Genomic DNA, 225,623 nt, shown 5'->3' on the forward strand with positions numbered 1-225,623 from the left:
TCGCCGGGCTGGTCGCGCGGGTCCGACCCGGCGTCGTCGTGCACACGTCGGCCGGCCCCCCCCCCCCCCCCCCCCCCCCCCCCCCCCCCCCCCACCTCCCCCCCCCCCCCCCCCCCCCCCCCCCCCTCTCCTCCCCCCCCCCCCCCCCCCCCCCCCCCCCCCCCCCCCCCCCCCACGCCGTAGAACCAGTAGCCCTCGGGCGGGGCCGGCAGGTCGCCGTTGACCAGGTCGCGCATCGCGTCGGCGAGGCCGGCGACCACGGCGCCGTCCACGTGCTCCTCGAAACGCAGGGCGAACGGCTCGCCGTCCCGGACGTAGCGGGCCTCGGCCTCGGCCCGGGTCATCGTGCCGCGTTCGCGCAGGCGGCGGCCGGCGTCGGCGATGATCCGGTGGACGAAGGCGCGCTGCTCCGCGGTCCAGTCCCGGTCGTCGAGCGGGAACTCCCAGGCCGCGCCGACCTGGGCGTGGGCGTGCAGGGCCGCCAGGACGTCGCGGTCGCTTCCCGGGGGCGCGCCCTCGATCGCCTCCAGCAGCAGGATGCCGAGGCTCACGTCGTACGCCCAGAACCAGTCGTCGCCGTAGCTCACCGAAACCGTCTTGCTCACGCCCGGGGATCTTAGTTTCGCGGGGCGGCCACGGGGCAGTCCCTCCGGCATGACGACGCATGCGGAGATCGGCGTACGGCGGCCGCGCGGGCGCCGGTGGTGGGCGCTCGCGCTGTTCGGGGTCGCCGTGGCGGTCGCGGCCGCCATCGGGGGACTGGGCGTGGCCGGTACGGCGGCCGAGTACAACAGCCTGCGGCAGCCGGCCTGGGCGCCGCCGTCCGGGGTGTTCGGGCCGGTGTGGACGGTGCTCTACGCGATGATCGCCGTGGCCGGCTGGCTGGTCTGGGAGCGGGTCGGCTTCCACCGGGTGCTCTGGCTCTACGCCGCCCAGCTGGTGCTGAACGCGATCTGGACACCGCTGTTCTTCGGGGCCGGCCAGTATGGACTGGCGTTCGCCGAGATCGTCGTGCTGTGGGTGCTGATCGGGGCGACCATTGCCGGATTCTGGCGGATTAAGCGGGGTGCGGCCTGGCTTATGGCGCCTTATTGGGTCTGGGTCACGTATGCGAGCGCCCTCAATCTCGCGGTCTGGATTATGAACCGGTAAGGCCTTGCCGGGCGGCGGTGATATTGACGACGATCCTTGAATGCGGATCGCTGCCTGCCGGACGTACGCCATCGTGGTCCTGCTCTTGATCGTCGGCTCCCTGCTCGGGGCGCCGGCCGGAGCCGCGGTCGGCTCGCCGCTCGTGCCGCCCGTGCCGCCTTCCCTCGGCGGGGTGGGCCGGATCGCCGCGGATCCGATCGCGCACGATCCGACGGTCATTCGCGAGGGGCGTTATTACTACGCGTTCATCACCGGGGACATCGGGACGCACACGTACCTGCCGATGAAACGGTCGGCGGATCTGCTCCATTGGGAGGAGCTCGGCCCGGTTTTCACCACGCCGCCGGCCTGGGTCGTCGCCGAGCTGGGCATCACGCCGGGCGATTTCTGGGCGCCGGACATCTCGTTCTTCGACGGCGAATATCACCTGTATTACGCGGCGTCCTCGTTCGGCACCAACAACTCGGTGATCGGGCTGGCCACGAACCGCACGCTGGACCCGGCGAGCCCGTCGTACCGGTGGGTGGATCGTGGGCTGGTGCAGCGTTCGTCCACGTCGGACAACTTCAACGCGATCGACCCCGACCTCGTGATGGACGCGCACGGTCAGCCGTGGCTGGCGTTCGGGTCGTTCTGGGACGGCATCAAGATGCGCCGGCTGAACGGGGACCCGACCCTCTATTCGCTCGCGTCCCGGGGCGGGGCCTCGATCGAGGGCGCTTCGATCGTACGGCGGAATGGCTTTTATTATTTGTTCGCGAGTCTCGATTATTGTTGTCGCGGCATCGACAGCGATTATCGCGTGGTCGTCGGTCGTTCCGCGTCTATCACCGGCCCCTATGTCGACCGTTCCGGGGTGCCGATGCTGTCCGGCGGCGGCACTTCCCTCCTGCGTGGCTACAACGAGTTCCGCGGGCCCGGCGGCGGTGACGTCTTCGGCTCCTACTACTTCCACCATTATTACGATTTGTACGACAATGGCGCGCCGAAGTTGTCGGTCCGGCCCCTTCGCTGGCGGGACGGGTGGCCCTCGTTCGGCGACCCGCTCTCCGGCTCGCGGGCCGTGGGGCACGGACCGGCCTTCATGTCGCTGGTCAGCCGGGCCGACGGCAGCGTGCTGTCCAACCCGTCCTGCGGTTACGAGGGCGCCGACATCGCCCTCGCCGCGTTCTCGGCCGGTGATCAGTGCCAGCAGTGGCGGCTCGACCCGCGCGACGACGGCTACGTCAGCCTCGGCAACCGCTTCAGCAACAAGGTCGCCGAGGTGGCCGCCTGCGTGAACGCGGACGGCGCCCGGGTGGCCCAGTGGGGCTGGCTGCACAACGACTGCCAGCAGTTCGCCCTCGACGCCGCCCCCGACGGCTTCACCTATCTGCGCAGCAAGCTCAACGGCCGGGTACTGCAACCGGCCGCGTGCGGCGGCGCCGGCAGCCCGATCCAGACCTGGACCGTCGCCGGCACCGCATGCCAGCAGTTCCGCCTCCAGCCCGTCGGCGAGGTCCTGCTCGCCGACGCCACCGGCACCCGCGTGCTCGACGCGTGCGGCCGCACCATCGCCTACCGCGAGCCGCACCCCGGCCCGTGCCAGCGATGGCGCTTCGCACACACCACCGACGGCGACTACCGAGTCGTCAGCGGCACGGGCCGCGCCCTGGCCGGCCACTTCGAGGGCGGCCGGTTCGTCAGCGGGTCGCTGGTTTCCGCAATAGACACGCCATAAAACACGGGAGGATCTCCATGCACCGCATCAGCCGCCGCACCGCCGTGATCGTCGCGGTAGTGCTGCTGGTCGTAGGCAGCGCCGCCGGCGCCTCGGCCGCCGCCGCGTTCCGCCATTTCGGTTACCACAAGGTCCGCAGCGGCCTGCCCACCGGCATCGGCCACTTCAAGCTGACCAGCTCGGACGTACGAGCCAACAAGCCGATCCCGGCCCAGTTCTGGGGTTGCGGCGACACCAGCATCTCCCCCCAGCTGAGCTGGCGGGGCGAACCCTCCGGCACGAAGAGCTTCGCGGTCACGCTGTTCGACCGCGACGCCCCCACCGGAAGCGGTTTCTGGCACTGGACCGCCTGGGACATCCCCGCCTCAACGCACTCCCTCCCGACGGGCGCCGTGCTCCCGTCCCCCGCCGTGAATGGCGTCAACGACGGCGGGACGAGTGGGTACACGGGCCCGTGCCCGCCCGAGGGAGACATCACGCACGACTACGTGTTCACGGTGGTGGCCCTGGACGTGCCGACGATCGAGCTGACGCCGGACACGCATGGTCCCATTGCCGGTTATGTGGTGGGCCAGCACGCTTTGGCCGCGGCGACGTTCACGGCTACGGCCCGTCAGTAGATTTGCCGCTCTGAGCCGGCGGCGCGCGGTGATCCTTGGATTGCCGTGCGCCGCTTTCGGTTTTGAGGCCGGCTTCTGGCGGGCCACTCTTGCGTGGTCTGCGGTCGTTTTCGCCCGCCGTCCATTTCGTCTGCCGTCGCCCTGGCCTGCCGTCGCCGTGGCCGCGTTCGCCTGGCCTGCGTTCGCCTGGCCTGCGTTCGCCTGGCCTGCGTTCGCCTGGCCTGCGTTCGCCTGGCCTGCGTTCGCCCGGCCCCTGTTTTGCCCGGTCCGCCGCGCCCTCACCTCGCGCCTTCACCGGCCCCACCCCGTTCACTGGGTGGGGCGAGATTAGACCGCGGGTGTGACAGTTTCACGGCGGCTGTCCACATCGGTGCTCGCGGTCGGGCGTTGCTCGCGGTCATGGCGTTGGTCGCGGTCATGACGTTGGTCGCGGTCGGGCGTTGCTCGCGGTCGGGCGTTGCTCGCGGTTGGCTGTTGCTCGCGGTCCGGCGCCGCTAGCGGTCGGGCGTCGGCCGGGGCCAGGTTGAGGGCTCGCAGGGCCGTGCGTCGGCCGCATGCCGTCTGTCCTCTGCGGTTACGTCACCCACCCCGTTCACTGGGTGGGGCGAGATTACGCCGCGGGTACGACATTCTCGCCGCGGCTGTCCACAACGCTGGAGCGCTCCGGTCGACCTCGCCTCTTGTGGGACGCGGATCCGATCGGCGGGCACATCGACGCCTGCACCCGACGACGCTCAGCCCGCGCTCACCGGCTCGCCGGCGGTCGGCGCTGAACGTCTCAAGCCCGGCACCAGCGCCGCCGTGATGCACGCCGACGCTACGGCCAGCGCGCCCATCGCGTGTGCGGCGCCGAGCACCGCGGCCAGCGAACCGCCTGTCGCGGCGCCGACGGCCTGGCCGACCATCAAGCCCGTCGAATACAGGCCGAACGCCTGGCCCCTCGTCGCGGGGCTCACCGCGCCGATCAGTCGTTCCTGCAGCGGGAGCGACGCCGCATAGCCGGCCGACGCCACGAAGCCGAGGATCAGGGCGATCGGCAGGGGCGGGGCGAACAGGAAACCCAGGTACGGCAGGGCCAGCAGCGCGCGCAACGGTTCGATCAGGGTGTCTCGGCGGTGGGGCGGGACGAAGCGGCCCATCACGACGTCGCCCAGGAGCATGCCGGCGGCGGAGGCGGCGAACAGGTAGCCCGCGCCGGTCTGGCCCGCGTAGGGGACGAACAAGGCCTCGCAACCGACGATCAGGCCGTTCGGGATCCACATCGCCAGGTACAGGGGGCGCGTTACGGGGGAACCGATCAGCTCTCGGTTCGCTTTCGCCGTACGGGAAATGAGGTTTTGGTCGGACGGTGCGCCCGGCCGTTCGCGGACGCCCAGCCTGAGGATCGACGCTGCCGTCGCCGCCGCCAGCGCGGCCAGCTGGAACAGGGTCGTGGGGGAGAACCAGACGAGCAGCAGGCCGCCGAGCCCGTAGCCGGCCACCTGCATCACGCCGACGGCGATGTTGAGGGTGGCGCGGCCGAGCACGAAGCCGTCCGCGGGCACGATGTCGTGCAGCAGGCGCATCGTCGAGCCGCTGGTGGCCGAGCCGGCCAGGAACGGGATCGCGAGGATCGCGAAGCGCCAGCCCCAAGGTAGGTGGGGGAGGGCCTGCAAGAGGAAGGCGATGGCGTACGCGATCGGCATGATCATGGAGGCGCGGCGCGGGGGCATCGAGTCCGAGGCGCCGAGGACGGTGGCCGAGCCGAGCAGCGTGATCAGCGGGCCGCCGAACATCGCCAACGCGGTGAGGACGGGGGAGCCGGTGCTCGCGTACGTGGTGGTGCCGAGCGCGAGGCTGCCGATCGAGATGGCCGCCATCGTGACGCACCGGACCAGGAACAGCGTCCGGAACTCGGGGAGGGCGAAGACCTCGCGGTAGGTACGCACGGCCCGAGTGTGGGACAGTCGCGGCGGCGGTCTCCAATGATTCGCGGAGAGGCGAAACGTCATGGGTTCCTGGCGCGTGTCGGCCGACCTGCTCGCGTCGAGCCGGTTCGTGGTGTCGCCGATGGCCGAGACGGTGGCCGCGCTCACCGTGCTCGAGCGGCCGTCGGGCCCCTGGCAGCAGGTCTTCCACGCGGCGAACCGGGACGCGTACGGCGAGATGCTGAATCAGAATCCAAGGCGGCGAGATCTCGTACGCCGGGCCTGGCGCCCCCGCCGAGGCGACCAGCCCGGATGGATGGCCGACTTCCTCGGCACCGTTCCCACCCGGCCCGGCATGTCGTTCGGGGACGAGCTCGACCAGCTCGCCGGCGAGTGGGACGACGACCGCATCCGCTCGGAGCTGTACACGATCCGGCCCGGCCGGCTCGCCGCGACGCTGCTGGGCCCGGGCCTGAGAACGGAACTGCTCGAGCTGCTGCACTGGGTGTGGACCGTGACCGTCGCCGCCGACTGGCCGCGCCGGCGGCGGGTGCTGGAGGCCGACATCGTGTCGCGCACCGGCACGCTGGCCACGCACGGCTGGTCCGGGGTGATCCCCACCCTCGGCGCGAAACGACAGTGGCTCGGCGACGGGCGGCTGCAGATCAACCGCTACGACCTGCCCGAGCGTGACCTGTCGGCCGCCGAGACGCTGCTGTTCGTCCCGGTGCACAGCAACGGCGGCTGGGTGGCCTGGCACGAGCCCACCCGCTACGCGATCATGTACCCGGTCACCGGCGCGCTCGCCCCGGCGACCGCCCCGAACGCCCGGGGCCTGGCCCGGCTGATCGGCGCGAACCGGGCCCGGTTGTTGCGCACGCTCGACGATCCCCGATCGACCACCCAGCTCGCGGCCGTCTGCGGTCTCCCGCTGGGCGCGGTCGGCAACCATCTCAAGGTGATGCTCGACGCCGGGTTGGTGCTGCGCCGCCGGGCGGGTCGTGAGGTGCTCTATTGGCGTACGGCGCTGGGCGATTCCCTGGTGGCGACCGCTTGAGGCGTTCGCGCCGTTCTCGCCCCGCGCCGTTGTGACCCGCGCTGTCCAGGCCCCACCCCGTTCACTGGGTGGGGTGAGACTAGGCGTTGCCTACGACATTTTCGGTGTGACCGTCCACAGGGTCAGGCCGTGCCGGTCCCGGCCCCACCCCGTTCACTGGGTGGGGTGAGATTAGGCGTCGCCTACGACATTTTTCGCGTGACCGTTCACAGGGTCAGGACGACAGGGCGTTGGCCTCGGCGTACGTGAGAACGTCGGAGGGGGCCGCGGCGCCGGCGGCGATCTCGCGGGCCGTTGTCACGGCGGCGTCCAGGGCCACCCGGAACAGAAGCGAACCGGTGCTGATCCGGGCCACGCCGAGGGCCGCCAAACCCGCGACGGTCATGCCGGGGAGCAGCAGGACGTTCAGCGGGGCGGTCAGCGCCGCGGTCAGGCCACGGATCTCCTCCGGAGCGGAGACAGCCGGGACGAAGACGCCGTCGGCCCCGGCAGCGACGTAGGTGCGCAGGCGCGGCAGGGTCTCGGCGCGGTCGGAAGCGGGCAGCCAGTACGTGTCGGTGCGGGCGTTGACGAACAACGCCGGCACCCGTGCCTTCACGGCGGCGATCAGGGCGGCCTGGTCGCCGGGGGCGGCCAGCGCACCGCCGGGGCGGCCGTCCTCCAGGTTGATCCCGGCGGCGCCGGCCGCGTGCAGGTCGGCGGCGTAGGCGGCCAGCTCGTGCGGGGAGCCGCCGAAGCCGCCCTCGACGTCGACCGTCAACGGGACGCCGAGGCGGTCGCGCAATGCGCGTACGAGAGCAAGCGTTTGGTCTTTTCCCTGTTCTTGACCGTCGGGGAGGCCGTGCGCGGCGGCCACGCCCAGGCTCGTGGTGCCGATCGCGGCGAAGCCGGCGGCGGCCAGCGCCCGGGCCGAGGCGACGTCCCAGGCGTTGGGCAGGACCAGCGGGTCACCGGGGCGATGCAGGTCGCGGAAGTCGGGCATGGGGTCACGCTAGACCGGGCGGCGTTCGGCGGCGGGCGAAGCGATTTTGTCGGACCCCCGGCGTAAGTTGAGCCCAGTCGCCGACCGGAAGGAGCACACGAGATGTGCCGCAACATCCACCAGCTGCACAACTTCGAGCCGCCCGCGACGGCCGACGAGATACAGGCCGCCGCCTTGCAATATGTGCGCAAGGTCGCCGGCGCGACGCGGCCGTCGCAGTCCAACCAGGCGGCCTTCGACCGGGCGGTGGCGGCCGTCGCGGCGGCGACCGCCGAACTGCTCGGCGAGCTGGTGACCACGGCGCCGCCGAAAAACCGGGAGATCGAGGCGGCCAAGGCGCGGGCGCGGGCCGAGAAACGCTACGCCTCCTGATCTTCGACCGATAACCGATGAAGGTCAGGCGATGACGCGCGCCCCGAAAATCTCCGGAACTTTCGGAGGAGTGCCCGATAAGTTTTGGAAGATGGCTCGACGTTTGATGTCTGAAGCTCGATAGATGACCCGTCCGACCTGCGGATTCATGACGATGCGCTACCGGCATCTTTCCGTAAGTTGTTGACAAGTTCGCGCGCACGGTCCAATACTTCTCGCAATCGACGGATCTCGATAACCCCCAGCGGAAGCACGCCGGCATCCACCAGCCGGTTCGTTTCCGGCTGCCCGTCCCCGGGCCGTCAACGAAAGAAGCGCGCACTATGTCCGAAATCCCCGCTCCCCCGCGCAGCCGCCGAGGCCCGCCGCCCCGGCTGCTGATCGGCAGCTTCCACCCGTCCGGCAACGCCCTACCGGTCGCTGCCCAGTTGGACCACGAACCCGCCGGCCGAGTACCGCGTGGCCGAGAACTACGGCACGTTCGGCAACTGCACCAGCACGCCCGGCTCGACCGCAGCGGGCGGGTCACGATGAACATCCCGACCAATGGCACGTGGACCTGGCCGACCGTTTCGTGCAGTGGGAGTTGACTACCATGCGAACCTTCAAGATCCTCGCAGCGCTCACGCTGGCCGCGGCCGGCACCGTCGTCGGCCTCGCCGTCGGCCCGGCGCAGGCCGCCACCTGCAACGGGTACGTCGGGCTCACCTTCGACGACGGGCCGTCCAACGACCACACGCCGGCCGTCCTCAACGCGCTCAAGCAGAACGGGCTGCGGGCCACCATGTTCAACGAGGGCCAGTACGCGGCCGCCTACCCGGCCCAGGTGCGGGCCGAGATCAGCGCGGGCATGTGGGTGGGCAACCACAGCTACACGCACCCGCACCTGATCCAGCAGAGCCAGGCTCAGATCGACAGCGAGGTCTCCCGTACGCAGCAGGCCATCGCCAACGCCGGCGGCGGGACGCCCAAGCTCTTCCGGCCACCGTACGGCGAGACGAACGGCACGCTGCAGTCGGTGGAGCAGAAGTACGGCCTCACGCAGATCATCTGGGACGTCGACTCCCAGGACTGGAACGGCGCGAGCGTCGACGCGATCGTCGCGGCCAACGCCCGGCTCGGCAACGGCCAGATCATCCTGATGCACGAGTGGCCGGCCAACACCCTGGCCGCGATCCCGCGCATCGCTCAAGGGCTGGCGAGCCGGGGCCTGTGCGCCGGCATGATCTCCCCGCAGACCGGGCGCGCCGTGGCTCCCGACGGGAGCGGCGGTGGCGGCGGGGGTGGCGGAGGTGGCGGTGGCAGCGGCAGTTGCACCGCCACCCTGTCCGCCGGCTCGGCCTGGAGCGACCGGTACAACCTGAACGTCGCGGTCACCGGCTCCTCCAGCTGGACGGTCACGATGAACGTCCCGTCGCCCGAGAAGGTGATCGCGACCTGGAACATCACCGCGTCGTACCCGTCGGCGCAGGTCCTGGTCGCGAAGCCGAACGGGAGCGGCAACAACTGGGGCGTGACGATCCAGCGGAACGGGTCGTCGACGTGGCCGACGGTGTCCTGTAGCGGCTAACTGGAAAGCGGCCCCGCCGGCACGCCAGCCGGCGGGGTCGACGCCGCCCGGGATCACCTCCGGCGGGTCGTACGGGCGGCGGGTGAAGACGAACGTGCCCAGGTCGAGGTGGGTGACGGCGCCCGACTCGTCGCGCCGCACGGTGAGGCGCTCGCCGTGGAAGTAGCCGTTCTCGCCCCGCCACCGTTCCGAGCGGGCGCCAGGGCCGGGGGATCCGTGGCCCCTGGTCGGCCACCAGCCGGATCAGGTCGGCGGCCAGCGTCGCGACCGGGAAGCCGGCCGTCGTGTTGGCCGGCGCCACCGCGCCGACGCCGTCGTCGTGGCTGATCCAGAGGGTGGCCACGAAGCCGGGCACGGACCCGGTGTGCCCGGACAGCAGCCGGCCCTCGTGCCGCAGGAGCTGGGTGCCGAGGCCGACGAGCGGGCCGCGGTGCTCAATGAGGTGCGCAGGCTGTACCCCATGTCCCAGCGGGCCGTCTCGGGCGGTGACGCCGGCCGCCGCATCTCCGCCAGCGACCCGGCCCCGAGAACCCGGTCGTCGCCGTTCAGCAGGAACAGCGCGAACGTCGCCAGGTCGCCGGCCGTCGACCAGAGCTGACCGGCGGGCGCCATCGAGCCGAGGTCGGTGGCGGGCCCGGCCATCAGCACGTCGGGCCAGGGGTGGACCGCCCAGCCGGTGGCGTGCGGCTCCTCGTGGCCGGCCGTCGTCCGCGTCATGCCCAGCGGCGCCAGCCCGCCGTGCCGGGCAGGTGGTCGTCGAGCCGATCGGCCAGCGCGAGCCGCCCCTCGTCGCGCAGCCGCAGCACCAGCACCGTGACGAAGGTCTTGGTCAGCGAGCCGATCCGGTACCGGACGTCCGCGCCGCCGCCGTCGCCCCAGGTCTCGGCCCACGCGACGGCGTCATCGCGGACGACGGCGGCGGTGGCCGAGGGCGCGCGGCCGGTCACCTGGCCGTGGCCGGCCGGTGGCGCAGGGCGCGGGCGGATTCCGGCAGCAGTGTCGACATGGGACACATCATGGGGGCTCGATCGGGTGACGGCCACCGAGCGGCCGGCGCGCATCCGGGAGAGGATGCGGTATGGCGGCGAACCGGCCCCCGGTCACCGAGCGGCAGATCCTCGACGCCGCCCTGGCGTTGCTCGACGCGGGCGGCGGCGCCTCGATCCGGCGGGTCGCGGCGGCCGTCGGGGTCGCGCCGACCACGGTCTACACCTATTTCCCGGAGTGGGGGGCGGTGGAGAGCGCCCTGGTCGAGCACGTGCTCGGCGCGGTCAAGAACCCGGACGGCCGGTGCTGGCGGGCGGCCGTCGAGGGGATGGCCGTCGACCTGCGGGGGCGGCTGGTCAAGCATCCGGGGGCGGTGCCGATCCTGCTCGGCGGCCCGATCGCGGGGCCGAGCGTCGAGCGGCTGCGGGACCGTCTCGTGGAGCTGCTCCTCGCGGCCGGCCTGGAAGCGGCGTCGGCGGTGCGGGGGGCGTACCTGCTGAAGGTCTTCGCCCTGGGCGCGATCGCGCTGGAGATCGCGGACGACGGGCACGCGGGCGGCGGTGAGCAGTATCTCTGGGGCCTGCGCCGGGTGCTGGACGGTCTCGAGCGTGAGGCGAAACTACACTGACAAAGCATGGTGCACTGGTACGAGTCGTCGATCGACCGGCAGCTGCGCGAGGCGACCGAGCGCGGCGAGTTCGACAACCTGGACGGGTCCGGCAAGCCGCTGCGGGACGCCGGCCGGGACTACCAGGAGGACTGGTGGGTCCGCGACTGGCTCGAGCGTGAGGGCGCGACCTCGGGCGTGATCCCGCCGACGCTGGCGCTGCGCCGCGAGGTCGAGGAGCTCGGGGCCAAGGTCGACCGGCTGCGCACCGAGCGCGAGGTCCGTGACTACGTCGCCGAGCTCAACGAGCGCCTCCGCAAGGCCCGGGTCGGGCTGATGGACGGCCCACCGGTGGTGCTCCCGCCGCGCGACGCCGACCAGGTCGCCGCCGCCTGGCGGGAGCGGCAAACTAGCCGTTGACCTGCAGCGGGTCGCCGGTCAGGGTGTCGCAGCGCACGTACGCGAGCTGGATCTGCACGTCGGTGAACCAGAGCACCGGCAGGGTCAGCGGCGGCGGCGAGTCGGGCGTGAAGGTCACCGGGATCAGGCCGAAGAGCTTGCCCTTGAACACCGGCGTGTAGAACTTCACGTTCCCGGTGGTGGTGAGCTCCTTGCTGTTGATGACCGTGGTGCCGCCGCTGGGCTCGTCGATGGTCAGCTTGAACGGCTTGTTCACGGCCTTGCTCATGCTGAACTTGAGCGCCTTGTACGACCCCTTCGCGGTCGGCATGTCGACCACGCCGTCGTACGTCGAGTCGTACATGGTCAGCGAGTCGACCTCCATGAGGCCGGGCTTGACGGCGACCGTCGGGATGTCGTCGGCGCTGGCCACCTTGCCGTACACGCGCGGGCCGAGGCAGGGGATGTCGTCGCTGCTGACGGTCGGCGACGGCTCGGTGGTGGCGTCCTTGGTCGGCTCGGTCGTCTTGGTCGGCTCGGTCGTCGGGTCGGTGGTGGGCTCGGTCGTCTTCGTCGGCTCGACAGTCGGCTCGGTGGTCGGGGCGGTGGTCGGCGCCGACGTCGCCTGCGACGTGCTCGGAGTGGACGACTCGTCGTCGCCGATGCCGAGAACGTTGCTGACGCCGTCGACGAAGTTCTCGATGCCCTCGACGACCACGTTCTTCTTCGCCGTGGGGGAGACCGTGGGGGATGCGGCCTTCGACGAGGTGGCCGGCTCGGCGGCGGCGCTGGTCTTCGTCGGCTCGGCGGCGGGCTCGGCCTTCTTCTTGGCGGGCGCGACCGCCTTCTTCTCGACTGAAATGACGGAAGCGCCGGCGGAGTCGGCCGAGGAAGCGATCGACCGCGACGGCATCCCCTTGGGGCAGTCGTCGGCGCTGGCCGGCAGGGTGCTGCCGATCACCAGGATGGAGGCGGTGACCGCCAGCGGCACGACCGCCAGCGTGATCGCCTTGCGGTTGCGGCCGAGCCGCGCGAGCCCGGAGCGCCGGTCCGCCTGCCGCGGGATCACGAAGCCGGCGGGACGAACCTGCTGCGACTCGTCCTCGTGCGGCCGGTCGTCGTGCCCGGCGATCTCGATCTGCTGGGTCTCGTCGATGTCCCGCCCGGAGGAGCCGGAGTTGAAGATGTCGTCGCCGACGTCGACCGGCTCGTCCTCGTCGTGGTCGGTCGGCTCGCCGGTGGGCGGCCCGTCGAGCGGTGTGCCCGGCCGCGAGCGCGGCGGGCCCCAGGCGATGATCAGCGCGCCGCCGAGGATGCCGAGCAGCATGCCGACGACGAAGCCGCCGAGGTTGAGGCCGATGAACGAGTAGAGCGCGGCCAGCAGCGAGACGATGCCGTAGAACAGGCGCTGCTGCGGGGTGAACCAGCAGAGGACGCCGCAGATCAGCAGGATCAGCGGCAGCACGTAGGACAGGAAGCCCTGCGGCCCGATGTGAATCTCGACCGCCCCGAGCGACATGTTGGCGCTCAGGAACAGCTCGATGCCCGACAAGATCAGGAACAAACCACCCCAGAACGGGCGGTGGCGCCGCCAGCGGCGGAACTTGCCCCAGAAGTTGTCGGTTGCCACGTGGTCCTCCGCGAGAAAGCAGAACGCGAGAAAGAAAAGGGTGAAGCATGAACGGGGCCCGCGGGTTCAAAGCCCGCGAGCCCCGGCATTAGATCAGAAACATTCCTTGCCGTCGCCCACGAACAGCTTCAGGCTCATGCCGGTCAGCTTGAACGTGCTCGCCGAGGTGGAGTACGCGATCTGGTGCAGACCGGTGATCGTGACGTCGTCGGCCTGCTGGCCGAAGCCGCCGACGTCGCCGCGCGGCACCGGGTCGGCCTTGTCCATGGTCGACGCGTCCTGGCCGATGTTGATGTTGGTGAACGTCGCGTCGCCGCTGAGCTCGGACATGCCGATCAGCAGGTTGTCGGCGTGCACCGGGTCGTTCTTGCCGGCCTCGATACGCAGGACGACCGGCCCGACCGCAACGGTCTGGCAGAGGTTGTAGATGTCCGCGCTCTTGATTCCGGACTTCGCGGCCACCAGGTACTTCTGGCCGGTCTGCTTCTGCACCGTCTCGGTGGGAAGCTGGCCGCTGTACTGGGTGAAGCCGTGGCCCACCAGCTTGTCGGCGGACAGCTTGAACTGGGTGCCGGAGACGGAGAAGTTGGCTGCCACGGCGCCCGAGGCGACCCCGGCCACCAGCACGCCCGCCGCGACGGTCGGAATGCCCATCGCGATGGCAAAACGGCGCCAGTTGGTGCGCCCCTCCGCCACGTCGCCTTGCGAATCCTTCACGGATCCTCCTATGAAGAGTCAGACGGCTCACGCAGGCCGCACCGCCATGGGCTCGCATCGACGAGAGACCCTGTCGATCAACCGCCAGCAGAGAGATCCGTCGATGCCGTCGTTTAACGTGCGGGAAATGTTGCCGCCCCTGCTCAGCGGTTACAAGTGGCAGAGCTACCAGTCAGTAACCCAGATCACTTGATCTTGGTGACGCAGAGTGACCTTGATCGCTGGCGGAGCCCGATTTTGCTTCCTAATCTGGACAGAACCGCGCTCCAGGGAAGATGTGACGGTCACCACCTGTATACCGAGTGGGAAAAGTTACGGATCGGTAACGAAACCCAGCGAGATCTCAGATTCGGGTGCTAACGACTAGAAGTCAGCCCATTGAAAGGATCTTGGGGATGGCATCAAGACGGCGCGGGGGCGCCCTGGCCCGGCTGAGCGGCGTGCTGATTCTGATCGGCGCGCTGGTCGGCGTCTCGGCGATTCCGGCCGGCGTGGTCCTGCTCTCCGCCGCCCACTGGTCCGACCAGCAGCGCGACGAGTTGCCGGCGCAGCTGGTCAACCCGCCGACCGCGCAGGTGACGCGGGTGTACGCGAGTGACGGCAAGACGCTGATCACGACGTTCTACGACGAGGACCGCCACGACGTCGCGATGAGCCAGATCGCGACCGTGATGCAGCAGGCGATCGTGGCCGCCGAGGACGTGCGCTACTACCAGCACGGCGGCGTCGACCTGAAGGGCGCCGTGCGGGCGCTGGTCACCGACGCCCGCAGCGGGGCGGCCGACCAGGGCGCCTCGACCATCACCATGCAGGTGGTGCGCAACGTGCTGAAGGAGGACCCGACGCTCACCGCGGCGGAGCGCGCCGACGCGACCGCCGACACCCCCTCCCGCAAGCTCAAGGAGGTCCAGTACGCGATCGAGCTCGAGCAGCGCCTGACCAAGCAGCAGATCCTGCAGAACTACCTGAACATCGTGTACTTCGGCGACGGCGCGTACGGCGTCGAGGCGGCCAGCCGGCGCATCTTCGGCGTCACCCCGGCCCGCCTCGACCTCGCCCAGGCCGCCATGATCGCCGGCATCGTGCAGTCGCCGGACGCGGACAACCCGGTCGGTGGGGACAAGAACAAGGCCAAGGCGCGGCAGCTGTACGTGCTGGGAGCCATGCAGAAGGCGGGCATGATCACGGCGGCGCAGCAGAAGTCCGCCGCCGCCGAGAAGCTGACGTTCTCCGGCAAGACCCAGCCCAATGGCTGCGTCGACTCGTCGGGCACGGGCGACGGCTGGGGCTTCTTCTGCGACTACGTGCAGCGCTGGTGGGACGGGCAGGCGCAGTTCGGCAGGACGACCGCCGAACGCGACTCGGCCCTGCGCCGCGGCGGCTACACCATCGTCACCACCCTCGACCCGGCCGTGCAGAAGGCGGCGGCCAAGCAGTCGCGGGCGGTCTACGGCCTGGACAGCAAGAAGGTGCTGCCGATCGCGGTCGTCCAGCCCGGCACCGGCAAGGTGCTGGCGCTCGCCGTCAACCGGCACTACAGCGCCGCGAAGGGCACCGCCAACACGGTGAACCCGCTGGTCAGCGGCGGTGGCGGGGTGTACGGCTACCCGTCCGGCTCGACCTTCAAGATGTTCACCATGCTGGCCGCGCTCGAGGCCGGCATGCCGCTGGACACCGGTTTCGACTCGCCGGCGAAGCTGCCCACCGAGTGGCCGGACAACGGGCCGGGCAACTGTGGCGGCAAGTACTGCCCCGGCAACGCGAACCCGGCCTGGATGGACGGCTACCGCACCATGTGGAACGCGTTCGGCCGGTCGGTGAACACGTACTTCGTGCACCTCGAGGAGCAGGTCGGGCCGGCCGCGGTGGTGGCCGAGGCCAAGAAGCTGGGCATCAGCTTCGCCTCCCCGGACGACGCGAACATGGCCGCGACCAGCGCCGCCGGCTGGGGCTCGTTCACGCTCGGCGTCATCGACACCACCCCGCTCGAGCTGGCCTCGGCCTACGCGACCGTGGCGTCCGAGGGCACCTACTGCGCGCCGACCCCGGTGCAGTCGATCACCGGATCGGACGGGAAGGCGGTCGCCGTGGCGACGAACTGCAAGCGGGTGCTCGACCCGGACGTCGCGCGGGCCGCCGCCGACGCCGCCCGCTGCCCGGTCGGCCAGCAGAGCGGCTACGGCAAGTGCGACGGCGGTACCGCCACCCAGGTCGACTCGATCATGGGCGGGCGGCCGGTGGCCGGGAAGACCGGCAGCACCGAGGACAACCGCACCGAGACCTTCGTCGGCTTCACCCGCACGATGGTCGCGGCCGGCATCGCGGCCGACCCCGCCAACCCCTCGGACCACGTGGGCAGCGCGGTCGAGTCGCAGGTGGTGACGGCGGTCGGGCGTACGCTGCGGGCCGCCGTCGGCGACGGCGACTACCCGGGCTTCACGATGCCGAGCGACGAGGTCGCCTTCGGGGGCTAAGCCTTAGGAGACGGTGGTCACCTGCCGATTTTTCCTAGGTGACCACCCACGAGCGGGAGCGCCTGGCCGCCCTGCACGAGTACCGCCTGCTCGACGCGCCCGCCGGCGACGAGCTCGAGGCGGTCGTCCGGGTGGCCGCGATGGTCGCCGGCGTGCCCACCGCCACCCTCAACCTGATCGACGAGAACCGGCAGTGCCAGCTCACCAGCACCGGGTTCGAGGGCGGCATCTCGGCCCGGAGCGACTCGATGTGCGCCGTGCACTTCGAGAAGGGCGACTTCGTCAACCGGCGGGACGCCCGCCTCGACCCGGTCTTCGCCGCCAACCCGTGGGTCACCGGCGTGCTCGCCGACGTCCGCTTCTACGCGTCGGCGCCGCTGATCACCCCGCAGGGGCACGCGCTCGGCTCGCTCTGCGTCTTCCACGACGAGCCGCACGACCTCAGCGACGAGCAGATCGCCCGGCTCAAGGACTGCGCCCAGGTGATCCTGGCGCTGTTCGAGCGGCGCCGCCAGGCCCGGGTCAACGGCGAGCTCGCCGACGAGCTCGCCGCCACCATCGCCGAGCTGCGGCGCTCCAACACCGAGCTGGAGCAGTTCGCGGGCGTGGTCAGCCATGACCTCGCGGCCCCGCTCACCGTCGTGCGCGGCTACCTCGAGCTGCTCGCCGAGCTGCGCATCGACGACCCCGACGCGGGCAACTGGATCGGCGCGGCGCACCGGGCCGTCGGCCGGATGTCCGGGCTGATCAGCTCGCTGCTCACCTACGCCCAGGCCGGCAACGCGCCGTGCCGGGTCGAGGTGACCCGCCTCGGCGACGTGGCCGAGCTCGCCCTCTCCGACCTGCGCCCGGCGCTGGGCGGCGCCACCGTACGCGTCTCTCCCGCCCTGCCCGAGCTGGACTGCGACCCCACGCTGATGCGCCAGCTGCTCCAGAACCTCATCGGCAACTCGCTGAAGTACCGCAGCCCCGAGCGCGCCTGCCGGATCGACATCGGCGCCGAGCGGATCGGCGCCGACTGGGCCGTCTCGGTCGCCGACAACGGCATCGGCATCCCGGCCGCGCAGCGCGAGCGGGTCTTCGACATGTTCGCCCAGGTCGACCCCGCGGCCCGCACCGGCCACGGCGTCGGCCTGTCCACCTGCCAGCGGATCGTCGACCGGCACGGCGGCCGGATCAGCGCCGAGCCCACCCCCGGCGGCGGCACCACGGTCACCTTCACCCTCCCGGCCGGGCGCCGATGAACCTCAAGCATCGCGTCGCCGGCGGGTTCGCCGTGCTCTGCGCGCTCTTCCTGGCGCTGGTCCTGCTCCAGCTCGTGGTCGGCGACCGGCTCCAGGCCCGGCACGACGCGCGGGCCGGCCGCATCGAGCGCCTCTTCGACGACAACCGCGACGTCCTGCAGGCCATGACCGACGCCGAGACGGGGGTGCGCGGGTTCCAGCTCACCGGCGAGCGGGGCTACCTCGGCACGTACGACAGCGGGAAGCAGGGTGCGTTCAAGGCTCTCGGCCGCCTCGCCGCCGGCCTCGACGACCCGAAGCTGAGCGGTCTGGTCACGGCCGAGCGGCGGGCGGCCGACCAGTGGCTGTACGCGTACGGCATCCCGATCGTCAACGCCGGCGCGGCCGACGCCGACGCCGAGCGCGCCGCCCGCGGCAAGGAGCTGTTCGACGCCGTACGGGCCGGCAACGCCGCCGTGGGGAAGGCGCTCGAGGCCGAGCGGGCCGCCGCCTACGCCGCCGACCGCCGCGACGCCCGGCGCATGCAGCTGCTCTTCGGCCTGCTCGCCCTGATCGTGCTGCTCACCGGCCTCGGCATCGCGCTGCTGCACCAGCGGCACCTGCTCGGCCCGATCGAGCACATCCGCCGCACCCTGCGCCGGCTCGCCGACGGCGACCGCTCGGCCCGGGCCGAGCCGACCGGGCCCCGGGAGATGCGCGCCGTCATCGGCACCCTCAACGACCTGGCCGCCGAGACCGAGCGGCTGATCGACGCCGAGCAGGCGCGGGCCGCCACCAGCGAGGCGCGCCACCGGGTCGCGGCCCGGCTGCGCAGCGGCGAGGACCCCGGGACGATCGGGCGGCAGGTCATCGAGATCGTTGCCGAGGCGTTCGGGGCCGGCGCCGCGTACGGGCTGATCACCGTCGGCCGCCGGGCCGGGATGTCGGTGTGCTGGCCGCCGGACGCCGCCGCACCCGACCCCGAGCTGGTCCGGCAGGTCAAGGCCGGCCGGCCCGGCACCACCCGGGTGATCGGCGACGACCTCGTGGTCGCGCTCTGCGGCGACGAGGACTGCCCGCCCGGCGCCCTGATCGTGCGCCGTCCCGGCGGAGGCGGCTGGACCGGAAACGAGCAGCGCCTGCTCGCCGGCCTGTCCCGGGAGATCGACCACGCCGCCGGCCAGGAGCGCCTGCACCTGCGGCAGGACCGGCTGATCAGCGAGCTGCGGGTGCTCGACGAGCAGAAGGACGTCTTCGTCGCGACCGTCACGCACGAGCTGCGCACGCCCCTGACCAGCATCCTCGGCTACACCGAGCTGCTCACCGCCGACGACCCGGGCGACCTGTCGCCGATCCAGCGGCGCGCCCTCGACGCGATCCTGCGCAACGCGCACCGGCTCGAGGCGACCGTCGGCGACCTGCTGCTGCTCGACGGCGCGACCGGCCGGGCCGGCCCCGAGCCGGCGCCGGTCGACCTCACCGCGACGCTGACCGGCGTGCACGACGAGCTGGCCGGCGCGGCCCGGGCCAAGCACGTGCACAGCGCCGTCGAGGCCGAGCCGGTCTGGGTGCTCGGCGACGGCGCCCAGCTCGAGCGGGCGCTGCGCAAGCTGGTCGACAACGCGATCAAGTTCACCCCGTCCGGCGGTCGCTTCGAGCTGCGGCTGGCCGCCGACGGCGGCGACGCGGTGGTCACCGTCACCGACACCGGCATGGGCATCCCGGCCGACGACCTGCCCGGCCTGTTCACCCCGTTCCACCGGGCCGCGAACGCCATGCACGAGGCCGTGCAGGGCCCCGGCCTGGGGCTGGCGATCGTGCGCAACATCGTCGCCGAGCACGGCGGAACCGTCTCCGCCCGCTCCGAGCTGGGCGAGGGTTCGACGTTCACGCTGATCTTGCCGGCGCTGAGTCTGGTCGCCGAGTCTGGTCGCTGAGTCTGGTCGCTGAGCCTGGTCGCTGAGAAAACCCACAGCCAGGCCGCAGCCGCCACTCAGCGGGCGCATAGAAGATGGCCGCATGATGCCACCCCGGCTGGAGCGACCCCCGCTCTCCCGGCGCACGATCGCCCGCCTCGTCCAGCTCGCGGGAGTGTTCGACGTCGTCACCGCCATCGCGCCGCCGCGACACGGCCGCATGCTCACGGCCATGGAGTTCGTCCCGGCCGCGGGCGCGCTGTCCGCCCGCGCCGGCACCGTCGTGATCGGCATGCTGCTGGTCTACCTGGGCGCCGGCCTGCGCCGCGGCAAGCGCCGCGCCTGGCAGGTCGCGACCGGCCTGGCCGCCGCCTCGGTGCTGCTGCACCTGGTCAAGGCCCTCGACTTCGAGGCCGCCGGGGTCAGCGGCGTACTGCTTATCATGCTGCTCGCCACCCACGACCGGTTCACCACGATCGCCGACCCGGCCAACCGCTGGCGGGCGATCACCGCGCTGACCGGCTTCGCCACGGCCGGCTTCGTGCTCGGCTTCATCGAGGTCGGCATCCGGGCCGACCATCTCGTCGGCACGCCGGGCGTCGCCGACTGGGCCCGGGAATCGGCGCTCGGCCTGATCGGCATCGACGGCCCGGTCGAGTTCGAGCGCCGGTTCGCGGCCGACCTGGTGGCCTACACGACGGGCGCGTGCGGCCTGCTCGCGGTCGGGGCGGCGTTGTTCCTGCTGCTGCGGCCCGGCTCGCGCCGGCCGGTCCGGGAGAGCGAGGGCGAGGAGCGTCTGCGCGAGCTTCTCCGGCGGTACGGGAGCGCCGACTCGCTCGGCTATTTCGCGCTGCGCGCCGACAAGTCGCTGATCTGGGCGCCCAACAACGCGTCGGTGGTGGCCTACCGGGTGGTCAACGGCGTGAGCCTGGCCGCCGGCGACCCGATCGGCCCCGAGTCGGCCTGGCCCGAGGCGATCGGCGCCTGGCTGCGCGACGCCGACCGGCACGGCTGGACGCCGGCGGTGCTGGGCTGTGGCAATGCCGCCGGAAAGGCGTACCGGAAAGCGGGTCTTGATGTTGTCGAGCTGGGCGACGAGGCGATCGTGGAGACCGGCGCGTTCTCGCTCGGCGGCCGGCCGATGCGCGGCGTGCGGCAGGCGGTCAACCGCATGCGGCGGGCCGGCTACACGTGCCGGGTGGTGCGGCAGCGCGACCTGAGCGCCACCGAGCTGGCCGGCGCGATCCGGGCCGCCGACCTGTTCCGCGACGGGCCGGTCGAGCGCGGCTTCTCGATGGCCCTGTCCCGATTCGGCGACCCGCGCGACGCCGACTGCCTGCTGGTGCTCTGCCACGACGTCGAGGGCCGGCTGCGCGGGCTGCTGCAGTTCGTGCCGTGGGGCGCCGACGGGCTCTCGCTCGACCTCATGCGCGGCGACCGCACGGCCGACAACGGCCTCACCGAGCTGATGGTCACGGCCGTCCTGGAGCAGGCTTCCTCCTTGGGCGTACGGCGGGTGTCGCTCAATTTCGCGGTCCTGCGCTCGGTCTTCGCCCGGGCCGAGGAGCTCGGCGCCGGTCCGGTCCTGCGCCTGTGGCACCGGCTGCTGCGGGCCGCGTCCCGGCTCTGGCAGATCGAGTCGCTCTACCGGTCCAACGCGAAGTACCTCCCGACCTGGACCCCGCGTTACCTGTGCTTCCCGGCCGCCCGCGACCTGCCGCGCATCGCGGTCGCGGCGATGACCGCCGAGGCGTTCCTGCCGACGCCGCAACTGCCGCGGTTGCGCCTGCCCCGCGCCGAGGTGCCGGCGTGAGCCTCACCGGCCGGCCGCTCCTCGCCCTCGCGGGCGCCGTCGTCGTCGCGGTCGCCGCCGCCACGGTCTGGCTGTGGCCGCGCGGCGCCCGGCTGCGCCCGGTCACCCGCACGCTGAGCGTGCTGCTGCTGGAGGCGCTGACCGTCCTCGCCGTCGGCCTGGTGGTCAACCGGCAGGAGGAGTTCTACCCGTCGTGGCAGGCGCTGCGCGGCGACACCGGCACGGTCGCGACCACCACGGCCGTGCATGCCGGCCTGCTCGACGACCACCTCCCGCCGGGCCCGTTCGCGTGGCGCCCGCACGATCTCGGCGCGTGGCGCCTGGCCGCGCCGCCGACCGTGACGCTCCCGGCCGGCTACGCGGCACGGCCCACCGTGACCTTCCCGGTCGTGCTCGCGCTCGGCGTGCCCCCGCCGCACGTCGCCGACGCGGTGCTCGTCCGCGTGACGCCGACGCCGGGCACGACCGCGGCCGCCCTGCTCGGCCTCCCGTCCGCGCTCCGCCACGACCTGCGGGTCGCCGCCACCGGGTGGGACGTGGTGGGCGGCGGCCCGCTCGGCGCCGCGTTCGTGGCCGCCGCGCCGCCCGGGCTCGCCACCCGCGACCGGTCACCGGCCGACCTGCCGCCCGCCCTGGCCGCGCCCCTGAGGCTGCCGTCGTGAGCCCCGACGGCGTCCTGCCGCTCGCGCTGGCCCTGACCGGCGTGCTCGCGACCGCCGTGCTGCTGGCCCTGGGGTGGAACAGGCTGCGCGCGCCCGGCCGCTCCGGGCTCGTCCTGCTGGCCGTGCTGAGCGTCGTCGCCACGGCCGCCCTCCAGGTCAACCGGCTGACGGAGACATACCCGTCGGCGGCCGAGGCCGCGCCGCCGGCCAGCACCACCGGCAGCCGCATGCTCACCGTCCACGTCGCCGGCAAGGCCAGCAAGCTCACCCTGACGATGTTCGTCTACCTGCCCGCCGCCTACCGCACCGGCGACGACCGCTTCCCGGTGATCGAGGCGCTGCACGGCTATCCCGGCTCGCCGATCACCTGGCTGCGCCGGCTGCACGTGCAGTCCACCCTGGACGACGAGATCGCCGCCGGCCGGATGGCGCCGACCGTGGTGCTCTTCCCGTACCAGACGACCTGGCACCTGCTCGACACCGAGTGCACCAACCTCAAGGGCAGCGTGCAGTCCGAGACGTTCCTGACCGTGGACGTGCCCGCTTACGCCCGCGCGCACTGGCGGGTCCGCACCGACCGGGCGGCCTGGGGCCTGACCGGCTACTCGGCCGGCGCGTTCTGCGCGACGAACCTGCTGCTCCGCCACTCGGCGCAATATGCGGCGGCGGCCAGCCTCGCCGGCTATGCGGCCCCCGGCATCAAGGTCGGCGACGGCTCGGAGAACACGACGAACAACCCGGCCTGGCGCCTGCGCCACCTGCCGCAGCCGGCCGCCGCGCTGTGGCTGGGCTGGGCCGCCGACGACCGCGAGTCCTCGCGCGACCAGCGCCACCTCGCCGCGCTCTGCCACCGGCCGCTGTCGCTGACCACGGCGACGGTCGCCCACGGCGGCCACAGCGACGCGGTCTGGCTGCGCATGGAGCCCCCGTCGTTCGACTGGCTCTCCGCCCACCTGGCCCGGCCGGTCACGTGAGGCGCGCGTTCCCGCTCGTGCCTTCCCGCCCACCTGGCCCGCGCCGGCTCCTGCGGCGCGCCTTCCCCTTGCTCGCGGTGCTGCTGCTGGCCGCCTGCGCCCTCGAGGCGCCCACGTCGGCGCCGGTCGTCCTGCGCACGGTGGTCACCCTCGGCGATTCGGTCCCGGCCGGCACGGCGTGCGGCTGCGATCCCTTCCCCGAGCTGTACGCGCGGGAGCAGCACGCCACCGACGTCAACCTCGCCGAGCCCGGCTCCACCGCCGCCGACGTGCGCGCGGCCCTGCCCGCCGAGCGCGACGTCCTCGCCGGCGCGGCCGAGGTCGTCATCATGACCGGCGCCAACGACATCGGCGCCGTCTTCTCGTCACCGTCGCGGTACCCCGCGGTCGCCGCCGGCGTCCGGTCCGACGTGGCCGCCACGGTGGCCGCCATCCAAAGGGTCCGCCCGATCCCGGTCGTCGTCCTCGGCTACTGGAACGTCGTCGAGGACGGCGACGTCGGCAAGGCCGCCTACGGCCCCGACGGCGTCCGCGACGCCGCCACCGCCACCGCCCTGGTCAACAAGGCCCTGCAGCAGGCGGCCACCACCCCCGGCGCCGCCTACATCTCCACCGCCGAGGCCTTCCACGGCGACGACGGCGCCCAGGACCCGACGGACCTGCTGGCTCCCGACGGCGACCACCCGAACGCCGCCGGCCACGCCGCGATCGCCGCCCTGCTGCCGCCGTTGACGGGTTGACCGTCATCACCAGTCCCCGGGCCCGCCGATCCACGGGCCGTCCGCGGGATCGACCGACGGCGATTCGGGCCGTTCGGCTGCCGGGGGCGGCACTCGCCGGTCAAGCGGTGTATCCATCGGTGGTGTGGGAAGGCGGAAGTCGAAGTCGTCGGGCCTCGGTAGCCGTGTTGCCACGAGCGACGGTGGCGGTGGCGGGCCCGCTTGCGCGGGCGGATAGGGAACCGAACCCCGCTCGGCCGCCGGCACCGGACCGGCTGTCGGCGTAGGCATGAAGTGGTGGGGCGGCCGCGGAGCGGGCTGCTCCGGGGCCGCCGGTGCGAGGTCGGCGTCCGGCGTCGCCACCCACGGAGTGGCCGGATGCGGTCTCGGCGGTTCGGCAGCCGCCGGCGACGGCACGGACGCGGAGCCGGGGTTGTCCGGCGGTGCCGGCCGGGAATGCGGGAGATCTTCCGGCGCATACGGGTGAGGGGCGGCCGGGCTCGAAGGCCCCGGATCGAACCGGTCCCACCACGATTCCTCGGGCTGGTCGTCGTCCGGCACGTCGACGACCCGAGCTCGGCGGACGGCGCTCCGGAGCGGCTCGGGCGCGCGATCCTCCGGAAAGGACTTGAATCGCTCCGCGAGCCGGCGCACCGAGGGAGCGCTGCGCCGGACTTCACGCCGCCGGCGGATCAAGGCCTGGACAAGCGGATGAACGATCACGATCTGCTCGTCGCCGTCGCCGATCAACTCGACCATCCCGAAGTCGGCCAGTCGTTCCAGGACTCTCCACAGCTGAAAGGCGCGCCCGAAGAGATTCGACTCCCGTAGCGCCTGATCCTCGATCATGACGCGGGGTATCGGCTCCGGACTGACGCACGCGATCACACCGAGAAGCAGACCGGCCTTCGGATGTTCGGCCTCGATCCGGTCCAGCGACCGCTCCCAGGCCGCGACGACCGGCCACAGATGACCTGACCTCGCGGTCAGCCGCTCCCACCAGGACGGCGACCCGATCGCCTCGCGATACCCGGCGAAGGTCGACGGTTCCACGCGATCCTTCGCCGCCACCGCGAGATATTGGCCCGCGAAGAACAGTGCCATCGCGTTTCCGCCGAGTCGTTCGCTCAATCGCCCGGCGTCAAGCAGGGAGCCTGCGTCTCGCGCATTGTCCACCAGCATCCGACCGCCCGCCGCGGGGGCCAGACCCCGCAGACGGCGGAACCGCACCTCCGCCGGCGAGAAATGCACCGATCGGCCGTCGATGGTCGTGATGATGACGGTGCATCCGGGCGGCGGGACCTGAAGCCGGCCGTGCAGCGACTTGAGCTCGGCCTGGGTACCGAGCAGTTGAACATCGTCGAGCCCATCGATGATCAGCAGCCACGACTGCCGTTCCGCCATCCGCCTCAGTCGATCCCACAGTGCGTCGACGTCAAGCGGACCGGACCCGTTCTCCTCGCCGGTCAGCCGGGCGACGCGGGCGCCGAGCTGCTCGAGACCGCCGTGCAGCGTCGTGGCCTGCGACCCGTCGACCCAGAAGACCGCGATGCCGTTGTTCTCGGCGCGCATGCCGACGCGGCTCGCCAGGGCGGTGGTACCGGTGCCGGTGAGGCCATGGATGACGTGGATGCGTTTGCCCTCGTTGCTGTGCAAGGCGTGCACGAGCTCGTCGAACGGGCGTCCGCGACCGAACAGGGATCCCTCGAATCGCCGCAACGCGGTGCTGAGCGTATTCGGGGACAGGCGCCGAACGGGAGGTTCCCCGGCCTCGATGAGGACCGCCTGGAGCGTGAGCACGACGATCAGGATCAGCATGGCGGTGAAGAGCCACCAGTCCCAGGTTCCCGTGAGCAGGTTGGTGACGACGCCGAGAAGCGCGCCGGCCACCGGCCCGGCGACGACGATGAGGGTTCGGTAGCGTACCGTCCACGGCCGCACCGCGAGGCGCCACCACTTCTTGACGGACCGCACCCGCATGTGTGCAGTGTGCTACAAGGATGCCCGGCAGCCCACCTCAGGTAGCGCGGTGGTGCTTCTTCACGTACGTGTAGCCGGGCTCGAGCGGGTCGGCGTCGATCTCGTCCTCCTCGACCGCCTGCTGGTGCAGGGTCAGCTGCCGCTCGGAGGCGTGCGCGCCCGGGGGCAGCCGGCGGACGAAGCCGTTGACCAGGTGATCGGCCCGGTCGGGGTCGTTCTCGTCCTCGCCGGGGTACATGCCCTCCTCGACCAGGGGGGCGTAGAACAGCATCTCGGCCGGCTTCTGGCCCTCGACCGCGGGGAAGGTCGCGTAGCCGGTGGCGTCGAGGCTGCCGGGGACCCGGGTCAGGAATCCCTCCCGGATGAGCTGGTCGACGGCGTTGTCGAGGAGGAACTTGCCCTTCGCGCCGCGGCCCAGGCCGGCCAGCGCGGGCACGGCGTCGGCCGGCAGCACGGCGCTGCCGTCCTCCAGGACGCGGCCGCGGCGGCGGACGGCGTGCAGGACCCGGCCGCGGTTGGACCGGCCGGCCTCGAACGAGCGGGTCACGACCTTCGGGTCGTACTCGTGGTAGTAGTCGAGGCCGTCGACGCGGATCGGCTCCTCGAGGGCGGCCGTGCGGATGACGATCTCGTCCTTGGCCGGCTGCCACGAGACCGTGACCAGCGTGCCGGGGCGCAGGTCGCCGGGCCACTCGACGCCGGTTAGCTGCCATTCGACGTCCTCGACGAGGGCCGAGCCGAAGACCGCGCGGGCCGCGGTGAGGCCGTAGGTGCGGTGCTCGAGCGTGACCGCGACCTCGGCCCGGGAGCGCAGCGAGGCCACGCACTCCTCGGGCACCGCGCACACGCCGCCGTCGAGGTCGGCCCGCCAGAGCGCGAACCGGCGGCTCACCGTTCTCATGTGCCGAAAATACCGGCCCGCTGCAGTTCTTCCCAGATGCGGTCCCGGGTGAACGGCAGCGCCGTGAAGCGCACCCCGGTCGCGTCGCGCAGCGCGTTGGCCAGCGCCGGCGCCACCGGGTTGAAGGGGCTCTCGCTCATCGACTTCGCGCCGAGCGGGCCGATCGCGTCGTCGGTGTCGGCGAACAGGACCTCCGTACGCGGCGTGTCCGCGAACGTCGGCAGGTGGTACTGCCGGAACCCGGTCGTCGTCACCTCGCCGTTCGGGCCGATGTCGACGTGCTCGGCCAGCGTCGCGCCGAGCGCCTGGGCCACGCCGCCCTCGACCTGGCCGCGGCACTGCAGCGGGTTCATCACCGTGCCGGCGTCGGCGCTGTGCACGCTCCGCAGGATGCGCAGCTCGCCGGTCGCGGGATCGACCGCCACCCGGAACCACTGCGCGTTGAACGCCACCGACCGCGGCGACCCGTCGAAATGCCCCGACGCCGTCAGCCGGTGCCGGGCCGCGAGCTCCACCAGCGACGACGGCCAGTCCCCGCCGGCCGCGGCCACGATCTTGTCCCGCAGCCCGGTGGCGGCGTCGAGCACGGCCCGCCCGGCCACGACCACCCCGGTCGAGGCGAACGCCCCGGTGTCGTGCCGCACCACGTCGGTGTCGGACTGCCGCACCCGGATGCGGTCGGGCGTGGTGCGCAGCGCGTCGGCGGCGATCTGGGCGTGCACGGTCGTGCTGCCGTTGCCGAACTCGGCCGTCCCGACCGCGATCTCGAAGCTTCCGTCCGCCAGCAGGGTGGCCGTCGCGTCGGCGTAGTGCCCGCCGGGCGGCCCCGCCGCGATCATCGCGATCGCCATGCCGTCCCCGACCAGCCACCCTTCGGGAATGACCGACAAATAGGAAATGTCGGGCGGGGAGGGGGTGGGGGCGGGCGAGGAGGCGACGGGCGGGGGAGTGGCGGCGGCCGCGCGGATGTGCCCCAGGCACTGGTCCAGGCCGTAAGAAGCGATCGACAGGTCGTCGACGTGGTCGCCGGGCGCGAGGAGCGGCTCGCCGGCCCGCACGACGTTGCGCAACCGCATGTCGACGGGGTCGATGGCCAGCTGCCGGGCCAGCTCGTCCAGCACCGACTCGACCGCGAACGTCACCTGCCCGAGCCCGTAACCCCGGAAGGCCCCGGCCGGCACCGTGTTCGTGTAGACCGAGAACGCGTCCGTCTTCTTGTTCGCGCACCGGTAGACGGCCAGCGACTCGTGGCAACCGTGATACATCACCGAAGGGCCATGGTTCCCGTACGCGCCGGTGTCCGCGACCACCTCGAGTTGCAGCGCCGTGAGTGTCCCGTCCCGCCGCGCCCCGGCCTTCATGGTCACCGTGAACGGATGCCGGGTCGTCGCCGAGGTGAACTGCTCGGCCCGGGTGTACTCCAGCTTGACCGGCCGTCCCAGCCGCAGCACCGCGAGCGCCACCAGGTCCTCGACCAGCATCTCCTGCTTGCCGCCGAAGCCACCGCCGACCCGCCCGGTGAAGACGCGCACCTTCTCCGGCGGCAGGTCGTAGAGGGCGGCGAGCGCGCGCCGGGTCAGGAACGGCGTCTGCGAGCTGGTGCGGATCACGAGCCGGCCGTCGTCGTCGAGCCAGCCGACCGCGCCGTGCGTCTCCAGGCTCGCGTGCTGCACCCGGGTCGTCGAGAACGTCTCCTGGTAGACCGCGTCGGCGGCCGCGAAGCCCGCCTCCACGTCCCCGAGCTCGCCGTGCAGCTCGCCGACGACGTTGCCCGGGCGGTGCACGCGCGGCGCGCCCGGCTCCATGGCCGCGGCCGGGTCGAGCACGGCGGGGAGCACCTCGTACTCGACCGTGAGCGCGCGGCATCCGGCCTCGGCCGCCGCCTCCGAGGTCGCGACCACGGCGGCCACCCGCTGCCCGGTGTAGCGGACGACGTCGTCGAGCACGCGGGTGTCGGCCGGGTCCTCGGCCGCCTTCTCGTGCATGGCGGTGGAGAAGAGGGCGGCCGGGGCGTCGGCGTGGGTGAGAACGGCCTCGACGCCGGGGAGCGACAGCGCCGCCTCGACGGAGATCGCCACGATCCGGGCGTGCGGGTGCGGCGAGCGCAGCACCTTCATGTGCAGGACGCCGGGCACGTCGACGTCGAACGTGTACCGGGCCCGGCCGGTGACGACGTCGGGGCCGGCCGGGGCGCCCAGGTTCGCGCCGACCGCCTCGCCGGGCGGCGGCGCGGCGGTGTTGACCACGCCGGCCAGCGCGTCGGCGACGGCGCGGTATCCCGTACATCGGCAGAGGTTGCCCTTGAACGTGCGGGGGAGATCGTCGCGCTGGTCCGCCCGGAGCGCGGCCGTCGTCATGATCAGACCGGCCGTGCAGAAGCCGCACTGGAACGCCTGGGCGTCGAGGAACGCCTGCTGGGCGGGGTGCAGCCGGTCCGGCCCGGCGAGACCCTCGATGGTGGTGACGCTGCGGTCGGCGGCGCGGAAGGCGGGATAGACGCAGGAATGCACGGGTACGCCGTCGACGTGCACCGTGCAGGCGCCGCAGTCCCCGGTGTCGCAGCCCTTCTTGACGCCGAAGCAGCCCTCCTCGCGCAGATAGGTGCGCAGGCACTGACCCGGGCGGGGCGCCCGGGCGTGGGGCGAGCCGTTGATCCTCATCCGGCCAACTCCCGCCGGACCTCCTCGGCGTAGAGCCTGGTCATGTGCCGGCGCCACGAGGGCAGCCCGTGCACGTCCTGCACGTAGGCGTCATCCGGGACGCGCTCGCTCAGGGCGATCTGGACGACCTCGGGCGACGGCATGTCCCGGAACTCCAGGACGTAGGGCCGCTTGGTGGCCGCGGTGATCGTGATGTGCAGGCCCTCGCCGTCGCGGCGGCCGATGACCAGGACGCCGGACCGGCCGTGCGCGTGCAGGGACGCCTGCCGGTAGGCCGTCGGCGACAAAAGCGACAAACCCGGCAGGTGTACGGATCGGAGCAGCTCCCCGTCGCGCAGGCAGGTCGTGCCCTCGCCGGTCACGAACTCGCTCACCGGCACCTCCCGGCGCCCGTTCTCCGGCCCCAGGATGAGGCAGCTCCCGCCCAGCGCCGCCCCCAGCGCGATCATCGGCCCGGCCGGCAGCGCCGCGCACAGGTTCCCGCCCACGGTGGCCACGTTCCAGATCTTGAACGAGGCCAGGAACGCGTGGCAGCACTTCTCGACGATGTCGTAACCGCTGGCCGCGAGCTCGGCGATGGTGCAGGTGGCGGCGACCTCCATGCCGTCCTCGCGCATGGTGAGCGCCGGCCATCCGGCCGCGGCGAGGTCGAGAAGCCGGGCCACGTGCGGCCGCGGCTCGGCGAACAGCACCGTCCCGCCGCCCAGCCACGCGTCGCCGGGCCGCCACTGCCCGGCCGCGGCGGGGCTGATCACTTCGGCGACGGTGTTCAGATCCACGTTCGTACGCTACGCGTGTTCTGTTTCAGATCTCCGCCGAGCTGCGGATCACCCCAGGATGAGCACGGTGAGCACGACCGACACCAGCCACGCCGCGTAGAGGGTCAACGGCCGGCGCGGCATCTCGATGGACGGGGGCGGGGGCAGCGGGCTGAGCTCGAACGACTGGCTGCGGGCATCGCGCAGGGCGGCCACCAGCTGGTCGGCGCTTCGCTGGCTGTCGGCGGACGGCCACGGCGGCGGGACCGGCACGGTCAGCACCGACTCGCCGGCGGTGAGCAGCACGGTTCCGGCGTCGTCGTGGACCACGGCGCTGTCGGTCGCCCACGGCTGGCGGTCGGGGCCGCGGAAGCCGATCGCCGCCACGCCGCCCGCGTGCCAGCGCAGGCGGGGACGCAGCTGGGTGCGCCAGCCGAACTCGAAGCCGGCCGCCGCCGCGACCGCGGCCACCGCGCCGAGCCCGGCCGGGGCGACGCCGGCCAGGCGGGCCAGCTCGCCGGCCGCCAGCGCGCCGCCGAAGCCGATCGCCGCCGTCGCCGCCCACGCCCGCTGCGGGGCGATGCGGTGCTCGCGGCACTCGAACGCGTCCGCCCGGCGGTCCGAGGGCAGCAGCGCGGCCGGGTCGACCAGCTGCTCCTCGTCGTCCTCGATCTCCCGGGGCAGGCCCTGCACCACGTCGTAGGCCACCTCGATCACGTCGCCGACGGGACCGACCGGCACGTGCAGCCGGCCCTCGACCTCGACCGTGCACCAGGCGCCGGGGCGCGGCTCGCCGTAGAGGGTGCCGGGCCGGGTCCGCGGCTCGTCCTCGTCGGGCAGGCCGGGCTCGGCCACGTCGAACGCGAACTCCTTGGCGATCAGCCCGCCCGGGTGCGGCATCAGGACGTGGACGTAGCCGGTCTGCTCGACGACCCGCACCGCGTGCATCGGCTGGGCGGTGCCGAACAGCTTGCGCAGCTCGGCGCGGTGCGCGACGGCGCGGGCCAGCAGGGCGCAGCCGAGGCCGAAGCCGCCGATCACCGCGGTCAGCCAGGCCGGGCCGGCGTAACGGGCGAGCACCGCGACCAGGCCGGCCATCGCCAGGACGAGCAGCGCGAACCCGCCCACCTCGGCGGGCAGGGCCACGTGCGGGAGACCGGGGTCGCCGCGGCGCCCGGACGATCGGGGTCGAGTGGTGGCCGTCGGGGCAGGCGGCTGGCGGCGGGGGACCGGGGCGGTGACGGGGGAGCGGTCGCGGCGGGTCAGCGCGACGGCGACCAGCGCGTACGCCCAGCCGACCAGGGCCGCGGCGGCGTTATGGGCGAGCGACGTCCAGACCACGGCGGCGAGCAGGCCCGCCCAGGCCGCGGCGCCGCGGTGCGCGTACGCCATCAGAGCCGGCGCGAGCAGCACCCCGGCGCCGACCCAGGGCGCGACCGGCGACGGGTCGCCGGGGCCGCCGAGCAGGCCGAAGAGCAGCAGGAACGCGACCACCCCGGCGACCGGAACCAGCCCCTCGACACGCACCAGCCGACCCATGCCTCCATCGTCGGCGACGATCTCGGCGCGGGGTGGCGGAATCGTCAGCCTGCGGTGATCCAGCGCGTCGTCACCCGTACGCGCGTCACGGTCTTGCCCTTGATCTTGACCCGATAGAGCCGCTTGGACTGCACCGGGAGCCGCCACGCCGTCGCGGTCACGCGGACCCAGGTGTGGCAGCCCTGGACCGCCGAGCCCAGGGTCGAGCGCTGGATGCAGCGCGTGCCGTACCGCGCGGCGTACGGGTTCTCCGACGCCGGCCAGACCCGGTCCTCACCCAGCACCGGGCGCAGCGCGCGGTACCAGTTCCAGGCCATCTTGCGGTAGCCGTAGTCGTTGGGGTGCTCGCGGTTCCACATGTCGATGCCGTGCACGCCGCTCTGGTCGACGAGGTGGAAGTTCGGGCCCTTCTCGTCGACGATCTCGCCGATCGACGCGTTGTAGGCCGCCGTGCGCTGCTGCTGGGTCGCCGTGTCGAGGTAGTCGGCGAGCCCGACGATCTTGGCGACGAAGACCTGGACGCCGGGCCGATCGGCGGCGATCCGGTCGAGCAGCGCGTCGAGCTGGAGCGGCGCGTCGCCGACCCCGCGCACCATGTCGTTGGTGCCGATGTGCAGCAGCACCACGTCCGGCTCGTAGGTGGCCATCCAGTCGTCCACGTGCTCGGCGATCTGCGCGATCGTCCAGCCCTTGTGGCCCTCGTTGTCGGGGTCGGGGGACTGGCCCGAGCGCATCGAGCCGACGAAGTCGACGGGGATGCCGGCGTCGGCCAGCCGCCAGTAGAGGTCGGTGCGGTACGAGTTGCCGGCCGCCGAGCCGACGCCCCAGGTGATCGAGTCGCCGAGTGGCATGATCCGGACGGGCCGGAACTCCTCGGCGACCGGTCGCGCCTCGGCCGGTCCCGCTGCGGCCGGTCCCGCTTCGGCCGGTCCCGCTTCGGCCGGCGTCCCGGCGCCCGCCAGGCTCAGCAGGACGGCGGGCGTCGCCACGGCCATCGCCAGGCGCCGGAGGAACGTGCGCGAAGTGTTGTTCATGACCTCTGCCTTGTGCGGTCGTAACGGGCGTCGGCCTGTCGGTTCGGTCACAGTGACCGGGGTTCTGACGGTTCACCCCGGTTCGCTACCAAAGACGCACTGTTGGTGCGCCTCCTCGCGCGGCCCCGAAAACCGGATGCGCCGGGATTCCGGTGGCTGCTACTCCTTCGGGGTGAACGGCATGGAGATCGCGCGGCGGCACTACCTCGACTCGGTCGCGCCCGGGCTGGCCGGGGTGCGGCACGCGGCGGCGCTGCTCGGGCCGGGGTCGGAGATCCTGGGCTACGACGACGAGGTGTCGCCCGACCACGACTTCGGGGCCCGGGTGCAGGTCTTCCACCCCTTTTCGCGGGACGGGGAGACCGTCGGCGAGTTCTTCGCGGGCCTGCTCGGCTTCGACCCGGCGGACGGGGTCGCGGTCGCGGACTGGCTGCTGACGCCGACCCAGATCTTCGCGAGCCTCACGCGCGGGGCGGTCTTTCACGACCCGGACGGGGAACTGGCGGTCCGGCGGGCGTCGATCTCCTGGTACCCGGACGACATTTGGCGGTACGCGCTGGCGGCCGGCTGGCTCAAGGTCGGTCAGGAGGAGGCGTTCGTGGCCCGCACCGCCTCGACCGGGGACGATCTCGGCTCCCGGGTGCTGGCGGCGCGGCTCGTGCGGGAGCTGATGCGGATCGCTCTCCTGGTGGAACGGCGCTGGGCACCGTACGGGAAATGGTTCGGCCGCGCCTTCGGTGAGCTGAAGATCGCCGCCTCGCTCTCGCCCCTGCTGGCCGGCGCGCTCAGCGCGACCTCGTGGCGCGCGCGGGAGGAGGCGCTGGTCATGGCCGCCTCCCGGCTCGCCGTCGCGACCAACGAGCTGGGGCTGGGCGAGGCGCTCGATCCGGCGCCGCGGCAGTTCTACACGCGCGACATCCGGGTGCTCGGCGCCGAGCGGTTCACCGTGGCGCTGACCGATCCGATCACGTCTCCGGCGCTGCGATCGCTGCTCGACCGGCTGGGCCGTCGCGAGGGTGTCCCCAAGATCCCCGGCACGGTCGACCAGGCTGTCGACAACACCGACATCCTCGGAAATGTCACGTTGTTTCGGGCCGCCGGTCCCGTGCTGGGGCTCTAGATCGCGCCGCTCGACCGCTCGTTGTACTCGTTCGCGACCGGCTGGCCGGAGAGGGCGGCGATCGCGGCCATGATCTCGTCGGTCGCCCGGCGGCGGGCCGGTCCCGGCTTGTCGCCGGCCGGCGGCGCAAAGGTCAGCGGTGTGCCGAATCGGACGGTGACCTTGCCCGGCCGGGGGAACGCGGCGCCCACCGGCTGGATCCGCTCGGTGCCGCTCAGCGCGACCGGCACGACGGGGGCGCCCGAGGCGATCGCGAGCCAGGCGACGCCGGTCCGCCCGCGGTAGAGCCGGCCGTCCCGCGACCGGCTGCCCTCGGGGTGGATGCCGAACGCGCCGCCGTTCTCGAGCACCTTCAGCGCCGCCTCGAGCGCCTCCTGCGCCGCCCGGTAGCCCCCGCGTGGCACCGGGATCGCATCGATGCCGGTCATGAACGACCGGATCGCCCACCGCTTGGCGCCGCCGCTCTCGAAGTACTCCTGCTTGGCCAGGAAGGACACCCGGCGCGGGGTCATCAGGGGAATCAGGAAGCTGTCCACGAACGAGAGATGGTTGGCCGCGAGGATGACCGGACCGGTGCGCGGCACGTTCTCCGCGCCGTGCACCTCGGGCCGGAAGGCCATCCGGGAGAGCGGCACCAGGGCCGCTCGCAGCGTCGCGGAGAGCAGCATCGTCAGGCTCCCAGGTGCGCGTCGACGGCCGCCTCGAGCAGCGGCTCCGGCGAATCAAAACCGGTCACCACCTGAAGCGTTCCCCAATGCCAGAGCTGCGCGATACCGTGCAGCGCACCCCAGAGCGCGGCGGCCTTCTCGGTCGGCCGCGCCAGGCGCGCCTGCTTCAGCAGATCCACGAGTACGCCGAAGAGCGGCGTGCTCTCCTGCCGGAGCCCGACGTTGTTCCCGCGAAGCAGATCGTGCCGAAACATCAGCGCGAACATCCCCGGTTCGTCACTGGCGAACGCCACGTACCGCCGGCCGAGCGACATGAGCGCCGACCGAGGCTCCGCCGGGTGATGCCCGATCGTCTCCTCGATGACCGTCGCCAGCCGCCGGTACCCCTGCCGAGCGATCGCCGCGAGCAGCGCTTGATGAGTCGGAAAGTACCGCCGCGGCGCCCCGTGCGAGACCCCGGCCCGGCGTGCGATCTCCCGCAGCGAGAGGGCATCGGTGCCGCCTTCGGCCAGCAGCGCAACGCCCGCCGCGACCAGCCGTTGCTCAACGTCCCCCGGTTGCATAGACAGTGTCTACCAGGTCGCGGTAGACACTGTCTACGCCAGTCGTGGTCGTTAGGCCCGCGCCCGCGTAACCGGCCGGCCCGCGTTCGCGCCCGCCGCCCTTAGCTCTGCTTACCTATGCGCGCGCCGCAGTTCGCCCGCGCGTTCGCGCCCGTCGTCCTTTGCTCTGCTTACCTATGCGCGCGCCGCAGTTCGCCCGCGCGTTCGCGCCCGTCGTCCTTTGCTCTGCTTACCTATGCGCGCGCCGCAGGTCGTCGGCGCGCTCGTGCCCGCCGCCCTTTGCTCTGCTTACCTATGCGCGCGCCGCAGGTCGCCGGCGTGTTCGCGCCCGTCGTCCTTTGCTCTGCTTACCTATGCGCGCGCCGCAGGTCGCCGGCGCGCTCGCGCCCGTCGTCCTTTGCTCTGCTTACCTATACGCGCGCCGCAGGTCGTCGTCGGAATTCGCTCTCGCGTGCCGGTCATGGTCGTATCGTCGGCGCACGCGTTCCCGCGGTGGTGGGCGGGTCAGCCCTCGCATGCCCGCCGTAATGGGCCGGCTTGCCCCTCGCGGCCCGGCCACGGTCGTGCGGCTCGCCCCGGCGAAGTCGCCTGGTCCGCGCCCGCCCCGAGCGTCCGCCGCCACCCCGCCGCGATCATCCGGCCCCCGCCCTTTCGGGTGGGGGTGAAGTCAAGCAGCGACCTACGACAGTTTCGCGGTTTCGTCCACAGGCGCCGGCGCCCGACCCCCACCCTCTTCGGGTGGGGGCAAAGCAAAGCACCCGCCTACGACAAAATCCGCGGCTCGTCCACAGGCGCCGCATCCTCATCCGACCGGCGGCGCCCAATGCGGGAGCGGGATCAAACAGAACGGATGCCCGGCCGGATCGGCGTAGACATGCTCGCCCCCCAGCTCCGTCGCCCCCAGCGCCAGCACCTGCGCATGTGCGGCCTCGAGGTCGTCGACCATCACATCGAGGTGGATCTGCTGCGGCACCGCCGGGTCGGGCCACGTCGGCGGGCGGTGATCGGGCGCGCGCTGAAACGCCAGGCCCGACGTGCGGTCGGTCACGGCGACCACGGCGAAGTCACCGTCGTCGTACGTGATGGGCGTGCCGAGCAGCGAGCTGTAGAAGGCGGCCAGGCGCGCCGGCTCGGGGCAGTCGATGATCGTGTGGTGGAGACGGCCGATGGGCATGGGCACATCCTTGTCCCTGGCCGCTACCTTGTCGCTGTGCGAACCGTGGACGTGACCTCACCCGACGGCGGCCGCTGGCAGGTCCGGGTCCAGTGGGCGCCGAGGTGGCGAGCGCTGGCGCGGCGGTTCGGGGGCTGGCGGTCCAAGCGGAGCGGCCGGTCGGGCGAGGTCGTCGACGGCGCGTTCCAGGTGGCCGACGCGGGAACGAGCGGCGGAGGAGGAGGCGGCGGCGGCGACTGGAGCCTCGGCGACGAGATAGCCGCGATCGTCCTCATCTTCATCGCGTTCATCGCCGCGGCCGCGCTCTTCTGGTGGGTGCTGCTGCCCCTGTTGCTGCTCGCGCTCGACCTGATGATCGTCCTGATCCTGCTGGTCGTGTCGATCGCGGCCCGGGTCCTGTTCCGCCGGCCGTGGACCGTCGAGGCCACCCGGGCCGACGGCGAAACGGTCGTGGCCCGGGTGGTCGGCTGGCGCGCGGCCCTACGTACCCGTGACGACATGGCGGACTCCCTGCGCTCGGTCGACATCGCCGGGATTCGCTGACCTTTTGTCCGGATGGAATCGGTTACGGGACCGATCCCGAGACGGAGAGCGCTCTCTTGTTCCGGAACCTTTAAGGGAAACTTAAGTCGGTCGATATCGGGTTGACCCGATGGTTGATGGGCGGGAACTGTTAACCCACTTTCCGGTTTTCCCCATCCCCAGTTCCGGGAGAATCCCCATGCGCAGACGCGCGCTGTTAGCGGCTTTCACGGCCCTGGTCGCGGGGTTGGGCGCCTTCGGCGTCCGGCTCGTGACCGCCGACGCCGCACCGATCAGTTTCAGTCATCCGGGTGTCTTGGTCAGCCAGGCCCAGCTCGACTTCGTGAAGGGCAGGGTCGCGGCCGGCGCCCAGCCCTGGCTCGCCGCCTACAACCAGATGAAGGCCAGCTCGTACGCCTCGCTCACGCGCACCCCCAAGCCGCGAGCGACCGTCGAGTGCGGCTCCTACTCCAACCCGAACAACGGCTGCACCGACGAGCGCGAGGACGCCATCGCGGCCTACACCGACGCGCTCGCCTGGTACGTCACGGGCAACGCGGCGTACGCGCAGAAGTCCATCGCTCTCATGGACGCCTGGTCGGCCACGATCAAGTCGCACACCAACAGCAATGCCCCGCTGCAGACCGCGTGGGCCGGATCGGTCTGGCCCCGGGCGGCGGAGATCATCAAGTACACCTACCCCAGCTGGCCGAACGCGACCCGGTTCGCGACCATGCTGCGTACGGTCTATCTGCCCGTCGTGATCGTCGGAAGTTCCAGCAACGGCAACTGGGAGCTGTCGATGATGGAGGCGGCGGTCGGGATCTCGGTGTTCCTCGACGACCGTGCCGGTTACGACCGGGCGATCACCCGGTTCAAGGCGCGCGCCGCCGCCTACATCTACATCGCGGCCGACGGCTCGCAGCCGAAGTACCCACCGGTCGGCAGCGTGGACACGACCAGCGAGCTGATCGGCTACTGGCAGGGGCAGAGCACGTTCGTAGACGGCCTGTCCCAGGAGTCGTGCCGCGACTTCACCCACACCGGGTACGGCATCTCGGCCATCAGCCACGTCGCCGAGACCACCCGCATCCAGGGCGAGGACCTCTGGCCGTCGCTGCGGGAGCGGGAACGGCAGGCGCTCGGCTTCCACACCAAGTTCGAGAACGGGACGGCCGTGCCCGCGAACATCTGCGGCGGCAAGGTCACCAAGGGCCTCGGGCCGGTGACCGAGGTGGCGTTCAACGCGCTGCACAACCGCCTCGGCATCGCCATGGCCAACACCCAGCAGTACACCGAGTCGCACCGGCCGCAGGGGACCGACAACCTCTTCGTCGCCTGGGAGACCCTCACCCACGCCAACAACCCGGCCTGAGGAGCAAATTCATGAAAAATCGAAGGATATTGGCCGGTACGTTGATGGCAGCCGTCGTGGGGGCGATCGGCGTCGTGGGAATCACGTCCGCCTTCGCCGCGTCCTCGGGCACGCTCGTGTCGTCACTGAACGGCAAGTGCCTCGACGTCACCAACGGCTCGACGGCGAACGGCAACCAGCCGCAGTTGTGGAGCTGCACCGGCGGGAACCAGAACCAGCAGTGGACCCTCGCCGACAACGGCTCGGTGCAGGGCCGGGGCAAGTGCCTGGACATCGCCAACAACTCGACCGCCAACGGCGCGGTGGTGCACCTGTGGGACTGCTTCGACACGGTGGCGACCCAGAAGTGGACGCTCTCCGCGGCCGGCGCTCTCGTCAACAACGCGGCCGGCAAGTGCCTGGACGTCAAGGACAACAACACCGCGGATGGCGCCAAGCTGCAGATCTGGGACTGCGCCGGCTCGGCCAACCAGAAGTGGACCTTCTCGGGAGGAACGACGACGCCGCCGACCACCCCGCCCACCACCGTGCCGTCCAACCCGAACAACCCGGACCTGGGCCCGAACGTCAGCGTCTTCGACCCGTCGATGTCGGCGTCGACCATCCAGAGCAAGCTGACCAGCGTCTTCAACTCGCAGGTCAGCAACCAGTTCGGCAACCAGCGCTACGCCCTGCTGTTCAAGCCGGGCTCGTACAACGTCGACGCCAACGTCGGCTTCTTCACCCAGGTCGCCGGCCTCGGCCTGACGCCCGACCAGGTGACGATCAACGGCCACGTGCACGTCGAGGCCGACTGGTGGCCGGACGGGTCGCAGAACGCCACCCAGAACTTCTGGCGCTCGGCCGAGGGCCTCAACGTGGTGCCGTCGGACGGGCTTGATCGCTGGGCCGTGTCGCAGGCCGCGCCGTACCGTCGCATGCACGTCCGCGGAAACCTGGCGCTCTCCGACGGTGGCTGGTCGTCGGGCGGTTTCATCGCCGACTCCAAGGTCGACGGGCAGATCCAGTCCGGGTCGCAGCAGCAGTTCATCACCCGCAACTCGCAGATGGGCAGCTGGAACGGCTCGAACTGGAACCAGGTCTTCGTCGGCAGCCCGGGCGCGCCGGCGCAGAGCTTCCCGTCGCCGCCGTTCACCACGGTCGGTTCCGCGCCGGCCATCGCCGAGAAGCCTTACCTGTACGTGGACGGCACCGGCGCGTACCAGGTCTTCGTCCCGTCGCTGAGGTCGAACGCCAGCGGCACCACCTGGTCCGCGGGCTCGCCGGCCGGCACCTCGCTACCGATCAGCACGTTCTACGTGGTCAAGTCCGGTGACACCGCGTCCACGATCAACGCGGCGCTCGCGGCCGGTAAGAACCTGCTCGTCACGCCCGGTGTCTACCACCTGAACCAGACACTGAACGTGAACCGGGCGAGCACCGTGATCCTCGGCCTCGGCCTGGCCACGTTCGTCCCGGACGGCGGCGTCGACGCCATCCACGTCGCCGACGTCGACGGCGTCCGGCTGGCCGGCGTGCTGCTCGACGCCGGCACCACCAACAGCAACATCCTGCTGCAGGTCGGCCCGGCCGGCTCGACGGCGTCGCACGCCGCCAACCCGACCGTGCTCTCCGACGTCTTCGTGCGCATCGGCGGCTCGATCGCGGGCAAGGCCACGGTGAGCGTCGAGATCAACAGCAGCAACGTGATCGGCGACCACGCCTGGATCTGGCGGGCCGACCACGGCAACGGCGGCACGGTGGGCTGGAACGTCAACACCGCCCGGAACGGCCTGATCGTCAACGGCCAGAACGTGACCTTCTACGGCCTGTTCGTCGAGCACTATCAGCAATACCAGACGATCTGGAACGGCAACGGCGGGCGGACCTACTTCTACCAGAACGAGATGCCGTACGACCCGCCGAACCAGGCCGCCTACATGAACGGTTCCACCCAGGGCTGGGCGGCGTACAAGGTCGGCGCCTCGGTCACCAGCCACGAGGCGTGGGGCCTGGGCAGCTACTGCTACTTCAACGTCAACCCGGCCGTCGTGAACGCCCACGCGTTCGAGGTGCCGGCCGTCTCCGGGGTCAAGTTCCACGACCTGGTGACGGTGTCGCTCGGTGGCACCGGCACGATCAGCCACGTCATCAACAACACCGGCGCGGCCGTGAACAGCGGCCACCAGGTGACGAGCATCGTCAGTGGGCCCTGACCCGCGTCAGGGAATGAGGACCGTGCGCTCGCCCGGCTCGTCCGGGCGGGCCCACGCCTGCTCCACCTCGGCAAGCGGCACCGGGCGGGGCGCGACCGCGATCCGCCCGGCGCCGATCTCGCCGATCAAAGCGGGAAGCTCGGCCAGGTACGCCCGGGGGCTGACCGCACCCTGACCGGTGCCCTGGAGGCGGAAGTTGGCCGAGCGCAGCGCCACCGACGGCAGCTCGATCGTCGGTCCGGCCACCGAGCCGATCTGCACCCAGTCGAGCAGCCGGTCCCGCTCTTCCCGGGCGGTCAGCATCGTGACGATCGCCCGCTGGGCCGGCTCGCCCCACAGGTAGTCGAGCACGATGTCGACGTTCGCGGCCTTGCCCACCTCGTCCAGGCCGAGCAGGCCCGGGCCGGGGTTGCGGGCGGCCCCGACCACCTCGCCGGCGCCCAGCAACGTGGCGATCCTCATGGCCATCGAGCCGGCGTTCCCGCCCGCGCCGAGCACAAGCACGCTCTGGCCGGGCCGGATCGGCACGCGCCGGCGCAGCGCGACCCAGGACGACATCGCCGGGTTCATGGCCGCGGCGATCTTCGTGACGTCGGCGCCCTCGGGCAGCTCGATCGTGCGGCGCGGGTCGACCACGGCCTGGTCGGCCATCGTGCCGATCACGTCGTCGTCGGCGACGAAATAGACCACCTTGCCGTCCGGGCGGCGGCCGACGCCGTCGACGCCCGGGATCATCGGCAGCGTGCCGGTGCTGGTGTAGTGCTTGCCGGCGGCGCCGCTGCGGGTGCGCGGGTGCAGGCCCACCGCGAGCACGTCGACGACGATCTCGCCGTCGCGCGGCCGCGGAACATCGAAGCTCCGGTAGTGCGGCGGCTCGTCGAACGAGGTCACGACCGCGGCGTTCATCTCCATGGTGTCCTCCGGTGGTTCGTGTTTAGTTCGTGGCACAAACCAATCTAGTTGGTGCCACGAACTAAAGCAAGTAGTCTGCTCACATGGACACTCTCGGCGCGGTCGACGGCCTGGCTCAGCTCTCGTTCCTCGTGCAGGGCACGCTCGAGCGCCGAGCGGCCGAGCACGACCTCTCGCTCGTGCAGACCCGGCTGCTCGGCGTGCTGCGCGACCGGCGGCCCACCATGAATGAGCTGGCCAAGCTGCTGGGGCTGGACAAGTCGAGCGTCAGCGGGCTGGTCGACCGGGCCGAGCGCCGGGGCCTGGTGGCGCGCATCCCGTCCGCGGCCGACCGCCGTTCGGTGCTGGTGAGCCTCACCGACGAGGGCCGCGAGCTGGCGGCCTCGGCCGGCGCCCGCTTCGAGGCCGACGTCCAGTCCCTGCTGGCGCTGCTGCCGCCCCGCGACCGCGTGGCGCTGGCCCAGCTGGTGAGCCGCTTACTGGTCGCCCACGCCAAGGCCCACGGCGTCGACCTCTTCGACACCCTCGCCCAGCGCTGAAACGGACACCCGGACGGGACCACGCGGGGCCGCCGGGTGGGCTAGTTTGTGGCGCGGGAGGACACAGTGGACACAACCTTTTACGAGCGGGTGGGTGGCGAACCGGCGGTGACCGAGGCGGTCGACCGCCTCTACCGCGTGATCCTCGCCGACGACCGCCTGGAGCCCTACTTCCTGACCGTCGACATAGATCATCTCAAGTCCCACATGGTGGCGCTGCTGAGCCAGGTGCTGGGCGGCCCCGACGACTATTCGGGCCGTGAGCTGCGCACCGCCCACGCGGGCCTGGGCATCGCCCGCGAGCATTACGACCTGGTCGGCGCCTACTTGGTCGGCGTCCTGGCCGGCCTCGGCGTCGACGACGAGGTGCTGGACGCGGTGCGCGGCGTCCTGGCCGCGACGGCCGACGACATCGCGGCCTGACCGCCGCCCTTTGCTCTGCTTACGCATACGCGCGGCGGCTCCGGCGGGCCTCGGGCTCATCGCTCTGCTTACGCATACGCGCGGCGGCTCCCGCGGGCCTTGGGTTCATCGCTCTGCTTACGCATACGCGCGGCGGCTCCGGCGGGCCTTGGGTTCATCGCTCTGCTTACGCATACGCGCGGCGGTTCCGGCAGGCCTCGGGCTCATCGCTCTGCTTACGCATACGCGCGGGGCGGCGGCGGTCAGCGGATCAGCAGCGCGGTGAGCAACTGGGTCAGCCACGCGCGGGCGGCCGCCAGGTCGCCGTCGAGCAGCAGCTGGACCGTCACCCCGTCATAAGCGGCGACCACCGCGCGGGCCGCCGCGGGGACGTCGGCCACTCCGGGCGGCAGGGCGAGACGGCCCTGCACGGCGAGTAACCGCGCCTCGATCGCGGTCCGTAACTCGGCTCGATGGGCGGCGAGCCGGCTCGCCACTTCCGGGTGCCGCGCGGCGTACAGGAGGAAATCGCTCTTGACCAGGAGCCAGTCGCGGTCGAGCAGGAGCGTTGCCGCGGTGCGGGCGATCACCGCGTGGATGGAGGGTTCGAGCGGCGCGCCCTCGTCGGCCGTGAGCGCGGCGGCCACCTGGCCCGAGATGATCGCGGCGCGCTCGTCGTAGAGGGCGAAGAAGAGCTCGTCGAGCGTGCCGAAGTTGGAGTAGAACGCGCCGCGCGTGAAGCCGGCCGCCTCGCAGACGTCGTCGATGCGCGCCGGGCCGAAACCCTTCGCCGCGAACACCTCGAACGCCGCGTCGAGCAGCCGGGCCCGCGTCGCCGCCCGCCTCTTCGTGACCCGCACGCGTCGAACCCTACCCAATACATTCCCGTATCCGATACATTCTTGAATCGTGAATGCGGACGTCATCGTCGTCGGCGCGGGCCTCGCCGGTCTGGTCGCCACCCATGAACTCGTCGCGGCCGGCAAGCGGGTCGCGCTCGTCGATCAGGAGAACGCGGCCAACCTCGGCGGGCAGGCGTTCTGGTCGTTCGGTGGCCTGTTCCTGGTCGACACGCCCGAGCAGCGGCGTCTCGGCGTACGGGATTCGTTCGATCTTGCTTGGCAGGATTGGCAGGGCAGCGCGCAGTTCGACCGCCTTGCTTCCTCGGGCGAGGACGAGTGGGCCGTCCGATGGGCCCGCGCGTACGTCGAGTTCGCGGCGGGCGAGAAGCGCTCCTGGCTCTCCTCCCTCGGGATGAGCTGGCTTCCGACCGTGGGCTGGGCCGAGCGCGGCGATCTGCGCGCGGACGGCCACGGCAACTCGGTGCCTCGCTTCCACGTCACCTGGGGGACAGGCACCGGGGTGGTCGCGCCTTTCGTCGCGTCGGTGAAGCGTGCCGCCGATGCCGGCCTGGTCACGTTCCATCACCGCCACCGGGTGGATGAGCTGGTCGTTTCGGCGGGAGCAGTTTCGGGCGTACGCGGAAAGCTCCTCGCTCCCGACGTTGCCGCGCGTGGTGTCGCGTCGAATCGGGACGAGACCGGCGATTTCGAACTCACCGCCCAAGCCGTCGTCGTCACCACCGGCGGTATCGGGGGCAATCATGATCTCGTACGGCGTTACTGGCCGTCCCGCCTCGGGACCCCACCGAGCAGCATGGTCACCGGCGTGCCGGAGTACGTCGACGGCCGCATGCTCGACATCGCCGACGCGGCGGGCGCGCGCCTGGTCAACCGCGACCGCATGTGGCACTACACCGAGGGCATCCGCAACTGGGACCCGATCTGGCCCGGCCACGGCATCCGCATCCTGCCCGCGCCGTCGTCGATGTGGTTCGACGCGCTCGGCCGGCGCCTGCCCGACCCGTGCCTGCCCGGCTACGACACCCTGAGCACGCTGCGCCATCTGCGCACCACGCCGGACATCGCCGCGTACGACCACTCCTGGTTCATTCTCACCCAGAAGATCATCCGCAAGGAGTTCGCGCTGTCGGGGTCCGAGCAGAACCCGGACATCACCGCCAAGGACCGCCGCGCGTTCATCCGTTCGCGGATCCTGGGCAAGGGCGCGCCGGAGCCGGTCGAGGCGTTCAAGCGCAACGGCGCCGACTTCGTGGTGGCGTCCGAGCTGGACGAGCTGATCGCCGGCATGAACAAGCTGACCGATGCGCCACCGCTCGACGCCGCACGCATCCGGGCCCAGATCGAGGCGCGGGATCGCCAGGTCGCCAACCCGTTCTCGAAGGACTCCCAGATCCAGGGCATCCACAACTCACGCCGCTACCGCGGTGACCGTCTGGGCCGCACCGTGTCTCCGCACCGCATCCTGGACCCGGCCGCCGGCCCCCTGATCGGCATCAAGCTGCACATTCTGACGCGGAAGTCGCTGGGCGGCATCCAGACGGATCTTTCGTCCCGTGCGTTGTCCGCGGATGGGGTCGTGATCCCGGGCCTGTACGCGGCCGGGGAGGTCGCGGGCTTCGGGGGCGGGGGAGTGCACGGGTACAACGCCCTGGAGGGAACGTTCCTCGGCGGGTGCATCTTCAGTGGGCGTGCTGCGGGTCGGTCGTTGGCTCAGTCCCTCTGATCGTCCCTCCCTTTGGCCCGTACCGCGCCGGCGCAGTTTCCGCCGGCCGGCCGCTGGGTCAGGGCAGGGACCACCGTTGGCCGGCGCTGCCGCCGCAGGTCGTGACCGTGACCCCCGTGCCGGAGGCGGTCCCCGACGAAGGATCGGTCAGGCACTTCGCGTTGGACGCGTTGACCACCACCTGGCCGGCGGCGCGCCATTGCTCGGTCGTCCGCCCGTCGCACCCCGTGATGTGCACGGTGCCATCGCCGGCGACGAGCGCACACTTGCCCATCACCCGCAGCGTGCCGTCGGTCGCGAGCGTCCACCGCTGGGCGTCCGACCCGTTACAGGTGAACACCTGAACGTGGTTGAAGTCGACGGCCACCGCCCCGTTGAGATCGAGGCACAGCCCGTTCTGCCCGCGGATCGTGCCGACGCTGTCGCCCGCCGGTTTCGGGGCGAGCGCCGCCGGCGTGGTCGTCTTTCCGCCGTTGCCGGCGGGCGCGGCCGCCGACGTGGTGGCGGACGCTGCCGGCGCGCTCGCGCCGGTTCCATTCGCGCTGCTACCGTTCGCGCCCGTTCCGTTGGCGCCTGTTCCGTCAGCGCCGGATCCGTTCGCGCTCGCCGTCGCGGACGCCCGGTGGCTCGCCGACCGATGCGCCGACGGCGAGGCCGATCCGGCCCCGCTGCTGGGCGGGGCGGCGGGCGGCGCCGGAACCAGCCCGCTCAGTGCCGGGATCGGCGCGTCCGGCAGCGCCGCCGGTCCGGCGGGCCGGGTGTTCGACCGCAGCGCCGCGAACCCGGCCGCGCCCGCGCCGATCAGCAGGAACGCACAGGCCGCGAGCACGACGAGCAGCCGGCGCCGGCCGTTCCGCTCCCGCTTGCGCCTGGCCACCTCCGGCAGGAACAGCACCGCGGTCGGGTCGTCGGCTCCTTCGAGCGCCCGGTGCGACCGCACCTCGCGCGTGGTGGCCGACGGCCAGGTCAGCGTGGATGGATCGTCACCGGGCACGTCGGAGTCGCGGATGTACGGCCGCACGAGCAGGGGATCCCGCTCCTCGCCGTGGTCCTCGTCCGTCACGATTCACCCGCCGCCATCGAGCCCTCATAAGACGATCGACCGCCCAACCTACCCGCGCCGCTCCACGACTCGCCGACCGCCGAAGATTCGACTTTCCGCTCGATGCGGCCTTCGGGGCGTTCCGGGCCGAGAACGGACGCAGTGACCTGCGCCGATGCGAGGGCCGTCCGGACGGCCGCGAGCGGGGTCGGGTAGCCGACAGAAGCCGGCACCGGCGGGCCGGCGATGCCGTGGGCGGCCGGAACCGGCGGGCCGGCGATGCCGTGGGCGGCCGGAACCGGCAACGGAGATACACCGCGACGGCAAACCGAGCGGATCCGCCGCGAACCTACCTTTCTGTACATCCGGGGCGAGATGGGCGCCGGGCGATCAGGAAGGTCACTCATGCCGCTCACCCGTCTGCTCCCGGCCGGCCGCGTATCCGCGGTCGGCCGTGAGTCCGCAACCGGCCGCCTGTCCACGATTAGGCGGGAGTCCGCAACCGGCCGTCCGCAGGCCGCTGACCGTGAGTCCGTAACCGCCCGCCCGCCCGCCCGCCGCCCGCCGCTTCGTCGCGGCCGGCCGTCTGCTCGCGGCCGGAGCCGCGAGTCTCGCGCTGGTCATCGCACCGCAACCGGCGACCGCCGCCTCCCCGCCGACCGGCGCCTCGCCGCCGACCGCCGCCTCCCCGCCGACCAGGGCGAAAGCGGTCACCGGAGAGCGCACGTCGGACGCCGAGCGGCGCCGGGTCGACGCGGTCGCCACGCCGAACCTCCGGTGGTACCCCTGCTACGAGTGGGGCCAGTGCGCGACCGCCCAGGTCCCGCTCGACTACGACAACCCGCACGGCAAGCAGGTCAGCCTCGCCCTGCTCCGGGTCAAGGCCCGCGACCAGAAACACCGCATCGGCAGCCTCTTCGTGAACCCCGGCGGTCCCGGCGGCTCGGGCGTCACCATGGCGCTGGCCGCCCCGTACTTCATGAGTAACGCTCTGCTCGACCGCTTCGACATCGTCGGCATGGACCCGCGTGGCATCGGCTTCAGCGACCAGGTCAACTGCTTCGGCGACGAGGGCCGGCAGTCGCCCACGATGCGGGAGCTCGGCATCGGCTTCCCGGTGGGCGCCGCCCAGGAGAAGGCCTTCATCCGGGCCGCCGGCAAGGAGGCGCGCGCCTGCTCGACCACCGGCCGCGAGCTGGCCGGCGCCATGTCGACCGCCGAGGTCGCCCGCGACATGGACGTCATGCGCCGCGCCGTCGGCGACAGCAAGCTGACCTACCTGGGGTTCAGCTACGGCACCGCGCTCGGCCAGTACTACGCCAACATGTTCCCCGACCGCTTCCGCGCGATCGCCGTCGACGGCGTCATCAACCCGCAGGCCTGGGTCGGCGGCACGAAGACCGGCAACCAGATCCAGGACGACCGCCTCCGCTCGGCCGACGGCGCGTGGAAGGCGCTCTCCGAGATCCTGCGCCGCTGCGGCCTGGCCGGAAAGACGAAGTGCGCGTTCAGCGCGAGCCCGATGCGCAACTTCCGGGTGCTCGCCGAGCGCCTCAAGAAGCGGCCGCTCACCGTCGACAGCGAGACGGTCACCTACGCGCAGTTCATCGGCATGGTGCTGGGCGCCCTCTACGAGCCCGACGCCGGGGCCCAGGTCACCGGGCTGGCGGCCGAGCTCTTCGAGCTGACCACGCCCGGCCACGTGCCGACCAAGGCCAAACTGACCGCGGCGGCCAACCGGGTCGGCCGCATGCGCCGCCAGGCCGAGGGCCGGGCTTTCCCCTACGACAACAGCTTCGACGCGTACGCCGCCGTGATGTGCACCGACGGCCGACACCCCGCCACCGGAGCGTCGTGGCCGAAGGCCGCCGCCCGAGCCGACAAGCGCGCCACCTACTTCGGCCGCGCGTGGGCGTGGGCGAGCGTGCAGTGCGCCCGTGACAACTGGACGGTGCGCGACGAGGACGCCTACACCGGACCGTTCACCAAACACACCAGGTACCCCGTTCTGTTCGTAGGGAGCTTCTGGGACCCGGCCACCAACTACGCCGACGCCGTGACGTCGTCCAAGCTGCTGCCCAACAGCCGCCTGCTGTCCAGCAACAACTGGGGCCACACCGCCTACGGCACGTCGTCCTGCGCCACGGGCATCACCGACCGCTACCTCCTCTACCGTGCCCTGCCCACCGCCGGCACCACCTGCGTGGGCGACCAGCAGCCGTTCCGAACCCCACTGACCGACGACGCCGGCAAGCCGTCCCCGACGACCGCCGACGCTTTCGACCTCGGCACCGCGTCGGCCGCCGAGATCGCCGCCCACGGCCAGCCCGCAACCGGCGCCGCCAAGGTGCTCCCGCCGGTGCGCTGACGCCCAGGGGCCCGCGCGTGATGGGGATGCCCCGCCCTCGCTTCGAGGGCGGGGCATCCGTCGTTCAGCGTTTCCAGAACGCCTTGCGCGACGGGCGTTCGCCGGTTGCGCCGCCGGGCCCGCCCGACGCTTCACCGCCGCCACCGCCGCCGCCGCCACCAGCGCGGCCACCGGCGCCGGTGCTCGGCCCCGACCCCGGTGCTTCGCCGCCGAAGCCGGCCATCGCCTCGAACGCCGCGCCCCACTTCTCATCAAGCGTCCGGTCGCCGTCGTTCAGCACGGTGAGCAGGTCGCGCAGCGGGGCATACTCGTCGCCCGGCAGCGACCCGAGCAGCACGGTGAGCCGGCTCGCCAGGTCGTCGAGCGCATCCCGCCGCTCGTAGGCCGGCCGATCGGCCGCCTCGCGCAGCCGCCCGGCCTCGATCCGGGCGATCTCGCGCACCTGGTCGAGCGACAGCGCGGCCCCGCCCGGAGCGAACGCCTTACTGGCCCGCATCGCTCCCGGAACGGCCGCGAACGTCTGCATCGCCCGGGACCGGGTGGCACGCCCGTCGGCGCGCGCCGGAGCGAACCGGGGCGGCCCGCCCGGAGCGGGCATGCCCGGAGGCATCGCCGGCGCTCCGGCGGCGGGCGGCGGCAGCGGCGCGACCGCGCTCATCCGCATGAGCATGGGAGCGGCGTCCACATCGGCCTCCCAGCCCGACGGCAGCTCGACCGGCTGGGTGACTCGCTTGGTCTCGCCGCCCTCGTTCACAACCCGGCTGTCGACCGCCACGAACGCCGTGAACCGGCACAGCACGCCGTATCGCAGCGAGGTCGCGACGATCCGCCCCTCGAGGCTGCGGTCGCCGGCCGCGTAGGCGTCCTCGAGGTCGCGCAGCCGCGCCCGCGCCCACTGGGCCGTGATCGCGGGCTCGGTGCGCTCCCGCACGTCGATCGTGGTGCGGAACTCGCGGTCGTCCCGGGTCCGACCGGTGACGGTGATGCTGCCGCCGGGCTTTCCGGCGAACCGGCCGGCGACCACGAGCGGAACGCCCGGGTAAAGGCCCGGCAGCCGGGCCGGGGCCCGCTCGTCGTCGAGGAGCCGCAGGCCGCCGCCGGTCACGGCCAGGTCGGTGACGACCGGCGCGCCGATCCGTCGGTGGATGTGCTCCATCGCCTCGTCCAGCCGATCCTCGCTCTCCACCAGCTCGGCCCGCCCGCCGCCGAGCGCCGCGAGCCGGCCCAGGAAGCCTGCGTTGACCGCCCGGTCGATCCCGATCGTGTGGATCCGGGTGGCGCCGATCAGCGGGGTCACGTCGTGGACGATCTGATCCTCGTTGCCCACCTGGCCGTCCGTGACCAGCACCAGCACCCGGTCACGACCCTCGCTGACCTGCAGCAGCTTCAGCCCCGACTCGAGCGGCGCGAGCAGCTCGGTGCCGCCGCGGGCGTCGGCCCGGGACAGGTGCTCGACGGCGCGGAAACGATTGCGGTCGCTCGCCTCGGACAGCCCGTCACCCAGGTCGGCGGGCCGGTCGATCTGATGGTCGAAGGTCAGCACGGCGAAACGGTCGGCGGACGTGAGCGTGTCGACCACGCGGGCCGCGGCCCGGCGGGCGGCCACCATCTTCCAGCCGCCCATGCTGCCGGAGCGGTCGAGCAGCAGCACCACGTCCTTCGGGCGCGGCCCGGCGGTGTCGTCGGGCGGCAGCACGACCAGCTGGTAGACGCCGCCGGGCTCGTCGCCGGACTCGTCGGGCACCGCGATCGCGGTCTCGCCGCCGCCCGCGTAGCCGATGCGCAGCACGAAGTCGCGGTCGGCGCGCTCGCCCGGCGCGATGCTCAGCACGCCCTCGCGCTCGCTGACCGTGTGCAGGCTGGACCGGACCTCGCCGAGCGTCAGGCCGGCCGGGTCGATCTCGACGCCGATGGACAGGCGCAGCGGGTTGGGAAAGCCAGGCAGCAACACAGGCGGCGAGATGCGCGACGCGTCCGGAACGGCATCGGTGTCGGGGGTCTGGCCGTCGCCGACGTAGGGGCCGGGCAGCGGTGTGCCGGGGACGTAGCGCGGGGCCACGACCAGCGGGAACCGGAACGTGGCCGCGCCGTCCTCGAACGGCAGCGGGCCGACCAGGCTCAGCTCGATCACCACGCGCTCGCCGGGCAGGATGTTGCCGACCCGCATGGTGAACACGTCGGGCCGCTCCTCCTCGGCGATCGAGGCGCGCTTGCCGGCGGCGATCGCCTGGTCGTACGCCTCCCGGGCCGCACCCCGCTCCTGAAGCTCGGCCTCGACCGTGCGGTCGTCGGCGGTCATCTTCATCCCGGTGACCGCGGCCCGATCGGGCAGCGGGAAAACGTAGGTCGCCTCGAGCGCGGTGTCGTGGGCGTTGACGAACTCGGTCACCACCACCGTGTGGGCGACCAGGCCGCTGAGCCGGGCCCGCACGTCGAGCCGGTCGAGCGGCAGGTTGCCGCGGTCGGTGGTCAGCCGTCCGAAGCCGGCGTCGGGCAAGATGCGGATGCGGCCCAGCTCGGCCGGGCTCATCGGAGTCACGGAAAGGGTCATGACGTTCTCCCATCGATCAGGCCACGGGACTCGAGCATGGTCAGCAGTGGTGCGGCGGCCGCGGCGATCTCGACGCGGTCGGTGTCGGAGACGGGGTAGGGGAGCAGCAGGACGACGCCGGGGGCGAGCGCCACGCCATGAACCGGAGCGGCGGCGTTGTCGGCGGCCGAGGGAACGGGTATTTCCGGCGCCGAGCTGCCGGCCCTCGCGAGGCGGTCCGCCTTCGCCGGACTGTCGGCCTTTGCCGGACTGTCTGCCCAGAATCGGGGCCGGAACACAATGTCGGGCTTGGCGGCGTCGCCGCCGGCAGCCTCGTCGCCCCCCTCGAGCAGACCCTCGGGGACCCGGGAGGCGTCGGACAGCCCCTCGGGCGTCAGCCAGGCGAAGTCGGCCTGGATCTGCGCGAGACTGCGGCCCTGCGCCTGCCAGCGCTTGATCGCCACCAGTTGCTGCAGGTGGCGCGGGCCGTAGAGCGCGGTGCGCCCACGCATGCCGAGCGGGCGGTCGACGAGGCCGATCGTCGTATACCACCGGATGGCGCGGCGGTCGGGGACGTCGCGGACACGGCCGTTCGGAGCGCCGGAGTATTCGGCCGCCAAGGCCTCCCGCACTCGTTCGACTAGCTCATCCATCGTCCACACGCTGATGAGTCTGACACTGTCATGATGACAGTGTCAATGTTTTGCGAATGGTGCCAGGCTCATTGACGTCACGACGTGCGACCCGATAGTCACAATGGCATGCGACGACGCGAGATCATGGGCGCGGCTGCGGCCGGGCTGGCGGGGGCGATGATGACCGGTGAGGCGGCCCAGGCGGGCGGCCGTGAGGTGCCGAGACTCGATCGTCTGCGCCTGGTCGGCCTCTCCCATGTCAACGACCCGGCCACTACCAACGTCTATCCCGGCGACCCGCCGTTCGAGCTCGAGACCATCGCCACCATCGAGAAGGAGGGCTATTACCTCCAGTTCGTCCGCGAGGGCGAGCACACCGGCACGCACTGGGGCGCGCCCGGCCACTTCAACGCGGGCGAGCCGCTCGCCGACGACCTCGACATCGGCGACCTCTACCTCCCGGCGGTCAAGATCGACGTGCGCCGCCAGAGCGCTCACGACGCCGACTACGAGGTCACGATCGCCGACATCAAGGCCTGGGAACGGCGCCACGGCCGCATTCCCGACGAGTCCATGGTGATCATCTGGACCGGCTGGGACGCCAAGTGGGGCACGGACGCCTACTTCAACTTCGACGCGGACGGCGCCATGCACCAGCCCGGATTCGCCCTCGACACCGTGCAATGGCTGGTCGACACCGGCCGTCTCGGCTATCGGGGCGGCACCGGCACCGACACGTTCAGCCCCGACGTCGGCACCGACACGACCTACGCGGTGTCGCTGCTGGTCTACCAGCGACACCGGATCAGCCTCGAGATCCTCGCCAACCTCGCGGAGCTGCCACCGACCGGCGCCTACGTGCTCTGCGGCGGCCATATCAACAAGGCCGGCGCCGGCTCCACGGCCCTCATCTACGGCATCTTGCCGCCCGGCTGACCACTTACCCGGGCGGCGGTCACGGCTTGCCGCCCGGTTGAGCGGGCGACCGCGATCCGGCTGCGTGGCTGGATCGGTTGCCGCTGCCCGGTCATCCGGCCTGGTTGGCTCGACGTTGCCTGTCTACGCGGCCGGTCGGCTCGACGCTGCCCCCGCGGCCGGGAGCGGCGTCATTCAGCTGAGTGGTTGGGCGGCGGGGTTGGCTTGGCGCCACCGGGCTGCGCGGGCGAGGCCGGCTTGGTGCCGACCGGCTGGACGGGCGGCTTCGTCGTGCTCGGTTGCCCGATCGGCTTGGCCGGGGGCTTAGGCTCGCTGCCGCCCGGCTGGAGGACGGCGTTGACCACGAGACGATAGGGGGCGTACTGCTTGACCTTCTCGGTCGGCTCGTCGTAGGCGACGATGGCGACGATCTTCGGGTATCCCTTGAGGTCGGCGAACTTGTCCACCGGCACGATCCGCGCGCGCTTGCCGTCGATGCCGACCAGCGTCACGTGCCACGCGTGCACCGGCGTCGGCGCGATCATCGTGGGGGAGCGCCAGCCGGTCAGGGTGCTGCCGTCGCTGAGGGTCAGGTCGCCGAGACTGATCTTGCCGATCCGCCAGCCACCGCGGGTGACGGCGCTGTCGGTCGTGTACCTCAAACCCAGCAAGACCTTCTTTCCCGCGTACGGCGTGAGGCTGTAGTTCGTCGTGACCACGCCCCCGCTCGCCCCGCTCAGCGCAGGTCCCGCCGGGCCCGCGATGGTTCGATCGCCCGCGATCGCGGTGTAGGTCTTGCCGCCGTCGGTCGAGACGGTGACGTAGCCGAAGTCGTAGGAGTCCTCGATGTCGTAGGAAGTTTCCAGCTTGAGGGTCGCCTTGGCCGCCGCCGGCACCGTGACCGGCAGGACCGCCTCGTTGTCGAGATCGTTCGTGTTGCCGGAGAACAGGGTCTTGCCGGTGACCGTCCAGCCCGTCGGCAGCGGCGGCAGCGTCGTCGCGCCCTCGAACGAGACGGACTTCAGCGGCGTCGGCAGCGGCACGTAGTCGGCACCGTTCGGCGCGGCTCCCGGCATGTCGTAATCGGACGGGTTGTCCAAGTTGATCGTGGAGCGCAGGCCCGCCGCGGTGACCCGGCCCAGCGGCAGGCCGATCATCTGGCCGCCGCCCTCGCCGACGATCTTGTCGACGAGCGTCATGGTCTGGAAATCGTGCATCACGTCGTAGAGGTTCGTGCCGGCGGGCAGCGCGGCCTGCACTCCCGCGAGGCCGTGCCGCAGCCCGTCCCGGTGCAGCATCGTGATCGCGTCCGGGCCGAATCGATCGCGCAGGTAGAGCATGAACTGGTACGCGTTGCCGTAGTCGGCGAGCACCTCGGTGGGCGCCCCCTCGTCCCAGAGGTTCAGCGAGTTCTGCGGGCCGCCGCATGCGCGCGGGTTGGCGTTGTACTTGGTCTTGACCGATCCCCAGCCCTGGAAGCAGATCAGGTGGTTGTCGTTGCCCCGGTCGTTCACCGTCGCGCGGCCATCGACGTACCCCACCAGTGTCTGGGCAAAATCGGACAGACCCTCGTTGACCCAGCTCTCCTCGTCGGGATCGGCGTAGTACTCGAGCAGGTGCTGCCACTCGTGCGCGAACGTGGCCTCGTACATCCGCGGATGCGCGGGCCGGCTCGTGCACAGATCATCGGTGGGCTCGTCGGCCGGCTCGGCGCCGAGACGGTGCTTCCAGTCGTACGCGTCGATGGTCATGACGTTGCGATCGAAGAGCTCGTTGAGCTGGGCCGAGAAGAACCCGGCGACGTAGGTGACCGCCTTGGGGTAGGTGAAGTAGTTGGCGTCGCGGACGTTGTCGACCAGGGTGACCGTCTTGTCGCCGTCCCCGGTGAAGTCGCCCTTCATCGACGCGTTGGTGCCGTCCCGGTTCGGCGGCGTGCTGAAGGCGGTGGTCTCCTTCGGGTAGATCGTGCCGTCGAACTCATGGATCAGACCGGCGATCTGTACATCGGAAACCTCGACGGCGTTCTTGCGACAGTCGGTCTTGGGGAACGCGATGTCGTCGGCCACCCACACCTCGATGTGCTTCCCGACGGCCCGCAGCTTGTACTTCTTCGCGTAGTACCGCCCGGTCGTGTCCTCGAGGCCGAGCCATTGCCGCTCGGTGCCGACCGTCGGCGTCCCGGCCGCCGCGGCCCGCGACTCCGGCCGGCGCTGGAAGCGGGGGTGATCGGGCAAGGGCTTGCCGTTGAGGCTGAAGTGCGTGCGGCCGAGCTCGCGGGCGTCGGAGCCCGTGTCCGCTTGGCTCGCGGTGGCCGTTACGCCTGCTGTCGCCCGGCCGTTCGCGGTGGCCGTTCCGCCTGCTGTCGCCCGGCCGTTCGCGGTGGCCGTTACGCCTGCTGTCGCCCGGCCGTTCGCCGTGGCCGTTACGCCTGCTGTCGCCCGGCCGTTCGCCGTGGCCGATTCGCCGGCTGCGGCCCGTAGGTTCGTTGTCGCCCGTTCGCGCGGAGCCGCGGAGGCCGGTGCTGACATAAGCGGCGCCACCATGGTGATCACCACAAAAGCTGCGAAGCGGACGCGATCCATGAAACTGGACGCTACCTGCCGCCCGACCAGCGGCAGGCCAACACGCGCTATTCGAACAGTGAGTGGTGCCCGTCCCCCTCGGCCCGGCGACGGGCGCGCCGCCGAAGCTGCACAACAACCATGTCGATCACGGCGACGGCGGCCCACGCGGCAAGCAACCAGCCCGGCACTGTCCACCCCTCGTGGAACAGCCAGATGGCCAGCAGAGTGCACACGACGAACCCGAACGCCGCCAGCACAAGCCGCAGATTCAGCGCGCTGTAGGGCTCGCCGACAGTCCCGCGCCGCCCCGGCGGCTGAGCTCCGATGGGCATGCCGGGCGCGTACCCCGGCACGCCCGCCGCCAAACAAGCCCCTACATGCCCGCACCCGGCACGAGGCTCATCGCCGGCCCAGCCTCGTCGCTGGGTCGAGGCTCATCACTGGCCGAGCCCTCATCGCCGGCCCAGCCTCGTCGCCGGCCGAGTCTCATCGCTGGCCGAGCCTCATTGCCGGCCGAGGCTCGTTACTCGCCGAGCCTCGGCGCTGGCCGAGCCTCGGCGCTGGCCGAGGCTCGTCGCTGGCCGAGGCTCGTCGCTGGCGAGCCTCGTCGCCGGCCGAGCCTCATCGCGTTCCCCTGGGCGGCGTGGCCGGCGGTCCATCGCGGCTCGGTCATGTCACCTCCCGGTGGAGGATCCGCCACGAGCCCAGCAGCAAGGGCAGGGCCACCCACACGGCGACCGAGACAGCCAGCCGGCCGTATTCGCCTGCGGACATGGCCGGTTCGGAAAGCGGGCCGGTCGTTGCGTCGAGATCGAGCCAACGGGAAACGCCGTGCAGTGCGCGGATCGCCTCGCCCAGGACCGACCAGAGAGTCGGCAGGGCGAAGTAGGCGACGATCGCCAGCGGTGAGTTGAGCAGGAGCGCCCCGAACGCCATGCCCATCAGGACGAACACGACCAGCAGGAGCGCGCCCTGCCATACGAGCGACGGCGTCACGCGCCAACGGCCGTCGCCGCCGAGGGTCATGCCCAGCAGGTTCGCCGCGGCGCTCAGCAGCATCGTCGCGGCGGTCGCGGCCAGGGCGACCAGGATGCCGGCCGCCAGCTTCGCGGTGATCACGCGCAACCGCGCGGGTGTCAGCGTGAAGGTGGTCAGGGCCGTGCGCTGCGACCATTCGCCGGTCATCGACAGGATGCCGAGCACCGGCAACAGCGCGGCCGACGGGACCAGGCCGAAGGCGAAGAAGCCGTCGAACGTGAGCTCCTCGTCGGCCGCCCAGCCGAGCTGGATCGCCGCCGTGCCGACCGTGCCGAGGCCGATCAGGATGAGCAGCCAGAGACCGGCTCGTGTGTCGGCCAGTTTGCGGAGCTCGACGACCGTGAGGCGAGCCGGCGAGATCGGCGTGGTCGCGACCGGCGCCGGACCCGCCGTGCGGAGCGCGGGGGATAGGGACGTGGTCATCGGACCGCCTCCCGTACCGACTCGCCGGCGGTCAGCTCGAGGAAGATCTGCTCCAACCCGTCGGCGCCGGCCGGGCGCAGTTCCAGAAGCACCAGTCCCGCCTCGGCCGCGGCTCGTCCGATGGTCTCGGCTTGGGCCCGGACCACCACGCCGCCGTCGGTCGACGGGGCGCCGGTCAGACCGGCCCGGGCGAGCATCGCGTCGAGCGCCACGGGATCGAGCGCCCGGACGAGTGTGCCGGCCGCGGACAGCAGCTCGTCTTGGGCCCCCTGGGCGACGACGCGGCCGCCTCCGATCACGATCAGGTGGTCGGCGACCGCTTCGACCTCGCGCAGCAGATGCGAGGACAGCAGCACCGTGCCGCCTCGGTCGGCGAAATCGCGCAACAGGCCGCGCATCCAGAAGATGCCCTCGGGGTCGAGGCCGTTCGCCGGTTCGTCGAGGATCAGCACCTGCGGATCGCCCAGCAGCGCGTGGGCCAGGCCGAGGCGCTGCCGCATGCCGAGCGAATAGCGTTTCACCCGGCGGCGGCCGGCTGTCGCGTTGAGCCCGACCCGGTCGAGTGACCGGCCGACCTGAGCGGTGTCGACGCCCATGGTGACGGCCGCCAGCGCGAGCACCTCGCGACCGGTGCGGCCACCGTGCTGAGCGGAGGCGTCGAGCAGCACACCGATCAGCCGGCCGGGGTTGCCGAGGCGGCGATAAGGGATGCCGCACACTGTCGCGGCGCCGGACGTGGGCGGGGTGAGCCCGCAGATCATCCGCATGGTGGTGGACTTGCCGGCGCCGTTCGGCCCGAGGAAGCCGGTCACCGTGCCCGGCTCGCAGATGAAGGACACGTCGTTGACTGCGGGGTGACTCCCGTACCTCTTCGTGAGGTGTTCAACCCTGATCATGTGGCTCAGCGTGCCGGGGCGGGCCGTCCGTTCGCGTCGGCCAGAGGTCGACGGCCGGCGGCAAAGGTCGATCCGATCGTCGACTTTGGTCGGTATCGCCGCGGTCGCCGAGCCTCGTAAAGTCGGCGGCACCCAAGGCGGAGAGGCCAGGGCAGAGAAGCAGGCCGGATAAACGTGGGCCGAAGAGAAGCAGGCCCCGGAGAAGCAGGCCCAAGAGAAGCAGGCCCAAGAGAAGCAGGCCCGAGAGAAGTAGGCCCAAGAGAAGCAGGCCCGAGAGAATTAGGCTCAAGAGAAGCGGCCCGCGAGAAGCGGGCCCAGCGCGCCGGCCCAGCGGAGTGGGCCCGGCAAGGCCCGCGGAGTTCAGCGGGCGGGAGACAGCGGCCAGAGTGGCTCCTGGGCCAGCCGTTCGGATTCGCGCAGCACGCGCAGGATGTTGCCGCCGGTGAGCTTGTCGAGATCGGTCTCGGACCAGCCGCGGGCGGAGAGCTCGGTCAGCAGCCGGGGGTAGCCGGATACGTCGCCCATGCCCTCGGGGAGATCGGTGGTGCCGTCGTAGTCGCCACCGAGGCCGATGTGGTCGACGCCGGCCACGTCGCGGGCGTGGTCGACGTGGTCGGCCACCTGGGCGGCCGTGACCGTGGGCCGGGGGTTGGCGGCGAGCCACTCCCGGTAGGCGGGCACGGTCATCGGGTCGGTGGCGACCGTCGGCGGGACGGTGGCCGGGTCCTCGGCCGGGCGCGGGGCGCGGGGCCAGTCACCCAGCGGAGAGGAGGTGAGACCGAGCCGTTGCTGCTCGGCGTCGGAGTCGCGCATCCAGGCGCGGTAGTCGGCGGAGAGGAAAGGAGCCACGAAGGTCAGTTGGAGCACGCCGCCGTTGTCGCGGAGGCGGGTGAGGACGTCGTCGGGGACGTTGCGGGGGTGATCGTGGACGGCCCGGGCGCCGGAATGGCTGAAGATCACGGGGGCGAAGGCGGTGTCCAGAGCGGCTCGCATGGTCACCGGGGCTACATGAGAGAGGTCGACCAGCATGCCGATGCGTTGCATCTCGCGGACCACGGCGCGGCCGTCGTCGTTGAGGCCGTCCACCGCCGGTTCCGCGGCCGCCGAATCGGCCCAGGAGGTGTTGTGGTTGTGGGTGAGGGTCATGTAACGGACGCCCAGGCGGGCGAAACTGCGCAGCACGCCGAGCGAGGTGGCGATGCTGTGGCCACCCTCGATGCCGATCAGGGAGGCGATCCGGCCGGCGGCGATGACGCGTTCGACGTCGTCCGCGCTGTAGGCGATGGCCAGGTCGTCGGGGTAGGCGGCGGCGAGCCGGTAGACGGCGTCGATCTGCTCCATGGTCGCGGCCACGGCCTCGGCCTCGGGCAGGTCGGACGGGACGTAGACCGACCAGAACTGGCCGCCCACCCGGCCGGCGCGCAACCGGGGGATGTCGGTCTGCAGCTCGGGGCGGGGCTCGTTGAGGCCTTCGACCCGGTATCCGAAGCGGCCGCGCAGCTGCATGGGCAGGTCGTTGTGCCCGTCGATGATCGGCATCATGAGGACCTGGCTACCCGCAGAGGGCCGCCCGGCGCAACTAGTTCGGCGATTCTGCGAGCGATAAGCGGCCGAGGGCCGGAGAGCGGAGTGCGAAGAAGCGGCGGAACGAGAGATGCGGCGGCCAGAGGGGCGGCGGTGCGCTGAGGAAAGGCGGTGGGTTGATAAGACGACGGTTGGGATGAAGGGCGCCGGGGCAAAGGGGACGCGGCGGCGGGCCGAGGGGGACGCGACGGCAGGGCGAGGACGACGGCGGCGAACCCGTTGGCACACCACGCTTTCGCCCGGCAAACGCTCGCTCGATGCGGCCGATCACCGGGCGGCCGAGCGACCCGGAGACGGCCCGCGCGGAATCAGAACCGCGGCGGGCGCCGGCTGATCACGCGAGGGCGTGTTCCGTACTGGATTGTTCATGTCTCTTTCACGCGGTTTGGCGCGAGTTTGACCCGTCTCCGGACTCTGTTTGTTCATGTTGAGATGCCCACACGAGGGGCCGCGTTTCCGTAAAGTTAACGGTCGGCCGCCGTACGCGAGGCGGCCCGCGCGAGGCGGAGAGCCGTTGTCGCGTGAGGGAGGCCGCCAGGCCGGCGTGTCGAAGGGAGGCCCCACCATGGCTAAGAAGTCGAAGAAGTCGAAGAAGGACAAGAAGAACAAGAAGAAGAAGTGAGCTTCGAATCTTCTGTGCGGGGCGGGCGCCGGGATCCGGAACCCGTCCCGTGCGCTGTTGTGCCCCGGACGAACGCCGCCAAACAAGCCCGCCTGATAACCCTTAGGTAGTCGCCGGAAAACCCGATTCTGGACTCGACGGGGTGTCAACCGGCGGGGAGGGAAAGGGATGACCGTCAGGCGTCCGCTTCCCGCGGCGATCCTGCTGGTGCTCGTGCTCGCCGGCGCGCTGGCCGCCCTGGCCGGGGCCGCCGTCACCGCCGCCGTCACCACTGCTCTCGCGTTCGGCGCGGCCACTGCCTGCCTGGTCCGGGCCGGGCGGCGCCGCGGACGGGTGCGCGTCGCCTGGACCACGCTCGGCGTCGGCGCCCTGGCCGGCGCGCTCGCGGGCGGAACTCCGGCCGAACCGGCGCCGGGGCACCTCGGGATGATCGCGCTTCTGGTCGCCGGTCTGCTCCTCGTGCCGGTCCCCGCCCGTACGGGAATCGAAAAAGTCCGCGCGGTGATCGACACGCTCCTGATCGCGTCGTGCCTGGTCTCGCTTTCCTTCCACCTCGTGCTGGACGCGTATCGCACGCCCGGCTCGGCCTCGATCGCCTATCCGATCGGCGACATCGTCCTCGGCACCGTCGCTCTGCTCACCCTCTCGCGCCTGCGCCGTGGTGTGCCCGACCTGCGGGCGATCACGGTCACGGCCGGCGCGCTGCTCACGATGGCGGTCTCGGGGAGCGTCGCCTCCGCCGGACTGGAGCGTCTCGCGGCGGCGGGCTGGCTGGGTGGGTTCGGGCTGCTCGTCACCGCCGCGGTGCTGGGGCACACGGGGGCGGACGCCGAGTCCGAGATCGATGAACGGCCGTCGATGACGGTGCTCCTCCCGTACGTCGTGATCGTTATCAGTCTTGTGGTTGGCATTGGCCGCATGCTGCTCGGCGGAACGCCCAGCACGGTCGGTAGCTGGACCCGGTCGATCAGCATCGCGCTCATCGTGGGCCGCCAGGTGCTGCTGATGGTCGAGAGCCGGCGGCTGGCGCGTCGCCTCGAGTCGCGGGTGGCCGAACGCGCGGCCGAACTGCACGAGCGTGAGCTGCGGTTTCGCGCCCTGGTCGAGCAGAGCACCGACTCGCTGGCGATCCTCGAGGCCGACTCGACCGTGCGCTGGCAGTCCGGTTCGGTCGAGCGGATCTTCGGCTACCCGGCGTCGGAACTGCTCGGCCGGTCCTTCTGCAAGCTCGCGGGGCGTAAGGTCGGCGGACGCGTGGCGCAGGCGATCGACGAGGTGCGGGACACGCCGGGCGCCACCACGGTGTTCGAAATCGTCCTCTGGCACGCGGATGGGAAGCCCCGTCTGGCCGAGATGACCATCACCAATCTGCTCGATGACCCGTACGTCAAAGGCCTGGTTTTCAATACGCGCGACATCAGCGAGGCGCAGGAGCTGCAGGATCGCCTGCGCCACGAGGCCTATCACGATCCGCTGACCGGGCTGGTGAACCGCGCGGGCTTCGCCGACCGGCTCGGCGAGGCGGTCGAGCGCAACCCCCGCGACCGCGTGGCGATCCTGCTGCTCGATCTGGACGGCTTCAAGGAGATCAACGACAGCCTCGGCCATGATGCCGGCGATCATCTGCTCGTGTGCGTCGCGGCGCGCCTGCGCTCGTGCCTGCCCGCCGAGTGGACGCTGGCGCGGGTCGGCGGGGACGAGTTCGCGGTGATCGCCGATGCGTCGCTGACTGCCGCGGAGGACGTCGCGGCCGAGATCTTGGGCGCGCTCGCCGAGCCGGTGCTGGTCGACGACCGGGAGCTGCACGTCAGCGCCGCGATCGGCATCGCCTCGGCCGCCGACGCCGGCGACATCGAGCAGCTGCAGCGCGACGCGGACCTGGCGATGTACCGCGCCAAGGACGCGGGCGGCGGCGGTTACGCCACCTACGACTCGAGCATGCACGACGCTCTGGTGCGCCGGCTCGAGCTCGCCACCGACCTGCGTCTCGCGCTCGAGCGGGACGAGCTCGTGCTGCACTACCAGCCCAAATTCGACCTGCGCAGCGGCGAGATCATGGGCTTCGAGGCGCTCGTGCGCTGGCAGCATCCCACCCGCGGAATGGTGCCGCCACTGGATTTCATCGGCGTCGCCGAGGCCACCGGATTGATCGTGCCACTCGGCCGCTGGGTGCTTACCGAGGCGTGCCGCCAGGCGGTAGCGTGGGGCCGCTCGCTCGTGATGGCTGTCAACGTGTCCGTCCGACAATTCGAGGCCGGCGACCTGGCCGATGTGGTCGCCGGGGTGCTCGCCGATACAGGCATGCCGCCCGGTCAGCTCTGCCTGGAGATGACCGAGTCCGTCCTGCTCAACGACACCGATGAGAACCTCGCCCGCATCGTCAGCCTCAAGGCGCTCGGCGTCATGCTGGCCATGGACGATTTCGGCACGGGGTACTCGTCGCTCGCCTACCTGCGCCGCTTCCCGATGGACGTGCTGAAGATCGACCGCTCGTTCGTGGACCGGCTCGGCGGCGAGTGCGAGGACGAGGCGCTGGTGCGGACGATCGTGCGGCTGGGGCAGCGCTTCGGCATGCGCACGGTCGCCGAGGGCATCGAGAACGACGTGCAGCTCGCGCTCCTGCAGGAGATGGGATGCGACTACGCGCAGGGTTACCTGCTGTCGCGCCCTCTGCCGGCGGGTGAGGCGACGGCGCTGCTGGACAGGGAGATGGCCTTCCCGGTGCCCGGAGCAATCCGCCTAGTCTCCTAGGATGCTCGGCGGGTGGTGAGCTGGGCGATTCGGTTGCGCTTCCTTTGCCGGTACGCGTTTCCGGGGCCAGCGGTGCGCAGGTGACCGGGCGATGGGCACCCGGGAGCGCGAGCCTCGGGGCGGGTCGCGGGGGATGGGGCGCCCAGCAGCGGACACGTCACGGCGTCGAGCGAGATGCCGACGAGCTCACGGCGCTTGTCAGGGCTGCCACCACGGTGTGTCACGCGCGCGCGAGCCGGTGTGTTGCGGTCAGTCGGATTGGCTGGCCGCGACTCCGGCGATCCGCACGTCGCGCCCTCTGTCGGTAGCGACCCACGATGGCGAGCCCCGCACCGAGATCGGCGCGGGGCTCGAGAAGGGGAGCAAACGGGGGCGGCTGCGGGAAGGGGGGCGGCAGGCCCGGATCAGAGGCCTCGCAGGCGATCGGCGCACACCGCGGAGATCCAGAGCATGGCGGTGATGGCGCCGACTGCCAGGGTCAGGGAGCCGGCCTTGCCGCCGGTCATGGCCCACAGGTCGCCGGCCAGCAGGGCCGAGCCGGCGGCGATCGAGGCGAGCCGGCGTGCGCCTCGGTAGCCGCGGGCCAGGACGTAGCAGGCGGCGATCAGGGTGCCGAAGGCGACCGTGCCGCTCGCGAAGTGGGCGTAGCTGTGCCAGGTCAGCACTCCCATGCCGGCGGGGGTGCCGGCCGGGAAACCGTCGGCGGCGTCCATCGTGAACACGCCGGCGGCGAACATGCCGGCGCCGTTGAGGGCCACCAGCCGGGGCGTCCACCGGCTGCGGCCGGTGCGGCGCAGGCCGATCGCGCCGGCCACCGTGAGGACGCCGGCCAGCAGGAAGTTGGTGATCTGGAGCCAGCCGAGCGCGCCGTTGCTCAGCATGCTCAGCGGGTGGCGGGTCAGGTCGAAGCCGTCGCGGGTGAAGGCCTGGGCGAGCGACACCGTGGCCCACAGCGGCGCGGCGACGACGCCGGCGGTCAGCAGGGTGCGGGTGGCGACGCGGGTGGGAGCGGCGGCGATCGTCAGTGCGGTCATTTCGGGTTCCTCCTGGGTTTGTGTTCTCGCCAGGACGTCGAAGTCGCGATGCGACAGGGAACACCGTGCGTTCCCTGTCGCATAAGCTCAGCCGACGCAGTGGTGTCCGCGACACACGAACCTCACCGGAGGAGCACGACATGCGTTTCCTGATGATGCAGAAGCCGACCGACACCGCGCCCGACGAGAAGCTGTTCGCCGAGATGGGCGCCTTCATCGAGGAGATGACCGCGGCCGGCGTCCTGCTCGCCACCGGCGGCCTCGAGCCCGGCGGCGTCCGGATGTCCTCGATCGGCGACGAGATCACCGTGACCGACGGCCCGTTCGCCGAGGCCAAGGAGGCGGCCGCCGGCTTCGCGCTGATCGAGGTCGGCTCCCGCGAGGAGGCGATCGAGCTCGGCCGCCGCTTCCGCAAGATCGTCGGTGACGGGGAGAGCACGATCCAGCAGGTCTTCTGATCGGTTTCGGAAAAATGGACGTCCATCGCACGATCGACGCGGTCTGGAAGCTGGAGTCCGCGCGGATCGTCGGCGGCCTGGCCCGGCTCGTGCGCGACGTCGGGCTGGCCGAGGAGCTCGCCCAGGACGCGCTGGTCGCGGCCCTCGAGCAGTGGCCGGTCGACGGCGTTCCCGACAATCCCGGCGCCTGGCTGACCACGGTCGCCCGGCGCCGGGCCGTCGACCACATCCGGCGGTCCCAGCGGGAGACCGTGGGCGACCACGAGCCGGCCGCCGAGGCCGAGCCGCCCGCGGAGAGCCACGACGACGTCCTGCGCCTGATGTTCGTGTGCTGCCACCCGGTGCTGCCCCGCGACGCTCGGGTCGCGCTCACTCTGCGCATGGTCGGCGGGCTCACCGCGTACGAAATCGGTCGGGCCTTTCTTCTTGATGAGCCGCAGGTGGTCCGCCGGATCGCCGCCGCCAAGCAGATCCTCGCCGACGAGGGGGTGGGTTTCGCCCGGCCGGCGGGCGACGCGATGCCGGGGCGGCTGGGCTCGGTGCTCGAGGTGCTGTATCTGATCTTCAACGAGGGGTACGCGGCGGCGGCCGGCCAGGATCTGATCCGCGCCGATCTCTGTCGCGAGGCGCTGCGCCTGGGCCGCATGCTCGCCGAGCTGGCGCCGGCCGAGGCCGAGGTGCACGGGCTGGTCGCGCTGATGGAGCTGCAGGCGTCGCGTTCGGCCGCGCGCACCGGCCCGTCCGGCGAGCTGGTGCTGCTCCACGAGCAGAATCGCGGGCGCTGGGACCGCCTGCTGATCAGGCGCGGCTTCGCGGCGATGCTCAAAGCAAGATCATTAAAAACGCCGCCCGGCCCGTACGTGTTACAGGCCGCGATCGCCGTCTGCCATGCTCAGGCGCCGACCGCCGAGGCCACCGACTGGCGGCGCATCGTCACTCTCTACGACGCCTTGATCCGGCTGCTGCCCACGCCGGTGGTCCGGCTCAACCGGGCGGTGGCCGTCGGCATGGCGTTCGGCGCGTCGGAAGGGCTGGCCGCGACCGAGCCGCTGCTGACCGACCCGTTCCTGCGCGACTACCACCTGCTGCCCGCCGTCCGTGGCGACCTGCTGGCCCGGCTGTCGCGGCACGCCGAGGCCCGCCGCGAGTTCGAGCGCGCGCTGACGCTGACCCGCAACCACCAGGAGCGGCAGTTCCTGCGCCGGCGCGTGGCCGAGATGACCGCCGTGACGCCGGCCGTACCCGGTCTGGCCGCGGCCGTCGCGGAGTTCCTGAACCGGGACGACCTCGATACGGCCAGTAAGCGGTCCTATCGGCAGACCTTCACCCGGCTGCGCCGCGCCTTCGGCGACAGCATGCCCCTCGACGAGCTGACCCCTGCGGCGGTGGCCGCCGCGTGCGCGACCGCGTGGGGCAGCGCCGCCCCGAAGACCTGGAACCGGCACCGGGCCGCGCTGCGCTCGCTCGCGGCGTGGTCCTCGGTGCCCTTCGCGGACGCGCTGGACCGCCGCCCCGAGACGCCCGCTCCCGCCGCACCTCTTCCGGCCGCGTCGTTGGCCGCCCTCGTCGGGGAGTCCGGGCATCCGTTGCGGGAGCGCACGTTCTGGCTGTTGCTGCACGAGTCCGGCGCCCCGGTCAGCGCCGTCCTGTCCCTGAACGTCGAAGACCTCGACCTGGACGATCGCCGCGCCCGCGTGGGCGCCCGCTGGATTGCGTGGCGCTCGGGTACGGCCCGTCTCCTCCCTTTGCTCATCGGCGGGCGCACGGCCGGGCCGCTGTTCCTGACCGATCGCCGTCCCGCTCCGGGCGCGGTGGCCGACCGTTGCCCGCTCACCGGGCGGGCGCGGCTCTCGTACGAGCGCGCCGAGCATCTCTTCAAGCGGGCGGCCGGCGGCTTCACCTTGCGCAGCCTGCGCGGTCGCTAGGGGTGGCCGGTCGGGTGTTGCGCCGCGGGCCCCTCCGTCGGCGCGCCGGCCCGGGCCCTGCTCGGTAGGGTGCCCTGCGTGAGTGAGTCGCCGTTGCGGTTGGTGCGGGAGTTCCATGAAGTGTTCGGGCTGGCGCGAGCCGACCGCCCGCGGCCGATTCCCCCGGAGCTGGCCGCCGTCCGGCAGCGGTTGCTCGACGAGGAGGTCGGCGAGGTCGCGGAGGCGTCGGCCGCCGTGCAGTCGGACCCGTCGCCGCAGCGGCTGGCGTCGCTGGCGCGGGAGCTGGCCGACGTCGTGTACGTCGCCTACGGCACCGCGATCTCGCACGGCATCGACCTGGACGCGGTGATCGCCGAGGTGCATCGGGCCAACATGAGCAAGCTCGGCGAGGACGGCCGCCCGGTGGTCCGCGACGGCAAGGTGCAGAAGGGCCCGAACTTCCGCCCACCCGACCTGGCGGCGTTGTTCGACCGCTGAGCCGGGGACCGCCTGTGGATGGGGCGCGGAAATTGTCGGGGGTGGGTGCTGTAATTGGCCCCACCCAGAACGGGTGGGGTGGGCCTAACCGCGGTGGCCTCGGCATCGCCCCTGTGAGCTGCCGACTTGAACGGCATCACCCTGCGCGAGGTCATGGGCGCGTTCCTGGTCTTGGCCGTCCTGATCACGCTGAGCGGCGTCAGGGGACTGCTTGAGCGCTGAGTTCGGCGACGCCTGTGGACGGCGCGCGGAAATTGTCGGGGGTGGGTGCTTTACTCGGCCCCACCCAGAACGGGTGGGGTGGGCCTAACCGCGGCGGCATCGGAATCGGTGTCGGCCTGGGCGGCTGGCCTGGGCGGGACGGCTGCGGCGTCGGCCACCGCGGGCGGGGTCGACCGGATGGCGGCGTCGTTCACAGCGGGCACGGCAGACGGGCCGGCGGCGGCGTCGGCCACGGCGGGCGCGGCGGGCTGAACAGCGGCGGCCGCACCGGCGCCGGCCCCCCGCCGGATAGCCCCCGTAGCGACCGCCGTCACCAGCCCGGCCACCAGCCCCCAGAACGCCGACCCCACCCCCAACAGCTTGATCCCCGAGGCGGTCGCCAGGAAGGTGACGACCGCGGCCTCCCGCCAGCGGTCCGTCGACAGCGCCGACGTCAACGACGAACCGATCGTGGCGAGCAGGCCGATCCCCGCGATCCCGAGGACCAGCGCGGCGGGGAGGGCCGTCAGCAGCGAGCCGACCGTCGCGCCGAGCGCGCCGATCGTCAGGTAGAAAACGCCGGCCCACACGCCGGCCACATAGCGGCGGCGGGGGTCCGGATGGGCCTGCGGGCCGGTGCAGATGGCGGCCGTAATCGCGGCCAGATTGAGGCCGAACGCGCCGAACGGGGCCAGCACCAAGTTTGCCAGGCCGGTCCAGGTGATCAGCGGGGAGACGGGCACCCGGTAGCCGTCGTTGCGGAGCACGGCCACGCCGGGGAGGTTCTGCGAGGCCATGGTGACCACGAACAGGGGAAGGGCGACGCCGACCACGGCCTGCCAGGAGAACTCGGGCGCGGTGAAGATGGGCTTGGCGAAGGCCAGCCGTACGCCGTGCAGGTGCAGCGCGCCGGTGAGGGCGGCCACCAGCACGCCGGCGGCCAGGGCGCAGAGCACGGCGTAGCGGGGGAGCACGCGGCGGCACAGCAGGTAGACGCCGAACATCGTGAAGACCAGGGCGAAGCTGTGCTGCATCGACGCGAACAGGCCTGTCCCGAACTGCACCAGGACGCCGCCGAGAAGGGCGGCGGCCAGGGGTACGGGAACGCGGTCCATGACGCGGGCGAACAATCCCGTGACGCCGCTCAGCGTGATCAGGGCGGCCGAGACCAGGAACGCGCCGGTGGCCTCGCGCAGGGTGAAGCCGTTCAGGCCGGTGGCCAGCAGGGCGGCGCCGGGGGTGGACCAGGCCGTGATCACGGGAGCGCGGAACCGCAGGGACAGGCCGATGCAGGTGAGGCCCATGCCGACGCCCAGCGCGAGCATCCAGGAGGCTAGTTCCGCGTCGTCGGCGCCGGCCGCCCGGGCGGCGCTGAAGACGATCGCGGCCGAGCTGGTCACGCCGATGACCATGGCGAGCAGGCCGGCGGTGACGGCGGAGAGGGGCGCTGCCCGAGTCAACCAGGTCATGCGCGGCGATGCTAACGGAAGGAGCCCCGCGCCTGGTCGGCGCGGGGCTCCGGTATCACTGGGCGGTCAGGTCGTGGTCAGGTCGTAGACCGTCGTGCTGCCGACCGTGGTGGCGGTGTAGTGGGCGGCGACCCACTCGGCGATCTGCGAGGAGTCGGAAGACGAGCCGCCGCCCCCGCCCATGCCGCCGCCCGAGATGAAGTAGTGGATCTGGCCGGCCGCGACGTAGGCCTGGAACTCGGCGAGCGTCGGGCTCGGGTCGCTGCCGTTCCAGCCGCCGAGCGCGATCACCGAGGTGCCGCTGGCGAGCTCGAGGTCGGCCGCCGAGGTGGCGCCGCTGATCGCCGCCGACCATTTGGTGGTGCTGGCCTTCAGCAGGGCGGTCAGCTCGCTGTTGCTGGTCGATCCGCCGCCCGGGCCACCCGTCGCACCCGTTGTCGGGGCCGAACCACCGAAACCGCCCATCTCACCCATGCGGCTCCCACCCGTACCGCCGCCCATGGAAGCGGAAGCCGACGGGCCGGAAGCGGGAATCGAACCGGTGTGGGCCACCGAGGCCGTCGATGCCGCGTAAGCGGCGCCGGAAGCACCGGCCGAGAGAATCGCGGCGACCAGCGCGACCACCGCGAACCGGCGAAGGCGAACGGCCGGCAAGATCAACACCAGCGCCAGGAGTACGCCGAGAGCGAGCGACCCCCATCGCAGACCGGGCAGCCACCCCGCCCGTCCCATCAGCACCGACCCCCAGACGGCGGTCGCCACCAGCATCGAGGCCAGCACCAGCCGGCCCCAGAGCCGAGCGCGGTAGAGCCAGAGGATCCGCCCGCCGATGGCCACGAGCGCGGCGATGGCGGGGGCCAGGGCGACCGTGTAGTACGGGTGGATCGTGCCGCTCATGTAGGAGAACGTGATGCCGGTGACGAGCAGCCAGCCGCCCCACATGACGATCGCGGCCCGGGCCCGGTCGGTGCGCGGCGCGGTGAACGTGCAGGCCAGCACCGCGACCAGGCCGATCAGGGCGGCCGGCAGCAGCCAGGAGATCTCGGTGCCCATCGAGCTGCCGAAGAGCCGGCCGATGCCGGTGGCGCCGCCGAAACCGGTGTTGCCGTTGCCGCCGCCCCCGCCGCCGTTGCCGGTGCCGCCGAAGATCCGGCCGAGGCCGTTGTAGCCGAGCGCGAGCTCCCACAGCGTGTTGTTGGTCGATCCGGCGATGTACGGGCGGGACGACGCGGGCCACAGCGAGACCAGCGCGACGTACCAGCCGGCGGAGACGACCAGGGCGAGGCCGGCGATCAGCAGGTCGCGGACGCGCTTGCCGAGGCCGGTCGGCGCGGCGATCAGGTAGACCAGGGCGAACCCGGGCAGGACCAGGAACGCCTGCATCATCTTGGTGAGGAACCCGAAGCCGAGCAGCACGCCGGTGAGGGCCAGCCACTTCCAGGACGCCTTCTCCACGGCCCGGGTCGTGGCGTACGCGCCGGCGGTCATCAGCAGCACGAGCAGCGCGTCGGGGTTGTCGTAGCGGAACATCAGCACCGCCACCGGGGTCAGCGCGAGCGCGGCCCCGGCCAGCAGACCGGCGTTCTGGCCGAACCAGCGCTTGACCGACGCGTACAGCAGATAGACGCTCGCCACGCCCATCAGCGCCTGCGGGGCCAGGATCGCCCAGCTGTTGACGCCGAAGAGGCGCGCGGAGAGGCCCATCACCCACATGGCGGCGGGCGGCTTGTCGACCGTGATGGCGTTGCCGGCGTCGAGCGAGCCGAACAGCCACGCCTTCCAGCTCTGCGCGCCGGCCTGGGCGGCGGCCGCGTAGAAGCTGTTGCCCCAGCCGGACGCGCTCAGGTCCCACAGGTAGAGGGCCGCGGTGGCGGCGAGCAGGACCAGGACCGGCCATCGGCGGGCGCGGCCCGGCGGGCGCGGTGCTTCGTGGCGCGGCGAAGCCACCGGTGGGCGTTCCATCAAGGTCGTCATGGCTCTTACGGTCGGCCGGGCGGCTACGGCCCGTCTGTGGCCGGCCTGTGCGGTGTCTATGAGCCGCGCGGCGGGTTGCCGGCCGATCCGGGCGGAGGGTTGAACTGATCGGTGACGGGCACCGTTTCATGCCAGGATGAGGATGAGAGTCCGGGTTCGAGCGAGAGACAAGGCCAATGAGCGAACACGTTTCCGACAGCGGCGAGTGGCAGGTCCTGCAGGGCCATGCGGAGAAGTTCTCGGCCGTTCACCTGCGCGACCTGTTCGGCAGCGACCCGGGGCGCGGCGAGCGCCTGACCGCGACCGTCGCCGACCTGACCGTGGACTACAGCAAGAACCTGGTGACCGAGGAGGTCATGACCGCGCTCGTGGCGCTGGCGGCGAAGGCGGGGCTGACCGGGCGCATCGCCGCCATGTTCGCGGGCGAGCACATCAACGTCACCGAGGACCGGGCCGTTCTGCACACGGCGCTGCGCTTACCCCGTACGGCCGAACTCGTGGTTGATGGTCAAGATGTTGTCGCCGAGGTGCACGAGGTCCTCGACCGGATGGGCGCGTTCAGCGACAAGGTGCGCTCGGGTGAGTGGACCGGGCACACGGGGCAGCGCATCAAGACGGTGGTGAACATCGGGATCGGCGGCTCCGACCTGGGGCCCGTCATGGCGTACGAGGCGCTCAAGGCCTTCAAGGCGCCCGAGATCGAGTGCCGGTTCATCTCGAACATCGACCCCACCGATCTGTACGAGAAGACGCACGACCTCGACCCGGCGACCACGCTCTTCATCATCGTGTCGAAGACGTTCGGCACCCAGGAGACGCTGACCAACGCGACCGAGGCCCGCAACTGGCTGCTCGCGTCGCTGAAGGACGACGCCGCGGTGGCCAAGCACTTCGTCGCCGTGAGCACGAACGCCCAGCGCGTGGCCGACTTCGGCATCGACACCGCCAACATGTTCGGCTTCTGGGACTGGGTGGGCGGCCGCTACTCGCTGCCGAGCGCGGTGGGCCTGTCGGTGATGGTGGCGATCGGCAAGGAGCAGTTCGCCGACATGCTCGCCGGCTACCACGCCGTCGACGAGCACTTCCGCACCCAGCCGATCGAGTCGAACGTGCCGGCCCTGCTCGGCCTGATCAACGTCTGGTACGACACGTTCCTGGGCGCGCAGTCGCACGCGATCCTGCCCTACTCGCAGTACCTGCACCGGTTCGCCGCCTACCTCCAGCAGCTGACCATGGAGAGCAACGGCAAGTCGGTGCGCCTGGACGGCAGCCCGGTCAACTTCCAGACCGGCGAGGTCTACTGGGGCGAGCCCGGCACCAACGGGCAGCACGCGTTCTACCAGCTCATCCACCAGGGCACGAAGATGATCCCGGCCGACTTCATCGGCTTCGCGCAGCCCAACCACAACATCGGCGGCATGCACGACCTCTTCATGTCCAACTTCTTCGCGCAGACCGGAGCGCTTGCTTTCGGCCGTACGCTCGAGCAGGTCGAGGCCGAGGGGACCAGCCCTTCGGTGGCGCCGCATCGGGTCATGCAGGGCAACCACCCGACGACCACGATCCTCGCCGACAAGCTGACGCCCTCGATCCTCGGCCAGCTGATCGCCCTCTACGAGCACATCACGTTCACCGAGGGCACCATCTGGCAGATCAACTCGTTCGACCAGTGGGGCGTGGAGCTCGGCAAGGTGATGGCCAACCAGCTGGCGCCCAAGCTGACCGGCTCGACGGCCGAGGCCGACGACGACTCGTCGACGAACAACCTGATCCGCCTCTACCGGGCCGCCCGCGGACGCTGAATCTGTCGTACCCAGGCTCTAGGGTCGTCGCATGGATGGACGGACGGCCCTGGGGCTGCGGCTTTCGAGCCTGCTGTTGCGCGGCAACGCGCCCGCGTCGGTGGGCGAGATCGTGTCGTGGTTCGGCGCGATGCAGTCGCAGGATGCCAACAGCATGCTGTGGTCCCTGGGCGCGCGGCTGCCCGGGTGGACGCTCGGCGACGTCAACGAGGCGCTGGAGAAACGCGAGGTCCTGCGCACCTGGCCGATGCGCGGGACCGTCCACCTCGTGCCCGCGGCCGATGCGCACTGGATGCTCGACCTCATGGGCGTGCGCGTGCTCGCCGGCGGGGAGAAACGCCGGGAGCAGCTGGGGCTCGACGTCGCGACGTCGGACCGGGCGGTCGATCTGCTCGGCGCCGCCCTCGCCGGCGGCGGGCGTCTCACGCGATCCGAGTGCCTGGCGACGCTGAGATCCGGCGGCATCGAGGTGAGCGGTCAGCGGGGCTACCACCTGCTCTGGTACGCGTCACAGCGCGGCGTGACGGCGATCGCTCCCCACGTCGGCAAGGAGCAGACGTTCGTGCTCCTCGACGAGTGGGCGCCGGCGCCGGCCCGGCCGTCCCGGGAGGAAGCGCTCGGAATCATCGCGCTGCGCTACTTCCGCGGTCACGGGCCTGCCACCCGGAAGGACTTCGCGGGCTGGACGGGGCTGACCATGACCGACTGCAAGACCGGGATCGCGGTCGCCGGGGAGGCGCTGTCGGTCGTGGACGTCGACGGGGTCGAGATGATCATGTCGGCGGCCGCGGAGGATCGGGGCGTGGACGGATGGCTCGCGCTGTCCGGGTTCGACGAATACATGCTCGGCTACAAAGACCGGTCGCTGATGGCCTCGCCGGGCGACCTGGCGGCGATCATCCCGGGTGGGAACGGGGTGTTCCAGTCGACTTTGGTGCGCGACGGCCGGGTGGTCGCGACCTGGAAGCGGGTGCTGAGCGCGCGGGGGGTGACGGTGACCGTTCTGCCGCTCGGCCGGCTCACCGCTCGTGATCATCGAGAGATACAGAAAGCCCTTTCCCCGTTCGCTTCGTTCCTGGGGGTGCCGCTGACTGTTAAGAACCCTTGATATTTACGAATGTGAACTCCATGATGTGAGTGTCGTGGGTCACGTTCGTTGATTGAGGGGTGCGCCATGGGCGTCCGTCGTCGGTTGTTAGCGCTGGTCGCAGGGGTGGCGGTGACGGCCGGAGGCGTGGCCGTGGCCATCGCCGGGGAGGGCACGTCGTTCGCGGCGGTGGCCTGTTCGGGCACGGTCTGGGCCGAGGGTGTGACGTATACGGCCGGGCAGCAGGTGACCTACAACGCGCACCTGTACCAGGCGCTCGTGACCCACACGGCCTATGTCGGCGCGGGTTGGAACCCGGCCGCGACGCCGTCGCTGTGGAAGGACCTCGGCGCGTGCACGGGCGGCACGACGACGCCGCCCACGACGGCCCCGACCACGCGCCCGACCACCACGCCGCCGACGACCACACCGACGACGCCGCCGACCACCCGGCCCACGACGCCGCCGACCACCCGGCCCACGACGCCGCCGACCACGCCGCCCACGACGCCGCCGACCGGCTCGACGTGCGCGGTCAAGTCGCGGCCCGGCGGCAAGGTGCTGCAGGGCTACTGGGAGAACTGGGACGGCGCCTCGAACGGCGTGCACCCGGGGCTCGGCTGGATCCCGATCAATGACAGCCGGATGCTTCAGCACGGCTACAACGTGATCGCGGCGGCGTTCCCGGTGATCCGCTCGGACGGCACCGTGCTGTGGGAGAACGGCATGGACGCCGGCGTGAAGGTGTCGACGCCGGCCGAGATGTGCGCGGCCAAGGCGTCCGGCGCCACGATCCTGATGTCGATCGGCGGGGCCGCGGCCGGCATCGACCTGTCGTCCTCGGCGGTGGCCGACCGGTTCGTCGCCACCATCGTGCCGATCCTCAAGCAGTACAACTTCGACGGCATCGACATCGACATCGAGACCGGCCTGACCGGCAGCGGCAGCATCGGCACGCTGTCGGCGTCGCAGTCCAACCTGATCCGGATCATCGACGGGGTGCTGGCCCAGATGCCGTCGAACTTCGGCCTGACCATGGCGCCGGAGACGGCCTATGTCACCGGCGGCAGCGTCACCTACGGCTCGATCTGGGGTTCGTACCTGCCGATCATCAAGAAGTACGTCGACAACGGGCGCCTGTGGTGGCTGAACATGCAGTACTACAACGGCTCGATGTACGGCTGCTCCGGTGACTCGTACTCGGCCGGCACCGTGCAGGGCTTCACGGTGCAGACCCAGTGCCTGAACAACGGTCTCACCATCCAGGGCACGACGATCCGCGTGCCGTACGACAAGCAGGTCCCCGGCCTGCCCGCCCAGTCCGGCGCCGGCGGCGGCTACATGGCGCCGTCCCTGGTCTCCCAGGCCTACAACAGCGTCAGCGCGATCAAGGGCGTGATGACCTGGTCGATCAACTGGGACGGCTCGAAGGGCTGGACCTTCGGCGACAACGTGAAATCCCTCGAGGGCCGCTGACTCTCCACGCCGGGCCGGCGGGTCCTCCGCCGGCCCGGCGAGCGGTTCCCTACCTCAGCTTGGCCAGCAGATCCGAGAGCGCCCCGCGGACGGCGCCGGGCCGCTCGACGTGCGCGAACTGGTGCGTGGCGCCCTCCAGGACGCGGTGCTCGCCGTCGGTGACGGACGCCGCCATCGACGCGTGCAGCTCGCGGATGCCGTCCAGCGCCTTGCGGATCAGCTCGGGCGATCCGAACGAGGACCACGCCGGGTTGCCGGCGCCGGCGGAGAGCACGATCGTGGGCACGTCCGGGAGCGGGCCGCCGCCGCGGACCTCGTCGTAGACCGCGGACTCCAGGTTGGCCGTCTCGTGCAGGGCCGTGCGCCAATCCCGCAGGTGGTAGGCGATCAGCTCCTCGCGCACGCCGGCCGGCCACGCGGCGAGCAGCGACTCATAGGCCTCCCGGGCGGCCGACAGCTGATCCGGCGTGAGGTCGGGCAGCTGCGCGGGGTCGGGCTTCATCCGGTCGTTGAGCGCGGCCGCCTCGGGTGGCAGGTGCGCGAAGAGGTCCTCGTGCCCGGGATCGAGCAGCAGCATGCCGGCCACCGACGCGGGGAACAGCTGCGCGAACCGGCGGGCGTAGACCGCGCCCATCGAGTGCGCGACCAGGACGTGCGGCCCCTCGCCGGCCACCGTCCGCAGCTCGTGAGCCACGTCGAACGCGCTGCGCGGCAACGGGACCGGTGCGCTCCAGCCGGTGCCACCGCGGTCGTAGAGCAGATGCCCGGCCGACGGCACCGACGTCAGATTGAGGAAGTCGAGCCCGACCAGCCCGGCGCCGGGCAGATAGACGACGCTCGGCCCGGGCCCGCCGCTGCGATAGGTGGCCACCCCGCCGACCATTGTTCTCATAGCTGCGAACATTATCAGGTGTGCGAACATAGCGGAATGGACCCGGTCGAGCTTCTCCTTCATCCGGTACGGCTGCGGATCGTGCACGCCCTCTCCGGCGGCCGGACCGTCACCACCGCCCGGCTGTGCGCCCGCATGCCGGATGTCTCGCAGGCCACCGTCTATCGGCACGTGGGGCTGCTCGCCGACGCCGGCATCATCGAGATCGCGGGGGAGCAGCGCGTCCGCGGCTTCGTCGAGCGCAGCTACCGCCTGCGCCCGGCCGCCGCGACCATCGACCCCGCCCGGGCCGCCGCCGCGACCACCGACGACCACCGCCGCATCTTCGCCACCGCAATGGCCGTGCTGATGGCCGAGTTCGGCGCCTACCTCGACAGCGAGGAGGCCGACCCCGCCACCGACCAGGTCGGCTACCGCCAGCACGCGATCTGGCTGACCACAAAGGAGCGCGACACGCTGATCGCGGCCCTGCGCAAGGCGATCGTCCCCGCCATCACCAACGAGCCGGGAAACGGTCGCTCGCCTTACCTGCTGAGCCCGATCCTGTTCCCGATGGCCGACGCGCGGTCGCCCGACGGCGACTGAGAGGGCGGCCGGGGCGAGGGCGGCGGCTCAGGCGCGGCCGAGCAGCCCGAGCACGATGGACACCACATCGTCGGCGCAACCCCAGGACAGCGACACCCCGGCCCCGCTGTGGCCGTAGTTGTGGACGATGTAGCCGTCGCCGAGAGGCTCGTGCTCCAGGCGGATCATCGGGCGGGAGGGGCGGATGCCGCCGCGGTGGCCGAGGATCTCGGCGTTGCGGATCTCGGGAAAGATGTCGCCGCAGCGTTTGACGATGGCCTCGGCCACCAGCGGGTCGGGGTCGGGGTCGGCGATGCCCTCCTCGGCACTGCCGCCCAGCAGCAGGATGTCGCCCTGGGGCAGCAGGTAGATCATCTCGCCGAGCTGCTCGGTGTGCTCGGCGAAGAACTCGCGGTGGCCGGGATTCGCGATCGCCACCAGCTGGCCGCGGATCGGCTTCACCGACGGGTCGGGGACCAGCTCGCGGGCGCCCGCCCCGCTGCAGTTGACCACGATCGGGGCGTCGGCGAAGCCGTCGGCAAGCGACGTCATCCGCGCGCCGAATCGCAGGTCGGCGCCGGGCGCGCGGACCATCGCCTCGAGCGCGGCCAGGTACGGCGGCATGTCGATGATCGGGGCCGTGTAGTGCCAGCCGTGCACGAACCCCTTCGGCAGCTCCGCCGGCGTGCACTCGCGGAACCCGGGCAGGAACCGCGCCCACTCCGGCGACGCCATCGCCTTCCGGGACGCCTCGACGCCGTCGACCAGGCGCACGCCGGGGAAGCCCTCGCGGGCCATCGTGGAGAAAACCTCGTAGCTGCGCGCGGCCCACGCGCCCACGCGGGGGTGCTCGGCGTAGATCGGATCCCAGATCGCGCCGGCGGCGGCCGAGCTGGTCGCGCCGGGGGCGGCCTCGGCGCGGATCCGGACGCGCACGCCCCGCTCGGCCAGTCGCACGCCCGTGGTCAGCCCGGAGACACCGGCGCCGACGACGAGCACATCGGGTCGGTCCATCGTTCGAAGCTAACGGTGATCGATGCTCCGACGCGGGGGCGATGCCACGTGAGGAACGTGAATGTGCGGACAATGCGCACTTCGGCATCGTGGGGTTGAATCACCCGGCCGCCGAGTGCTATGCGCACCGAACGCAAAGGATCGATCACCCACGGTTGCATTCCGAAAGTCTTTGGGGTGGAATCGACACGCTGGCGTCATGCGGGCGGGGACGCGCCGCTGGGGCGCGCGTAGACGGTCATCGACGACCCACCCACCCTCAGGTCCCCGCGCCGTCGACTGATGGGGGGCCCTCGTGCTCATCGTGGGTGAGGTGGACACCGGACTGTTGCGCGGCCGCGACCCGGCCGGCGATGACGGGCAGAGCCTCGTCCGGCTCGTGGCGGGTGAGCGGGTGCTGGTCTCCACCCGGCCACGGTCCTATGTGCGCTCCCCGGAGCGGCCGGTCGGCGTCGACTGTGCACTGGGGGGAAACCAGGTGCGGGGAATCGGCACGGCGCTGCAGCGCGCGGCGATCACCGACAACGAGGTGGTGCAGGGATCGGCGTACGCGCAGATCGTCTCCTCCGACCACACCGCCCGGCGTCCGTGGTCCCACTACCTCGCCCGCCCCGGCCGGATCGAGACCATCGGCCGCCCGAAATGGGACGACATCGCCGACGCGCTGGCCTCGACCGGACGGTCCCGCACGACGCTCGACCTGGGCGCCGTCGCCCAGCGCGCCACCAACGAGGTGCAGGGCGCCACGAACGGCGGCGCCGAGGAGTTCCGGGCGGCGCGGTCGCGGCTGAAGTGGGTGGCGGAGAGCGGCGGCGACGGGATCTCGAAGGTTCGCTTCGAGGTCCACGACCGCAAGGTGCGGCTGCTGCGCTTCCGGATCGGCGACGACGCCGGTGAGGCCGACCCCGGCCACGACCCCGGCCGGCTGGCCGCGGTCTGCGAGGACGTAGCGCTGCACGACTGGCTGCTCGGCACGCTGATCGAGAACGTCCGCAAGGCCGCGATCGGCCTGGTTCCGCGCGGCGACACGCTGAGACGGCTGGGGCCGGCCATCGACCGCCTGCTGCACCTGTGGATGCCCGCCGCCCGCGCCGACGAGCTCACCGAGACGATGTGGACGGTGCTGGAGCGCGGGGCCGGGTTCAGCCGGCAGTGGACGACGCTGGCCACGCGCGTCCGCGACCAGTTCTCGGTCGCGCTGGCCGAGTCCCTGTCCGCGGCGACCCGCCGGTGAGCGCCGAGGTGCGGGCGGCCAACGCCCGCGAGAGCGTGGTGAAGACGGCGCTGCTCACGGTCGCCTCCGGCGGCGTGACGTTCCTGGTCACCAACGGGCTCGACCAGCCGCAGGCGATCTGCATCATCCTGTCGATCCTGATCGGTGGCATCGCGCTGATGGTCCGCTTCCTGGTCGACTTCGAGAATCGGCTGGCCGCGGTCGAGCAGCTCGAGCGGGACGGGATGGCGGACATGAAGAAGCTGGTCGGCGACGCGTTCTCGGAGATCAGCGAGGCGACCGCCCTGTTCGGGCTGATCGAGGCGTCGGCGCTGCAGACCGACCTGGTCACCCAGCTGGTGCGCAACTCGACCAACATCTCGCCGGACTCGCCGCCGATCGTCTACAAGTTCGTCCAGAACAAGATCAAGGAGATGTCGGACTTCCTCAAGCAGCTCGCCGAGGGCGGCACGGTCACCTACTACGGCGAGGACCGGGACTGGCTGCTCGGCCTCACCCGCACCGCGACCGCGAGCGTCGACGCGATCAGCCTGGCCGCCGTCGACCACGACCTGTGGCACAGCGAGATCGGGCAGCGCTACCTGGACGCGCAGCGGCGGGCGGCCCGCGACGGCCGGCGGGTGCGGCGGATCTTCGTGCTGGAGACGCCGGACATGGAGCACGATCCGGAGCTGCGCCGCGCGTACCAGGAACAGCGGTCCATGATGATCGAGGTGCGGCTGCTGGACCGGATGGCGGTGCCGACCCCGCTGCAGGTCCAGGTGCGCGATCTCATCCTGTTCGACGACATCCTGGCGTACGAGACGACACCCACCACCACCGATCCGAGCAAGGCCCAGGTCGCCGAGACCCGGCTCGTGCTCACCGAGGGCCGGGTCAAGGAGTGCTCGCAGCTGTTCCGCGAGCTGTGGGACGTCTCGCGGGAGCTGAGCCCGGTTCAGACGAACAGGTAGTCGATCCGCTCGGTCGCCTCGGCGGGCAGCCGCAGTCCCTCGTCGGCGGCGCGGGCCAGCACCTGGCCCGACACCAGGGGGTCGATCCCGACCTGGTTCAGGATCGTGCGTACGGCATGCTCGATCGCCAGAAAACGCCGATCAAGAACGTTGAAGGTCCGGTACGCCCGGAGCGCCGCCGCCTTCGGGTTGAGCTGGACGATCGCCGGCATCTCGTCCCATTCCGGCGGCAGCTCCTGGGCCGGGACGAGCACCGGCGACGCGACCGGCTCGCCCAGGTTGCGCAGCAGCCCGAGCCGCTGGAGCTGCCAGACCGCGGCCAGGAACGGGCACGACCACTTCCGGCCGCCCGGCTCCTCGCTCCACAGCTCGACGTCCACGAAGATCGAGTGGTTGCGGACGGCGTTCTCCCGCGGCGGCGCCCACTGGCGCGGCGCCGACATCGCCGAGGCGGCCGTCGACGGCGACCGCTCGCCGTTGGTCAGCCAGCCCGACACGCTGGCCGGCGGCCGGCCCCCGTTGGCGCCCGGCGGCGGCTCGTCCACGATGTGCGCCTGCACCAGCGCGGCCAGGTCGAGATCGCCGATCCGGGCGCAGCCGGACTCGCGGGCCACGTAGTCGATCTCGACGTCGGCCGCGGCGGCGGCCTCGACCAGCGCCGGCACCACCTCGCGCGGCGACGAGAAGCGGGTGAAGTAGTCGTCGATCAAAAAGCACGTGCTGATCCGCGGGCGCGCCACCGTGACCTGCTCGGTCGCCACCCGGGCCCAGGGCGCCACCCGCCGGAAGTGGTCGTGCAGCCGGTCCGGGCCGAGCTTGTAGTCGTCCATGTAGAGGTGGCCGAGCTCGATCGACAGGTGGGAGAGGGCGACCGACCGGACCGCGGGAACCGCGCTCAGCTCGGTGAACGTCACAGACCCTCCCACGCGCTCTCGTCGACGATCTTCTTGGCCAGCTCCTCGAGGGCGTTGACGGTCCGCTCGTTGGCCGTCCGGTACATCCACACGTCGTCGTTGGACAGCAACTGCTCCTGCCACTGGAGAACCGGGTCCAGCGGCACCTCGCCGAGCAGCTTCGCCTGACCGACGCCACTGCGGCTGGCCAGCTCCTGCAGGCGGCGGTTGCACACGTCGAGCCACGCGAGCTGCTCGGGCCGGAGCCCGGCCTGCTCCGGCGCCGACGGGTCGAGCACCGCCGTACGGACGAACCTGATGTTCTCGGAGAGCTCGGCCTTGACGTGACCCTTCTGCTCGCCGGTCTCGAGGATGCCCTGCGGCCCCTGCACCAGGCTGCTCGCCGCGATGATGTGCTGCCGGGTCCACCGGTGGAAGACGATCCAGCGGGCCAGCACCCGGTCCTTCATGGCCGCCGACGCCGTCGCCTCGAGCACGATCTCGGTGGCGTAGGAACGCCCGGCGCTCAGGTCGACGAGCACCAGGTCGTACTCCTCGTCCAGGCGCAGCAGCAGCTCGGTGCAGCGGTCGACGATGCCCGGCCCCGAGCTGAACTCGCCCCGGCCGCGATCGCCCGGCAGCAGGGTCAGCTCGCCGGTGCCGCCCGGCCGCGACCGCAGCGCCTCCCGCTGCGACGACGCCCAGATGTTGATCTCGCGCGGCTCGGTCTCGCCGTCGATCAGGTAGCTGTGCAGGCCGCCGCCCGCGACCCCGGCCAGCGCGTCGGGCAGGTCGAAGATCGCGCCGGCGGTCGGCGAGCCGAAGTCGAAGTCGAGGTAGCAGGCGTCCTTGCCGCCGAGCGCGAACCGGTAGGCCAGGTTGCAGGACGTGACCGATCGGCCCGTGCCGCCTTTGTCGGACGTTGCGAAGATCAACATCACGTCACCCCGCTGTCGGCGCGGCGGGCGGCCGAGAGGCGGTCGAGCCGGCGCAGCACCTCTTCGGCGAGCGCCACCGCCACGCCGGGACGGCCCGGTCGCACCGTACGGGCCCGGCGCAGCTCGGTGCCGATCCGTTCCAGCTCGATCCGCAGCGCCTCGCCCCGGGTCGTGGTGCCGTTGAGCAGCTCCCGGTCGTAGAGGTACTCCGCCTCGTTCAGCAGGTCCTCGGCGACCCGGCCGAGCAGGTCGCTCGGCGGCGACGGCTCCTGGATCATCTGGGCGGCGGTGACCAGGCAGTCGACCACGCGCTTGGTGTAGTACCAGGACACCTCGCCGCGATCGTCGTCGGCCCCGGCCAGGTAGGTGAACGCGCCGGCCGGCCGGTCCCACAGCCCGCGGTCCTCGCCGTCGGTGATCAGCCGGGACCGCACGTGGTCCCAGATCGCGTTGGACAGCTCGATGAGCCGGCTGCGGGCCACGCCGTCGGTGAGCATCTGGGCCAGGTTGAGCGTGCGGCGGAACAGCACCGGCGAGATGTCGGCGACCGTCCACGCCAGCGTCGGCCCGCCCACGTCCTCGCTGCCCTCCAGCGGGAAGTGCAGGCCGGGGTAGTGGACCTGGATCGCGCTCTCGGGCTCGGTCGAGCGCCGGGTGATCCGGCTGCGGTTGGCCAGCTCCTCGAGCACGGCCGCGACCCGGCGGCGCTCGGCGTCCGACGTGCGGGCGACCTGCATGTTCTGCATGACCATGCCGCTGATCAGCATGGTGAAGTAATCGAACTCGATGCCGTCGGTGGTCCGCCAGGGCATGTCCTCCAGCGGCCAGCGCCCGGCGCCGAAGGTGGCGATCGTCGCCCAGTAGGACCGGGTCAGCTCGAAGCGCAGCTGCAGCGACTGGGAGAGACGGGCCTGCTCGGGGTCGAGCAGGCCGAGCAGCCGGGTGCGCTCGGAGGAGAGCGCCTGGATGGCGTCCAGGGCCACGGTGGTGAAGTACAGGTAGGGCGCGTTCTGCGCGACGCCGGGCTTCTGCACGCCCACGCCGGCGTCGGTCTGGATCTCCGGGGCGTCCCGCACGACGCCCCACGACCAGCCACACTCGAAGAGCCGGTTGGGGTTGTCGAGCTCGCTGCCCTCGGCGGCGCCGGAACCGATGGTGACATCGTCGCGGAGCCGGGCGTTGATCTCCCGGAGCGCCTCGCGCAACTCGTCGACCACCTGCGGGATCGGGCGTTGCTCCTGATTGACCGTACGGATGAGCTCGCGGCCGAAGTCGCTGTCGGCCGAGAAGACGTTGACCGCGAAACTGCGCAGCAGCCCGGTCATCGCCGCCGACAGCCGCACGTTCGCCTTCTGCTCCAGCTGGGTGACCTGCTCGATCAGCACCGGGCGGGTGATCACCTGCCGGAAGATCTTGGTGAAGCCCACGATCGCGAGCATCAGCGTGATCGAGATGGAGAACGAGTCCACCACGTCCAGGTCGCGCTGGGCCTGCTTGATCTCCTCGCCGTCGATCTCGGAGCGGAAGTAGCCGCTGCCGGAGAAGACGGGCGTGCCGTCGGGGGCCGTGTACCGGTCGATGTAGTCGGTCAGCGCGCGGATCAGGCGTACCGGAATCTGCCGGTTGTCGCCCAGGCCGCGCAGCTTCTCGAGGACGTCGCTCGCGACGGCGTCGGGCCGGTCGAGCCGGAACAGCGGAATCGCCGTGGCCGGGGCCATGATGCACAGAAGCTGTTCCGCGTCGGAGATCGAGTTGCCGCCGTCGCGGCCGTCAGGAATCCACTCGCCGTCGCGATAGGACACTCGGGCGGTCGCCTGCCAGATATCGAGCAGTTGTTGCCGCGGCTGGATCTGCATAGGTGTGCCGTCACCTACCCGTCCGTGGGCTGTGCTACCTCTTCCATCCAGTCGCCACGATCATGCCGCTGTAACCATCGCGGAGCCCGTGGCTCTCCACCATCTCAATCTGATGGATGTGCGCCACCGGGGCAAGACACTCGGCCACGTCCTTTTCGGTGACAGCACAGGCGGGGAAGAAGTCGTCGCCCACCGAGTAGCCCTTGGACTCGCGCATGAACGCCGCCGCGAACGGCCCCCACGGCCGCAGCGACCCGACGAAGTGGCGGGTGGCGCGCTCGAACTCGTCCTTGCGGGTGGTGATCGACTCGGCCACGAAGAACATCGTGCCGAGGTCGTACTGCCCGGGGCGGAGCTGGAAGACGTTGCCGGGGGTGACCCGGGCGAGTCCGCCGAGGACGTCGAGCGGGTCGCGGAACCCGTGGTACGCCGGGCGGCCGCGCGCGATGCGCTCCCAGAACTCGCGCCACGAGTCCTGCGGCTTCTCCAGCGAGGTCGACAGCCAGGCGCGGTTGGTGAAGCTTCGCTCGAAGAGGGTGACGCTCGACGAGTACGGCATCATGGTCAGCGCCGGGTAGAGGTTGGTGCCCGAGCCGACGTCGATCGCGTGACCCAGCACCTTGCGCGGCCCGTGCGCCTTGAAGAAGTTCGCGACGATGTCGATGATGCGGGCGTCGTCGCCCCGCAGGCGCGCGTAGTTGTGCAGGTAGTAGTCGGCCGAGTCGAACGAGTCCCACGGCGCGTCGTCGTTCGTGACAGGGGGCTTCACCGCCCCTCTCAACGCAACGCTTCCGGTCACGGAGACTCCTCCAGCACAGGCTTCTTCACTCTACGTGTTCCTCTAGTCACTGCGCATCAGCCGTTCGGCGCAAGGAACGAGGACGAAGATTAGGACATGGTCCCCCGTTTCGCACTAGTCCACACGTGCGATTCCCGTTTTTGGCCACATCCAGTTAAAGGAGCGCACCCGGTCCGGCGACGCTCGATCGGGTGTGACCCGCGCCGCAGCGCAGATCCTTTAATTTTGAAATACTTCTCCGGCCGGGCGCGTTGTGGCGGCCAGAACCACGAAGCCAGAGGGAGCGGGCCATGCAGTTCGGGATCTTCAGCGTCAGCGACATCACCACCGACCCGACCACGGGCCACACGCCGAGCGAGCACGAGCGCATCACGAACATCGTCACCATCGCCAAGCACGCCGAGGAGGTCGGTCTCGACGTCTTCGCGCTGGGCGAGCACCACAACGAGCCGTTCTTCTCGTCCTCGCCGACGACCACGCTGGCCTACCTCGCCGCCCAGACCTCCTCGCTGCTGCTGAGCACGGCCACCACGCTGATCACCACCAACGACCCGGTGAAGATCGCCGAGGACTACGCGATGCTGCAGCACCTCTCCGGCGGCCGCGTCGACCTGATGATGGGCCGCGGCAACACCGGGCCGGTCTACCCGTGGTTCGGCAAGGACATCCGGGCCGGCATCCCGCTGGCGATCGAGAACTACGCGCTGCTGCACCGGCTGTGGCGCGAGCACACCGTCGACTGGCAGGGCAAGTTCCGCACGCCGCTGCAGGGCTTCACCTCGACCCCGCGCCCGCTCGACGACGTCCCGCCGTTCGTCTGGCACGGCTCGATCCGCAGCCCCGAGATCGCCGAGCAGGCCGCCTACTACGGCGACGGCTTCTTCGCCAATCACATCTTCTGGCCGGCGTCGCACACCCAGCGCATGATCGAGCTCTACCGCTCGCGCTGGGCGCACTACGGCCACGGCGACCCCGACCAGGCCATCGTCGGCCTCGGCGGCCAGGTCTTCATGCGCAAGAACAGCCAGGACGCGGTGAACGAGTTCCGGCCGTACTTCGACAACGCGCCCGTCTACGGTCACGGACCGTCGATGGAGGACTTCACCCGGGAGACGCCGCTGACCGTCGGCAGCCCGCAGCAGGTCATCGACCGCACGCTCGGCTTCCGCGAGTACGTGGGCGACTACCAGCGCCAGCTGTTCCTGATGGACCACGCCGGGCTGCCGCTCAAGACCGTCCTCGAGCAGCTCGACCTGCTCGGCGAGGAGGTCGTGCCGGTGCTGCGCAAGGAGTTCGCGGCGCTCAAGCCGGCCCACGTCCCCGACGCTCCCACCCACGAGTCCCTGCTCGCTTCGAAGGCTCAGGTAAAGGCATGAACACGCGCACTCTCGTCGTCATCTCGGCCGGCCTCAGTCAGCCGTCGTCCACCCGCCTGCTCGCCGACCAGCTGTCGGCGGCGGCGGTGGCCGCCTTCCCCATGGACGTGCGCGTCATCGAGCTGCGCGAGCTGGCTCACGACATCGCGAACAACCTGCTCACCGGCTTCCCGCCGGCCGCGCTCAAGGAGGCGGTGGACGCCGTCGCGGCGGCCGACGCGGTGATCGCGGTGACGCCCATCTTCACGGCCAGTTACAGCGGCCTGTTCAAGTCCTTCGTCGACGTTCTCGACAAGGACGCGCTGGCCGGCAAGCCGGTGCTGATCGCGGCGACGGCCGGCACGGCCCGGCACTCGCTCGCCCTCGAGCACGCGTTGCGGCCGCTCTTCGCGTACCTGCGCGCGGTGGTCATCCCGACCGCCGTCTTCGCGGCCAGCGACGACTGGGGCGCCGACTCGGCCGAGGGCACGCTCCGGTCGCGCGTCACCCGGGCGGCGGACGAGCTGGCCCGCGAGCTCGAGCGGCGCGATCCGGTAACGGTGAGTGACCCCTTCGCTCTCCAGGTCAACTTCGAGGACCTTTTGCCCGTACGGGATTGAGCCTTTGTCCGACCTGCCCGGACATCGACTCGGCTGAACGGCCGACCACGATGTCGATCAACCCGACCGCGATGGGGCTGCGAGGGTGATGCACCTGAGGCTGGTGATCCCTACGGTCTGGTCAGGAGCTTTAACTGACCGGCAACGGGGAGTTCACGTGACCGCCCTCGACACCCTCCAGGAAGCCCTCGAAGAGACCACCGCCGTCGCGGCCGACTATCAGGTGCCCGAGCACCGGGTGCGCGTCCACGAGGAACGTGTCCGCGAGATGGCTGTCCGCGACGGCTTCCTGCCTGCCACCATGCAGCGGACCATCCTGGACGTCGCCGCGCAGCACCACGCCGAGTGCGACCGCCCGAACTGCCGCACCTGCGACACGATCCGTTACGGACTGACCACGACCCTGGCCGCCCTGCGCGTGGCGATCGCCGCCGAGCGCGCCCCCCGCCTGGTCCGGCGGGCCAGCTGATGGGCCTCGACGACGCCCTGCGCCGGATCGCGACCCTCACCGAGCAGTACGAGGTGAACGACCGCGTCGTCGCCATCTTCACCGACCAGGTGACCAGCGCCCCCGAGACGGAACGCCCCGCCGTCGCCCAGCACCTGCTCCTCGACATGGTCCTGGTGGCGGCCAGCACCCACCGGCGCACCTGCCCCGGCTTCTGCCCCACCTGCAAGACCTTCCAGACCGCGATAGCCCAGGCGGCCGGCGTCGTCCGGGCCGAGGCCGACCAGCGCCTCAACGCGATGCTCGCGGCCTGACCGATCAGCTGGACTGCTCGGTGGCGTGCGCGGCGCGCATCAGGGGGACCACGTTCAGCGGCGTCAGATAGGGCTGCAACCGGCGTACGTAGCCCGCCTGCGCCAGCACCGTGGCGCGCAGCTCGATCAGCGTGCTGGCGTCGCTGCGGACGTTGGCGGGCGTGCCCAGCGCGGCGCCCAGCACCAGCGCCGGGAGCTTGGCCGTGAAGCGGACCGTGCCGATGTCCTTGGCGACGATCGTCGTCACCGCGCGCTCGGCCGGGTCGAACATTATCTGGTAGTTCAGGCTCTCGCCCGAGTACCGGATCAGCGACGGACCGGCTCCGGCGGGACCGGACAGCCCGAACTCCGACACCAGGAAGCGGAACGCCCGCTCCACCTCGGCCTCGAACGATTTCACCACGCTTGCGCCCACGATGACCCCCGATCCGCCGGAAGCCTTCCGGTCGCCTGACGACCACCGGATTAGATCGACAAAAGCAGATGGACTGGCCGCGCGCAACGGGTCCGGTGTGACGATCTTGACGCGGTTTCGCCGGGCACATCCGAAGCGGCGCGGGGCGCGGCACGGTAGAAAGAAGACATGGCGGAGATCGTGCTGATCCGGCACGGGCAGACCGAGTGGAGCGCGACGGGGCGGCACACGTCGTACACCGACCTCGACCTGACCGTGGAAGGCGAACGGCAGGCGCGCGTGGCCGGCGAGCGGCTGGCCGGGCGCGGCTTCGCCGCGGTCATCTCGAGCCCGCGCCGGCGGGCCCTGCACACCGCGGAGCTGGCCGGGCTGACCGTGACCGAGACCTCGGAGGACCTGGCCGAGTGGAACTACGGCCGGTACGAGGGCATCACCACCGCGACCATCCGCGAGACCGACCCGGGCTGGTCGCTGTGGACCGACGGCGCGCCCGGCGGGGAGTCGCCGGACGAGGTCGGCGCGCGGCTCGACCGGGTGCTCGCACACGCGTCGAGCTTCCTCGACCGCGGCGACGTCGCGCTGATCGCGCACGGCCACTCGCTGCGGGTGGCGGGCGCCCGCTGGATCGGCCTGCCGGCGAGCGGCGGCGGCAAGCTCAAGCTGGGCACGGCGACGCTGTCCACGCTCGGCTTCGAGCACGGCAACCAGGTCATCGACTCCTGGAACGCCTGACGTTCGGCGCGGTTCCTTCCGGCCGGGCACTTCCGCTGCGCGTACGGATGAGGAAATGATCTAGGAATGGAACGTGGCGCGCGCCGGCTGGCCCTCTTGGTGGCCGGCGCGTACTTCATGGAGATCCTGGACGCCACCGTCATCTCGCCCGCGGCCCCGCACATCGCGGCCGATCTCGGTGTCGCGCCGGTCACGATCAACGTCGCCATCACCGCGTACGTGCTGACGCTCGCCGTCCTGATCCCGATCAGCGGCTGGCTCACCGAGCGTTTCGGCGCGCGTCGCGTCTTCGCGGTGGCGATCGCCATCTTCACCCTGGCCTCCGCCGGTTGCGCGGCCGCCGAGAGCCTCCCGATGCTGGTGGCGACCCGGGTCCTGCAGGGCGTGGGCGGCGCCATGATGGTGCCGGTCGGCCGCCTCGTCGTCATCCGGACCACCGCCAAGACCGACCTGGTCCGGGCCGTCGCCTACCTCACCTGGCCGGCCCTGGTGGCGCCCCTCGTCGCGCCCGCCCTCGGCGGGATCCTCAGCACGTACGCCTCCTGGCGCTGGATCTTTTTGATCAATCTCCCGCTCGGCCTCGCCGCGCTGCCCCTCGCGCTGCGCCTGGTCCCCGCCGTCCGCTCGGCGACCCCCGGCCGGCTCGACCTGCGCGGCTTCCTGCTCGCCGCCCTCGGCATCGCCGCCCTGGTCTTCGGCCTGGAGGGGGTGGCCGAGCCCCGCCCGCGCTGGCCGCTCGCGATCGGCGCCCTGATCGTCGCCGCCCTCGCCCTCGGCGGGACGATCGCCCACCTGCTGCGCGCCTCGCGCCCCCTGGTCGACCTCCGCATCCTGGCCGTGCGCACCTACCGCGTGACCGCCCTCGGCGGCTCGGTGTTCCGCGCCGTCATCACCGCCATCCCGTTCCTGCTCCCGCTGTTCTTCCAGATCGGCTTCGGCTGGAGCGCCGCCCACGCGGGCCTGCTGGTGATCGCGCTGTTCGCCGGCAACATCGGCATCAAGCCGGTGACCACGCCGCTGATGCGCCGCTTCGGCATGCGCGCGGTGATGCTGGGCGCCGTCATCGCGTCCGGGGTGTGCCTGGCCGGCATCGCGCTGCTCCAGGTAACCACGCCGCTGCCGCTCCTGCTGGGCCTGCTGGCGCTGAGCGGGATCTTTCGGTCGATCGGCTTCACGACGTACAACACGGTGGCCTTCGCCGACGTCCCCGCTGCGCGCATGACCAGCGCCAACACCTTGATGTCGACGGTCCAGGAGCTGGGCGGCGGCCTGGGCGTGGCGGCGGGCGCTCTGCTGGTCCGCCTGGGCGCGGGTGTCGGGCTGGCCGATGAGAGCGCTTATCGTTTCGCCTTCGCGCTGCTGGCGGTCCTGTTGCTGGTCCCGGCGATCGAGGCGTTCGTGCTGCCGCGCTCGGCCGGGAACGTGGTCGCCGGCCGGGCCTGATCCGGGCGCCTTTGCTCTGCTTACCTATGCGCGCGTCGCTGGGTTGGTGTTGTCGCTCTGCTTACCTATGCGCGCCTCGCTGGGTTGGCGGTGTCGCTCTGCTTACCAACACGCGCGGCTTTGGCTCTGCGGGCCCAGCGCGGCGGTTGGCCGGCGCTGGGTCGGGTGGGCGAGCGTCGGGCGGGCGGGGGTCGGGCAGGCGAGGGCCGGGCGGGCGAGGGCCGGGCGGGGTCGGGCGGGCGAGGGTCGGGCGGGCGAGGGTCGGGCGGGCGAGGGTCGGGCGGGGGCCGGGCGAGCGCGGGGTCGGGCGGGGGCCGGGCGAGCGCGGGGTCGGGCGGGGGCCGGGCGAGCGCGGGGCCCCGGGCGAGCCTCGATTGCCACAGTGGGTCGTCTGACGGTCCTAGCTGCACAAACAGATGATCAACCGGGCGACCATCGGCCAGGGTGGAGCGCCGGGTTGGACGACGGCTCGCGACCGGATGTGGCGTTAGCTTCACGTGATCTTTGTGGTGCGGTTGAGGAGGCGGCGCGTGGAACTGGTCGAACGCCGGTGGTTCCGGCGGATCCTGGGCTTCCTGAGGCGCACGCCGCGGGCCGCCGCGACGACCGGGCTGCTGGCCGCTACCCGCGATTGGGAGCGCGAGCAGCCGGAGACCGAGCGCGCCGGCGCCTCCGGTGTGCACGCCGAGCTGACCGCCGCCGCGCGGCTCGACGACACGACCGACGCCTGAGCGGGAAACCGGCTTCAATGTCGGTGTGAGTGGACGCGACTGGGTGGGATGGCACGCCGACTACGAGGTGCCGGGTTCGTCGCTGGCCCGGCGGCTCGAGGTGGTGCGGGGCTATCTGCGGCGGGCACTGGCCGAGTTGGGCGACGGCGGCCTGGTCGTCAGCATCTGCGCCGGCGACGGGCGGGACCTGCTGCCCCTGCTGGACGGGCCGCGGGCGGTGCTGATCGAGTTCGACCCGGAGCTCGCCGAGCGCGCCCGGCGTAACGCGGGCGGCGGCGTCGAGGTGCGGGTGGGCGATGCGGGGGACCGGCGGACCTACGACGGGATCGGGCGGGCCGATCTGTTTCTGGCCTGCGGGGTCTTCGGGAACGTCAGCGACGACGACATGCGGCGGACGATCGCGGCCCTGCCCGCGCTGCTGAGACGCGGGGCAACGGTCGTGTGGACCCGCGGGAAGGGTGACGACGGGCCCGACCGCGGCCAGGAGGTGCGCGAGGAGTTCGGGCGGGCCGGGTTCGTCGAGCTCGACTACGCGGCGCCGGCGGATGCTCGGTATCGAGTCGGGATGTGCCGGTGGGTGGGTGGGGACGGCGGGGAGCTTCCGGAGCGGCTCTTCACGTTCAGCTGACGATCGCGCGGACGTCGCCCAGGCCGCGGGCCACCAGGAACTCGCCGCCGTCGGCCAGGCGGGACCACGACGACGTGGCGGGATCCCAGCGGCGCCACAGGCGGGCGTCGGTCTGGACCACCACGCGGGCGGACTCGCCGGGGGCCACGCGCACCGCCGTCCAGCCGACCAGGCGGATGGGCTCGTCCTTCTCCACCGGGCGCAGGTAGACCTGCACCACCTCGCGGCTCGGGCGGGCGCCCACGTTGCGGACGGTGGCGGTGATGGCGGGGGCGTCGCCGGTCACCAGGCGGACGTCGCGGTACTCCCACTTGCCGTACCCGAGGCCGTGACCCAGCCAGAAGGCGGGCTCGGGCGCGCGGCCCGCGTGGTGGCCGCGGTAGCCGATGAAGGTGCCCTCGGTGTACGGCAGCTTGCCGTCGACGGGGGTGACCGACCAGGCGGGCGCGGCGCCGTCGGCGGCCGGGAACGTGGTGACCAGGCGGCCGGCCGGCTCGATGTCGCCGAGCAGGGCGGCCGCTACGGCGTGGCCACCCTCCTGGCCGGGCAGGCCGGCCCACAGCACGGCGTCCACCCGGGACAGCCACGGCATCAGGACCGGGGTGGCGGCGTTGACGACCACGACCGTGCGGCGCGCGGCGCCGGCCACGGCCTCGACCAGGGCGTCCTGGGCGCCGGGCAGGGCGAGGGTGGACTTGTCGGCGGACTCGGTCTCCTGCTCCTCGGTGAGGCCGACCACGACCACGGCCACGTCGGCGGCCGCGGCGGCGCGGACGGCCTCGTCGATCACGTCGACGGTGGACCGGGACGCGTGGTGGGCGATCAGGCCGAACAAACCCATGTCCGAGGCGAGGGTCACGGTGGCGGTGAGCGTCGCGCCGGGTGCGACCGAGAAGCGGTCCGTACGCAGCGGCGGCGTGAGCACCTCTTCACCGAACCCGTGCCCGGAGGCCCGCAGCGAGAAGTCCAGCGTGGAGAAGCCGGACACCGCGACGGTCCAGTCCCCGACCCCGATCGGACCGAGCTCCACCGCACCGGACGCGGAGGCGACGACCCCGGTCAGCCGGGCCGACGCGACCGGGCCGTCGAAGTCGTCGTCCATGCCGATCATGGTCGAGGACTGCGGGCAGAACCGCTCCTCCAGCACCTCGCCGGCGGCGTCGTACAGCGTCACCCGGATGCCGGCCTGCCCGGTCTCGGGGTCGGTCAGGAAGCCGTCGCGCGCGGGCACCGGCCGCTCCCGCACGTCGACGCCGTCCACGACGGTGACCGCGGAACCGAGCACCGCGGTCAGGCCGGTGGCCACACTCACCTGATGCGGCGGGTTGACCTGGGCCGAGCCGCCGCCCATGTCGATCGTCTCGAGGGCGTGCCGGCCGATCAGCGCCACCGACCCGGCGCGCGCCAGCGGCAGCACGTCACCGGAGTTCTTGAGCACCGTCATCCCGGAAGCGGCAAGACGGGTGAGCTGCTCCCGGCGTACGGCCGAATCGGGGTCCGGAAGCGACGACGGCCAGGAACGCCCGGCGCCCAGCGCGCCCACCCGCCGGGCCAGCAGGAGCAGTCGCGCGAGGTGGTCGTCGATCGCCGACTCGTCGACGTCGCCGTCGCGGACCGCCCGCACCAGCGCGTCGCCCCACGGACCGGACGGGCCGGGCATGACCAGGTCGAGGCCGCCGTTCGCCGCCTCCGCCGCCGTCCTCGTGGCGAACCAGTCCGACATGATCAGGCCGTCGTAGTCCCACTCGCCCTTCACGACCTCGTTGATCACGTGATGCTGCTCGGTCGCGGCGACCCCGTTGACGTCGTTGTAGGCCGCCATCATCGACCAGGCGTTCGCGTCCTCGACGGCGATCTCGAACGGCAGCAGGTAGAGCTCGCGCAGCGTCGTCTCGTCCACGATGCTGTCCATCGTGTTCCGCTCGGTCTCCGACTCGTTGGCGACCAGGTGCTTCAGGCACGCCGCGACGCCCTTTTCCTGCATTCCGCGGACGTACGCGGCGGCCAGCCGCCCGGTGAGCAGCGGGTCCTCCGAATACGCCTCGAAGAGCCGGCCCCCGAGCGCGGTACGGTGCAGGTTGATGGTGGGACCGAGCACCACGTGGATCTCCTGGGCCATCGCCTCCTCGGCGAGCAGGGCCCCGACCTCGTACAGCAGGCGCTCGTCCCAGGAGGAGGCGAGCAGCGTGGCGTTGGGGAACAGCGAGACCACCCGGCCGCCGGAGAACTTGAGGCCGCGCACGCCGGTGGGTCCGTCGGAGAAGCGCATCTCGCCCAGCTCGATCGCGGGCGCGGTGGCGAGGGTGAACGCGGAGGCGCCGGTGAGCAGGCGCACCTTGGCCGGCAGGTCGAGAGACTTGACGAGGGCGGCGAGGTCGTCGGTGGTCATGGCCTCATGGTTACACGTGTAAGTAAGCTTGTCACCATGAGCGAGCACCCTCGCCGGGTCACCAGCGCCGACGTCGCGGAGCTGGCCGGCGTCTCCCGCGCCACGGTCAGCTACGTCCTCAACGACACACCGCGGCAGACCATCTCGCCCGGCACCCGCACCCGGGTCCTGGACGCGGCCGCCCGGCTCGGCTACGCGCCCAGCGCCGCCGCCCGCACGCTGCGCACCGGCCGCTCCGACGTGGTGCTCTGCCTGCTGCCGGACTGGCCGATCGGCCCCGAGGTGGGCTCGATGCTGGGCAACCTGTCGACCGCGCTGGCCCGGCACGGCTACACGTTCGTCGTGCATCCCGGCAACCGGGAGGACCGCCCGATCGGCGAGATCTGGAAGGCGATCACGCCGGCCGCCGTCATCGCCTACTCCGAGTTCACCGAGGGCGAGATCGCGGCGATGCGGGCGGCCGGGGTGGCGCTGGTGGTCGCCCTCCTCGGCAGCGACCACCACGACGGGCGGCGCGAGCTCGAGATGCCGCAGCAGCTGGTCGGTCGCCGGCAGGCCGCGCACCTGGCCGGCACCGGTCACCGCCGGATCGGTTACGCCTACCCCGACGACGAGCGGGTGCGGATCTTCGCGGAGCCGCGGCTGGCCGGGGTGCGGGCCGAGTGCGCGGATCAAAACCTCGGTGGTCCGGCGATCGAGACGGTCGCGCTCGATCCGGTTCAGGCTTCCCATGCCGTACGCCGCTGGCAGGCGGCGGGCATCACCGGTGTCTGTGCGTACAACGACGAGGTGGCGCTCGCGGTCCTGGCCGGCGTGCGCCTGCTCGGTCTGCGCGCGCCGGCCGACCTGGCGGTGATCGGCGTCGACGACATCCCGCCCGCGCGCCTCGCCGTCCCCGCGCTGACCACGGTGACGACCGACCAGATCGCGATGGCCGCCTACCTCGCGGCCACCGTCGTCGCCGCCGTCAACGCCCGGCCCGGACCGGAGGTGCCGACGTCCGACCTGATCCGGCTGGTCCGCCGGGAGAGCGCCTGACCCGTACAGAGAACGCACAGGCCCGGCACACGAGGGCCTCAGGCTGCGGGCGAATGGTGAAGGGACATCACTGATATCCGCACAGGGGGACCGCGCCATGCTCGTGCAGCTCAACCGCCACACCGGTGCCCGTGACTTCAGCGCCACGGCGACCGACCTGCCGCTCAACCCGGCGAGCCTGCCCGCCTCGACCGGACCGCGCCCCGTCGTGGCCGTGTTCGGGCCGCGCAGCCGGGTCGGCGGCCTCGACCAGCATCTGCCGCACGGCTGGCTGGTCCGCTACCCCGGCGACCTCGACGAGGTCGTCCCCGACGAGCTCGTGCTCTTCGCCGGCGCCGCGGTCCGCGACGTGGCGCTCGCCCGCCGCCTGCTGCCCGGCCGCACCCAGATCGTCGCGCTGGTCGACGACGCCGCCCCGGCCGAGCTGGTGGCCGCCGTGCTCACCGCCGGCGCCGACGCCTGCGTGCGCGGCGGGCAGCCCGCGATACTGGCCAGCCACCTGGTCGCCTGCCGCCGCCGGCAGCTCGCCGGCCGCTGGGCCGCGGTCAACCACCAGGACCGCCACTGAGAACGCCGCCGGGCCGCCCGCGTCGCGCCGGGGGGTGCGCGTCGCGAGCGGCCCGGACAACGGGCCGCGCCGCCGCTGCCGTTACGGGGGGATACGACAGAGGCGGCGCGGAGCTTCTCTAGGCGGTGGGCGTCGCGCCGGCCTGCGGCTGCAGCACCTTGCAGGTCTCCATCGCCTTCTTGACCGTCGGGTCGGTGGTGTTCAGCGGCGTCTCGCCCTGAGTCACCCCGTGCTGCTGGAGGCAGTTGCGGTAGGCGGCGTTCGCCCCGTTCCCGCCGTTGCGGTTGCCGCCGCCGAACGACGGCCGCACCGACGCGCACGCGTCCTGCGCCTTCTGCCAGGTCGCGTCGTCGACGCCGTCCGGCTTCTGCAGGAATCCGCCGCCGCCCGGGAACCCGTTGCCGTTGCCGCGCGGGAAGCCGCTGCCGGAGGGCCGGGGCATGCCGGACGGGAAGCCCTCGCCCGGTGCGCGGGAGGCGCCGTCGGCGCGCGGGGCGCGGGACGGCAGCGTGATCGTCACGCCGTTCTTCTTCATGCAGTCGATGTACGCGGTGAACGCCTGGTTGTTGCCGCCACCACCGCCGTTGCCGGTGCCGTTCCCGCTGCCGCCGCCCGAGGAGTCCGAGCTGCCGCCGCCGCAGGCCGCCACGAGCAGCACGGCGGCGGACGCCACGAACAGCGCCGCCGCGCGGCGGGGCGCCCTGGAACTGACTGTGCGCACGATGCCTTCTTTCCTCGGCCGTAGGTGTCGCACCACCCAAGCCCGGCTGCCTCCAGAGAACATCGGACGTTCCTCAGAGTTCGCTCGGAGCGGTCCGGTGCTCCGAGGGAACTCCGAGGTGGGACCGAGGCGGCGGCGAGTTGCTTTCGGAACACTTCCCGGCCATGGGTGAAGCTCTGGCCGGTCGACGGCGCTGGATCTGGGTCGCCGCGGCTGTCGTCGTGCTCGCGCTGATCGTGTACGGGGTGGTGCACGCGCTGAACGCGAGCGCCACCGAGAAGCCGAAGGCGGCCGCCACCGCGGCGGCCGACCGCGGCGCGGTGACCACCGAGGTGGCCACGACCGGGACGTTGCAGCCGGCGCAGACGCGCAGTTTGTCGTTCGCGGTGGCGGGCACGGTCGAGAGCGTGTCGGTCCGGGCCGGCACCACGGTCACCGCCGGGCAGACGCTGGCCAAGGTCGACGACTCGGACGCGACCGAGACCGTGGACAACGCGCAGGACTCGCTGGACGACGCCGAGGACGCGCTGACCGAGGCCAAGGACAACGCGGCCAAGGCGACCAGCTCCACGACCACCGGCACCGGGTGCAACGTGGCCGCGGCGTACACGTCGCCCTCGGTCTCGCCCTCCGCGACCGCGACCGTCTCGCCCACCCCGACCGCCTCGCCCACCAGGACCGCCACCCCGTCCCCGACGAAGACGACGACGACCGCGCCGACCCGGACCGCGGCGCCGACCACGACCGGCACGACCGGGGGCGGCCGCACCGGCGGCGGCACCGGCACCGGCACCGGAGACGGATCGTGCACCGGTACCGGCAGCGGGAGCGGCAGCCAGCAGGGGAGCGGGCAGCAGAGCGGCGGCGGCACCGACCAGATCCTCAGCGCCGAGCAGCGGGTCAACCAGGCCACCACCGCCCTCGAGAAGGCCGAGGAGGCGCTCGAGGGCGCGACGATCACGGCGCCGATCGCGGGCCGGATCATCAGCGTGAGTGGCAAGGTGGGCAGCCAGGTCGGGGCCGGCTCGACCTTCATCACCCTCGCCGACGTCTACGACATGCAGATCAGCGCCGACTTCCCGGAGGCGGACGCGGACCGGCTGGCGGTCAAGCAGAAGGGCGTGATCACCCTCGCCGACCGTCCGGGCACGGAGTTCAAGGCGACCGTCGTGCAGGTCGACCCGACCGGCACCAGCGACGGGACGATGGTCCGCTACGGCGTGCTGCTCGCCTTCGACGAGGCGCCCGAGGACCTGCTGGTCGGTCAGAGCGCCAACGTCAAGGTCACCACCGGATCGAAGACCGACGTGCTGCGCGTGCCCAGCACCGCGGTGCACGACGTGCACGGCGACAGCGGCACGGTGCTCGAGGGCGGCGCCCAGACCAAGGTCGGGGTCGGTCTCCGGGGTGACCAATACACCGAAATCACCTCCGGTCTCACCGAGGGTGACCAGGTCGTACGGTCGTGGTGATCGCCGCGGGCACAGCTCGCTCCCGCGGTATTCATAGGGAATTCAAAGGTAGCGTTGATATCCCTTTCGAGTGCTATCTGATTCCCGTACCTCCGTCGCCCTCGGCGAGCCCCCGGCCCGGGCCGCCGCCCGGGTCCTGGTCGTCGACGACGAGCCGAATATCTCCGCCCTGCTGAGCGCCACGCTGCGGCTGGTGGAGTTCGACGTGCGGGTGGTCGACTCCGGCCACCGGGCGCTGGTGGCCGTCGAGGAGTTCGAGCCCGACCTGGTCGTGCTCGACGTGATGCTGCCCGACCTGGACGGCTTCGACGTGGCCAAGCGGCTGCGCGCCAACGGCAGCCGGGTGCCGGTGCTGTTCCTCACCGCGCGCGACGCGGTCGAGGACCGCATCTCGGGGCTGTCGGCCGGCGCCGACGACTACGTCACCAAGCCGTTCAGCCTCGAGGAGGTCGTGCTGCGCATCCGGGCGATCCTGCGCCGCAGCCAGCCCGAGACCGCGGCCGCCGACCACCCGGGCGACGCGGGCGTGCTGCGCTACGCCGACCTCGAGCTCGACGAGGACGCGCACGAGGTCCGCCGGGCCGGCCGGCTGATCGACCTGTCGCCGACCGAGTTCAACCTGCTGCGCTACCTGATGATCAACGCGGGACGGGTGGTCAGCAAGGCGCAGATCCTCGACCGGGTGTGGAAGTACGACTTCGGCGGCGACGGGCGCATCGTCGAGTCGTACGTCTACTACCTGCGCCGCAAGATCGACAAGACCGACCCGCCGCTGATCCACACCGTCCGCGGCGTCGGCTACGCCCTGCGCCTCCCACGCGGCGGCGAGGAGTGAAATCCCGGCTCCGCTGGCGACCGCGGCGGTGGGGCCACTGGACACTGCGCGCCCGCCTCGTGCTGGTGGTCGGCGCGCTCGCCGCGGTCGCCCTGATCGTCGCCAACATCGCCGGCCTCGTGCTGATCCGGACCTATCTGCTGGGCCGCATCGACGACCAGCTGCGGGGGATGACCCGCCCGTTCGCCGACCGGCCGGCCGGCGTCACCTACGCCCCGCGCGGCCGCTTCCTGCGGATCGGCCCCGACCAGGTGATGTACGTCTACCACGCGGACGGCTCGCTCGACCCGCTGCGCAGCTCGACCACCGACGCGACCCGGCCGCCGGTCGAGCGCGTCACCGACGTCCAGGCCCGGGCGGCGACCGGCCAGCCGTACACGATCGGCGCGACCGACGGCAGCGCCGACTGGCGGGTGATCGCCGTGACCGACGGCGAGGGCGGCGGCTACGCGGTCATCGGGCTCTCCCTCTCCGAGGTGCAGCAGACCACCGACCAGCTGATGCTCATCGACGCCGGCGTCTCCCTGCTGGTGCTGGCCCTGCTGGCGGGCGGCGCCTGGTTCGTGGTGCGGCTCGGCCTGCGCCCGCTCACCGACATGGAACGGCTGGCCACCGACATCTCGGCCGGCAACCTCTCCGGCCGCGTCGCCGACACCGACCCGCACACCGAGCCCGGCCGGCTCGGCGTCGCGCTCAACTCGATGCTCACCCGCATCGAGGCCGAGGTCGACGCCCGCACCACGAGCGAGCGCCGGCTGCGCCAGTTCGTCGCCGACGCCTCGCACGAGCTGCGCACCCCGCTCACCTCGATCCGCGGCTTCGCCGAGCTCTACCGCCGCGGCGGCGCCCCGCCCGGCCCGGCCCTCGACGAGACGATGAGCCGCATCGAGGGCGAGGCCGGCCGGATGGGCGTGCTGGTCGAGGACATGCTGATGCTCGCCCGGCTCGACCGGCAACGGCCGCCCGCGCTGCGCCCGGTCGACCTGCTCGAGATCGCCGCCGACACGATCCGCGACGCGCACGCCCGGGTGCCGAGCCGTCCGGTCCGGCTGGCCGGGCTCGAGGACGACACCGACACGTTCGAGCCGGCCACCGTGCTCGGCGACGAGCACGGCCTGCGCCAGGTCGCCACCAACCTGGTCGCCAACGCCCTGCAGCACACGCCGGCCCGGTCCCAGGTCACCGTCCGGGTGGGGCGCCTGCCGTCCCGGCCGCCGCGGTCCAGCACCGTGCTCTCCGGCCCGGCCACGGTTCGTCCCGGCCTGCCGCTGGCGGTCTTCGAGGTCACCGACGACGGCCCCGGCGTGCCCGACGCGCACGCCCCGCGCGTCTTCGAGCGGCTCTACCGCGCCGACTCCAGCCGCACCCGCGGCAACGGCGGCGGCTCGGGCCTCGGCCTGTCGATCGTGGCGGCGATCGTTCACGGTCACGGAGGGTGGGTGGAGCTCGACGCGCCCCGCGGCGGAGGGGCGGTTTTCCGCGTCCTGCTGCCGACCTCCGGTGACGCGCCGTGAGATTCCGAGCTGGCTCCGAGGTTCCGACGAAGATCCTCCCAGGCCGCCGCATCACAGTGTCCGGCATGCCAGCGCGCCTTAACCTGCGACGTCCCACGGTGGCGGTCAACGCCGCCCTCGTCGTCGCCCTCGTCGCCGGTGCCTTCTGGGCATACGAGACCCTGTCAGGACCGGACACCACGACGGCCGCCAACGCCTCGGTGCGATCGGTCGCGGTCCAGCAGGGCACGGTCACCAAGACCGTGACCGCGGACGGGACCGTGGAGAGCGCGAGCACGGCGAGCGCGAGCTTCGTGACCGGCGGAACGGTCACCGCGATCAACGTCAAGGTCGGATCGGTGGTGAAGAAGGGGCAGGTGCTCGCCAAGGTCGATCCGGCCGACGCGCAGCGCACCCTCGACTCGGCCAACGCCGACCTGGACGCGGCGAACGACTCGCTCACCCGGGCCGAGGACGCCGGCTCCGACACGTCGAGCGCCGAGAACTCGGTCGAGCAGGCCAAGCTCGCGGTCGCCGAGGCCGACGCCGGCGTCGACGGCACGGTGCTGACGGCGCCGATGGGCGGCACGGTCACCGCGGTCAACGGCACGCTCGGCAGCTCGTCGTCCGGCTCCGGCTCGTCGTCGTCCGGCAGCTCCAGCGGCAGCGGCAGCCAGGGCGGGAGCCAGGGCGGCGGCTCGACGGGGTCCTCGTCCTCGTCGAGCTCGTCGTCCTCCTCGTCCGGCTTCATCGAGATCGAGGACCTGACGAAGCTGCAGGTCACGGCCGCCTTTGCCGAGGCCGACGCGACCAAGCTCAAGGAGAAACAGGTCGCCGGCGTCACCTGGAACGCCCTGTCGGGCACGACGGCGACCGGCAAGGTGGCGGCGATCGACCCGTCGGCGATCACGTCCAACAGCGTGGTGACGTACGGCGTGACGCTGAGCCTCGACAAGGTGCCGACCGGCGCCAAGGTCGGCCAGACCGTCTCGGTCTCGGTCACCACCGGCAGCGTCGAGAACGCCACCTTCGTCAATTCGGCGGCCCTCACGACGGTCGGCAACCGGCACACCGTGACGGTGGTCAGTAACGGTCAGCAAGAGGTCCGGCAGGTCGAGATCGGACTCGAGGGCGACCAGGCCACCCAGATCACCTCGGGCGTCACGGCCGGCGAGCAGGTCGTGCTCAAGACGACGTCGACCAGCACGAGCGGCAGCAACGGCTTTCCCGGCGGCGGCGCGGGCTTCCCCGGCGGCAACCTCGGCGGCGGCGGCAACTTCGGTGGCGCCAACCGCGGCACCGGCGGCGGCACCCGATGAGCCGGCCGGTCATCGAGGTCCGCGACCTCAAGAAGATCTACGGCGAGGGCGAGGCGACCGTGCACGCGCTGCGCGGGGTGTCGCTCGTCGTCGAGCGCGGCGACTACGTGGCCATCATGGGCTCGTCCGGCTCCGGCAAGTCGACCCTGATGAACATCCTCGGCGCCCTCGACGTGCCCACGCACGGCAGCTACCACCTGGACGGCGTCGACGTGAGCAAGCTGGCCGACCGGCAGCTGGCACTGGCCCGGAACCGGCTCATCGGCTTCATCTTCCAGGCGTTCAACCTCATTCCCCGTACGTCCGCGGTCGCCAACGTGGAGCTGCCGCTCGCGTACGCCGGGGTGAAGCAGCGCGAGCGCCGCCGCCGTGCCCTCGCCGCGCTCGACGTGGTCGGCCTCGCCGACCGTGCCCGGCACGAGCCCAACCAGCTCTCCGGCGGTCAGCAGCAGCGCGTCGCGGTGGCCCGGGCGCTGGTCACCGAGCCGGCCCTGCTGCTCGCCGACGAGCCCACCGGAAACCTCGACAGCCACTCGACCGAGGACGTGCTCAACGTCTTCGACCAGCTCAGCAGCTCCGGCCGGACGATCGTGATCATCACGCACGAGCCCGAGGTCGGCGCCCGCGCCAAGCGGCTGATCCGCCTGGTCGACGGCCAGGTCGTCGAGGACACCCGGCAGTCGCCCCTTCACCTGCCGCCTGTGGGCGCCTTCGCAGGACGGCACGCCGGATGAGTTTTCACGAGGTAGTGCGCTTCGCGCTGCGTGGCCTGTCGGCCAACAAGTTGCGCTCGTCGCTGACCATGCTCGGCATTCTGATCGGCGTGGCCGCGGTGATCCTGCTGGTCGCCGTCGGCAACGGCTCGGCCAAGGCGATCAGCGACCGGATCGAGGCCCTGGGCACCAACACCATCACGGTGATGAGCACCAACCGCGGCGGGTCGAGCAATACGGCGCTGACCGCCGAGATGGCCGACGCGCTCGACGACCAGGCCATGGCGCCCGACGTGCGGTCGGTGTCGCCGGTGGTCAGCTCGTCCGCGACCATCACCTACGAGGGCACCGACCACGACGTCAGCTCGTTCGTCGGCACCACCCCCGGCTGGTTCACCGCCTCGAACACCCCGGTCGGCACCGGCGCCGGCTTCACCGCCGACGACGAGACGCAGGGCCGGCGGGTGGTGGTGCTCGGCCGGACCGTGGTCGACGAGCTGTTCCCCGGCGTCGACCCGATCGACAAGCAGGTCACCGTCGGCGGCGCGCTGTTCACCGTGGTCGGCGTGCTGCAGGAGAAGAGCTCCACCGGCTTCCAGGACGCCAACGACACCGCGATCGCGCCGCTGAGCGCCGTCCGCCAGGTGCTCACCGGCTACGGCGCGCTCAACTCGATCCTGGTCGAGGCCAAGAACCCGGACAAGGTCGACGCCGTCGAGTCCGAGGTCTCCACGATCCTCAACCAGCGGCTGAACGTCTCGGCGACCAGCACGGCCACCTCCGGCAGCGGGTCGTCCAGCACGCCGTACCGGATCCAGAACGCGTCGCAGCTGCTGGCGACGCAGACCGAGACCGCCGACACGTTCACCACGCTGCTCGGCGCCGTAGCAGCGATCAGTCTGCTCGTCGGCGGCATCGGCATCACCAACATCATGCTGGTCACGGTCACCGAGCGAACGCGGGAGATCGGCATTCGCAAGGCACTCGGCGCGCCCCGGCGGGTGATCCTCACCCAGTTCCTCATCGAGGCCACCCTGCTGAGCGTGATCGGCGGCGCCCTCGGCGTCGCGGCCGCGCTGATCGGCAGCAGCTTCGAGATCGTCGGGGTCAAGCCGGTGATCGTGCCCAGCTCCATCGGGCTCGCCCTGGGCGTGTCCATCGCCATCGGACTGTTCTTCGGCGGCCTGCCCGCCAGCCGCGCCGCCCGCCTGCGTCCCATCGACGCGCTGCGCTACGAGTGAGGACCCCCGCTGTGACCGGAATGAATGACGACACCGCCGTGCTGCACGCCATCCCGGCCGATCCGTCGGACGACGACCCGCGCGACGACGGCCTGGCGCAGGAGCTGGCCAAGGCGGCGCCGAAGAAGTGGTGGAACAAGGCGACGATCGTGCTCGGCGCGACCGTGCTGCTGATCGGCGGGTTCGTCGGCGGTCTCCAGGCCCAGAAGCAGTGGGGCACGAGCGCGACCTCCACCGGCAACCGGTCGGCGGCGTTCCCGGGCGGCGGCACGGGCTCGGGCCGCTACGGCGGCGGCTCGGGGGCGTACGGCTTCCCGGGCGGCGGGAACTTTCCTGGCGGCGGCACCGGGGCTGCTCCCACGGCCGCCGCGGCCGCAGCCGGCACGACCGGCACGGTGAAGCTGGTCGACGGCGACACGATCTATGTGCAGACCGCCGACGGCAACGTGGTGACGGTCAAGACCACCGGCAAGACCACGGTGTCGACCGCGAGCAAGGGCAAGGTTTCCGACGTCAAGGCCGGCCAGAGCGTCACCGTCCAGGGCGCCACCGGATCGGACGGCACGGTCACCGCGACGTCGGTGACGGCCCAGAAGAAGTGAACAAGAAGGCAGATATGTGACAAGATCAATACCTTGTCATATGTGAACCCATTGATGACCACCCTCCAGGTTCCTAGGCTGGGGTCCAGCTGAAGACCTAGGGGGTGACTCGCGTGCCGTCCGACGCGACCCTCCGCGGCCGCGGCGCGCTCCTCGCGGCGATCGAGCATCGCCTCGGCGTCGGGGGCGGCGTAGCCCTGCACGGGCCGGCCGGCATCGGCAAGACCGCGGTCCTCGACGCGGTCGCCACCGCCGCCGGCGCGCGGGGCGAGATCGTGCTGCGGTCGCGCCCGGTGCGCACGGAGCGCTCCCTGCCGTACGCGGGAATCGCCGACCTCGTGGCCCAGTTGCCGGAGGAGGCCGCCCAGGCCCTGCCACCCGCCCAGCGTGCCGCCCTCGCCGCCCTGCGGCAGGGCCTGCCCCCGCGCGTCGGCACCCCCGCGCTCGCCCGCCGCCTCGTGCTCCCGCTGCTGCTCGCGCACTGCGCCCGCCGCCAGGCCGTGCTGCTGGTGCTCGACGACGCCCAGTGGCTCGACGCCGAGTCGGCCGAGCTGATCGGCTTCGCCATGCGCCGGCGCCCCGGCCAGCGGGTCCGGGTGCTCGCCGCCCAGCGCCGCCCCGACCCGGCCGGGAAGCGCCGCGCCGCCCGGCTCTGCCCCGCGCCCGTGCTCGAGCTCGCCGTGCCGCCGCTCGAGGCCGACGACCTCACCGTCATCCTCGAGGCCCGCGGCCTGCCCTGCCGCACCGCCAGCCGGATGCACGAGGCCAGCGCCGGCAACCCGTTCCTGGCCCTGGCGCTCGGCGCCGCGGTCGCGCCCGGACCGCCCTGGCGGCCCGCGCCGATCCCGGAGGCCGCCCGCGAGCTGCTGCGCGACCGCCTGCTCGCGCTGCCCGCCGGGGTGCGCGCCACGCTGCTGATCGCCGCGCTCGCCACCGAACCGACCACCACCGTGCTGCCCCGCGCCGGCCGCGACGACGCCGCCCGCGACCTGCGGCTGGCCGCCGCCGGCGGGGCGATCGAGCTCGACGGCGAGGCGATCCGGTTCACCCCGCCGCTGCTCGCCCAGGTGCTCACCGAGGAGGCCACCGCCGCCGAGCGGCACGCCGCGCACGCCGCCCTCGCGGCCGGCGCGCTCGACCCGACCGAGGCGCTGCGGCACCGGGCCCTGCGCACCGGCCGGCCGGACGCGGCGGTGGCCCGCTCGCTCGGCGCCGCCGCCGACCGCCGGGCCGAGCGCGGCGCCGGGCGGGCCGCCGCCGAGCTCTACCTGCTGGCCGCCGACCGCTGCCCGCACACGCTGGCCGGGCAGCGCCTCGACTGGCTGGTCGCGGCCGCCCGGGCGGCCACCACCGGCGGCGCGCCCGCGCTGGCCGGCCGGGCCGCCGAGGCGGTGATCGCGGCCGAGGACGCGCCCGCCGGGCACCGGGTGCGGGCCCGGCTCGTGCTGCTCGACCTGGCCGGGCAGGGGCTCGCCGAGATGGGGGAGACCTTCGCCGCGGCGCTGGCCGAGGCCGGCGACGACCCCGCCCTGCTGGCGCCCGTGCGCCTGCGGCTGACCTGGCTCGCGTTCCTCACCGGCGACCCGGACCGTGCCGCCACCGAGGCCGGTCGCACGGTCGACGCCGCCCGCCGGGCCGGCGACCCGACCACCGAGGCCATGGGACTCAGCCTGATCGCCCAGGTGCAGCGGCTGCGCGGCGAGGCCCGCTGGGCCGACACGCTCGCCCAGGCCCTCGAACTGCCGGCCACCCCGGCGCCGGACTGGCTGCACTACGGCCCGCGCTACATGGCGGCCCGGTTCGCGATGGTCGACGACCGGCTCGACGAGGCCCGCGACGAGCTGCTCAAGCTGCTGGTGGTGGCCGAGCACGACCGGATCGGCGAGGCCCGGGTCGAGGTGCTGCGCAGCCTGTCCGAGGTGGCGACCCGGGCCGGACGCTGCCGGGAGGCCCTGCAGTACGCGCACCGTGCCGTGCACGCCGCCCAGCACGCCGGGCTGAGCCCCGGCCCGACCTGGTACACGGCGGCGGTGGCCGAGCTGGCCGGCGGGAGCCTGGCCGCGGCCGCCGGTTTCGCCCGGCGCGGGGTGCGGGCGTCCGAACAGGAGAGCGACAGCCTCTACCTGCGACGCAACCTGCACGCGCTGGGCCAGGCCGAGCTGCGGGCGGGGGAGACCCGGGCCGGGGTGGCGGCGCTGCGCCGGCTGCGCGACCTCGAGGCCGAGTCCGGCGGCGCCGACCCGATGATCGTGCGCTGGCACGGCGACCTGGCCGGCGGCCTGGCCTCGCTGGGCGAGCACGCCGAGGCGGCGGCCACCCTGGCCGAGGCCCGCGCCGCCGCGCACCGGCTGGGCAACACCCCGGGCACGGTCGGCTATCTCGACCGGGCCACCGCCGTGGTGCTCTCGGAGAGCGGGCAGGCCGACTCGGCGGTGGTGCTGTCGGCCGCCGCCGCCCGGCACTTCGAGCAGCTGCACCAGCCGATCGAGCAGGCGCACGCGCTGCTCGTGCAGGGCGGGGCCGAGCGGCGCCGGCGGCGGTACGCGGCGGCCCGGATGGCGATCGGGGCGGCGCTGACGATCTTCCTGGCCGCGGACGCCAAGCCGTGGGCCGAGCAGACCGAGCGCGCGCTGGCCCGTACGGAAGGCAACTCGGCGTCCGGCATCCCGCCGCTCGACCTCGGCCTCACCTCGACCGAGCTGCGCATCGCCGGGCTCGTGCGGGACGGCGCCAGCAACCGGGAGATCGCCACCCAGCTCTACCTCAGCGTGAAGACCGTCGAGGCCACGCTGACCAGGGTCTACCGCAAGCTCGGGGTGCGGTCGCGCACTCAGCTCTCGTCACGCCTCGCGGTGTCCGACATCACCTCCACCGCCTGACCAGGTCTTTGGCCACTGTGAGTGACGGCGACCACTGATTTGCCGTAACCGGGATCACTTCCGTCGCGAGAGTTTTACCTGGTCGTTTTGGGGATGAAGCGTGCCCCGTGCATTGTTGTACCGGATGCAAGAACACTACGATCCGTTGAGGAGACACAAGGTCATGCAGCTCTCGTCAAGGCTTCGCGACGTCCGCACGGCTGTGGCGAACCGCCGGACCATCCGCGTCGCCCACCGCCGGCTCTCCAACGAGCTGGCTTCGTTCCGCACCACGGCCGAGCGGGCCGAGCTCGACGAGCTTCTGAGCCGCCACTCGGCGGAGGAGACCCGGGAGATCCGGGCCATCCTCTACCGTCAGGACGTCGAGCGTCAGCAGTCCGCCATCCGGCAGACCGCGGGCCTCGGTGGCTACATCGGCTGACGTTCCTCGCCTTTCGGCGAGTCGGCCTTCGAAGATCGGACCCGGACACTGCCCGCGTGGGCCTTGGTGTCCGGGTCTTTCCGTACCTTGATCAGGCTCGCCACCGTGGTGACGACCAGGACCAGCACGATGACCGTCAGCGAGAGGCCGATGCTGACCTCGGGCACCGCGTGGCTGATGTCCTTGTGCGCCCAGTGCAGCACCAGCTTGACGCCGATGAACGCCAGGATGAGCGACAGCCCCGTGGACAGGTAGACCAGGCGGTCGAGCAGGCCCTTCACCAGGAAGAACAGCGCGCGCAGGCCGAGCAACGCGAAGGCGTTGGCGACGAAGACGATGTACGCCTCGTCGGTCACCCCGAACACCGCGGGAATCGAGTCGAGCGCGAACAGGATGTCCGAGCTGCCGATCGCGATCAGCACCAGGAACAGCGGCGTGAACATGCGCCGGCCGCCGACCCGGGTGATCATCTTGCCGTCCACGTAGTCGTCGGTGAGCGGCAGGAACCGGCGGCCGGCCTTGACCAGCACGTTGTCGTCGATGTCGGGATCTTCGTCGCGGTGCCGGAACAGCTGGATCGCGGTGAAGATCAGCAGCAGCCCGAAGATCAGGAACATGAACGAGAACAGGTTGAGCAGGGTCGCGCCGAGCGCGATGAAGATGACCCGCAGGATCAGCGCGATGATGATCCCGAAGGTCAGCACCTCCTGCTGGTACTTCTCCGGCACCGCGAACGTGGTCATGATGATCACGAACACGAACAGGTTGTCGACCGAGAGGCTCTTCTCGACGATGTAGCCGGCGTAGAACTGCGCGCCGAAATCCCAGCCGGCGACGCTGCCGAACACGGCGCCGAAGGCGACGGCCACGGCTATGTAGAAGGCGGACCAGAGTGCCGCCTCACGGAACCCGACGGCGTGCGGGCGCAGCACGCCGAGAGTCAGATCGAGGGCGAGCAGGGCGACGATGACACCGATGGTCAGCGTCCAGCCGAGCGCGGTGACCTCAAGCAACGGGGAACCTCCGGGCTTCTAAGCGGGGATGATTCCTTTGAATTGTCCCCGCTTACCCTGGGAAGTTCCTGACCGCAGTGGTCAGACCACCTGGAACGAGCGCTTCGCGAGGCCCATCCAGAAGCCGTCGATGGGCTGCTCGGGCGCCCGCTCGGCGTCGTCGGCCGCGCCGAGCGTGAGGAACATCGGCGCGAAGTGCTCGATCGTCGGGTGCGCCCACGGCATGCCCGGCGCCCGGTCGCGGAAGTCGGCGAGCTCGTCGACGGCGCCGCGGGCCAGCGTCTCGGCCGCCCAGGCGTCGAACTCGCGGGACCAGCCCGGCGCCGGCGCGTCGGTCCGGAAGTCGCGCAGGAACGGCAGGCCGTGCGTGGTGAACCCGGAGCCGACGATCAGCACGCCCTCGTCGCGCAGCGGAGCCAGGCGGCGGCCGAGCTCCAGGAGCCGGTCCGGCTCGAGGGTGGGCAGGGACATCTGGAGTACGGGGATGTCGGCGTCCGGATACATGACGGTGAGCGGCACGTACGCCCCATGGTCGAGGCCGCGCGCGGTCCGGGCGACATGCTCGCCGTCGGGCATCAGCTTCTCGATGCGGGCGGCCAGCTCGGGCGCGCCCGGGGCCGGGTACTTCACCTCGTAGTAGCGGCGCTCGAAGCCCCCGAAGTCGTAGACGAGCGGAACGGTCTCGGTGGCGCCGAGCATGAGCGGGGCCGACTCCCAGTGGGCGGAGGCCATGAGGATCGCCTTGGGCCGCGGGAGGCCGGCCGTCAGCTCCTGGAGCTGCGCGACCCAGCGCGCGTCGTCGACCAGCGGCGGGGCGCCGTGGCTCAGGAAGAGGGCGGGCATGCGACTCACGGGGGACCTCCGTTGAAGCTTCAAGTATCAGTATCCGATGGTACGCCGACTTATTTGCGCCGTCAACGAAATTTGGATTGCGCCGCGTGGTGGGGCCTGTGCGTTCCGTCGCGATGCCGCCCGGCCCGGGGCGGGGTGGTGACGCCGGGTGTGGGTTGATAGGGGTCTTTGCGGCCTTTGCGGCGCACTCCTCTTTGGACCTTGAAGAGTTTGTGCGCCGTGCGAGCACGAACTCTCCAAGATCGCGGCGAGGTGCGGCGCAGCGGGGGGCAGCGGGGAGCGCAATGGCTCGGCGGGCGGTGGTGCGGGCGGGGCGGGGCGGGTGGTGCGGGCGGGGGGCTGCGGTGGGTGATCGGCGTGCTGGTGGTGACTTGCTGTCGGTGGGGTGCCGGAATTCGTATGGATGCGAACGATTCGGTTTTGGGCGGCCCGGCGGGATTCTTGGCTACTCAGCGTATAAGTTGATCTGGTTCGATACTGTCCGTTATCGCATGATTGCTACCGGCGGAACGCATCGGTGTCTATCTACTTGATCGGGTGCGGTCGCTCGAACGTGGGTTAAATTCGTTTTACATCGAATGAGTGACATGTATGAAAGTGCTGGTCAGAAGCGTTCGTAGAAATGCATTTCCGGATCGGACGGTGCGCGTCCGAACTCTCTCCCCAAAGGACATTGCATCCGGCCTGGCGCGCTGGCATGCTACGCGATGTTGCGCAGGGGGGCGCTCAACGTAACGGATGGCGATGACTGACCGGGTTCACGGTTAGTAGTCGCCATGGGGAGTCAATAAGGAGGGCCCGCAGTGGCGTCGTCGCCGCAGCTTCCCCTCGCCGATGATCTGTTCTTGACCGCCCACGACACGGTCAAGGGCAAGTCGTTGCTGACCCCGGCCACTCTTGGCCTGGGTCTTGCGGCGGCGCTCATCGGCGAACTCGTGTTCTGGCGGCGGCTGGATCTGATCGACGGCAAGCTCGCGTTGATAGACGATCGGCCGACCGGTGATCCGGCGACCACCGCCGTCCTCGACCAGTTGCTGCGCGAGGGTCACCATCGCGCGGTTCGTGACTGGATCTCCTTCCTGGCCACCGGCATCGCGACCGACCTGGTCGAACGCCGCCTGTCCCGGGCCGGCCTGCTGCATCGGCAGGAGAAGCGCGGCCTGCTCGGCACCAAGGTGGCGTTCGTGCCCGCCGACTCGATGGTCGCCGGCTGGCCCGCGACCCGCATCCGCACGTTCATCGGCCGTGGCGAGCTCCTCGACGTCTCCGACCTCGTGCTGGCCGGCCTGATCCTGGCGACCGGCCTCGACCAGCACGTCTTCATCACCCTTGACGCTCGCGGCCGCGAGCAGCTGTTCGACCAGTTCCGGCGCCGCCTTCCGGCCATGCTGCAGGAGCTCGTCGCGCACGCCGAGGCCGCGGTGGGCGATGCCGTCATGGCTCGGCGCGCCTAACACCCCTCACCCCCTCAACCCCCTCCTGGAGACCCTCGTGTCCACCACCGCATCACCACCGAACAGCCAGCTGTCATCGGCACTGGCTCGCGACCGCCTCGGCGTCGCCGCGGTGGTCTTCTTCGTGATGTCGGCGGCCGCGCCCCTCACCGTGGTCGCCGGCGTCGTGCCGACCGGTCTCGCCGTCACCGGCCTGACCGGCGTCTCGATCGCCTTCGTCGTCTTGGCCGTGGTTCTGGCGATCTTCGCGGTCGGCTACGTCGCCATGGCGCGGCACATCGCCAACGCCGGCGCGTTCTACGCCTACATCTCGCAGGGCATCGGCCGGCCGTTCGGCGTCGGCGGCGCCTGGCTGGCGCTGCTCGCGTACAACTGCTTCCAGATCGCCGCCTACGGCGGTTTCGGCGCGATCGCGTCGCCGCTGTTCAAGGACTGGTTCGGCCTCGACATCCAGTGGTGGGTGCTGGCGCTGGTCTGCTGGGCGATCACCGCGATCCTCGGCGTGCGGGACGTCGCGGTCAACGGCCGGGTCCTCGCCACCCTGCTGGTCGCCGAGATCATCCTGGTCGTCGTGTTCAGCTTCGCCGACATCTTCTCGCCGAACTTCCACCCCTCGAGCGCGCCCGTCGACCTGGGCAGCCTGGTCGGCACCGGCTCCGGCGCGCTGCTGGCGATGGCGATCACCGGCTTCGTCGGCTTCGAGCAGTCCGTGGTCTTCAGCGAGGAGTCGCGCGACCCGCGGCGTACCGTGCCGCGCGCGACGTACATCGCCATCGCACTCATCGCGATCCTGTACGGCTTCGCCTCCTGGGCGATGATCTCGGCGGCCGGTGACGACGTGATCGCCCGGGCCGGCAACGAGGGTCCGGACCTGTTCTTCAACGTCGCGTCCGACCAGCTCGGCTCCGCCGCCGTGCACCTCGGCCACGCGCTGTTCCTGACCTCGCTGATCGCCGCGATGATCTCGTTCCACAACATCATCTCGCGGTACACCTTCTCGCTCGGCCGCGAGGGCGTCCTGCCCCGTGCCTTCGGCCGCACGGTGCCCAGCACCGGCGCACCCCGCAACGGTTCGCTCGCCCAGTCGGCGCTCGGCCTGATCGTCATCGTTCTCTACGCGGTGATGGGCTGGGACCCGCTGGTCCAGATGTTCTTCTGGGGCGGTTCGGCCGGCGGCATCGGCGTCCTGCTGCTGATCACGGTCACCTCGGTCGCGGTCATCGGCTACTTCGCCCGCCACCCCGAGGGCGAGGACTTCTGGCACCGCATCGGCGCCCCGGTCCTCGGCACCGTCCTGCTGCTGGTGATGAGCTACCTCACGCTCACCAACATCGCGACGCTGTTCGGCGTCGAGCCCGGCAGCGGGCCGACCTGGGTCGTGCCGCTGGCGTTCGGCGTGGTCAGCCTGGCCGGCATCCTCTGGGCGCTCGTTCTGCGCAGCAACCGTCCCGACGTCTACCAGGGCATCGGTCTCGGGGCCCGCAGCGCTACCACCGGAACGGGCCGCGGCGGGTTCGCCGCTGCGCTCGCCGGAGACCAGGAGGGCCAGTGAGCTTCGAGATCCGTCCGGCCCGCGAGGACGAAATCCCCGCCGTAGGTCACCTGATCAGCCTGTCCTTCTTCGACCTGGCGGCGGACGCCTACCTGGTGCCGCCGCTGGACGACCGGCTGCCGGTCATGGCCGACTTCTTCGCGATGCTTTCCGAGCACGCGTACAAGTACGGCCGGGTCGACGTGATCGACAACCCGGCCGGCGACGGCCTGGCGGCGACGGCCGTGTGGTTCGACTACACGACCGAGTCGCCCGAGCCGGAGAACTACGAGGAGCGCCTGCGGTCGCTGGCCGGGGAGTACCTCGACCGGTTCATCGCGCTCGACCAGCTCTTCGAGAAGCACCACCCGCACGACCCGCACTGGCACCTCGCGTTCCTGGCCGTCCACCCGGACCACCAGGAGCACGGGCTGGGCAGCAAGCTCATGAAGCGGACGCACGACGAGCTCGACGCGGCGGGCGTTCCGGCATACCTCGAGGCCACGAACGAGAACAACGTGCGCCTCTACCGCCGGACCGGCTACGTCGACATGGAGCCGTTCGAGATGCTGCTGCCGGACGGCACGCCCTTCTTCCGGATGTGGCGCGCGGTCTGACGGTCAGTAGTCCGAGGTGAGAAGGCGTGGCCACCGTCCGGCCACGCCTTCTCCTGCGTCGCCATCGACCGCCCCCACCCTCGTTGGGTGGGGGTAGGCAAGCACGGGGATCTGACAAAAACGCGGCGTTGTCCACAGCGGGCCTACCACTCGAACTCCGGGCCCTGGGCGCTGCCGCCCGGGATCAGGGGGCGCTCGGTGTACTGCCACGTCTCGACGACCACGTAACGGTGGCCGCGGGGCGGGGTCAGGTCGGTCGGGCCGCAGTCGTGGCGGAACGCGAAGTCGGTGAACATCACGGCCTTGCAGGTGAACGGGCCCGCGGCGATCTGGTTGGTCTTGACGTCGCGCACGCTCAGGGCGATGTCGGCCTGCACGCCCGGCGCCGCCTCCATCTGGCCCATCACGCGGATCGACGGGCCGACCGCATGGCAGGGCCGGGCCAGAACCGGATGACCCAGGTCCCAGCTGTACGCGTCACCGCAGCGCCAGGGTCCGAACTGGGCCTTCGCCCGGCCCTTGACCCCGCCGGCGCCGGCGCCCGCGCTCACCCCGGTCCCGGCCGGCGTGCCGGCGATCGCCGCCTCGCCCTCGACCCGCTCGGGGAGCGCCCCGGGACCGCCGAGGGCGGGCGGCTGGGCGCCGGAAATCTTCGACGGGAGCTGCCCGGCCGTGGGCGCGGACGGGGTGAGGCCGGTGGGGCCGCCGCTCGCGGGGACGGCGCCGGGGACGACCGCGCCGGGGAGCCGGGCCTGCGTGGTGGCCTGCGGCTGGCGGCCGCCGCCGATCAGGTGCCAGGCGTTGTAGCCGCTCAGGCCGGACACCGCGATCGAGGCGGCGACCAGCGCGACCATCATGCCGGGGCGGCGCCACACCCAGGAGCGGGGGCCGTTGCGGGGGCGCCGGCGGGCCGGCGGGCGGCGCGACGGGTGCGGCTGTCCCAGGTGCGCCGTGATCCCGTACGCGAGCTCGGGGTTGAGGGTTGCCGAGGTCAACGCGGGACAGCCGGTCATCCGGCGGGCCAGCTCCCGCAGCGCGACCCCCAGCTCACCGGCCGTCGGGCGGCGGGACGGGTCCTTGTCGAGGCACCACTCGATCAGCTCCCAGACCGGCAGCGGCAGGCCGGGCGGGCGTTCCGGCGTCTCCTCGACGTGCCGTCGCAGCACCGCGAGCGGCTCCCCACCGTACGGCGGATGGCCCGTGATCAGCTCGTAGAGGACGATGCCGGCCGAGTAGACGTCGGAGGCCGGCTCCGCCTCGCCGTGGATCGCCTCCGGCGCCATGTAGTGCGGCGTGCCGACGATGGCCTGCGGCGTGGTGAGGCCGGCGGCGTCGAGCACCCGCGCGATCCCGAAGTCGGTGAGGCGTACCTCGTGGTGGTCGCCCTCGGGAACCTCCTGCAGCAGGATGTTGTCGGGCTTGACGTCCCGGTGCACCACGCCGAGCTCGTGCGCCTGGGTGAGCGCGGCGGCCACCTGGGCGAGCAGGCTCGCGGCCTCGGACGGCGGCAGCGTGCCCGCCGCGATCAGCCGGTTGCGCAGCGAGCCGCCGCTCACGTAGTCCATCACCAGCGCGAGCGAGCCGCCGACGCTGAACAGGTCGTGCACGCCGACGATGTTCTCGTGGCGCATCATCATCAGGATCGTGCGCTCCTGCACGAACCGGATGACCAGCTTGGGCTGCCGCAGCAGTCCTTCGTGGAGCAGCTTCACCGCCACCGGCTCGCCGGTCGAGCGGTCGATGCCGCGCCACACCGTCCCGGTCGCGCCGTGCCCGACCGGGCAGACGAGCACGTAGGAGTTGCCGACGCAGCGGCCACTCAGGTCTGCCGTGGCGGCCTCGCTCGGCTGCACGCCACTCATCGAGAGGGATGTCCGCACGCGACGATCGTGCGGATCGGCCGGGCGGCGGGCAACTCCCGGCGCCCGTTCTGTCATGGACGGCGAGTCACGAGAACTCGCCGTAACTTCTCATATTCTGAGTCGTTCGTCCGACAAAGCCCGTTTTTCAGCCCGCCGAGAGATTCAGCTCGAAGCTGTAGCGACTGGCCCGGTAGAGGTGGCTGCCGTACTCCAGAGCGCGGCCGCCGCCGTCCCAGGCGGTGCGGGTCATCGTGAGCAGGGAGGCGCCACGCTTCTCGGCGAGGGTGCGGGCCTCGGCGGCGGAGGCGGTGCGGGCGCCGATCACCTGGGTCGCGATGCGGGGAACGTGGCCGGCCCGGCGGAGCAGCTCGTAGAGGCCGTGCGTGGCCAGGTCGGCCTCGGTCACCTCGAGGACGTCGAGCGGGATCGCGTTGTGCATCAGGGCGAGGGGCTCGCCGCCGGCGAAGCGCAGGCGCTCGATCCAGGTCACCTGCGTGCCGGGGGTGAGCGACAGCGCCGCGGCGATCTCGTCGGAGGCGGGGACGACCTCGAGGTCGAGCACGTCGGTCCGCGGCGTGCGGTCGCCGGCGACCAGGTCGTCGTACAGGCTGGAGAGCTCGACCGGACGCCGGACCTTGGGGTGCACCACCTGCGTGCCCACCCCGCGCTTGCGCACCAGCATGCCGCGCTCGACCAGATATTGGATCGCCCGCCGCGTCGTCGGCCGGGACACCCCGAGCCGCTCGGCGAGGTCGACCTCGTTCTCGATGCGGTCGCCGACCCCGATCTCACCCTTCTCGATCAGCTCCTGCAACCGGGTCGCCACCTGGTAATACAGCGGCACCGGGCTGGTCCGGTCGAGGTGGACCGGACGGACCGAGGCCGGGTCGGTTGTCACGGCTATCTCTCCCCCTGAAGATCTGGTTCAGATGGTGCAAGTCAGTTTGTCAGGACAAAGTATTGACGTACGAGCCCTCACGTTATTACATCGAGGGCAGCAAACATAGGGTCGCCGGTCGATTACCGAAGGCAGACAACGCTTCTTCACCGCGCCGTAACGAGCACGGCATCCGGCACGCACGGCGTGTCCCCTTTCTTTTTCTTGTGCGTGCAATCGACGAGGGAGACGCATGCCTGCCGACGAGGTACTGACGATGGGACGCATAGGCGTCGACCTGTACCCACAGCAGATCGGCGTCTCGCTGCGCGAAGTGCGCACCTTCGCCAAGTTCCTGGGCGGCAGCGCCTCCAACGTGGCGGTTGCCGCGGCCCGCTACGGCCGCCGGGTCGCCGTCATCACCCGCACCGGCGACGACCCGTTCGGCGAGTTCCTGCACGACGCGCTGCGCGGGTTCAACGTGGACGACCGGTTCGTGACCCCGGTGGCCGGCCTGCCGACCCCGGTCACGTTCTGCGAGATCTTCCCGCCGGACGACTTCCCGCTGTACTTCTACCGCTTCCCGAAGGCGCCCGACCTCGAGATCCGCGAGTCCGAGCTGGATCTCGACGCGATCCGGTCGGCCGGCATCTTCTGGATCACCGGGACCGGCCTGTCCCAGGAACCGAGCCGCACCGCCACGCTCGCCGCGCTGAAGGCCCGGGCCAAGTCCGGCATCACCGTCTTCGACCTCGACTACCGCCCGATGTTCTGGGAGTCCCGCGAGGAGGCCGGCCGCTGGTACGCCGAGGCCCTGCCGTACGCCACCGTCGCGGTCGGCAACCTCGACGAGGCGGAGACGGCGGTCGGCGTCCGGGATCCCTTCGAGGCGGCGCAGAGACTGCACGCGGCCGGGGTCGAGCTCGCCGTCATCAAACAGGGGCCGGCCGGCGTGCTGGCGTCAGACATGAAACACCAGGCCGAGGTGCCGCCCGTCCCGGTGCAGGTGGTCAACGGGCTCGGCGCCGGCGACGCGTTCGGCGGCGCGCTCTGCCACGGCCTGCTCTCGGGCTGGGATCTCGAGGCGACGATGCGCTTCGCCAACGCCGCCGGAGCCATCGTCGCCTCGCGTCTGGCCTGTTCGGACGCGATGCCGACGGAGCCCGAGGTGCGCGAGCTGATCGCCGAGGGGGCCGGCCGTGCCTGACTTCGCCGACCTGCTGGAGGCGCGCACCCGGCGCCCGGACGCGATCGCGACCGCCGCGGCGGCCCGCCGCCGGCCGGAGAGCCTGCTCGGCTCGCACGGCAAACTCATGATCATCGCGGCCGACCACCCGGCCCGTGGCGCGCTACGGGCCGGCAAGGACCCGCTGGCCATGGCCAACCGGGCCGACCTGCTCGAGCGGATCCGCACGGCGCTGGCCCGGCCCGGCGTCAACGGCGTGCTCGGCACCCCCGACATCCTGGAAGACCTGCTGCTGCTCGGGGCGCTCGACGACAAGGTCGTGATCGGCTCGATGAACCGGGGCGGGCTGGCCGGCACCACGTTCGAGATGGACGACCGCTTCACCGCGTACGACGCGGGCAGCATCGCGCTCGCCGGCTACGAGGGCGGCAAGATGCTGCTGCGCATCGACCCCGACGACGCCGGCACCGTGGCCACCCTGCAGGCCTGCGGCAACGCGGTGACCGACCTGGCCGCACACCGGCGGATGGCGATGGTCGAGCCGTTCATCTCGCACCGGGTCGACGGCCGGGTGCGCAACGACCTCACCGGCGAGGCGATGATCCGGGCGATGACCGTGGCCGCCGGCCTCGGCACGACGTCGGCCTACACCTGGCTGAAGGTGCCGATCGTGCCCGACATGGACCGGGTCATGGCCGCGACCACGCTGCCCGCGCTCATCCTCGGCGGCGAGGTGACCGACGACGCCGACGGCGCCTACGACGGCTGGGCCCGGGCGCTGCGGCTGCCGACCGTGCAGGGCCTGGTCATCGGCCGGTCGCTGCTCTACCCGGCGAACGGGAGCGTGGCCGACGCCGTCGACCGGGCGGTGGGTTTGCTATGAGAAACCAGATGGCCCGGGTCAACCCGCTCATGCGCCGGGGCAGCACCGCGGACAGGCCGTTCGACGCGGTGGTGACGCCGGAGAACGCCGGCTGGCGGTACAGCGGCCTGCGCGTGCTCGACCTGCCGATCGGCGCCCGCGCCCGGTTCGTCACCGGCGAGGACGAGATGCTGGTGCTGCCGCTGTCCGGGGGCTGCGACGTGACCTGCGACGACGAGCGGGTCACGCTCACCGGGCGGCGCTCGGTCTTCTCCCGGGTGACCGATTTCGCGTACGTGCCGAGGGACTCCACGGTCACCGTGCGGGCCCCGAACGGCGGCCGTTTCGCGCTGCCCGCCGCCCGCGCCGACCGCCGGCTCCCGTTCCGCTACGGCCCGGCCGAGGACGTCCCGGTCGAGCAGCGCGGCGCCGGCCAGGCGAGCCGGCAGGTCAACAACTTCTGCACCCCGGAGAGCTTCGAGGCCGACCGCCTGATCGCCTGCGAGGTGCTGACGCCGGGCGGCAACTGGTCGTCGTACCCGCCGCACAAGCACGACGAGGCGGGCGACGGCGAGTCCAGCCTCGAGGAGATCTACTACTTCGAGGTGGCGCCCTCCCCGGCCGGCGGGCCGGGCAGCGGCTTCCAGCGCGTGTACGGGCACGCCGACCGGCCGATCGACGTCTGCGCCGAGGTCCGCACCGGGGACATCGTGCTCATCCCGTACGGCTGGCACGGCCCGTCGATGGCCGCCCCCGGCTACGACCTCTACTACCTCAACGTGATGGCCGGGCCGGGCGCGCGCGAGTGGATCGTGCGCGACGACCCGGCGCACGGCTGGGTGCGCGCCTCCTGGACCGGGATGCCGGTCGACGATCGGCTCCCGCTGACCACCTGCAAGGAAAGGACGCGTCCGTGAGACTCACCGTGGGGCAGGCCGTCGTGCGGTTCCTGGCCAACCAGTGGACCGAGCGGGACGGGGTGCGGCAGCGCGCGATCGCCGGCTGCTTCGGCATCTTCGGCCACGGCAACGTCGCCGGCCTCGGGCAGGCCCTGTTGCAGGCGCAGCGCACCGGCGAGGCCGACCTGCCGTACCACCTCGCCCGCAACGAGCAGGGGATGGTGCACGCGGCGGCGGGCTTCGCGCGGATGCGCAACCGGCTGTCCACGATGGCCTGTACGGCGTCGATCGGCCCCGGCTCGACCAACATGCTCACCGGCGCGGCCCTCGCCACCGTCAACCGGCTGCCCGTGCTGCTGTTCCCGTCGGACGTCTTCGCCACCCGGGTCGCGGCGCCGGTTCTCCAGGAGCTCGAGGACCCGGGCTCGTACGACGTGAGCGTCAACGACGCCTTCCGCCCGCTGTCCCGCTTCTTCGACCGGGTGTGGCGGCCGGAGCAACTGCCGGCCGCGCTGCTCGGCGCGATGCGGGTGCTGACCGACCCGGTGGAGACCGGCGCGGTGACCGTCTGCCTGCCGCAGGACGTGCAGGCCGAGGCGTACGACTTCCCGGACGCCCTGTTCGAGGAGCGGGTGTGGCACATCGCCCGGCCGCTCGCCGAACCGGCCTTCGTCGAGCGCGCGGCCGAGGCGATCCGCAACGCGTCGCAGCCCCTGCTGATCGCCGGTGGCGGCGTCATCTACGCCGAGGCGTCGGCCGAGCTCGACCAGTTCGCGCGGGAGACCGGCATCCCGGTCGCCGACACGCAGGCCGGGAAGGGCGCGCTGTCCTGGGACCACCCGAACTCGGTGGGCGGCGTGGGCTCGACCGGCACCCCGGTCGCGAACCGGCTGGCCCGCGACGCGGACGTGGTGATCGGGGTGGGCACCCGCTACAGCGACTTCACCACGGCGTCGCGCACGGCGTTCCGGAACCCGGACGTGAAGTTCGTGAACATCAACGTGGCCGCCTTCGACGCGGTCAAGCAGTCGGCGTTCCCGATCGTCGCCGACGCGCGGGCCGGGCTCTCCGGGCTGCTGTCGGCGCTGGGCGGCAAGCGGTTCCCGACCGACTACCGGGCCGATGTGGCGTCCTGGCAGGAGACGGTCGACCGCACGTACCGCGGCCAGGAGGCCTTCAGTCCGGTCACGGGTGGTGGCGGGGTGGTTGGAGGGGGTCCTCTGCCCGCCCAGGCCGAGGTGATCGGCGCGGTGAACGAGGCGGCCGGCGCGCGCGACGTGGTGGTGCAGGCGGCCGGCAGCATGCCCGGCGACCTGCAGCTGCTGTGGCGCGCGCGCGACCCGAAGCAGTACCACGTGGAGTACGGCTACTCCTGCATGGGCTTCGAGATCGCCGGGGCGCTCGGCATCAAGATGGCCGACCCGTCGCGCGAGGTCTACGCGCTGGTCGGCGACGGCTCGTACCTGATGATGGCGCAGGAGATCGTCACCGCCGTCTCCGAGGGCATCAAGCTCATCGTGGTGCTGGTGCAGAACCAGGGCTTCGCCTCGATCGGCGCGCTGTCCGAGTCGCTCGGCTCGCAGCGGTTCGGCACCAGCTACCGGTTCCGCGGCGCCGGCGACGACTACGACGGCGGGTACCTGCCGGTCGATCTGGCCGCCAACGCGGAGAGCCTGGGCGCCTCGGTGATCCGCTGCCGGACCATCGCCGACCTGCGGGACGGGCTGAAGCGGGCCCGGGAGGCCGACCGGCTGACCGTCGTGCACATCGACACCGACCCCCTCTCTCCGGTGCCGTCCTCCGAGTCGTGGTGGGACGTGCCCGTACCGGAAATCTCCGAATTGTCATCCACGCGCGAGGCCCGCGAGCGCTACGACGCGGCCAAGCGCGACCAACGGCAGTACCTCTGAGGACGGAACTGAAATGGCAACCATCGAGCACTGGATCGGCGGCGAGTTCACCGCCGGCGACTCCGGCCGGCGAGGACAGGTCTTCAACCCGGCGACCGGCGAGCAGCAGCACGAGGTCGTGCTCGGCTCGGCCGCGGACATCGACGCCGCGGTCGCGGTCGCGGCGCGCGCCTTCGAGGAGTGGAGCCAGGCGTCGCTCAGCAAGCGCACGAAGGTTCTGTTCAACTTCCGCGAGCTGGTCAACGCCCGGGTCAAGGACATCGCCGAGCTCATCTCGGACGAGCACGGCAAGGTGCTCTCGGACGCGGCCGGCGAGGTGCAGCGCGGACTCGAGGTGATCGAGTTCGCCTGCGGCATCCCGACGCTGCTCCAGGGCTCGTACTCGGACCAGGCCTCCACCGGCGTCGACGTCTTCAGCTTCCGCGAGCCGCTGGGCGTCTGCGCCGGCATCACCCCGTTCAACTTCCCGGCCATGGTGCCGATGTGGATGCACCCGGTCGCCATCGCCTGCGGCAACGCGTTCCTGCTCAAGCCGAGCGAGCGCGACCCGTCGGCGTCCAACTACGTGGCCCAGCTGTGGCGCGAGGCGGGGCTGCCGGACGGCGTCTTCAACGTGGTGCACGGCGACAAGGAGGTGGTCGACGCGATCCTCGAGCACCCCGGCATCGCGGCCGTCTCGTTCGTCGGCTCGACGCCGATCGCCCGCTACATCCACGACCGGGCGAGCGCCACCGGCAAGCGGGTGCAGGCGCTGGGCGGGGCCAAGAACCACGCGATCGTGCTGCCCGACGCCGACCTCGACTTCGCGGCCCAGCACCTGACCGCGGCGGCGTTCGGCTCGGCGGGGGAGCGGTGCATGGCGATCTCGGCCGCGGTCGCGGTCGGCGCCGCCGGCGACGCCCTGATGGATCTGGTGTCGCGCAAGGCCGGCGAGGTGGTGGTCGGCCCCGGCCGCGACCCGCGCAGCGAGATGGGCCCGGTCGTCACGGCCGCCGCCAAACAACGCATCGAGGACCTGATCGGCACCGGCGAGCGGCAGGGCGCCAAGCTGCTGGTCGACGGCCGCGGCGTGCGGGTGCCGGGGCACGAGAACGGGTTCTTCGTCGGCCCGACCGTCATCGACCAGGTGCAGCCCACGATGGACGTCTACACCGAGGAGATCTTCGGCCCGGTGCTGTCGGTGGTGCGCGCCGACGACGTCGACTCCGCCATCGAGCTCATCAACAGCAACCCGTACGGCAACGGCACCGCGATCTTCACCTCCAGCGGCGAGGCCGCGCGCCGGTTCCAGCGCGGCGTCAAGGTCGGGATGATCGGCATCAACGTGCCGATCCCGGTGCCGATGGCCTACTACTCCTTCGGCGGCTGGAAGGACTCCCTGTTCGGGGACAAGCACATCCACGGGCCCGAGGGGGTCTCGTTCTACACCCGCGGCAAGGTCGTGACCTCGCGGTGGCCGCACGTCTCGCACGCGTCCGGTGCTTCGTTGCACTTCCCTACGGCGAGCTGAGCCCGTCCGACCACCCCGGCCACCACCCCGTGACTCGACTGAAGGCGGTTTGAATGGAGATCCGTCACCTGCAACTCGGCAGCTGCCCCGACTCCTGGGGCGTGTGGTTCGCCGACGATCCACGCCAGACGCCGTGGGACCGGTTCCTCGACGAGATGGCCGCGGCCGGTTACCGCTGGCTCGAGCTCGGCCCGTACGGCTATCTGCCGACCGACCCGGCGCAGCTGCGCGACGAGATCGCCAAGCGGGGTCTCTCCGTGGCCGGCGGCACGGTGGCCGGCGTCGGCGGCCCGCACAAGAACTTCGACGCGGTGGTCGCGGAGAGCCGCAAGGTGGCCGAGCTGACCGCCGCCCTCGGCTCCGAGAACGTGGTCTTCGTCCCGGTGCCCGGCTACCGCGACGACAACACCAACGCCTACCTCGAGCCGGCCCAGCTCGACGACGACGCCTGGCGCGCCCTGGTCCGCAACTCCAACACCCTCGGAAAGATCCTGTTCGAGGAGTACGGGGTCCACATGCGCTTCCACCCGCACGCGGACTACCAGGTCGAGACCCAGGAGCAGGTCGAGCGCTTCCTGGCCGACACCGACCCGAGTTTCGTCTCGCTCTGCCTGGACACCGGCCACCTCGCCTACCGGCGCGCCGACGTGCCCGGCCTGATCCGCAAGTACCCGGCGCGCGTCGGCTACGTCCACATCAAGCAGATGGACCCGGCCATCGCGACCCGGGCGGTCGAGGAGGACCTGGCCTTCGGCAAGGCGGTGGCGCAGGGCGCCAGCGTCGAGCCGCCGGCCGGCGAGCCCAAGATCCCGGCGGTCATGGAGGCCCTCGGCGAACTGGACGCCGACATCTTCGTCGTCGTCGAGCAGGACATGTACCCGGTCGAGTTCGACGTGCCACTCCCCATCGCCACGCGCACCCGCACCTATCTCAACTCGGTCGGCCTGCACTCCCGGCCCGCCGTCCTACCCCCAGGAGATAACCGATGATCAGTCCTAGCCGCACCCTCAAGGTCGCCGCCGCCCTGTCGGTCGTCGCCCTCGCCGCCACCGCCTGCTCGGGCGGCGGGCGCGAGAAGACCACCGACAGCAACTCGGGCGGTGGTGGCAACGCCGCCGGCAGCTCCGGCTACACGATCGCGATGATCACGCACGAGACACCCGGCGACACGTTCTGGGACAAGATCAAGAACGGCGCCCAGCAGGCGGCCAAGGACACCGGGGTCACGCTCAAGTACTCCAACGACCCGGACGCCACCAAGCAGGCGGGCCTCATCCAGAGCGCGGTCGACTCCAAGGTCAGCGGCATCGCCTCGACGCTGGTCACCCCGGACGCCCTGGCCGGCTCGATCAAGGCGGCCACCGACGCCGGCATCCCGGTCGTCGGCTTCAACTCCGGCATCGACCAGTACCAGAAACTCGGCGCGCTGATGTACTTCGGCTCCGACGAGACCCTGGCCGGCACCGCCGCCGGCAAGCGGATCGGCGAGGAGGGCGCCAAGCACCCGCTCTGCGTCATCCAGGCCCAGGGATCGGTCGCGCTCGAGGCCCGCTGCGCCGGCGTCAAGAGCTCCGTGCCCGGCACCGAGAACATCCAGGTCAACGGCGCCGACGACGCGTCCGTGGTGACCACGCTGCAGGCCAAGCTGGCCCAGGACAAGTCGATCGACTACATCGTGACGCTCGGCGCCCCGATCGCCATCGACGCGCTCAAGGCCATGGACCAGGCCAGCAGCAAGGCGAAGCTGATCACCTTCGACCTCAACCAGGAGGCGGCCCAGGACATCAAGGACAGCAAGATCGAGTTCTCGATCGACCAGCAGCCGTACGTCCAGGGCTACATGGCCGTCACGTCGCTCTACCTGTACCTGAAGAACGGCAACGACATCGGCGGCGGCAAGGCCGTGCTGACCGGCCCGTCCTTCGTGGACAAGAACAACATCGACAAGATCATTCCGTTCACCAAGAACAACACCCGATAGGCGGGGTGAGGTCATGACCACCACTGTCGATGCGCCGGCGCCGCCGTCCAATCGCGTACGCCTGAGCCTGTCCAACCGTATCCTGGCGCGTCCCGAGATCGGCGCCCTGGTCGCCGCCATCATCATCTTCTTCTTCTTCATCGCCTTCGCGCCGTCGTTCCGCTCGGCCGAGTCGTTCTTCACCGTGCTCTACACGTCATCGGTGATCGGCATCGTCGCGGTCGGCGTCGGCCTGCTGATGATCGGCGGCGAGTTCGACCTGTCGGCCGGCGTCATCGTCTACACCGCCGGCCTGGCCAACTCCATGTTCTGCTGGTACTTCGGCGTCAACATGTGGGTCGGCGCGATTCTCTCGCTCGCGTTCTGCCTGCTGATCGGCTTCCTCAACGGGTTCCTGGTGATGAAGACCGGCATTCCCAGCTTCCTCATCACGCTCGGCACGTTCTTCGTGCTCCAGGGCGCCAACCTCGGCGTCACCAAGCTCGTCACCGGCACCGTCTCCACCCCGGACGTCAGCCAGATCGCCGGGTTCAACTCGCTCGCGAAGATCTTCTCGTCCAACTTCAAGATCGGCTCAGTGACGGTCTGGGGCTCGGTGATCTGGTGGATCATCTTCGTCGCGCTCGCGGCGTGGACGCTCCAGCGCACCCGGACCGGTAACTGGATCTTCGCGGTCGGCGGCAACCCGGACAGCGCCCGTGCGGTCGGCGTTCCCGTCGTGCGTACGAAGATCGGGCTGTTCATGACGGTCTCGTTCCTCGGCTGGTTCGTGGGCATGCACCAGCTCTACCGGTTCAACACGCTCCAGTCCGGCAGCGGCGTCGGCAACGAGTTCCTCTACATCATCGCCGCGGTGGTGGGCGGCACGCTGCTCACCGGCGGTTACGGCAACGCGATCGGCGTCGCCATCGGCGCGTTCATCTTCGGTATGACCAGCCTCGGCATCGTCTACGCCGGCTGGGACCCCAACTGGTTCAAGGCCTTCCTCGGCGTGATGCTCCTGCTCGCCGTCCTGGTGAACCTGTACGTGAAGCGCATGTCCACCATGCGAAGGGCGGAGTAGCCATGACCGACACCCTGGCCGAGCACGCCGACAGCCATCTGCACAAGGGCGACCTGCTGATCGAGATGGAGGACGTCGGCAAGTCGTACGGCGCCATCCGTGCCCTGCGCGGCATCAGCCTGCGGGTCAACGCCGGCGAGGTGACGTGCGTGCTCGGCGACAACGGCGCCGGCAAGTCCACGCTCATCAAGATCATGTCGGGCCTGCATCCGCACAACGAGGGCAGCCTTCGCGTGGACGGCAAGGAGGTCACCTTCTCGTCGCCACGCGAGGCCCTCGGGCACGGCATCGCCACGGTCTACCAGGACCTGGCCGTCGTCGGGCTGATGGAGGTCTGGCGCAACTTCTTCCTCGGCAGCGAGCTCACCGCGGGCAGCTACCCGCTGGCCGGCCTCAAGATCAAGCAGATGCGCGAGATCGCCGACCAGGAACTGCGCAAGATGGGCATCGTCGTCAAGGACATCAACCAGCCGATCGGCACGCTCTCCGGCGGGCAGCGGCAGTGTGTGGCGATCGCCCGGGCCGTCTACTTCGGCGCTCGGGTGCTGATCCTCGACGAGCCGACGGCCGCGCTCGGCGTCAAGCAGTCGGGCGTGGTGCTCAAGTACGTGGCCGCGGCCCGGGACGCCGGACTCGGCGTCGTCTTCATCACCCACAACCCGCACCACGCGTACATGGTGGGTGATCACTTCGTGATTTTGAAGCTCGGCCGGACCGCCCTGGACAAGACCCGCAAGGAGGTCGGCCTGGACGAGCTGACCCAGCAGATGGCCGGCGGGGACGAACTGGCCGAGCTCTCGCACGAGTTGGGACGCAAGTGATGCTGAAGGTCGGAGTCATCGGGACCGGCATGATCGGCCAGGACCACATCCGGCGGCTGACCACGGTGCTCAACGGGGTGACGGTCACGGCCGTCGCCGACGTCGACACCGCGGTCGCCGCCGACGTGGGCGGCCGGATCGGCGCCGCCGTCCATGCCACGGGCGAGGAGGTGGTCGCCGACCCGAACGTGGACGCGGTGCTGGTCTGCTCGTGGGGGCCCACGCACGAGCAGTACGTGCTGGCCGCGATCGCGGCGGGCAAGCCGGTCTTCTGCGAGAAGCCGCTCGCGACCACGCAGGAGGCGTGCCTGCGGATCCTCGACGCGGAGGTGGCCCACGGCACCCGGCTGGTGCAGGTCGGTTACATGCGGCGCTTCGATTTCGCGTACCGGCAGCTCAAGATGGTCCTCGATGCCGGCGAGGTGGGCCGGCCGCTGATGATGCACTGCGCCCACCGCAACGCGAGCGTGCCGCCCTTCTACCAGGGCGAGATGGCGATCACCGACACCGCGGTGCACGAGATCGACATGGTCCGCTGGATGCTCGGCACCGAGATCGCGGCGGTGCGGGTGCTCGTCCCGCGCCGCAGCAGTCACGGCGGCGAGCTCCAGGACCCGCTCTTCCTCATCTTCGAGATGGCGAACGGGGTCCTGGTCGACGTCGAGACGTCGGTGAACGTCCGCTACGGCTACGACATCCGCGGCGAGATCGTGGGGGAGGACGGCACGGCGTCGCTCGGTTCGCTGTCACCCGTCACGGTGCGCCGGGAGGGAAAGGCATCCGCGCCGGTTCCGGCCGATTGGCGGGAGCGCTTCCTTCAGGCGTACGACGTGGAGTTCCAGGAGTGGGTTCACCAGTTGGCCGGTGGCGGGCAGCCACTGGGGCCGAGCGCGTGGGACGGCTATGCCGCGGCGGTGGTCTCGGATGCGGGCGTCGCCGCACTCCGTACCGGAAACCGGGTTGAAGTCTCGCTCGTCGACCAGCCGAAGCTGTACGCGGAGGCCGCGCCGTGAAGATCGCCCTTGATCCCTACATGCTGCGGAAGGTTCCGCTGCTTTCCCTTCCGCGGGTCGTCGCGGACCTTGGGTACGAATATATTGAAATGTCGCCCAGAGACGACTTCCTACCGTTTTTCCTTCACCCCCGGATCGACAACGCCGGCGTGGCCGCCTTTCGGAGAGAGCTGGCCGCCGCAGATGTCAATGTTGCGTCCGTTCTGCCGCTGTACCGCTGGTCGGGGCCGGACGAGGACGCGCGGCAGGCGGCCGTCCGGTACTGGAAGCGGGCCATCGAGATCACCGTCGATCTCGGCGTGGACGTGATGAACTCCGAGTTCAACGGGCGCCCCGATCGGCCGGACGAGAGCGAGGCACAGTTCTGGCGCTCGCTCGAGGAGCTGCTGCCGATCTTCGAGCGAGAGGGCGTACGGCTGGTGCTCGAACCGCATCCCGACGATTTCATCGAGGATGGGATCGCCGGGGTGAACATGGTCCGCGGCATCAACTCGGACCGGGTGTCGTTCCTCTACTGCGCGCCGCACACGTTCCATCAGGGCGGCGACCTGGCTTCCGTCATGAAACATGCCGGGCCGTTGCTGACACAGGTGCACATCGCCGACTCGTTCGACCACCGTGGGTCGTCCGGGCTGCGGTACATCGTCAACCCGCCGGGCTCGACCGCCCGGATCCATCAGCACCTGGACATCGGGCAGGGCGAGGTCGACTGGGACCTGTTCTTCTCGACGCTCACCGAGGTGGGTTTCGACGGGATCGCGACGGTGTGCGTCTTCGCCTGGGAGGAACGCGCCGAGGACAGCGCCCGGTACAACCTTTCCCAGGTCAACCAGTACCTTTCCAAGACCGTGGGTTGATCAACTGTAGGCTGGGGCGATGAGCGAGCGCGTGACGAACTGGGCCGGCAACATCGTTTTCGGCGCGCGGGAGCTGCATCGCCCCGCCTCGGTCGACGAGGTGCGCTCGCTGGTCGCCGCCGGTGGGCCGCTGCGGGTGCTGGGCAGCGGGCACTCGTTCAACCGGATGGCCGATACGTCGGGTGACCTGGTCTCGCTCGCGGGGCTGCCGCGTCTCGTCGAGGTCTCCGAGGACCGTCGTTCCGTGCGGGTGGACGGCGGCATCAAGTACGGGGAACTGGCCGTCCGGCTCGAGGCGTTGGGGCTGGCGCTGCACAATACGGCGTCTTTGCCGCATATTTCGGTAGCCGGGGCGGTTGCTACCGCTACGCACGGTTCGGGGGTGCGGAACGCCAACCTCGCCACCGCCGTCTCGGGCATCGAGTTCATCGATGGCCGGGGGGAGCTGGTGGTTCTCGACCGCTCGCACCCGGATCTTGCCGGGGCCGTGGTCGGACTGGGCGCTCTGGGCGTGGTCACGGCTCTGACCCTCGACGTCGTGCCTTCGTTCTCGCTGCGTCAGTACGTTTACGACTCGGTGCCGCGGGACTCGATTTCTGCGCATTTGCCAGAAATGATGGCAGATGGTTACAGTGTCAGCCTATTTACGGACTGGTCCGGTTTGGACGCCAATATGGCGTGGCTGAAGCGGGCCGAGCCGATGTCGGGGCCATGGTTCGGAGCCCAGCCGGCCGATGGGCCGCGGCACCCGGTGCCCGGCATGCCCGCCCAGAACAGCACCGACCAGTCCGGCGAGCTCGGGCCGTGGCACACGCGGCTGCCGCACTTCCGGATGGAGTTCACCCCGTCGGCCGGGGCCGAGCTGCAGTCGGAGTGGCATGTGGCCGTTGCCGACGGGCTGGCCGCCATCGACGCCGTCGCCTCGATCCGCTCGCGCGTGGCCGAGGTGCTCCAGGTCTGCGAGATCCGCGCGATCGCCGCCGACGACCTGTGGCTGAGCCCGAACTACGAACGGGACAGCATCGCGCTGCACTTCACCTGGATCGCCGACACCGAGGCCGTGGAGCCGGTGGTGGCCGAGATCGAGTCGGTGCTGGCGCCGCTGCACGCCCGCCCGCACTGGGGCAAGGTCTTCACGGCGCGCGGCGAGGCGGTGCGCGCGGAGTGGCCGCGGTTCGGCGATTTCGCTGCGCTGGTGGAGCGCTACGACCCGAACGGCGTGTTCCGGAACGAGTGGCTCTCGTCCGTCCTCGGCTGAGCTTCCGGCCGTTCCCGCCGGTGTCGCCCTTCCGACGGGCGGGTCCGCCGACTCGGGGCTGCGAGGCGATTCCCCTTCTTGGGACCATCGCCTGCAACAGTCATCGAGCGGCGAAAGGACCGTTTCATGTATCGGTACCAAGCCCTACTCGCCACGGGGGCGATCGTGACACTGCTGGCCGGCGCGGCGACGCCGGCGACCGCGGCCGCGCCGGCTTCTCCGGGCGGCCGGATTCTCTCCGTGCATGCCGGCGACGGCAACAGCCCCGGTGAGCTGCGCAGCGCGCGGCCGGACGGCACCGGAATGACCGACCTGGGGCACCAGATCTATCCGCTCTCGTCCCCGGACTACTCACCGGACGGCACCCTGATCGTCTACACGGGCCAATATTTCAGCATCAGAACCATGAAGGCGGACGGCACGGACGACCAGCGGATCGTCGACGCGGGGTGCGGGCCCTCGCGTGCGCGCTGGTCGCCGGACGGCCGCTGGTTCACGTTCGAGTCCTGCGGGGACATCTGGAAGGTCAGCTCCCAGGGGTATGCCGGCGGCTACTTCAATCTGAGCAACAACGGCGAGAACGGCAACCCGGACTGGGGACCGCTCGGCCGGCGGGTGGCGGCGGTGGACAACACCGCCGTCCGGATCTACCGCGCCGACGGGTCCGGGTGGCGGGTGCTGACCGACCTGCCCCGGGCGTTCGACCTCGCCTGGAACCCGCGCTCCAGCACCATCGCGGTCATGGCCATGGGTGACCTGTGGTTCGTGGACGCGGTTACCGGCGCGAAACGACAGCTGACCAACACGCCCGACGTGGTCGAATCGGACCCGGTCTGGTCGCCGGACGGCCGGTGGCTGGCGTACAGCAGCGGCGCGCCGCTGCCGCCCCCGCCACCCGACGAGCAGCCTCCGCCGGAAACGCCGACGCCGGTGGTGAAGGACCCGCAGATCTGGTTGATGACCGCCGCGGGCACCCAGCGCCACTCGACCGGGGTGCCCGGCATCCCGACCAGCTGGCGGGCGGCCGACTAGACGGTGCGCGGCCCGTCGCTTGTTCGCGGCGGGCCGCGCACCACCGTCGCGGATCTTTTTGGATAGGTTCGCCGGTATGACGGATGATCCCCGGCGCTCGGTGACCCTGCGGCGCACGAGCCTTGGCCGGTACGAGGTGAGCAACGTCCGCGGCGGCACGATAACCGTGGGCACGGGGGAGGGCGCCGACTTCAGCCCGGTGGAGTTGCTGCTCGCGGCGCTCGGGGGCTGCACGGGCGCCGACGTCGACTACATCACCAGCAAGCGCGCGGAGCCGGAGAGCTTCGTCGTCGAGGTCACCGGCGAGAAGGTGCGGGACGACGCCGGCGGCAACCGGCTGGTCAACCTGGCCATCTCGCTGAGCGTGACGTTTCCCGGCGGCGCCGAGGGCGACGCGGCCCGCGAGATGCTGCCGCGCGCGGCCCGGATGTCGCACGACCGGCTCTGCACCGTCTCGCGGACGGTCGAGCTGGGTACCCCGATCGACACGCACATCGCCTGACCTGGGCGTATTAAGTCTTACTTAAGTGCTGATCCGTCCATGGGAGCGCTCCCGTATTGCCAGCCGAACGCGAAAACGGCCCCTCTCGGGAAGCGCAGGTCCCAATGTACTCCAGGTCACGCTTCACAAAATCCCGCACGAACGTGCGCCGCTGGCAGATCGGCGCGGTTGCCGGGGTCGCGGTCGCCATCGTGGGCGTCGGGCTCGGCGTCGCCTCCGCCGACGAGGCGGTGCCGACCGTCAACTGCCCGCAGGTCAAGGTCAACGTGGCGGTGCCGGCGCAGGCGCAGGCCGAGGTGCAGAGCAACCTCCAGCTGCTGAACACCCAGATCAACGAGGCCAACAACCGGCTGAAGACCTCCGTCGGGCAGGGTGGCCCCAACTTCATCCAGAACGCGATCCTCGGGCCGCTGGCCGACAAGCGGTTCGCGACGATCAACCGGATGGAGACCGCGATCGGCCGCAATGCCGCCAAGCCCGACCTGAACGCCGAGGGCCTCAAGGCCTGCACGCTGAACCAGGGCGGCGGCGCCTCGGCCCAGCAGCCGACGGACGTGGCCGGCGGCGCAGCGGGCGCGGCCGGGGGTCAGGCCGGCAACGGCGACGGGAACGCGGCCGCGGGCGTGCCGACCGTCAACTGCCCGCAGGTCAACGTCAACGTCGCCGTTCCGCAGGAGGCGCAGGCTGAGGTCGTACGCAATCTGGAGCTCTTGAACACGCAGATCGATGAGGCCAACAAGCGCCTGGTCAGCACCGTCGGCCAGGGTGGGGCCAACTTCATCCGGAACGCGATCCTCGGGCCGCTGGCGGACAAGCGCTTCTCGACCATCAACCGGATCGAGACCGCGATCGGCCGCCGCGCGCCGAAGCCCGACCTGAACGCCGAAGGCCTCAAGACCTGCTCGCTCAACGCGAACGGCGCCGCGTCGGCCAAGAACGGAACCAGCGTGACCGTACGCGCGGCCGGCACCAACGCCGCCGGCACCGGTCCCGCCCCGACCGTCAACTGCCCGGCCGTCACCGTGAACGTGGCGATCCCGGCCCAGGCCCAGGCCGAGGTGCAGCGCAACCTGGACCTGCTCGACACCCAGATCGCCGAGGCCAACAAGCGGCTGGCCAGCACCGTCGGCCAGGGTGGCCCCAACTTCATCCAGAACGCGATCCTCGGGCCGCTGGCCGGCAAGCGGTTCTCCGCCATCAACCGGATCGAGACCGCGATCGGCCGCAACGCCGCCAAGCCCAACCTCAACGCGGAGGGTCTCCAGACCTGCTCGCTCAACGGGTGACGGCCTGATGCGACTCCGGGCGTCCCTGCGGTGGCGGGGGCGCCCGGAGTTCAATTTCGTCGCGCGTATCACGAGAGCGCTTTTGTGTCACACGCAGGCGGTACCTTTGCGCTCATGCCCGCCGATGCACCCAAGCCACCCGCTCCACCGCAGCGCCCGCATCCATGGCGGGTCGAGGGAGCGCCGCCCGGGCACGGCCCGGGCAACGAACCGCCGAAGCAGCGCCCGGCATGGCTGCGCTTCGGCTGGATGCTGATCCTTCTCCTGGCGATCAACTGGATCATTTCCTCGGTGCTGCTGGCGCCGCCCGCGCGGACGAACGTGTCGTACACGTTCTTCCTGACGCAGGTGTCGGCGACCAACGTCAAGGAGATCACCTCGACCGCCGACAAGATCGAGGGCCAGTTCACCAGGGAAGTGCCTTACACGGCGTCCGGTGAGACGAAGTCCGAGCAGGTCGAGCGGTTCACCACGCAGCGGCCGTCGTTCGCCGACGACGACCTGTTCGCCAAGCTCCAGGCGGCCGGCGTCCCGGTGAACGCGAACCCGCCGGACGCGCCCGCCCCGATCTGGCAGCAGATCCTGGTCGGCTTCGGCCCGACGATCCTGCTCGTCGGCCTGTTCTTCTGGATCAGCCGGCGGGCCGCGGCCGGGCTCGGCGGCGCCGGCGGCGCGCTGGGCGGATTCGGCCGTTCCCGGGCCAAGCTCTACCAGCCCGAGGCCGGGCCACGCACGACGTTCGCCGACGTGGCCGGCATCGAGGAGGTCGAGCAGGAGGTCACCGAGATCGTCGACTTCCTGCGCGAGCCCGAGAAATACCGCAAGCTCGGCGCCCAGATCCCGCACGGCGTGCTGCTGTCCGGCCCGCCCGGCACCGGCAAGACGCTGCTGGCCCGCGCGGTGGCCGGCGAGGCGCAGGTGCCGTTCTTCTCGATCTCGGCGTCCGAGTTCATCGAGGCGATCGTCGGCGTCGGCGCGAGCCGGGTCCGCGACCTGTTCGACCAGGCCAAAAAGGTCGCGCCGTCGATCATCTTCATCGACGAGCTCGACGCGATCGGCCGGTCCCGCGGCGGCTCGCAGTCGCTGGGCGGCAACGACGAGCGCGAGCAGACGCTCAACCAGATCCTCACCGAGATGGACGGCTTCACCGGCAGCGAGGGCGTGGTCGTGCTGGCCGCGACCAACCGCGCCGAGATCCTCGACGCGGCGCTGCTGCGGCCCGGCCGCTTCGACCGCCGGGTCACGGTGAGCCCGCCCGACCTCAAGGGCCGCCGGGCGATCCTGGCCGTGCACTCCCGCGGCGTGCCGGTCGCGGCCGGCGTCGACCTCGACGCGCTGGCCTCGGCCACCCCGGGCATGGTCGGCGCCGACCTGAAAAACCTGGTCAACGAGGCGGCGCTGCTGGCCGCCCGGCGCGGGCACGACCAGGTGCAGATGGCCGACTTCACCGACTCGCTCGAGAAGATCATGCTGGGCACGGTCCGGGGCATCATGCTGACCACGGAGGAGAAGGAGCGCACGGCGTTCCACGAGTCCGGTCACGCCCTGCTCGGGATGCTCACCCCGGGCGCCGACCCGGTCCGCAAGATCTCGATCATCCCGCGCGGGCAGGCGCTCGGCGTCACGTTCCAGAGCCCGGCCACCGACCGCTACGGCTACTCGGCCAAGTACCTGCGCGGCCGCATCATCGGCGCGCTGGGTGGCCGCGCCGCCGAGGAGGTCGTGTACGGCGACATGACCACCGGCGCCGAGAGCGATCTCGACCAGGTCAGCAACATCGCCCGGCAGATGGTCGGCCGGTGGGGCATGTCCGACGCGATCGGCCCGGTCACGGTGCTGCCGCCGCCCGGGCAGGAGTCGCCGCTCGGCCTCGACGGCGTGGCGCCGGCGACCAAGGAGCTGATCGACGCCGAGGTCCGCAAGATCGTCGACGAGTGCTACGCCGACGCCCTGCGGCTGCTGCGCGACCACCGGGGCCAGCTCAACTCGCTGGCCCACCGCCTGCTCGAGACCGAGACGCTGGACGAGGACGACGCCTACGCGGCCGCCGGCATCGACCGCAACACGGCCCCGGGCGCGGTGGCTCGCGGCGAGGCCCCCGGCACCTCCCCGATGCCGGGCATCCCGGCCGTCCCGGCTTTCCCCGACACGGCAACCCCCGACACCTCGGCGGCCGCCTCTGCGTGATTGCCGAGCGTGTGAACTGATGAAGGCCCTGCGGTCCGGGTGGACCGCAGGGCCTTTTTCCTGAGCCGTTCCGCCGGTCGCGCACCCCGCTGACCTGCGGGAATACTGCTGAGTGTGGTTGATCTTCGTAGGGCGGTCGTGGTCGGCGTCGGAACTCTCCTGATCGGTGCGGCTGCTGCCTGCGGAACCTCGGCGCCGGCGGCGTCGCCGAATGTGTCCGCTTCGCCGGGGGCGGGTGGCGCGACCGGAGCGGGTAGCGCGACCGGAGCAGGTGGCGCGACCGGAGCAGGTGGCGCGACCGGAACGGGTGGCGCGGCGAGCGACGGCGGCGCGGCGGGGGACGGCGGCGCCGGCGGAGTGGGCAGTGCGGCCGCGCCCCTCCGGCAGCTGGGCAAAGCGCTCTCCGCAACCCCGGCGCCGACGGGCACCGCCAAGGCGGCCAATCCGGCCGGGTGGGGTGACCCGATCCTGGTGGAGAACTTCGACGGGCCGCTCTCCGGGGACTGGGGGCGCTACGACACCGTCGACGGGACGCCGCCTCGCAGTGGGGACGCGGTCTCGGTGAGTGGCGGCATGCTGCACCTCACCGGCGGGGTGAACTCGCGGGTCGGCAAGGACGTCGGTGGCGGGGTCATGTATGTGAAGGACCTCAAGTACGGGCGGTGGGAGGTTCGGTTCCGGGTTCAGGCCGGCGCCGGGTATTCGGCCGTTGTGCTCATGTGGCCCAAGGAGAACGCCGACTGGCCGGCCGCCGGGGAGATCGACCTGGCCGAGATCACGAACCCGGGGCGGTCCTCGTTCGGGAGCTTTCTGCACCACGGCGCGGACAACCACATGGTCGGCACCGACACCAAGGCGGACTTCACCCGGTTCCACACCATCGCCGTGGACTGGCTGCCCACGCGGGTGACCTATTACCTGGACGGGAAGAAGATCTACAACGTGACGCCGGGGCAGATCGAGACGGGGCTGCCCACCGAGTCGGTCATGCACCTGGCGCTCCAGCTCGACCAGGGATGCGACGACTTCATCCCGTGCCGGAACGCGCAGACCCCGGACAAGGTCGTCATGGACGTCGACTGGGTCAAGATCTACGGCGACTGACCGGATCTGAGTACGGATACCCTGGGCCGGGAAGCGCGGGCCGGACGAGAGTGACGCCCATGAGCATGCTGCGGTGGTGGGCGGTGGTGGTCGGCGGCGGCGCGGTGGCGCTGCTGATCGCCTGGTTGGGGCGGCTGGCCGGCGTACCGGCGGAAACTCTTTTTGCCGTGGGCGGTGGCATCGCCGCTCTGATGTGGACGGTCGTGCTCGTCACGCTGCCCTGGAACTTGCATTTCGAGGCCCGGCAGGTGTTGCGCCGTAACGCGATCGGGCGCGAGCGCGGCATCGCCATCCCGCCCGACCGCGATCGCGAGGCGCGGCAGATCGCCCGCCGGACGCTGTGGATCGCGGTCGGCGGCCATCTCGTGACGGCGGCGGTGACCGCGGTCTTCGCCGTCGCCGCCGGGAGCCTGATCGGCTATTACGTCGCCGGGTTCTTCCTGCTGACCACGGCGGTCCGGCCGGCGGCCGCGTTCCTGATGCACCTGCGGGCGCGGCTGTTCGTGCTCGGGCGGGAGGCCGGTTTCCCGCCCGACGACGTGGCCACCCTGAAGGGCACGGTCGTCACCCTGGTGACCGGCCTCGACGCCCTGAAGGCCGCGGAATCGTTGCGCGGCAAGGCATTCGCCGGCGACCTGACGCATCTGCGCGACCGGGTCGACGTCGATCTCACGCGGCTCGAGAACGCCCAGGCGGCCGACCGCGCCGAGTGCCGGGCCCGCCACGAGCGGACGCGCGACCGCATCGACCAGATGGCCCGGCGCATCGAGGCGACGCTGGACGGCATCGGCGACCACCAGGAGTTGCTGACCGGGATCCGGGCGCTGGTCCGGATGATCCGCACCGAGCCCGCCTGACGGGGTCCCGCCTGGCCGCGGTCCGCTCAGATGGCCGCGCTCAGGTGGCCGCGCTCAGGTGGCCGCGCTCAGGTGGCCGCGCTCGGGCGGCCCCGCTCAGGCGGCCTCGCGAGGCGGGTAGACGGCTTCGGCCGGGCGGGTGGTGTGGTGCATGGACCAGAGCAGCTCGGCCAGGTCGGCCGGCGGCACGCTGGGAATGCCGGGCACGGGGGCGCCGGCCGCCCGGGCCGCCTCCATCCGGGCGTGGAACGGCGTGTTCTCGATGGCGGCGCCGATGTAGAGGCCGCCGACGTAGACGCCCTGGTCGCCCACGGCCGCGTGCAACGCCTGGAAGAGGTTCCGCTGGGCGGCCAGGGTGACGCCGCCGGCGATGGCCGGGTTGCCGTGCAGCGCGCTGGCGCCCTGGGCGCTCAGGATCGCGCCCTCCCCGCGGGCGATCATGGCGGGCAGAAACGCCCGGATCAGCGCCAGCGACGCGTCCACGCCGAGCGTCATGAGGTCGCGCACCAGCTCGGGGGTCAGGTCCAGCACCGGGACGAACCCGTTGGCGGCGGCGCCGTAATACAGCACCCCGGGGTCGCCGATCGTGGCGCGGAGTCGTTCGGCCAGCGCGGGGATGGCCCCGAGGTCGGCGACGTCGGCGACGATCGCGTGCGCCTGCACCCCGGCGCCGGTCAGCTCCCCAACGAGCTGGTCGAGCGGCTCCCGGCGGCGGGCCACGACCGCGACGGCGTAACCCTCGCGCCCGTAGCGGTGGGCGACGGCCTGGCCGAGGCCCGGTCCCGCACCGATGACGGCGATGGACTTGGACATCGTCACTCCCAGCACAGGCAGAACGGCTTGCCGGCCGGGTCCGCGTACACCCGCCAATTGTCGCCGCTCGCGAAGAGCGACGTCGCCCCGAGTTTCAGCACCCCCGCCTCGGCCGCGTCCACGTCCTCGACCGTGACGTCGAGGTGGAACTGCTGCGGGTGCGCGGGATCGGGCCAGCGCGGCGCGCGGTAGTCGGCGATCTGCTGGAACATCACCGGCTGGGCCCCGTCCTCACCGATCATCGCGACACCCTCGCCCTCGTACGTGACCGGCTTGCCGAGCAGCTCGGCATAGAACCTGGCCAGGGCCGCCGCGTCCGGGCAGTCGAGCATCACGCCCATCACCGTGGTCTCCTGCTTTTCCGGGTACCGGCAGAGGTCGAACGGGTGCCCGGCCGGGTCGGCGAGCGTGTGCCAGTTCTCGTTCTCGCGCAGCATCGTGGCGCCGAGCTCGATCGCCCGGGCCGATCCGGCGCTCAGCTCGGGGACCCGAAGATCGAGATGCGCCTGCTGCGGGTACGCCGGATCGGGCCACCGCGGCGGCTGGTGATCCGGGCTGAGCTGCATGGCGACGCGCCACCCGCCCCCGGCGTCCATCGCGATGAAGTCGTCCTCGGCGTACCGCTCCCGCCACCCGCCGAGCGCGGCGTAGAACGAGGCCAGCCCCTTGATGTCCGGTGCGTCGAGCACCACCGCCCGCAATGTGCCGATCATCCGCCCATCCTGCCCTCCGGCTCCGGCTTTTGCATACGTAACTGATGGACATATAGTGGCGGCATGAGGGAGCCGACCTACTTCATCCTGGCGGCGTTGCAGGACGAGCCTCGCCACGGCTACGCGATCATCACGCGGGTGGCCGAGCTGTCCCACGATCGCGTCGCGCTCGCCACCGGCACGCTCTATCAGGCGCTCGAGCGGCTCGCCCGGCAGGACCTGGTCGAGGTGGTCCGCGACGAGGTGGTGAACGGCCGGGCGCGGCGGCATTACGCGCTGACCCCGGCCGGCCGGGACGCCCTGCGGGCGGAGGCGGTGCGCATGGCGGAATCGGCCAAGGTCGTGCTGCGGGCGAGGCCGGCATGAGCCCGTACGCGTTGATGCTCCGCCTGTACCCGTCCGACCAGCCCCGCGACGAGATGCTGGGCGTCCTCGAGGAGGGCGGCCGGCCGTGGTACCGCGAGGCGCCGTCCCTGCTGCTCGGGTCCGTGCGCGCCCGCACCGGCAGCGGCCACCCGGCCCGGCTGCGCTGGCTCTACGCCACCCGGGCCGCGGCGCTGATGCTGCTCGTGGCGGCGGCCACCGTGCCGGTGCTCGATCTGCGGTACAGCCAGCAGCTCAGCACGAACCTGACGATCGCCACCTGGGTCTGCGCCGGTCTCGCCATCGTGGCCGTCGCCTCCGGCGCACGCCTCTGGGCCTTGGTCATGGCCGGGGCGGCCCTCGCGCTGAGCGCGGCCGACCAGATCAGCACTCCCGCGGTGGCGGGGTTCGCCCTGGCCACCGCCCTGCTGGTGATTCCGGGCCGGTCGCTGCCGGTGCGCAACCCGCTGCCGATCCTGCTCGCCCTGGCCTGGGCCGCCGACTACACCCTGCCCGAGACGGCGTGGCTCGCCCTGGTCGCCGCCGTGCTCCTGTGGACGCTGATCGACGAGCGCATCCTGCTGGCCACCGGCCTGGCCCTGCTCGCCGGCGTGATCGTCTCGGCCGGCCAGATCACGCAGGTGAACGACGCCCGGGGCCTTCTCCTCATGGCCGCGTGGCACCTGGGTCTCCCGGCGGCGATGCTCGCGGTCGCCGCTACGCTGACCCACCGCCGGGCGAGCGCTGTTCGGTGAAGGCGTCGCGGAAGCGGGCGAGCGCGACCTCCGATGCGGTGGACGCCCACGCTTCCAGCCCGACCACGCCCTCGTAGCCGATCCGCCGCAGCGCCGCCGCGATCGCCGGGTAGTTGATCTCGCCCGTTCCCGGCTCCTGGCGGCCCGGCACGTCCGCGACCTGGATCTCGCCGATCAGCGGAAGGGCGCGCTCGACCAGCCGGATCAGGTTCCCCTCGCCGATCTGGGCGTGATAGAGGTCCAGGTTCAGGCGCAGATGCGGGCTGGCCACGGCCTCGACCAGCGTGATGGTGTCGGCCGCGCGCGCGAACGGCACGCCCGGGTGGTCGACCGCGGTGTTGAGGTTTTCCAGCGTGAAGACGCGCCCCGCACGCTCGCCGAGAAGAGCGAGCTGAGCGAGGGTCCGGCCGGCGGTCAGCCACATCTCCGGCGTCGTTTCCCATGCCCGTACGCGCGGAAGCCCGTTCTCATCGAGGCCGGTGCCATGGACGTTGAGCCGTGGACAGCCGAGGCGCTCGGCGGCCTTCAGCGAGAGTTCCGCGGTGCGCAACAACTCCGCGGCGCCGCCGGGATCGGCGAGCGTGCCCGTGAGATAGCCGGTCATGGAGGAGAACGTGGCGCCGGTCGCGGCCAGCTCGTCGAGGTCCTTGGTCGCCCAGTCCCAGATCTCCACCTCGAAGCCGAGGTCCGCGATGCGCCGCACCCGCTCGGCGAACGGCAGATCGAGAAACACCATCTCGGCGCAGACCGCGAGCCTCACTTGCCCACCGCCACCGGCCGCCCGCCGCGCACCGACGCGGCGGCCGCGAGCGCGATCTCGAGCGCGGCGCGCGCGTCCTCACCGGTCGGGGCCGTGCGTTCGCCGGCGGCGCCGGTTGCGGCCGCGCGTTCGCCCGCGGCGTCGGTTGCCGCCCGGCGCTCCTCGGCGGCGTCGGTTGCGGCCGGGCGCTCGCCCGCGGTTGCGGCCGGGCGCTCGCCCGCGGTTGCGGCCGGGCGCTCGCCCGCGGTTGCGGCCGGGCGCTCGCCCGCGGTTGCGGCCGTGCGCTCGCCGGTGCGGACGGCCTCGACGAAGGCGGCCAGCTCGGCGGTGTAGGCGTCCGCGAACAGCTCCTGGTCCCCGCGCACGGTCTCGACGATCCGACCGCCGGCGCCGGAGAAGGTCATGCCGGTGCGGCGCCCGTCGCCCATCGTGACCAGCCCGCGTGAGCCGAGGACCTCGCCGCGCACGTCGTAGCCGTAGGCCGCCTCGAAGCACGCCTCGGCAATCCCGATCGCCCCGTTGTCGAACCGGATCGTGACGACGGCCGTGTCGAGCAACCCGCGCTCCCGCCAGTCGGGCTCGACCAGCGCGTCGGCCACGGCATAGACCTCGACCGCAGTGGCCCCCGGATTGAGGAACCGCAGCGTGTCGAAGTCATGGATCAGCGTCTCCAGAAACACCGTGTCGGGTCGCACGGCGGAGGGGTCGAAACCGCCGGGATCCCGCGTCAGCGAACGAAGCAGCCGTGGCGTCCCGATCCCGCCGACGCCCGAAAGCGCGCCGGTGCGGCCGGCCGTGAGGGGCGCGACGCTGGGGTCGGCGGCGGGGGCCGCTCCCGTGCGGTCGGCGGTCAGGGGCACGCTCGTGCGGCCGGCGGCGAGGCGCGCGCCGGGTTCGTCGGTGGCGATGAGGGCTCGGGCGGCGACCCAGTCGGGGGCGAAGCGGCGGTTGAAGCCGACCTGCAACGTGACGCCGGCGGTGCGGGCGGCGTCGATGGCTCGGTCGGCGTCGGGGAGGGTCAGGGCCATCGGCTTCTCGCAGAAGATGGCCTTACCGGCGCGGGCCGCCGCGATGACCAGGTCGGTGTGGAAGCGGGCGGGGGCGGCGATGATCACCGCGTCGACGGCGGGGTCGGCCCAGACGTCGGCGGTGTCGGTGTAGGCGCGGTCGGCGCCCAGCGACTCGGCCAGCGACGCGGCGGCGCCGGGGGCGGGGTCGGCCACCGCCGCCAGATGGGCGTCGGGCAGGCGGCGGCTCACGGTCTCGCCGTGGAAGGAGCCCATGCGGCCCGAGCCGATCAGGGCGATTCCCGTACTGGAACGTTCCATGCCATCGAGGCTGCGGCAGCGCGGACGACCGCGTCAAGGGCCGGACTGGAACGTTCCAGCATTTGCGATTAGGCTGTTTCCCGTGCAGGGGGATCGAAGGCCGACACTGTCCGATGTGGCCGCGCGGGCCGGCGTCTCGAAGTCGCTGGTGTCGCTGGTCATGCGCGACGAGCCGGGGGCGAGCCCGGAGACCCGCCGGCGGGTGCTCGACGCGGCCGCCGAGCTCGGCTATCACCCGGACAGCCGGGCGCGGCTGTTGCGCAGCGGGCGCAGTCGCCTGCTCGGGGTCGTCTTCGGCATCGAGCACGCGTTCCACGCCGACCTGGTGACCGACCTCTACACCGCGGCCCGCGAGACGGGATACGAGCTGGCCCTGAGCGCGGTCACCCCGCACCGGGGCGAGCCGGAGGCGATCACCGGCCTGCTGCAGGACCGCTGCGAGGCGCTGATCCTGCTCGGCCCCCAGTCACCGGCCGCGAGCCTGGCCCGCCTCGCCGAGCGCCTCCCGGTGATCGCCGTGGCCCGCGGCGTGCGCAGCCCGGCGGTCGACGTGGTCCGCAACGCCGACGCCGAGGGACTTCAGCAGGCGGTCGACCACCTGGTCGAGCTGGGCCACACCAGGATCGCCCACATCGACGGCGGCCGGGCGCCCGGAGCCGCCGACCGTCGCCGTGGTTACCGGGACGCCATGCGCCGGCACGGACTCGACCGAACCCAGGAAGTCACCGGCGGTCTGACCGAGGAGGAGGGCGCCGCAGCGGCGCGGAAGCTGCTCGACGACCCGCCGACGGCGGTCACCGTCTTCAACGATCGGTGTGCCACCGGTGTGCTCGACGTGTTTGCCCGCGAAGGGCGGGACGTGCCCCGCGACATCAGCGTGGTCGGCTACGACGACAGCCATCTGGCCCGGCTCGCGCATGTCAACCTGACCACCGTCGCCCAGGACACCGGAGCCATGAGCAGGTTGGCCGTCGCTCGGGCGATCGCCCGGGTGGAAGGCACCGACGTGGGACAGCGCGAGCAAGTGGTGGCGCCGCGCCTTGTGGTGCGGGGGACGACCGGGTCGGTCAGAGCAGGCCGAGCAAAGCCTCGGTCGCGCCGGTGACGACCGCTGCCGGCAGGCCGCGGCGGGGCTGCATCGACAAGCCCAGGGGCTGGGGGAGAGGCAGGTCGTCGCGGGCGATCAGGCCCGGTAGCGGCTGACCGAACGTCGCCATCAGGCCCACGCCCAAGCCGGCCCGGACCGCGGCCTCGACACCGGCCAGGTTGGCGGCCTCGCACCCGACCTCGGCCGGCAACCGGTGCTCGGCGAACGTGTCCATCGCCCGGCTGCGCAAGGCGCACGGCGCGTCGAACGCCACCAGCGGGATCGGCGCGCCGCCGGCCGGCAACACCCAGCCGGGGGCGGAGTACCAGGTCAGCGGCAACTCGCCGACCGCGCGGGCGGCCGGGTCGGCGGGCGGGCCGAGCAGCAGGGCCAGGTCGATGCGGCCCTCGGTCAGGCCGGACCGCAGCTGGGCGCCCCGGTCGATGCGGAACCGCAGCCGGTGCCGGGGAAACGTCGCCGCCATCGCCGCCGAGAGGCCGGGCAGGAGCTGGGCCGCGGCGTGCTCGGTCGAGCCGACCACCAGCGAGAGCGACGGCTCGACGTCGAACGCCTGCAACGTCTCGTCGTGGGCGGCGAGGATGCGGCGGGCCCGGGCCAGCAGCACCTCGCCGTCGGGGGTGAAGCGCGAACCCCGGCCGTCGCGTTCCACGAGCGCCCGGCCGAGCGTGGACTCCAGTCGCCGTACGTGCTGGGAAACCGCGCCCTGGGTGAGGTGCAGGGAGGTGGCCGCTCGCTGGAAGCCGCCGCAGTCCGCGACGGCGACGAAGCTGCGCAGCGGCGCGATGGCCAGAATCCGACTCATGCCTACCAGGTTACTAGGAATTAATGAGCCTGCGTAATGGCCTGTTATCACGATCTCTCGTTGGACATCGGCACCGGCCGCCGCCGAGACTCGTCACCATGGGCACCCGTAAGAACCTCATCCTCGGCGCCGTCCTGATGGGCGTCGGCGGGCCAGGTCAGCACCACACCTGGCTCGACCCCGAGATCCCCGGCGACGCGAGCGTGGACATCCGCTGGTACATCGCCCGGGCTCAGCAGGCCGAGGCCGCCAAGTTCGACCACGTCTTCATCGTCGACAGCCAGTTCATCACGCCGGACTCGCCGCACCACTACCTGAACCGGCTCGAGCCGCTGACGCTGCTGTCCGCGGTCGCCGTGCACACGACCGGCATCGGGCTCGTCGGCACGCTCACGACCTCGTACAACGACCCGTTCAACCTGGCCCGGCGGCTCGCCTCGCTGGACGTGATCAGCGGGGGACGGGCCGGATGGAACGTGGTCGCGACCGGCGACGGCGGGACGGCGGGGAACTACGGGCGCAAGGAGCACTACGACTACGCGGCCCGCTACGGACGGGCTCTCGAGTCGGTCCGGCTGGTTCAAGGACTGTGGGACTCGTACGAGGATGACGCCTTCCCCCGCGACAAGGAGCGCGGCGTCTTCTTCGACAAGACGAGACAGCACCCGCTCAACCACGCGGGCGTGCACTTCAACGTGGCCGGGCCGCTGAACATCCAGCGCTCGCCCCAGGGCCAGCCGGTGATCTTCCAGGCCGGCGACTCGGACGAGGGCCGTGACCTGGGCGCGGCCGTCGCCGACGCGATCTTCACGCACGCCGCCACCATCGAGCAGGGCAAGGCGTTCCGCGACGATCTGCGCGCCCGGGCCGCCGCGAAGGGCCGCGACCCGGAGAACGTGCTGATCGTGCCCGGCATCAGCCCGATCATCGCGGACACCGACGAGGAGGCCCGCGCGAAGGAGCGCGCCCTGGTCGGCGGCAAGTCCTTCGACCGGGCCCTCAAGGAACTGGGCCGCCCCTTCGGCTGGCACGACTTCACCCGGTACGACCTGGACGCGCCCTTCCCCGACCTGGGCGACGCCGGCGACCGCAGCTTCAAGACCCAGGCCGAGGGCATCAAGAAGCTGGCCCGGGACAAGGGCTACACGCTGCGGCAGGTCGTCCAGCACTCGATCGACGCGCAGCGCTCGGCCTTCGTCGGCTCGCCGGTGACCGTCGCGAACGCGATCCAGGAGTGGTTCGAGGCCGGCGCCTTCGACGGCATCAACCTCACCGTCACCGCGCCCAGCGAGTTCGCCCGGTTCACCGACCAGGTGCTGCCGATCCTGCGGGAGCGGGGAATCGCCCGGGGCGAGTACGAGTCGACGACGCTGCGCGGCAACCTCGGCCTGCCGATCCCGGAGAACGTGCACACCGCCGCCCGCCGCGGAGCGCTGGTGTCATGAGGCTCGGCTTTCTGACCCACGTGCAGGGCTCCGACGCGTACCGGAACGCCCAGGAATTGTTCGTCGTGGCCGACGAGCTCGGCTTCGACGTCGGCTGGGTCGCCCAGCACCACGCCCCGCTCCAGGGCGGTGGCCTCTCGTCGCCGTGGCCGTTCCTCGCCTACGCCGCCGCGCGCACCCGGCGGATCCGGCTCTCGACCGCGATCACGATCCTGCCGCTCGAGCACCCGATGCGGCTGGCCGAGGACGTCGCGGTGGTCGACACGCTCAGCGGCGGCCGGGTCGAGATCGGCGTCGGCAGCGGGTCCGGGCCGGAGGAGTACGCGGCGTTCGGCGTCGACGCCGGACGCAAGCGCGAGCTGACCACCGAGGGCCTCGGCGTGCTGCGGCGGGCGCTGGCCGGCGAGGAGGTCGGCGCGCCCGGCTTCACCATCCAGCCGCCGGTCGCCACCGACTTCACCGACCGCATCTGGCAGGGCGTCTTCAGCGCGCCGGGCGCCCGGTTCGCGGCCCAGGCGGGCGCGAACCTGCTGCTCAACCGGGCCACGTACGGCTACGACGAACCGACCGACGTGGTGCAGCGGGTCTGGGCCGACGAGTTCCTGGCCGCCTGGGACCGGCCGCACGCGCCCCGGATCGGGCTGTCCCGGTTCGTCTTCCCGGCCAAGGACAGGAAGACGGCGCTGGCCCAGATCGAGGACGGCCTCAACCACGCGACCGCCGGCTTCGTCGCCCGCGGCACGTTCCCGGCTGGGCTGAGCGTCGAGGACTACCTGTTCCGGTTCCACGCGTTCTACGGGCACCCCGACGAGATCGTCGAGCAGCTGCGGCGCGAGCGGGTGCTGCCGGTCGCGACCGACCTGATCACCCAGTTCAACCCCGGCGTCCCCGACTTCGACGCCGCGGTGAACGCCCTCGAGCTGATCGCCAAGGAGGTGGCCCCGGCGCTGGGCTGGAGCAGGGCAATCTAAAACGGGTCGCCGCCGGTAAACGCTGCAACGTACAGTCTCGCGGTGCAGAAGGTCGCCGAACGCGTGGTCCCCGCCCGGCTCGGCGGCCCGTTCCGCTGGCTTCTCTCCTCCTCGTGGATCACCAATCTCGGCGACGGCGTGGCGGCCGCGGCCGGACCCCTGCTGGTCGCGTCGCTCACCCGCGACGCCTTCCTGATCTCCCTGGCGGCGCTGCTCAGCTGGGCGCCACCACTTCTCTTCGGCCTGTACGCGGGGGTGCTGTCCGACCGCCACGACCGGCGCCGCATCGTGATCGTCGCCGACGGCAGCCGCACGATCGTGCTGACCGTGCTGGTGGTGACCCTGGCCACCGGTCACCTGACGGCGGCCGGCGCGCTGCTGGCGCTGGGCCTGCTCGCCACCGCCGAGGTGTTCGCCGACAACACGTCGGCGACGCTGACCCCGATGCTCGTCCCGCGCGACGACCTGGCCCTGGCCAATGCCCGTCTCCAGTTCGGCTTCCTCACGCTCAACCAGCTGGCCGGGCCGCCGATCGGGGCCGCGCTGTTCACCGCCGGGCGGGCCTGGCCGTTCGTCGCCCAGGCGGTGCTGGTCGCCGCCGGGGTGCTGCTCGTGGCGAAGGTGCGGCTCCCGGCCCGGTCACACGTGCCGCCCACGGCCGGGGCCTGGCGGGAGATCCGCGAGGGCTTTCTCTGGACCGTGCGGCATGCGGCCGTACGTACGCTCGCCTTGACGATCTTGATCTTCAATGTGACCTTCGGGGCCGCCTGGTCCGTGCTGGTGCTCTACGCCACCGAGCGCCTCGGCCTCGGCGCCATCGGCTTCGGCCTGATCACCACGGTCTCGGCGATCGGCGGCCTGCTCGGCACGGGCCTCTACGGCTGGATCACCGCCCGCGTCAGCCTCGGCAACGTGATGCGGATCGGCCTCATCATCGAGACGTTCACCCACCTCGCGCTGGCGCTGACGACCTCGCCGTTCGTCGCCCTCCCGATCTTCTTCGTCTTCGGCGCGCACGCGTTCATCTGGGGCACCACGTCGACCACCGTCCGCCAGCGGGCCGTGCCGCACCACTTGCAGGGCCGCGTGACCAGCGTCTACACCTTGAGCGTCTTCGGCGGCCTGGTCGTCGGCTCGGCCATCGGCGGCACCCTGGCCAGCCGGTACGGGGTGACGGCGCCGTTCTGGTTCGCTTTCGCCGGCTCGGCGGTGTTCCTGGTGCTGCTGTGGCCGCAACTGACCCGGATTGCCCACGGCGAGGAGCCCCACGAATCCGAGCCGGCGGGCGAGAGCTGACGCATGCTGGTCGGGCCGGCGGCACCCGGCTCGCGCAGCCGCCCGCCGGCACCGAGCAGTGCGCCGCGACGTCGTGATCGGCCGCGGCCGTGCGGCGTTCGGAAAGACGGCCGGGACACGCAGGTCAGGTCCGCCTCGGGACGCGGGCCCCGCCACCGCGCCTTCTACTCCAGGGACAGCTGGCGCAGGTTCGCGCCCGCCACCTCGATCAGATCGTCGCCCGCGCCGCTCAGGATGGAGCGGGTTGCCCACAGCGTGAAGCCCTTCGCCTGCTTCAAGGACACGCCCGGCGGGATGGCCAGCTCGTGCCGCACGGTGGCCACGTCGATCACGGCGGGGCCATCGTGGGCGAACGCCTCACGCAAGGCGTCGTCCAACTCCGAAGGGCGATTCACCCGTACGCCGAAAAGCCCCGCCGCCTTGGCCAGGTCGGCGAAGTTCGGGTTGTCGAGCTCGGTGCCGTAGTTGACGAAACCGTCGGCCTTCATCTCCAGCTCGACGAAGGACAGCGCGTTGTTGTTGAGCACCACCACCTTGACCGGCAGGCGCAGCTGGCGCAGCGTGAGCAGCTCGCCCATCAGCATCGCCAGGCCGCCGTCGCCGGAGAGGGCGACCACCTGGCGGCCGGGGTGCGCCGACTGCACGCCGATCGCCTGCGGCAGCGCGTTCGCCATCGTGCCGTGGTTGAACGAGCCGATCAGGCGGCGGCGGCCGTTCATCGTCAGGTAGCGGGCGGCCCACAGCGTGGGGGTGCCGACGTCGGGCAGGAAGACCGTGTCGTCGGCGGCGATCCGGTCGACCGCGGCGACCACCGACTGCGGGTGCAGCGGGCCGCCGCGCTTGCCGGCCTTGGCCAGCGAGTCGAAGCGAGCCCGGGTACGGCGGTAGTGGCCGGTCATCCGCTGCAGGTGCTCGCCGCCGTGGCCGGTCAGCTGCGGCAGCAGCGCCGTGATCGTCTCCCGCACGCCGCCGACCAGCGGAACGTCGATCGGCACCCGGCGGCCGATGTTCTCGCCACGGATGTCGACCTGCACGATCTTGGCCTGCTCGGGATAGAACGGCCGGTACGGGAAGTCGGTGCCGAGCATCAGCAGGGCGTCGCAGTGCTCCATCGCCCGGTAGCCGGACGGGAAGCCGAGCAGGCCGGTCATCCCGACGTCGTACGGGTTGTCGTGCTCGACGAACTCCTTGCCCCGCAACGCGTGCACGACCGGCGCCTGGAGCCGCTCGGCGATCTCCAGCAACTCGGCGTGCGCCCCCTCGCACCCGGCGCCGGCCAGGATCGTCACCCGCTCGGCCCGGTTGAGCACGTCGGCGGCCGCGGCCAGGTCGTCGTCGCCGGGGATGACCCGCTTGGTGGCGGCCCGGATCGGGGTGACCCGCACCGGCTCCTCGGGCTTGGCCCGGAACACCTCGCCCGGGATCACGACCACGGCCACGCCGCGCTTCTCGATCGCCGCCCGCATCGCGATGTGCAGCACCCGCGGCAGCTGCTCGCCGTCGCTGACCAGCTCCGAGTAGACGCTGCACTCGCGGAACAGCTCCTGCGGGTGGGTCTCCTGGAAGTAGGTCGAGCCGATCTCGGCGCGCGGGATGTGCGCCGCGATCGCGAGCACCGGCACATTGCTGCGCTGGGCGTCGAACAGGCCGTTGATCAGGTGCAGGTTGCCCGGCCCGCAACTGGCCGCGCACACCGCGAGCTCGCCGGTGGTCGCCGCCTCGCCGGCCGCCGCGAACGCCGCCGCCTCCTCGTGCCGCACGTGCTGCCAGGCGATGCCGCCGTCGCGCCGGAGCGCGTCGGTGAGGCCGTTGAGCGAGTCGCCGGGCAGGCCGTAGACGCGGCGCACGCCGGACGCCCTCAACGTGGCCACCATGACGTCGGCGACCGTGCGCAGGCCGGTCCGCCGCTCGTTGGTGAGGGTCATTTATTCCGCCTCCCGGGGAACAAGAAGAGCGAACGCGGCCGCGGTCGTGGTGCCGTAGAGCAGGTGTGCCGACAGATCTTTGGCCAGCGTCACCCGGTCGTACTGGTAAATCGGTTGGTAGAGGCCCGCGGCCGGCAGCACGGCGTAACCGGTGCCCCAGACGCCCGCGCCGAACGGCAGGCCGTAGCCGACGCGCGGCTTGCGCGCCGACCCGGCCACCAGGCCATAGGCGGCGCCATTCACTATCCCGTACGCCCAATGGGTGATGTTGTTGATCAGGCGAGCCTGGGAGTCGGGCAGCTCGCGCTGGAACACGCCCTCGACGACCCGGCGGCCGACCTGGGCGGGAGCGGGGGCGTCCGCCCACGTCCGCACGCCCGCCGAGAACTCCCAGTCGAGGAACCGGTCCTTGCCGCCGCCGCGCCGGTAACGCCAGTAGAGAAGCGAGTCCATCGCGATCGTGCCGACCGTGCCGGCGATCAGCCCGCGCACGACGGCGCCCAGCGGTGATGTCCGGCTCATTGCGGGGTCCTCTCGAAGATGCCGCGCGGGAAGGTCATCGAGACCAGCCAGTTCGGAATGTCGACGGTCTCACTGATCTTGAGATCACCCACGACACTGCAGAGCGCGTACGCCTCATGCAGGCTCACCCCCTCATCGGTGACCAGCCAGTCGATCATGTCGCGGATCGCCGTCTTGGCGTTCTCCATCAGATCCGGCCCGGCGCCGGTGGTGATGTAGTAGCCCTGGCGGCGCATCTGCTCGTCCATCGCGACCTGCGTCGGGTCGGCCGCCGGGACGATCGCCCGCGGGCCCGCGATCACCCGGTTCTTGATCACGTTGAAGCGCAGCGTGCAGGACATCAGCGTCTCGATCGCGGTCCCGGTGATCTCGCCGTCGCCCTGGGCCATGTGCCCGTCGCCGGCCGAGAACTTGGCGCCCTCGGCGTAGACCGGCAGCAGCAGCCGGGTGCCGGTGATCAGCTGCCGCACGTCGGTGTTGCCGCCGTTGCCGCCGCTGACGTTGGGCGGGAACGTGCGGTACATGCCCTTGCGCATCGGGGCGTTGCCGAGAATCCCCATGAACGGCGCGATCGGGATGCGGGCCCGGGTGCCGGTGTCGACGCCGGTGAAGCCGGCGTAGCCGCTGTTCTGGCCGCGCTCGAAGGTGAACAGCTGCACGTAGGGCGCGCCCAGGTTGTACGGCTGGTCCTCCGGAATCGCCCCCGTCACCCGGCCCGGGGCGGGGTCGCTCAGCTGGGACGCCTCGGTGTACGGCGCGAACCCGGCGAGGGCGTCCGGCCGCAGCGTGCCGAAGATGCCGAGGGCCGGGCTGATCGTGACGTAGCCGAAGTCGACCAGCGGACTGACGTCGAGGATCTCCACCTCGAGCAGGTCGCCCGGCTCGGCCCCCTCCACGTGCACCGGGCCGGTCAGCGGATGGATGTGCCCCAGGTCGATGGTCATCGTGCCGTCCGGGGTCATCGTGCGGGCCTGGTCGCCGATGTCCAGGGCGTCCCGGCAGAGCAACTGGATCTCCTCGCCCGGGCGCACGCTGACCGCCGCCGGCAGGTCGCGGTTCCAGCGGTTGTGGCTGACGCGGGAGTAGCCGTCCAGCGCCACCCGCTCCGGAACTCCGCCGGGGATCTCCACCGGCCGCATGCCGCCGCCGTCGGCGGTCAGGCCGGTGAACGCGAGCGCGGCCTCCGGGCCGATCTGGGCCTGGACGTGCAGGGCATCGCTAGCGGTGCCCGAATGAGCGAAACACATGCTGGCTCCTCACTGGGGTGTGCCGTCCTGTGTTCCACCCTCGCCCGCGGGCCAGGTGGATCGCGCCCGGGATAACCACGGGCGCGCCACCTGGGACTCACGGGCGAACGTTGTGATTGCCCGCGAGGATGTTGCCCGGGTCGTACCGGTGTTTCACCGTCGCGAGCCGCTGCCGGGTCGCTTCCGGGTAGATCGCGGCGACGTCGTCGTCGGTGGCCGTGGACAGGAAGTTCGCGTACCGGCCGATGGTGTGCGGGGCGAGCCGGTCCCAGAACGCCGCCCGGGCCGGGGCGGTCGCCTCGATGACCGGCCCGGGGCCGATGGCGGTGCCGACCACCATCAGCTCGGCGTCGCGGTGCGCGTACGCGGTGGCGCCGGCCGGCACCCGGGCGACCGCGCCGCCGAGGCTGCGGATGGACAGGAACGGGGACTGGCCGCTCGCCGCCGACTCGGCCAGGATCCGCAGCACCTCGGGCGCGCTTTCCGGGCCCACGAAGGCGTTGCGGGTGACCAGCCGGATGCCGGGCGGCGGCGTCCCGCCCGGCTCGAGCGTGGCCGCGTAGGGCTTGGCGGCGACGTCGTCGGCGATGACGGCGCCGAGCCGGCGGATCGGCTCGAGGACGGCGTCGTCGGTGCCGTCCACGACCACGTGGACCTCGACGGGCGCCTTCGGCCCGCCGGCGAACGGATTGGCGAGCGCGACGATCGAGGTCAGCTCCTCCGGGGCCGCGCGCAGGTAGGCGGCCCAGCCTTGCAGCACGTGGCCTGACTCCTCGGCCGCGAACACGATCTTGCCGTGCAGCACCTCGGTCGTGGGGTGCGCGACGAACTCGAACGCGGTGACGATCCCGAAGTTGCCGCCGCCGCCGCGCAGCGCCCAGAACAGCTCCGGGTTCTCGTCGGCGTCGGCCCGCACGATCTCGCCGCCGGCCGTGACGACCTCGGCGCCGACCAGGTTGTCCAGGGCCAGGCCGTACTTGCGCACCTTCCACCCGATGCCGCCGGACAACGTCAACCCCCCGACGCCGACGCTCGCCGTGTCACCCGAGGAGATCCCGAGCTCGTACGGGGTGAGCGCCGCGGCCACCTTGCCCCAGGTGGCGCCGCCGCCGACCCGTACCAGATGAAGGTCCTTGTCGATGATCTCCACGTCGCCGAGGTTCTGCAGGTCGATGACGACGCCGCCGTCGTTGGTGCCGAAGCCGGGAAACGCGTGGCCGCCGCCGCGCACCGCCAGCGGCCGCCCGCGCGCCTCCCTTACCGCTTGTTGCACGTCGCCGGCGGTCTCGGGGCGGACGACGTAGGCCGGGGTGCCGGTCGCGAGCAGTGTGTTGCGGGCGGTCTCGTACTCCGCCGCGCCGGGTTCGATGAGGTGATTGGTCATGTCCCCCCGACGTGCCCGCCACCCTCCATGTGACCAAATGTGACGGGCGCCACTAACGCCCGCGTGCTCCGGATGTTTGCGCGTGACAGTTGCGCGAGCCGGGTGCCGCCGACCTCGGGACAGCGTGCGTCAGCCGTGGCCCATCGGGGCGCGAGCCCGAGCATCCACATCGGACGGAGTGAGGTGGGTGGGGCTGCTGGGGCGCGGGGGCGGACGGGCAGGGCGTCATCCGACTTTTGGGCGATGAGCGATGGATCCGTCGAAATAGCGACACCGTGCGGCACCACTCTCGCATAGTGGGGTGACGCCGTCGTTTGCCGAATAAATCTGACTTTCCGGAAAAGGGGCGGTTATGGCCGTGATCACCGTACCGGCCGCAACGGAGGCCGGGTCCGGGGCTCGGCGGCCGTCGTTCGCCGATCTCAGCGTCAGCGTGAAGGTGCTCGCGGCGGTGGGGACCGCGGCCCTCGTCGCGCTGATCGTCGGGATTCTCGGGCTGCTTTCGTTGAAGGAGGCCAGCAACTCGGCTCAGCTGATCTACAGCAGCAACGTCAGCAGCATCAAGGCGGTGAGCCAGGTGAAGGCCGTCGTGCTGCAGGCTCGGGTGGACACCGCCAACCAGGCACTGTCCGTCGACGCGGCCTCGACCAAGAAGTTCGCTGATGCGTTCACGGCCGACCTGGAATCGTTCAAAGCGGCGATGGCCGCTTACCGCGCCAGTAAGCCGGCGGCGGACGGCGCGGTGATCGACGAGTTGCAGACCGAGTGGAACGCCTACGCCGACATCGCCACGAATCAACTGATCCCCGCCGGAAACCGCAATGCGCTGGCCGAGTGGGCCTCGATCCGCGACCACTCGTCGCTTCCGGTGCTTACGAAGATCTTCGCGACGCTCACGACCGTCGACGGCATGGAGACCGCCGACGCGGCTAAGAACGCGGCCGCGGCGAAGTCCGGCTACGAGTCCAGCCGGACCACCGCGATCATCACGCTGACCGTCGGCCTGGTCCTCGCCCTGCTGGTCGGCTTCGTCGTCGCCCGCAAGATCGTGGGGTCGCTGACGAAGGTCACGTACGTGTGCGACGGGCTCGCCGACGGCGACCTGACCCGCAGCACCGGCCTCGCCACCCGCGACGAGCCCGGCCGGATGGCCCAGTCGCTGGACACCGCCCTGACCCGGCTGCGGCGGACGATCATGACGATCGAGGGGTCCGCGACGTCGCTGGCCGGCGCCTCCGAGCAGATGAGCGGCACCGCCGCCAGCATCGCCGCGTCGGCGGAGGAGACCTCGAGCCAGGCGCTGGCCGTGTCGGCCGCCGCCGAGCAGGTCTCCCGCAGCGTCGAGACGGTGTCCTCGGGCAGCGAGCAGATGGGCGCCTCGATCCGGGAGATCTCGCAGAACGCCGCCGAGGCCGCCCGGGTCGCGTCCGAGGCGGTCACCCTCACCGCCGGCACCTCGGCGACCATGAACAAGCTCGGCGACTCCTCGGCCGAGATCGGCAACGTGATCAAGACGATCACCGCGATCGCCGAGCAGACCAACCTGCTCGCCCTCAACGCCACCATCGAGGCCGCCCGCGCCGGCGAGCTGGGCAAGGGTTTCGCCGTGGTCGCCTCCGAGGTCAAGGACCTCGCCCAGGAGACCGCCCGGGCCACCGAGGACATCTCCCGGCGGGTGCAGGCGATCCAGGCCGACACCAGCGGCGCGGTCGCCGCCATCGAGGAGATCTCGATCGTCATCGAGCGGATCAGCGAGTTCCAGACCACGATCGCCTCGGCGGTGGAGGAGCAGACCGCCACCACCGCCGAGATGAACCGCAGCGTCGCCGAGGCGGCCGGGGGCACCGGCGAGATCGCCCAGAACATCACCGGCGTGGCCGAGGCGGCCCGGATGACCAGCCAGGGCGTGACCGAGACCCAGCAGGCCACCTCCGAGCTCGCCCGCATGTCCACCGAGCTGAGCGGCCTGGTCGCCACGTTCCGCATCTGACCGCCGAGGACCGCCCGTCGATAGGGTGGGCGTCGTGGAACAGCCCGACGTCGATGCGTGGGACGCGTGGCCGGCCGCGCACTTCGCGCTGCTGCCGCCGCGGTTTCCCGAGCTCGACTTCTGGGTGCCGGCGGGCGAGGGCGTCCTGGTGCCGATGACGGCCGCGGCGCTGGCCGGCGAGTCGCACCAGACCTGGGCCTGGGATCCGGCACGCGCGGGACAAGGACGAGGCCGACTTCGCCGGGGCGTTGCCGTTGATGTCCCGGGCCGAACGCGGGTGGCTGGACGCGACGCTCGGGCTGGTCCATCCGGATCATCCGTGGCGGGCCCGGCTCCGGCGTCTTTCAAATGTACCTTGATGGGTACGTAACTGATCGGGTACATTCGAGCCGTGGATGCGGTATTGCATGCGATCGCGGATCCCCATCGGCGGACCGTTCTGGATGCTCTGGTGGATCGGCCGGCGACGGTGAACGAGCTGGCCGAGCTGCTGCCGATCGCCCGGCCCGGGGTGTCGCGGCACCTGCGGGTGCTGCGCGAGGCGGGCCTCGTCGGCGTGCGGCAGGACGCGCAGCGGCGGGTCTACTCGCTGCGGCCGGAGGCGCTCGCCGATCTCGACGCCTGGCTCGGGCGCTACCGCGACCTGTGGCAGCACCGGCTCACCGCCCTCCACGCCGAAGTCGCCCGGGTGCGACCCGATCAGGAAGGTCAGTCATGACTATCGAAGGAACCCGCGTGCTGGGCAGCCTGCGCCACATGCCCGATGGGCGGGGTGCGGTCCGGGTCGAGGACCTCTACGACACCGGCATCGACAATCTCTGGTCGGCGATCACCGACCCCGCGCGGCTGCGGAACTGGATCGGCGAGTTCTCCGGCGACCTCGCCCTCGGTGGAACGTTCCATGCGACGTTCACCAGCAGCTGGGACGGGCCGGGCCGGGTCGACGTGTGCGAGCGGCCGTACCGGCTGCTGCTCACGATGGAGCCGGGCACGCCGGACGAGACGGTCATCGAGGCGATGCTCACGGCCGAGGGCGACAAGACCCGGCTGGTCGTCGAGGAGCGTGGCCTCCCCGCCGGCCATGCCCACTTCCACGGCGCCGGATGGCAGGCCCACATCGAGGACCTCGCGGCCTATCTCGCCGGGCAGACGCCCGCGCCGTGGAAGGAGCGGTGGACCGAGCTGACCCCCGCCTATCCGGCGCTGACTGACTGAACCCTGGCTCGGTGCGCTGCCGGCGACCGCCCGACCGAACCTTGCCGGGCTCGCGGCCAGTCTTCGTTCCGGATTTGTTACTTGCGCCAATAGGTTTGTAATGGAAACCTATTGGCATGACTACTGACTCCGTCGGTGACCCGCGTGAGCTGCTGGCCGACGCGCGCAGCCTCGCCCGTCAGGTGCGCGCCGACCAGCGGCTCACCTGGGTCACGCTGCTGATCCTGGCCGCGGTGACCTTCCTGGCCATTCCCGTCGACTGGTTCCTGCTGAAGACCGACTGCCATGCCGTGGCCGGCGGCGGGGAGTCCTGCTCGTTCGACCGGGTCGGCATGGTGTGGTTCTGGCCCCCGGCGCTGTTCATCGCGTACGCGGTGATCGCCTTTTTGTATGTTCGGGTCGCCCGGTCGCGAGGGCTGGGCGCGCGCGTGCTGCCCTATGTGATCACCGGGGCCGCGCTGGTCCTCGTGTTCATCGCCGCCGCCATCGCGGTGCGCGTCTACCTCAGCCACCATCCGGTCTCGGAGAACGCGCCGCCGACCGCCGGCTGGATCCTGTTCCTCGATCGCCTGGTGTCACCCTGGGGCACGATGGGCGTCGCGCTGCTCGTGCTCGCGTGGCTCGAGCGCAACGTGGCGCTGGCCGTGTTCACCGCCGTCTACCTGGTGGTGGCGCTGACGCCGGTCGACTTCGGCTGGGGCCACGCCTACGACGTCCACACCACGTTCCTCCCGCAGCAGGTCATCGACGGCACGGTGCTGCTGCTGGGCGCCATCGGCTTCGCGCTGGCCCGGCGGCGGCAGCGATGACCAGCCCGGACACCCACCCGAGCCGGGGCCTCGACGAGGTGGTGCATCAGCGCGTACGGCTGGGGATCCTCACCATCGCCCACGAGGCGCGCCGGGTCGAGTTCGGCTATCTGCGCACCCACCTGCAGTTGACCGCCGGGAACCTCTCCCAGCACCTCGGCGTGCTCGAGACGGCCGGCCTGGTCGGGGTCGAGAAGGGCTACGAGGGCAAGCGCGGCCGCACGTGGATCACGCTGACCGAGGCCGGGAACGCCGCGCTCGCCGAGGAGATCCGCCGGCTCAAGCAGCTCATCGCGCGGGTCGAGACCACCACGGAGGACAGCTGATGGTGACCCGCCGCCACCTCATCGCCGCCGCCGTCGCGACCGGAGTCGCCGTGCCACTGGGCGCCGGCCGGGCCACGGCATCCTCGTCGCGGCTCACGATGCCCCGACCCACCGGCCCGTACCGGGTCGGCACCGTCGACCTGCACCTGACCGGCGGCCCGAACGGTCGCGAGCTGATGGCGAGCGTCTGGTATCCCGCCGCCGCCGCCCGTTCTCCGGTGGCGCCCTGGATGCCCGCGGCCGCGTGGCACGCCCTGCTCGAAGGGGTCGGCATCGGCGATGCCGCGGCGCCGCCGCTGACGGCCGGCCACCGGAACGCCCCGGTGCTGCGGGCACGGGATCGGCTGCCGGTGGTTCTCTACTCGCACGGCGCCGGCAGCTGCCGGGAAGACACGACCGTCGTGGTGCAGGAGCTGGCCAGTCACGGCTACGCGGTGGTGACCGTGGACCACACCGGCGACGGGTACGTCGAGTTCCCGGACGGGCGGGTGGCGGTGCCGACCGAGGACTCGTTCACGCCCTGGGACTCCGCACACGACATGCTCTTCGTCCTGGATGAGCTCACCAACCGGCACCTCCCGGCCGGGCTCGGCGCCGCCCTCGACCTCGGCCGGATCGGGATGTTCGGCTGGTCGAAGGGCGCCACGGCCACGGCGCTGGCGATGAACATCGACCCGCGGATCCGGGCCGGGCTGAGCTTCGACGGGCCGATGGAGTCGGTGCCGCGGCCGGTGGCGATCGACCGGCCGTTCATGCTGATGACGGCCGAGTTCGACCGGGCCGAGGCGCCGGCCGTCGAGGAGTTCTGGCAGCTGCTGGGCGGGTGGCGGCTCAACGTCCGGGCCTGCGGGGCCGCGCACGGGTCGTACACCGACTCGCAGTGGCTGGTCCCGCCCCTCGCGGCGATCACCGGCATGAGCCCGGAAGACCTCGCCGGGTGGGTCGGCACGCTCGATCCCGGTCGAGCGGTGCGCATCCAGCGGGCGTACCCCCTGGCGTTCTTCGATCTGCACCTGCGCAACCGGCGGCAGCGCCTGCTCCGAGGACCGAGCGCCGCCTTCCCGGAGGTGCGGTTCATTCGCTGAGGGCCTCCTCGGCCCGCTCGGGGCTGCCCTCGGCCAGGCCGCGGTCGATGGCGCGGCGGGAGGCGAGCCACAGCCCGGCGCCGATCAGGAACACGATGATCTCGGTGACGGTCAGCGCCCAGATGATGCCGGACAGCCCGAACCAGAGGTTGCCCACCAGCACGATCGGGATGAACAGGATGCCCTGCGACATCGACATCACGATCGCCGGCATCGCCCGCCCGGTGGCCTGGAACAGCGACGTGATCAGGCCGGTGAACCCGTTGACCACGGTCGCGACCAGCTGCGCGGCCAGCACCGTGACGCCGATCGACAGCACCGAGTGGTCGGCCGAGAACGCGGTGAGGACCTGCTCGCGGAACAGAAACACGGAACCCGAGAAGATCAGCACGATGGCGCCGACGGTGATCGCCGAGCCGCGCAGGGCGGCGGTGAGGCGGGTGCGGTCGCCCTTGCCGTACGAGTAGGCGAGCAACGGCAGCACGCCGATGGTGACGCCCATGACCAGGAACTCGGGCACCTGGGCGATGCGGACCGCGACGCCCATGGCCGCGAGCGGGCCGTCGCCGTAGCCGGCCGCGAGGTTGTTCAGCACCAGCACCGTGACGATCATGAAGGCGGACTGGAGCAGCTCGCCGGAGCCGACGCCGAAGACGGGCTTCACGACGGCGGGGGAGAGGGTGAACCAGCGCGGGGCCAGGCTCACGTGCTCGCTGTTGCGCTGCAGCCAGAAGGCGAAGTAGAGCACGGTGATGAGGTTCGCGAGGCCGGTGGCCAGGGCCGCGCCGGCGACGCCCCAGTGCAGCACGAGGATGAACAGGACGTCGAACAGCAGGTTCGCGACCGTGGAGGCGATCAGGCCGATCATGGCCTGCCGCGCGGCGCCCTCGGCCCGGACGAGCTGCTCCAGGCAGAAGGCGGCGGCGAGCACGGGGACGAAAGCGAGCATCACGGCGACGTACGAGCGGGTGGCCGCGACCGCGGCGGCGTTGGCGCCCAGCAGCGACACCAGCGGGTGCAGCAGGAGCAGGCCGGCGGCCCCGACCACGGCGCCGGCGATGACCGAGCCCCAGACGGCGAACGACGAGACGTGCTTGATCTCGCCGGCCTTGGCCGGGTCGTTCTCGGCGGCGCCCAGGAGGCGGGAGATGAGGGCGCCGCCGCCGACGCCGAAGACGCCGCCGAGGGCCATGACGATGCCGAGCAGCGGGGTGCCGAAGGTGATCGCGGCGAGGAGGGCGGTGTTGTGCTGGGAGCCGATGAAGCCGGCGTTGATCACGTTGTAGACGGCGCCGACGATCATCGCGGCGGCCATCGGGACGCAGAGGTGGACCAGGGCGCGGGCGATGGGGGCGGCGGAGAGGTACCAGCGGTTGGTGCCGACGGGGTCGGCTTGAACGGGCGGTTCGAGGGTGGCGGCGGTCATTGTCGACTTCTTTCATGATATTTCGGGCAAGGGAGGGGCGTGGGCCGGCGCGGTGGCGGCGGCTTGCGGGTGGGTGGCGCTCGGCGGCGGCTACGTGCGGGTCGGCTGCGGCAGCTCGGCCGTGATCTTGGTGAGGAGGGCGTGGAGGGCGGCGCGCTCGGCGTCGTCGAGCGGGGCCAGGATGGTCTCGTCGGCGGCGGCCATCGCGGTGGCGAAGCCGGAGGTGAGCTCGATGCCCTCGGCGGTCGCGTAGACGCGCTTGCTGCGCTCGTCGCCGTCCTCGGTGCGGCGCTCGACCAGGCCGCGGCGCTCGAGGCCCTGCAGCAGGCTGGAGACGCTGGCGGCGCTGGTGCGGGTGATGCGGGCGAGGTCGCGCTGCTTGGCGCCGGGGCTGTCGACCAGGTAGCCGATCGCGAAGGCCTGCTCGAAGCTCAGCTCCCGCGCCCGGACCCAGTCCTCGCCGGCCTTGCGCTGAGCCCAGCCGATCCAGCGGATCTGGTCGAGCGTGCTGGTGAGCTTCGGTGCGTCCATGGTTAGAAGACTAAACGTTAGAGTTCTAACCGTCAAGGCTCTAACTGAATCGCACCCGACCGGCTCCGGCGCGCCAACTGCAGGGTCGTCGCGATCGCGAGCGGGATCTCGTCGTCGAACAGGCGGGTCAGCCCGGTCATCAGCGCGTCCCGGGCCGGGGCCGGGAGCATGCGGAACTGGGAGCGGGTCTGGGCCAGGCCCAGGTAATCCGCCTTGGGCACGGTCCGGCGGGCGTGGTAGCGCCGGGTGGTGAGGTCGCCGAACGCGGACCCGGCCCCGGGCAGGTCGTGGCTCGGCTCGTCCCGGAAGACCACCGACGGCGCGTGCTCGGCGTAGACCCGCAGCATCGCCGCCCACAGGGCCGGGTCGTCGATCCGCTCGGTGTTCCAGAACAGTGCCAGCGCGCCACCCGCGGCCAGCGCGCCCGCGGCCAGCGACCAGCGGGTCCCGGGACTGGTCCAGTGCCACGCCTCGGCGCTGTAGAGCAGGTCGAACCGCCCGGCCGGCCGGAACTCCTCGAACGTGCCGCGGAACAGTTCGACGCCGGGGCAGCGGGCGGTCAGGAGGCCGGCCATCGCGTGGTCGGGCTCGACCGCCGTGATCGGCACGCCCCGGGCGGCGAACGCCGCCGTCGCCCGGCCGGAGCCGGCGCCGACCTCGAGCGCCCGCGCCGGATGCGGGGCGAAGGCCAGCACGTCATCGATCAGCTCGGCCGGGTAGGCGGGGCGGACGCGGTCGTAGAATTCTGCCGTCTCACCGAAAACCAGCGCCGGATTGCGATCGTCCACAGAGACCAGCATGCCAGGTCCGGTGCAGGCGCTGAGGAGGCCTGACATGCCGCACTGGACCACGCTGTTCGCGCACCCGGACCGGCTCCCGCTGACCCGGTCGACCACGCCGGCGGACGTCGAGGCCCTGCTCGGCCCGCCGTCCGCCCGGCACCGCGACGGCCGGATCAGCTCGCTCGAATACTGGCCGGAGAGGGCCGGGGCGCTGTGGGTGTTCAGCTGGCTCGGCGGCGCGTTACTCGCGGTGGAGGTCCTCTACCGCGAGCGGTGCGCCGCCACGGCGGCGTTTCCGGAGTGGGTCACCGCACTGGGTGCGCCGCCGGCCGCGTTGGAGGCATTCAAGGCCGACGCCGTACGCGAGGGAGCCCCCCTCGTGGAGCGGATCGGCGACGAGGGCTGGACGCTGATCACGCCCGCCGGCACCGCCCCGCCCCCGTCCGCGGAGGCCAAGTTCGACGGCGGCGACCTGTACTCGCTCTACTTCACCTGGTCGTAGCCGCGCATCGGGCCTGATCATCGGTCGATCCCGGGCAAGCAGGCCGGAGTTGGACACGCCGTACCGGAGATCGCCCGATGTCGCATCATGCCGGTGGTCATCGGCCCAGCCAACCGCCGTCCACCGGCAGCACGGCGCCGTTCACGTACTTCGCGGCGTCGGACGAGAGGAACACGACGGCACCGGCAAGGTCGTCGGCCGTCCCCCAGCGCCCCGCGGGGATCCGTTCGAGGATCGCGGCGTTGCGCGCCGGGTCGTCCCGCAGTGCCTGGGTGTTGTCGGTGGCGATGTAGCCGGGCGCGACGGCGTTGACGTTGACCCCCCTCGGCGCCCACTCGTTGGCCAATGCCTTCGTCAGGCCCGCGATACCGTGCTTGGCCGCCGTGTAGCCGGGAATGTTGATGCCGCCCTGGAAGCTGAGCAACGACGCCGTAAAGATGATCTTTCCGCCGCCGCGCCGGATCATGGTGGCGCCGACCGCCCGCGCGAGGGCGAACTGCGCGCTCAGATTCACTTGCAGGACGAGGCTCCAGTCGGCGTCGCTGTGCTCGGCGGCCGGTGCGCGGCGGATCGTGCCGGCGTTGTTGACCAGGATGTCGACGGGCCGGTCGGCCAGCCGTTCACCCAGGACGCGGACCGTTTCGGGGTCGGCGAAGTCGGCGGCGACCGCCTCGAACGAGCGTCCCGTCGCGAGCACGTCCTTCTCGACCGCGCTCCCGTTCTGCTCGATGGTCGCGCTGACGCCGATGATGTCGGCGCCGGCTTCGGCCAGGCCGCGGGCGATGGCCCGGCCGATGCCGCGGCGAGCGCCGGTGACCACGGCGAGGCGGCCGGTCAGGTCGAAGTCGATCATGCGGCTTCTCCCGGGGTGGCGCTGGTGCAATCGATGAGGATCTTCATGATGTCGCCGCCCGCTTCCAGGGCCTCGAACGCCGCCGGCGCGTCGCCGAGGGGAACGACGCGGCTGATCAGCCGGCCGATGGGAATGACGCCGTCGGCGACGAGGCCTACGGCCTTTTCGAAGTCGGCGCGCTCGTAGAGGCGGGCGCCCACCAGAGTGAGCTCGCGCCAGAAGAAGCGGTGCAGGTTGACCTCGCGCGGCCGGGGGTGGATGGCGACCAGGCACAGCCGACCACGCACGGCCAGGACGTCCACGGCGGTCTGCACGCCGGACGCGGCGCCGGACACCTCGAAGGAGACATCGGCGCCCGCGTCGCCGGTCCATTGCCGCACCAGGCCGGGCACATCGTCGGCCGCCGGATTCCAGGTGGTCAGACCCAGGTCGGCGGCGAGCCCGCGGCGATGCTCGTTGAGCTCGACGAGCCTGACGTCGGCGCCCTCCGCTCCGGCGACCAGCGCGATCAGGATGCCGACCGGGCCGCCGCCCACGACAACCACGCGCTCTCCCCGCCGCACCGCGGCCCGGCCGACGTCGTGCACGGCCACCGCCGTCGGCTCCACGAGGGCCGCCGCCCGAAGCGGCAGCCGGTCGGGCAACCGGATCAGGGTCGAGGCCGGGACGGTCCAGCGTTGCTGCATGGCCCCGGGAGAGTCGATGCCGAGGAAGTCGAGGTTCTGGCAGACGTGCTGGTTGCCGTTCGCGCAGGCGGGACAGGTGCCGTCCCAGCGCAGCGGCATGACCGTGATGGGGTCGCCGGGCTGCCAGTCATCGACATCCGGTCCGACGCGGACGACGCGTCCGGCCATCTCGTGGCCGATGACGGCCGGCGTCGTGACGCGGGTGTCCATGTCGCCATGGAAGATGTGCAGATCGGTCCCGCAGATGCCGACGTAGGCGGGCGCGACCTCCACCTCGCCCGGTCCGGGTGACGTGACCATGGACGGGCCGGTGTCGAGCCGGTGGGCGCCGCGGTATCGGACGGCGAGTGGTGTGATCACGGGGACTCCTCGGGGCGACGCCACAGACATATGATGTCTACCCGGCCGCCACGGGGCTGTCCAGCATCTTGAGCGACGTTCGCGGCGTAGACATATGATGTCTGACCTCGATAGGCTTCCGATGTGGCTGTTTACGTGGCCGTTGACCTCGGTGCCGAGAGCGGTCGCGTGCTACGCGGCGACCTGCAGGACGGGGAGCTCGCGGTACGCGAGGCGCACCGCTTCCCCAACCGCCCGGTTGCCCTCCCCGACGGTCTGCACTGGGACGTGCTGAACCTGTTCGCCGAGCTGTCGGCCGGCATCGCCACGGCCGTCGCCGGCCCGCGCGAGGCGACCGTTGCCGGGGTTGGCATCGATGCGTGGGGGAACGACTTCGCCCTGCTGGATCGCGACGGCCGGTTGCTGGGTCATCCGTACCACTACCGTGATCGGCGCACGGAGAGTTGCGCGGCGGTGGTCGAGCGACGGGCCGGCACGGCCGCGCTCTACCGCACGACCGGCATCGCCACACTGCCGATCAACACGGCCGTCCAGCTCGTCGCGATGGAAGGGTCGGCGCAGCTGGAAGCGGCCGATCGGCTCGCCATGATGCCCACGCTGTTCGGCTATTGGCTGACCGGGCAGCTGGTGGCCGAGCAGACCATCGCGAGCACGAGCCAGCTCCTCGACGTCGCCGGCCGGACGTGGGCGATGGATGTCATCGATCGGCTCGGCATCCCGCGGCGCCTGTTCGCCGGGGAGGTCGTGCCGGCCGGCGCCCGCGTCGGACGGTTGCTGGCGCACCCGGGCATCCCGTTGTGGAGTGTCGCCGGCCATGACACCGCCGCGGCGGTCGCCGCCGTCCCGGCCGGAACCGCGGACTTCGGTTACATCGCGTCGGGCACCTGGTCGCTGGTCGGTCTCGAGCTCGGCGCGCCGGTGCTCACCGAAGAGGCGCGACTGGCCGGATTCTCCAACGAGGCCGGCGTCGACGGCACCATCCGCTTCCTGCGCAACGGCGCCGGCCTGTGGCTGCTGCAGCGGTGCCGGGCGGCCTGGGGAACGCCGTCCTACGCGGAGCTTGCCGCCGCGGCCGAGGCCGCACCCGAGTTCCGGGCTCTGGTCGATCCGGACGATCCGGCGTTCGCGGATCCGCGGGACATGCCCGCCGCGGTGGCCGGGTACTGCCGCTCTACCGGTCAGCCGGTCCCGGAAAGCCACGCGGCGATCGTCCGGTGCGTGCTGGACAGCCTGGCCTGCAAGCATCACTGGACCTTGGCCCGGGCCGAGGCGCTCGCCGGTCGCCGATGCTCGGTCGTTCACATCGTCGGCGGCGGCGCGGCCAATCCGCTGCTCTGCCAGCTGGTCGCCGACCTGACCGGCCGGCCGGTGCTGGCCGGGCCGGTGGAGGCCACGGCGATCGGGAACCTGCTCATCCAGGCCCGTGCGGCGGGCGAGCTGAGCTCACTCGCCGCCGTACGCAACGTGGTCGCGCGTTCGATGCCACCAGCACGCTACGAGCCTCGGCGCGGGACGACGGCCGACGACGGCTACTCCCGTTTCCGGGCACTCCTCGACAACCGTGACGAGATCTGACATATTCTGCACCGTGTTGCCAGTCCGTGGGGAGGAGTTCACAGCGTGCTGATCGCCGAGCGCCGGAATCGGCTGGTGGAAGAGGTGCAACGGCGTGGATATCTCTCGTTCCGCGAACTCGCCGACGCGTTGGAGATCTCGGAATCGACAGTGCGGCGGGACCTGCGCACGCTTGTCCCGGAAGGCCTCGTCGCGGTGACTCGTGGTGGGGTGGGCCGGACATCCGAACCGCCTCGTCGTTCCGCACGAGCCTCGGCGGACGAGCGCGTGCCCTTCAACCCGGTGTCACCCGCCGACCAGGCGGCCGATGCCGTCCGCATCGAACGCGAGGCGATCGCGGCTCGGGCCGCTGCCCTGGTCGAGCCCGGCACCGCGATCCTCCTCGGCCCGGGCCGCACCACGACCGCGCTGGCACGCAACCTGACGTCCATCGCGGAGCTCACCGTCGTCACCAACTCCATTGCCGCCACCCAGGCTCTCGTCGGCGCGCCACAGATCGATGTCGTCCTCATCGGCGGGGCGCTCCGCCGGTCGATCGGCGCCGTGGTCGGCCCGATGGCCGAGCTGAACCTGCAAGGTCTGCGAGGCGCCTTGGTGTTCCTGTCCGGCGAGGGAGTCACCCCGCAGCGCGGCCTCACCACACCGAACGTCTTCGCCGCCGCCACCGATCAGGCCCTCGCGGCCGCTGGGCAACGGGTCGTGGTGCTCGCCGATCACACCAAGCTGGGACGCGACACCATGTGCCAGACCGTGCCGGCGGAGCGGATCGACGTGCTGGTCACCGATCCGGCCGGCGACGGCGATGTGCTGGCCGAACTGCGGAGCGGGGGCGCCGAGATCTTGATCGGTCGAACCGGCACCGGCGATCGCGGAGAGCACCGATGAACCGGGCCGCAGCCTACGCACCGGGCCTGCCACACCCTGTCGCGCCGGTGCCGGGGCCGCCGATCCGGGTGGCCGTCGTGGGCACCGGCGAGTGGTGGGGCCGGCAGCACGCGGAACTGTTCGCCGGACGGCCGGACACCGTGCTCACCGCGGTGGTCGGCCGAGACCTGACGCGAACCACCGCCCGAGCGACCGCGTACGGCGCAACTCCGTACACGGATCTCGACGCGATGCTCGAGCGTGAGCGGCCCGATCTGGTGTCGGTCTGCCTGCCGAACGAGGCGCACTTCGCGCCGTCATTGCGGCTGATCCGGGCCGGCGTGCCGCTGCTGCTCGAGAAGCCACTCGTGTTCTCGGTGGCGGAGGCGGAGACGCTGGTGCGGGAGGCCGCCGCCACGGGCGGCTTCGCCGCGATCAACTTCAACCACCGTTTCGCCCGCCCGGCCCAGATGGCGGCCGCGGCGATGGCCCGCGGCGACCTGGGCCGCATCACGTTCGCCACCTGGCGGTTCGGCGGCGAGGCGGGTGCCGGCGCGCATCCGCACCGCAACCTCATCGAGACCCAGTGCCACGGCGTGGACATGCTCGAGCACCTGTGCGGGCCGATCACATCGGTGATGGCCGAGGCGAGCGCGGACACCGGCGCCGGCCACGCCACTCTCGTCGTCGCGATGCGCTTCGCGGGCGGCGCGGTGGGCAGTCTCGTCGGCAGCTACGAATCCTCGTACGCGTACGAGGACACGCACCGGCTCGAGATCAACGGCACCGCCGGCCGGATCCTGGTGCAGGACACGGTGCGTCGCTACACCTTCCAACGCGCCGGCGAGGAGACCGCGCAGGTCTGGCAGGCTGGGTACTTCAACGACCTCGATCGCGGGTTCCACGCGACGTTCGACCGGCACGTCGACGCCGTGCTCGACGCCCTGCGACGCTCCGGTCCACCTCCGGTGCCGATCTCCGCCGGACGACGGGCGCTCGTCGTGGCCGAGAGCATCATCCGCTCGTACGACAGCGGAACGCGGGTCAGCCTCGGCGCCTGAGCACTTCCCCGGCCGGCGGCCCGGGGAAGTGCTCGTCGGCCGGCCCGCGACCTACTCGAACTTCGCCACGTTCTCCTTGGTCACCATCTCGGTGCCGGTGTCCACGGAGGGCGGCACGGTCTCGCCGCGAGCGGCGGCGACGGCGGTCTCGATGCCGAGGGAGCCCATCTTGGCCGGGAACTGCGCGACCGATGCGGCCTGGTCGCCGGCCGCGATGGCCTTGATCTCGTCCGGCGACGCGTCGAACCCCACCACGACCGGCTTCTTGCCCGCGGCCTTGACGGCCTGCAACGCACCGGTGATCGGGGGACCGCACGCACCGTAGAGCGCGCTCACGCCCGGGTTGGCGGTCAGGACGTCCTGTGCCGCGTCGAGGCCCTTGGTCTCGTCGCAGTCGGTGGCCGGCTCGGCGACCACCCTCGCCGTACCGGCCAGGCCGTTCTTGAATCCTTTGACCCGGTCGTCGAGCGAGGGGTTGCCGAGCCGGCCCTGCAGGATCGCCACGGTGGAGCCGGCCGGCACCTGCTTGGCCAGCCATTTGCCGGCCAGCTCGCCGCCGGCCAGGTTGTCGGTCGCCACCACCGACGACTTGCCCTTCCAGCCCGGGATGTCGTTGTCGATGAGCACCACCTTGATCCCGGCGTCGACCGCCTTGTCCAGCGCCCCCTGCACGTTCGGGCTGGTCGGGGTGATCGCTATCGCCTTGACCCCCTGCGTGATCATGTTCTCGATGATGCCGATCTCGCCCTCGTCGTCGGTGCCGCTCTTGCCCTGCCCGTACAGGACCTCGACGTCCGGGTGCGCGGCGTCGTACTGCTTCACCGCGTCGACCATCGTGTCGTAGAAGTCGACCGGAAACTTGGTGATCAGGCCGACCTTGATCGTGGTGGCGCCGGCGGCGTCGTCCCCCTTGGATCCACCGCACCCGGCGAGCGGGACGGCGACCGCGACCGCGATGACGGCGAGTTTGGACAGTCGGTGCATGGAGTGTTCGTCCCTTCGGTTGGTGCGGCTCCGGTCTAGGCGCCGCCGACGATCATCGCGACGATCTGCTGCTGGTTCTCCGGCGTCGGTACCGCCTCGCCGACCTTGCGGCCCCGGCGCAGCACGGCGGCCCGGTCGGCAATCTCCATCACGTGGTCCATGGCGTGCGACACGACGATGACCGCCCGGCCTTCGTCGCGTAGCCGCAGGATGAGGTCGAGCACCCGGCGGGACTCACGCAGTCCGAGGGCCGCGGTCGGTTCGTCGAGGATGACGATGCCGGCGGCGAAGGCGGCGGCCCGCGCGACGGCGATGGCCTGCCGCTGCCCGCCCGACATCAGCCCGACACTCGCGCGCTGGTCCGGCAGGCCGACCTGCAGGCGCCCCAGGACGTCGGCCGTGGCGGCGGCCATGGAACGGCGGTGGACGAAGCGCAAGCCGCGGGGCAGCCAGCGGGGCCCGGCTTCTTCCCGGCCGGCGTAGAAGTTGGCGGCCGGATCGAGATTGTCGAACAGCGCCAGGTCCTGGTACACGGTTTCGATACCCGCATCGCGGGCCGCGGCCGGCGAATGGAGTTCGACGATCGATCCGTCGATCGCGACGGTCCCGCCGTCGAGCCGGTGCACGCCGCTGATGCATTTGATGAGCGTCGACTTGCCGGCGCCGTTGTCGCCGAGCAGGGCGAGCACCTCGCCGTGCGCGACCGACAGATCGACACCGTCGAGGGCGACCACGGCGCCGAAGCGTTTGACGGCGCCGGTGATCGTCAGCGCCGGCGTGCTCATTGGCGCACCGCCTGCATGACCTGGAACCGCCGTTCCAGCGATCCACGGATCACGTCGAGTTCCACGGCCAGCAGGATCACCACACCGATGACGATGGGCTGGATGAAGGCGTCGACGTTGAGGAGGTTCATCGCGTTGCGGATCACGCCGATCATCAGCGCGCCGACCAGCGCGTTGGCGACCGTGCCCCGGCCACCCAGGAAGCTGGCGCCCCCGATGACCACCGCGGCGATCGAGTCGAGCTCGGCGAGCTCGCCGAACGTGGGGGATCCCGCGTTCAGACGACCGGCCACGATGACGGCGGCAAGGCCGGCGGCGAGCCCGCTCATGACGTACACCGAGACGAGCACGGCCTTGACCGGGATCGCGGTCCGGCGGGCGGCGTCGGGATTGCCGCCGACCGCGTAGATCCAGCGGCCCCACACCAGGCGGGTCGTCAGCAGCACGGCGACCAGCGCCAGGGCGGCCACGAGCAGCGTCGAGTACGGCAACCAGCCGATCGACTCGCCCCCGACACGCTGAATGATGCCGGGCATGCCGCGGTGCGGCTGGCCGCCGGAAAGCCACAGGGCGAGGCCGTGGGCAATGCTCAGCGTGGCGAGCGTGACGATGAAGGGGTGCGGCATCCGGCCCCAGACCAGGGCCACCCCGTTCACCGTCCCGACGATCAGCCCGGTGCCGAGCATGGCGAGCACGACCAGGGCGGCCGACGGCGTCGCCTCGAAGACCAGGGCGCCCACGACCGCGGCGAGGGCGACCACCGAACCGACCGACAGGTCGATGCCGCGGGTGATGATCACGAGCAGCTGGGCGATCGCCAGAACCGCGATGACGGCGCTCTGCGCCAGCACGTTGCCGAGGTTGCGTGTCGTGAGGAAGACGGGGGAGAGGGCCGATGCTCCGGCGACCACCGCGACGAGCATCAGCAACGGGCCGGTGCGAATCAGCCGCAGCGCGAACCGGGGGCCGCCGGCCGGTCGCCGGTGCGGTGGGCTGTCGGCGATGAGATCCGCTTCGGTGGTGTGCAGCGCCATCGGCTCCTCCTTGGTCGCGGCGGGCCGCCGGTGACCGAAGTTGCGCAGAATTGATGAGATGTTTGATACCGCTGTGGGAACACCAGGTCAAGGCGGTAAGGCTTTTTGCCATCACGAAGAGCTGCAAAAGCCGCTTATCGCACGCGTATACATCTGATGACTGACCGGAACGCGCCAGGGCTGAAACGAGGATGACGCGATTTGACAGATTGTGCGCCCAGCGTGAAGCCGCGGCTGGTTGATGAGGACGGGCTCGACTCGGACGGGAACGACGGGCTAAGCCGACGCGAGCACGGTGCGTAGCCAGGACTCGGACGTGTTGACGTGCATCAGCGCGCTTGCCTGGGCCAGCAGCGGATCCCGTGCCTGCAGCGCGCGGTAGATGGCCTCGTGCTCGTCCAGCGTGTCGTGGGCCGCGTTGCCCTCGATGAGGCCGCGCCAGACCCGGGCACGCATCGTCCGGCCGGAGAGACCGTCGAGCAGCGAGGCGAGCGTCTCGTTGCCGGTGGCGGCGGTGACCGTGCGATGGAAGGCGGCGTCGTAGCCGATGAGGCGCTCGGCGTCGTCCTGGGCGTCGCGCATGTCCTCCAGGATGCGGCCCAGCTTGTCGAGGTCCGCCTCGGTCATGCGCAGCGCGGCGACGCCGGTGGCGACCGGCTCGAGCATCCGGCGCACCTCCATGACCTCCAGCAACGTGTCGTCGCGGAGCAGTTCGACGGCCAGCCCGACGCCCTCGAGCAGCAGCTGGGGCGCGAGGCTGGTGACGTAGGTGCCGTCGCCCCGGCGAACGACCAGCACGCGGGCGGCCTCGAGGACCTTGACCGCTTCCCGTACGCCGCTGCGCGAGATCCCCATCTCCACGGACAGCTGTGCCTCGGTGGGCAGGCGTGATCCGGGCGGCAACTTGCCCTCTTGGATCGAGGCGCGCAGCCAGGTGATGGCCTCGTCGGTCAGGGCCACGTCGCGCTCCTCCTCACCGTCGGTCACGTCCACCGTCGTCGGTGCGAGACATCTTATCTGCCGGCACGAGTGCCGCCGGCGACCAGGCCTGTCCGCGGCGGCGGCCCAACATTACGCATTCATCCGATGTATCTCCGGATTCCGGGCCGAGTAGGCCGGGCCGGAATCCGGAAAGTGCTTGTCAACTAGGCCACGTAGAACGGCACTGGACTCGCGACCGTGCTCGCTGTACAAATACATCAGATGTTCGCGGTGTGCGAGGTCGCTCCCCCCATCGCCTTCATGCCACCTCCGCATGTCGTTGCGTGGCGTCGACCCGAAACGTTCAGGAGCACCGGTGACCGAGCTCATCTCGTCCGTGGACACCTTTGACGTGCGATTCCCCACGTCGCGCCACCGCGACGGTTCGGACGCGATGAACCCCTTCCCGGACTACTCGGCCGCCTACGTCGTGCTGCGCACCAGCGAGGGCGCGGAAGGGCATGGTCTGATCTTCACCGTCGGCCGCGGCACCGAGATCGAGGTGGCCGCGGTGCGATCCCTGGCCGGCATGGTGCTCGGGCAGCCGGTCGGCGAGCTGGTCGCCGATCCGGGCGCCCTCGCCCGCCGGCTGGTCGGAGACAGCCAGATCCGGTGGCTGGGGCCGGAGAAGGGCGTCGTGCACATGGCGGCGGGCGGTCTGGTGAATGCGGTCTGGGACCTTGCGGCCCGGCGCGCGGGCAAACCGCTGTGGAAGCTGCTGGCCGATCTCTCGCCGGAGCAGATCGTGGCTCAGGTGGATTTCCGGTACCTGCGCGACGCGCTCAGCGAACGGGAGGCGCTCGAACTCCTGCGGGCCGCGTGCGCCGGGCGCGGCGGGCGTGAGAAGTTGTTGCTGGAGCAGGGATATCCGGCGTACACGACGACACCCGGCTGGCTCGGCTACGACGACGACAAGCTCGCCCGGCTGTGCCGCGAGGCCGTGGCGGACGGCTACCAGCTGATCAAACTCAAGGTGGGCGGCAACCTCGCCGATGACGTGCGCCGGATGGGCATCGCGCGGCGGTCGGTCGGGCCCAAGACGCGTATCGCCGTGGATGCCAACCAGATCTGGGGCGTGCCCGACGCGATCAGCTGGATGCGCGAGCTCCGCGAGTTCGAGCCGTACTGGATCGAGGAGCCGACGTCCCCGGACGACGTGCTGGGTCACGCCGCGGTCCGCCGGACGGTGGCGCCGATCAAAGTGGCCACCGGGGAACATACGCACAACGCGGTCATGTTCAAGCAGTTCCTGCAGGCGGGTGCGGTGGACGTGGTCCAGATCGACGCGTGCCGGGTCGGCGGTGTCAACGAGAACCTCGCGATCTTGTTGCTGGCGGCGAAGTTCGGGGTTCCGGTCTGCCCGCACGCCGGCGGTGTCGGCCTGTGCGAGCTCGTCCAGCACCTGGCGATGTTCGACTTCGTGGCCGTCAGCGGGACGACCGACGATCGGGCGATCGAGTACGTCGACCACCTGCACGAGCACTTCGTCGATCCGGCCCGGATTAGCAGCGGGCGGTATGTGGCCCCGACCGCTCCGGGCATGAGCGCCCAGATCGTCGCGGAGTCCCTCGCCGCCTACCGGTTCCCGGACGGACCCGAATGGGCCGGCGCGGGGCCCTGACGTCGGTGCGGGTGGCCGCCGAACTTCCTCGGCGGCCCCCGCGGGGCGAGCGGCGATCAGGCCGTCGCCGGAGCTAGCCGGAACAGGGCACTGCCGTGCGCCGGCAGCCGTACGCTCAGGGCGGCGTCGAGACGGCCGTGGTCGCGCCCGGTCCAGAGTTCGACCACCTGCAGCTCCGGCGCACATCCGATCGAGTCGGCCGGGAGCCGGACGTCGAGCGCCTCGTCGCCGGTGGCGAACGCCGCGACGTAGCGAGCTCCGCCGGGACCGTCGGCGGTCCAGACCACGAGATGGCCCTCCCGCAGCACCTGCCGGTTGCCACTGCTTTCCTTCAGCACTCGCAGCACTCCGGCGTTGGTGAGCAACTCCAGGGTGCGGGGGTCACTGGTGGGCAGGTCCCCGCCGAACATCAGGGGGGATCGGGCGATGCACCACAGCGTCATGAGGGTGCGCTGCTCGTCCCAGCTGAGCAGCGAGTCGCGGTCGATCCCGCGTTCGGCCCGGATGCCGATGCGGCCCAGGGGGAGCATGTCGGCGTCCGGCCAGCAGCCCGGGCCGGCCAGCGACGCCCATCGCGCGGTGCGGTCGAACTGGTCGTAGACATCCTCCCACCGGTCCCAGAGGTCATCCGAGATCCGCCACATCTCGGCGTGGGCGCGCAGGTGCACGTCGTGCTCCAGAGACAATGACCGCCCGGGCGAAAGGCTCAACACGATGTCGCGCCCACAGGAGCGCACGGCCCGGGAGAACGCGGCGATCTCGGCCGCGTGGTACGGCCCCAGCATGTCGTCGACCTTGACGAAGTCGACACCCCACGCGGCGAACTGGGCGAGCAGCGAGTCGTAGTAGGCCTGCGCGCCGGGATGCCGGTGGTCGAGCCCGTAGTTGTCCGTGTTCCAGTCGCAGCTCGACCCCTCGTCGGCTACCTCGCGGGCGGTGAACGTGGTGCCGGCGACGGGCAGATCGCGGCGGACCGCCAACCGCGGAATGCCACGCATGATGTGTACGCCGAACCGCAGTCCGAGCGCATGGATCCGATCGGCCAAGGGGCCGAACCCGCGCTCACCCGCGGCGGACGGGAATCGGGAGACGACCGGGCGCGGCCGGCCGAAGTCATCCAGCTCCAGCGGGGCGTCGTCGTTGTAGCCGCCGGCGCGAGCGGTCGGCTCGTACCACTGGATGTCCACGACGACCGTGTCCCAGCCGTAGGGCAGAAGGTTCGATGCCAAGAATTCGGCGTTGGCCAGGACCTCGGCCTCGGTGACGGTGGTGCCGTAGCAGTCCCAGCTGTTCCAGCCCATCGGCGGCGTGGGCGCCAACGGGTGGCGATCGGCGGTATTCACGATGTCTCCCCTTGCATTGATGGTGTCAGCGTTTACGTCCCAAGCCACGCGACAGCCCGGCAATTGCCCGCCGATCGGTCGGGTCGATGCGCGCGGAGGGCGGCCAGGATCGCCGGTGCTCGACGATGCGGTGGTGAAATTCCTGGTCGACCCGGCGACATCGCTCCGATCCCTGGCCCGGGCCGCTCGGTCCCGCCGCACCGGCCGGAGCACGCCGAAGCGAAAGGGGCCGCCCCGGCGAAACCGGGACGGCCCTTTCATCGACGTGCCGGCGTGACTAGCCGATCAGCTTCCAGGGACCCCACGGGTCGCCCGGCTTCTGGTTGCGGGTCCACCACTGGGCCTTGTACTTCTTGCCCTGGTAGGAGGCCACGTCGCCGAGGTTGAAGATCCGGGACGGGGTCCAGAGGGCGGTGCCGTCCTGGGTGGTGAGGATCTGCTCCCACGCGCCGTACGCGTCGCCCGGCTTCTGGTTCAGGGTCCACCACAGGGCACGCCACGTGGAGCCGTTGTAGTAGACCAGGTCGCCGTAGTTGTAGATCTTCTTGGCCGACCAGTCGGCGGGCGACGGGAGGGTCAGGCCGGCGATCACCGGGTCGTGGTCGGAGGCGGCGAACGGGTCGCTGCCGTTGAACAGCAAGGTCGCGTTGTAGTTGTAGCGGCTGTACGCGTACGCGATCGCCTCTTGGGCATTGATCTGCCAGACGTCGGCGCCGGTCACCATCGCCTTGGCGCCCGCGTTGGCCAGCACGTGGTCGAGCGAGCCCTCGAGGCTGTTGAACGAGTACGTCTGCTCGGCCGGGTCGTAGAGCGAGCCCAGATCCGCGTAGCCGTCGGCGTACAGGACCTCCATCGGGTCCTCGTGGGTGTACGAGTTGAAGTCGCCCACCATGAAGATCCGGTTCGTGTTCAGCGACGCCGCCACCGATGAGGCGAACGCGCTCGCGTCCTGCGCCTCGTGCACCCGGGTGGCGTTGAACGCGCCCTGGTCGTTGGCCGGCGAGGACGTGTCCTCCTCGTCACCGGGGTAGAGCGGTGTGCCCGAGCCCTTCGACTTCCAGTGGTTGGCCACGACCACGAACGCGTCCGCGTCGGTGGCGCCGATCTTCTTGAAGCCCTGGGCCAGCGGCTCGCGGGCGATCGAGAAGGACTGGCCGGGGCCGGAGGCCGTGGTGAGCACCTGGGACGAGCCGACCAGCGCGAGATCGGCCGGCTTGTAGATGAACGCGGTGCGGATCACGTCCTGGTCGGCCAGCGGCGGCAGCTTGTCGGCGGGCGGCGAGGGCACGTACGCCCAGACGGCCGAACCGGCCGCGGCGTTGAGCGCGTCGACCAAGCCGGCCAGCGCCGTGTCCCGCGGCTCGTTGAACCAGGCCGAGTTCTCGACCTCCTCGAGCGAGACGACCGAGGCGCCGAGCCGGTTGATGCCGGTGACGATCTTCGACTGCTGGCGGGCGAAGCTGACGTCGTCGGCGGCGCCGCGCGGGCCGCTGCCGGTGCAGGTCCGCACCGTGATGCGGTTGCCCTCGCGGTCGGTGTAGTACGTGCAGGTGCCCAGGCCGGTCGCCTCGTACTTCGCGCCGGTCATCGGGAAGTAGTTCTCCACGTTGAACGTCGCGAGCGCGGGACCGCCGAACGAGCGCGGCTGCTGGTTGCCGGCGCGGGTGTCGCTGAACGAGGCAACCGCCGAGCCGTCGTCGGTGACCTGCTGCCGCGGCTGGAAGTTCCACAGCGAGAATCGGTACTCGAGCACCACCGGCTGGTGGAAGGTCACCTTCGCGCCGACACTGGCCGGGTTGGCAGGGGTGAGCCAGGGCAGCGGCTTGGCCGAGTTGGCGGCGCTCGAGTAGTTGAGGCTCGACCCGTCGTCCAGGGTGACCATGCGGGCCGCGTTGTCGGCGGCGACGGCCTGCGCCTCGGGGCTGCCGGCGCGACCGGCGTCGGTCGGCTGGCGCAGCGGGGTGTCGCCGGCGGCCAGCGTGAACGACCCGTAGAGGTTGGCGTCGTAGTTGTCGGAGACGGTGAAGGTGCCCTGGGGGACGACGAGCTCGCCCTCGTGGGCCTCCTTCTCGGCGTCGGTGTCCAGGTCGGTCCAGGGCAGCTCGCGCGGCGCGGCGGCCGGCAGCGGGGTGGCCAGGCCGGTCACCGTGGGGCTGGTGATCTCGGTTTCGCCCTGGAACTCGGCCACTTTGCCGGTGACCTGGACGCTGTCGCCCACGGCGACCTGCGCGGCCGAGATCGAGCCGAAGACGAAGACGCCGTCCGAGGCGCCCGGCGTGGTGTCGGGGCCCGGGGTCTGGAGGAAGAAGCCGTTGAACCCGCCGGTCGGGTAGGCCGCGGTGACCACGCCCGTGGTCGTGACCGATTTGTCCACGTAGGGCGAAGTATCAGTCGTGCCCTGGATTTGCGCGATCGTCGCGTCCTCCGCGGGCGGCTCCTCGCCGCCCCCACCGGTCGCGCCGGAATTCTCCGGCGTGGGCGCCAAAACGGAAAAGTCGGAAACGTTATTGTCACTGTCCGCGCCGGACGCGGCCCGCTGGTAGCTGAGAACGACCGAGTTTCCGCTGGGAGCGGTCCCCTCGGGCGAGTTCGACGTGCCCCAGCCGATCTTGTCGATGACCGTCGCGTCGGTCGGCAGCACCCCGGCGGCGCTGGCCGCGACGTACAGCGTGCCCCCGCCCGCGCCGGGGTTGACGCTGGTCCCCGTGGTCAGGTCGGCGGCCGGCAGCGCGGCCCCGTTGGCGCCGTTGCTGGGCAGCTGGACGAGGAAGTGCGAGTGGGCGGCGACGCTCCCCGACAGGGCGAACACCTGCGACCCGCTGGGCACGACCGTGCTGGCCGGCGCCCGGTACTGCAACGTTTCGCCGGCGAGCGAGATGGCGCTCCCGGTCGGGTTGTAGAACTCGATGAACTTGTTCTGATAGCTGGCGCCGGCCGAGCCGCCGTTGACGTAGGCCTCGCTGATGACGAGGCCCGTTCCGGCCGGATTGGCGGCCGCGGGCGTGGCGATCAGCCAGCCGGCCGCGGCAACAGTGGACAGCGACAACGCGCCGATGGCGGTGCGCCGAACGAGAGTAGGGGACACGAACCCCAACCTCCAGAGGGATGACGAACAGACTCAATGCACAGTGCGTACGAGATCTGAACGCTAACGGACGTCCACGTTCCGGTATATGACCACTGACAGGTGACCTATGTTTCGACGGCGGAATAGATCATTCGGCCGAGGGCGTGGCGCCGCACTGGCCGGCGAACGTGCTCTGGGCGCTGGCCGGCGGGTTCATCGCCTCGATCGGATGCTCGGCGCTCGGCTGGCACGAGGCGGCGACCCTGATGTTCGGCTGGGGCGCGATCTGCTGGCTGGTCCTCGGCTCGATCATCCTGCTGCGGCTGTTCACCCAGCCCGCGCTGCCGGTGCCGCTACGCCCGACGATGGCGATCGAGATGGCCTTCTCCTTCTCGTACGCCGCGGTGTTCGCCCTCGCCATGCGCTGGGTGGCCATCCGTGACCTGCCCGGCCGTGACGCCTGGGTCTGGGTCCTGCTCGCCGTCGTCACGCTCGGTCTCGCCCTGCTGGCCGAACGGTCGGTGCGGGCGATCGCGCACGGAAAGTTCCTGCCCAAGCCCGTCATCAACGAGGGGTCAAGATGACCAACGCCTCCCAGCACACGGCCGCGATCATGTTCATCGTCGTGCCGACCATCGAGTATGGCGGCTATTCGCTGCTCCGGGCCATCGGCCGCAAGGAGCCCGGCTACCTCGACAACCCGGTGCGCCGGATGATGTTCCGGGCCGGCCACGCGCACGCCGGCGTCTGGCTGATCTTCGCGCTGGTCGCGCTCCTCTGGGTCGACCAGGCGAACCTGTCCGGCGGGTGGAGCACCGTCGTCCGCGTCTGTTTCGCGGCCGGACCGATCCTCATGCCGCTGGGCTTCTTCCTCTCGGTGGCCTCGCCGCGGGCCGAGAAGCCGAACAAAATCATCGGCCTCGTGTACGCGGGCGCGGCCGCGCTCGCCATCGGAACCATCACCCTCGGCATCGGCCTGTTGCGATGAGGGCGCTCGTTCTCGAGGAGACTGGCGGCCGCCTCCGGCTGCGCGACCTGCCCCGCCCCGCGCCCGGTCCCGGCCAGGTGCTGGTGCGGATCGCCGCGAGCGGCGTCAACCCGCTCGACCTGAAGATCGTCGCCGGGGCGGCCGCGCACGCCCAGGTCACCCCGCCGGCCGTTCTCGGCATCGACCTGGCCGGCGTGGTCTCGTCGGTCGGGCCGGAGGTGACCCGCTTCGCCGCCGGCGACGAGGTCTACGGCATGACCGGCGGCGTCGGCGACCTCCAGGGGTCGCTGGCCGAGTACGCCGCGGTCGACGCCCGCCTGCTCGCGCCGAAGCCGGCGAACCTGTCGATGGCCGAGGCCGCCGCCCTGCCGCTGTCGCTGATCACCGCCTGGGAGGGCCTGGTCGACCGGGCCGCCGTCCGCCCCGGCCAGCAGGTGCTCGTGCACGGCGGCGCGGGCGGCGTCGGCCACATCGCCGTCCAGCTCGCCCGATCGCGCGGTGCGGCCGTCTTCGCCACCGGCAGCGCCGCGAGCCTCCCCGTCATCGCGGGTCTCGGGGCGACCCCGATCGACTATGCGGAGGGAAGCCCGCTGTCGGTCGTGCCCGAGGGCTTCGACGTCATCTTCGACACCGTCGGCGGCAAGGTCCTCGACGAGGCGTTCGCGTCGGTCCGCGAGTACACCGGCCACGTGGTGAGCATCCTCGGCTGGGGCAGCCACAGCCTGGCCCCGCTCTCCTTCCGCGGCGCCACCTACTCCGGCGTCTTCACCCTGCTCCCGCTGCTGACCGGCCGGAACCGCGCCCACCACGGCGCCGTGCTGACCGAGGCGAAGCTGCTGGCGGAGCAGGGTGCGCTGACGCCGCTGCTGCACCCGGAGAGGTACGACTGGGACTCCGTCGCCGAGGCCCACGAGACGGTGGGAAGCGGCCGGGCCCGTGGCAAGGTCGTGGTCACGCTCGACTGAGCTCACCCGACGGCGCTGTCGTGGACCGGACAGCTGCCGGATCAACGGCTGCGGGCCGGGTCCGGTCGCCGGAGGCTCGCGGCATGGCCGAACTCAAGCAACTCAGCGAATACGATCTGCGTCTTCGCATCGCCGCTTTGCGGAGGCAGGTGTTCGAGCAGGTCAACCCGGCGTCCAACCGGGCCGTGCTCAACCAGCTGGCGGAGGCGGAGGCCGAGGTCAGCGCGCGGGAGAAGGCCGCGTCGACCGACGCCGACGTGTCGTCGCTGGACGAGAAGCCCGTGGGCGGGCAGATCCTCGACACCGCGGACACCGTCGCGCCGCGCGCCCGGGCCCGGGCGCGGGCCCGCGCGGCGCCGGAGACAGGACTGGAGGCCCGGGCAGTCGTGCGCATGGCGCAGGTGCCGACCTCGATCTACCACCTCTATCGGCAGGACGAGAACCCGCTGGTGACCTGCACGGTCCGCAACACCAGTGGCACGACGCGACGATTGCGGATCAGCTCGTTCCTGGAGGGCTACTCGGCCAAGGCGATCGACACCCGCGAGGTGCCGTCGAAGCAGGAGATCGCCGTCAACCAGCTGCCCACCCTCTTCCACGACCGGATCCGCGATCTCGACGAGCTCACGATGGCCGAGGTCAACGTGCTGATCGAGAACCTCGACGGGCCGACCGAGCTGAACAGCACCTACCCGATTCCCCTGCTCGCCCGCACCAGCGTCCCGCTCGCCGTCAAGGATCCGGCGACCGGCAAATGGACGGACGTCTCCAAGTATTTCGGGGCTTTCGTCACGCCGAACTCGCCGAAGATCCTGGCCTTCCTGCGGACGGTGGCCGACCAGCTGCCCGAGCCGCGACTGGTGGGCTACGAGCTCGGCGCCAAGGAGGCCCGGGCCGAAGTCGAGGCGATCTTCAAGGCGCTCAAGAACGCCGGCATCATCTACGTCAACTCGGTGGTCGCGTTCAGCCCGGACGAGGGCGCGGCCGTCCAGCGGGTGCGGCTGCCCCGGGAGAGTCTCGAGGACCGCGAGGCCAACTGCATCGACGGTACGGTGCTGGTGGCGAGCCTGATGGAGGCCGCGACCCTGAATCCCGCGATCGTCATCGTGCCCGGTCACGCGTTCGTCGGGTGGGAGACCGACCAGGGGAGCGGCGAGTGGTCCTACCTGGAGACCACGATGATCGGCACCAGCACCTTCGCCGACGCGTGCGATGCGGCCGAGACCATGGCGAAGCAGTACGAGGAGCTGGCGACAACGAGCGGCGACCCGTCCAACTTCCGCCGGTGGCCGCTCAGCGAGCTCCGCACCATCCACGCCATCACCCCGACCGAGTGATGCGCCGCGGCCTGTCGGGCTGGTGTCATTTCCTTGACGCGGCTCCGATGGGCCGCGCAGCGTGAGATTCGCTACGTCCGCGGTGCCCTCGGGAGGTTCGCGTGACAAATCAGCCGGAAAACCATCTGACCCAGGAAAGACTGGAAGCCCTCAGCGCCAAGATGCCGGGCCTCGTCGAAAAACGGTTGTCGGAGGCGGACCGCGACCTTCTTCGGGTGTGCTTCCTGAAGGGTGCGGACACGTACATCGACCGGGCCGAGGCCGCGGAGAAGCCGGTGGCGATCGCCACCCTTCCCGGCGGTCGCGGAAACGACTGGAGCATCGGCCGGTATCGCGGGAAGCCCCCGGAGCCGCCGCACAAGAACTCGTCGTACTGACCCCATGGCACCGCCCGTGGTGGTCGTGTCGATGCCCTTCCTGGGCGCCGATCGGCCGTCCATTCAGGCCGGGCTGCTCGCGGCGATCGCGCGGGAGCACGGCTTCGCGGCCGCCACCCTGCATGCCAACCTCGACTTCGCCGCTCGCGTCGGCGCCGGGCCTTATGCGCGCCTCGCGGGCGGCGATCGGGGGCGGCTGTTCGGCGAATGGCTGTTCTCCGTCGCCGCGTTCGGCGACGACGCGCCGGATCCCGGGGCGGCGCTCCTCGACGCGGCCGGGGACCTGCCCGACCTCGGCGGGGCGGCCGACGCCGTACGCAAGCGGCTGCTCCGGATTCGCGAGGTCGAGGTGCCCGCGTACCTCGAGGAGCTCCTCGCCGCGTACCCCTGGGGTGAGGTCGAGGTCGCCGGGTTCAGCTGCACCTTCGAGCAGAACGCGGCCTCGTTCGCGCTGGCCCGCCTGCTCAAGCGACGCCATCCGGGCATCGTCACCGTGTTCGGCGGCGCCAACTTCGACGGCGAGATGGGCCCGGAGCTGGTCCGCACCGTCGACGCCATCGACCTGGCCGTCTCCGGCGAGGCCGACGACGCCTTTCCCCGGCTGCTGGCGGCGCTGGCGGCGGGGGAGGACCCGGCCACGATCCCGGGCGTGATCCGGCGCGGCGCCCCGATCGTGCCGCCCGCGCCGCCGATCCGCGACCTCGACGCCCTGCCGGTGCCGGACTACGGCGAGTACTTCGAGCGGGCCGGGCGGCTGGGACTGCTCGACCCGATCGCGCGGCGGCACACCACGATTCCGCTCGAGACGGCCCGCGGATGCTGGTGGGGCGCCAAGCATCACTGCACGTTCTGCGGGCTGAACGGCGCCACCATGACGTTCCGCAGCAAGTCGCCGGAGCGGGTGCTGGCCGAGCTGGCCACCCAGGCCCGCCGCACCGGCAGCTTCCGGTTCGCCGCGGTCGACAACATCCTCGACACCCGGTACCTGACCACGCTCATGCCGGAGCTCGCCGCTGGCAACTTCGGCTACCAGCTCTTCTACGAGGTGAAGGCCAACCTCAACCGGGCTCAGATCGGCCTGCTGGCCCGGGCCGGCGTCGACCGGATCCAGCCCGGCATCGAGTCGCTGAGCTCACACGTGCTCGCGCTGATGAACAAGGGCGCCACCGCCGCGCAGAACGTTAACCTGCTGCGCTGGGCGCGCTACTACGGCATCGCCACGAGCTGGAACGTCCTCTGGGGATTCCCGGGCGAGACCGGAGAGGACTACGCCGGGCAGGCCGCGCTGGTCCCGCATCTGGCGCACCTGCAACCGCCGGAGAGCGCGGGCCGGATCTGGCTGGAACGGTTCAGCCCGCTCTCCCAGATCAGGAACAAGCCGGAGCCGGGCTATCGGTACGTGTACCCGAGGCGCGTGGACCTCGACCGGGTGGCGTATTTCTTCCAGTCGAGCCTGCCCGATGCGTTACCCGATGACGCGTACGGTGAAATGATCTCGGTGGTGACCGCCTGGCAGGAGGCTTGGCAGCAAGCCCGGCCGACGCTGGTTTTCTGGTCCGCGCCCGGTTACCTGCAGGTCTACGACGGTCGCCGGCCGGGCTCGGAGGGCACCTACTCGTTCGAGGGCGCCGCCGCGGACGTCTACGCGGCGTGCAGCGACCGGCCGATCCGCGCGTCCAAGGTGCACGAGCGGCTCGGCCTGCGCGAGCCGGTCCGCGTCGTCGAGCGGATGATCGACCGGTTCCGGCGGCTCGGCCTGATGCTCGTGGACGGGGATGCCGCGCTCGCGCTGGCCCTGCCGGCCGTCGGCCCGCGGTAGGTGCGACGGCGATGACCGGGCTCCGGTACGCGGTGCTGGGCCCTCTCGGCGTACGGCGGGATGACCGCCCGGTGGCCCTCGGCCCGTTGCAGCAGCAGGTGGTGCTCGGCGTCCTGCTGTTGCAGGACGGCCGGCCGATCGGGCTGACCGCGATGATCGACGCGGTGTGGGGCGACGCCCCGCCCGTGTCGGCCGTCAACCTCGTGCAGCGGCACGTCTCCGCCCTGCGTCGCGTCCTCGAACCGGACCGGCCGGCGCGCGCCACCGAGAGCCGCCTGACCTGGACCGCGGCCGGGTATCGGCTGGCCCTCGCCGGCGACGCGCTCGACCTGGCCGAGTTCGGGGCCGGCGTGCGCCGAGCCCGGCTCGCCCGCGACGCCGGCGACGCCAAGGCGGCGGCGGCCCAGCTTCGCGAGGCGCTGCAGCTCTGGCGCGGACCGTTGTGCGACGGCCTGTCCAGCCCGCTGCTCGACGCCGAGCGCGACCGGATGGCCGACCGCCGGCTCACCGTGCTCCAGGACCGGATCGAGCTCGACCTCGCGGTCGGCGCCGACCCGGCGCTGATCGACGAGCTGCGGCGCCTGGTCGCCGCCCATCCGCTGCGCGAACGGCTGCACGAGCTTCTCCTGCTCGCCCTGCACCGGGCCGGGCGCCGGGCCGACGCGCTGACCGCGTTCCGGCAGGCCCGGCGGACGCTGATCGACGAGCTCGGCATCGAACCGGCCCGGCCGCTTCAACTGCTGCACCAGCGCATCCTCGCCGGCGACCCGAGCCTCGCCCCGGCGGCCGCCCGGCCGGTCGCGGTCGCGACGTCGGCGGCGCCGGCCCAACTGCCGCACGCGCCGTCCGGTTTCGTCGGCCGGGGGAGCGAGCTCGACATCCTGAACCGGCTGCTGGAGGGCGATCCGGCGCCGGGCGCGACGGCCGTGCTGACCGCGATCTGCGGCACGGCCGGGGTCGGCAAGACCACGTTGGCGGTGACCTGGGCGCACAGCGTGCGCGACCGATTCCCGGACGGGCAGCTGTACGCGAACCTGCGCGGCTTCGACCCGAGCAGCCCCCCGCTCGACCCCGGGCGGGCCGTTCGCGGGTTCCTCGAGGCGTTCGCCGTGCCGCCGGAGCGCATCGGGCCCGATCTGGACGGTCAGGCCGCGCTGTTCCGCAGCGTCGTGGCCGGCAAGCGGGTTCTCTTCGTGCTGGACAACGCCCGCGACGCCGAGCAGGTCCGCCCCCTGCTGCCGGGGTCGCCGGGCAGCCTCGTGCTGGTGACCAGCCGGGACCAGATGCTGAGCCTCACCGCCATCGACGGCGCCCGGATCGTGCCGCTCGGCCTGATGTCCCCGGGCGAGGCCCGCGAGCTGCTGGCCCGGCGGCTCGGCGCGGCCCGGCTGGACGCGGAGCCGGCCGGCGCCGACGAGATCATCACCCGGTGTGCGCGTCTCCCGCTGGCGCTGTCGGTGGTGACCGCGCGGGCCGCGGCCAACCCGCAGTTCCGGCTGGCCGCGGTGGCCGACGAGCTGCGGCGGGCGCATGGGCGGCTGGACGTCTTCGGCGCCGGCGACCTGGCCACCGACGTACGGGCGGTGCTCGCCTGCTCGTACCGGGCCCTGAGCCGGCCCGGCGCCCGCCTGTTCCGGCTCCTCGGCCTGCATCCGGGGCCGGAGGTCTCGGTGCCGGCGGCGGCCGGGATCGCGGGGGAGCCGATCGGGTCGGTGCGCGTGCTGCTGGAGGAGCTGACCCGGGCCCATCTGATCGCCGAGCGGGCGCCGGGACGGTTCGCCCAGCACGACCTGCTCCGGGTCTTCGCCGGCGAGCTCGCCGCGAGCGAGGAATCGGCCGGTGACCGGAGTTCGGCGGTCCGCCGCGGTCTCGATCACTACCTGCACACCGCGTACGCCGCCGACCGGGCGCTCAACCCGTACCGGGACGACCCGATCGCGCTCGCGCCGGCCGATCCCGCGGTGCCGGTCGAGCGGCCGGCCGGGTTGCACGCCGCGCTGGCCTGGTTCGCCACCGAGGAGCCGGCGTTGCTGGCCGCGCTGCGGATGGCCGTGCGGGAGGGGTTCGACTCGCACGCCTGGCAGCTCGGGTGGACGCTGACGCAGGTTCTGGACCGGGAGGGTCATTGGCACGACTCGGCCGCGGTGCAGGAACGCGCGCTGGAGGCGGCGATCCGCGTGGGGGATCCGCGGGGTGAGGCGGTCAGCCTCGGGTGCCTCGCGTACGCGTACATCCGGCTGAACCGGCTCGACGAGGCGCGCGAGCGCCTGCTGCGTGCGGGCCGGCTCTACGAGCGGCTGGGCGAGCACCTCGGCATGGCGCACGTGCGCCGCACCCTGGCCTGGATTCTCGACTGCCAGGGCCGCTACCGGGAGGCGCTGCCGGAGGCCGAGGCCGCGTTCGATCTCTTCCGGCGGGGTGGCAGCCGGACCGGGCAGGCGCGGGCGCTCAACGCGATCGGCTGGTTCCGGTCGCAGCTGGGCGAGCCGGAGGTCGCGCTCGGCCACTGCACCCGGGCGCTGACCCTGCTGCGCGAGACCGACGACCGGTTCGACCAGGCGTACACGCTGGACAGTCTCGGCCGCATCCACCGCCAGATGGCCCGGCCCGACCGGGCGGTGGACTGCTATCGGCGGGCGGCCGAGCTGTACGCGGAGTTCGGCGACCGCTACAACGAAGGGGTGTCGCTGGCCCGGCTCGGGGACGCGCTGGCCGAGACCGGCGACCGCGACGGCGCCGTCCGCGCCTGGGCCGGGGCCGTGCGCGTCCTCGACGAGCTCGGGCACCCGGAGGCCGACGAGATTCGGCGCCGGCTCGACTTAACCGATTAGCGCGGCCGGTTAGGCGCGAGGTAAGCGCCGGGGAAGGGGGGCGGCCGATGCTTCCGGGGTCGACAGCGTGGCGCTGTCACGGAGAGGAAGACGTGTCCCTGATCCAGTTCCCCAACCAGCTCTTCGGCCCGGGCGACTTCACGGCGCAGGTGCTGGACAACAACGGCCAGCCCGCCGACGTGCTCGAGGCCGGCCTGGACTTCAAGATCGAGACGTCCTGGAAGATCGGGCCGCTCGCCGCGCTGCTGCTCGGTGGCGAGTGGACGGTGGCGGCGTACGCCGAGTCGATCGGTCCCGGTCCGGAGAAGCAGATCGGCTTCAAGAACGTGCCGCTGAACGGCCAGGAGAACTACGCGGCGACCATCGACGTGTTCGCGGGCACGCTGCCCAACGACCCGCCGCCGGCCACGAGCAGTGGCGCCTACAAGGTGGTCGTGGTGCTGACCCACCGCAACTTCACCAAGATCAGCAACGTGGCCGCGGTGGTCGAGGGCCCGGTCCTCCGCATCGCCTGACCCACGCCGGTGGCGGCCCTCGCACGAGGGTCGCCACCTGCTATCGCTGGGTCACCGTCGCGGTCAGCTCGATGTCGCCGATGGACCCCCGGTGCAGCGCGGCGCGGTCGCCGTGATCGATGATCACCAGCTCGCCGGTGTCGCGTTCGATGCCGAGACGGCGGCCGCAGGACTCGCACTCGAACAGCAGGCCGCCCGCGGAGACCGTCCCGGTCAGACGATGTTCGGTCATGGCCCGACGCTACGCCGAGCCGCTCACGAGGCAAGGCGGGCGCCTCGCTCGTGGCGAGGATGGCACAGTTCCCGGAAGTACTCGGTGGTCCGGGCCGACGGCGCCACTCGCAGGGTCGTCCACAGCAGCTCGACCAGCCGGTGGTACTGCGACAGCGCGAGATGCCGGTGGCCGGCCGCCGCATAGCAGGCCATCAGCTGCCGGTGCACGCCCTCGTTGCACGGGTCGATCTCGAGCAGCCGCCGGGCCAGGATCGTGGCCGTCCCGTGGGCGCCGCGCTCCCGGTGCCGCTCGATCAGCCGGCCCTGGACGCCGATGACGTCGAGGCGCAGCGCTTCCCGGAGCGGGACGGCCCAGCCGGCGTACGGCTCATCGGCCAGGAACTCGCCCTCGTAGAGCTGGCACGCCGCCTCGTAGGCGCGGATCGCCGCGCCGGGATCGCCCCGCCGCTCGGCCCGCGCCCCGTCCGACCGGTACGCCGCGAACTGCTCGAGGTCGGTCCAGACGGTGACCGCGCCACCGATCCGATAGGCGTCGAAGCGCCGCTCGATCGCCGCGGCCGGGTGCGCGTCCCGCAGCGCCCGCCGCACGTGGCTGAGCGTGACGTGCAGGTTGTTGCGGGCCGCGGCCGGCGTCGCACCCGGCCAGAACGTGTCGGCCAGCACGTCCCGATGCGCCGGCGCCCGCCGGTTGGCCAGCAGATAGGCCAGTAGTTGCCGGGTTCGCCGCCGCGACGCCGTGTCCACGGCGACGTCGTCGACGGTCACCCGGAAGCCGCCGAGGAAGCGCGCCATCAGCAGCGGCCGTTCGTCGGACATGGTTCCACCTCCCGCACGATGGGCCTGGTTGCCCGGGTCTCATCGTGCGAGAGGCCGTTGCACTGCTCGTTGCACTGCCCACCACCGCCGGGCCGTTCGCGCTGTCCCGGGCGGACGCCGCCGAGCGACTGCGCGACCAGGGGCAGCGAGCGGCTCATCGAGGCGTCATCGCCGTGGTGAGCCGGGATCGGCACCGCCTTCGAGCCGCCGAGGCCGGTCGCCGTCGAGGCCGCCGCGGCCCGATCGGCCGGCCAGGTGCCGATGCTGCTGTCGGGTATCTGCAACACCACCGTGGGGATGCTCGCCGCCCTGACCCATCGCTTCGGCGACCCTGGCCTCGTACGACCCTGCCCACGATCCGCAGGGCCGGATGGCGGACACCGCCCCGGGAGCTGCTGGGCCGAGTTGAGCGGCGCGGCCGGCGGCGTGATCGCCGCCGGCCGGACTGGTCGCTCGCGGATCGCTCGCATCTGACGGCGTCAGAGGCTGCGGGCGGTGACGTTGCCGTAGGAGGTGGTGGCGCGGATGGCGAGTTGTGGTTCGCCGTCGTTCTTGAGGGTGTTGTGGATGCGGCCGTAGCTGGTGCCGGCGTCGAGGGTGGCGGAGACGCCGGGGGCGGCGTCGATGGTGAGGCTGCCGGCCTGGGTGGTCAGGACGACGTCGCCGCGGGTGGCTTCGGTGATGGTGATGTCGCCTTTCTGGACGTTGATCTGGGCGGGGCCGGTGAGGCGGCCGATGGTGACGTCGCCGGCGGAGACGCTGAGCCGGGCGGTGCCGGCTTCGTCGAGCTTGACTTCGCCGTAGGCGCCGTCGAAGGCGACGTCGCCGAGGCGGCCGACGGCGCGGAAGCTGACGGCGGCGGTGGTGGCCTGCACGGCCGAGCCGGTGGGCAGCTGGATGGTGACTTCGATCGAGCCGGAGGGGCCGAAGAGCTGGTTCGTGGTGGAGGCGTCGACGCGCAGGACGCCGTCGGTGTAGGTGACGGTGGTTTCCTGGGCGACCTTGACGTCGCGGGTCTTGGTGGGGTCGGCGGGCTGGATGTCGACGACGGTGTCGGTGCGCTCGGCGGCGATCAGTTGGACCCGGCCGGCGGGGATGTCGATGACGGCGGTGATCGGGGCGGTGGTGGGGTAGGTGGTCATCGTGCGCTCCTTGCACTCGTTGTTTCCGATGTGGGAAACGCTACGTTGCGTTCACCATCTAGGCAACACGCTTGTTGCACTTAGCAGCAGAAAGCCCAGTTCAAAGGCGCAATATTGTTGCAACGGCTCGATACTTAACGCAACGTCAGCCAAACAGATCGTTGCATTGGCTAAAAGATGAACGCTAAGCCGGAACGACGGTCAGCCGCCGCAGGCGCGCCCGGGCGGCGAGCACCTCGGCGATCAGCAGAAGCCCGGCCAGCACCCGGACGCCCATGCCGACGAGGATGCCCTGGCCGCTGCTGAGCCCGAGCAGCGGATGAAGACACGCGGACAGCAGGACGGCGGCGCCGTAGGCCGGCAGGAACCAGCGCCGGATGACGAGGTTGCCGTCGGCGCCGTGGCGCTCGGCCAGCGCGCGCATGCGCCGGTTCCACACCGCGAGGGCGATCAGGGTGCCGACGACGACCGCCAGCCAGGCCAGCGAGACGGTCAGCGTCGTCGCGAGCCGGCCGGGCGCGGCGCGGTCGAGGTCACCGTCGGCGGGCAGGCCGAGCGCCGCCTTCGCGACCAGGCCGCTGAGGGCGAGATGGACCACGGCCAGGCCGATGACGACCCACCCGGTCGCCGGCGTGGCCGGTCGCTCCAACGGCATCGATGTCTCCCCTCGGGACGCACACGATAGTCGGCGGCCACCGATGAGTTCGCGGGAGGCGGCCGGTCCATATGCGCATACATACGTGAGGGGTCTCAGGTGACCGGCAAGGTGATCGTTGGCGCGGCCGTTTCGATCGACGGGTTCATCGCGGATCGCGATGACGGGGTCGGCCCGCTGTTCGACTGGTACTTCAACGGCGACGAGGAGATGGTTCCCCTCCCGGGGCGATACCGGCCCCAGGGCGGCTACCGGCCGGCGCCCGCCAGTGCGGCGCTGCTGCGGGAGACCTGGCCGAAGGTCGGCGCGACGGTGATCGGGCGGCGGCTGTTCGACCTGACCGACGGGTGGCGCGGCACGCCCGCGGTCGGCGACCACGTCGTCGTGGTGACCCACCGCGACCCGGGCGACTGGCCGAGCCGCTATCCGGGCGCGCCCTACGAGTTCGCCCGCGACGGAATCGAGGCGGCGGTGCGGCGGGCGCCGGCGTCCGGTTCTTCGGCGAGCACGAGGTTCCCCGCACGATGCTGGACAACCCGCGGGTGCTCGAGAGCGACCGGGTCACGCACCTGCGCTACGCCGTGCGGTGAGAACGAGCGCCCCGGCGCCGGAGAGAAGCCGGCAAGCCGGCGCCGGGGCACGCGATCAGGCGGGCAGGGTCCACTTCTGGTTGGCGGAGGCGAAGCAGTCCCAGATCTGCAGGCGGGTGCCGTCGGCCGAGCTCGGGCCGGTGGCGTCCAGGCACTTGCCCAGGGAGCGCAGCGTGCCGTCGGTGGAGGCCGTCCACTGCTGGGCCGCCGTGCCGTTGCAGTCGTAGATCTGGACCTTCGTGCCGTTGGCCGAGTTGGCGGCGGGCACGTCCAGGCACTTGCCCAGGGACCGGACCGTGCCGTCGGCGCCGACCGTCCACGTCTGGGCGGCGGTGCCGTTGCACGTGTAGAGCTGGACGGCGGTGCCGTTGGCGGGATTGGCTCCGGCCACGTCGACGCACTTTCCGCCGTACCCGCTGATCTGGCCGGTCCGCGACGGCCCGGCGCCGGCATCGCCCGCCCCGGCCCAGACGTAGGTGCCGGTGGTCTTGGCCGGCAGGGTGGCGGTGAACTGGCGCGTGCCGGCCCGCAGCGTGAACGCCTGGTTCGCCGAGGTCTGGTTGACCACGACGGTGACCAGCGAGTTGTCGGGGTTGACGAAGGCCACATTGGTGACCGAGCCGGTCGAGCCGTAACCGGTGGCCACCCGCTTGGCGCCCGCCTTCACGAACTTCGAGAACTGGGCGACCATGTTGTAGTCCGGCAGCTTCCAGAACGTGTCGGGGCTCGACGGGCTCTGCACCAGCATGGTCGGGTCGGGCGAGCCGGACCAGCGCTCGGGCGAGCGGTTCTGGTCCAGCATGGACACCCAGCCCTCGTAGAGGGTGGCCTGGTTGCGGAAGTACTGGACGATCCGGTCGGCGCCGGCGGTGCCCCAGACCGAGCGCTCGGTCATCAGCACGTCTTTGTCGGGGTACGTCGCCTTCACCGTCGCCATCGCCGACGGATCGCCGGCGTAGTCGTGGAACGCGATGCCGTCGACCGAGGACCGGGCGTCGGCCGTGAGCACGCCGGCGGCGTACGAGGCGCCCTCGGAGAAGTTGTGGTCGAACGCCCAGATCTTCGTCGTCGGCAGCTCCGCGCGGACCGCCTTGGCCAGCTGGCGCTCCTGGTCGGCCGACACGAGCATGCCGGGATAGTCGGCCGGCTGGAACAGCGGCTCGTTCTGCAGGGTGAGCGCGTAGATCGGGATGCCCTGCGCCGCATACGCCCGCACCGCCTTGCCGTAGTAGGCGGCCAGGTTCGGGATGTACTGGCTGAGCAGGCTGCCCCCGATGATGGCGTTGCTCGTCTTCATCCACGGCGGGGCGCTCCACGCGCTCGCGAAGATCTTCAGGTTCGGGTTGATCGCGAGGGCCTGCTGGAGCGTCGAGATGATGTGGTAGTCGATGTCGCGCTGGATCGAGAAGCGCGCCAGCGTCGGGTCGGCGGCGCCGTCGTCGTACGTGTAGAAGTCGTGCGAGGTGAAGTCGCTGGTGCCCAGGGTGATCCGGGCGACGTTGAAGCCGGCGCCGTTGACCGGGTCGACCAGCGCGCGCAGGGCGGCGTCGCGGCCGGCCGCGCTCATCCGGGAGAGGTTGTAGATGGTGGACTCCTCGAGCGAGGAGCCGACGCCGAGCACGGTCTGGTACTTCTGGGTCGTGTCGACCGTGATGGTCGCCGTGCCGCCGGCGGCCGCGGTCGCCAGGTCGGCCTGGCGGCTCAGCTGGTACGGCGTGCCGGCCAGCCCGGTGGCCGGGTTGGTGTACCAGTTGCCGTTCTTGGGCTCGTAGCCGGCGGTGCGCGACTCGGAGCTGAGGTAGACCTGGACGGTGGTGGCGGCGGCCGCCTGAGCGGGTGCGGCGAGGCCGGTGGTGGCGACGACCGCGGCGGCAACGGCCGCTAGTTTGGTACGGGACATGGGGCCTCTCCGGCTAATTTCAGGACGTGAATTAATCCTTGCGTGCGGATCGAGGACAGTCAATGGTGGAAAAGATCAGGGCGCGCTTCGAGGTTCTCGACGAGCGCTTCAAGCGGGTCGGCGGCGACGAGTGGATGGAGCGCCTGTTCGACGGCGGGCGCTGGACCGAGGGCCCGGCCTACGTTCCGGCCGGCCGCTACCTGGTCTTCAGCGACATCCCCAACGATCGGGTGCTGCGCTGGGACGAGACGACCGGCGCCGTCGGCGTGCTGCGTCAGCCGGCCGACTACGCCAACGGCCGCACGCTCGACCGGCGTGGCCGCCTGGTGAGCTGCGACCAGGGCACGCGGCGGGTGACCCGGGTCGAGCACGACGGCTCGGTGACGGTGCTCGCCGACCGATACGAGGGCAACCGGTTCAACAGCCCCAACGACGTGGTCGAGCACTCGGACGGCGGCATCTGGTTCACCGACCCGAGCTACGGCATCGACAGCGACTACGAGGGCAACCGGGCCGATTCCGAGCTCGACGGCTGTCACGTCTACCGGATCGACCCGGGCGGCGACGTCCGCCGCGTCGCCGACGACTTCGACCGCCCGAACGGGCTGGCCTTCGGCGCCGGCGAGAGCATCCTCTACATCGCCGACTCGCGCCGGAACCACATCCGCCGCTTCGACGTCGAGAACGGCGTGCTGACCGGCGGCGACGTCTTCGCCACCTGCGACGCCGGGACGTTCGACGGCCTGCGCCTGGACACCGAGGGCCGGCTCTGGGCCGCCGCCCACGACGGCCTGCACTGCTTCGCGCCGGACGGCACGCTGCTCGGCAAGCTGCACGTGCCCGAGATCGCGTCGAACCTGACCTTCGGCGGCGCCCGGCGCAACCACCTCTTCATCACCGCGACGTCGTCGGTCTACGGCATCAGGGTGAACGTCAACGGGCAGTGAGAACCGGCTTGCACTCCTGGACCCCGGACAGCTCGATGTCCGAACGCCGCCGCGCCGCCCACGCCTCCCGGGTCATCCGCCAGCACCGCAGCTCGGTGGCCGCACCGCGGCGGGTGGCCCAGGCGGTGCCGTTGGGGGCGTAGCCGAGCACCTCGGACACCCGGTTCGACGCGTGGTTGTCGACGAACGCGTCGGTGGTCGCCTCGCGGGCGCCGAAGCCCTCGAAGGCCAGGTGCAGGACCGCGGCCCGGGCCTCCCGGCCGATCCCGCGGCCACGCGCGCCCGGCGCCAGCCAGGAGAACGTCGTGACCGTGCCGAGGGCGGCGAAGTCGCGGCCGATCAGGTCCTGCATGCCGACCGGCTCGCCGTCGTCGCAGACCACGAAGTACAACCGCCAGAACGCGGCGCTCACCTTCGCCCGCCCGGCCCAGATCGCGCGCATCCAGCGCCACTCCCGCTCGGGACTGTCCTCGTAGAGCGACATCGGATCGTCGAACGGCAGCGGCTGGTCGTCGCGGACGACGCCGGCCCGGACCACCGGCGCGAGGCGCTCCAGCATCTCGTCGGTGGCGGCGGCGAGGGTCAGCCGCGGGGTGCGGACGGTCAGGTTGAGCGGCGGGTAGGCGGACGTCACCGGCGGGCCTCCAACGCGTCGACGAGCAGCTGCAGCATCCGGCCCGCCTGCTCGACGTCGGCGGCGGCCAGCATGATCCCGGCCATACTGGCCGAGACGTCCGCCGGCCGCACGTCATTTCGGAGGCTGCCGTCGGCCCGGCCGGCCTCGAGGATGGCGGCGATCGCGCCGTTGAGGTGCTCGCGGGTCTGCCCCGAGCTGATCGCGCCGCTGGCGATCACCGCGCGCAGGGCCTCGGCCATGCCGTGCTTGGTGGCGACGAAGTCCTGGTAGCGGCGCATCCACTCGCGCATGGCGCCGGCCGGCGGCAGATCGGCCAGCAGCTCGGGGGCCAGGGCCGAAAGGCGGGCGAGCTCGCTGCGGTAGACCTCCTCGACCAGCGCCTCGCGGGACGGGAAGTTGCGGTACAGCGTGCCGATGCCGACGCCGGCCTCCTGGGCGATCGTCTCGATCTTGACGGGATCCGGGCCGGCCCGCAGCACGCGGGCGGCGGCCTCGACGATCCGCTGCCGGTTGCGCTGGGCGTCCTTGCGAGAAACCGGAATCGCCTCCGCTTCTGCTACGGTGGGTCTCGGGCAAGCGGAATCGGTTCCGCTTAGCGTCATCCTAGCCGGGAGGACCACGACCATGACCATGACGTACGCGCACGGCAAGCTCGGTGACCACGAGGTGCTCCGCGTCGGCTTCGGCGCCATGCAGCTCGAGCGGGGCGATCCGGGGCACGCCGTCACCGTGCTGCGCCGGGCCGTCGAGCTCGGCGTCGACCACCTCGACACCGCCCACTTCTACGGCCCGGCCAACGACCTGATCCGCGCGGCGCTGCACCCGTACGACGACCGGTTGCGGATCGTCACCAAGGTCGGCGCCGTCACCCATCCGACCGAGCGGTTGGTCGCCGCCCAGAAGCCGGCCGAGTTGCGGGCCCAGGTCGAGGAGAACCTGCGCGCCCTCGGCGCCGACCGGATCGCCGTGGTCAACCTGCGCCGGGCCGACCTGCCGCCCGGCATCACCGCGACCGGCGACCAGCTCGTCGACCTCGACAGCCAGCTCGCCGAGCTGACCGCGCTGCGCGACGAGGGCAAGATCGGCGGCATCGGCCTGAGCCACGTGAGCCTCGCCCAGCTGCGACAGGCCCTGCCCGCCGGGATCGTCTGCGTGCAGAACCTCTACAACGTCCTCACCCGCGACCACGAAAGCGTGCTGGCCGAGTGCGCCGCGCACGGCGTGGCCTGGGTGCCGTACTTCCCGCTCGGCTCGGCCTTCGACCGGATCCCCAGCGTTGCCGACCACCCGGTGGTCGCCGCCCACGCCGCCCGGCTCGGCATCACCCCGGCCCAGGCCGGCCTCGCCTGGCTGCTCGGCCACAGCCCGGCGACGCTGCTGATCCCCGGCACCCGCAGCCTCGGCCACCTGGCCGACAACGTGGCCGCGGCCCGCATCGAGCTGGACGACGAGGCGACGACCGCCTTCGACGCGCTAGCCGTTCCGGGTGTTGAACTTGGAGGTTGACCAGAAGTAGCCGAGCAACGCGAGCCCGAGGCACCAGGCGGTGGCGAGCCAGCCGTTGTGGCCGATGCCGGTGCCGAGCAGTAGGCCGCGGAGGGTTTCGATGGCCGGGGTGAATGGTTGGTATTGGGCGATCGGTTGGAACCAGCCGGGCATGGTGTCGACCGGGACGAACGCGCTGGACAGTAGTGGCAGCAGGATCAGCGGCATCGCGTTGTTGCTGGCCGCCTCCGCGTTGGGGCTGATCAGGCCCATGCCCACGGCGATCCAGGTCAGCGCGAGGGCGAACAGGACCAGTAGGCCGAATGCGGCGAGCCATTCCAGGATCGTGGCGTCGGTGGAGCGGAAGCCGATGGCGACCGCGACGGCGCCGACCAGCACCACGCTGAGTACGGCTTGCAGGACGCTGCCGATGACGTGTCCGACCAGGACCGAGCCGCGGTGGATGGCCATGGTGCGGAAGCGGGCGATGATGCCTTCGGTCATGTCGTTGGAGACCGAGACGGCGGTGCCGATGACGGTGCTGCCGATGGTCATCAGCAGTAGGCCGGGCACGATGTAGGCGATGTAGGCCGTGCGGTCGGGACCACCTCCTCCGATGCCGGCGCTGAGTGTGCCGCCGAAGATGTAGACGAATAGCAGCAGCAGCATGACGGGGGTGAGGAGCAGGTTCAGGGTCAGGGATGGGTAGCGGCGCGCGTGCAGGAGGTTGCGGCGCAGCATGGTGGCGGAGTCGTGTACGGCGGTGCTCATCGGGTGGCCTCCTGGGTGGTGGTGAGGGCGAAGAAGACGTCGTCGAGGTCGGGGGTGTGCAGGGTCAGTTCGTCGGCGGTGATGCCGTGGGTGTCGAGCCGGTCGAGGATCGAGCGCAGTTCGCGTTGGCCGCCGTCGCTCGGGATGTGCAGGGTGAGGGCCTGGTCGTCGGCGGTGGCCTGCGAAAAGGCGCGGACGGCGGCCTGGTGGGTGGCGGGGTCGGTGAAGCGCAGCGTGATGTGCCCGCCGGGAATGAGCCGTTTGAGTTCCGCGGCGGTGCCCTCGGCGACGATCTTGCCGTCGTTGAGGACGGCGATCCGGTCGGCGAGTTCGTCGGCTTCGTCGAGGTATTGGGTGGTGAGCAAGACGGTGACGCCGTCGGCGACCAGTTCGCGGATGATCTGCCACATGTTGTGCCGGCTGCGGGGGTCGAGGCCGGTGGTGGGTTCGTCGAGGAAGATGATCCGCGGGTTGCCGACCAGGGTCATGGCGATGTCGAGGCGGCGTTTCATGCCGCCGGAGTAGGTCGACGCCGGCTTGCCGGCGGCGTCGACGAGATCGAAACGCTTCAGCAGGTCGGCGATGGTGCCGGCCCGGTCCCGCGGGGACAGATGGTGCAGAGCCGCCATCAGCAGCATGTTCTCCTCGCCGGTGATCAGGCCGTCGACGGCGGAGAACTGGCCGGTGACGCCGATCGCGGCACGCACCGCCTGCGGGTCGACGGCCAGGTCATGCCCGCCGACGCGGACGGCGCCCGAACCGGCACCGGCCGGGATCAGGGTCGACAGGATCTTCACCGCCGTGGTCTTGCCGGCGCCGTTGGGTCCCAGCAACGAGAAGATCGTTCCCTCGGGGACGGTCAGGTCGACGCCGTCGAGGACGACCTTGTCGCCGTAGGACTTGCGCAGGCCGGTGGCGGCGATGGCCGGGTTTCTCATGATGAATGCTCCCTTTCGTGATGTGCGGTCTCGCGGTGCCGGTGCGCCGGGTCAGCGCACCAGCCGCGAGAAGCCAGAACTTCCGGCTGTTCATGGGCGAACCTCCTCAGGGGCCAGCTCGTGCAGCCGCGTGCTGCGGAGGAAGCGGAAACCGAGGTGCTCGCGGGCGGCGAGCAGCCGGTCCTCCCCGGCGACGGCGGTCTCGATCTCCGAGACGTACGGATGGATCTCCCGCAACCGTTGGACCAGCGCGGCGTTGACCCAGCGGCCCAGCCGCCGCCCGCGGTGGCCGGGCAGCACCTCGGGCCCGAACTGCCGGGCACGCGGCCGGGCCGGCGCACTGACGACGGCCACGGCGTAGGCGGCCAGCTCGTCCCCGGCGTTGGCGGCGGTCAGCAGCGTGAGTCCGGGCCGGAACGGGCTCCGGAGCAACTCCTCGATGCGGGGCCCGCCCGGAAGGTCCCCGGTCCAGTGGGTCAGGCGGTACCCGGGATGCTCGGCGTCGACCAGCTCGGCCAGCCACGCCTGGTGGACGTCGCAGTAGGTGAGCAGGTCGTGCCGCCGGGCCCCGGCGTACCGGAAGCCGTGCCGCCGGCAGAACGCCTCACCGGCCGAGCCCGGCGCCACGTCCGCGACCATCGACCCGGCCGTCTCGGCCCGGACGGCGGCCAGCAGCCGGGTGCCGATCCCGCGCCGCCGCCACCCCGGGCGTACCCGTAGCCGCAGTTCCGGCACGCCCGGATTGACGGCCGGAACCGGCAGCAGGCCGGCCTCCCCGGCCACGATCCCGCCGGGCGCCACCGCCCGGAACCGCGGGGCGCCGGAGGGGTCCGGCGCGGCCAGGATGCCGATGATGGGTTCGCTCACGGAACTCACGATCGCCGGGGCGCGGGCCGGGAACAACGCACAAGATCGAACCGCCGGTTAACCCACCGGTTATCGTTCGAGGCCACGCGCGGCTGCGCCAGGACCGGAGGGAGAACGGCTTTGCTCGAGCTGCGCGACATCGAGATCTTCCTGGCCCTGGCCGAAGAGCTGCATTTCGGGCGTACGGCCGAACGCCTGCGGGTCTCCCAGGCCCGGGTCAGCCAATCGATCAAACAGCAGGAACGCCGGATCGGGGGCGCCCTGTTCGAGCGGACCAGCCGCACCGTGCGGCTGACCCCGCTGGGCGAGCGGCTTCGGCTCCGGCTCGACGCGGGCTACCGCGAGATCATGGCGGCCCTCGACGAGGCCGTCGCCGTCGCCGGCGGCCAGGCCGGCACGCTGACCGTCGGCACGTTCGACATCCAGCACCGGGAGATCGCGGCCGTCCTCGACCTGTTCCGGCAGCGCCATCCGCGATGCGAGCTGCGCATGCGCGAGGTCCCGCCGCTCGACCCGTTCGGCGGGCTGCGGGCCGGGAAGGTCGACGTCGCGCTGCTGTGGCTGCCCGTCCGCGAGCCCGACCTCGTCGTCGGGCCGGAGCTGTTCACCGAGCCGCTGGTGCTGGCGGCCGCCCCCGGTCATCCGCTGGCCGGCCGGGAGCGGATCGAGATGGAGGACCTCGGCGATCATGCGGTGGTCTCTCCGGACGGGCCCATCCCGGACTATGTCTGGCAGGCGCACACCCCGGCCGCGACGCCGTCCGGGCGGCCGATCCCGGTCGGCGCCCCGGTGTCCACCCTCGAAGAGGCCTTCGTGGTGATCGGCGCCGGCCGGGTGGTTTCGCCCGTCGGGTCGTTCTCGGCGGAGGCCCGGCGGCGCGGCGACATCGCGTTCGTGCCGATCACCGACGGGCCCATCCTGCACTACGCCCCGGTGTGGCGGCGCGACCGGGAATCCGCCCTGATCCGCGCGTTCCTGCAGGCCGCCGACGACGTCAAGACCCGCTAGGCCGGGTCGCGCGCCTGCTTGCAGGCCGCGCCGAGGGCCTCCAGCTCGCGCATCAGGCGCTCGGTGCGGGCGGTGCCGAAGGCGGCCTCGACGTCCGCGTGATGCTCCTCGGCGCGACGGTCCAGGCGGGCGACCAGGTCACGGCCCCGATCGGAGAGGAAGACGGCGACCCGGCGGCGATCCACCGTGTCCTGGCGGCGGTAGACCACCGCGTCGTCGACGAGCCGGTCGACGGCCTTGGTCAGGGTCGGGTGGGGCATCAGGACGGCCTCGGCCAGGTCGGTCATCGAGTGGCCGTGCCCGTCGGAGAGGGCGCGCAGGATCCGCCACTGCTCGACGCCCACGCCCTCGGCGGCCAGGCCCGCGGCCAGCTGACGGTTCAGCTCGCGCTCGGCCTCGCTCAGCAGATAAGCCAGGTGCGCCCGCAATCCGGTCCCGGTCAAGTCGCCCCCTATGCCGTACGCCTGCAAGCGAAGATACTCGGCGCATGCCGGACGACGTCGTTCTCGTCACCGATCCCCTCGAGGCCCGGCTCCTCGCGCCCGAGCCGGGGCAGGCCGTCCGGATCGGCGTGGTGGTGCCGACCTCGGGCACGCTCGGGCTGCTCGCGCCCTCGGCGCTGAACTGCGCCGTGCTGGCCGCGGCCGAGCTCAACGCGACCGGCGGCATCCTGGGCCGGCCGGTGGAGCTGGTGCTCATCGACGGTGGCCGCGCGCCCGCGGCGGTGGCGGCCGAGGTGCGCGATCTGGTCCGGGCGCGAGCGCTGAGCGCGGTGGTGGGCACGCATGCCAGCGACGTACGGGTCGCCGTCGCGCGGGCGATCGGCGGCCGGCTGCCGTACGTCTACACGCCGCCCTACGAGGGCGGAGAGCGCACGCCCGGCGTCTTCCTCCTCGGCGAGACCCCGCGCCGGCAGCTGCGCCCGGCCCTGGACCGCCTCGTCCCCGGCCGCGCCCGCCGCTGGCTGCTGCTCGGCAACGACTACGTGTGGCCGCGCCGGGTGCACGCGACGGCCCGCCGCCAGCTCGCCGAGGCCGGGGCCGAGGTGGTCGGCGAGCGCCTGGTCGCCAGCGGCCGGGCCGACGCCGGCCTGATCGACTGGGTGACCGCGGCCCGGCCCGACGCGGTGCTGCTCAGCCTGGTCGGCAGCGACCTGGTGCGGTTCAACCGGGCGTTCGCCGCCTCGCCGCCGGCCGGCCGGGTGGCCCGGGTGTGCGGCGCGCTCGAGGAGAACGGCCTGCTCGGCGCCGGCGGCGACGGAACCGGCGAGCTGTACGCGTCGATGGGCTACTTCGCGGCGCTGGCGACCGAGGAGGCGCTGGCGTTCGGCGAGCGCTACACGGCGCGCTTCGGGCCGGACGCTCCGGTCCTGAACGCTCATGGCCAGGGCGCTTATGACGGCGTACGGCTGCTGCATGCCCTGGCCCTGAAAGCGGGAACCCTGGACGTGTCCGTGGTCGACGCGCTGGCCGAAGGGACGCGGGTCGAGGGCGGGCGCGGGACGTTCGTGATGCGCGACCGGCACGCTCAGCAGCCCGTCTATCTGGCCCGCGCGGACGGGCTCGACTTCGACGTCATCGACCGCCGCTAAAACCTTCCGGCAGAAACCTTTTCTGTTTCAAGCTTTTCCATTAGCGTTCGCGCATGGCCGACATCGAGCAGTTCGGTTACAAGCAGGAGCTCAGCCGCTCGCTGAGCTTCTCCGACCTCCTGATCTACGGGCTCATCTTCATGGTGCCCATCGCGCCGTTCGGCATCTTCGGCAGCGTCTTCAGCGGCTCGGGCGGGATGGTCGCGCTCGCGTACGTGATCGGCATGGTGGCGATGATGTTCACCGCGCTGTCGTACGCGCAGATGGTCCGCGCGTTCCCGATGGCCGGGTCCGTCTACAGCTACGCCGGTCGCGGCATCGCGCCGCCGGTCGGCTTCCTGGCCGGCTGGGTGATCCTGCTCGACTACGTGCTGGTGCCCGGCCTGCTCTACCTGGTGGCCAGCGTGGCCATGCACTCGCTGGTGCCGGGCATCCCGGTCTGGCTGTGGCTGGTCGCGTTCGTGCTGCTCAACACCGTGGTCAACTACCTCGGCATCCAGATGACCGCGCGCGTCAACAAGCTGATGCTGATCGCCGAGGCCATCGTCCTGGCGATCTTCCTGGTGGTCGGCATCGTCGCGCTGGCCAACGGCAAGGGCACCGGGTTCTCGTGGAGCCCGTTGTTCAACTCCGACACGTTCAGCTGGTCGGTGGTGTTCGGCGCCGTGTCGATCGCGGTCCTCTCCTTCCTCGGTTTCGACGGCATCTCGATGCTGGCCGAGGAGAGCCGCGAGGAGGCCCGCCAGATCGGCAAGGCCATGGTCGCCGCGCTGCTGCTGGCCGGCACGCTGTTCGTGGTGCAGACCTGGGTGGCGGCGCTGCTGGTGCCGGACGCGCCCGGCCTGCTGGCCAACGGCGACCCCGACGGGACGGCCTTCTACGACGCGGCGCGCGCGGCCGGTGGCGGCTGGCTCGCCAGCCTCACCGCGCTGGCCACGGCGATCGCCTGGGGATTCGCCAACTCGCTGGTGGCCCAGGCGGCAACGAGCCGTCTGCTGTACGCGATGGCCCGCGACCGCCAGATGCCCCGTTTCCTGGCGAAGATCAACGATCGGCACAAGGTCCCGGCCAACGCCACGCTGCTGGTCGCCGCCGTCTCGCTGGCCCTCGGCCTCTACATGGCCTCCCGCGACGACGGCATCTCGCTGCTCTCCACGCTGGTGAACTTCGGCGCGATGACCGCTTTCCTGGCGCTGCACGTCGCCGTGGTGGTCCACTACGTGGTGCGGAACGGCAGCCGCGACTGGCTCCGGCACCTCGTGGTCCCGGTCGTCGGCTTCCTCATCCTGCTGTACGTGGTGATCAACGCGAACATCGCGGCGCAGACGCTGGGCTTCATCTGGCTCGGCATCGGCGTGATCGTGCTGATCAGCTTCTACGCCACCGGCCGGCGCCCTCAGCTGGCCGGCCTGTCTTCGCCGACGGTCACGGAGGACGCATGAGCGAGGTCGTCAACTACCGTCCGGCGCCGTCCGAGCTGGCCTACACGTTCGGCGGGCGGGAGGCGGTGCGGCGGGTCAAGCCCGGGACGATCGTCGAGCTCTACACCGAGGACTGCTTCGGCGGCCGGGTGCGCGACGTCGGGGACCTGCCCTCGGTGGTGTGCGAGTTCCCGTACCTGAATCCGGTCACCGGCCCGATCTTCGTCGAGGGCGCCGAGCCCGGTGACACCCTGGCCGTGCACTTCGCCGAGATCCGGCCGGCCCGGGACTGGGCGATATCGTCGACGTTCCCGCATTTCGGCGCCCTGACCGGCACCCACACGACGGCGACGCTGCATCCGCCGCTCGAGGAGCTGGTCTGGCGCTACGACGTGGACGTCGCCGCGGGCACGGTGACCTATCACGCCCGGCGGGGCGACTTCAGCGTCGATCTTCCCCTGGATCCCATGCACGGTACGGCCGGAGTGGCCCCGGGAGCGTTCGAAAGCCGGATGACCATCGTCCCCGACGTGCACGGCGGCAACATGGACACGCCCGAGCTGCGGGCCGGAGTGACCGCGTACTTCGGCGTGAACGTGCCCGGCGCCCTCTTCGCGGTCGGCGACGGCCACTGCCGCCAGGGCGACGGCGAGGTCTGCGGCACCGCGGTCGAGGCCGCCATGAACACGGTCGTCATCCTCGACCTCATCAAGGGCGCCGCCACCCCCACGCCCCGTTTCGAGACCGACGACGCCCTCATGTCGGCCGGCTCGGCCCGCCCGCTGGAGGACGCGTACCGGATGAGCCAGCACGACCTGGTCACCTGGTCGGCGGCGCTCACCGGCCTCGACACGCTCGACGTGTACCAGCTGCTGAGCCAGGCCGGAACCGCCCCGGTGGCCAACGTCTGCGACCCGAACTACACGATGCTGGCCAAGGTCGAGAAGAAGTACCTGGGCCCGGGCGCGACCGCCTACGAGGGCATGCACGCCCACCTGCGCACCGAGGCCCGCGACTACCTCGCCGCCCGGTAAGCCCGTTCCCGGGGCGTCGCTCCGCCCCCTTGCCGACGCCCCGGGAGCGGTCCGCCGGACGTCTTCGCCTTCCTTCGCGTCGCTGGCTCGGATCCGGCGGCACGAGGCCGAGGCGGCGACCAGCGCCGGCCACGCTGCAACAACGCCGACTGGGCCCAGGCCTGACTCAGCTCACCTCGGCGGCGGCCCGGGCCTTCGCCGCGACCCAGTCGTCGAAGCGCAGCGTGCCGCGCGGGCCCGCGCCCGTGGGCAGCAGCCCGCCGGTCGCCATCCGCCAGCCCGCCACCGACGGCCACGGCACGCCCAGCACCGCCTTGCGGGGGCCGCCGGCGCGGGCCACCCGCCGGGTGGCGTCCGGCATCTTGAGAACCTCGGGGCCGGCCAGCTCCGGCACGCGCCCCGCCGCCGGGCCCTCGGCCAGCCGCAGCAGCTCGGCCGCCACGTCGGCCGCCGCCACCGGGCGGCTGAGCATCCACGGCACGACGGCGAGCGGTCCCGGGTAGAGGCTCAGCGACTGCACCGTGAGCTCGAAGAACTGCGTGGCCCGCAGCACGGTGGCCGGCACCGGCCCACCCAGCACGAGCTCCTCCTGTCGCCGCTTGCCCTGGTAGTAGCCCCACCGGACCCGGTCGATGCCGACGATCGACAGCAGCACGTGATGCTGCACGCCGGCCCGCCGCTCGGCCGCGAGCAGGTGCCGCGTGGCGGTCTCGAAGAACCGGATCGAGGCCCGCTTGCTGACCGTCTGAATGTTCGACACGTCGATCACGGTCGTCACGCCCTCGAGCGCCGCGTCGAGCTCCTTGCCCGTCATCAGGTCGACACCCGCCGACCGCGAGATCACCACCACGTCGTGGCCCGCGTCCCGAGCCCGCTCGACGACCAGCTTGCCGACCCAGCCGGTACCCCCGGCCACTGCGATCCGCATTGCGACACCTTCCTCTCTCGACGCTCTACGAGAAAGACCGGACAGGCCCCGGGGGTGTGACACGTCCCGTTGTCAGGTGTAGCCTGACACGCACCTACCGCGGGGAGAAGACGATGACGAGCGTGACGATCCAGCTGTCCTGCTCCTTCTGCGCCAAGCCGAGCCGGGACGTCGAAAAGATCATCGCCGGGCCGGGCGTATACATCTGCAACGAGTGCGTCGGGCTGTGCAACGACATCCTCGGGACCGGCGAGCAGGACCCGGCCGCCTCGGACTCGCGTCTGTCGGCGTGGGAAGCGGGGATGTCCGACGAGCAGATCCTCGACCGGCTTCCCCGGGTCGCGGCGGTCGGCGCCCAGACCGAGGCGAGCCTGCGGCGGCTGGTCACCGTCCTGCGGGAGCGGAGGGTGACCTGGGTACGCATCGGCGCCGCCCTCGGGATCACCCGGCAGTCCGCGTGGGAGCGGTTCTCCGGCGAGGAGTAGCCCTGGTCAGGGAGTGGGAGTGGGAGTGGCGCGGCGGAACCAGGCGGTGGCGGTGGCCGCGGCGCAGCCGAGCGTGGCGGTGACGATCGAGGCGAGCAGCAGCAGCGACATCGCCGTGCCGAGGTTGTCGCTGACGGCGTAGGTGGCGATGTCGGGGAATCGGCTGCCGGGGAAGTCGCGCAGCTGGCCGGCGTCGTACGGCCCGCCGGCGGTCACCAGCGCGGCGACGGCGAGTGTGAGGAACACGGCCAGGCCGGTCACGATGGCCGACAGCAGTGCGGCGCGTCGCCCGGCGGCGCCGGTGCGGCCGTGCCGGGCCGCGGTCGCGCCGACCACCAGCGGCGCCAGCGGCAGCAACCACAGCGTCGGCCGCGCGGGGGCGTAGGTCAGGGCGGTGTAGCCGAAGACGATCCACACCGCCGCGGTGCCGAGGCCGCCGGCGAGCCCGACGCCGGCCGGGGCGCCCCGGCGCACCAGCACCACCGTGAGCAGGGCGAAGCCGGCGAGCACGGCGCCGAAGGCGGCCAGCGCCGGCCAACTGCCATGGTTGGCGAGGATGGCCGGGTAGCGCAGCAGGCCGTAGCCGACCAGGCCGGCGCCGCTCGCCGCCGCGACCACCACCAGCGCGATCACGATCCGGCCGGCGCCGGCCCGCCGGGCCGGGGCCAGCAACAGCGTCGCGGCCAGGCAGCCCAGGGCGAAACGCCAGCGCTGGGGCCGCCCATGGAGTTGCTCCAGCTCGCCGGCCATCGCCCGGCCCCAGTCCGCCCGGTCGGCGGTCAGGAAGCCGGTCGCCCAGTCGAGCAGCCGTGCCGGGGCGTCCATCGACGACTCGGCGCGACGCCGGTGGAGAACCAGCAGCACGACGGCCAGCGACCCGAGGATCAGAACCACGTCGAGGGCGGCCATCACGCCTCTCTCCATCGTGCGGGCAGTGGGGGCCGGGCCGGCGAGCTCGGGGCGACCGGTTGGGCGGCGAGCAGATCGAGCCCGGCCGTGGTGAGCCGGTAGAGGTGCCGGGGCGGTTTGCCCGCCGGGCCCGGCTCCCAGGCCGCCTCCAGCAAGCCGCGGTCGGCGAGCCGCACCAGGATCGGGTAGAGCGAGCCGGATTTCAGCCCCACCTCGGCGCCCAGGTCGTAGCCGTAACGCCACCGTGCCGGCTCGGCCGCGAGGGCCTGCAAGACGCGGACCACCTGCGGGGACGGGGGCCGGTTACGCTTCATGAGGCTTAACTCTACACATGTAGCGGTAGCGCGCAAGGGTCAGCGATCGGCCCGACGGGCCGCGCGGTCGCCGCGAACCCCGCCGAACACGGCCGAGCCCACCATCACGGCGACGCCGGCCAGGACGCAGGCCACTCTGCCGCCCGCCGGCAGCGACAAGGCGACCAAACCGCCGACCACGGCCGCCACGCCGCCGACGATCACCGCCGGCCCGGCCACCCGGTTGCCCACCTCGAACGCGCGATCACTTTGCAGGGTCGCCGACGTGCGCACGCCGGCGACCCGGTTGCGCGGTAGCCGCCGGAGGCAGCCCAGCAGACCGACGAGGGCGACCGAGCCGCCCGCCACGATCACGACGACCGCTGCGACCACGGGGTGCTCAGCGTTCCGGTCGCGAACGCTGGAGGTCGTTGGCCGTCCGCAGCACCGGCGCGGAGGCCAGCTCCTTCTCGAGCCCGGGCACGGCGGTGCGGACGTGGAAGGTCGCGCTCTCCCCGGCCGGCAGCGTGACGAGGGCGTCGTCGACGGTGGCGTCCGCGGCCAGGCGGTCGGGGAACAGGGCGATGTCGCGGGCGAGCGAGCGCGCCGTCACGGTCACGTCGTAGCCCTCGCCGGTCGTCGAGACCGAGACGGTGAGCGGATCGGGGTCCAGGGGCAGAGCGATGTCCTCGGCGAACAGGTGCACGGCGGTCTGGTCATCGAGGCGAGCGACGAGTACCTCCGACGCCGAAGGGGCAACGGCGAATTCAAGAGGCACGGACGTACGCGGGGCGGCGTCGACCGGGATGGTGGTGGTGGCCAGGGCACGGCCGTCGAAGGTCTCGCGCGTCAGCGTCAGCGAACCGGTCCACGGCTCGCCGGTGTCGTTCAGGACGACGACCTCGGCGTCGGTGAAGACCAGGCGGCGGGGAGCGAAGGCGTGCCGCAGGGCGTACCACAGCGGCTTCGGGCGCGACGCCGAGTCGATGGCCGCCCAGGAGGTGACCGGCCAGCAGTCGTTGAGCTGCCAGACGACGGCGCCCGCGGTCCGGGGCCACCAGCGGCGGTAGTGGTCGATCGCGTACGTCACCGCCCGGGCCTGGTTCAGTTGCGCGGCCCAGTGCCAATCCGCGAAGGACGAGGGCACGCCCAGGTGCGGGGCCATGCCACGGTCGAGCTTGCCGTTGCCGTCGGCGGCCTTCTGGTGCAGGAGGAAGACCGGGTCCTCCTTGTCGGAGGCGGGCATCCAGTCGGCCATCGTGCGCCACGCCGGCGGGCCCTGGAAGCCGAACTCGGAGCAGAAGCGCGGGATCTCGCTGCGGTAGTTCACGTAGTCGATCTGGTTCCAGACCTGCCATTGGTGGTGGCTGCCGTGGTCGGGGTCGTTCGGATGCATCTCGGCGAACGAGTAACCGGGGGAGGAGGGGCTGTTCGGCGAGTAGGGACGGGTCGGGTCGAGAGCGGCGACGATGTCCCGGAAGAGCGACGAGGCGTATTCGAAGCCCCACGAGCGGTCGCCCAGCGTGGATTGCCAGTTCCAGTCCTCGTGACCCCAGAAGTTCTCGTTGCCGCCGTTGTAGAGGGCCAGCGAGGGGTGCGACATCAGCCGGACGACGTTCTCCCGGGCCTCGGCCTCGATCTCCTCCCACAGCGGCGAGTCCTCGGCGTACGCGGCGCAGGCGAGCAGGAAGTCCTGCCACACCAGGATCCCGCGCTCGTCGCAGGCGGCGTAGAAATCGTCGCTCTCGAAGATGCCGCCGCCCCAGACCCGCAGCAGGTTGAGGTTCGCGGCCACGGCCTGGTCGAGACGCCGGTCGAGGCGCGAGCGGGTGATCCGGGTGAGGAAGTGGTCGTCGGGGATCCAGTTGGCGCCCTTGACGAAAATGGGCCGGTCGTTGACCGAAATCGTGAACCTGGAACCGAACTCGTCCGGCGAGGTGTCCAGCGAGACGGTCCGGAAGCCGATTCGCCGCTGCCACCGGTCGATCACATTGTCCGAAGCGGACAGGGTCACGCGCAGATCGAAGAGCGGTTGGTCGCCATGTCCGGCCGGCCACCAGAGGGGCGCATCCGGCACGTCGAGGACGACGACGGCGGACGATCCATCAACCTCCACGGTGGAGGTGTGTCCCAGAACGGACGCGGTGACCGACAGCGGAGCGGAGCCGAGCCGCTCCACCGAGACGTGCACCGACACCCGGTCCCGCGAAACCAGAGGGCGCACCGAAGCGAGCCGGGCCACGCTCCAGCGTTCCAGCCGCACCGGCTTCCACAGCCCGGCCGTGCGCAGGTCGGGACCCCAGTCCCAGCCGAAGCTGCACGCCATCTTGCGGACGAAGTTGTACGGCGCGTTCGGATGGGCCCGCGGCCGGTCGCCGAGCCGGTCCATCAGCCCCGACGCGTAGGCGGTGGCCGAGAGCAGGTCGATCTCGAGGGGGAGCGACCCGCCGCGCAGGTGCGGCGTCACATCGAAGCGATAGGAGCGATGCATGTTGTACGTGCGCCCGAGCTCGACACCGCCGAGCCGCACCACCCCGACCGTGTCGATGCCGTCGAAGACCAGCTCGGCCCGCTCCCCGTCGACGGCCGGCTCGACGTCGAGCCGGCGGGAATAGCGCCAGTCCTCGTCGTACATCCATCGCAGCTCTTCCTCGCCGAGGCCCCGGTACGGATCCTCGATGACGCCCGCCGCCATGAGGTCCGTGTGCACCGAACCGGGGACCGCCGCCGGATAGCCGCGCCCGGAGAAGGACAGGGTCCACCCCTCGGAGAGCACCGAGCGGCGCATCATGGCCGTTCCAGGTCCATCGCCGAGTGCAGCTTCGGCACGTCGGCCAGCAGCCGCTTGGTGTACTCGTGCTCGGGCCGGAAGATCACCTGGTCGGTCGGGCCCTGCTCGACCAGCGACCCGTGCTCCATCACCAGCACCCGGTCGGCCAGGTAGCAGGCCTGCCCGATGTCGTGGGTGATGAACAGGACGGTCATGCCGAGCTCGTCGCGCAGGTCGGTGAGCACGTTGAGGATGTTGACCCGCAGCGATGCGTCGAGCATCGAGGTGGCCTCGTCGGCGATGAGCAGCTTCGGCTGCATCATCAGGGCCCGGGCGATCATCACGCGCTGGCGCTGGCCGCCGGACAGCTCGTGGGGGTACCGGCCGAGCACGTCGGTGGTCATGCCGACGTGGCCGAGCGACTCCTCCAGGCGCTGCCGGCCGACGTCCCGGCCGACCAGCCGCATCGAGCGGGCCAGCAGCTTGCCGACGGTGAAGAACTGGTTGAACGAGGAGAACGGGTCCTGGAAGACGGCCTGCACCTGGCGCCAGTACGCGGCCCGGTCGCGGCCCTTGAGGTTGGTGACGTCGCGGCCGTCGAAGCGCAGCGTGCCCGAGGTGACCGGCATGAGTCCCAGCAGCATCCGGGCGACCGTCGACTTGCCCGAGCCGCTCTCGCCGACGATGGTGGTGACCTGCGCCTCCTCGAGCTCGAAGGAGACGTCCTTGACGGCCTGGACGGCAGCCTTGCCGCGCCCGAAGGTCTTGCTGAGATGCTCGACTTCGTAGAGGGCGCTCATCCGTGGATCACCGCCGGCGCGTCGAACTCGGTACGGTCGAAGCCGCTCATGCCCTCGATCCGGACCTTGCTGTATTTCGGCTCGGGCGTGAGCACCGAGCTCATCAGCGCCCGGGTGTAGGGGTGCTGCGGCCGGTCGACCATGAGCTGGGTCGGCCCGCTCTCGACGATCTTCCCCTGGTACATCACCGCGATCTTGGTGGCGACCGTGCGCAGCACCGGCAGGTCGTGGGTCACGAAGATGACGCCCGACATGATCTTCTTTTCGAGCATCTCGAGCAGCATCTCGATGAGGATCTTCTGGGACGAGACGTCGAGGGCCGAGGTCGGCTCGTCGGCCACCAGCAGCCGCGGGTTGAGCAGCGTGCTGATGATGGTGACGGTGCGCTGCTTCATGCCGCCGGAGAGCTGATGGGGGTACGCGTCGAGGACGCGCGCGGGCAGGCCGAGGGTGGTTATTCGCTCGCGCGCCCGGTCGAGGGCCACGTCCTTGGAGATCCGCCGGTCGTGCGAGCGCATCACGTCCCAGACCAGATGGCGGATGCGCTTGGTCGGGCTGATCGAGTTCATCGCGCCCTGCGGCAGCATCGACACCACCGAGCCGCGCCAGGTACGGGGAATCTTGGCGTCCCCGCCGAGGTCCTGCACCTTGCCGTCGACCTCGAGGGTGCCGCTCTCGACGTGCAGCGGCGGCCGGGCGATCAGCGCGATGATCGAGCCGAGCGTGGTCTTGCCGCTGCCCGACTCGCCGGCCAGGCCGAGCACCTCGCCCTCCTCGACCCGCAGCGACACGTCGTCGACGGCCACCACGTCCTTGCTGCCGGTGTAGTAGACGCCGCGGATGTTGCGGGCGTCGACGAGGGTGCCCATCAGCGCTCCATTCCGGTCGAGGTCGGCGTCTCCAGCAGGCCGGCGGCGCCGACGGCCTCCGGCTGGATCTCCTGAGTGACCATCCGCCGGCGGGCGGCGCGGCCCCGGCGGAGCCGCGGGTTGAACACCTCGTTGAGGCTCGACTGCAACAGCAGCAGCCCGAAGACGATCAGCGTGAGCATCAGCGTCGGCGGGACGAACGCCCACCACGCGCCGGTGCGCACGGATCCCCAGGCGATCGCCCAGTAGAGCATCGTCCCGAGGCTGGTCGCGTTGCTCGGTCCGAGGCCGAGAAGGCTCAGCGTCGACTCGAACAGGATGGCGCTGCTGACCTGCAGGACGGCGGCCATGACGACATAGGAGAGGAGGTACGGGAGGATGTCGCGCCCGAGGATCGACCAGAACCCGGCCCCGGACAGCCGGGCCACGTCGATGTGCTCCCGGGCCCGGACGCTGCTGGCCTGGGCCCGGACGGCGCGCGCCACCCAGAACCAGGCGGTCAGCCCGATCACGAAGGCGAGCGTGTAGATGTTGCGTTCCGGCAGCGACACCGAGACCAGGATGATCACGACGATCGCCGGGATGGCCAGGCCGACGTTGGTGATCGCGGTGAGCACGTCGTCGATCCAGCCGCCGCGGTACCCCGAGACCAGGCCCACGAACAGGCCGATCACGGTGGCGATCAGGCCCGCGAGCAGGCCGACGATCAGCGACGTCCGGGTCCCGTACACCAGGTTGGCCAGCACGCTCTGGCCCTCGTTGTCGGTGCCCAGCAGCAGGGCGCCGCAGCACTGCGGCTTGTCGTAGAGGCCGCCGACCGTGGCCTGCGGGTCGGTGTGCACGATGAGAGGCCCGATCAGGGCGACCAGGACGATGAAACCGACGATCGTCGCGGCGACCCAGAATCGTGGGGAAAGCCCGCGCAGGCTCATCAGCGATCTCCGCTCTGTGCGGCCCGGATCCGCGGATCGATGAACCCGGTGAGCACGTCGACGGTGAAGTTGGCGAGCAGCACGGCCAGCGTGATCAGCAGCGTGATCGCCTGGATGACCGGGTAGTCGTTCTGCCCGATCGCGTTGAACAGCAGCGTGCCCAGCCCGGGATAGGAGAACACCAGCTCGATGATCAGGCCGCCGGTGATGAGCCCGGCGATGGCCAGCCCCAGCCCGGTGAACTGCGGCAGCATCGCGTTGCGGAAGATGTACCGGACCGTGATGGCGTCCCGGACGCCGAGGCCGCGGTTGTAGTTGACGTAGTCGGTGCCCAGCTCGTAGACGGCCATCGACCGCATGCCCACCGCCTGGCCCCCGATGAACACCAGCACCAGGGACCAGAACGGCAGCCAGAAGTACGTGATGGCGTCGCCGAAGAAGCTGACCGACAACTCCGGTGACAGGCCGAACGAGTAGGCCCCGCCCACCGGCAGGACACCCCACTTCACGGCCACCACGAAGAGCAGGATGATCGCGAACGCGAACGGCGGCACGCTGGAGAAGAACAGCGAGCTGACGAACGCGCCGCGGTCCAGCCAGCCGCCCTTGAAGGCGGCGACGGCGCCCAGGATGTTCCCGAGCACCCAGCCGACGATGATCGCCGGCAGCTGGATGGCGATGGACCACGGCAGCGCCTGGCCGATCAGCGAGTTCACCGAGGCCGGGTACTGGCCGAACGACGTGCCGAAGTCGCCCTGGAAGACGTGCCCGATGTAGATGAAGTACTGCTGCCACAGCGGCTTGTCGAGCCCGAACTCCTGCATGTAGTGCTCGTGGATCTTCTGCAGTTGCTCACCGCCCGCGCCCCCGCCCGAGGCGATCTGGCCGACGATCGCGTCGACCGGATTGCCGGGGATCAGGCGGGGGAGCAGGAAGTTGAGCGTCAGGGCCACGAAGAAGACCACAACGGTCCAGGCCAGCTTGCGGCCGAGGTATCTTGCCAGCGCCATCGGTGCCGCCCTGTGCTAGGAGCCGACCCTCTTGATCTTGAAGAGCCACTCGATTCCCGCGCCCTGCCACATCGGCGGCGCGTACGGGTTCGCGTCGGTCGGGAAGTTCGTCCAGTTCGACTGGTTGAACTCGAAGAACTCCAGCGGCCGGTACATCAGCGGGATGACCGGGATGTTCTGCCGGTAGATCGCGTCGAGCTTGTCGTAGGCCGCCTTGGCGTCGGCGTCCGACTTCGCGCCGGCCGCGGCGTCGAGCAGCGCCGGCACCTGCGGGTCCTTGAACCGGTTGTAGTTCCAGAACGCCGTCTTGCCCGGGGCGGGCACACCGCGGTCGTCCATGGCGTCGCGGAAGCGGATCCACGGGCTGGCCGGGCCGACGCCCGTGTAGTTGAACATCGCCAGGTCGAAGTTGCCGTTCTGGAGCGCCGCGAACATCGTCGGGAACTGCGGGAACTCGGTGCTGATCCCGATGCCGGCCTCCTTGGCCGACTTGGCGACGATCTCGCAGGTGGTGTTCCAGTCGGTCCAGCCGGTCGGCGTGATCAGCTTCCAGCCGCCGAGCTTCGTGCCGTCGGGCAGCACGTAGATCCCGTCCGAGCCCTTCTTGGCCTTCAGCTCGCCCTCGAGGATCTCGATCGCCTTGGCCTTGTCGTACTTCCAGCCCTCGGCGGCCACGGCGGCGGAGTCGTAGAACTTGGACTCGTACCCGGTCGGGATGATCAGGCTCGCGTTGGCCGGCTCCGAGTAGTCGGACATGGCGGTCGTGGCGATGTTGGGATAGTTGATCGCGTACGCGATGGCCTGCCGGACCTTGACGTTGTTCAGGCCCTTCTTGTTCAGGTTGAAGATCAGCAGCGGCAGGTTGCCGGGCAGGTGGTAGGGCTTCTTGGTCAGCCACGTGCCGACCGGCTTGCCCGACTCCCACATCTTCCAGATCTGGGCCGTGAACTGCTGGCTCGCGTCGATCTCGCCGCTTTCCAGCTTGAGGTCGCCGTCATTGTTGCTCTTGAAGATCGGGTGGTTGATCGTCGTCATCGGCGGCTTGCCGAAGACGCCGTTGCCCCAGTAGTTGTCGTTGCGCTTGAGGTTGACCTGGGTCTGGTCGTACTTGTCGAGCAGGAACGGCCCGGAGCCGATCGGCTTGAGGTTGGGCTCGGCGGTGACCTTGTCCGGCGCGACCTTGCTGAACACGGCCTTGGGCACGATGTTCGTGGCACAGATGAAGTTCTTGACGAAGCCCGGGTTGTACGGGCTGGTCTTGAGCTTGAACTGGACGGTGCGCGGGTCGGGGGCCGTCACCGAGTCGATGTAGTTCCACACGGTCGAGAAGGTGACCGAGGCGGTCTTGCCCAGCTCGAAGGTGAAGACCACGTCGTCGGCCGTGAGGTCGGAGCCGTCCGACCACTTGGTGCCGTCCTGCAGCGCCAGCTTCATGGTCTGCGGGTCGGGCTGCTCGAGGCCCTTGGCCAGGCCCGGGTGCAGCGAGCCGTCGCGCATGTCGAAGCGCAGCAGGGTCTCGTAGATCAGCTGGCTCTGGAACTGGGCGGTCGGCCAGTCGGGCGACGCGGCCAGCGGGTTGAAGGTCTTGGGCGGTCCCCATTGGAAGCCGGCCACGAAGAGGGTCTCACCGGCGGCGCCCGCACGGCCCTTGCTGCCGCCGGTGCTCTTACCGGTCTTGGCCGTGCCGCAGCCGGCCGCGCCGACGCCGAGCACGACGCCGGTGGCGGCGAGACCGCCGAGGGTGAGGAAACTCCGCCGGCTGGCCAGCCATTCGCGGGGGTCGGCCGGGGGATCGGATTCGCTGGTCATTCTTCCTCCAGGGCGGGATGGGTGTCCGCTCAGGAGGAGGGACGCCCTCGGAGAAGCTGAGACCAACCTCACACCCGATCTTAAGTGGCGTCAAGACATCGATGCATCGCTGTTACTTGATCTCTGTTTTGCCTGGTAGGAACATCGTTAAAAATTTACTTAATTGCCTGGAGGCGGCTGGCCCGCACGGTGGTGTGGCGCGGGCCGATCACCCGTCCGTCCGTGGTGACCTCGGTGCCCTCGACGTCGTACCAGGTTTCGCCGTTGTGCAGCCGCGGCCGGGTCCAGTCCACCCGGTCGACGACCATGCGCAGGACGCCCGCACCGAACAGGTAGTCCGTCTCCTCGAACGTCCACACTCGCCGCATCGCTGATCCATCCTCGACGGCGCGGGCTGGGGATCAAGCCCGCGATGCGATCAGTGTGCACCTGCGCGCGCAAGAGCACGCTCATCTGCACGTGCATTTGCACGTGGGCCGTACGTCCGAGGTTTGCCGGATCTTGAAGCCGCGTGGGCGGCCGCGGGGCACTGCAAAAAACCTGCAAACCGGATTCATTGACTGCCATGTATGGGGATAGGCGATTCTCTTCCTATCGCCACGGTCCACATTTCACCTGGCGGCAGCCCGCCCCCGGATCGGGAGGGCGGCCGGCGTCCCACGCGCCGGCCGTCCTCCTTCGCCCTGCACCTGGCCGGGCGACAGCACCGCGAACGCGATCGACGGGCCGGACTTCCACCTCGATCGGCCGGCGGCTTGACCCCGACGCGCCGATCTCCGGTGCGTACCCGGTGAGGAATCCTCATGGCGGCCCGCCGGCGGCCGATCCTCCAGCCACCAGGCCGGGGGGATGCCCATGCACAGCGTGTTCCACGTCGCGGTAGCACCAGCCGATCTCATCCGGGCCGGCCGGGAGCACCTGAGCGGCTCGCGGTTCGACGACGCCGTCGCGCTGGCCCACCGGGCGGCGGCCGGCGACGACGCGAACGCCCGGGCCGAGGCGCTGACCATCATCGCGACCTGCCTGCGGGTGCGCGACGACTACGCGGCCGCCCTCGACTACGCGCTGCGGGCCGCCACCCTGGGCCGGGAGATCGGCGACGCCCCGGCCGAGGCCCGCGCCCGCGGCGAGGTCGCCCGGGCGCTGCTCGGCACCGGCGAGACCGACGAGGCGCTCCAGGAGGCGCTCGCGTCGCTCGCCCTGGCCGAGGCCGGTGGCGACCTGGGCGCCCACGTCAGCGCCCTGACCGCGGCGGCCAACGTCTACCTCGCCGTGCAGCAGTTCGACCTGGCCGTGCAGGCCTGCGAGCGTGGCGCCGAGACGGCCCGGCTGGTCGGCGACGAGATCGCCAACGCCGCCCTGATGGACACGGCGGCGTGCGCGCTGATGGGCATGTCCGAGGCCGCCTTCGACGAGGATGACGGCGCGGGTGGCGTACGGCATGCGCTGGCCGCCGCCGACCGCTCGCACACCGCCATGCTCATCGCCCGCCGTCATGGGCACCGCCGCAACGAGGCCTGCGCGCTGGCCAACCTGGCCGAGGCGCTGGGCGCGGCGGGCGAGCCCGAGCGGGCGCTGACGCTGATGGACACGTGGCTTATCGACCCGGCGCGGGACTCGACGTACACGATCACCCACCACCTCGACACCCGCGGCGCGCTCTGCCTCGCGCTGGGCCGGCACGCCGAGGCGATCGCGCTGTTCTCCGAGGCGCTGGAGATCGCCGAGAGCAAGAGCGCCGCGATGATGTTCTGCGAGCACCTGGCCGACGCCTACGAGCGCGGTGGCGACTTCGCCGCCGCGCTGGCCGCCTACCGCAAGTTCCACCACCTCTACCGCCAGGTCGCCTCGGAGGCGGCGCAGAGCAACGCCCGGGTCGCCGCGGTGCGGCTGGAGACCGAGCAGGCCAAGGCGAGCGCCGAGCGGGAGCGGCTGCGCGCCGACGGCCTGCTGCGGATGAGCCTCGAGGACCCGCTGACCGGCCTGGCCAACCGGCGCTGCCTGGACGAGGCGATCGCGCTCGACGCGGGCGGCCACGCGGTCGCGCTGATCGACGTCGACCACTTCAAGCGGGTCAACGACGAGCACTCCCACCAGATCGGCGACGAGGTGCTGCGGGCGCTGGGCGGCCTGCTGCGGGCCGGCTGCCGGGCCGGCGACCTGGCCGCGCGGTACGGCGGCGAGGAGTTCGCGGTGCTGTTCCGCGGCCTGTCGCCGGCCGAGGTGGGCGCCGCCGCCGAGCGGATCCGGCGCACGGTCGAGGAGTTCGACTGGTCCGGCATCGCGCCCGGCCTGTCGGTGACGGTCAGTATCGGGGTCGCGGGCTTCCTCGCGCACGCCGACGCCCGGCTCTACGAGGCCAAACGGGCCGGCCGCAACCGCGTAATCTGCTGACCATGCGCAAAATCATCTACTGGGTGCACACGTCGATCGACGGTTTCGTCGACGGGCCGAACGGCGAGTTCGACTGGCCGGTGATGGGCCCCGGGCTGTCCGCCTACTCCGAGTCACTCGACGAGCGGGTCGACACCCTGCTGTTCGGCCGCCCGGTGTGGGAGATGATGGTCGGCTTCTGGCCGAACGCCGAGTCGATCTCGCCCGACCCGCACACCCTGGCGTTCGCGCCGTTCTGGCGGGCCACCCCCAAGATCGTGTTCTCCCGCAGCTATCCCGGCGACGACTGGACCGAGCGCGTCATCAGCGCGAACCTGCCGGCCGAGGTCGCCGCGCTCAAGGCCGCGCCGGGCAAGGACATGCTGCTCACCGGCGGCGCGAACCTGGCCGCCGAGCTGACCGAGCACGGCCTCATCGACGAGTTCCACATCGCCCAGCACCCGGTGGTCCTGGGCGGCGGCCGCCGCCTGTTCGGCGAGCCGAAGGAGCGCCTCACCTTGCGGGCGAAGGCGTCCCGGGTGGTCGACGACCAGGTCGTCGTGACCCACTACGAGCGCGCCTAGCCACGCCACTCGCGAGCGCCCGGGTCCGCTTGCGGCCCGGCCGTTTCGCCCACGATCCGGCTCTCGTCGAACCGATCGGTCCCGTCCGAGCCGACCTCGGGGTGCTCGGCGAGCAGATGCGCTTCCATCTCCTCATCGGGAACGTCCCGCTGTCCGGGCGGGCACAGATTGCAGGTCGCCATGGCTCAGGAGCCTACGTCGGCGCCGGTGCGCTCGGCCCGGGACAGGCCCCAGTCGTACATCGCCTGCAGCAGCGGGATCAGGGTGCGGCCCTCGTCGGTCAGGTCGTACTCGACGTGGGGCGGCACCGTGCCCCGGTCGCGGCGCACGATCAGGCCGTCCGCCTCCAGCTCACGCAGGCGCTGGCTGAGCATCTTCTCGCTGATGCCGGGGATGAGCCGGCGCAGCTCGCCGTAGCGGTGCACGCCCTCCTTGAGCCGGGACAGAATCACCGTCCGCCACCGCCCGCCGACGACGGCGACGGTCAGCTCGACGGGACAGCCGTATCGCTGGGGCACGCACCATTATGTGCGAGGCGCCATCTTGATCGTCAGCCTCTCGGTCGCGGCTTCCTGCCGGATCCGTTCCCGCCTCGTTTCACCAATTTGCTCGGCAACAGCGCGGACCATCAAAGACAGCGCAGTGAGTCCACCGCCGGCGCCCATCAAAGCGGCGATCGGAGCTACGAGGTCTGCGGCAGCCATACCAACATCGTCCCCCCGCGCACACCGCATTCACCGTGAGTGAATGCATCCGGCTTGGATGGTCTGGCGGAAAATGCCCGTCGGCAACTTGCCACTCGCCGGCGTGCCGGTCTCCAACCGCTCGCTCCAGGCTCTGTTTGCCCAGCTCAGGACTCATATGACGGGAGTCGGGCGGCGGGCGTGGAGGTTCGATTTCCGCCCCGCATGGTGAACGCGATTCCCACCACGGCGGCCGGCTACCTCATCGTCAACGCCGCAGGTCACGAGGGCACGCACCATTATGTGCGTACTTGTGGGCGGCGCGGGGGACTGCTGAGCTGGGGACCATGAGCGAAACGACACCGACGCTGTACGAGTGGGCCGGCGGCGCGGAGGCGTTCGAGCGCCTGACCGACGCGTTCTACGCCCAGGTGGTGAAGGACGACCTGCTCGGGCCGCTGTTCGCGCACATGTCGGCGGAGCACCCCCGGCACGTGGCGATCTGGCTGAGCGAGGTGTTCGGCGGGCCCGCCACTTACACCGCCGAGCACGGCGGCTACCCGGCGATGCTGGCGCACCACATCGGGCTGGCCATCACCGAGCCGCAGCGGCGGCGCTGGGTCAACCTGCTCCAGGACGCGGCCGACGAGGTGGGCCTGCCCGACGACCCGGAGTTCCGGGCGGCGTTCCTCGGCTACCTCGAGTGGGGCACCCGGCTGGCCCGGCAGAACTCCCACCCGGGCGCCGAGGTCGTGCACGAGGCCCCGGTGCCGCACTGGGGCTGGGGTGTGGCGCCGCCCTACCAGCCCTGAGCGGCCGGCGTCTCCCACCATCCGTCGACCTCCCGCATCGCCCGGTAGGCGCGCAGCAGCAGGTCTCCGTCATCGACCGCGGCGAGGACGGGCACGCCGTCGGCGAGCACCTCCAGCAGCGTCTCGCGGCTGACGAGCCGCGCCAGCAGCAGGGCCGACCGCAGCGGCTCGAGGGCGTCGCCGGCGCGGCCCAGGGCGGCCAGGGCGCGTACCAGCGTCCGGAGGCCCATCACCTTGGCTTCCCCGTCGTTCAGGCGTTCCGTCGTCTCCGACAGCCGGGCGAGCCACGCGCCGGCCGGGAGCGGGCGCCCGGGCTGGATCATGCTCTCGGCCATCACGAAGAGGGCCGCGGCGCGGTCGGACGCGTTCCTGATCTTCAGGGCGATGTCCCAGCCCTCCGCGGCCAGCGCGTCGGCCGCGTCACCGGCCCCGGCCGTCAGCAGCGCCCCGGCGACGCCGGCGAGCGTCGCCACCCGGAGATTCCGGTTCTTGATCAGGCGTGCGGCCGCCTCGACCTCGGTCAGCATGGGCCGGCTCTGCTCGGTGGTGAGCTCGTTCGCCAGCCGGGAGAGGATCTCGGCTCGTCGTCGCTCGTTCGCCGGTCGCGAAAGGTCGCAGACGAAGGCGACCGCGGCGGCAAGCGGACCCGTTCGCGGTTCCGCGTTCAGCACCCCGGCCAGGCGGACGCCGATCATCGCCCGATCGTGGGTCGAGGCGAACTGCTCGCGTCGCAGCTCCGCGAGGACGGCATCGGTGGCTCGCCGATACGGTGCGACCCGGCCGGCTCGGAACAGCAGATCGGCGACGTCCAGCTCGGCCATCAGCCGGTCGCGCCGGGCGGGCGACCGCCGCGCGAGCGACGCTGCCGTCGCGGTCAGATCGGCGGCACCAGCCTTCTGCCCCCGCTTCACGCGGGCCCGCGCCGTGCCGATCGCCACGCTCAGCGCGTACCCGGCGGCGATGTCCCCGGGCACCTCGGCGACCAGCCGCTCGGCGACGTCGACGGCGCAGCGGTTCGCGAGTTTGTCGTCGTCGATCGACCGCAGGGCGTCCCACGCCGGTTCGGCCCGTCCCCGGTCGGCGAAGGCGACGGCGATGCGGGCGAGCGCGGCCGATCTCGCCGGGTCGCGGGCGGCGCCGCCGGCCGCGGAGAGGAGCGGATCGAGGAGGCCGGCCGCCTCCTCGCGGGCGTTCGATGCGGCGAGGATGTCGGCGATCGCGACCGTGGCGGCCGACTTCCGCTGGGCGTCGCGGATCTCGTTCACCAGAGCCAGCGCTTCGGCGGTCGCATGGGCCCGGGCCAGGTGCTCGGCCGCCTCGGCGACGGTGTCGGAGGACAGGGCGACATTCACATTCCCGTGGTACGTGTCGCCGGGGTAGAACTCGTCGAGGACCACCTGCACGACGTTCTGGGCCTGCCGCCCGCCGCGCTGGTTCCGCTCGATCGCGGCCACGATGTTCATCGCGGTCTCCGCCCGGCCGGCCAGACTCAGCGCGGCGATCGTCTGACTGAGCGGGATGAAGCCGGTGTTCATCGCGACGGAGACGACCCGCTCGGCGGCCTCGTTCGCCACTCGCCCGTTTCCGGTCCGGCGCCACGCCCGGGCGGCGACGAACATCGCGTTCGCGACCGGTGACGACTCCGCCGCCTCGGTGGCGATCTCGGTGAGCACGACGGCGGCCTCGGCCATGACGACGGCCCGGTCCGAGACGTCGTCGAGCCGTTTCGCGATCACGAGCGCCCGGTCGAGCATCGAGTCGGCGCGCGGGGAGTCGTTCGCCGAGGCCGCCGCGCGAGCCGTCCGGATGGCGGCGAAGGCGCGGCTCACCTCGTCCGGCACCCGCGACGCACTGGACGTGGCGGCATCCAGGGCGTTCGCGACGATAGGGTCGAGCGCCTGCCGCGACCAACCGGAGATGTGATCCACCACGGCGGCCAGCGTGCTCGCCAGGTCGGTCAGGATCGCCACCACGTCGAACTCGTCCCCGGCCGCGGCGGTTGCCGACTCCAGCGCCGATCGGGCCACCCGGGCGAGATCCATGATCTGTGACGGGTCGGCGGGATCGATGAGCCGGGTCAGGAGACCAGGAAGCCGGCCCAGGATCGCCGCTCGTCCGGTGGACGCCGGGGCCTCGGCGATCTCGGCCTCCACCCGGTCGAAGATCTCGACCGCCTCCTCGTGCTGCCCCAGCGACAAGCGCCGGTGGGCCAGGCCGATCAGGAGACCGGCCCGGGCCGGCGGATCGGATGTCGCCTCGGCCAGCGCCGCGAGCTCGTCCAGAACCGCGGCGGCCCGGTCGGTGAGGCCGGCGTCCCGCCAGGCGTCCGACAGCCGGCCCAGCGCGGCGCCGTCACCGGCGTCGCGCATCATGGAGGTGACTTCGCCCAGCGTGGCCGTGCCGTCCGCGGTCCGGCCGAGATCGAGCAGCAGCTCCGCGATGTCGATGAGGTGGTCGATCCGCTCGGCCCGGTCCGTGAGTGACGCGGACACCGATCGAGCCTGTCGCAACGCCTCCCCCGCGTCGTCCGCCCGATCCAGCCGCGCGAAGGTCTGGGCACACTGCGTCCAGGCCGACGCCGCGTCCCCGGCATCCTCGATGAGCCCGGCGTCCGACGCGGCGGCCCCGGCCAGGTCGGCGGCCTGCTTCGTCCGGCCGAGATCGGCCCAGGCGAGCGCGAGCCGGGCGTACGCGAAGCACCTGCTCTCCCGGTCGGCGGCGGCGGCCGAAGCACCGGCGGCGGCAACCAGCTCGGCGGCGCGTGACGTCGTCGGCGCGATGACGTCGAGCGCGTCGTGCATGGACTTCAGGCGCCCCGCTTCGATCATCAGCTCCGCGATCCGTCCGAGCGCCGTGCCCCGGCGTTTGTCGTCGGCGATGGTGGCCGCCAGCGCCCTCGCCGCGGCGTGCTTCCCGTTCGCGGACATCCCGGCGGCGATCTCACCGAGGCAATGGTCGCGGGTCGCGGGTTCGCCGATCGTTTTCGCGGTCCGGAGCGCCTCGGGGAAGCGTCGCCCGGACGAGAGCCGCCGGGCGAGCACGGCGGCGAAATCGTCGGCGGCGGCCGGATCCAGGGTGGCCCCGGCACGACGGGCGTCGGCCAGGTCGCCGCCCTCGGCCAGCCCGCGGGCGACCGCCGCGACCGCCTCGGCGCGGGCGTCGGCCGAGCCGAGCCGGCCGCCCATCGCCAACGCCTGCTCATGGCCGCCGCTGGCCGCCATCGCGGTCAGGAGCGCCATCCGCGCGTCGCGTGCGGCCTGGGGATTCTTGATCGAGCCGACCAGCCGCAGCCCCCAGGCGTCCTCGCCGAGCCGGGCCAGTTCCGGCGCCACCGCGTGGACCATCCGCGCGTAGGCCGACTCGTCGACGATCTCCATGGCCGCCCGCGCCGCCTGCTGGACCAGCGCCCGCGTCTCGTCGGTCACCCCGTCGGCGCGTGAGGCCCGGGCGATGTGGAGGAGGGCCTCGCACCGTGCCCGGCGGTCCTGGATGAGCTCGGCGTAGTCCCGGGCCACCCGGCCGCGTCCGAGCGTGGCCAGCACGCCCAGCGTCCGCGGCTGGATCGCGGATGCCAGGTGACCGAGGCGGCTGAACAGCAGGCAGGCGCGAAGCAGGTGGAACGTGTCGGGCGGCGTCGCCGACGCGGCCGTCCGGATGGACAGGGTCACGTCGTCGGCGAACGACCGGTAGGACAGCGATCGCCGGAACTTCTCCCGCATGAACGGCTCGCCGATCAGGTCGTGCAGCTCGCGGCCCCGATCCGCGCTCGCCAGCGTGTAGAGGTGGGTGGCCAGGTGCCGCAGCCCGTAGTCGTCGACGCCGTGCCAGTCCACGTCGTTCCACGACGTCGCCGTGCCGCGGTAGTGGTCGACGATCTTCCGGTGTGCCGCCTCGGGATAGATGACGAACTCCTGGGCGCGTTCCTCGTCGACCAGCCAGTCCGAGATCGACTGGTGGTACAGGCTGCATCGGCCCCGGTCGGCCTCGGCGGGATCCAGGAACTGGTTCAGGTCCGCCAATCCCTGGCGGGCCTCGTCCTTCGCGAGGCCGGCCAGCTCGGCCACCAGCGCCCTCGGCAGCGGCTCCTGGGCCGCGACCAGGACACTCAGGATCGGCCGGTACCGGTTCTCCCAGCGCGCCTCGTCCCGGGTCCGGCGGGTACGCAGGAACTCCCGGTACACGTTGTCCAGGCCCTTGGGCAGCTCACCGAGCGCGGCGACGTCGTGGTCGCCGTCGCCGGCCGCGGCCAGCAGCCACTGCACGTAGAGGAAGTTGCCCTCGCTGGCCCGCGCGATGCGATCGGCCAGATCGGCCCGGCCGGTTCGCTCCGGGAGCAGTCCGCGCACGTGGAGCCGGATGTCGGCCAGGTTCTCCGGCCGGTCGGCGTCGATCCGGAAGTGCGGTGTCCGGCGTGCCTCGAACTCGCGCCAGACGCGGTGGTCCGAGCGGGAGGTGAGGATGAACCGGACGTTGCGCGGCACGTCCGCCACGTTGGCCAGCAGGTCCACGATCGTCTCCGCCCCGACGTGCTGCACCGCCTCGTCGAGGCCGTCGACCAGGATGGTGACCGGCCGGTCGTAGCCCGCGGCGCAGATGGCCTTGAGCGGCTGCCAGACGGCGTGCGTGAAGGCCGCCGATCCCGAGGGCGCGTTGACGACCAGGTTGTTGATCCAGGCGCCGATGACTTGACCCTGGTTCGTTCCGACCGTCAGGGTGGACCGGATCGACGTCGTCGCCTGGTCGCCGGCGATGCGCCGGGCGAACTCGTCGATCCGGCCGAGCTGGTGGGCGATCGACCGGGCGAAGACCGCGGGGTCGATGGTGGCCGCGTCCCGGGCCACGCAGAAGTGGTAGGCCGTGACGTCCCGGATCTGGGTGAGCCGCGCCGCGATGGCCGACTTGCCGACGCCGGGCTCACCGGTGACGATCAGGAACGCGGGCCGGCCGGGGTCGGCGAGCCACTCGTCGATCTCGGCGAACACCCAGGCGCGTCCGGTGAAGACCGCGGTCCGTTCCGCGATCAACCCCGAGAAGTCGAGGACCACCGGCGACGTTTCCGGTGAGACCGTGCCCATTCTCCCGAGTGAACCAGCGGCGCGCCCGCAAGAGAAGAGCGAGACCCGATCGGGCAGTGACGGGGGACATTGACCGGCCGGTAAGGAGTGGCTAGCGTGTCGATCACTCGCTGGGGTCAGGGATGATCGCATGTTCGTCGCAGACGGGGACACCGGGCACGGGGCGCCGCGGTGATCGTCACCCTCATCATCGACACGTTCAACGTCAATAACAACGGCACCACGATGTCGGCGACGCGGTTTGCCTCGGCGCTCCTCGCGCGCGGGCACATCGTGCGGGTGGTGGCCTGCGGAAATCCGGGCCAGGCCGAGGATGACGGGGCCGGGCCGGTCATGTACTGGGTGCCGGAGCTGGTCGTGCCGATCGCCAGCCGGCTCGCGCACCGGCAGAGCACGCTGTTCGCCAAGCCGGTCCGCGAGACGTTGTACGCGGCCATCGAGGGCGCCGACGTCGTGCACATCTATCAGCCGTGGGCGCTGGGCCGGGCGGCCGAGAAGATCGCCCGGCGGCTCGGGGTGCCGGCGGTCGCGGCCTTTCACATCCAGCCGGAGAACATCACCTACAACGTCGGGCTGGGCTGGTTCCGGCCGGCCGCGCATCTCGTGTACGTGCTGATGCGGCTGGCCTTCTACGGCCGGTTCGCCGACATCCACTGCCCGTCCACGTTCATCGCGGCCCAGCTGCGTCAGCACGGCTATCGCGCGCGGCTGCACGTGATCTCGAACGGCATCGCCGGCAGCTTTCGGCCGCGGGCTTCCGGCATACGGGAAAAGGGGCCGTTCCGCATTTTGATGGTGGGCCGCTTCGCGCCGGAGAAGCGGCAGGACGTGCTGATCCGCGCCGTCCGGAAGTCGAGGCACGCCAACGACATCGAGCTGCACTTCGCCGGGCACGGGCCGGCGGAGAGGCGGCTGCGGCGGATGGGGGCGCGGCTCCCGATCCCGGCCCGGTTCGGCTACTACGCGCAGGACGAGCTGACCGAGCTGATCCGCGACTGCGACCTCTACGTGCACGCGTCCGACGTCGAGATCGAGGGACTGTCCTGTATGGAGGCCTTCTCCTGCGGGCTGGTGCCGGTCATCTCGGACAGCCGGCGCAGCGCCACCGGGCAGTTCGCGCTCGAGCCGCGAAACCTTTTCCACGCCGGCGATCCGGCGTCGCTGGCCGGGCGGATCGACGCCTGGATCGAGGATCCGGCGGGGCTGGCGGCGGCCTCCGAGGCGTACGGGCGCTATGCCGAGCTCTATGCGGTGGACCGCAGCGTCAAAGCCATCGAGCGGGTGTACGCCCGGGCGGGCCGATCGCCCGAGCGGCCGGCCGGCTATTCGGGGCGCGTGTACCGGCTGCTGCAGAGCGCCTTCTACTACGTGGTCGCGGTGCCACTGCTGTTCGTGCTGACCCGGATCATCCTCGGCGTGCGCAGCGAGGGCCGGAACCGGCTGCCGCGCGGCGGGGGCGCGCTGACGGTCTGCAACCACGTGCACTACCTCGACAGTGTGCTGGTCGCGCTCGCGTTCTTCCCGCGCCGGCTGGTCTTCACGGCGGCGCCGATGAACCTCGAGAACCGGTGGTACGGCGGGCTTGTTCATCTGCTCGGGGGCGTCGCGGTACCCCGTACGCCCGCCGGTCTGCCGTTGTTCTTCTCGGAGCTTTCGCTGTTCCTGGCCAAGGGGCGGATCGTGCACTTCTTCCCCGAGGGCGAACTGGTGCCGTACGACACGAGCCTGCGCGACTTCAAGCGAGGCGCGTTCCACCTGGCCGCCCAGGCCCGCGTCCCGGTGGTGCCGCTGTCGATCCGCTTCACGCCGCCGAAGGGCCTGCGCCGCCTGCTCGGCCGCAAGCCCACGATGGTGATCGTGGTCGGCGAGCCGATCGACCCGGCGACCACCGACCCGAGCAGCGACCGCCAGATCCGGATGGAGCTGGCCCGCCGCCGCATGCACGACCTGATCACCCGCGAGGCTTCCTGACTCCCGGCTTCCTGACTCCTGGCTTCAACTGCCGCGACGTGGGTATGTCCGTTGCGGAGGTGGAGTGATGAAGTTCGTGGTCAAGAAGGCCAGCAACGGCGAGTTCCGGTTCAACCTCGTGGCCAGCAACGGTCAGGTGGTGGCGACCAGCGAGTCGTACAAGCAGAAGACGTCGGCGATGAACACGATCGCCTCGATCCAGAAGAACGCCGGCGGCGCCTCGGTCGACGACCAGACGACCGCCTGACGGCAGATGAGCCCCGGGCCGCGCGCCCGGGGCTCGGCCGGCGCCGGGCCCGCCGGGTCGAGCCGTGCGGCGCGCGGCGATGTGCTGAACTAGGGCATGCAGATACGTCCGGCGGAACTGGCGGCGATCCGGGCCGGCGACATCGACGTGGCGTTCCGCCGCTGGGACCGGCCTCGCGTCAGGGTCGGCACCCGGATGCGCACCGCGGTCGGGCTGGTCGAGATCACCTCGCTGGACATCGTGACGGCGAGCTCGCTGACCGCCGCGGACGCACGCCGGGCCGGCGCGGCGTCGCTGGCCGCGCTCCGGCAGGGGCTGGACCGCCTGCACGCCGACCGGCCGGTGTATCGGATCGGGTTGCGGTACGCGGGCGCGGACCCGCGGCAGGCGCTGCGGGAGTCGCTGCCCGACACCGCGGAGATCGACGCGATCGTCGCCTGGCTGGATCGGCTCGACCGCGCCTCGCCGTCCGGCCCGTGGACCCGGGCGACGCTGCTGCTGATCGACGAGCTGCCGGCGACCCGGGCACCCGAGCTCGCACAGCGGATGGGGCGTGAGACGGCGCCGTTCAAACAGAACGTGCGCAAGCTCAAGGAGCGCGGGCTGACCGAGTCGCTCGACATCGGCTACCGGCTCTCCGCGCGCGGCGCCGCCGTCCTGGACCACGAGGGTCACCGGCGGCCGGTCTCCAGCCGGCCGGCCCCGGCGCCGGGCACCCCGCTGCCACACCTGGGTGCGCCCGCGACCCGGGCGCTCACGTCGCAGGGCGTGGTCAGCCTCGAACGGGTCGCCGAACTCAGCGAGGCCGAGGTGCTGGCCCTGCACGGGGTCGGGCCCTACGCCATCCGCCACCTCCGGGCCGCGATGGACGAGGCCGGGCTGACCTTCCGCGCCGGTCCGGCTTAGACGGCCTGCGGAAAATCGAAGAACCGGCCCGGGTCGTACGCCTTCTTGATCGTCGCCAGTCGGCGGTGGTTGCCCGCGTGATAGGCCGCCGCCGCATCCGTCAGCGCGGGATCGGGGAAGTTCGGGTAGACCCGGCCCGAGCCGTCGGCGTGCGCGGTCTGCCAGGAGCGGTCGACCCACGAGCCGGCCGGGTCGCCCGCGTGTTCGAGCAGGAAACGCTGGCCGCGGTGGGCGAAGGCGGTGGCGTCCCCGGCGACCCGGTTGTAGGCGCCGCCCATCGCGGTGAAGGACAGGCGGCCGTCCAGGCCGGTCAGCAACGACGCGATCGTGCGGCCGGACAGCGGGCCGGCGAAGAACTCCGACCGGATGCGCTCCGGTTGCTGCTCCTCCGGCCCGGCGAAGGACTGCTTCAGGCGGTGGTACGGCAGGCCGCCCCGCAACGCGACCGGCGCGTCGGTCAACTCCCGTAACAGCTCCCGGGTCGCGGCTTCGTCCAGTGTGGACGCGCCGAACAGCGAAGCGCGCCCGGACTCGACGGTGAGGTTCACGGTGATGTCGTCGGGGGCGTCCGGCGCCCAGGACTGCCAGCGGCGTACGAGATCCTCGGTGGCCGGCGGATGCGCCTCGATGCGCGTCGTCAGCGGCTCCGCGACCGTGTCGAACCGCAGCTCGGTGACCACGCCGAACTGGCCGCCGCCCGCGCCGCGCAGGGCCCAGAACAGGTCCGGGTGCCGGTCGCGGTCACAGTCCACGATGGAGCCGCCGGCCAGCACCACCTCGGCGCCGGCGAGACGGTCGCAGGTCAGCCCGTGCTTGCGGCCGAGCAGCCCGATCCCGCCGCCGAGGGTGAGCCCGGCGATGCCGACGGTCGGGCCGCAGCCGGCGGGCAGGGTGCGGCCGTGGGCGGCCAGCGCCTCGTAGACGGCGCGGAGGCGGGCCCCGGCCCCGATCCGCGCCACGCCGTCGCCGGCCATGGTGACGTGGTCGAGGCCGGACAGGTCGAGCACGATCCCGTCCGTCGACGATCGGCCCGCGAATCAGTGCCCGCCGCCCCGGGGTACCAGGCGCTCGCCGGTCGCGGCGGCGTAGGCCAGCGTGGCGGCGACGTCCGCCACCGACCGGCAGAGCACCACGAGCCGGGGCCGCACGTCCCGGTAGGCGGGGTTGACCGGGCGGCGGACCGCGTCGTATTCCGGCGAGCCGGGCGTGAACACCTGGCCGTCGGGGGCGAGGAAAGGCACGGGTACCAGGCTAGGTGGTCGCCGGGGCGGGACTTCTCCGAGCCGTGGGCAAGGCCCGGGACAGCAGCGGGAAGACCAGCGCCAGCGTCGCCATCGCGCCCACGCCCGAGATGACGAACAGCCAACGGCCGCCGACGGCGCCCAGCAACGCGGCGCCGGCCAGATAGGCGACGACCTCGGCGGCGTACGGGAAAAGGTAGATCGTCCCGAACACCGTGCCCAGCCGGTTCGCCGGGACGTGCCGCTGCACCAGCGTGTCGGCGGCGACGTTGTGCCAGCCGGCGCCCGCACCCGCCAGCGCCTGCCCGGCCACCGCGAAGGCGACCGCGTAGCTCAGCCCGGTCAGCACCGCGCCCACGCCGATCACCAGCACCGAGGCGTAGAGAACGAGGTCGATGCGGATGCGGTCGGCGCCGCGGGCGATCACCAGCGGACCGGCCACCATCCCGATCCCGTACGCCGAGGTCAGCAGCCCGACCGCGACCGGTCCCGCGCCGAGACCGTCGCGCACGAGCGGCACCACCGCCACGTTGTCCAGCGCCGCGAACGTCACCAGCATCAGGAAGCCGCAGGCCACCGCCCGGACCACCAGGTTGGTGCGGACCACGCCGAGACCGTCGCGCAGCACCTGCCGCAGTGGTTCGGCCGCCGCCGCGCCGCGCCGGGCCAGCGGCCGCAACCCGGCCACCAGCAGCGCCGAGACCAGGAACGACGCGACGTCGGCCAGCAGCGTCGGAGTGAGGCCGGCCGTCGCCAGCAGCACGCCGCCGAGCGCCGGACCGGCCGCGAAGCCGATGTTGACGCCGACGGCCAGGCGCGCGTTCGCCGCGCCGAGCCGGTCCGCCCCGACCAGCTCCGGCAGCAGGCTGCGGCCGGCCGGCGTGAACGTCGTCGCGGCCACCGACGCCGCCGCGACCAGCGCGAGCAGCACCGGCAGCGAGGGGCTGAGCAGGGCGATCGTCGTGTAGAGCACGGCCTGCGTCAGGTCGCAGGCGACGATGATGCGCCGCTGGTCGAACCGGTCGGCGAGCGCGCCGAGCGCCGGCCCGAGCAGCCGCGGCACCGTCGCGGCGAGCAGGAACAGGCCGACGGCGGCGCCGCCGTACCGGTCGAAGACGGCGACGAGCAGGGCGGTCCGGGCGATCTGGTCACCGGCGTACGAAACGAGCCGGGCGGTCCAGTAACGATGAAATGCCGCATTCATGAATGCCCCCGTGTTTGCTGTTTTCCGCAATATCATTGTGCCTCGTGAATCCCGGGAATTCGGTGTCGGATTCGCTACAGCGAATTGCTGTTTCCGACTTGCGGAGGGTGGCGCTATGGTCGTGGCCATCGGAATTCGGAACGCTTGTCACTGGGGGATCAAATGATCAAGCAAGCGCACGCAACCACGTCCACCGGGGCCGGCCCGACCCGTACCTGGGCCGGTCCGACCCGCACCTGGGCTGGTCCGACGTTCACCTGGGCGGGACCGACCCGCTAGGCCCCTCCGCCGCGGCCGGCCGCGCCCGTTGCTGGGCGCGGCCGGGCCGACCGTTCGCGGAAATGGCTGTCCATGACAATTCGATTCGCCATTCTCATTGCCGCGCCCGTGCTCGCCGGCGTCGCGCTCGGATACCTTTCCGGCGGCCGGCTCGGCGGCCTGCGCGCCATTCCGGTCAAGGCGCTGTGGCTGGTCTGGCTGGCGGCCGCGGCCCAGCTCGCCCAATACCGGGCGCCGATCCTGCACGGTCCGGCGACGCTCGCCGTCGTATTCGGTCTCGTGCTGGCCTGGCTGGCCGTCAACCTGCCGCGCTGGCCGGTCGCGTGCCGATTGGCGGGCGTGCTGATCGTGCTCGGCGCGGCCCTCAACGGCGTCGCGATCGCGCTCAACGGCCGCATGCCCTACGACAACGCCGGCCACGCCACCGTCACCGACACACCCAAGAACGTCGCGGCGAACGAGCAGACCCGGGCCGCCGTCCTCGGCGACACGATCCCGCTCGTACCGCTGCATGCCCTCATCAGTCCCGGCGACATCCTGATCGGCGGCGGCGCTTGCGCGTTCGTCCTGGTCGCGATGCGCCGACCCGAACGGAGACCCGATGACCGCGACCCTTTCCTGGCGCCGGCTCACGCTGGTGCTGTTCACCCTGGCCGCGCTGGCCTTGCTGCTCTGGACGATCGGCGCCCCGCACGAGCAGGGAGGCTGAGCTCATGAACCGCATCTGGCACCGCCTCGCGTTCGCGCTCGCCTCCCTGGCCTCGCTGGCCCTGCTGCTCTACACCGTCGGCGCCCCGCACGAGCACGGCGGCTGAGGTCCACCGGTCCGGTGGTTTCGGCGAGATGCCGCCGGGCACTTCGGGGGTATGTTCCCCGCTGAGAACCTGCGCGACTGGCGCGGGCAGAAGGTCATCGACCCCAAGGGCGACAAGATCGGCGACCTCGAGGCCGTCTATGTCGACACCGCCACCGACCAGCCGAGCTTCGCCACCGTCCGGGTCGGCATCATCGGCCGGCATCGCCTGGTCTTCGTGCCCCTGGACGGCGCGTCGGTGAAGCCCGACGCCGTCCGCGTGCGGCACGACAAGAAGCTGGTCGGGGACGCGCCGAGCATCGAGGTCGACGGTGAGCTCACCGCCGCCGACGAACCGCGGGTCTTCACCCATTACGAGCTGCCGTACGCGACGGGAGCAGCCGGCGAGCGCCGGCTGGCTCGCCGCTGACCGGGTTTTCCACCGGCCGCGGCGGGGCATCGGTGACGGTGATGAACACTGGCGACCTGATGGACGGCCGTTTCCGGCTGCTGGGGCGGCTCGGGGCCGGCGGCATGTCGATGGTGTGGCGCGCGCACGACGAGGTGCTCGGCCGGGACGTCGCCGTGAAGGTGCTGTTTCCGGAGCTGGCCGAGGACCCGCTGCTGCTGGAGCGGGTCCGGGACGAGGCGCGGGCGCTCGCGCGGCTGCGGCATCCGAACATCGTGGACGTCTACGACTACGGCGAGACCTTCGA

207 protein-coding genes and 5 pseudogenes (1 of these 212 running past the window's edge) are annotated in these 225,623 nt (G+C 71.6%); 116 read left to right on the forward strand and 96 right to left on the reverse strand.

Annotated elements, in window-relative coordinates; all coding sequences use genetic code 11:
* Positions 1–605, reverse strand: a 605-nt coding sequence (locus ACZ6TB_RS09710; RefSeq protein WP_465552561.1) for a hypothetical protein, incomplete at its 3' end; no start/stop codon positions are given.
* Positions 606–654: 49 nt separating this feature from the next.
* On the opposite strand from ACZ6TB_RS09710, the gene ACZ6TB_RS09715 reads away from it, so the two are divergent.
* Genes ACZ6TB_RS09715 through ACZ6TB_RS09725 form a run of 3 tightly spaced genes read left to right on the forward strand, consistent with a single transcriptional unit; the run spans position 655 to position 3,492 of the window.
* On the forward strand, positions 655–1,152 hold the full coding sequence (locus tag ACZ6TB_RS09715) for a TspO/MBR family protein (RefSeq protein WP_465552563.1): 498 nt from the start codon (positions 655–657) through the stop codon (positions 1,150–1,152).
* A gap of 40 nt (positions 1,153–1,192) precedes the next feature.
* Positions 1,193–2,872 (forward strand): family 43 glycosylhydrolase, encoded by a 1,680-nt coding sequence (locus ACZ6TB_RS09720; protein ID WP_465552565.1) that lies wholly within the window; start codon positions 1,193–1,195, stop codon positions 2,870–2,872.
* 17 nt (positions 2,873–2,889) lie between these two features.
* Positions 2,890–3,492, forward strand: a complete 603-nt coding sequence (locus ACZ6TB_RS09725) for a YbhB/YbcL family Raf kinase inhibitor-like protein (RefSeq protein ID WP_465552567.1) — start codon at positions 2,890–2,892, stop codon at positions 3,490–3,492.
* 177 nt (positions 3,493–3,669) lie between these two features.
* Here ACZ6TB_RS09725 and ACZ6TB_RS09730 read toward each other — a convergent pair.
* Both ACZ6TB_RS09730 and ACZ6TB_RS09735 read right to left on the reverse strand, forming a co-directional pair.
* A pseudogene (locus ACZ6TB_RS09730) lies at positions 3,670–3,774 on the reverse strand (hypothetical protein); the annotation flags it as partial.
* Between the two features lie 452 nt (positions 3,775–4,226).
* Complete coding sequence (locus tag ACZ6TB_RS09735) at positions 4,227–5,420, reverse strand: MFS transporter (RefSeq protein WP_465552569.1); 1,194 nt, start codon at positions 5,418–5,420, stop codon at positions 4,227–4,229.
* A 61-nt stretch (positions 5,421–5,481) separates the two neighbouring features.
* Here ACZ6TB_RS09735 and ACZ6TB_RS09740 point away from each other — a divergent pair, with 61 nt between their 5' ends.
* A complete protein-coding gene (locus ACZ6TB_RS09740; protein WP_465552571.1) occupies positions 5,482–6,456 on the forward strand; it encodes an ArsR/SmtB family transcription factor in 975 nt (324 codons plus the stop codon).
* Positions 6,457–6,670: 214 nt separating this feature from the next.
* Here the strand turns inward: ACZ6TB_RS09740 and ACZ6TB_RS09745 are convergent, their stop codons facing one another.
* Entirely contained in the window at positions 6,671–7,438 is a 768-nt protein-coding gene (locus tag ACZ6TB_RS09745) for an isocitrate lyase/PEP mutase family protein (protein ID WP_465552573.1), read from the reverse strand.
* A gap of 102 nt (positions 7,439–7,540) precedes the next feature.
* Here ACZ6TB_RS09745 and ACZ6TB_RS09750 point away from each other — a divergent pair, with 102 nt between their 5' ends.
* Both ACZ6TB_RS09750 and ACZ6TB_RS09755 read left to right on the forward strand, forming a co-directional pair.
* A complete protein-coding gene (locus ACZ6TB_RS09750) occupies positions 7,541–7,810 on the forward strand; it encodes a DUF2277 domain-containing protein (protein ID WP_465552575.1) in 270 nt (89 codons plus the stop codon).
* A 595-nt stretch (positions 7,811–8,405) separates the two neighbouring features.
* Positions 8,406–9,380 carry a polysaccharide deacetylase family protein gene (locus ACZ6TB_RS09755; RefSeq protein ID WP_465552577.1) on the forward strand — a complete coding sequence of 325 codons (975 nt, stop codon included), beginning with the start codon at positions 8,406–8,408 and terminating at the stop codon, positions 9,378–9,380.
* Positions 9,381–9,470: 90 nt separating this feature from the next.
* Here ACZ6TB_RS09755 and ACZ6TB_RS09760 read toward each other — a convergent pair.
* From ACZ6TB_RS09760 to ACZ6TB_RS09770, 3 genes and pseudogenes are all read right to left on the reverse strand, one after another.
* Positions 9,471–9,560 (reverse strand): annotated as a pseudogene (locus ACZ6TB_RS09760) (DUF7586 domain-containing protein); the annotation flags it as partial.
* 63 nt (positions 9,561–9,623) lie between these two features.
* Entirely contained in the window at positions 9,624–10,097 is a 474-nt protein-coding gene (locus ACZ6TB_RS09765) for a hypothetical protein (protein ID WP_465552579.1), read from the reverse strand.
* Entirely contained in the window at positions 10,094–10,441 is a 348-nt protein-coding gene (locus ACZ6TB_RS09770) for a serine hydrolase (RefSeq protein WP_465552581.1), read from the reverse strand. Before ACZ6TB_RS09770 ends, ACZ6TB_RS09765 begins: the two co-directional genes overlap by 4 nt.
* A gap of 17 nt (positions 10,442–10,458) precedes the next feature.
* On the opposite strand from ACZ6TB_RS09770, the gene ACZ6TB_RS09775 reads away from it, so the two are divergent.
* Together ACZ6TB_RS09775 and ACZ6TB_RS09780 are read left to right on the forward strand one after the other, a co-directional pair.
* Complete coding sequence (locus tag ACZ6TB_RS09775; RefSeq protein ID WP_465552583.1) at positions 10,459–10,995, forward strand: TetR/AcrR family transcriptional regulator C-terminal domain-containing protein; 537 nt, start codon at positions 10,459–10,461, stop codon at positions 10,993–10,995.
* A 6-nt stretch (positions 10,996–11,001) separates the two neighbouring features.
* Positions 11,002–11,394 (forward strand): DnaJ family domain-containing protein, encoded by a 393-nt coding sequence (locus ACZ6TB_RS09780; protein ID WP_465552585.1) that lies wholly within the window; start codon positions 11,002–11,004, stop codon positions 11,392–11,394.
* Here the strand turns inward: ACZ6TB_RS09780 and ACZ6TB_RS09785 are convergent.
* Together ACZ6TB_RS09785 and ACZ6TB_RS09790 are read right to left on the reverse strand one after the other, a co-directional pair.
* Positions 11,384–13,003: a DUF6114 domain-containing protein gene (locus tag ACZ6TB_RS09785; RefSeq protein ID WP_465552587.1), complete on the reverse strand. Its 1,620-nt coding sequence runs from the start codon at positions 13,001–13,003 to the stop codon at positions 11,384–11,386. The genes ACZ6TB_RS09780 and ACZ6TB_RS09785 overlap by 11 nt on opposite strands.
* Positions 13,004–13,096: 93 nt before the next feature.
* Positions 13,097–13,720, reverse strand: a complete 624-nt coding sequence (locus ACZ6TB_RS09790; protein WP_465552589.1) for a DUF6230 family protein — start codon at positions 13,718–13,720, stop codon at positions 13,097–13,099.
* A 10-nt stretch (positions 13,721–13,730) separates the two neighbouring features.
* Between ACZ6TB_RS09790 and ACZ6TB_RS09795 the strand changes: the two genes are divergently transcribed.
* The 8 genes from ACZ6TB_RS09795 (at position 13,731) to ACZ6TB_RS09830 (ending at position 23,522) form a co-directional block, all read left to right on the forward strand.
* Positions 13,731–13,913, forward strand: coding sequence for a hypothetical protein (locus ACZ6TB_RS09795; protein ID WP_465552591.1), 183 nt, complete (start codon positions 13,731–13,733; stop codon positions 13,911–13,913).
* A 202-nt stretch (positions 13,914–14,115) separates the two neighbouring features.
* Complete coding sequence (locus ACZ6TB_RS09800) at positions 14,116–16,194, forward strand: transglycosylase domain-containing protein (RefSeq protein ID WP_465552593.1); 2,079 nt, start codon at positions 14,116–14,118, stop codon at positions 16,192–16,194.
* 38 nt (positions 16,195–16,232) lie between these two features.
* Positions 16,233–17,438 (forward strand): sensor histidine kinase, encoded by a 1,206-nt coding sequence (locus ACZ6TB_RS09805; RefSeq protein ID WP_465552595.1) that lies wholly within the window; start codon positions 16,233–16,235, stop codon positions 17,436–17,438.
* Positions 17,435–19,354 carry an ATP-binding protein gene (locus ACZ6TB_RS09810; RefSeq protein WP_465552597.1) on the forward strand — a complete coding sequence of 640 codons (1,920 nt, stop codon included), beginning with the start codon at positions 17,435–17,437 and terminating at the stop codon, positions 19,352–19,354. The genes ACZ6TB_RS09805 and ACZ6TB_RS09810 overlap by 4 nt, the downstream gene beginning before the upstream one ends.
* 82 nt (positions 19,355–19,436) lie before the next feature.
* Positions 19,437–21,146, forward strand: a complete 1,710-nt coding sequence (locus tag ACZ6TB_RS09815; protein ID WP_465552600.1) for a phosphatidylglycerol lysyltransferase domain-containing protein — start codon at positions 19,437–19,439, stop codon at positions 21,144–21,146.
* Positions 21,143–21,808, forward strand: coding sequence for a hypothetical protein (locus ACZ6TB_RS09820; RefSeq protein WP_465552602.1), 666 nt, complete (start codon positions 21,143–21,145; stop codon positions 21,806–21,808). Before ACZ6TB_RS09815 ends, ACZ6TB_RS09820 begins: the two co-directional genes overlap by 4 nt.
* Positions 21,805–22,782, forward strand: a complete 978-nt coding sequence (locus ACZ6TB_RS09825; protein ID WP_465552604.1) for an alpha/beta hydrolase — start codon at positions 21,805–21,807, stop codon at positions 22,780–22,782. The genes ACZ6TB_RS09820 and ACZ6TB_RS09825 overlap by 4 nt, the downstream gene beginning before the upstream one ends.
* A gap of 77 nt (positions 22,783–22,859) precedes the next feature.
* Positions 22,860–23,522 (forward strand): SGNH/GDSL hydrolase family protein, encoded by a 663-nt coding sequence (locus ACZ6TB_RS09830; RefSeq protein WP_465552606.1) that lies wholly within the window; start codon positions 22,860–22,862, stop codon positions 23,520–23,522.
* Between the two features lie 6 nt (positions 23,523–23,528).
* Here the strand turns inward: ACZ6TB_RS09830 and ACZ6TB_RS09835 are convergent, their stop codons facing one another.
* From ACZ6TB_RS09835 to ACZ6TB_RS09860, 6 genes are read right to left on the reverse strand one after another with little or no spacing between them, the layout of a single operon-like run.
* Complete coding sequence (locus ACZ6TB_RS09835; RefSeq protein ID WP_465552608.1) at positions 23,529–25,481, reverse strand: hypothetical protein; 1,953 nt, start codon at positions 25,479–25,481, stop codon at positions 23,529–23,531.
* Positions 25,482–25,518: 37 nt separating this feature from the next.
* A complete protein-coding gene (locus ACZ6TB_RS09840) occupies positions 25,519–26,382 on the reverse strand; it encodes a hypothetical protein (RefSeq protein WP_465552610.1) in 864 nt (287 codons plus the stop codon).
* On the reverse strand, positions 26,379–29,042 hold the full coding sequence (locus ACZ6TB_RS09845; protein WP_465552612.1) for a molybdopterin-dependent oxidoreductase: 2,664 nt from the start codon (positions 29,040–29,042) through the stop codon (positions 26,379–26,381). Before ACZ6TB_RS09845 ends, ACZ6TB_RS09840 begins: the two co-directional genes overlap by 4 nt.
* Complete coding sequence (locus ACZ6TB_RS09850) at positions 29,039–29,821, reverse strand: FAD binding domain-containing protein (RefSeq protein WP_465552614.1); 783 nt, start codon at positions 29,819–29,821, stop codon at positions 29,039–29,041. Before ACZ6TB_RS09850 ends, ACZ6TB_RS09845 begins: the two co-directional genes overlap by 4 nt.
* 48 nt (positions 29,822–29,869) lie before the next feature.
* Positions 29,870–31,339: a hypothetical protein gene (locus ACZ6TB_RS09855; protein WP_465552616.1), complete on the reverse strand. Its 1,470-nt coding sequence runs from the start codon at positions 31,337–31,339 to the stop codon at positions 29,870–29,872.
* Positions 31,340–31,383: 44 nt separating this feature from the next.
* The gene (locus tag ACZ6TB_RS09860; protein ID WP_465552618.1) at positions 31,384–32,373 is read right to left on the reverse strand and encodes an SGNH/GDSL hydrolase family protein; all 990 of its coding nucleotides are present in this window, start codon (positions 32,371–32,373) and stop codon (positions 31,384–31,386) included.
* A 181-nt stretch (positions 32,374–32,554) separates the two neighbouring features.
* Between ACZ6TB_RS09860 and ACZ6TB_RS09865 the strand changes: the two genes are divergently transcribed.
* Positions 32,555–33,493 carry a DUF4037 domain-containing protein gene (locus ACZ6TB_RS09865; RefSeq protein WP_465552620.1) on the forward strand — a complete coding sequence of 313 codons (939 nt, stop codon included), beginning with the start codon at positions 32,555–32,557 and terminating at the stop codon, positions 33,491–33,493.
* On the opposite strand, the gene ACZ6TB_RS09870 is transcribed toward ACZ6TB_RS09865, so the two are convergent.
* The 3 genes from ACZ6TB_RS09870 to ACZ6TB_RS09880 form a co-directional block, all read right to left on the reverse strand.
* Positions 33,490–34,161 carry a lysophospholipid acyltransferase family protein gene (locus ACZ6TB_RS09870; RefSeq protein ID WP_465552622.1) on the reverse strand — a complete coding sequence of 224 codons (672 nt, stop codon included), beginning with the start codon at positions 34,159–34,161 and terminating at the stop codon, positions 33,490–33,492. The two genes, ACZ6TB_RS09865 and ACZ6TB_RS09870, sit on opposite strands and share 4 nt — an antisense overlap.
* Positions 34,162–34,163: 2 nt before the next feature.
* Positions 34,164–34,724 (reverse strand): TetR/AcrR family transcriptional regulator, encoded by a 561-nt coding sequence (locus tag ACZ6TB_RS09875; protein ID WP_465552624.1) that lies wholly within the window; start codon positions 34,722–34,724, stop codon positions 34,164–34,166.
* 802 nt (positions 34,725–35,526) lie between these two features.
* Positions 35,527–35,898 carry a VOC family protein gene (locus ACZ6TB_RS09880; protein ID WP_465552626.1) on the reverse strand — a complete coding sequence of 124 codons (372 nt, stop codon included), beginning with the start codon at positions 35,896–35,898 and terminating at the stop codon, positions 35,527–35,529.
* A 36-nt stretch (positions 35,899–35,934) separates the two neighbouring features.
* On the opposite strand from ACZ6TB_RS09880, the gene ACZ6TB_RS09885 reads away from it, so the two are divergent.
* The 3 genes from ACZ6TB_RS09885 to ACZ6TB_RS09895 all read left to right on the forward strand — a co-directional run bounded on the left by ACZ6TB_RS09885 (position 35,935) and on the right by ACZ6TB_RS09895 (position 39,990).
* A complete protein-coding gene (locus tag ACZ6TB_RS09885; protein ID WP_465552628.1) occupies positions 35,935–36,441 on the forward strand; it encodes a hypothetical protein in 507 nt (168 codons plus the stop codon).
* A gap of 178 nt (positions 36,442–36,619) precedes the next feature.
* On the forward strand, positions 36,620–37,795 hold the full coding sequence (locus tag ACZ6TB_RS09890; protein WP_465552630.1) for an alginate lyase family protein: 1,176 nt from the start codon (positions 36,620–36,622) through the stop codon (positions 37,793–37,795).
* 11 nt (positions 37,796–37,806) lie between these two features.
* Entirely contained in the window at positions 37,807–39,990 is a 2,184-nt protein-coding gene (locus ACZ6TB_RS09895; protein ID WP_465552632.1) for a ricin-type beta-trefoil lectin domain protein, read from the forward strand.
* 6 nt (positions 39,991–39,996) lie between these two features.
* On the opposite strand, the gene ACZ6TB_RS09900 is transcribed toward ACZ6TB_RS09895, so the two are convergent.
* Entirely contained in the window at positions 39,997–40,902 is a 906-nt protein-coding gene (locus ACZ6TB_RS09900; protein ID WP_465552634.1) for a quinone oxidoreductase family protein, read from the reverse strand.
* Positions 40,903–40,985: 83 nt separating this feature from the next.
* On the opposite strand from ACZ6TB_RS09900, the gene ACZ6TB_RS09905 reads away from it, so the two are divergent.
* Positions 40,986–41,441 carry a MarR family winged helix-turn-helix transcriptional regulator gene (locus tag ACZ6TB_RS09905; protein ID WP_465552636.1) on the forward strand — a complete coding sequence of 152 codons (456 nt, stop codon included), beginning with the start codon at positions 40,986–40,988 and terminating at the stop codon, positions 41,439–41,441.
* A gap of 66 nt (positions 41,442–41,507) precedes the next feature.
* Positions 41,508–41,864 carry a group I truncated hemoglobin gene (locus ACZ6TB_RS09910; RefSeq protein ID WP_465552638.1) on the forward strand — a complete coding sequence of 119 codons (357 nt, stop codon included), beginning with the start codon at positions 41,508–41,510 and terminating at the stop codon, positions 41,862–41,864.
* Positions 41,865–42,106: 242 nt separating this feature from the next.
* On the opposite strand, the gene ACZ6TB_RS09915 is transcribed toward ACZ6TB_RS09910, so the two are convergent.
* On the reverse strand, positions 42,107–42,703 hold the full coding sequence (locus ACZ6TB_RS09915; RefSeq protein ID WP_465552640.1) for a TetR/AcrR family transcriptional regulator: 597 nt from the start codon (positions 42,701–42,703) through the stop codon (positions 42,107–42,109).
* A 49-nt stretch (positions 42,704–42,752) separates the two neighbouring features.
* On the opposite strand from ACZ6TB_RS09915, the gene ACZ6TB_RS09920 reads away from it, so the two are divergent.
* The gene (locus ACZ6TB_RS09920) at positions 42,753–44,429 is read left to right on the forward strand and encodes an FAD-binding dehydrogenase (RefSeq protein WP_465552642.1); all 1,677 of its coding nucleotides are present in this window, start codon (positions 42,753–42,755) and stop codon (positions 44,427–44,429) included.
* A gap of 58 nt (positions 44,430–44,487) precedes the next feature.
* Here the strand turns inward: ACZ6TB_RS09920 and ACZ6TB_RS09925 are convergent, their stop codons facing one another.
* Together ACZ6TB_RS09925 and ACZ6TB_RS09930 are read right to left on the reverse strand one after the other, a co-directional pair.
* Positions 44,488–45,492, reverse strand: a complete 1,005-nt coding sequence (locus ACZ6TB_RS09925; protein WP_465552644.1) for a ricin-type beta-trefoil lectin domain protein — start codon at positions 45,490–45,492, stop codon at positions 44,488–44,490.
* 378 nt (positions 45,493–45,870) lie between these two features.
* Entirely contained in the window at positions 45,871–46,236 is a 366-nt protein-coding gene (locus ACZ6TB_RS09930; protein ID WP_465552646.1) for a hypothetical protein, read from the reverse strand.
* A 154-nt stretch (positions 46,237–46,390) separates the two neighbouring features.
* Here ACZ6TB_RS09930 and ACZ6TB_RS09935 point away from each other — a divergent pair, with 154 nt between their 5' ends.
* Positions 46,391–47,839: an alpha/beta fold hydrolase gene (locus ACZ6TB_RS09935; RefSeq protein ID WP_465552648.1), complete on the forward strand. Its 1,449-nt coding sequence runs from the start codon at positions 46,391–46,393 to the stop codon at positions 47,837–47,839.
* Between the two features lie 64 nt (positions 47,840–47,903).
* Here ACZ6TB_RS09935 and ACZ6TB_RS09940 read toward each other — a convergent pair whose 3' ends face one another.
* Entirely contained in the window at positions 47,904–50,390 is a 2,487-nt protein-coding gene (locus ACZ6TB_RS09940) for a VIT domain-containing protein (protein WP_465552650.1), read from the reverse strand.
* On the reverse strand, positions 50,387–51,022 hold the full coding sequence (locus ACZ6TB_RS09945) for a MerR family transcriptional regulator (RefSeq protein ID WP_465553639.1): 636 nt from the start codon (positions 51,020–51,022) through the stop codon (positions 50,387–50,389). The genes ACZ6TB_RS09940 and ACZ6TB_RS09945 overlap by 4 nt, the downstream gene beginning before the upstream one ends.
* A gap of 108 nt (positions 51,023–51,130) precedes the next feature.
* On the opposite strand from ACZ6TB_RS09945, the gene ACZ6TB_RS09950 reads away from it, so the two are divergent.
* Positions 51,131–51,940 carry a cyclase family protein gene (locus ACZ6TB_RS09950; protein WP_465552652.1) on the forward strand — a complete coding sequence of 270 codons (810 nt, stop codon included), beginning with the start codon at positions 51,131–51,133 and terminating at the stop codon, positions 51,938–51,940.
* Positions 51,941–52,110: 170 nt separating this feature from the next.
* Here the strand turns inward: ACZ6TB_RS09950 and ACZ6TB_RS09955 are convergent, their stop codons facing one another.
* The 6 genes and pseudogenes from ACZ6TB_RS09955 to ACZ6TB_RS09980 form a co-directional block, all read right to left on the reverse strand.
* Positions 52,111–54,153 (reverse strand): peptidase M6 immune inhibitor A, encoded by a 2,043-nt coding sequence (locus ACZ6TB_RS09955; protein ID WP_465552654.1) that lies wholly within the window; start codon positions 54,151–54,153, stop codon positions 52,111–52,113.
* 395 nt (positions 54,154–54,548) lie between these two features.
* On the reverse strand, positions 54,549–54,815 hold the full coding sequence (locus tag ACZ6TB_RS09960; RefSeq protein ID WP_465552656.1) for a hypothetical protein: 267 nt from the start codon (positions 54,813–54,815) through the stop codon (positions 54,549–54,551).
* Positions 54,816–55,152: 337 nt separating this feature from the next.
* The gene (locus ACZ6TB_RS09965) at positions 55,153–55,944 is read right to left on the reverse strand and encodes an ABC transporter permease (RefSeq protein ID WP_465552658.1); all 792 of its coding nucleotides are present in this window, start codon (positions 55,942–55,944) and stop codon (positions 55,153–55,155) included.
* Positions 55,941–56,840, reverse strand: coding sequence for an ABC transporter ATP-binding protein (locus ACZ6TB_RS09970; protein ID WP_465552660.1), 900 nt, complete (start codon positions 56,838–56,840; stop codon positions 55,941–55,943). The genes ACZ6TB_RS09965 and ACZ6TB_RS09970 overlap by 4 nt, the downstream gene beginning before the upstream one ends.
* 207 nt (positions 56,841–57,047) lie before the next feature.
* Positions 57,048–57,104, reverse strand: a pseudogene (locus ACZ6TB_RS09975) (hypothetical protein); the annotation flags it as partial.
* Positions 57,105–57,200: 96 nt separating this feature from the next.
* The gene (locus ACZ6TB_RS09980; protein ID WP_465552662.1) at positions 57,201–58,382 is read right to left on the reverse strand and encodes a dipeptidase; all 1,182 of its coding nucleotides are present in this window, start codon (positions 58,380–58,382) and stop codon (positions 57,201–57,203) included.
* A gap of 832 nt (positions 58,383–59,214) precedes the next feature.
* Between ACZ6TB_RS09980 and ACZ6TB_RS09985 the strand changes: the two genes are divergently transcribed.
* Positions 59,215–61,797: a putative bifunctional diguanylate cyclase/phosphodiesterase gene (locus tag ACZ6TB_RS09985; protein ID WP_465552664.1), complete on the forward strand. Its 2,583-nt coding sequence runs from the start codon at positions 59,215–59,217 to the stop codon at positions 61,795–61,797.
* Positions 61,798–62,201: 404 nt separating this feature from the next.
* On the opposite strand, the gene ACZ6TB_RS09990 is transcribed toward ACZ6TB_RS09985, so the two are convergent.
* Positions 62,202–62,831 carry a DUF998 domain-containing protein gene (locus ACZ6TB_RS09990; RefSeq protein ID WP_465552666.1) on the reverse strand — a complete coding sequence of 210 codons (630 nt, stop codon included), beginning with the start codon at positions 62,829–62,831 and terminating at the stop codon, positions 62,202–62,204.
* 140 nt (positions 62,832–62,971) lie between these two features.
* Between ACZ6TB_RS09990 and ACZ6TB_RS09995 the strand changes: the two genes are divergently transcribed.
* The 3 genes from ACZ6TB_RS09995 to ACZ6TB_RS10005 all read left to right on the forward strand — a co-directional run bounded on the left by ACZ6TB_RS09995 (position 62,972) and on the right by ACZ6TB_RS10005 (position 65,691).
* Positions 62,972–63,289, forward strand: a complete 318-nt coding sequence (locus ACZ6TB_RS09995) for a YciI family protein (RefSeq protein WP_465552668.1) — start codon at positions 62,972–62,974, stop codon at positions 63,287–63,289.
* A 14-nt stretch (positions 63,290–63,303) separates the two neighbouring features.
* On the forward strand, positions 63,304–65,214 hold the full coding sequence (locus ACZ6TB_RS10000; protein ID WP_465552670.1) for a DUF6596 domain-containing protein: 1,911 nt from the start codon (positions 63,304–63,306) through the stop codon (positions 65,212–65,214).
* Positions 65,215–65,292: 78 nt separating this feature from the next.
* Positions 65,293–65,691: a pyrophosphohydrolase domain-containing protein gene (locus ACZ6TB_RS10005; protein WP_465552672.1), complete on the forward strand. Its 399-nt coding sequence runs from the start codon at positions 65,293–65,295 to the stop codon at positions 65,689–65,691.
* Positions 65,692–65,963: 272 nt separating this feature from the next.
* On the opposite strand, the gene ACZ6TB_RS10010 is transcribed toward ACZ6TB_RS10005, so the two are convergent.
* Positions 65,964–67,361 carry a benzoate/H(+) symporter BenE family transporter gene (locus ACZ6TB_RS10010; RefSeq protein WP_465552674.1) on the reverse strand — a complete coding sequence of 466 codons (1,398 nt, stop codon included), beginning with the start codon at positions 67,359–67,361 and terminating at the stop codon, positions 65,964–65,966.
* Positions 67,362–67,427: 66 nt separating this feature from the next.
* Positions 67,428–69,335 carry a glycosyltransferase family 39 protein gene (locus tag ACZ6TB_RS10015; RefSeq protein ID WP_465552676.1) on the reverse strand — a complete coding sequence of 636 codons (1,908 nt, stop codon included), beginning with the start codon at positions 69,333–69,335 and terminating at the stop codon, positions 67,428–67,430.
* 176 nt (positions 69,336–69,511) lie between these two features.
* On the opposite strand from ACZ6TB_RS10015, the gene pgi reads away from it, so the two are divergent.
* From pgi to ACZ6TB_RS10030, 3 genes are all read left to right on the forward strand, one after another.
* A complete protein-coding gene (gene pgi / locus ACZ6TB_RS10020) occupies positions 69,512–71,137 on the forward strand; it encodes a glucose-6-phosphate isomerase (protein ID WP_465552678.1) in 1,626 nt (541 codons plus the stop codon).
* 31 nt (positions 71,138–71,168) lie between these two features.
* Positions 71,169–72,245, forward strand: coding sequence for a winged helix DNA-binding domain-containing protein (locus ACZ6TB_RS10025; protein ID WP_465552680.1), 1,077 nt, complete (start codon positions 71,169–71,171; stop codon positions 72,243–72,245).
* 66 nt (positions 72,246–72,311) lie between these two features.
* A complete protein-coding gene (locus ACZ6TB_RS10030; RefSeq protein WP_465552682.1) occupies positions 72,312–73,700 on the forward strand; it encodes a carbohydrate-binding protein in 1,389 nt (462 codons plus the stop codon).
* Between the two features lie 49 nt (positions 73,701–73,749).
* Here ACZ6TB_RS10030 and ACZ6TB_RS10035 read toward each other — a convergent pair whose 3' ends face one another.
* A complete protein-coding gene (locus ACZ6TB_RS10035; RefSeq protein WP_465552684.1) occupies positions 73,750–74,592 on the reverse strand; it encodes an alpha/beta fold hydrolase in 843 nt (280 codons plus the stop codon).
* A gap of 36 nt (positions 74,593–74,628) precedes the next feature.
* Between ACZ6TB_RS10035 and ACZ6TB_RS10040 the strand changes: the two genes are divergently transcribed.
* Positions 74,629–75,177 carry a helix-turn-helix domain-containing protein gene (locus ACZ6TB_RS10040; protein ID WP_465552686.1) on the forward strand — a complete coding sequence of 183 codons (549 nt, stop codon included), beginning with the start codon at positions 74,629–74,631 and terminating at the stop codon, positions 75,175–75,177.
* Between the two features lie 27 nt (positions 75,178–75,204).
* Here ACZ6TB_RS10040 and ACZ6TB_RS10045 read toward each other — a convergent pair whose 3' ends face one another.
* A complete protein-coding gene (locus ACZ6TB_RS10045) occupies positions 75,205–76,170 on the reverse strand; it encodes an FAD-dependent oxidoreductase (RefSeq protein ID WP_465552688.1) in 966 nt (321 codons plus the stop codon).
* A 313-nt stretch (positions 76,171–76,483) separates the two neighbouring features.
* On the opposite strand from ACZ6TB_RS10045, the gene ACZ6TB_RS10050 reads away from it, so the two are divergent.
* Both ACZ6TB_RS10050 and ACZ6TB_RS10055 read left to right on the forward strand, forming a co-directional pair.
* Positions 76,484–77,404, forward strand: coding sequence for an SCO2521 family protein (locus ACZ6TB_RS10050; protein WP_465552690.1), 921 nt, complete (start codon positions 76,484–76,486; stop codon positions 77,402–77,404).
* The gene (locus ACZ6TB_RS10055; protein WP_465552692.1) at positions 77,401–78,357 is read left to right on the forward strand and encodes a DUF6879 family protein; all 957 of its coding nucleotides are present in this window, start codon (positions 77,401–77,403) and stop codon (positions 78,355–78,357) included. Before ACZ6TB_RS10050 ends, ACZ6TB_RS10055 begins: the two co-directional genes overlap by 4 nt.
* Here ACZ6TB_RS10055 and ACZ6TB_RS10060 read toward each other — a convergent pair.
* Genes ACZ6TB_RS10060 through ACZ6TB_RS10075 form a run of 4 tightly spaced genes read right to left on the reverse strand, consistent with a single transcriptional unit; the run spans position 78,342 to position 82,813 of the window.
* Positions 78,342–79,271, reverse strand: coding sequence for an SCO2522 family protein (locus ACZ6TB_RS10060; protein ID WP_465552694.1), 930 nt, complete (start codon positions 79,269–79,271; stop codon positions 78,342–78,344). The genes ACZ6TB_RS10055 and ACZ6TB_RS10060 overlap by 16 nt on opposite strands.
* On the reverse strand, positions 79,268–80,188 hold the full coding sequence (locus tag ACZ6TB_RS10065) for an SCO2523 family variant P-loop protein (protein WP_465552696.1): 921 nt from the start codon (positions 80,186–80,188) through the stop codon (positions 79,268–79,270). Before ACZ6TB_RS10065 ends, ACZ6TB_RS10060 begins: the two co-directional genes overlap by 4 nt.
* Positions 80,188–82,044 (reverse strand): SCO2524 family protein, encoded by a 1,857-nt coding sequence (locus ACZ6TB_RS10070; protein WP_465552698.1) that lies wholly within the window; start codon positions 82,042–82,044, stop codon positions 80,188–80,190. Before ACZ6TB_RS10070 ends, ACZ6TB_RS10065 begins: the two co-directional genes overlap by 1 nt.
* A gap of 34 nt (positions 82,045–82,078) precedes the next feature.
* Positions 82,079–82,813 carry an SCO2525 family SAM-dependent methyltransferase gene (locus tag ACZ6TB_RS10075; protein ID WP_465552700.1) on the reverse strand — a complete coding sequence of 245 codons (735 nt, stop codon included), beginning with the start codon at positions 82,811–82,813 and terminating at the stop codon, positions 82,079–82,081.
* A 320-nt stretch (positions 82,814–83,133) separates the two neighbouring features.
* Between ACZ6TB_RS10075 and ACZ6TB_RS10080 the strand changes: the two genes are divergently transcribed.
* The 4 genes from ACZ6TB_RS10080 (at position 83,134) to ACZ6TB_RS10095 (ending at position 85,580) form a co-directional block, all read left to right on the forward strand.
* Positions 83,134–84,219, forward strand: a complete 1,086-nt coding sequence (locus tag ACZ6TB_RS10080; RefSeq protein WP_465552702.1) for an LLM class flavin-dependent oxidoreductase — start codon at positions 83,134–83,136, stop codon at positions 84,217–84,219.
* Positions 84,216–84,818, forward strand: coding sequence for a CE1759 family FMN reductase (locus tag ACZ6TB_RS10085; RefSeq protein ID WP_465552704.1), 603 nt, complete (start codon positions 84,216–84,218; stop codon positions 84,816–84,818). Before ACZ6TB_RS10080 ends, ACZ6TB_RS10085 begins: the two co-directional genes overlap by 4 nt.
* 157 nt (positions 84,819–84,975) lie before the next feature.
* The gene (locus tag ACZ6TB_RS10090; protein ID WP_465552706.1) at positions 84,976–85,287 is read left to right on the forward strand and encodes a hypothetical protein; all 312 of its coding nucleotides are present in this window, start codon (positions 84,976–84,978) and stop codon (positions 85,285–85,287) included.
* Positions 85,287–85,580 carry a hypothetical protein gene (locus ACZ6TB_RS10095; protein ID WP_465552708.1) on the forward strand — a complete coding sequence of 98 codons (294 nt, stop codon included), beginning with the start codon at positions 85,287–85,289 and terminating at the stop codon, positions 85,578–85,580. The genes ACZ6TB_RS10090 and ACZ6TB_RS10095 overlap by 1 nt, the downstream gene beginning before the upstream one ends.
* Positions 85,581–85,584: 4 nt before the next feature.
* Here the strand turns inward: ACZ6TB_RS10095 and ACZ6TB_RS10100 are convergent, their stop codons facing one another.
* Positions 85,585–85,983: a hypothetical protein gene (locus ACZ6TB_RS10100; RefSeq protein WP_465552710.1), complete on the reverse strand. Its 399-nt coding sequence runs from the start codon at positions 85,981–85,983 to the stop codon at positions 85,585–85,587.
* A 180-nt stretch (positions 85,984–86,163) separates the two neighbouring features.
* Here ACZ6TB_RS10100 and ACZ6TB_RS10105 point away from each other — a divergent pair, with 180 nt between their 5' ends.
* The 4 genes from ACZ6TB_RS10105 (at position 86,164) to ACZ6TB_RS10120 (ending at position 89,529) form a co-directional block, all read left to right on the forward strand.
* Positions 86,164–86,727: a histidine phosphatase family protein gene (locus tag ACZ6TB_RS10105; RefSeq protein WP_465552712.1), complete on the forward strand. Its 564-nt coding sequence runs from the start codon at positions 86,164–86,166 to the stop codon at positions 86,725–86,727.
* 66 nt (positions 86,728–86,793) lie between these two features.
* Positions 86,794–88,170, forward strand: coding sequence for an MFS transporter (locus ACZ6TB_RS10110; RefSeq protein WP_465552714.1), 1,377 nt, complete (start codon positions 86,794–86,796; stop codon positions 88,168–88,170).
* Between the two features lie 530 nt (positions 88,171–88,700).
* Positions 88,701–88,901, forward strand: a complete 201-nt coding sequence (locus tag ACZ6TB_RS10115; protein ID WP_465552716.1) for a hypothetical protein — start codon at positions 88,701–88,703, stop codon at positions 88,899–88,901.
* A gap of 25 nt (positions 88,902–88,926) precedes the next feature.
* On the forward strand, positions 88,927–89,529 hold the full coding sequence (locus ACZ6TB_RS10120) for a class I SAM-dependent methyltransferase (RefSeq protein ID WP_465552718.1): 603 nt from the start codon (positions 88,927–88,929) through the stop codon (positions 89,527–89,529).
* On the opposite strand, the gene ACZ6TB_RS10125 is transcribed toward ACZ6TB_RS10120, so the two are convergent.
* Positions 89,522–91,918 carry a beta-glucosidase gene (locus tag ACZ6TB_RS10125; RefSeq protein WP_465552720.1) on the reverse strand — a complete coding sequence of 799 codons (2,397 nt, stop codon included), beginning with the start codon at positions 91,916–91,918 and terminating at the stop codon, positions 89,522–89,524. The genes ACZ6TB_RS10120 and ACZ6TB_RS10125 overlap by 8 nt on opposite strands.
* 36 nt (positions 91,919–91,954) lie before the next feature.
* Here ACZ6TB_RS10125 and ACZ6TB_RS10130 point away from each other — a divergent pair, with 36 nt between their 5' ends.
* Positions 91,955–92,956, forward strand: a complete 1,002-nt coding sequence (locus ACZ6TB_RS10130; protein WP_465552722.1) for a LacI family DNA-binding transcriptional regulator — start codon at positions 91,955–91,957, stop codon at positions 92,954–92,956.
* 97 nt (positions 92,957–93,053) lie between these two features.
* Complete coding sequence (locus ACZ6TB_RS10135; RefSeq protein ID WP_465552724.1) at positions 93,054–93,524, forward strand: hypothetical protein; 471 nt, start codon at positions 93,054–93,056, stop codon at positions 93,522–93,524.
* A 118-nt stretch (positions 93,525–93,642) separates the two neighbouring features.
* Here the strand turns inward: ACZ6TB_RS10135 and ACZ6TB_RS10140 are convergent, their stop codons facing one another.
* Positions 93,643–94,245, reverse strand: coding sequence for a hypothetical protein (locus ACZ6TB_RS10140; protein ID WP_465552726.1), 603 nt, complete (start codon positions 94,243–94,245; stop codon positions 93,643–93,645).
* A gap of 164 nt (positions 94,246–94,409) precedes the next feature.
* On the opposite strand from ACZ6TB_RS10140, the gene ACZ6TB_RS10145 reads away from it, so the two are divergent.
* The 9 genes from ACZ6TB_RS10145 to ACZ6TB_RS10185 all read left to right on the forward strand — a co-directional run bounded on the left by ACZ6TB_RS10145 (position 94,410) and on the right by ACZ6TB_RS10185 (position 105,220).
* Entirely contained in the window at positions 94,410–95,717 is a 1,308-nt protein-coding gene (locus tag ACZ6TB_RS10145; RefSeq protein WP_465552728.1) for an efflux RND transporter periplasmic adaptor subunit, read from the forward strand.
* Between the two features lie 70 nt (positions 95,718–95,787).
* Entirely contained in the window at positions 95,788–96,552 is a 765-nt protein-coding gene (locus ACZ6TB_RS10150; RefSeq protein ID WP_465552730.1) for a response regulator transcription factor, read from the forward strand.
* Positions 96,549–98,066: a sensor histidine kinase gene (locus tag ACZ6TB_RS10155; protein ID WP_465552732.1), complete on the forward strand. Its 1,518-nt coding sequence runs from the start codon at positions 96,549–96,551 to the stop codon at positions 98,064–98,066. Before ACZ6TB_RS10150 ends, ACZ6TB_RS10155 begins: the two co-directional genes overlap by 4 nt.
* Before the next feature lie 65 nt (positions 98,067–98,131).
* Positions 98,132–99,364, forward strand: coding sequence for an efflux RND transporter periplasmic adaptor subunit (locus ACZ6TB_RS10160; RefSeq protein ID WP_465552734.1), 1,233 nt, complete (start codon positions 98,132–98,134; stop codon positions 99,362–99,364).
* Positions 99,361–100,098 (forward strand): ABC transporter ATP-binding protein, encoded by a 738-nt coding sequence (locus tag ACZ6TB_RS10165; protein ID WP_465552736.1) that lies wholly within the window; start codon positions 99,361–99,363, stop codon positions 100,096–100,098. The genes ACZ6TB_RS10160 and ACZ6TB_RS10165 overlap by 4 nt, the downstream gene beginning before the upstream one ends.
* Positions 100,095–101,318, forward strand: a complete 1,224-nt coding sequence (locus ACZ6TB_RS10170) for an ABC transporter permease (protein WP_465552738.1) — start codon at positions 100,095–100,097, stop codon at positions 101,316–101,318. The genes ACZ6TB_RS10165 and ACZ6TB_RS10170 overlap by 4 nt, the downstream gene beginning before the upstream one ends.
* A gap of 20 nt (positions 101,319–101,338) precedes the next feature.
* On the forward strand, positions 101,339–101,920 hold the full coding sequence (locus tag ACZ6TB_RS10175) for a hypothetical protein (RefSeq protein WP_465553641.1): 582 nt from the start codon (positions 101,339–101,341) through the stop codon (positions 101,918–101,920).
* A 113-nt stretch (positions 101,921–102,033) separates the two neighbouring features.
* On the forward strand, positions 102,034–104,799 hold the full coding sequence (locus tag ACZ6TB_RS10180; RefSeq protein WP_465552740.1) for a helix-turn-helix transcriptional regulator: 2,766 nt from the start codon (positions 102,034–102,036) through the stop codon (positions 104,797–104,799).
* A 163-nt stretch (positions 104,800–104,962) separates the two neighbouring features.
* A complete protein-coding gene (locus ACZ6TB_RS10185) occupies positions 104,963–105,220 on the forward strand; it encodes a hypothetical protein (protein ID WP_465552742.1) in 258 nt (85 codons plus the stop codon).
* Here the strand turns inward: ACZ6TB_RS10185 and ACZ6TB_RS10190 are convergent.
* Together ACZ6TB_RS10190 and ACZ6TB_RS10195 are read right to left on the reverse strand one after the other, a co-directional pair.
* Positions 105,208–106,233, reverse strand: a complete 1,026-nt coding sequence (locus tag ACZ6TB_RS10190; protein ID WP_465552744.1) for a TerC/Alx family metal homeostasis membrane protein — start codon at positions 106,231–106,233, stop codon at positions 105,208–105,210. The genes ACZ6TB_RS10185 and ACZ6TB_RS10190 overlap by 13 nt on opposite strands.
* An 81-nt stretch (positions 106,234–106,314) precedes the next feature.
* Positions 106,315–107,076 (reverse strand): dioxygenase family protein, encoded by a 762-nt coding sequence (locus ACZ6TB_RS10195; RefSeq protein ID WP_465553642.1) that lies wholly within the window; start codon positions 107,074–107,076, stop codon positions 106,315–106,317.
* Between the two features lie 812 nt (positions 107,077–107,888).
* Between ACZ6TB_RS10195 and ACZ6TB_RS10200 the strand changes: the two genes are divergently transcribed.
* From ACZ6TB_RS10200 to ACZ6TB_RS10210, 3 genes are read left to right on the forward strand one after another with little or no spacing between them, the layout of a single operon-like run.
* Entirely contained in the window at positions 107,889–108,539 is a 651-nt protein-coding gene (locus ACZ6TB_RS10200; protein WP_465552746.1) for a GOLPH3/VPS74 family protein, read from the forward strand.
* Positions 108,540–108,576: 37 nt separating this feature from the next.
* Complete coding sequence (locus tag ACZ6TB_RS10205; RefSeq protein ID WP_465552748.1) at positions 108,577–110,091, forward strand: APC family permease; 1,515 nt, start codon at positions 108,577–108,579, stop codon at positions 110,089–110,091.
* Positions 110,088–110,687, forward strand: a complete 600-nt coding sequence (locus ACZ6TB_RS10210) for a GNAT family N-acetyltransferase (protein WP_465552750.1) — start codon at positions 110,088–110,090, stop codon at positions 110,685–110,687. The genes ACZ6TB_RS10205 and ACZ6TB_RS10210 overlap by 4 nt, the downstream gene beginning before the upstream one ends.
* Before the next feature lie 143 nt (positions 110,688–110,830).
* Here the strand turns inward: ACZ6TB_RS10210 and ACZ6TB_RS10215 are convergent, their stop codons facing one another.
* Both ACZ6TB_RS10215 and ACZ6TB_RS10220 read right to left on the reverse strand, forming a co-directional pair.
* Positions 110,831–112,567, reverse strand: a complete 1,737-nt coding sequence (locus tag ACZ6TB_RS10215; protein ID WP_465552752.1) for a serine/threonine-protein kinase — start codon at positions 112,565–112,567, stop codon at positions 110,831–110,833.
* Between the two features lie 127 nt (positions 112,568–112,694).
* On the reverse strand, positions 112,695–113,447 hold the full coding sequence (locus ACZ6TB_RS10220; protein WP_465552754.1) for a GntR family transcriptional regulator: 753 nt from the start codon (positions 113,445–113,447) through the stop codon (positions 112,695–112,697).
* 232 nt (positions 113,448–113,679) lie between these two features.
* Between ACZ6TB_RS10220 and iolC the strand changes: the two genes are divergently transcribed.
* The 18 genes from iolC to ACZ6TB_RS10310 all read left to right on the forward strand — a co-directional run bounded on the left by iolC (position 113,680) and on the right by ACZ6TB_RS10310 (position 133,754).
* Entirely contained in the window at positions 113,680–114,633 is a 954-nt protein-coding gene (gene iolC / locus ACZ6TB_RS10225; RefSeq protein ID WP_465552756.1) for a 5-dehydro-2-deoxygluconokinase, read from the forward strand.
* Positions 114,626–115,495, forward strand: coding sequence for a Cgl0159 family (beta/alpha)8-fold protein (locus ACZ6TB_RS10230; protein ID WP_465552758.1), 870 nt, complete (start codon positions 114,626–114,628; stop codon positions 115,493–115,495). The genes iolC and ACZ6TB_RS10230 overlap by 8 nt, the downstream gene beginning before the upstream one ends.
* Positions 115,492–116,391, forward strand: a complete 900-nt coding sequence (gene iolB / locus ACZ6TB_RS10235) for a 5-deoxy-glucuronate isomerase (RefSeq protein ID WP_465552760.1) — start codon at positions 115,492–115,494, stop codon at positions 116,389–116,391. Before ACZ6TB_RS10230 ends, iolB begins: the two co-directional genes overlap by 4 nt.
* Positions 116,388–118,283, forward strand: coding sequence for a 3D-(3,5/4)-trihydroxycyclohexane-1,2-dione acylhydrolase (decyclizing) (gene iolD, locus ACZ6TB_RS10240; protein WP_465552762.1), 1,896 nt, complete (start codon positions 116,388–116,390; stop codon positions 118,281–118,283). The genes iolB and iolD overlap by 4 nt, the downstream gene beginning before the upstream one ends.
* A 13-nt stretch (positions 118,284–118,296) precedes the next feature.
* Positions 118,297–119,793 carry a CoA-acylating methylmalonate-semialdehyde dehydrogenase gene (locus ACZ6TB_RS10245; protein WP_465552764.1) on the forward strand — a complete coding sequence of 499 codons (1,497 nt, stop codon included), beginning with the start codon at positions 118,297–118,299 and terminating at the stop codon, positions 119,791–119,793.
* A 53-nt stretch (positions 119,794–119,846) separates the two neighbouring features.
* On the forward strand, positions 119,847–120,782 hold the full coding sequence (locus tag ACZ6TB_RS10250) for a TIM barrel protein (RefSeq protein WP_465552766.1): 936 nt from the start codon (positions 119,847–119,849) through the stop codon (positions 120,780–120,782).
* A complete protein-coding gene (locus ACZ6TB_RS10255) occupies positions 120,779–121,774 on the forward strand; it encodes a sugar ABC transporter substrate-binding protein (protein ID WP_465552768.1) in 996 nt (331 codons plus the stop codon). The genes ACZ6TB_RS10250 and ACZ6TB_RS10255 overlap by 4 nt, the downstream gene beginning before the upstream one ends.
* A 13-nt stretch (positions 121,775–121,787) precedes the next feature.
* The gene (locus tag ACZ6TB_RS10260; protein ID WP_465552770.1) at positions 121,788–122,837 is read left to right on the forward strand and encodes an ABC transporter permease; all 1,050 of its coding nucleotides are present in this window, start codon (positions 121,788–121,790) and stop codon (positions 122,835–122,837) included.
* A 2-nt stretch (positions 122,838–122,839) separates the two neighbouring features.
* Entirely contained in the window at positions 122,840–123,658 is an 819-nt protein-coding gene (locus ACZ6TB_RS10265; protein WP_465552772.1) for an ATP-binding cassette domain-containing protein, read from the forward strand.
* Complete coding sequence (locus ACZ6TB_RS10270) at positions 123,658–124,671, forward strand: Gfo/Idh/MocA family protein (RefSeq protein ID WP_465552774.1); 1,014 nt, start codon at positions 123,658–123,660, stop codon at positions 124,669–124,671. Before ACZ6TB_RS10265 ends, ACZ6TB_RS10270 begins: the two co-directional genes overlap by 1 nt.
* Positions 124,672–124,691: 20 nt before the next feature.
* Positions 124,692–125,528, forward strand: coding sequence for a sugar phosphate isomerase/epimerase family protein (locus ACZ6TB_RS10275; protein ID WP_465553644.1), 837 nt, complete (start codon positions 124,692–124,694; stop codon positions 125,526–125,528).
* A gap of 19 nt (positions 125,529–125,547) precedes the next feature.
* The gene (locus ACZ6TB_RS10280; protein WP_465552776.1) at positions 125,548–126,786 is read left to right on the forward strand and encodes a D-arabinono-1,4-lactone oxidase; all 1,239 of its coding nucleotides are present in this window, start codon (positions 125,548–125,550) and stop codon (positions 126,784–126,786) included.
* Positions 126,787–126,912: 126 nt separating this feature from the next.
* Positions 126,913–127,818, forward strand: a complete 906-nt coding sequence (locus ACZ6TB_RS10285) for a TolB family protein (protein WP_465552778.1) — start codon at positions 126,913–126,915, stop codon at positions 127,816–127,818.
* 76 nt (positions 127,819–127,894) lie between these two features.
* Complete coding sequence (locus tag ACZ6TB_RS10290) at positions 127,895–128,320, forward strand: OsmC family protein (protein ID WP_465552779.1); 426 nt, start codon at positions 127,895–127,897, stop codon at positions 128,318–128,320.
* A 143-nt stretch (positions 128,321–128,463) separates the two neighbouring features.
* Positions 128,464–129,606, forward strand: a complete 1,143-nt coding sequence (locus tag ACZ6TB_RS10295) for a hypothetical protein (protein WP_465552781.1) — start codon at positions 128,464–128,466, stop codon at positions 129,604–129,606.
* Positions 129,607–129,720: 114 nt separating this feature from the next.
* Positions 129,721–131,793, forward strand: a complete 2,073-nt coding sequence (gene ftsH, locus ACZ6TB_RS10300; RefSeq protein ID WP_465552783.1) for an ATP-dependent zinc metalloprotease FtsH — start codon at positions 129,721–129,723, stop codon at positions 131,791–131,793.
* Positions 131,794–131,907: 114 nt separating this feature from the next.
* Positions 131,908–132,897 carry a glycoside hydrolase family 16 protein gene (locus ACZ6TB_RS10305; protein ID WP_465552785.1) on the forward strand — a complete coding sequence of 330 codons (990 nt, stop codon included), beginning with the start codon at positions 131,908–131,910 and terminating at the stop codon, positions 132,895–132,897.
* Between the two features lie 59 nt (positions 132,898–132,956).
* Complete coding sequence (locus tag ACZ6TB_RS10310) at positions 132,957–133,754, forward strand: hypothetical protein (protein ID WP_465552787.1); 798 nt, start codon at positions 132,957–132,959, stop codon at positions 133,752–133,754.
* 96 nt (positions 133,755–133,850) lie between these two features.
* Here the strand turns inward: ACZ6TB_RS10310 and ACZ6TB_RS10315 are convergent, their stop codons facing one another.
* Both ACZ6TB_RS10315 and ACZ6TB_RS10320 read right to left on the reverse strand, forming a co-directional pair.
* Positions 133,851–134,567 (reverse strand): SDR family NAD(P)-dependent oxidoreductase, encoded by a 717-nt coding sequence (locus ACZ6TB_RS10315; RefSeq protein WP_465552789.1) that lies wholly within the window; start codon positions 134,565–134,567, stop codon positions 133,851–133,853.
* 2 nt (positions 134,568–134,569) lie between these two features.
* The gene (locus tag ACZ6TB_RS10320) at positions 134,570–135,280 is read right to left on the reverse strand and encodes a VOC family protein (RefSeq protein ID WP_465552791.1); all 711 of its coding nucleotides are present in this window, start codon (positions 135,278–135,280) and stop codon (positions 134,570–134,572) included.
* Positions 135,281–135,343: 63 nt separating this feature from the next.
* On the opposite strand from ACZ6TB_RS10320, the gene ACZ6TB_RS10325 reads away from it, so the two are divergent.
* Complete coding sequence (locus ACZ6TB_RS10325; protein ID WP_465552793.1) at positions 135,344–135,646, forward strand: PadR family transcriptional regulator; 303 nt, start codon at positions 135,344–135,346, stop codon at positions 135,644–135,646.
* Positions 135,643–136,398 carry a hypothetical protein gene (locus ACZ6TB_RS10330; protein ID WP_465552795.1) on the forward strand — a complete coding sequence of 252 codons (756 nt, stop codon included), beginning with the start codon at positions 135,643–135,645 and terminating at the stop codon, positions 136,396–136,398. The genes ACZ6TB_RS10325 and ACZ6TB_RS10330 overlap by 4 nt, the downstream gene beginning before the upstream one ends.
* Here ACZ6TB_RS10330 and ACZ6TB_RS10335 read toward each other — a convergent pair.
* Together ACZ6TB_RS10335 and ACZ6TB_RS10340 are read right to left on the reverse strand one after the other, a co-directional pair.
* The gene (locus ACZ6TB_RS10335) at positions 136,361–137,158 is read right to left on the reverse strand and encodes a TIM barrel protein (RefSeq protein ID WP_465552797.1); all 798 of its coding nucleotides are present in this window, start codon (positions 137,156–137,158) and stop codon (positions 136,361–136,363) included. The two genes, ACZ6TB_RS10330 and ACZ6TB_RS10335, sit on opposite strands and share 38 nt — an antisense overlap.
* Entirely contained in the window at positions 137,155–138,486 is a 1,332-nt protein-coding gene (locus tag ACZ6TB_RS10340) for a Gfo/Idh/MocA family oxidoreductase (RefSeq protein ID WP_465552799.1), read from the reverse strand. Before ACZ6TB_RS10340 ends, ACZ6TB_RS10335 begins: the two co-directional genes overlap by 4 nt.
* A 115-nt stretch (positions 138,487–138,601) precedes the next feature.
* On the opposite strand from ACZ6TB_RS10340, the gene ACZ6TB_RS10345 reads away from it, so the two are divergent.
* Positions 138,602–139,591: a LacI family DNA-binding transcriptional regulator gene (locus ACZ6TB_RS10345; protein ID WP_465552801.1), complete on the forward strand. Its 990-nt coding sequence runs from the start codon at positions 138,602–138,604 to the stop codon at positions 139,589–139,591.
* On the opposite strand, the gene ACZ6TB_RS10350 is transcribed toward ACZ6TB_RS10345, so the two are convergent.
* Positions 139,554–140,396: a LysR substrate-binding domain-containing protein gene (locus ACZ6TB_RS10350; protein WP_465552803.1), complete on the reverse strand. Its 843-nt coding sequence runs from the start codon at positions 140,394–140,396 to the stop codon at positions 139,554–139,556. The genes ACZ6TB_RS10345 and ACZ6TB_RS10350 overlap by 38 nt on opposite strands.
* A 98-nt stretch (positions 140,397–140,494) precedes the next feature.
* Between ACZ6TB_RS10350 and ACZ6TB_RS10355 the strand changes: the two genes are divergently transcribed.
* Genes ACZ6TB_RS10355 through ACZ6TB_RS10365 form a run of 3 tightly spaced genes read left to right on the forward strand, consistent with a single transcriptional unit; the run spans position 140,495 to position 144,108 of the window.
* Complete coding sequence (locus ACZ6TB_RS10355; protein ID WP_465552805.1) at positions 140,495–141,841, forward strand: NtaA/DmoA family FMN-dependent monooxygenase; 1,347 nt, start codon at positions 140,495–140,497, stop codon at positions 141,839–141,841.
* Positions 141,838–142,812 carry an LLM class flavin-dependent oxidoreductase gene (locus ACZ6TB_RS10360; protein ID WP_465552807.1) on the forward strand — a complete coding sequence of 325 codons (975 nt, stop codon included), beginning with the start codon at positions 141,838–141,840 and terminating at the stop codon, positions 142,810–142,812. The genes ACZ6TB_RS10355 and ACZ6TB_RS10360 overlap by 4 nt, the downstream gene beginning before the upstream one ends.
* 42 nt (positions 142,813–142,854) lie before the next feature.
* Positions 142,855–144,108, forward strand: a complete 1,254-nt coding sequence (locus ACZ6TB_RS10365) for an MFS transporter (RefSeq protein ID WP_465552809.1) — start codon at positions 142,855–142,857, stop codon at positions 144,106–144,108.
* A gap of 164 nt (positions 144,109–144,272) precedes the next feature.
* Here the strand turns inward: ACZ6TB_RS10365 and poxB are convergent, their stop codons facing one another.
* The 4 genes from poxB to ACZ6TB_RS10385 form a co-directional block, all read right to left on the reverse strand.
* The gene (gene poxB / locus ACZ6TB_RS10370) at positions 144,273–146,033 is read right to left on the reverse strand and encodes a ubiquinone-dependent pyruvate dehydrogenase (RefSeq protein ID WP_465552811.1); all 1,761 of its coding nucleotides are present in this window, start codon (positions 146,031–146,033) and stop codon (positions 144,273–144,275) included.
* Entirely contained in the window at positions 146,034–146,555 is a 522-nt protein-coding gene (locus ACZ6TB_RS10375; RefSeq protein ID WP_465552813.1) for a hypothetical protein, read from the reverse strand. It lies immediately after the preceding gene.
* Positions 146,552–147,802, reverse strand: coding sequence for an acetamidase/formamidase family protein (locus tag ACZ6TB_RS10380; protein WP_465552815.1), 1,251 nt, complete (start codon positions 147,800–147,802; stop codon positions 146,552–146,554). The genes ACZ6TB_RS10375 and ACZ6TB_RS10380 overlap by 4 nt, the downstream gene beginning before the upstream one ends.
* 97 nt (positions 147,803–147,899) lie before the next feature.
* On the reverse strand, positions 147,900–149,186 hold the full coding sequence (locus ACZ6TB_RS10385; RefSeq protein WP_465552817.1) for an FAD-binding oxidoreductase: 1,287 nt from the start codon (positions 149,184–149,186) through the stop codon (positions 147,900–147,902).
* Positions 149,187–149,538: 352 nt separating this feature from the next.
* Between ACZ6TB_RS10385 and ACZ6TB_RS10390 the strand changes: the two genes are divergently transcribed.
* From ACZ6TB_RS10390 to ACZ6TB_RS10415, 6 genes are all read left to right on the forward strand, one after another.
* The gene (locus ACZ6TB_RS10390) at positions 149,539–151,176 is read left to right on the forward strand and encodes a methyl-accepting chemotaxis protein (RefSeq protein ID WP_465552819.1); all 1,638 of its coding nucleotides are present in this window, start codon (positions 149,539–149,541) and stop codon (positions 151,174–151,176) included.
* A gap of 391 nt (positions 151,177–151,567) precedes the next feature.
* Positions 151,568–151,894 carry an ArsR/SmtB family transcription factor gene (locus tag ACZ6TB_RS10395; protein ID WP_465552821.1) on the forward strand — a complete coding sequence of 109 codons (327 nt, stop codon included), beginning with the start codon at positions 151,568–151,570 and terminating at the stop codon, positions 151,892–151,894.
* A complete protein-coding gene (locus ACZ6TB_RS10400; protein ID WP_465552823.1) occupies positions 151,891–152,391 on the forward strand; it encodes an SRPBCC family protein in 501 nt (166 codons plus the stop codon). Before ACZ6TB_RS10395 ends, ACZ6TB_RS10400 begins: the two co-directional genes overlap by 4 nt.
* A 116-nt stretch (positions 152,392–152,507) precedes the next feature.
* Positions 152,508–153,200: a hypothetical protein gene (locus ACZ6TB_RS10405; RefSeq protein ID WP_465552825.1), complete on the forward strand. Its 693-nt coding sequence runs from the start codon at positions 152,508–152,510 to the stop codon at positions 153,198–153,200.
* Positions 153,197–153,526, forward strand: a complete 330-nt coding sequence (locus ACZ6TB_RS10410) for a transcriptional regulator (RefSeq protein ID WP_465552826.1) — start codon at positions 153,197–153,199, stop codon at positions 153,524–153,526. Before ACZ6TB_RS10405 ends, ACZ6TB_RS10410 begins: the two co-directional genes overlap by 4 nt.
* A complete protein-coding gene (locus ACZ6TB_RS10415; RefSeq protein ID WP_465552828.1) occupies positions 153,526–154,611 on the forward strand; it encodes an alpha/beta hydrolase family protein in 1,086 nt (361 codons plus the stop codon). Before ACZ6TB_RS10410 ends, ACZ6TB_RS10415 begins: the two co-directional genes overlap by 1 nt.
* Here ACZ6TB_RS10415 and ACZ6TB_RS10420 read toward each other — a convergent pair.
* From ACZ6TB_RS10420 to ACZ6TB_RS10430, 3 genes are all read right to left on the reverse strand, one after another.
* Complete coding sequence (locus ACZ6TB_RS10420) at positions 154,601–156,037, reverse strand: MATE family efflux transporter (protein WP_465552830.1); 1,437 nt, start codon at positions 156,035–156,037, stop codon at positions 154,601–154,603. The genes ACZ6TB_RS10415 and ACZ6TB_RS10420 overlap by 11 nt on opposite strands.
* Before the next feature lie 90 nt (positions 156,038–156,127).
* Positions 156,128–156,568 carry a MarR family winged helix-turn-helix transcriptional regulator gene (locus tag ACZ6TB_RS10425; protein WP_465552832.1) on the reverse strand — a complete coding sequence of 147 codons (441 nt, stop codon included), beginning with the start codon at positions 156,566–156,568 and terminating at the stop codon, positions 156,128–156,130.
* Between the two features lie 32 nt (positions 156,569–156,600).
* Positions 156,601–157,356: a class I SAM-dependent methyltransferase gene (locus ACZ6TB_RS10430; RefSeq protein ID WP_465552834.1), complete on the reverse strand. Its 756-nt coding sequence runs from the start codon at positions 157,354–157,356 to the stop codon at positions 156,601–156,603.
* A 46-nt stretch (positions 157,357–157,402) separates the two neighbouring features.
* Here ACZ6TB_RS10430 and ACZ6TB_RS10435 point away from each other — a divergent pair, with 46 nt between their 5' ends.
* Entirely contained in the window at positions 157,403–157,852 is a 450-nt protein-coding gene (locus ACZ6TB_RS10435; RefSeq protein WP_465552836.1) for a hypothetical protein, read from the forward strand.
* Positions 157,853–157,949: 97 nt separating this feature from the next.
* Here the strand turns inward: ACZ6TB_RS10435 and ACZ6TB_RS10440 are convergent, their stop codons facing one another.
* Both ACZ6TB_RS10440 and ACZ6TB_RS10445 read right to left on the reverse strand, forming a co-directional pair.
* Complete coding sequence (locus ACZ6TB_RS10440; RefSeq protein ID WP_465552838.1) at positions 157,950–158,705, reverse strand: SDR family oxidoreductase; 756 nt, start codon at positions 158,703–158,705, stop codon at positions 157,950–157,952.
* Complete coding sequence (locus ACZ6TB_RS10445) at positions 158,702–159,751, reverse strand: zinc-dependent alcohol dehydrogenase (protein ID WP_465552840.1); 1,050 nt, start codon at positions 159,749–159,751, stop codon at positions 158,702–158,704. The genes ACZ6TB_RS10440 and ACZ6TB_RS10445 overlap by 4 nt, the downstream gene beginning before the upstream one ends.
* A gap of 123 nt (positions 159,752–159,874) precedes the next feature.
* Here ACZ6TB_RS10445 and ACZ6TB_RS10450 point away from each other — a divergent pair, with 123 nt between their 5' ends.
* Genes ACZ6TB_RS10450 through ACZ6TB_RS10460 form a run of 3 tightly spaced genes read left to right on the forward strand, consistent with a single transcriptional unit; the run spans position 159,875 to position 163,251 of the window.
* The gene (locus ACZ6TB_RS10450; protein ID WP_465552842.1) at positions 159,875–161,326 is read left to right on the forward strand and encodes a rhamnulokinase; all 1,452 of its coding nucleotides are present in this window, start codon (positions 159,875–159,877) and stop codon (positions 161,324–161,326) included.
* A gap of 45 nt (positions 161,327–161,371) precedes the next feature.
* A complete protein-coding gene (locus tag ACZ6TB_RS10455; RefSeq protein WP_465552844.1) occupies positions 161,372–162,211 on the forward strand; it encodes a DeoR/GlpR family DNA-binding transcription regulator in 840 nt (279 codons plus the stop codon).
* The gene (locus tag ACZ6TB_RS10460; protein ID WP_465552846.1) at positions 162,208–163,251 is read left to right on the forward strand and encodes a Gfo/Idh/MocA family protein; all 1,044 of its coding nucleotides are present in this window, start codon (positions 162,208–162,210) and stop codon (positions 163,249–163,251) included. Before ACZ6TB_RS10455 ends, ACZ6TB_RS10460 begins: the two co-directional genes overlap by 4 nt.
* 51 nt (positions 163,252–163,302) lie before the next feature.
* Here the strand turns inward: ACZ6TB_RS10460 and ACZ6TB_RS10465 are convergent, their stop codons facing one another.
* The 4 genes from ACZ6TB_RS10465 to ACZ6TB_RS10480 form a co-directional block, all read right to left on the reverse strand.
* Positions 163,303–164,235: a sugar ABC transporter substrate-binding protein gene (locus tag ACZ6TB_RS10465; RefSeq protein ID WP_465552848.1), complete on the reverse strand. Its 933-nt coding sequence runs from the start codon at positions 164,233–164,235 to the stop codon at positions 163,303–163,305.
* Between the two features lie 35 nt (positions 164,236–164,270).
* Complete coding sequence (locus ACZ6TB_RS10470) at positions 164,271–164,969, reverse strand: ATP-binding cassette domain-containing protein (protein ID WP_465552850.1); 699 nt, start codon at positions 164,967–164,969, stop codon at positions 164,271–164,273.
* 47 nt (positions 164,970–165,016) lie between these two features.
* The gene (locus ACZ6TB_RS10475; RefSeq protein ID WP_465552852.1) at positions 165,017–166,054 is read right to left on the reverse strand and encodes an ABC transporter permease; all 1,038 of its coding nucleotides are present in this window, start codon (positions 166,052–166,054) and stop codon (positions 165,017–165,019) included.
* A gap of 276 nt (positions 166,055–166,330) precedes the next feature.
* Positions 166,331–167,041 (reverse strand): FadR/GntR family transcriptional regulator, encoded by a 711-nt coding sequence (locus ACZ6TB_RS10480; protein ID WP_465552854.1) that lies wholly within the window; start codon positions 167,039–167,041, stop codon positions 166,331–166,333.
* A 310-nt stretch (positions 167,042–167,351) separates the two neighbouring features.
* Here ACZ6TB_RS10480 and ACZ6TB_RS10485 point away from each other — a divergent pair, with 310 nt between their 5' ends.
* Positions 167,352–168,656: an enolase C-terminal domain-like protein gene (locus ACZ6TB_RS10485; RefSeq protein WP_465552856.1), complete on the forward strand. Its 1,305-nt coding sequence runs from the start codon at positions 167,352–167,354 to the stop codon at positions 168,654–168,656.
* Positions 168,657–168,712: 56 nt separating this feature from the next.
* Here the strand turns inward: ACZ6TB_RS10485 and ACZ6TB_RS10490 are convergent, their stop codons facing one another.
* Both ACZ6TB_RS10490 and ACZ6TB_RS10495 read right to left on the reverse strand, forming a co-directional pair.
* Entirely contained in the window at positions 168,713–169,999 is a 1,287-nt protein-coding gene (locus ACZ6TB_RS10490; RefSeq protein WP_465552858.1) for a glycoside hydrolase family 27 protein, read from the reverse strand.
* A 277-nt stretch (positions 170,000–170,276) separates the two neighbouring features.
* The gene (locus ACZ6TB_RS10495) at positions 170,277–173,084 is read right to left on the reverse strand and encodes an ExeM/NucH family extracellular endonuclease (RefSeq protein ID WP_465552860.1); all 2,808 of its coding nucleotides are present in this window, start codon (positions 173,082–173,084) and stop codon (positions 170,277–170,279) included.
* A gap of 146 nt (positions 173,085–173,230) precedes the next feature.
* On the opposite strand from ACZ6TB_RS10495, the gene ACZ6TB_RS10500 reads away from it, so the two are divergent.
* The 8 genes from ACZ6TB_RS10500 (at position 173,231) to ACZ6TB_RS10535 (ending at position 181,898) form a co-directional block, all read left to right on the forward strand.
* Positions 173,231–173,650 carry an SLAC1 family transporter gene (locus tag ACZ6TB_RS10500; RefSeq protein ID WP_465552862.1) on the forward strand — a complete coding sequence of 140 codons (420 nt, stop codon included), beginning with the start codon at positions 173,231–173,233 and terminating at the stop codon, positions 173,648–173,650.
* Complete coding sequence (locus ACZ6TB_RS10505; protein WP_465552864.1) at positions 173,647–174,054, forward strand: hypothetical protein; 408 nt, start codon at positions 173,647–173,649, stop codon at positions 174,052–174,054. The genes ACZ6TB_RS10500 and ACZ6TB_RS10505 overlap by 4 nt, the downstream gene beginning before the upstream one ends.
* The gene (locus ACZ6TB_RS10510; protein ID WP_465552866.1) at positions 174,051–175,019 is read left to right on the forward strand and encodes a zinc-dependent alcohol dehydrogenase family protein; all 969 of its coding nucleotides are present in this window, start codon (positions 174,051–174,053) and stop codon (positions 175,017–175,019) included. Before ACZ6TB_RS10505 ends, ACZ6TB_RS10510 begins: the two co-directional genes overlap by 4 nt.
* An 83-nt stretch (positions 175,020–175,102) precedes the next feature.
* On the forward strand, positions 175,103–176,356 hold the full coding sequence (locus ACZ6TB_RS10515; RefSeq protein WP_465552868.1) for a hypothetical protein: 1,254 nt from the start codon (positions 175,103–175,105) through the stop codon (positions 176,354–176,356).
* A gap of 101 nt (positions 176,357–176,457) precedes the next feature.
* On the forward strand, positions 176,458–176,733 hold the full coding sequence (locus tag ACZ6TB_RS10520) for a hypothetical protein (RefSeq protein ID WP_465552869.1): 276 nt from the start codon (positions 176,458–176,460) through the stop codon (positions 176,731–176,733).
* A gap of 4 nt (positions 176,734–176,737) precedes the next feature.
* The gene (locus ACZ6TB_RS10525; protein ID WP_465552871.1) at positions 176,738–178,552 is read left to right on the forward strand and encodes a RiPP maturation radical SAM C-methyltransferase; all 1,815 of its coding nucleotides are present in this window, start codon (positions 176,738–176,740) and stop codon (positions 178,550–178,552) included.
* 11 nt (positions 178,553–178,563) lie between these two features.
* On the forward strand, positions 178,564–181,383 hold the full coding sequence (locus tag ACZ6TB_RS10530; protein WP_465552873.1) for an AfsR/SARP family transcriptional regulator: 2,820 nt from the start codon (positions 178,564–178,566) through the stop codon (positions 181,381–181,383).
* A 92-nt stretch (positions 181,384–181,475) separates the two neighbouring features.
* Positions 181,476–181,898, forward strand: coding sequence for a hypothetical protein (locus ACZ6TB_RS10535; protein WP_465552875.1), 423 nt, complete (start codon positions 181,476–181,478; stop codon positions 181,896–181,898).
* 40 nt (positions 181,899–181,938) lie between these two features.
* Here ACZ6TB_RS10535 and ACZ6TB_RS10540 read toward each other — a convergent pair whose 3' ends face one another.
* The 6 genes from ACZ6TB_RS10540 to ACZ6TB_RS10565 form a co-directional block, all read right to left on the reverse strand.
* A complete protein-coding gene (locus ACZ6TB_RS10540; RefSeq protein WP_465552877.1) occupies positions 181,939–182,130 on the reverse strand; it encodes a hypothetical protein in 192 nt (63 codons plus the stop codon).
* A gap of 23 nt (positions 182,131–182,153) precedes the next feature.
* A complete protein-coding gene (locus ACZ6TB_RS10545; RefSeq protein ID WP_465552879.1) occupies positions 182,154–182,948 on the reverse strand; it encodes an AfsR/SARP family transcriptional regulator in 795 nt (264 codons plus the stop codon).
* Positions 182,924–183,238 (reverse strand): hypothetical protein, encoded by a 315-nt coding sequence (locus ACZ6TB_RS10550; RefSeq protein WP_465552881.1) that lies wholly within the window; start codon positions 183,236–183,238, stop codon positions 182,924–182,926. Before ACZ6TB_RS10550 ends, ACZ6TB_RS10545 begins: the two co-directional genes overlap by 25 nt.
* Before the next feature lie 189 nt (positions 183,239–183,427).
* Positions 183,428–184,090, reverse strand: coding sequence for a DUF4097 family beta strand repeat-containing protein (locus tag ACZ6TB_RS10555; protein WP_465552883.1), 663 nt, complete (start codon positions 184,088–184,090; stop codon positions 183,428–183,430).
* Between the two features lie 184 nt (positions 184,091–184,274).
* Complete coding sequence (locus tag ACZ6TB_RS10560) at positions 184,275–184,745, reverse strand: hypothetical protein (RefSeq protein WP_465552885.1); 471 nt, start codon at positions 184,743–184,745, stop codon at positions 184,275–184,277.
* A 645-nt stretch (positions 184,746–185,390) separates the two neighbouring features.
* Complete coding sequence (locus ACZ6TB_RS10565; protein WP_465552887.1) at positions 185,391–187,235, reverse strand: ricin-type beta-trefoil lectin domain protein; 1,845 nt, start codon at positions 187,233–187,235, stop codon at positions 185,391–185,393.
* Between the two features lie 62 nt (positions 187,236–187,297).
* Here ACZ6TB_RS10565 and ACZ6TB_RS10570 point away from each other — a divergent pair, with 62 nt between their 5' ends.
* Complete coding sequence (locus tag ACZ6TB_RS10570) at positions 187,298–188,182, forward strand: SMP-30/gluconolactonase/LRE family protein (RefSeq protein WP_465552889.1); 885 nt, start codon at positions 187,298–187,300, stop codon at positions 188,180–188,182.
* Here the strand turns inward: ACZ6TB_RS10570 and ACZ6TB_RS10575 are convergent.
* Positions 188,169–188,816, reverse strand: coding sequence for a GNAT family N-acetyltransferase (locus tag ACZ6TB_RS10575; protein WP_465552891.1), 648 nt, complete (start codon positions 188,814–188,816; stop codon positions 188,169–188,171). The genes ACZ6TB_RS10570 and ACZ6TB_RS10575 overlap by 14 nt on opposite strands.
* On the reverse strand, positions 188,813–189,421 hold the full coding sequence (locus ACZ6TB_RS10580; RefSeq protein WP_465552893.1) for a TetR/AcrR family transcriptional regulator: 609 nt from the start codon (positions 189,419–189,421) through the stop codon (positions 188,813–188,815). The genes ACZ6TB_RS10575 and ACZ6TB_RS10580 overlap by 4 nt, the downstream gene beginning before the upstream one ends.
* A 22-nt stretch (positions 189,422–189,443) precedes the next feature.
* On the opposite strand from ACZ6TB_RS10580, the gene ACZ6TB_RS10585 reads away from it, so the two are divergent.
* On the forward strand, positions 189,444–190,325 hold the full coding sequence (locus ACZ6TB_RS10585) for an aldo/keto reductase (protein WP_465552895.1): 882 nt from the start codon (positions 189,444–189,446) through the stop codon (positions 190,323–190,325).
* Here the strand turns inward: ACZ6TB_RS10585 and ACZ6TB_RS10590 are convergent.
* From ACZ6TB_RS10590 to ACZ6TB_RS10600, 3 genes are all read right to left on the reverse strand, one after another.
* Positions 190,293–191,075 (reverse strand): ABC transporter permease, encoded by a 783-nt coding sequence (locus ACZ6TB_RS10590; RefSeq protein WP_465552897.1) that lies wholly within the window; start codon positions 191,073–191,075, stop codon positions 190,293–190,295. The two genes, ACZ6TB_RS10585 and ACZ6TB_RS10590, sit on opposite strands and share 33 nt — an antisense overlap.
* On the reverse strand, positions 191,072–192,013 hold the full coding sequence (locus tag ACZ6TB_RS10595; protein WP_465552899.1) for an ATP-binding cassette domain-containing protein: 942 nt from the start codon (positions 192,011–192,013) through the stop codon (positions 191,072–191,074). Before ACZ6TB_RS10595 ends, ACZ6TB_RS10590 begins: the two co-directional genes overlap by 4 nt.
* 90 nt (positions 192,014–192,103) lie before the next feature.
* A complete protein-coding gene (locus ACZ6TB_RS10600) occupies positions 192,104–192,880 on the reverse strand; it encodes a GNAT family N-acetyltransferase (RefSeq protein ID WP_465552901.1) in 777 nt (258 codons plus the stop codon).
* A 120-nt stretch (positions 192,881–193,000) separates the two neighbouring features.
* On the opposite strand from ACZ6TB_RS10600, the gene ACZ6TB_RS10605 reads away from it, so the two are divergent.
* Positions 193,001–193,888: a LysR family transcriptional regulator gene (locus ACZ6TB_RS10605; RefSeq protein WP_465552903.1), complete on the forward strand. Its 888-nt coding sequence runs from the start codon at positions 193,001–193,003 to the stop codon at positions 193,886–193,888.
* Here ACZ6TB_RS10605 and ACZ6TB_RS10610 read toward each other — a convergent pair.
* Positions 193,885–194,331, reverse strand: a complete 447-nt coding sequence (locus tag ACZ6TB_RS10610) for a MarR family winged helix-turn-helix transcriptional regulator (RefSeq protein WP_465552905.1) — start codon at positions 194,329–194,331, stop codon at positions 193,885–193,887. The two genes, ACZ6TB_RS10605 and ACZ6TB_RS10610, sit on opposite strands and share 4 nt — an antisense overlap.
* 44 nt (positions 194,332–194,375) lie before the next feature.
* Here ACZ6TB_RS10610 and ACZ6TB_RS10615 point away from each other — a divergent pair, with 44 nt between their 5' ends.
* From ACZ6TB_RS10615 to ACZ6TB_RS10625, 3 genes are read left to right on the forward strand one after another with little or no spacing between them, the layout of a single operon-like run.
* On the forward strand, positions 194,376–195,479 hold the full coding sequence (locus ACZ6TB_RS10615; protein WP_465552907.1) for a substrate-binding domain-containing protein: 1,104 nt from the start codon (positions 194,376–194,378) through the stop codon (positions 195,477–195,479).
* Between the two features lie 53 nt (positions 195,480–195,532).
* The gene (locus ACZ6TB_RS10620; RefSeq protein WP_465552908.1) at positions 195,533–196,921 is read left to right on the forward strand and encodes an APC family permease; all 1,389 of its coding nucleotides are present in this window, start codon (positions 195,533–195,535) and stop codon (positions 196,919–196,921) included.
* Positions 196,918–197,934 carry an acetamidase/formamidase family protein gene (locus ACZ6TB_RS10625; RefSeq protein WP_465552910.1) on the forward strand — a complete coding sequence of 339 codons (1,017 nt, stop codon included), beginning with the start codon at positions 196,918–196,920 and terminating at the stop codon, positions 197,932–197,934. The genes ACZ6TB_RS10620 and ACZ6TB_RS10625 overlap by 4 nt, the downstream gene beginning before the upstream one ends.
* 166 nt (positions 197,935–198,100) lie before the next feature.
* On the opposite strand, the gene ACZ6TB_RS10630 is transcribed toward ACZ6TB_RS10625, so the two are convergent.
* The gene (locus tag ACZ6TB_RS10630; RefSeq protein ID WP_465552912.1) at positions 198,101–198,862 is read right to left on the reverse strand and encodes an SDR family oxidoreductase; all 762 of its coding nucleotides are present in this window, start codon (positions 198,860–198,862) and stop codon (positions 198,101–198,103) included.
* A gap of 113 nt (positions 198,863–198,975) precedes the next feature.
* Between ACZ6TB_RS10630 and ACZ6TB_RS10635 the strand changes: the two are divergent.
* Positions 198,976–199,104: pseudogene (locus ACZ6TB_RS10635) on the forward strand (ClpX C4-type zinc finger protein); the annotation flags it as partial.
* A 249-nt stretch (positions 199,105–199,353) separates the two neighbouring features.
* On the opposite strand, the gene ACZ6TB_RS10640 reads toward ACZ6TB_RS10635, so the two are convergent.
* The 10 genes from ACZ6TB_RS10640 to ACZ6TB_RS10685 form a co-directional block, all read right to left on the reverse strand.
* Positions 199,354–200,259: a hypothetical protein gene (locus tag ACZ6TB_RS10640; protein WP_465552914.1), complete on the reverse strand. Its 906-nt coding sequence runs from the start codon at positions 200,257–200,259 to the stop codon at positions 199,354–199,356.
* Entirely contained in the window at positions 200,256–200,570 is a 315-nt protein-coding gene (locus ACZ6TB_RS10645; protein ID WP_465552916.1) for a PadR family transcriptional regulator, read from the reverse strand. Before ACZ6TB_RS10645 ends, ACZ6TB_RS10640 begins: the two co-directional genes overlap by 4 nt.
* Positions 200,571–200,609: 39 nt before the next feature.
* A complete protein-coding gene (locus ACZ6TB_RS10650) occupies positions 200,610–200,942 on the reverse strand; it encodes an SdpI family protein (protein ID WP_465552918.1) in 333 nt (110 codons plus the stop codon).
* A 7-nt stretch (positions 200,943–200,949) separates the two neighbouring features.
* Positions 200,950–203,340 (reverse strand): glycosyl hydrolase 2 galactose-binding domain-containing protein, encoded by a 2,391-nt coding sequence (locus ACZ6TB_RS10655; protein WP_465552920.1) that lies wholly within the window; start codon positions 203,338–203,340, stop codon positions 200,950–200,952.
* Positions 203,337–204,119 (reverse strand): ABC transporter ATP-binding protein, encoded by a 783-nt coding sequence (locus ACZ6TB_RS10660; protein WP_465552922.1) that lies wholly within the window; start codon positions 204,117–204,119, stop codon positions 203,337–203,339. The genes ACZ6TB_RS10655 and ACZ6TB_RS10660 overlap by 4 nt, the downstream gene beginning before the upstream one ends.
* A complete protein-coding gene (locus tag ACZ6TB_RS10665; protein ID WP_465552924.1) occupies positions 204,116–204,988 on the reverse strand; it encodes an ABC transporter ATP-binding protein in 873 nt (290 codons plus the stop codon). Before ACZ6TB_RS10665 ends, ACZ6TB_RS10660 begins: the two co-directional genes overlap by 4 nt.
* Positions 204,988–205,920: an ABC transporter permease gene (locus tag ACZ6TB_RS10670; protein WP_465552926.1), complete on the reverse strand. Its 933-nt coding sequence runs from the start codon at positions 205,918–205,920 to the stop codon at positions 204,988–204,990. The genes ACZ6TB_RS10665 and ACZ6TB_RS10670 overlap by 1 nt, the downstream gene beginning before the upstream one ends.
* Complete coding sequence (locus ACZ6TB_RS10675) at positions 205,920–206,930, reverse strand: ABC transporter permease (protein WP_465552928.1); 1,011 nt, start codon at positions 206,928–206,930, stop codon at positions 205,920–205,922. The genes ACZ6TB_RS10670 and ACZ6TB_RS10675 overlap by 1 nt, the downstream gene beginning before the upstream one ends.
* A 15-nt stretch (positions 206,931–206,945) precedes the next feature.
* The gene (locus ACZ6TB_RS10680) at positions 206,946–208,739 is read right to left on the reverse strand and encodes an ABC transporter substrate-binding protein (RefSeq protein WP_465552930.1); all 1,794 of its coding nucleotides are present in this window, start codon (positions 208,737–208,739) and stop codon (positions 206,946–206,948) included.
* 155 nt (positions 208,740–208,894) lie between these two features.
* On the reverse strand, positions 208,895–209,107 hold the full coding sequence (locus ACZ6TB_RS10685; protein WP_465552932.1) for a hypothetical protein: 213 nt from the start codon (positions 209,105–209,107) through the stop codon (positions 208,895–208,897).
* A 487-nt stretch (positions 209,108–209,594) separates the two neighbouring features.
* Between ACZ6TB_RS10685 and ACZ6TB_RS10690 the strand changes: the two genes are divergently transcribed.
* Complete coding sequence (locus ACZ6TB_RS10690) at positions 209,595–211,133, forward strand: GGDEF domain-containing protein (RefSeq protein ID WP_465552934.1); 1,539 nt, start codon at positions 209,595–209,597, stop codon at positions 211,131–211,133.
* Between the two features lie 2 nt (positions 211,134–211,135).
* Entirely contained in the window at positions 211,136–211,696 is a 561-nt protein-coding gene (locus ACZ6TB_RS10695) for a dihydrofolate reductase family protein (protein ID WP_465552936.1), read from the forward strand.
* Here ACZ6TB_RS10695 and ACZ6TB_RS10700 read toward each other — a convergent pair.
* Both ACZ6TB_RS10700 and ACZ6TB_RS10705 read right to left on the reverse strand, forming a co-directional pair.
* Entirely contained in the window at positions 211,693–211,878 is a 186-nt protein-coding gene (locus ACZ6TB_RS10700) for a hypothetical protein (RefSeq protein ID WP_465552938.1), read from the reverse strand. The two genes, ACZ6TB_RS10695 and ACZ6TB_RS10700, sit on opposite strands and share 4 nt — an antisense overlap.
* Before the next feature lie 3 nt (positions 211,879–211,881).
* Complete coding sequence (locus ACZ6TB_RS10705) at positions 211,882–212,214, reverse strand: winged helix-turn-helix transcriptional regulator (protein WP_465552940.1); 333 nt, start codon at positions 212,212–212,214, stop codon at positions 211,882–211,884.
* Positions 212,215–212,726: 512 nt separating this feature from the next.
* Here ACZ6TB_RS10705 and ACZ6TB_RS10710 point away from each other — a divergent pair.
* Positions 212,727–213,191, forward strand: a complete 465-nt coding sequence (locus ACZ6TB_RS10710; protein WP_465552942.1) for a group II truncated hemoglobin — start codon at positions 212,727–212,729, stop codon at positions 213,189–213,191.
* Here ACZ6TB_RS10710 and ACZ6TB_RS10715 read toward each other — a convergent pair.
* A complete protein-coding gene (locus tag ACZ6TB_RS10715) occupies positions 213,179–218,266 on the reverse strand; it encodes a P-loop domain-containing protein (protein ID WP_465552944.1) in 5,088 nt (1,695 codons plus the stop codon). The genes ACZ6TB_RS10710 and ACZ6TB_RS10715 overlap by 13 nt on opposite strands.
* Positions 218,267–218,437: 171 nt before the next feature.
* Here ACZ6TB_RS10715 and ACZ6TB_RS10720 point away from each other — a divergent pair, with 171 nt between their 5' ends.
* The 3 genes from ACZ6TB_RS10720 (at position 218,438) to ACZ6TB_RS10730 (ending at position 221,390) form a co-directional block, all read left to right on the forward strand.
* Positions 218,438–220,237, forward strand: coding sequence for a glycosyltransferase (locus ACZ6TB_RS10720; protein ID WP_465552946.1), 1,800 nt, complete (start codon positions 218,438–218,440; stop codon positions 220,235–220,237).
* A 67-nt stretch (positions 220,238–220,304) separates the two neighbouring features.
* On the forward strand, positions 220,305–220,484 hold the full coding sequence (locus ACZ6TB_RS10725) for a YegP family protein (RefSeq protein ID WP_465552948.1): 180 nt from the start codon (positions 220,305–220,307) through the stop codon (positions 220,482–220,484).
* Between the two features lie 96 nt (positions 220,485–220,580).
* Positions 220,581–221,390, forward strand: coding sequence for a helix-hairpin-helix domain-containing protein (locus ACZ6TB_RS10730; RefSeq protein ID WP_465552950.1), 810 nt, complete (start codon positions 220,581–220,583; stop codon positions 221,388–221,390).
* Here the strand turns inward: ACZ6TB_RS10730 and ACZ6TB_RS10735 are convergent.
* The 4 genes and pseudogenes from ACZ6TB_RS10735 to ACZ6TB_RS10750 all read right to left on the reverse strand — a co-directional run bounded on the left by ACZ6TB_RS10735 (position 221,387) and on the right by ACZ6TB_RS10750 (position 223,835).
* Positions 221,387–221,668, reverse strand: a complete 282-nt coding sequence (locus tag ACZ6TB_RS10735) for a BBE domain-containing protein (protein ID WP_465553646.1) — start codon at positions 221,666–221,668, stop codon at positions 221,387–221,389. The genes ACZ6TB_RS10730 and ACZ6TB_RS10735 overlap by 4 nt on opposite strands.
* A gap of 477 nt (positions 221,669–222,145) precedes the next feature.
* Positions 222,146–222,409: pseudogene (locus ACZ6TB_RS10740) on the reverse strand (FAD-binding protein); the annotation flags it as partial.
* A gap of 18 nt (positions 222,410–222,427) precedes the next feature.
* Positions 222,428–222,631, reverse strand: coding sequence for an FAD-binding protein (locus ACZ6TB_RS10745; protein ID WP_465552952.1), 204 nt, complete (start codon positions 222,629–222,631; stop codon positions 222,428–222,430).
* A 10-nt stretch (positions 222,632–222,641) separates the two neighbouring features.
* Positions 222,642–223,835, reverse strand: a complete 1,194-nt coding sequence (locus ACZ6TB_RS10750; RefSeq protein WP_465552954.1) for an MFS transporter — start codon at positions 223,833–223,835, stop codon at positions 222,642–222,644.
* A 387-nt stretch (positions 223,836–224,222) separates the two neighbouring features.
* Between ACZ6TB_RS10750 and ACZ6TB_RS10755 the strand changes: the two genes are divergently transcribed.
* The 3 genes from ACZ6TB_RS10755 to ACZ6TB_RS10765 form a co-directional block, all read left to right on the forward strand.
* Complete coding sequence (locus ACZ6TB_RS10755; protein WP_465552956.1) at positions 224,223–224,831, forward strand: DUF5317 family protein; 609 nt, start codon at positions 224,223–224,225, stop codon at positions 224,829–224,831.
* Between the two features lie 149 nt (positions 224,832–224,980).
* A complete protein-coding gene (locus ACZ6TB_RS10760; RefSeq protein WP_465552958.1) occupies positions 224,981–225,337 on the forward strand; it encodes a PRC-barrel domain-containing protein in 357 nt (118 codons plus the stop codon).
* Positions 225,338–225,378: 41 nt separating this feature from the next.
* Positions 225,379–225,623, forward strand: the 5' portion of a protein-coding gene (locus ACZ6TB_RS10765) for a serine/threonine-protein kinase (RefSeq protein ID WP_465552960.1). It continues 1,267 nt past the right edge of the window; 245 of the gene's 1,512 nt are visible here — the first part of the coding sequence; its start codon is at positions 225,379–225,381; the stop codon falls past the right edge of the window.

Source organism: Actinoplanes sp. NPDC051537 (genome assembly GCF_055586105.1).

Bases quoted from the DNA above. Each gene is read 5' to 3' on its own strand.
- ftsH (WP_465552783.1), top strand. From the start codon at position 129,721: ATGCCCGCCGATGCACCCAAGCCACCCGCTCCACCGCAGCGCCCGCAT.
- ACZ6TB_RS10185 (WP_465552742.1), top strand. From the start codon at position 104,963: ATGCAGCTCTCGTCAAGGCTTCGCGACGTCCGCACGGCTGTGGCGAAC.
- ACZ6TB_RS10110 (WP_465552714.1), top strand. From the start codon at position 86,794: ATGGAACGTGGCGCGCGCCGGCTGGCCCTCTTGGTGGCCGGCGCGTAC.
- ACZ6TB_RS10145 (WP_465552728.1), top strand. From the start codon at position 94,410: ATGGGTGAAGCTCTGGCCGGTCGACGGCGCTGGATCTGGGTCGCCGCG.
- ACZ6TB_RS10680 (WP_465552930.1), bottom strand. From the start codon at position 208,739: ATGACCAGCGAATCCGATCCCCCGGCCGACCCCCGCGAATGGCTGGCC.
- ACZ6TB_RS09765 (WP_465552579.1), bottom strand. From the start codon at position 10,097: ATGACGCGGACGACGGCCGGCCACGAGGAGCCGCACGCCACCGGCTGG.
- ACZ6TB_RS10760 (WP_465552958.1), top strand. From the start codon at position 224,981: ATGTTCCCCGCTGAGAACCTGCGCGACTGGCGCGGGCAGAAGGTCATC.
- ACZ6TB_RS10545 (WP_465552879.1), bottom strand. From the start codon at position 182,948: ATGTCCGACGAACGGCCGCTGCTGATGGCGCGCTTCCTCGGCGGCTTC.
- ACZ6TB_RS10695 (WP_465552936.1), top strand. From the start codon at position 211,136: ATGCGCAAAATCATCTACTGGGTGCACACGTCGATCGACGGTTTCGTC.
- ACZ6TB_RS10510 (WP_465552866.1), top strand. From the start codon at position 174,051: ATGAGGGCGCTCGTTCTCGAGGAGACTGGCGGCCGCCTCCGGCTGCGC.
- ACZ6TB_RS10530 (WP_465552873.1), top strand. From the start codon at position 178,564: ATGACCGGGCTCCGGTACGCGGTGCTGGGCCCTCTCGGCGTACGGCGG.
- ACZ6TB_RS10245 (WP_465552764.1), top strand. From the start codon at position 118,297: ATGGCAACCATCGAGCACTGGATCGGCGGCGAGTTCACCGCCGGCGAC.
- ACZ6TB_RS09845 (WP_465552612.1), bottom strand. From the start codon at position 29,042: ATGAGGATCAACGGCTCGCCCCACGCCCGGGCGCCCCGCCCGGGTCAG.
- ACZ6TB_RS10135 (WP_465552724.1), top strand. From the start codon at position 93,054: ATGCTCGTGCAGCTCAACCGCCACACCGGTGCCCGTGACTTCAGCGCC.
- ACZ6TB_RS10195 (WP_465553642.1), bottom strand. From the start codon at position 107,076: ATGCCCGCCCTCTTCCTGAGCCACGGCGCCCCGCCGCTGGTCGACGAC.
- ACZ6TB_RS10340 (WP_465552799.1), bottom strand. From the start codon at position 138,486: ATGGAACGTTCCAGTACGGGAATCGCCCTGATCGGCTCGGGCCGCATG.
- ACZ6TB_RS09990 (WP_465552666.1), bottom strand. From the start codon at position 62,831: ATGACCGCACTGACGATCGCCGCCGCTCCCACCCGCGTCGCCACCCGC.
- ACZ6TB_RS10410 (WP_465552826.1), top strand. From the start codon at position 153,197: ATGACCAGCCCGGACACCCACCCGAGCCGGGGCCTCGACGAGGTGGTG.
- ACZ6TB_RS10715 (WP_465552944.1), bottom strand. From the start codon at position 218,266: ATGGGCACGGTCTCACCGGAAACGTCGCCGGTGGTCCTCGACTTCTCG.
- ACZ6TB_RS10475 (WP_465552852.1), bottom strand. From the start codon at position 166,054: ATGGCGCTGCACACCACCGAAGCGGATCTCATCGCCGACAGCCCACCG.
- ACZ6TB_RS10325 (WP_465552793.1), top strand. From the start codon at position 135,344: ATGAGGGAGCCGACCTACTTCATCCTGGCGGCGTTGCAGGACGAGCCT.
- ACZ6TB_RS09970 (WP_465552660.1), bottom strand. From the start codon at position 56,840: ATGATCAGGGTTGAACACCTCACGAAGAGGTACGGGAGTCACCCCGCA.
- ACZ6TB_RS10420 (WP_465552830.1), bottom strand. From the start codon at position 156,037: ATGACCGCCGCCACCCTCGAACCGCCCGTTCAAGCCGACCCCGTCGGC.
- ACZ6TB_RS09960 (WP_465552656.1), bottom strand. From the start codon at position 54,815: ATGCCCATCGGAGCTCAGCCGCCGGGGCGGCGCGGGACTGTCGGCGAG.
- ACZ6TB_RS10280 (WP_465552776.1), top strand. From the start codon at position 125,548: ATGAGCGAGCGCGTGACGAACTGGGCCGGCAACATCGTTTTCGGCGCG.
- ACZ6TB_RS09860 (WP_465552618.1), bottom strand. From the start codon at position 32,373: ATGAACAACACTTCGCGCACGTTCCTCCGGCGCCTGGCGATGGCCGTG.
- ACZ6TB_RS10265 (WP_465552772.1), top strand. From the start codon at position 122,840: ATGACCGACACCCTGGCCGAGCACGCCGACAGCCATCTGCACAAGGGC.
- ACZ6TB_RS10665 (WP_465552924.1), bottom strand. From the start codon at position 204,988: ATGGGCACCCTCGTCGACGCCCGCAACATCCGCGGCGTCTACTACACC.
- ACZ6TB_RS10315 (WP_465552789.1), bottom strand. From the start codon at position 134,567: ATGTCCAAGTCCATCGCCGTCATCGGTGCGGGACCGGGCCTCGGCCAG.
- ACZ6TB_RS09980 (WP_465552662.1), bottom strand. From the start codon at position 58,382: ATGATGCCGATCATCGACGGGCACAACGACCTGCCCATGCAGCTGCGC.
- ACZ6TB_RS09725 (WP_465552567.1), top strand. From the start codon at position 2,890: ATGCACCGCATCAGCCGCCGCACCGCCGTGATCGTCGCGGTAGTGCTG.
- ACZ6TB_RS10750 (WP_465552954.1), bottom strand. From the start codon at position 223,835: ATGAATGCGGCATTTCATCGTTACTGGACCGCCCGGCTCGTTTCGTAC.
- iolC (WP_465552756.1), top strand. From the start codon at position 113,680: ATGCCTGCCGACGAGGTACTGACGATGGGACGCATAGGCGTCGACCTG.
- ACZ6TB_RS09800 (WP_465552593.1), top strand. From the start codon at position 14,116: ATGGCATCAAGACGGCGCGGGGGCGCCCTGGCCCGGCTGAGCGGCGTG.
- ACZ6TB_RS10540 (WP_465552877.1), bottom strand. From the start codon at position 182,130: ATGACCGAACATCGTCTGACCGGGACGGTCTCCGCGGGCGGCCTGCTG.
- ACZ6TB_RS09715 (WP_465552563.1), top strand. From the start codon at position 655: ATGACGACGCATGCGGAGATCGGCGTACGGCGGCCGCGCGGGCGCCGG.
- ACZ6TB_RS09835 (WP_465552608.1), bottom strand. From the start codon at position 25,481: ATGCGGGTGCGGTCCGTCAAGAAGTGGTGGCGCCTCGCGGTGCGGCCG.
- ACZ6TB_RS10160 (WP_465552734.1), top strand. From the start codon at position 98,132: ATGCCAGCGCGCCTTAACCTGCGACGTCCCACGGTGGCGGTCAACGCC.
- ACZ6TB_RS10725 (WP_465552948.1), top strand. From the start codon at position 220,305: ATGAAGTTCGTGGTCAAGAAGGCCAGCAACGGCGAGTTCCGGTTCAAC.
- ACZ6TB_RS10580 (WP_465552893.1), bottom strand. From the start codon at position 189,421: ATGACGCTAAGCGGAACCGATTCCGCTTGCCCGAGACCCACCGTAGCA.
- ACZ6TB_RS10310 (WP_465552787.1), top strand. From the start codon at position 132,957: ATGAGCATGCTGCGGTGGTGGGCGGTGGTGGTCGGCGGCGGCGCGGTG.
- ACZ6TB_RS10285 (WP_465552778.1), top strand. From the start codon at position 126,913: ATGTATCGGTACCAAGCCCTACTCGCCACGGGGGCGATCGTGACACTG.
- ACZ6TB_RS10375 (WP_465552813.1), bottom strand. From the start codon at position 146,555: ATGAGCCGGACATCACCGCTGGGCGCCGTCGTGCGCGGGCTGATCGCC.
- ACZ6TB_RS10405 (WP_465552825.1), top strand. From the start codon at position 152,508: ATGACTACTGACTCCGTCGGTGACCCGCGTGAGCTGCTGGCCGACGCG.
- ACZ6TB_RS10655 (WP_465552920.1), bottom strand. From the start codon at position 203,340: ATGATGCGCCGCTCGGTGCTCTCCGAGGGGTGGACCCTGTCCTTCTCC.
- ACZ6TB_RS10360 (WP_465552807.1), top strand. From the start codon at position 141,838: ATGAGGCTCGGCTTTCTGACCCACGTGCAGGGCTCCGACGCGTACCGG.
- ACZ6TB_RS10010 (WP_465552674.1), bottom strand. From the start codon at position 67,361: ATGACCTGGTTGACTCGGGCAGCGCCCCTCTCCGCCGTCACCGCCGGC.
- ACZ6TB_RS10065 (WP_465552696.1), bottom strand. From the start codon at position 80,188: ATGTTGATCTTCGCAACGTCCGACAAAGGCGGCACGGGCCGATCGGTC.
- ACZ6TB_RS10175 (WP_465553641.1), top strand. From the start codon at position 101,339: ATGAATGACGACACCGCCGTGCTGCACGCCATCCCGGCCGATCCGTCG.
- ACZ6TB_RS10070 (WP_465552698.1), bottom strand. From the start codon at position 82,044: ATGCAGATCCAGCCGCGGCAACAACTGCTCGATATCTGGCAGGCGACC.
- ACZ6TB_RS10645 (WP_465552916.1), bottom strand. From the start codon at position 200,570: ATGAAGCGTAACCGGCCCCCGTCCCCGCAGGTGGTCCGCGTCTTGCAG.
- ACZ6TB_RS09770 (WP_465552581.1), bottom strand. From the start codon at position 10,441: ATGCGCGCCGGCCGCTCGGTGGCCGTCACCCGATCGAGCCCCCATGAT.
- ACZ6TB_RS10355 (WP_465552805.1), top strand. From the start codon at position 140,495: ATGGGCACCCGTAAGAACCTCATCCTCGGCGCCGTCCTGATGGGCGTC.
- ACZ6TB_RS10460 (WP_465552846.1), top strand. From the start codon at position 162,208: ATGAACCGGGCCGCAGCCTACGCACCGGGCCTGCCACACCCTGTCGCG.
- ACZ6TB_RS10565 (WP_465552887.1), bottom strand. From the start codon at position 187,235: ATGTCCCGTACCAAACTAGCGGCCGTTGCCGCCGCGGTCGTCGCCACC.
- ACZ6TB_RS09775 (WP_465552583.1), top strand. From the start codon at position 10,459: ATGGCGGCGAACCGGCCCCCGGTCACCGAGCGGCAGATCCTCGACGCC.
- ACZ6TB_RS10095 (WP_465552708.1), top strand. From the start codon at position 85,287: ATGGGCCTCGACGACGCCCTGCGCCGGATCGCGACCCTCACCGAGCAG.
- ACZ6TB_RS10270 (WP_465552774.1), top strand. From the start codon at position 123,658: ATGCTGAAGGTCGGAGTCATCGGGACCGGCATGATCGGCCAGGACCAC.
- ACZ6TB_RS09995 (WP_465552668.1), top strand. From the start codon at position 62,972: ATGCGTTTCCTGATGATGCAGAAGCCGACCGACACCGCGCCCGACGAG.
- ACZ6TB_RS09870 (WP_465552622.1), bottom strand. From the start codon at position 34,161: ATGCTGCTCTCCGCGACGCTGCGAGCGGCCCTGGTGCCGCTCTCCCGG.
- ACZ6TB_RS10595 (WP_465552899.1), bottom strand. From the start codon at position 192,013: ATGAGAAACCCGGCCATCGCCGCCACCGGCCTGCGCAAGTCCTACGGC.
- ACZ6TB_RS10685 (WP_465552932.1), bottom strand. From the start codon at position 209,107: ATGCGGCGAGTGTGGACGTTCGAGGAGACGGACTACCTGTTCGGTGCG.
- ACZ6TB_RS10675 (WP_465552928.1), bottom strand. From the start codon at position 206,930: ATGGCGCTGGCAAGATACCTCGGCCGCAAGCTGGCCTGGACCGTTGTG.
- ACZ6TB_RS09890 (WP_465552630.1), top strand. From the start codon at position 36,620: ATGCGCAGACGCGCGCTGTTAGCGGCTTTCACGGCCCTGGTCGCGGGG.
- ACZ6TB_RS09855 (WP_465552616.1), bottom strand. From the start codon at position 31,339: ATGGGTCGGCTGGTGCGTGTCGAGGGGCTGGTTCCGGTCGCCGGGGTG.
- ACZ6TB_RS10025 (WP_465552680.1), top strand. From the start codon at position 71,169: ATGGATGGACGGACGGCCCTGGGGCTGCGGCTTTCGAGCCTGCTGTTG.
- ACZ6TB_RS09985 (WP_465552664.1), top strand. From the start codon at position 59,215: ATGACCGTCAGGCGTCCGCTTCCCGCGGCGATCCTGCTGGTGCTCGTG.
- ACZ6TB_RS10625 (WP_465552910.1), top strand. From the start codon at position 196,918: ATGAGCGAGGTCGTCAACTACCGTCCGGCGCCGTCCGAGCTGGCCTAC.
- ACZ6TB_RS10660 (WP_465552922.1), bottom strand. From the start codon at position 204,119: ATGAGCGCCCTCTACGAAGTCGAGCATCTCAGCAAGACCTTCGGGCGC.
- ACZ6TB_RS10015 (WP_465552676.1), bottom strand. From the start codon at position 69,335: ATGACGACCTTGATGGAACGCCCACCGGTGGCTTCGCCGCGCCACGAA.
- ACZ6TB_RS10700 (WP_465552938.1), bottom strand. From the start codon at position 211,878: ATGGCGACCTGCAATCTGTGCCCGCCCGGACAGCGGGACGTTCCCGAT.
- ACZ6TB_RS10260 (WP_465552770.1), top strand. From the start codon at position 121,788: ATGACCACCACTGTCGATGCGCCGGCGCCGCCGTCCAATCGCGTACGC.
- ACZ6TB_RS10130 (WP_465552722.1), top strand. From the start codon at position 91,955: ATGAGCGAGCACCCTCGCCGGGTCACCAGCGCCGACGTCGCGGAGCTG.
- ACZ6TB_RS10030 (WP_465552682.1), top strand. From the start codon at position 72,312: ATGGGCGTCCGTCGTCGGTTGTTAGCGCTGGTCGCAGGGGTGGCGGTG.
- ACZ6TB_RS09840 (WP_465552610.1), bottom strand. From the start codon at position 26,382: ATGAGAACGGTGAGCCGCCGGTTCGCGCTCTGGCGGGCCGACCTCGAC.
- ACZ6TB_RS10045 (WP_465552688.1), bottom strand. From the start codon at position 76,170: ATGGACCGACCCGATGTGCTCGTCGTCGGCGCCGGTGTCTCCGGGCTG.
- ACZ6TB_RS09945 (WP_465553639.1), bottom strand. From the start codon at position 51,022: ATGGATGAGCTAGTCGAACGAGTGCGGGAGGCCTTGGCGGCCGAATAC.
- poxB (WP_465552811.1), bottom strand. From the start codon at position 146,033: ATGACCCTCACCAACGAGCGGCGGACCGGCCTGCGCACGGTCGCCGAC.
- ACZ6TB_RS10255 (WP_465552768.1), top strand. From the start codon at position 120,779: ATGATCAGTCCTAGCCGCACCCTCAAGGTCGCCGCCGCCCTGTCGGTC.
- ACZ6TB_RS10390 (WP_465552819.1), top strand. From the start codon at position 149,539: ATGGCCGTGATCACCGTACCGGCCGCAACGGAGGCCGGGTCCGGGGCT.
- ACZ6TB_RS09965 (WP_465552658.1), bottom strand. From the start codon at position 55,944: ATGACCACGTCCCTATCCCCCGCGCTCCGCACGGCGGGTCCGGCGCCG.
- ACZ6TB_RS09795 (WP_465552591.1), top strand. From the start codon at position 13,731: ATGAAGAGTCAGACGGCTCACGCAGGCCGCACCGCCATGGGCTCGCAT.
- ACZ6TB_RS09815 (WP_465552600.1), top strand. From the start codon at position 19,437: ATGATGCCACCCCGGCTGGAGCGACCCCCGCTCTCCCGGCGCACGATC.
- ACZ6TB_RS09780 (WP_465552585.1), top strand. From the start codon at position 11,002: ATGGTGCACTGGTACGAGTCGTCGATCGACCGGCAGCTGCGCGAGGCG.
- ACZ6TB_RS09750 (WP_465552575.1), top strand. From the start codon at position 7,541: ATGTGCCGCAACATCCACCAGCTGCACAACTTCGAGCCGCCCGCGACG.
- pgi (WP_465552678.1), top strand. From the start codon at position 69,512: ATGAGCGAACACGTTTCCGACAGCGGCGAGTGGCAGGTCCTGCAGGGC.
- ACZ6TB_RS10415 (WP_465552828.1), top strand. From the start codon at position 153,526: ATGGTGACCCGCCGCCACCTCATCGCCGCCGCCGTCGCGACCGGAGTC.
- ACZ6TB_RS10275 (WP_465553644.1), top strand. From the start codon at position 124,692: ATGCTGCGGAAGGTTCCGCTGCTTTCCCTTCCGCGGGTCGTCGCGGAC.
- ACZ6TB_RS10170 (WP_465552738.1), top strand. From the start codon at position 100,095: ATGAGTTTTCACGAGGTAGTGCGCTTCGCGCTGCGTGGCCTGTCGGCC.
- ACZ6TB_RS10620 (WP_465552908.1), top strand. From the start codon at position 195,533: ATGGCCGACATCGAGCAGTTCGGTTACAAGCAGGAGCTCAGCCGCTCG.
- ACZ6TB_RS10690 (WP_465552934.1), top strand. From the start codon at position 209,595: ATGCACAGCGTGTTCCACGTCGCGGTAGCACCAGCCGATCTCATCCGG.
- ACZ6TB_RS10560 (WP_465552885.1), bottom strand. From the start codon at position 184,745: ATGCCGTTGGAGCGACCGGCCACGCCGGCGACCGGGTGGGTCGTCATC.
- ACZ6TB_RS10290 (WP_465552779.1), top strand. From the start codon at position 127,895: ATGACGGATGATCCCCGGCGCTCGGTGACCCTGCGGCGCACGAGCCTT.
- iolB (WP_465552760.1), top strand. From the start codon at position 115,492: ATGAGAAACCAGATGGCCCGGGTCAACCCGCTCATGCGCCGGGGCAGC.
- ACZ6TB_RS09905 (WP_465552636.1), top strand. From the start codon at position 40,986: ATGGACACTCTCGGCGCGGTCGACGGCCTGGCTCAGCTCTCGTTCCTC.
- ACZ6TB_RS10250 (WP_465552766.1), top strand. From the start codon at position 119,847: ATGGAGATCCGTCACCTGCAACTCGGCAGCTGCCCCGACTCCTGGGGC.
- ACZ6TB_RS10350 (WP_465552803.1), bottom strand. From the start codon at position 140,396: ATGAGTCGGATTCTGGCCATCGCGCCGCTGCGCAGCTTCGTCGCCGTC.
- ACZ6TB_RS10440 (WP_465552838.1), bottom strand. From the start codon at position 158,705: ATGATCGACTTCGACCTGACCGGCCGCCTCGCCGTGGTCACCGGCGCT.
- ACZ6TB_RS10105 (WP_465552712.1), top strand. From the start codon at position 86,164: ATGGCGGAGATCGTGCTGATCCGGCACGGGCAGACCGAGTGGAGCGCG.
- ACZ6TB_RS10330 (WP_465552795.1), top strand. From the start codon at position 135,643: ATGAGCCCGTACGCGTTGATGCTCCGCCTGTACCCGTCCGACCAGCCC.
- ACZ6TB_RS09755 (WP_465552577.1), top strand. From the start codon at position 8,406: ATGCGAACCTTCAAGATCCTCGCAGCGCTCACGCTGGCCGCGGCCGGC.
- ACZ6TB_RS10035 (WP_465552684.1), bottom strand. From the start codon at position 74,592: ATGAGAACAATGGTCGGCGGGGTGGCCACCTATCGCAGCGGCGGGCCC.
- ACZ6TB_RS10125 (WP_465552720.1), bottom strand. From the start codon at position 91,918: ATGACCACCGACGACCTCGCCGCCCTCGTCAAGTCTCTCGACCTGCCG.
- ACZ6TB_RS10085 (WP_465552704.1), top strand. From the start codon at position 84,216: ATGAACACGCGCACTCTCGTCGTCATCTCGGCCGGCCTCAGTCAGCCG.
- ACZ6TB_RS10710 (WP_465552942.1), top strand. From the start codon at position 212,727: ATGAGCGAAACGACACCGACGCTGTACGAGTGGGCCGGCGGCGCGGAG.
- ACZ6TB_RS10165 (WP_465552736.1), top strand. From the start codon at position 99,361: ATGAGCCGGCCGGTCATCGAGGTCCGCGACCTCAAGAAGATCTACGGC.
- ACZ6TB_RS10425 (WP_465552832.1), bottom strand. From the start codon at position 156,568: ATGGACGCACCGAAGCTCACCAGCACGCTCGACCAGATCCGCTGGATC.
- ACZ6TB_RS10515 (WP_465552868.1), top strand. From the start codon at position 175,103: ATGGCCGAACTCAAGCAACTCAGCGAATACGATCTGCGTCTTCGCATC.
- ACZ6TB_RS09810 (WP_465552597.1), top strand. From the start codon at position 17,435: ATGAACCTCAAGCATCGCGTCGCCGGCGGGTTCGCCGTGCTCTGCGCG.
- ACZ6TB_RS10615 (WP_465552907.1), top strand. From the start codon at position 194,376: ATGCCGGACGACGTCGTTCTCGTCACCGATCCCCTCGAGGCCCGGCTC.
- ACZ6TB_RS09900 (WP_465552634.1), bottom strand. From the start codon at position 40,902: ATGGAGATGAACGCCGCGGTCGTGACCTCGTTCGACGAGCCGCCGCAC.
- ACZ6TB_RS10320 (WP_465552791.1), bottom strand. From the start codon at position 135,280: ATGATCGGCACATTGCGGGCGGTGGTGCTCGACGCACCGGACATCAAG.
- ACZ6TB_RS10630 (WP_465552912.1), bottom strand. From the start codon at position 198,862: ATGCGGATCGCAGTGGCCGGGGGTACCGGCTGGGTCGGCAAGCTGGTC.
- ACZ6TB_RS10435 (WP_465552836.1), top strand. From the start codon at position 157,403: ATGCCGCACTGGACCACGCTGTTCGCGCACCCGGACCGGCTCCCGCTG.
- ACZ6TB_RS09865 (WP_465552620.1), top strand. From the start codon at position 32,555: ATGGAGATCGCGCGGCGGCACTACCTCGACTCGGTCGCGCCCGGGCTG.
- ACZ6TB_RS10555 (WP_465552883.1), bottom strand. From the start codon at position 184,090: ATGACCACCTACCCCACCACCGCCCCGATCACCGCCGTCATCGACATC.
- ACZ6TB_RS09940 (WP_465552650.1), bottom strand. From the start codon at position 50,390: ATGACCCTTTCCGTGACTCCGATGAGCCCGGCCGAGCTGGGCCGCATC.
- ACZ6TB_RS09875 (WP_465552624.1), bottom strand. From the start codon at position 34,724: ATGCAACCGGGGGACGTTGAGCAACGGCTGGTCGCGGCGGGCGTTGCG.
- ACZ6TB_RS10590 (WP_465552897.1), bottom strand. From the start codon at position 191,075: ATGAGCACCGCCGTACACGACTCCGCCACCATGCTGCGCCGCAACCTC.
- ACZ6TB_RS10525 (WP_465552871.1), top strand. From the start codon at position 176,738: ATGGCACCGCCCGTGGTGGTCGTGTCGATGCCCTTCCTGGGCGCCGAT.
- ACZ6TB_RS09740 (WP_465552571.1), top strand. From the start codon at position 5,482: ATGGGTTCCTGGCGCGTGTCGGCCGACCTGCTCGCGTCGAGCCGGTTC.
- ACZ6TB_RS10000 (WP_465552670.1), top strand. From the start codon at position 63,304: ATGGACGTCCATCGCACGATCGACGCGGTCTGGAAGCTGGAGTCCGCG.
- ACZ6TB_RS09880 (WP_465552626.1), bottom strand. From the start codon at position 35,898: ATGCCCATCGGCCGTCTCCACCACACGATCATCGACTGCCCCGAGCCG.
- ACZ6TB_RS09745 (WP_465552573.1), bottom strand. From the start codon at position 7,438: ATGCCCGACTTCCGCGACCTGCATCGCCCCGGTGACCCGCTGGTCCTG.
- ACZ6TB_RS10380 (WP_465552815.1), bottom strand. From the start codon at position 147,802: ATGTGTTTCGCTCATTCGGGCACCGCTAGCGATGCCCTGCACGTCCAG.
- ACZ6TB_RS10385 (WP_465552817.1), bottom strand. From the start codon at position 149,186: ATGACCAATCACCTCATCGAACCCGGCGCGGCGGAGTACGAGACCGCC.
- ACZ6TB_RS10570 (WP_465552889.1), top strand. From the start codon at position 187,298: ATGGTGGAAAAGATCAGGGCGCGCTTCGAGGTTCTCGACGAGCGCTTC.
- ACZ6TB_RS10505 (WP_465552864.1), top strand. From the start codon at position 173,647: ATGACCAACGCCTCCCAGCACACGGCCGCGATCATGTTCATCGTCGTG.
- ACZ6TB_RS09720 (WP_465552565.1), top strand. From the start codon at position 1,193: ATGCGGATCGCTGCCTGCCGGACGTACGCCATCGTGGTCCTGCTCTTG.
- ACZ6TB_RS10080 (WP_465552702.1), top strand. From the start codon at position 83,134: ATGCAGTTCGGGATCTTCAGCGTCAGCGACATCACCACCGACCCGACC.
- ACZ6TB_RS10465 (WP_465552848.1), bottom strand. From the start codon at position 164,235: ATGCACCGACTGTCCAAACTCGCCGTCATCGCGGTCGCGGTCGCCGTC.
- ACZ6TB_RS09895 (WP_465552632.1), top strand. From the start codon at position 37,807: ATGAAAAATCGAAGGATATTGGCCGGTACGTTGATGGCAGCCGTCGTG.
- ACZ6TB_RS10735 (WP_465553646.1), bottom strand. From the start codon at position 221,668: ATGGGCGGCGCCTACAACCGGGTCGCCGGGGACGCCACCGCCTTCGCC.
- ACZ6TB_RS10040 (WP_465552686.1), top strand. From the start codon at position 74,629: ATGGACCCGGTCGAGCTTCTCCTTCATCCGGTACGGCTGCGGATCGTG.
- ACZ6TB_RS10585 (WP_465552895.1), top strand. From the start codon at position 189,444: ATGACCATGACGTACGCGCACGGCAAGCTCGGTGACCACGAGGTGCTC.
- ACZ6TB_RS10400 (WP_465552823.1), top strand. From the start codon at position 151,891: ATGACTATCGAAGGAACCCGCGTGCTGGGCAGCCTGCGCCACATGCCC.
- ACZ6TB_RS10670 (WP_465552926.1), bottom strand. From the start codon at position 205,920: ATGAGCCTGCGCGGGCTTTCCCCACGATTCTGGGTCGCCGCGACGATC.
- ACZ6TB_RS10730 (WP_465552950.1), top strand. From the start codon at position 220,581: ATGCAGATACGTCCGGCGGAACTGGCGGCGATCCGGGCCGGCGACATC.
- ACZ6TB_RS09950 (WP_465552652.1), top strand. From the start codon at position 51,131: ATGCGACGACGCGAGATCATGGGCGCGGCTGCGGCCGGGCTGGCGGGG.